This window comes from Janthinobacterium sp. HH104 (assembly GCF_001758715.1).
In the GTDB taxonomy this organism is placed as follows: domain Bacteria; phylum Pseudomonadota; class Gammaproteobacteria; order Burkholderiales; family Burkholderiaceae_D; genus Janthinobacterium; species Janthinobacterium aestuarii.
Genome location: NZ_LRIB01000027.1, coordinates 113,431 through 340,921 on the forward strand (window position 1 = coordinate 113,431; position 227,491 = coordinate 340,921).

The 227,491-nt window shown below is 63.4% G+C and carries 205 protein-coding genes, 1 tRNA gene and 2 pseudogenes (2 of these 208 running past the window's edge); 88 read left to right on the forward strand and 120 right to left on the reverse strand.

Annotation, left to right across the window (positions count from 1 at the left end; genetic code table 11):
• On the forward strand, positions 1-659 hold the 3' end of the coding sequence (locus JAB6_RS09665; RefSeq protein ID WP_083292632.1) for a phytase. 1,210 nt of this gene lie to the left of the window's left edge; only the last 659 of its 1,869 coding nucleotides appear in the window; its start codon lies beyond the left edge, outside the window; it ends in the stop codon at positions 657-659.
• Positions 660-741: 82 nt separating this feature from the next.
• Here JAB6_RS09665 and JAB6_RS09670 read toward each other — a convergent pair whose 3' ends face one another.
• From JAB6_RS09670 to JAB6_RS28370, 4 genes are all read right to left on the reverse strand, one after another.
• The gene (locus JAB6_RS09670; protein ID WP_139143333.1) at positions 742-1,155 is read right to left on the reverse strand and encodes a hypothetical protein; all 414 of its coding nucleotides are present in this window, start codon (positions 1,153-1,155) and stop codon (positions 742-744) included.
• Between the two features lie 363 nt (positions 1,156-1,518).
• On the reverse strand, positions 1,519-2,673 hold the full coding sequence (locus tag JAB6_RS09675) for a Shedu immune nuclease family protein (protein WP_070302566.1): 1,155 nt from the start codon (positions 2,671-2,673) through the stop codon (positions 1,519-1,521).
• Positions 2,674-2,898: 225 nt separating this feature from the next.
• Positions 2,899-3,168 carry a hypothetical protein gene (locus JAB6_RS09680; RefSeq protein ID WP_139143334.1) on the reverse strand — a complete coding sequence of 90 codons (270 nt, stop codon included), beginning with the start codon at positions 3,166-3,168 and terminating at the stop codon, positions 2,899-2,901.
• A gap of 60 nt (positions 3,169-3,228) precedes the next feature.
• A complete protein-coding gene (locus JAB6_RS28370) occupies positions 3,229-3,429 on the reverse strand; it encodes a KTSC domain-containing protein (protein WP_083292633.1) in 201 nt (66 codons plus the stop codon).
• Between the two features lie 226 nt (positions 3,430-3,655).
• Between JAB6_RS28370 and JAB6_RS09685 the strand changes: the two genes are divergently transcribed.
• Together JAB6_RS09685 and JAB6_RS09690 are read left to right on the forward strand one after the other, a co-directional pair.
• Positions 3,656-4,534, forward strand: a complete 879-nt coding sequence (locus JAB6_RS09685) for an EamA family transporter (RefSeq protein WP_070302569.1) — start codon at positions 3,656-3,658, stop codon at positions 4,532-4,534.
• 82 nt (positions 4,535-4,616) lie between these two features.
• The gene (locus tag JAB6_RS09690) at positions 4,617-5,024 is read left to right on the forward strand and encodes a cytochrome c family protein (protein WP_083292634.1); all 408 of its coding nucleotides are present in this window, start codon (positions 4,617-4,619) and stop codon (positions 5,022-5,024) included.
• Positions 5,025-5,083: 59 nt separating this feature from the next.
• Here the strand turns inward: JAB6_RS09690 and JAB6_RS09695 are convergent, their stop codons facing one another.
• From JAB6_RS09695 to JAB6_RS09710, 4 genes are all read right to left on the reverse strand, one after another.
• Positions 5,084-5,434 carry a hypothetical protein gene (locus JAB6_RS09695; RefSeq protein ID WP_070302571.1) on the reverse strand — a complete coding sequence of 117 codons (351 nt, stop codon included), beginning with the start codon at positions 5,432-5,434 and terminating at the stop codon, positions 5,084-5,086.
• 12 nt (positions 5,435-5,446) lie between these two features.
• Positions 5,447-5,710, reverse strand: coding sequence for a DUF378 domain-containing protein (locus JAB6_RS09700; protein WP_070302572.1), 264 nt, complete (start codon positions 5,708-5,710; stop codon positions 5,447-5,449).
• 179 nt (positions 5,711-5,889) lie between these two features.
• Positions 5,890-6,420 (reverse strand): GNAT family N-acetyltransferase, encoded by a 531-nt coding sequence (locus JAB6_RS09705; protein ID WP_070302574.1) that lies wholly within the window; start codon positions 6,418-6,420, stop codon positions 5,890-5,892.
• 7 nt (positions 6,421-6,427) lie between these two features.
• The gene (locus JAB6_RS09710; protein WP_070302576.1) at positions 6,428-7,000 is read right to left on the reverse strand and encodes a helix-turn-helix domain-containing protein; all 573 of its coding nucleotides are present in this window, start codon (positions 6,998-7,000) and stop codon (positions 6,428-6,430) included.
• 116 nt (positions 7,001-7,116) lie between these two features.
• On the opposite strand from JAB6_RS09710, the gene JAB6_RS09715 reads away from it, so the two are divergent.
• A complete protein-coding gene (locus JAB6_RS09715; RefSeq protein ID WP_070302578.1) occupies positions 7,117-8,205 on the forward strand; it encodes a flavodoxin family protein in 1,089 nt (362 codons plus the stop codon).
• A gap of 12 nt (positions 8,206-8,217) precedes the next feature.
• Here JAB6_RS09715 and JAB6_RS09720 read toward each other — a convergent pair whose 3' ends face one another.
• Positions 8,218-9,120, reverse strand: coding sequence for a LysR family transcriptional regulator (locus JAB6_RS09720; protein ID WP_070302580.1), 903 nt, complete (start codon positions 9,118-9,120; stop codon positions 8,218-8,220).
• A gap of 107 nt (positions 9,121-9,227) precedes the next feature.
• Between JAB6_RS09720 and JAB6_RS09725 the strand changes: the two genes are divergently transcribed.
• Both JAB6_RS09725 and JAB6_RS09730 read left to right on the forward strand, forming a co-directional pair.
• Positions 9,228-10,304 carry a YeiH family protein gene (locus tag JAB6_RS09725; protein WP_070302582.1) on the forward strand — a complete coding sequence of 359 codons (1,077 nt, stop codon included), beginning with the start codon at positions 9,228-9,230 and terminating at the stop codon, positions 10,302-10,304.
• A 106-nt stretch (positions 10,305-10,410) separates the two neighbouring features.
• On the forward strand, positions 10,411-11,052 hold the full coding sequence (locus JAB6_RS09730; RefSeq protein WP_034755914.1) for a LysE family translocator: 642 nt from the start codon (positions 10,411-10,413) through the stop codon (positions 11,050-11,052).
• Here the strand turns inward: JAB6_RS09730 and JAB6_RS09735 are convergent, their stop codons facing one another.
• Positions 11,053-11,814, reverse strand: coding sequence for an alpha/beta fold hydrolase (locus JAB6_RS09735; RefSeq protein ID WP_070302584.1), 762 nt, complete (start codon positions 11,812-11,814; stop codon positions 11,053-11,055). It lies immediately after the preceding gene.
• A gap of 86 nt (positions 11,815-11,900) precedes the next feature.
• On the opposite strand from JAB6_RS09735, the gene JAB6_RS09740 reads away from it, so the two are divergent.
• Positions 11,901-12,662, forward strand: a complete 762-nt coding sequence (locus tag JAB6_RS09740) for a helix-turn-helix domain-containing protein (protein WP_217494617.1) — start codon at positions 11,901-11,903, stop codon at positions 12,660-12,662.
• Here the strand turns inward: JAB6_RS09740 and JAB6_RS09745 are convergent.
• From JAB6_RS09745 to JAB6_RS09780, 8 genes are all read right to left on the reverse strand, one after another.
• Positions 12,659-13,306 carry a CatA-like O-acetyltransferase gene (locus JAB6_RS09745; RefSeq protein WP_070302792.1) on the reverse strand — a complete coding sequence of 216 codons (648 nt, stop codon included), beginning with the start codon at positions 13,304-13,306 and terminating at the stop codon, positions 12,659-12,661. The two genes, JAB6_RS09740 and JAB6_RS09745, sit on opposite strands and share 4 nt — an antisense overlap.
• A 61-nt stretch (positions 13,307-13,367) precedes the next feature.
• Positions 13,368-13,850 (reverse strand): hypothetical protein, encoded by a 483-nt coding sequence (locus JAB6_RS09750; RefSeq protein ID WP_070302587.1) that lies wholly within the window; start codon positions 13,848-13,850, stop codon positions 13,368-13,370.
• A 54-nt stretch (positions 13,851-13,904) separates the two neighbouring features.
• Positions 13,905-15,113 carry an MFS transporter gene (locus tag JAB6_RS09755; protein ID WP_070302588.1) on the reverse strand — a complete coding sequence of 403 codons (1,209 nt, stop codon included), beginning with the start codon at positions 15,111-15,113 and terminating at the stop codon, positions 13,905-13,907.
• Positions 15,114-15,209: 96 nt separating this feature from the next.
• A complete protein-coding gene (locus JAB6_RS09760) occupies positions 15,210-15,494 on the reverse strand; it encodes a hypothetical protein (protein WP_070302590.1) in 285 nt (94 codons plus the stop codon).
• A gap of 131 nt (positions 15,495-15,625) precedes the next feature.
• Positions 15,626-15,928 carry a pentapeptide MXKDX repeat protein gene (locus JAB6_RS09765; RefSeq protein ID WP_070302592.1) on the reverse strand — a complete coding sequence of 101 codons (303 nt, stop codon included), beginning with the start codon at positions 15,926-15,928 and terminating at the stop codon, positions 15,626-15,628.
• An 84-nt stretch (positions 15,929-16,012) separates the two neighbouring features.
• Positions 16,013-16,783 (reverse strand): molybdopterin-dependent oxidoreductase, encoded by a 771-nt coding sequence (locus JAB6_RS09770; protein ID WP_254671532.1) that lies wholly within the window; start codon positions 16,781-16,783, stop codon positions 16,013-16,015.
• Between the two features lie 10 nt (positions 16,784-16,793).
• Positions 16,794-17,390, reverse strand: coding sequence for a cytochrome b/b6 domain-containing protein (locus JAB6_RS09775; RefSeq protein WP_070302595.1), 597 nt, complete (start codon positions 17,388-17,390; stop codon positions 16,794-16,796).
• Positions 17,390-18,196: a thioredoxin family protein gene (locus tag JAB6_RS09780; RefSeq protein WP_070302597.1), complete on the reverse strand. Its 807-nt coding sequence runs from the start codon at positions 18,194-18,196 to the stop codon at positions 17,390-17,392. Before JAB6_RS09780 ends, JAB6_RS09775 begins: the two co-directional genes overlap by 1 nt.
• A gap of 145 nt (positions 18,197-18,341) precedes the next feature.
• On the opposite strand from JAB6_RS09780, the gene JAB6_RS09785 reads away from it, so the two are divergent.
• The 10 genes from JAB6_RS09785 to JAB6_RS09830 all read left to right on the forward strand — a co-directional run bounded on the left by JAB6_RS09785 (position 18,342) and on the right by JAB6_RS09830 (position 29,601).
• Positions 18,342-18,926, forward strand: a complete 585-nt coding sequence (locus tag JAB6_RS09785) for a sigma-70 family RNA polymerase sigma factor (RefSeq protein WP_070302598.1) — start codon at positions 18,342-18,344, stop codon at positions 18,924-18,926.
• Entirely contained in the window at positions 18,923-19,570 is a 648-nt protein-coding gene (locus JAB6_RS09790; RefSeq protein WP_070302600.1) for an NrsF family protein, read from the forward strand. The genes JAB6_RS09785 and JAB6_RS09790 overlap by 4 nt, the downstream gene beginning before the upstream one ends.
• Before the next feature lie 375 nt (positions 19,571-19,945).
• Positions 19,946-21,445, forward strand: coding sequence for a DUF4331 domain-containing protein (locus tag JAB6_RS09795; RefSeq protein ID WP_081368009.1), 1,500 nt, complete (start codon positions 19,946-19,948; stop codon positions 21,443-21,445).
• 13 nt (positions 21,446-21,458) lie between these two features.
• Positions 21,459-21,707 (forward strand): hypothetical protein, encoded by a 249-nt coding sequence (locus JAB6_RS09800; protein ID WP_070302603.1) that lies wholly within the window; start codon positions 21,459-21,461, stop codon positions 21,705-21,707.
• A 66-nt stretch (positions 21,708-21,773) separates the two neighbouring features.
• Positions 21,774-22,985 carry a hypothetical protein gene (locus JAB6_RS09805; RefSeq protein ID WP_070302604.1) on the forward strand — a complete coding sequence of 404 codons (1,212 nt, stop codon included), beginning with the start codon at positions 21,774-21,776 and terminating at the stop codon, positions 22,983-22,985.
• Positions 22,982-24,184 carry a HupE/UreJ family protein gene (locus tag JAB6_RS09810; protein WP_070302606.1) on the forward strand — a complete coding sequence of 401 codons (1,203 nt, stop codon included), beginning with the start codon at positions 22,982-22,984 and terminating at the stop codon, positions 24,182-24,184. The genes JAB6_RS09805 and JAB6_RS09810 overlap by 4 nt, the downstream gene beginning before the upstream one ends.
• A 128-nt stretch (positions 24,185-24,312) precedes the next feature.
• On the forward strand, positions 24,313-24,822 hold the full coding sequence (locus tag JAB6_RS09815; protein ID WP_070302608.1) for a sigma-70 family RNA polymerase sigma factor: 510 nt from the start codon (positions 24,313-24,315) through the stop codon (positions 24,820-24,822).
• Complete coding sequence (locus tag JAB6_RS09820; protein WP_070302610.1) at positions 24,819-25,814, forward strand: FecR domain-containing protein; 996 nt, start codon at positions 24,819-24,821, stop codon at positions 25,812-25,814. The genes JAB6_RS09815 and JAB6_RS09820 overlap by 4 nt, the downstream gene beginning before the upstream one ends.
• Positions 25,815-25,918: 104 nt before the next feature.
• A complete protein-coding gene (locus tag JAB6_RS09825; protein ID WP_139143335.1) occupies positions 25,919-28,387 on the forward strand; it encodes a TonB-dependent siderophore receptor in 2,469 nt (822 codons plus the stop codon).
• Complete coding sequence (locus JAB6_RS09830) at positions 28,387-29,601, forward strand: PepSY domain-containing protein (RefSeq protein ID WP_217494618.1); 1,215 nt, start codon at positions 28,387-28,389, stop codon at positions 29,599-29,601. The genes JAB6_RS09825 and JAB6_RS09830 overlap by 1 nt, the downstream gene beginning before the upstream one ends.
• Here the strand turns inward: JAB6_RS09830 and JAB6_RS09835 are convergent, their stop codons facing one another.
• Both JAB6_RS09835 and JAB6_RS09840 read right to left on the reverse strand, forming a co-directional pair.
• Complete coding sequence (locus JAB6_RS09835) at positions 29,602-30,147, reverse strand: RNA 2'-phosphotransferase (RefSeq protein ID WP_070302614.1); 546 nt, start codon at positions 30,145-30,147, stop codon at positions 29,602-29,604.
• A 17-nt stretch (positions 30,148-30,164) separates the two neighbouring features.
• Positions 30,165-32,243: a TonB-dependent receptor gene (locus JAB6_RS09840; protein WP_070302615.1), complete on the reverse strand. Its 2,079-nt coding sequence runs from the start codon at positions 32,241-32,243 to the stop codon at positions 30,165-30,167.
• 110 nt (positions 32,244-32,353) lie between these two features.
• Between JAB6_RS09840 and JAB6_RS09845 the strand changes: the two genes are divergently transcribed.
• Entirely contained in the window at positions 32,354-33,577 is a 1,224-nt protein-coding gene (locus JAB6_RS09845) for a response regulator (protein WP_070302617.1), read from the forward strand.
• On the opposite strand, the gene JAB6_RS09850 is transcribed toward JAB6_RS09845, so the two are convergent.
• On the reverse strand, positions 33,562-33,942 hold the full coding sequence (locus JAB6_RS09850; protein WP_070302619.1) for an immunity 22 family protein: 381 nt from the start codon (positions 33,940-33,942) through the stop codon (positions 33,562-33,564). The genes JAB6_RS09845 and JAB6_RS09850 overlap by 16 nt on opposite strands.
• Positions 33,943-36,636 (reverse strand): polysaccharide deacetylase family protein, encoded by a 2,694-nt coding sequence (locus JAB6_RS09855; protein ID WP_070302621.1) that lies wholly within the window; start codon positions 36,634-36,636, stop codon positions 33,943-33,945.
• A 159-nt stretch (positions 36,637-36,795) separates the two neighbouring features.
• On the opposite strand from JAB6_RS09855, the gene JAB6_RS29865 reads away from it, so the two are divergent.
• Positions 36,796-36,918, forward strand: a complete 123-nt coding sequence (locus JAB6_RS29865) for a hypothetical protein (RefSeq protein ID WP_256267169.1) — start codon at positions 36,796-36,798, stop codon at positions 36,916-36,918.
• Positions 36,919-36,937: 19 nt separating this feature from the next.
• On the opposite strand, the gene JAB6_RS09860 is transcribed toward JAB6_RS29865, so the two are convergent.
• The 8 genes from JAB6_RS09860 to JAB6_RS09895 are packed head-to-tail and all read right to left on the reverse strand — an operon-like array spanning position 36,938 to position 44,723.
• A complete protein-coding gene (locus tag JAB6_RS09860; protein WP_070302795.1) occupies positions 36,938-38,002 on the reverse strand; it encodes an ABC transporter substrate-binding protein in 1,065 nt (354 codons plus the stop codon).
• Positions 38,003-38,050: 48 nt separating this feature from the next.
• Positions 38,051-39,109 (reverse strand): ABC transporter substrate-binding protein, encoded by a 1,059-nt coding sequence (locus tag JAB6_RS09865; protein ID WP_070302622.1) that lies wholly within the window; start codon positions 39,107-39,109, stop codon positions 38,051-38,053.
• A 39-nt stretch (positions 39,110-39,148) separates the two neighbouring features.
• Positions 39,149-40,030, reverse strand: a complete 882-nt coding sequence (locus tag JAB6_RS09870) for an ABC transporter ATP-binding protein (protein ID WP_070302624.1) — start codon at positions 40,028-40,030, stop codon at positions 39,149-39,151.
• Entirely contained in the window at positions 40,023-41,291 is a 1,269-nt protein-coding gene (locus JAB6_RS09875) for an MFS transporter (RefSeq protein ID WP_139143336.1), read from the reverse strand. Before JAB6_RS09875 ends, JAB6_RS09870 begins: the two co-directional genes overlap by 8 nt.
• Positions 41,284-42,048, reverse strand: coding sequence for an ABC transporter permease (locus tag JAB6_RS09880; RefSeq protein WP_070302628.1), 765 nt, complete (start codon positions 42,046-42,048; stop codon positions 41,284-41,286). The genes JAB6_RS09875 and JAB6_RS09880 overlap by 8 nt, the downstream gene beginning before the upstream one ends.
• Positions 42,045-42,881, reverse strand: a complete 837-nt coding sequence (locus JAB6_RS09885) for an ABC transporter permease (protein ID WP_083292637.1) — start codon at positions 42,879-42,881, stop codon at positions 42,045-42,047. Before JAB6_RS09885 ends, JAB6_RS09880 begins: the two co-directional genes overlap by 4 nt.
• On the reverse strand, positions 42,878-43,951 hold the full coding sequence (locus tag JAB6_RS09890; RefSeq protein WP_070302630.1) for an ABC transporter substrate-binding protein: 1,074 nt from the start codon (positions 43,949-43,951) through the stop codon (positions 42,878-42,880). The genes JAB6_RS09885 and JAB6_RS09890 overlap by 4 nt, the downstream gene beginning before the upstream one ends.
• Before the next feature lie 22 nt (positions 43,952-43,973).
• On the reverse strand, positions 43,974-44,723 hold the full coding sequence (locus JAB6_RS09895; RefSeq protein ID WP_070302797.1) for a class II aldolase/adducin family protein: 750 nt from the start codon (positions 44,721-44,723) through the stop codon (positions 43,974-43,976).
• Positions 44,724-44,948: 225 nt separating this feature from the next.
• On the opposite strand from JAB6_RS09895, the gene JAB6_RS09900 reads away from it, so the two are divergent.
• Positions 44,949-46,001: an ABC transporter substrate-binding protein gene (locus JAB6_RS09900; protein WP_070302631.1), complete on the forward strand. Its 1,053-nt coding sequence runs from the start codon at positions 44,949-44,951 to the stop codon at positions 45,999-46,001.
• Between the two features lie 94 nt (positions 46,002-46,095).
• Here JAB6_RS09900 and JAB6_RS09905 read toward each other — a convergent pair whose 3' ends face one another.
• The 15 genes from JAB6_RS09905 to JAB6_RS09975 form a co-directional block, all read right to left on the reverse strand.
• A complete protein-coding gene (locus JAB6_RS09905; protein WP_070302633.1) occupies positions 46,096-48,468 on the reverse strand; it encodes a TonB-dependent receptor in 2,373 nt (790 codons plus the stop codon).
• Positions 48,469-48,689: 221 nt separating this feature from the next.
• Positions 48,690-49,844 (reverse strand): LLM class flavin-dependent oxidoreductase, encoded by a 1,155-nt coding sequence (locus JAB6_RS09910; protein WP_070302635.1) that lies wholly within the window; start codon positions 49,842-49,844, stop codon positions 48,690-48,692.
• A 28-nt stretch (positions 49,845-49,872) separates the two neighbouring features.
• Positions 49,873-50,952 (reverse strand): LLM class flavin-dependent oxidoreductase, encoded by a 1,080-nt coding sequence (locus tag JAB6_RS09915; protein ID WP_070302636.1) that lies wholly within the window; start codon positions 50,950-50,952, stop codon positions 49,873-49,875.
• Positions 50,953-51,186: 234 nt separating this feature from the next.
• A complete protein-coding gene (locus JAB6_RS09920; protein WP_083292638.1) occupies positions 51,187-52,380 on the reverse strand; it encodes a sigma-54-dependent Fis family transcriptional regulator in 1,194 nt (397 codons plus the stop codon).
• Between the two features lie 174 nt (positions 52,381-52,554).
• On the reverse strand, positions 52,555-53,859 hold the full coding sequence (gene hmgA / locus JAB6_RS09925) for a homogentisate 1,2-dioxygenase (RefSeq protein WP_070302638.1): 1,305 nt from the start codon (positions 53,857-53,859) through the stop codon (positions 52,555-52,557).
• Positions 53,856-54,041, reverse strand: a complete 186-nt coding sequence (locus tag JAB6_RS09930; RefSeq protein WP_034755818.1) for a DUF2783 domain-containing protein — start codon at positions 54,039-54,041, stop codon at positions 53,856-53,858. Before JAB6_RS09930 ends, hmgA begins: the two co-directional genes overlap by 4 nt.
• On the reverse strand, positions 54,038-55,810 hold the full coding sequence (locus JAB6_RS09935) for an FAD-dependent oxidoreductase (RefSeq protein WP_083292639.1): 1,773 nt from the start codon (positions 55,808-55,810) through the stop codon (positions 54,038-54,040). Before JAB6_RS09935 ends, JAB6_RS09930 begins: the two co-directional genes overlap by 4 nt.
• Positions 55,811-55,826: 16 nt before the next feature.
• Positions 55,827-57,167, reverse strand: coding sequence for an MFS transporter (locus JAB6_RS09940; protein WP_254671534.1), 1,341 nt, complete (start codon positions 57,165-57,167; stop codon positions 55,827-55,829).
• 175 nt (positions 57,168-57,342) lie between these two features.
• Complete coding sequence (locus JAB6_RS09945) at positions 57,343-58,158, reverse strand: helix-turn-helix transcriptional regulator (protein ID WP_070302641.1); 816 nt, start codon at positions 58,156-58,158, stop codon at positions 57,343-57,345.
• Positions 58,159-58,168: 10 nt separating this feature from the next.
• Positions 58,169-58,678 (reverse strand): peptide-methionine (S)-S-oxide reductase MsrA, encoded by a 510-nt coding sequence (msrA, locus tag JAB6_RS09950; protein ID WP_070302642.1) that lies wholly within the window; start codon positions 58,676-58,678, stop codon positions 58,169-58,171.
• A 56-nt stretch (positions 58,679-58,734) separates the two neighbouring features.
• The gene (locus JAB6_RS09955; protein ID WP_070302643.1) at positions 58,735-60,078 is read right to left on the reverse strand and encodes an MBL fold metallo-hydrolase; all 1,344 of its coding nucleotides are present in this window, start codon (positions 60,076-60,078) and stop codon (positions 58,735-58,737) included.
• Positions 60,079-60,185: 107 nt separating this feature from the next.
• Complete coding sequence (gene hemB, locus JAB6_RS09960; protein ID WP_035819309.1) at positions 60,186-61,160, reverse strand: porphobilinogen synthase; 975 nt, start codon at positions 61,158-61,160, stop codon at positions 60,186-60,188.
• 111 nt (positions 61,161-61,271) lie between these two features.
• Positions 61,272-62,174: a DUF535 family protein gene (locus JAB6_RS09965; RefSeq protein ID WP_070302644.1), complete on the reverse strand. Its 903-nt coding sequence runs from the start codon at positions 62,172-62,174 to the stop codon at positions 61,272-61,274.
• 175 nt (positions 62,175-62,349) lie between these two features.
• On the reverse strand, positions 62,350-63,693 hold the full coding sequence (locus tag JAB6_RS09970) for a cell wall metabolism sensor histidine kinase WalK (RefSeq protein ID WP_254671536.1): 1,344 nt from the start codon (positions 63,691-63,693) through the stop codon (positions 62,350-62,352).
• Position 63,694: 1 nt separating this feature from the next.
• A complete protein-coding gene (locus tag JAB6_RS09975) occupies positions 63,695-64,381 on the reverse strand; it encodes a winged helix-turn-helix domain-containing protein (RefSeq protein WP_034755791.1) in 687 nt (228 codons plus the stop codon).
• A 245-nt stretch (positions 64,382-64,626) separates the two neighbouring features.
• Between JAB6_RS09975 and JAB6_RS09980 the strand changes: the two genes are divergently transcribed.
• Both JAB6_RS09980 and JAB6_RS09985 read left to right on the forward strand, forming a co-directional pair.
• Positions 64,627-65,403, forward strand: a complete 777-nt coding sequence (locus tag JAB6_RS09980) for a YdiY family protein (RefSeq protein ID WP_034755788.1) — start codon at positions 64,627-64,629, stop codon at positions 65,401-65,403.
• A gap of 1 nt (position 65,404) precedes the next feature.
• The gene (locus JAB6_RS09985) at positions 65,405-67,279 is read left to right on the forward strand and encodes a triacylglycerol lipase (RefSeq protein ID WP_081368004.1); all 1,875 of its coding nucleotides are present in this window, start codon (positions 65,405-65,407) and stop codon (positions 67,277-67,279) included.
• A gap of 427 nt (positions 67,280-67,706) precedes the next feature.
• On the opposite strand, the gene JAB6_RS09990 is transcribed toward JAB6_RS09985, so the two are convergent.
• The 12 genes from JAB6_RS09990 to ppc form a co-directional block, all read right to left on the reverse strand.
• Positions 67,707-68,702 carry an HD domain-containing phosphohydrolase gene (locus JAB6_RS09990; protein ID WP_070302646.1) on the reverse strand — a complete coding sequence of 332 codons (996 nt, stop codon included), beginning with the start codon at positions 68,700-68,702 and terminating at the stop codon, positions 67,707-67,709.
• A 13-nt stretch (positions 68,703-68,715) separates the two neighbouring features.
• Positions 68,716-72,423, reverse strand: coding sequence for a PAS domain S-box protein (locus tag JAB6_RS09995; protein WP_070302647.1), 3,708 nt, complete (start codon positions 72,421-72,423; stop codon positions 68,716-68,718).
• A 346-nt stretch (positions 72,424-72,769) separates the two neighbouring features.
• Positions 72,770-73,228: a GNAT family N-acetyltransferase gene (locus JAB6_RS10000; RefSeq protein WP_070302649.1), complete on the reverse strand. Its 459-nt coding sequence runs from the start codon at positions 73,226-73,228 to the stop codon at positions 72,770-72,772.
• Between the two features lie 16 nt (positions 73,229-73,244).
• Positions 73,245-73,613, reverse strand: coding sequence for a hypothetical protein (locus JAB6_RS10005; protein ID WP_070302650.1), 369 nt, complete (start codon positions 73,611-73,613; stop codon positions 73,245-73,247).
• A 74-nt stretch (positions 73,614-73,687) separates the two neighbouring features.
• Positions 73,688-76,147: a TonB-dependent receptor gene (locus JAB6_RS10010; RefSeq protein ID WP_083292640.1), complete on the reverse strand. Its 2,460-nt coding sequence runs from the start codon at positions 76,145-76,147 to the stop codon at positions 73,688-73,690.
• Between the two features lie 711 nt (positions 76,148-76,858).
• Positions 76,859-77,836: a FecR domain-containing protein gene (locus JAB6_RS10015; RefSeq protein WP_070302652.1), complete on the reverse strand. Its 978-nt coding sequence runs from the start codon at positions 77,834-77,836 to the stop codon at positions 76,859-76,861.
• On the reverse strand, positions 77,833-78,339 hold the full coding sequence (locus tag JAB6_RS10020) for a sigma-70 family RNA polymerase sigma factor (RefSeq protein WP_070302653.1): 507 nt from the start codon (positions 78,337-78,339) through the stop codon (positions 77,833-77,835). The genes JAB6_RS10015 and JAB6_RS10020 overlap by 4 nt, the downstream gene beginning before the upstream one ends.
• Before the next feature lie 134 nt (positions 78,340-78,473).
• Positions 78,474-78,842: a DUF3617 family protein gene (locus JAB6_RS10025; RefSeq protein WP_217494619.1), complete on the reverse strand. Its 369-nt coding sequence runs from the start codon at positions 78,840-78,842 to the stop codon at positions 78,474-78,476.
• Between the two features lie 174 nt (positions 78,843-79,016).
• Positions 79,017-79,190, reverse strand: coding sequence for a hypothetical protein (locus JAB6_RS29290; protein ID WP_175444522.1), 174 nt, complete (start codon positions 79,188-79,190; stop codon positions 79,017-79,019).
• Between the two features lie 157 nt (positions 79,191-79,347).
• Entirely contained in the window at positions 79,348-80,808 is a 1,461-nt protein-coding gene (gene pyk, locus JAB6_RS10035) for a pyruvate kinase (RefSeq protein WP_083292642.1), read from the reverse strand.
• Between the two features lie 86 nt (positions 80,809-80,894).
• Positions 80,895-81,905, reverse strand: a complete 1,011-nt coding sequence (gene gap / locus JAB6_RS10040; protein WP_034755750.1) for a type I glyceraldehyde-3-phosphate dehydrogenase — start codon at positions 81,903-81,905, stop codon at positions 80,895-80,897.
• A 110-nt stretch (positions 81,906-82,015) separates the two neighbouring features.
• Entirely contained in the window at positions 82,016-84,769 is a 2,754-nt protein-coding gene (gene ppc / locus JAB6_RS10045) for a phosphoenolpyruvate carboxylase (RefSeq protein ID WP_217494620.1), read from the reverse strand.
• 463 nt (positions 84,770-85,232) lie between these two features.
• Here ppc and JAB6_RS10050 point away from each other — a divergent pair, with 463 nt between their 5' ends.
• Positions 85,233-85,688: an Rrf2 family transcriptional regulator gene (locus JAB6_RS10050; RefSeq protein WP_070291511.1), complete on the forward strand. Its 456-nt coding sequence runs from the start codon at positions 85,233-85,235 to the stop codon at positions 85,686-85,688.
• Positions 85,689-85,752: 64 nt separating this feature from the next.
• On the opposite strand, the gene JAB6_RS10055 is transcribed toward JAB6_RS10050, so the two are convergent.
• The 4 genes from JAB6_RS10055 to JAB6_RS10070 form a co-directional block, all read right to left on the reverse strand.
• Positions 85,753-87,435 (reverse strand): cation acetate symporter, encoded by a 1,683-nt coding sequence (locus JAB6_RS10055; RefSeq protein ID WP_139143338.1) that lies wholly within the window; start codon positions 87,433-87,435, stop codon positions 85,753-85,755.
• The gene (locus JAB6_RS10060) at positions 87,432-87,740 is read right to left on the reverse strand and encodes a DUF485 domain-containing protein (RefSeq protein ID WP_034755744.1); all 309 of its coding nucleotides are present in this window, start codon (positions 87,738-87,740) and stop codon (positions 87,432-87,434) included. The genes JAB6_RS10055 and JAB6_RS10060 overlap by 4 nt, the downstream gene beginning before the upstream one ends.
• A gap of 129 nt (positions 87,741-87,869) precedes the next feature.
• The gene (hmpA, locus tag JAB6_RS10065; protein WP_070302661.1) at positions 87,870-89,051 is read right to left on the reverse strand and encodes an NO-inducible flavohemoprotein; all 1,182 of its coding nucleotides are present in this window, start codon (positions 89,049-89,051) and stop codon (positions 87,870-87,872) included.
• Positions 89,052-89,084: 33 nt separating this feature from the next.
• Positions 89,085-89,498, reverse strand: coding sequence for a hemerythrin domain-containing protein (locus JAB6_RS10070; RefSeq protein WP_070302663.1), 414 nt, complete (start codon positions 89,496-89,498; stop codon positions 89,085-89,087).
• A 226-nt stretch (positions 89,499-89,724) separates the two neighbouring features.
• On the opposite strand from JAB6_RS10070, the gene JAB6_RS10075 reads away from it, so the two are divergent.
• The 7 genes from JAB6_RS10075 (at position 89,725) to JAB6_RS10105 (ending at position 97,027) form a co-directional block, all read left to right on the forward strand.
• A complete protein-coding gene (locus JAB6_RS10075; RefSeq protein WP_034756446.1) occupies positions 89,725-90,603 on the forward strand; it encodes an STAS domain-containing protein in 879 nt (292 codons plus the stop codon).
• A 7-nt stretch (positions 90,604-90,610) separates the two neighbouring features.
• Complete coding sequence (locus JAB6_RS10080; RefSeq protein ID WP_034755734.1) at positions 90,611-90,973, forward strand: STAS domain-containing protein; 363 nt, start codon at positions 90,611-90,613, stop codon at positions 90,971-90,973.
• Between the two features lie 10 nt (positions 90,974-90,983).
• Positions 90,984-91,430: an ATP-binding protein gene (locus tag JAB6_RS10085; protein ID WP_070302665.1), complete on the forward strand. Its 447-nt coding sequence runs from the start codon at positions 90,984-90,986 to the stop codon at positions 91,428-91,430.
• Positions 91,427-92,512 carry an ATP-binding SpoIIE family protein phosphatase gene (locus JAB6_RS10090; RefSeq protein ID WP_235194301.1) on the forward strand — a complete coding sequence of 362 codons (1,086 nt, stop codon included), beginning with the start codon at positions 91,427-91,429 and terminating at the stop codon, positions 92,510-92,512. The genes JAB6_RS10085 and JAB6_RS10090 overlap by 4 nt, the downstream gene beginning before the upstream one ends.
• Positions 92,509-94,332 carry an ATP-binding protein gene (locus tag JAB6_RS10095; RefSeq protein WP_070302666.1) on the forward strand — a complete coding sequence of 608 codons (1,824 nt, stop codon included), beginning with the start codon at positions 92,509-92,511 and terminating at the stop codon, positions 94,330-94,332. The genes JAB6_RS10090 and JAB6_RS10095 overlap by 4 nt, the downstream gene beginning before the upstream one ends.
• Positions 94,319-95,833, forward strand: coding sequence for a response regulator (locus tag JAB6_RS10100; RefSeq protein ID WP_051991774.1), 1,515 nt, complete (start codon positions 94,319-94,321; stop codon positions 95,831-95,833). The genes JAB6_RS10095 and JAB6_RS10100 overlap by 14 nt, the downstream gene beginning before the upstream one ends.
• A 72-nt stretch (positions 95,834-95,905) precedes the next feature.
• Positions 95,906-97,027, forward strand: a complete 1,122-nt coding sequence (locus tag JAB6_RS10105; RefSeq protein ID WP_070302668.1) for a metallophosphoesterase — start codon at positions 95,906-95,908, stop codon at positions 97,025-97,027.
• Between the two features lie 3 nt (positions 97,028-97,030).
• Here JAB6_RS10105 and JAB6_RS10110 read toward each other — a convergent pair whose 3' ends face one another.
• Entirely contained in the window at positions 97,031-97,783 is a 753-nt protein-coding gene (locus tag JAB6_RS10110; RefSeq protein WP_175444523.1) for a DUF4303 domain-containing protein, read from the reverse strand.
• A 15-nt stretch (positions 97,784-97,798) separates the two neighbouring features.
• Positions 97,799-98,722: a LysR family transcriptional regulator gene (locus JAB6_RS10115; RefSeq protein WP_070302670.1), complete on the reverse strand. Its 924-nt coding sequence runs from the start codon at positions 98,720-98,722 to the stop codon at positions 97,799-97,801.
• 123 nt (positions 98,723-98,845) lie between these two features.
• Between JAB6_RS10115 and JAB6_RS10120 the strand changes: the two genes are divergently transcribed.
• Entirely contained in the window at positions 98,846-99,613 is a 768-nt protein-coding gene (locus JAB6_RS10120; protein WP_070302671.1) for an SDR family oxidoreductase, read from the forward strand.
• Here JAB6_RS10120 and JAB6_RS10125 read toward each other — a convergent pair.
• The 9 genes from JAB6_RS10125 to JAB6_RS10165 form a co-directional block, all read right to left on the reverse strand.
• Positions 99,541-100,530, reverse strand: coding sequence for an NAD(P)/FAD-dependent oxidoreductase (locus JAB6_RS10125; RefSeq protein ID WP_083292644.1), 990 nt, complete (start codon positions 100,528-100,530; stop codon positions 99,541-99,543). The genes JAB6_RS10120 and JAB6_RS10125 overlap by 73 nt on opposite strands.
• Positions 100,517-100,969 (reverse strand): Rrf2 family transcriptional regulator, encoded by a 453-nt coding sequence (locus JAB6_RS10130; protein ID WP_070302673.1) that lies wholly within the window; start codon positions 100,967-100,969, stop codon positions 100,517-100,519. Before JAB6_RS10130 ends, JAB6_RS10125 begins: the two co-directional genes overlap by 14 nt.
• Positions 100,970-101,083: 114 nt before the next feature.
• Positions 101,084-102,490 carry a cytochrome c gene (locus tag JAB6_RS10135; protein WP_139143339.1) on the reverse strand — a complete coding sequence of 469 codons (1,407 nt, stop codon included), beginning with the start codon at positions 102,488-102,490 and terminating at the stop codon, positions 101,084-101,086.
• Positions 102,487-104,097, reverse strand: coding sequence for a GMC family oxidoreductase (locus tag JAB6_RS10140; RefSeq protein ID WP_070302675.1), 1,611 nt, complete (start codon positions 104,095-104,097; stop codon positions 102,487-102,489). Before JAB6_RS10140 ends, JAB6_RS10135 begins: the two co-directional genes overlap by 4 nt.
• Before the next feature lie 9 nt (positions 104,098-104,106).
• Complete coding sequence (locus JAB6_RS10145) at positions 104,107-104,631, reverse strand: sorbitol dehydrogenase family protein (protein ID WP_254671538.1); 525 nt, start codon at positions 104,629-104,631, stop codon at positions 104,107-104,109.
• 28 nt (positions 104,632-104,659) lie between these two features.
• Positions 104,660-105,826 carry a porin gene (locus JAB6_RS10150; protein ID WP_070302678.1) on the reverse strand — a complete coding sequence of 389 codons (1,167 nt, stop codon included), beginning with the start codon at positions 105,824-105,826 and terminating at the stop codon, positions 104,660-104,662.
• Positions 105,827-106,164: 338 nt separating this feature from the next.
• Positions 106,165-106,620, reverse strand: a complete 456-nt coding sequence (gene hpaR / locus JAB6_RS10155) for a homoprotocatechuate degradation operon regulator HpaR (protein ID WP_223278727.1) — start codon at positions 106,618-106,620, stop codon at positions 106,165-106,167.
• Positions 106,621-106,722: 102 nt separating this feature from the next.
• Positions 106,723-108,531, reverse strand: a complete 1,809-nt coding sequence (locus JAB6_RS10160; RefSeq protein ID WP_070302681.1) for a DUF885 domain-containing protein — start codon at positions 108,529-108,531, stop codon at positions 106,723-106,725.
• Positions 108,532-108,597: 66 nt separating this feature from the next.
• Positions 108,598-109,647, reverse strand: a complete 1,050-nt coding sequence (locus tag JAB6_RS10165) for a LacI family DNA-binding transcriptional regulator (RefSeq protein ID WP_070302682.1) — start codon at positions 109,645-109,647, stop codon at positions 108,598-108,600.
• Between the two features lie 103 nt (positions 109,648-109,750).
• Between JAB6_RS10165 and JAB6_RS10170 the strand changes: the two genes are divergently transcribed.
• Positions 109,751-110,938, forward strand: coding sequence for a phytanoyl-CoA dioxygenase family protein (locus JAB6_RS10170; protein ID WP_070302684.1), 1,188 nt, complete (start codon positions 109,751-109,753; stop codon positions 110,936-110,938).
• Positions 110,939-110,969: 31 nt separating this feature from the next.
• Entirely contained in the window at positions 110,970-112,088 is a 1,119-nt protein-coding gene (locus JAB6_RS10175) for a Gfo/Idh/MocA family protein (protein WP_070302685.1), read from the forward strand.
• A gap of 7 nt (positions 112,089-112,095) precedes the next feature.
• Here JAB6_RS10175 and JAB6_RS10180 read toward each other — a convergent pair whose 3' ends face one another.
• On the reverse strand, positions 112,096-114,102 hold the full coding sequence (locus JAB6_RS10180; protein WP_070302686.1) for a glycoside hydrolase family 3 protein: 2,007 nt from the start codon (positions 114,100-114,102) through the stop codon (positions 112,096-112,098).
• Positions 114,103-114,319: 217 nt separating this feature from the next.
• Here JAB6_RS10180 and JAB6_RS10185 point away from each other — a divergent pair, with 217 nt between their 5' ends.
• Entirely contained in the window at positions 114,320-115,357 is a 1,038-nt protein-coding gene (locus tag JAB6_RS10185) for an AraC family transcriptional regulator (RefSeq protein WP_070302687.1), read from the forward strand.
• Here JAB6_RS10185 and JAB6_RS10190 read toward each other — a convergent pair.
• Positions 115,354-116,190: an NADPH-dependent F420 reductase gene (locus JAB6_RS10190; RefSeq protein ID WP_368072920.1), complete on the reverse strand. Its 837-nt coding sequence runs from the start codon at positions 116,188-116,190 to the stop codon at positions 115,354-115,356. The two genes, JAB6_RS10185 and JAB6_RS10190, sit on opposite strands and share 4 nt — an antisense overlap.
• Before the next feature lie 5 nt (positions 116,191-116,195).
• On the opposite strand from JAB6_RS10190, the gene JAB6_RS10195 reads away from it, so the two are divergent.
• Positions 116,196-116,588: a helix-turn-helix domain-containing protein gene (locus tag JAB6_RS10195; RefSeq protein ID WP_070302689.1), complete on the forward strand. Its 393-nt coding sequence runs from the start codon at positions 116,196-116,198 to the stop codon at positions 116,586-116,588.
• Here JAB6_RS10195 and JAB6_RS10200 read toward each other — a convergent pair.
• The 3 genes from JAB6_RS10200 to JAB6_RS10210 form a co-directional block, all read right to left on the reverse strand.
• A complete protein-coding gene (locus tag JAB6_RS10200; RefSeq protein WP_070302690.1) occupies positions 116,585-119,662 on the reverse strand; it encodes an efflux RND transporter permease subunit in 3,078 nt (1,025 codons plus the stop codon). The genes JAB6_RS10195 and JAB6_RS10200 overlap by 4 nt on opposite strands.
• The gene (locus JAB6_RS10205; protein WP_070302691.1) at positions 119,659-120,765 is read right to left on the reverse strand and encodes an efflux RND transporter periplasmic adaptor subunit; all 1,107 of its coding nucleotides are present in this window, start codon (positions 120,763-120,765) and stop codon (positions 119,659-119,661) included. Before JAB6_RS10205 ends, JAB6_RS10200 begins: the two co-directional genes overlap by 4 nt.
• An 83-nt stretch (positions 120,766-120,848) precedes the next feature.
• The gene (locus JAB6_RS10210; RefSeq protein WP_070302692.1) at positions 120,849-121,469 is read right to left on the reverse strand and encodes a TetR/AcrR family transcriptional regulator; all 621 of its coding nucleotides are present in this window, start codon (positions 121,467-121,469) and stop codon (positions 120,849-120,851) included.
• A 93-nt stretch (positions 121,470-121,562) separates the two neighbouring features.
• On the opposite strand from JAB6_RS10210, the gene JAB6_RS10215 reads away from it, so the two are divergent.
• Both JAB6_RS10215 and JAB6_RS10220 read left to right on the forward strand, forming a co-directional pair.
• Positions 121,563-123,032 carry an efflux transporter outer membrane subunit gene (locus JAB6_RS10215; RefSeq protein WP_070302693.1) on the forward strand — a complete coding sequence of 490 codons (1,470 nt, stop codon included), beginning with the start codon at positions 121,563-121,565 and terminating at the stop codon, positions 123,030-123,032.
• A 114-nt stretch (positions 123,033-123,146) separates the two neighbouring features.
• On the forward strand, positions 123,147-123,602 hold the full coding sequence (locus JAB6_RS10220) for a GNAT family N-acetyltransferase (RefSeq protein WP_070302694.1): 456 nt from the start codon (positions 123,147-123,149) through the stop codon (positions 123,600-123,602).
• Here the strand turns inward: JAB6_RS10220 and JAB6_RS10225 are convergent.
• Positions 123,599-123,994 (reverse strand): helix-turn-helix domain-containing protein, encoded by a 396-nt coding sequence (locus JAB6_RS10225; RefSeq protein WP_070302806.1) that lies wholly within the window; start codon positions 123,992-123,994, stop codon positions 123,599-123,601. The two genes, JAB6_RS10220 and JAB6_RS10225, sit on opposite strands and share 4 nt — an antisense overlap.
• Positions 123,995-124,156: 162 nt before the next feature.
• On the opposite strand from JAB6_RS10225, the gene JAB6_RS10230 reads away from it, so the two are divergent.
• The 3 genes from JAB6_RS10230 to JAB6_RS10240 all read left to right on the forward strand — a co-directional run bounded on the left by JAB6_RS10230 (position 124,157) and on the right by JAB6_RS10240 (position 125,776).
• The gene (locus JAB6_RS10230; protein ID WP_070302695.1) at positions 124,157-124,729 is read left to right on the forward strand and encodes an FMN-dependent NADH-azoreductase; all 573 of its coding nucleotides are present in this window, start codon (positions 124,157-124,159) and stop codon (positions 124,727-124,729) included.
• A gap of 108 nt (positions 124,730-124,837) precedes the next feature.
• Entirely contained in the window at positions 124,838-125,125 is a 288-nt protein-coding gene (locus JAB6_RS10235) for a putative quinol monooxygenase (protein WP_070302696.1), read from the forward strand.
• Positions 125,126-125,203: 78 nt separating this feature from the next.
• On the forward strand, positions 125,204-125,776 hold the full coding sequence (locus JAB6_RS10240; RefSeq protein WP_070302807.1) for a hypothetical protein: 573 nt from the start codon (positions 125,204-125,206) through the stop codon (positions 125,774-125,776).
• A gap of 71 nt (positions 125,777-125,847) precedes the next feature.
• Here JAB6_RS10240 and JAB6_RS10245 read toward each other — a convergent pair whose 3' ends face one another.
• Both JAB6_RS10245 and JAB6_RS28375 read right to left on the reverse strand, forming a co-directional pair.
• Entirely contained in the window at positions 125,848-126,093 is a 246-nt protein-coding gene (locus JAB6_RS10245; RefSeq protein ID WP_070302697.1) for a hypothetical protein, read from the reverse strand.
• 73 nt (positions 126,094-126,166) lie between these two features.
• Complete coding sequence (locus tag JAB6_RS28375; RefSeq protein ID WP_083292647.1) at positions 126,167-126,736, reverse strand: sigma-70 family RNA polymerase sigma factor; 570 nt, start codon at positions 126,734-126,736, stop codon at positions 126,167-126,169.
• Between the two features lie 442 nt (positions 126,737-127,178).
• On the opposite strand from JAB6_RS28375, the gene JAB6_RS29295 reads away from it, so the two are divergent.
• Entirely contained in the window at positions 127,179-127,349 is a 171-nt protein-coding gene (locus JAB6_RS29295; RefSeq protein ID WP_175444525.1) for a hypothetical protein, read from the forward strand.
• Between the two features lie 126 nt (positions 127,350-127,475).
• Here the strand turns inward: JAB6_RS29295 and JAB6_RS10255 are convergent, their stop codons facing one another.
• The 7 genes and pseudogenes from JAB6_RS10255 to JAB6_RS28380 all read right to left on the reverse strand — a co-directional run.
• Positions 127,476-129,017, reverse strand: a complete 1,542-nt coding sequence (locus JAB6_RS10255) for a cryptochrome/photolyase family protein (protein WP_070302699.1) — start codon at positions 129,015-129,017, stop codon at positions 127,476-127,478.
• Between the two features lie 42 nt (positions 129,018-129,059).
• A complete protein-coding gene (locus tag JAB6_RS10260; RefSeq protein ID WP_254671541.1) occupies positions 129,060-131,390 on the reverse strand; it encodes a penicillin-binding protein 1A in 2,331 nt (776 codons plus the stop codon).
• Between the two features lie 209 nt (positions 131,391-131,599).
• Positions 131,600-131,995, reverse strand: a complete 396-nt coding sequence (locus JAB6_RS10265; protein ID WP_083292648.1) for a hypothetical protein — start codon at positions 131,993-131,995, stop codon at positions 131,600-131,602.
• Positions 131,992-132,804 (reverse strand): class D beta-lactamase, encoded by an 813-nt coding sequence (gene blaOXA, locus JAB6_RS10270; protein ID WP_070302701.1) that lies wholly within the window; start codon positions 132,802-132,804, stop codon positions 131,992-131,994. The genes JAB6_RS10265 and blaOXA overlap by 4 nt, the downstream gene beginning before the upstream one ends.
• Positions 132,805-132,892: 88 nt before the next feature.
• Positions 132,893-136,045, reverse strand: a complete 3,153-nt coding sequence (locus JAB6_RS10275) for a heparinase II/III family protein (RefSeq protein WP_175444526.1) — start codon at positions 136,043-136,045, stop codon at positions 132,893-132,895.
• 143 nt (positions 136,046-136,188) lie between these two features.
• Entirely contained in the window at positions 136,189-136,350 is a 162-nt protein-coding gene (locus JAB6_RS29300; protein ID WP_175444527.1) for a hypothetical protein, read from the reverse strand.
• 33 nt (positions 136,351-136,383) lie between these two features.
• Positions 136,384-136,641: pseudogene (locus JAB6_RS28380) on the reverse strand (GTP cyclohydrolase, FolE2/MptA family); the annotation flags it as partial.
• Positions 136,642-136,667: 26 nt separating this feature from the next.
• On the opposite strand from JAB6_RS28380, the gene JAB6_RS10280 reads away from it, so the two are divergent.
• Genes JAB6_RS10280 through JAB6_RS10290 form a run of 3 tightly spaced genes read left to right on the forward strand, consistent with a single transcriptional unit; the run spans position 136,668 to position 137,747 of the window.
• Entirely contained in the window at positions 136,668-137,003 is a 336-nt protein-coding gene (locus JAB6_RS10280) for a winged helix-turn-helix domain-containing protein (protein WP_070302703.1), read from the forward strand.
• A 15-nt stretch (positions 137,004-137,018) separates the two neighbouring features.
• Positions 137,019-137,276 (forward strand): hypothetical protein, encoded by a 258-nt coding sequence (locus JAB6_RS10285; protein ID WP_046682902.1) that lies wholly within the window; start codon positions 137,019-137,021, stop codon positions 137,274-137,276.
• Between the two features lie 39 nt (positions 137,277-137,315).
• Entirely contained in the window at positions 137,316-137,747 is a 432-nt protein-coding gene (locus tag JAB6_RS10290; protein ID WP_034755659.1) for a hypothetical protein, read from the forward strand.
• On the opposite strand, the gene alkB is transcribed toward JAB6_RS10290, so the two are convergent.
• Positions 137,719-138,381, reverse strand: a complete 663-nt coding sequence (alkB, locus tag JAB6_RS10295) for a DNA oxidative demethylase AlkB (protein WP_070302704.1) — start codon at positions 138,379-138,381, stop codon at positions 137,719-137,721. The two genes, JAB6_RS10290 and alkB, sit on opposite strands and share 29 nt — an antisense overlap.
• Positions 138,382-138,475: 94 nt before the next feature.
• On the opposite strand from alkB, the gene JAB6_RS10300 reads away from it, so the two are divergent.
• A complete protein-coding gene (locus JAB6_RS10300) occupies positions 138,476-138,946 on the forward strand; it encodes a heme-degrading domain-containing protein (protein ID WP_046682905.1) in 471 nt (156 codons plus the stop codon).
• Here JAB6_RS10300 and JAB6_RS10305 read toward each other — a convergent pair.
• The 3 genes from JAB6_RS10305 to JAB6_RS10315 are packed head-to-tail and all read right to left on the reverse strand — an operon-like array spanning position 138,943 to position 141,118.
• On the reverse strand, positions 138,943-139,635 hold the full coding sequence (locus JAB6_RS10305; RefSeq protein ID WP_070302705.1) for an aspartate/glutamate racemase family protein: 693 nt from the start codon (positions 139,633-139,635) through the stop codon (positions 138,943-138,945). The two genes, JAB6_RS10300 and JAB6_RS10305, sit on opposite strands and share 4 nt — an antisense overlap.
• Before the next feature lie 15 nt (positions 139,636-139,650).
• A complete protein-coding gene (locus JAB6_RS10310; RefSeq protein WP_034755644.1) occupies positions 139,651-140,409 on the reverse strand; it encodes an SDR family NAD(P)-dependent oxidoreductase in 759 nt (252 codons plus the stop codon).
• Entirely contained in the window at positions 140,393-141,118 is a 726-nt protein-coding gene (locus JAB6_RS10315; protein WP_070302809.1) for a GntR family transcriptional regulator, read from the reverse strand. Before JAB6_RS10315 ends, JAB6_RS10310 begins: the two co-directional genes overlap by 17 nt.
• 135 nt (positions 141,119-141,253) lie before the next feature.
• On the opposite strand from JAB6_RS10315, the gene JAB6_RS10320 reads away from it, so the two are divergent.
• Positions 141,254-141,694 (forward strand): thioesterase family protein, encoded by a 441-nt coding sequence (locus JAB6_RS10320; protein ID WP_070302706.1) that lies wholly within the window; start codon positions 141,254-141,256, stop codon positions 141,692-141,694.
• A 153-nt stretch (positions 141,695-141,847) separates the two neighbouring features.
• The gene (locus tag JAB6_RS10325) at positions 141,848-143,212 is read left to right on the forward strand and encodes an amino acid permease (protein WP_034755636.1); all 1,365 of its coding nucleotides are present in this window, start codon (positions 141,848-141,850) and stop codon (positions 143,210-143,212) included.
• Between the two features lie 77 nt (positions 143,213-143,289).
• On the opposite strand, the gene JAB6_RS10330 is transcribed toward JAB6_RS10325, so the two are convergent.
• Positions 143,290-144,912, reverse strand: coding sequence for a hypothetical protein (locus tag JAB6_RS10330; RefSeq protein WP_139143341.1), 1,623 nt, complete (start codon positions 144,910-144,912; stop codon positions 143,290-143,292).
• 256 nt (positions 144,913-145,168) lie between these two features.
• Between JAB6_RS10330 and JAB6_RS10335 the strand changes: the two genes are divergently transcribed.
• The 3 genes from JAB6_RS10335 (at position 145,169) to JAB6_RS10345 (ending at position 147,459) form a co-directional block, all read left to right on the forward strand.
• Positions 145,169-146,512, forward strand: a complete 1,344-nt coding sequence (locus JAB6_RS10335) for a diguanylate cyclase (RefSeq protein ID WP_070302708.1) — start codon at positions 145,169-145,171, stop codon at positions 146,510-146,512.
• Positions 146,513-146,560: 48 nt separating this feature from the next.
• Complete coding sequence (locus tag JAB6_RS10340; protein ID WP_070302709.1) at positions 146,561-146,947, forward strand: hypothetical protein; 387 nt, start codon at positions 146,561-146,563, stop codon at positions 146,945-146,947.
• Between the two features lie 68 nt (positions 146,948-147,015).
• Positions 147,016-147,459, forward strand: a complete 444-nt coding sequence (locus tag JAB6_RS10345; RefSeq protein ID WP_070302710.1) for a DUF411 domain-containing protein — start codon at positions 147,016-147,018, stop codon at positions 147,457-147,459.
• 93 nt (positions 147,460-147,552) lie between these two features.
• Here the strand turns inward: JAB6_RS10345 and JAB6_RS10350 are convergent, their stop codons facing one another.
• Both JAB6_RS10350 and JAB6_RS10355 read right to left on the reverse strand, forming a co-directional pair.
• Positions 147,553-149,784, reverse strand: a complete 2,232-nt coding sequence (locus tag JAB6_RS10350; protein ID WP_034756379.1) for an NADP-dependent isocitrate dehydrogenase — start codon at positions 149,782-149,784, stop codon at positions 147,553-147,555.
• A 315-nt stretch (positions 149,785-150,099) separates the two neighbouring features.
• A complete protein-coding gene (locus JAB6_RS10355) occupies positions 150,100-150,330 on the reverse strand; it encodes a hypothetical protein (RefSeq protein WP_046682912.1) in 231 nt (76 codons plus the stop codon).
• A 331-nt stretch (positions 150,331-150,661) separates the two neighbouring features.
• Between JAB6_RS10355 and JAB6_RS10360 the strand changes: the two genes are divergently transcribed.
• The 9 genes from JAB6_RS10360 (at position 150,662) to JAB6_RS10400 (ending at position 162,250) form a co-directional block, all read left to right on the forward strand.
• Complete coding sequence (locus tag JAB6_RS10360) at positions 150,662-151,969, forward strand: FAD-dependent oxidoreductase (RefSeq protein WP_139143342.1); 1,308 nt, start codon at positions 150,662-150,664, stop codon at positions 151,967-151,969.
• Positions 151,966-154,983: an iminophenyl-pyruvate dimer synthase VioB gene (vioB, locus tag JAB6_RS10365; RefSeq protein WP_070302711.1), complete on the forward strand. Its 3,018-nt coding sequence runs from the start codon at positions 151,966-151,968 to the stop codon at positions 154,981-154,983. The genes JAB6_RS10360 and vioB overlap by 4 nt, the downstream gene beginning before the upstream one ends.
• Before the next feature lies 1 nt (position 154,984).
• Complete coding sequence (locus tag JAB6_RS10370) at positions 154,985-156,274, forward strand: NAD(P)/FAD-dependent oxidoreductase (protein ID WP_070302712.1); 1,290 nt, start codon at positions 154,985-154,987, stop codon at positions 156,272-156,274.
• On the forward strand, positions 156,274-157,392 hold the full coding sequence (locus JAB6_RS10375; RefSeq protein WP_070302713.1) for a tryptophan hydroxylase: 1,119 nt from the start codon (positions 156,274-156,276) through the stop codon (positions 157,390-157,392). Before JAB6_RS10370 ends, JAB6_RS10375 begins: the two co-directional genes overlap by 1 nt.
• 9 nt (positions 157,393-157,401) lie before the next feature.
• Entirely contained in the window at positions 157,402-157,983 is a 582-nt protein-coding gene (gene vioE / locus JAB6_RS10380; protein ID WP_070302714.1) for a violacein biosynthesis enzyme VioE, read from the forward strand.
• Positions 157,984-158,075: 92 nt separating this feature from the next.
• A complete protein-coding gene (locus JAB6_RS10385; protein ID WP_070302715.1) occupies positions 158,076-159,239 on the forward strand; it encodes an MFS transporter in 1,164 nt (387 codons plus the stop codon).
• Positions 159,240-159,368: 129 nt separating this feature from the next.
• On the forward strand, positions 159,369-160,418 hold the full coding sequence (locus JAB6_RS10390) for a helix-turn-helix domain-containing protein (protein ID WP_083292664.1): 1,050 nt from the start codon (positions 159,369-159,371) through the stop codon (positions 160,416-160,418).
• Positions 160,419-160,538: 120 nt separating this feature from the next.
• Positions 160,539-161,897, forward strand: a complete 1,359-nt coding sequence (locus JAB6_RS10395) for a Vps62-related protein (protein WP_070302716.1) — start codon at positions 160,539-160,541, stop codon at positions 161,895-161,897.
• A gap of 65 nt (positions 161,898-161,962) precedes the next feature.
• Positions 161,963-162,250 carry a hypothetical protein gene (locus JAB6_RS10400; RefSeq protein ID WP_034755607.1) on the forward strand — a complete coding sequence of 96 codons (288 nt, stop codon included), beginning with the start codon at positions 161,963-161,965 and terminating at the stop codon, positions 162,248-162,250.
• Positions 162,251-162,343: 93 nt separating this feature from the next.
• Here the strand turns inward: JAB6_RS10400 and yddG are convergent, their stop codons facing one another.
• Positions 162,344-163,249, reverse strand: coding sequence for an aromatic amino acid DMT transporter YddG (gene yddG, locus JAB6_RS10405; protein WP_070302717.1), 906 nt, complete (start codon positions 163,247-163,249; stop codon positions 162,344-162,346).
• Between the two features lie 176 nt (positions 163,250-163,425).
• Here yddG and JAB6_RS10410 point away from each other — a divergent pair, with 176 nt between their 5' ends.
• Together JAB6_RS10410 and JAB6_RS28895 are read left to right on the forward strand one after the other, a co-directional pair.
• Positions 163,426-164,904 (forward strand): hypothetical protein, encoded by a 1,479-nt coding sequence (locus JAB6_RS10410; RefSeq protein WP_070302718.1) that lies wholly within the window; start codon positions 163,426-163,428, stop codon positions 164,902-164,904.
• 323 nt (positions 164,905-165,227) lie between these two features.
• A pseudogene (locus JAB6_RS28895) lies at positions 165,228-165,305 on the forward strand (integrase core domain-containing protein); the annotation flags it as partial.
• Between the two features lie 260 nt (positions 165,306-165,565).
• On the opposite strand, the gene JAB6_RS10415 reads toward JAB6_RS28895, so the two are convergent.
• On the reverse strand, positions 165,566-166,702 hold the full coding sequence (locus JAB6_RS10415) for an MFS transporter (RefSeq protein WP_254671556.1): 1,137 nt from the start codon (positions 166,700-166,702) through the stop codon (positions 165,566-165,568).
• 140 nt (positions 166,703-166,842) lie between these two features.
• Here JAB6_RS10415 and JAB6_RS10420 point away from each other — a divergent pair, with 140 nt between their 5' ends.
• The gene (locus JAB6_RS10420; protein ID WP_070302720.1) at positions 166,843-167,838 is read left to right on the forward strand and encodes an AraC family transcriptional regulator; all 996 of its coding nucleotides are present in this window, start codon (positions 166,843-166,845) and stop codon (positions 167,836-167,838) included.
• A 206-nt stretch (positions 167,839-168,044) separates the two neighbouring features.
• Here JAB6_RS10420 and JAB6_RS28900 read toward each other — a convergent pair whose 3' ends face one another.
• Positions 168,045-168,299: a hypothetical protein gene (locus JAB6_RS28900; RefSeq protein ID WP_139143343.1), complete on the reverse strand. Its 255-nt coding sequence runs from the start codon at positions 168,297-168,299 to the stop codon at positions 168,045-168,047.
• 530 nt (positions 168,300-168,829) lie between these two features.
• Between JAB6_RS28900 and JAB6_RS10430 the strand changes: the two genes are divergently transcribed.
• On the forward strand, positions 168,830-169,369 hold the full coding sequence (locus JAB6_RS10430) for a hypothetical protein (RefSeq protein ID WP_139143344.1): 540 nt from the start codon (positions 168,830-168,832) through the stop codon (positions 169,367-169,369).
• Between the two features lie 522 nt (positions 169,370-169,891).
• Here JAB6_RS10430 and JAB6_RS10435 read toward each other — a convergent pair.
• The 4 genes from JAB6_RS10435 to JAB6_RS10450 form a co-directional block, all read right to left on the reverse strand.
• A tRNA-Val gene (locus JAB6_RS10435) sits at positions 169,892-169,966 on the reverse strand.
• Between the two features lie 80 nt (positions 169,967-170,046).
• Positions 170,047-170,763, reverse strand: coding sequence for a DNA polymerase III subunit epsilon (gene dnaQ / locus JAB6_RS10440; RefSeq protein WP_034755584.1), 717 nt, complete (start codon positions 170,761-170,763; stop codon positions 170,047-170,049).
• 101 nt (positions 170,764-170,864) lie between these two features.
• The gene (gene rnhA, locus JAB6_RS10445) at positions 170,865-171,302 is read right to left on the reverse strand and encodes a ribonuclease HI (protein ID WP_034755581.1); all 438 of its coding nucleotides are present in this window, start codon (positions 171,300-171,302) and stop codon (positions 170,865-170,867) included.
• Complete coding sequence (locus tag JAB6_RS10450) at positions 171,295-172,071, reverse strand: class I SAM-dependent methyltransferase (RefSeq protein WP_070302723.1); 777 nt, start codon at positions 172,069-172,071, stop codon at positions 171,295-171,297. The genes rnhA and JAB6_RS10450 overlap by 8 nt, the downstream gene beginning before the upstream one ends.
• A gap of 19 nt (positions 172,072-172,090) precedes the next feature.
• Here JAB6_RS10450 and gloB point away from each other — a divergent pair, with 19 nt between their 5' ends.
• Positions 172,091-172,900, forward strand: coding sequence for a hydroxyacylglutathione hydrolase (gene gloB, locus JAB6_RS10455; protein ID WP_070302724.1), 810 nt, complete (start codon positions 172,091-172,093; stop codon positions 172,898-172,900).
• 79 nt (positions 172,901-172,979) lie between these two features.
• On the opposite strand, the gene aceB is transcribed toward gloB, so the two are convergent.
• Positions 172,980-174,578 carry a malate synthase A gene (gene aceB / locus JAB6_RS10460; RefSeq protein WP_070302725.1) on the reverse strand — a complete coding sequence of 533 codons (1,599 nt, stop codon included), beginning with the start codon at positions 174,576-174,578 and terminating at the stop codon, positions 172,980-172,982.
• Between the two features lie 216 nt (positions 174,579-174,794).
• Here aceB and JAB6_RS10465 point away from each other — a divergent pair, with 216 nt between their 5' ends.
• Positions 174,795-175,706 carry a LysR family transcriptional regulator gene (locus JAB6_RS10465; RefSeq protein ID WP_034755572.1) on the forward strand — a complete coding sequence of 304 codons (912 nt, stop codon included), beginning with the start codon at positions 174,795-174,797 and terminating at the stop codon, positions 175,704-175,706.
• 394 nt (positions 175,707-176,100) lie between these two features.
• On the opposite strand, the gene JAB6_RS10470 is transcribed toward JAB6_RS10465, so the two are convergent.
• The 4 genes from JAB6_RS10470 to JAB6_RS10485 form a co-directional block, all read right to left on the reverse strand.
• The gene (locus JAB6_RS10470; RefSeq protein WP_010398811.1) at positions 176,101-176,304 is read right to left on the reverse strand and encodes a cold-shock protein; all 204 of its coding nucleotides are present in this window, start codon (positions 176,302-176,304) and stop codon (positions 176,101-176,103) included.
• 298 nt (positions 176,305-176,602) lie between these two features.
• Positions 176,603-176,965, reverse strand: coding sequence for an Hpt domain-containing protein (locus tag JAB6_RS10475; RefSeq protein ID WP_034755570.1), 363 nt, complete (start codon positions 176,963-176,965; stop codon positions 176,603-176,605).
• A gap of 22 nt (positions 176,966-176,987) precedes the next feature.
• Positions 176,988-177,638, reverse strand: a complete 651-nt coding sequence (gene upp, locus JAB6_RS10480; RefSeq protein WP_034755568.1) for a uracil phosphoribosyltransferase — start codon at positions 177,636-177,638, stop codon at positions 176,988-176,990.
• A 145-nt stretch (positions 177,639-177,783) separates the two neighbouring features.
• Entirely contained in the window at positions 177,784-179,466 is a 1,683-nt protein-coding gene (locus JAB6_RS10485) for an isovaleryl-CoA dehydrogenase (protein WP_070302726.1), read from the reverse strand.
• Between the two features lie 396 nt (positions 179,467-179,862).
• Between JAB6_RS10485 and JAB6_RS10490 the strand changes: the two genes are divergently transcribed.
• Positions 179,863-181,602, forward strand: coding sequence for a bifunctional diguanylate cyclase/phosphodiesterase (locus tag JAB6_RS10490; protein ID WP_034756356.1), 1,740 nt, complete (start codon positions 179,863-179,865; stop codon positions 181,600-181,602).
• The gene (locus JAB6_RS10495) at positions 181,599-183,095 is read left to right on the forward strand and encodes an HDOD domain-containing protein (protein WP_070302727.1); all 1,497 of its coding nucleotides are present in this window, start codon (positions 181,599-181,601) and stop codon (positions 183,093-183,095) included. The genes JAB6_RS10490 and JAB6_RS10495 overlap by 4 nt, the downstream gene beginning before the upstream one ends.
• 130 nt (positions 183,096-183,225) lie before the next feature.
• Here the strand turns inward: JAB6_RS10495 and aroC are convergent, their stop codons facing one another.
• Positions 183,226-184,320: a chorismate synthase gene (gene aroC / locus JAB6_RS10500; RefSeq protein ID WP_070302728.1), complete on the reverse strand. Its 1,095-nt coding sequence runs from the start codon at positions 184,318-184,320 to the stop codon at positions 183,226-183,228.
• Positions 184,321-184,738: 418 nt separating this feature from the next.
• On the opposite strand from aroC, the gene JAB6_RS10505 reads away from it, so the two are divergent.
• The gene (locus JAB6_RS10505; protein ID WP_070302729.1) at positions 184,739-187,000 is read left to right on the forward strand and encodes a bifunctional diguanylate cyclase/phosphodiesterase; all 2,262 of its coding nucleotides are present in this window, start codon (positions 184,739-184,741) and stop codon (positions 186,998-187,000) included.
• A gap of 67 nt (positions 187,001-187,067) precedes the next feature.
• Here JAB6_RS10505 and JAB6_RS10510 read toward each other — a convergent pair whose 3' ends face one another.
• Complete coding sequence (locus JAB6_RS10510) at positions 187,068-187,514, reverse strand: CBS domain-containing protein (protein ID WP_010398828.1); 447 nt, start codon at positions 187,512-187,514, stop codon at positions 187,068-187,070.
• 128 nt (positions 187,515-187,642) lie between these two features.
• Positions 187,643-188,266: a 2OG-Fe(II) oxygenase gene (locus tag JAB6_RS10515; protein WP_070302730.1), complete on the reverse strand. Its 624-nt coding sequence runs from the start codon at positions 188,264-188,266 to the stop codon at positions 187,643-187,645.
• A gap of 285 nt (positions 188,267-188,551) precedes the next feature.
• Between JAB6_RS10515 and JAB6_RS10520 the strand changes: the two genes are divergently transcribed.
• From JAB6_RS10520 to JAB6_RS28910, 5 genes are all read left to right on the forward strand, one after another.
• Positions 188,552-189,862: an O-acetylhomoserine aminocarboxypropyltransferase gene (locus JAB6_RS10520; RefSeq protein ID WP_070302731.1), complete on the forward strand. Its 1,311-nt coding sequence runs from the start codon at positions 188,552-188,554 to the stop codon at positions 189,860-189,862.
• 1 nt (position 189,863) lies between these two features.
• The gene (locus JAB6_RS10525; RefSeq protein ID WP_034755550.1) at positions 189,864-190,676 is read left to right on the forward strand and encodes an alpha/beta fold hydrolase; all 813 of its coding nucleotides are present in this window, start codon (positions 189,864-189,866) and stop codon (positions 190,674-190,676) included.
• A gap of 24 nt (positions 190,677-190,700) precedes the next feature.
• Entirely contained in the window at positions 190,701-192,092 is a 1,392-nt protein-coding gene (locus JAB6_RS10530; protein WP_070302732.1) for a PoNe immunity protein domain-containing protein, read from the forward strand.
• A gap of 26 nt (positions 192,093-192,118) precedes the next feature.
• Positions 192,119-194,119: a WG repeat-containing protein gene (locus tag JAB6_RS10535; RefSeq protein WP_070302733.1), complete on the forward strand. Its 2,001-nt coding sequence runs from the start codon at positions 192,119-192,121 to the stop codon at positions 194,117-194,119.
• 146 nt (positions 194,120-194,265) lie between these two features.
• Positions 194,266-194,910, forward strand: coding sequence for a hypothetical protein (locus tag JAB6_RS28910; RefSeq protein ID WP_072453366.1), 645 nt, complete (start codon positions 194,266-194,268; stop codon positions 194,908-194,910).
• A gap of 64 nt (positions 194,911-194,974) precedes the next feature.
• Here JAB6_RS28910 and JAB6_RS10540 read toward each other — a convergent pair whose 3' ends face one another.
• Positions 194,975-196,351 (reverse strand): YihY family inner membrane protein, encoded by a 1,377-nt coding sequence (locus JAB6_RS10540; RefSeq protein ID WP_070302734.1) that lies wholly within the window; start codon positions 196,349-196,351, stop codon positions 194,975-194,977.
• A 67-nt stretch (positions 196,352-196,418) separates the two neighbouring features.
• Between JAB6_RS10540 and wrbA the strand changes: the two genes are divergently transcribed.
• From wrbA to JAB6_RS10585, 9 genes are read left to right on the forward strand one after another with little or no spacing between them, the layout of a single operon-like run.
• A complete protein-coding gene (wrbA, locus tag JAB6_RS10545) occupies positions 196,419-197,027 on the forward strand; it encodes an NAD(P)H:quinone oxidoreductase (protein WP_034756348.1) in 609 nt (202 codons plus the stop codon).
• Positions 197,024-197,437, forward strand: coding sequence for a DUF2069 domain-containing protein (locus JAB6_RS10550; protein WP_139089496.1), 414 nt, complete (start codon positions 197,024-197,026; stop codon positions 197,435-197,437). The genes wrbA and JAB6_RS10550 overlap by 4 nt, the downstream gene beginning before the upstream one ends.
• Positions 197,434-198,849: an FAD-binding oxidoreductase gene (locus JAB6_RS10555; RefSeq protein WP_070302735.1), complete on the forward strand. Its 1,416-nt coding sequence runs from the start codon at positions 197,434-197,436 to the stop codon at positions 198,847-198,849. The genes JAB6_RS10550 and JAB6_RS10555 overlap by 4 nt, the downstream gene beginning before the upstream one ends.
• The gene (locus tag JAB6_RS10560) at positions 198,846-199,274 is read left to right on the forward strand and encodes a DUF4124 domain-containing protein (RefSeq protein WP_139143345.1); all 429 of its coding nucleotides are present in this window, start codon (positions 198,846-198,848) and stop codon (positions 199,272-199,274) included. The genes JAB6_RS10555 and JAB6_RS10560 overlap by 4 nt, the downstream gene beginning before the upstream one ends.
• Entirely contained in the window at positions 199,262-201,853 is a 2,592-nt protein-coding gene (locus JAB6_RS10565) for an FtsX-like permease family protein (RefSeq protein WP_070302736.1), read from the forward strand. The genes JAB6_RS10560 and JAB6_RS10565 overlap by 13 nt, the downstream gene beginning before the upstream one ends.
• Positions 201,853-202,929 carry a lipocalin-like domain-containing protein gene (locus JAB6_RS10570; protein WP_070302737.1) on the forward strand — a complete coding sequence of 359 codons (1,077 nt, stop codon included), beginning with the start codon at positions 201,853-201,855 and terminating at the stop codon, positions 202,927-202,929. The genes JAB6_RS10565 and JAB6_RS10570 overlap by 1 nt, the downstream gene beginning before the upstream one ends.
• A gap of 34 nt (positions 202,930-202,963) precedes the next feature.
• Entirely contained in the window at positions 202,964-204,826 is a 1,863-nt protein-coding gene (locus JAB6_RS10575) for an ABC transporter transmembrane domain-containing protein (RefSeq protein ID WP_070302738.1), read from the forward strand.
• A gap of 11 nt (positions 204,827-204,837) precedes the next feature.
• Entirely contained in the window at positions 204,838-205,512 is a 675-nt protein-coding gene (gene leuE, locus JAB6_RS10580) for a leucine efflux protein LeuE (protein WP_034755533.1), read from the forward strand.
• Between the two features lie 10 nt (positions 205,513-205,522).
• Positions 205,523-206,614, forward strand: coding sequence for a low specificity L-threonine aldolase (locus JAB6_RS10585; protein ID WP_070302739.1), 1,092 nt, complete (start codon positions 205,523-205,525; stop codon positions 206,612-206,614).
• Positions 206,615-206,790: 176 nt separating this feature from the next.
• On the opposite strand, the gene JAB6_RS10590 is transcribed toward JAB6_RS10585, so the two are convergent.
• Complete coding sequence (locus tag JAB6_RS10590) at positions 206,791-208,224, reverse strand: OmpP1/FadL family transporter (protein WP_070302740.1); 1,434 nt, start codon at positions 208,222-208,224, stop codon at positions 206,791-206,793.
• Positions 208,225-208,421: 197 nt separating this feature from the next.
• Entirely contained in the window at positions 208,422-211,136 is a 2,715-nt protein-coding gene (locus JAB6_RS10595) for an EAL domain-containing protein (protein ID WP_070302813.1), read from the reverse strand.
• A 205-nt stretch (positions 211,137-211,341) separates the two neighbouring features.
• Here JAB6_RS10595 and JAB6_RS10600 point away from each other — a divergent pair, with 205 nt between their 5' ends.
• Both JAB6_RS10600 and JAB6_RS10605 read left to right on the forward strand, forming a co-directional pair.
• On the forward strand, positions 211,342-212,316 hold the full coding sequence (locus tag JAB6_RS10600; protein ID WP_070302741.1) for a thymidylate synthase: 975 nt from the start codon (positions 211,342-211,344) through the stop codon (positions 212,314-212,316).
• Entirely contained in the window at positions 212,316-213,359 is a 1,044-nt protein-coding gene (locus JAB6_RS10605) for an SMI1/KNR4 family protein (RefSeq protein WP_070302742.1), read from the forward strand. Before JAB6_RS10600 ends, JAB6_RS10605 begins: the two co-directional genes overlap by 1 nt.
• Here JAB6_RS10605 and JAB6_RS10610 read toward each other — a convergent pair.
• The 4 genes from JAB6_RS10610 to JAB6_RS10625 all read right to left on the reverse strand — a co-directional run bounded on the left by JAB6_RS10610 (position 213,356) and on the right by JAB6_RS10625 (position 219,054).
• Positions 213,356-215,635 (reverse strand): outer membrane beta-barrel family protein, encoded by a 2,280-nt coding sequence (locus tag JAB6_RS10610; protein WP_070302743.1) that lies wholly within the window; start codon positions 215,633-215,635, stop codon positions 213,356-213,358. The genes JAB6_RS10605 and JAB6_RS10610 overlap by 4 nt on opposite strands.
• A 181-nt stretch (positions 215,636-215,816) precedes the next feature.
• Positions 215,817-217,142 carry a VWA domain-containing protein gene (locus JAB6_RS10615; RefSeq protein WP_070302744.1) on the reverse strand — a complete coding sequence of 442 codons (1,326 nt, stop codon included), beginning with the start codon at positions 217,140-217,142 and terminating at the stop codon, positions 215,817-215,819.
• A gap of 9 nt (positions 217,143-217,151) precedes the next feature.
• Complete coding sequence (locus JAB6_RS10620) at positions 217,152-218,402, reverse strand: TerD family protein (protein ID WP_070302745.1); 1,251 nt, start codon at positions 218,400-218,402, stop codon at positions 217,152-217,154.
• A 76-nt stretch (positions 218,403-218,478) separates the two neighbouring features.
• Positions 218,479-219,054 (reverse strand): TerD family protein, encoded by a 576-nt coding sequence (locus tag JAB6_RS10625; RefSeq protein WP_034755514.1) that lies wholly within the window; start codon positions 219,052-219,054, stop codon positions 218,479-218,481.
• A gap of 218 nt (positions 219,055-219,272) precedes the next feature.
• Between JAB6_RS10625 and JAB6_RS10630 the strand changes: the two genes are divergently transcribed.
• The 4 genes from JAB6_RS10630 to JAB6_RS10645 all read left to right on the forward strand — a co-directional run bounded on the left by JAB6_RS10630 (position 219,273) and on the right by JAB6_RS10645 (position 224,568).
• Positions 219,273-220,031 carry an alpha/beta fold hydrolase gene (locus JAB6_RS10630; RefSeq protein ID WP_254671543.1) on the forward strand — a complete coding sequence of 253 codons (759 nt, stop codon included), beginning with the start codon at positions 219,273-219,275 and terminating at the stop codon, positions 220,029-220,031.
• 8 nt (positions 220,032-220,039) lie between these two features.
• Positions 220,040-220,525 carry a dihydrofolate reductase gene (locus JAB6_RS10635; RefSeq protein ID WP_070302746.1) on the forward strand — a complete coding sequence of 162 codons (486 nt, stop codon included), beginning with the start codon at positions 220,040-220,042 and terminating at the stop codon, positions 220,523-220,525.
• A 238-nt stretch (positions 220,526-220,763) separates the two neighbouring features.
• Positions 220,764-223,028 carry an arginine/lysine/ornithine decarboxylase gene (locus JAB6_RS10640; protein WP_070302747.1) on the forward strand — a complete coding sequence of 755 codons (2,265 nt, stop codon included), beginning with the start codon at positions 220,764-220,766 and terminating at the stop codon, positions 223,026-223,028.
• Between the two features lie 160 nt (positions 223,029-223,188).
• A complete protein-coding gene (locus tag JAB6_RS10645; protein ID WP_254671544.1) occupies positions 223,189-224,568 on the forward strand; it encodes a sigma-54 dependent transcriptional regulator in 1,380 nt (459 codons plus the stop codon).
• Positions 224,569-224,574: 6 nt separating this feature from the next.
• Here the strand turns inward: JAB6_RS10645 and JAB6_RS10650 are convergent, their stop codons facing one another.
• The 4 genes in view from JAB6_RS10650 to JAB6_RS10665 are tightly spaced (at most 37 nt apart) and all read right to left on the reverse strand, a layout consistent with a single transcriptional unit that may run on beyond the window.
• The gene (locus JAB6_RS10650; RefSeq protein ID WP_070302749.1) at positions 224,575-225,303 is read right to left on the reverse strand and encodes an amidohydrolase family protein; all 729 of its coding nucleotides are present in this window, start codon (positions 225,301-225,303) and stop codon (positions 224,575-224,577) included.
• 9 nt (positions 225,304-225,312) lie between these two features.
• Positions 225,313-225,963, reverse strand: a complete 651-nt coding sequence (locus tag JAB6_RS10655) for a hypothetical protein (RefSeq protein WP_070302750.1) — start codon at positions 225,961-225,963, stop codon at positions 225,313-225,315.
• Positions 225,964-226,000: 37 nt separating this feature from the next.
• Positions 226,001-226,906, reverse strand: a complete 906-nt coding sequence (locus tag JAB6_RS10660) for a GIY-YIG nuclease family protein (protein ID WP_070302751.1) — start codon at positions 226,904-226,906, stop codon at positions 226,001-226,003.
• Positions 226,890-227,491: the 3' portion of an aminotransferase class I/II-fold pyridoxal phosphate-dependent enzyme gene (locus JAB6_RS10665; RefSeq protein WP_070302752.1), read on the reverse strand. 427 nt of this gene lie beyond the right edge of the window; the window shows 602 of its 1,029 coding nt (coding positions 428-1,029); its start codon lies off the right edge, out of view — the gene reads right to left on this strand; it ends in the stop codon at positions 226,890-226,892. Before JAB6_RS10665 ends, JAB6_RS10660 begins: the two co-directional genes overlap by 17 nt.

The following is a 227,491-nucleotide window of genomic DNA, read 5'->3' on the forward strand; positions in this document are numbered from 1 at the left end:
GTTTCCCGACCGGTCTGAAAAGCATCTACGGCATGTGCTTGTACCAGCCAGCCAGCGGCGGCGTGGAAGCGTTCATCAACGATAAAGATGGCACCTTCCAGCAATACAAGGTTGAAATGAGCGGCATGAGCGGCAACAAGTTCAGTGCCACCCTCTTGCGCAGCTTCAAGGTGGCCACCCAACCGGAAGGCTGCGTGGCCGATGATGCCAACGCCAGATTGTTCCTGGGCGAGGAAACGCGCGGCATCTGGACCACCTCGGCCGACGCCGCCAAGCCCGACGCCCTCGCCATGGTCCTGCCCGTGGGCGCACAGTTGACGGCCGACGTGGAAGGCATGGCCATCTACCGCCAGCCTGGCGGCAAGGCTGATTCTGGCTACCTGATCGTCTCCAGCCAGGGCGACAACAGCTACGTCGTGCTCGACGCCAAAGCCCCCTACAAAATGCGCGGTCGCTTCAAGGTAGGCTTCAACCTGCCTGCCGGCATCGACGGCACGTCGGAAACGGATGGCCTGGACGTGACCTCCGCCAACCTGGGCGGCGCATATGCACAAGGCATGCTGGTGATTCAGGACGGCTACAAGCGTCTGCCTGATGGACCGCAGAACTTCAAGTATGTGGCGTGGGGGGATGTGGCGAAGGCGTTAAAGCTGGATTAAGTTAGCAGCAACAGGGGCGGCAGCACCGGGGAAATGCACACCAATGGGGCGCATTTCCATCCCGAAGAGGCCGGCCCCGCCACTATGTGCGCGGCATATCAATATGAAATGGCAGGCGCTTGCCGCACAAGTCCACCATGCCCGTCACAAGCAGGCGCCCTTCCGACAATTCGACAATGTTGACAGCCGATACGTCGCCGTATTCCATCATATAGATACCCGATTCCTCTGCATCGGGGTGCATATCGAGCATTCCGATCGCCAGCGCTCCTTCCTGCCCTTCCGGTATGCGCAAGCCGTGCAGGAAAAAAACCGGCGGATACAGCGCCCACGACCATTCAGCATCATCCGGCTCCGTCAAGCGCATGAACACATCATCGTCGCCATGGATATCAATATTTATCTCCAGCATACCCCTGCCATGCGCTTCCAGACTAATGCTTGATTTCGCTACATCCACTTCAAAATTGGTGTCACCGATACTAAAAACAGTCATGCAATACTACTCCCAAGTTACAGGTAAATTACAGGTAAATATGCGGCGCGACAGGTAGCAAGAACTACAGGGCAGCCCCGTCGGTCGCGAAACCAGAAGGATAAAGCCGTCAATCACGGCTATCGTGCCGACACCTTATTTTTATCCTTTAACCATGTTCGTGCCATCATTGTCAACGCGCGCCGAAATGCGGTCAAACCTCATCGCCTTTAAGAATGCCGGTGAACGCAAGAAAAGGCCGCTTACTCCGAAAAAAAGCCAAAACCTGTAACGTCCGCTTCACGCCCCAAAGCAGCCGTTATACGCGAATGCGTGATCAAGACTAGAAATAGCTGCGTAAGTTCGCTTTTGAATTGATTTATACTATTTATCATATTGCATGACAATGAACTTCGCACGCTCATACAATTCGTCAAAGGTGAAAATTTCGGGGCTGGTAGTGTTCTGCCTGAATAGCTCAAAGGAGCGATATCGTTCTTCGCTTACCCCTTTGTCGGTGCTGAACTCTTGCAAGCTGCCGATGACCATAAATGCTTTTGGTGTGTAGTTGTACGCTACTTCGCCGGTAGGATCGCCATTATCGTCATTCATTGCCAGCTTGTGACGCAGCGTGTCACTCGCCATTGCGACAGTGCCTTGAACTTGCAAAACACCTCCTGCAAGGTCTTCGGATGGTGCCCAGCAACCTCCACGGTAGGCGGTCTTCTGTAACAGGCGTGTCTTATGGGTTTTAATCTCGGCAAAGCACAGGCTAGAGATGGCGCCTCGTGTTCGCAAAAGTGCGTCCACCCGCTTGCCATGATGGGCGACGGTAAATCCTTGGACGTACTGCTCCAGCTTGTTGTCGTCCAGTGAGGATAGATACAGATAGCTCAAGCCGTAACCAAAAATCCAGGGATTTTTCTCAAAATATTTTTGCCAAACCGCCTCGTCTTTGCACCCTTTCTGCTTTTTGACCTCTTCAAAGTAGCAGGGATCTTCCAGCAGGCGCTTGAACGTTTGCAGTTGCCTCTTTCTATAGCCCACGGCAATGACGTCGTCTTTCGTGATTGCTGATCTAATGACCTCAGCAAAAAGCTCTTGGTTGTCCTTGTACAGCGACTCTGCTTGTGTGCTTGAAAGGATCAGACGCCTCAAGGCTTCGTCTGTGATTTTCTTTGGGCCATTCCCATCAAGCGGCATGGCTTGAATATGCTGAAGGAATTCCACGAGCTTGCCAATCTCTTCACCTATGAAGGAGAAGCTGGCATTGTGAGGCTTGTCTGTGGCGACGGTGTAGCCCTGAATACTTAGGACAAACATCTTCCTATCGTCTTCAAAAAACTTCGCAGTAATACAGCTTTTTGCATCTTCCTTATGGCGAATAACAACTTCGTCTTTAACGTGGGCGAAAGCGTAGCTGACAGGACTTTCAATCAGTTTGGTCGCTATTCGTACCATTCGGCTCTTATCATCGAAGTCGGGAAGGCCAGGGCTTATGTAGGTCTTGCCAGGCTCGGGGTCTAGATAGCTGTCCATATCGTCACTTTCAGATTTATTTTTTTTTGCCTCTTGTTGCTCAATCTTAGATTGCTTGAAGTTGTGGCGGTGTGAATGACAATCATTGATTCCGAAAGGCTACTTCTGGCCGAACGCGGCCGAACAGGTGAGGATAGCATCTTGCCTTCGTGCAAAGCTCACGGTTTGTCCACCATGAGGCAGAAGCCGCCCCGAAGCAGTCATAGAACTACCGAAGTAGGCGGATCAATGAAATGAATTCACAGCGTCTTGGATATCGTTGATCAACAAGGCGAGATCGGGCTTATCGCCGTACATGTCGAGTTCGCGAGTGGCAATCAATCCCATGGACAGCGGCCCTGGCACTGGGTCGGAAAGATATCCAGACACAAATACTTCGCACCAACCTAGTTGTCGTAGGATAGATTGCCCAGGCGGCCAGCCTTTCTCTGCCAGAGGCTGAATCTGTTGAATAGCTGATTGAATCTTCCGCAAGAGCATAATTTCATCTTCCATTTTTTCTTGCTCGCGCGAGTGACCGCTTGTGGTTGCCGACTCTTTTAGGTCAAATTCCGATTAGCATTGGTAGCGGTCTTTGATGTGCTCATTGTAGTAAGCCCCCTTGGAGTTGGTACGCATGAACGCAGCATGCACATTCGGAGGTACTCGGCAAAAATCGTAACTATGCCCTTGTTGAAATTGGATACGCATGCAAGCTGTTTTCTCGTCGTAACCAATCGCAACAATGGCGCTAGAATTTACTCGAACCATTTGCATGGTAGCTCCCGAAAGTGTTAAGACTCACAAGGGTAAGGCTGAGCGATTAAGAACAGCTGATTCTGACCACTAGCAAACGATTCTACAACTGTAGTGTATTTTGCAACACGGAATCGAAAAAAGAAACCTCGATGCGCTAGCCATGCCAGCAACTGCCCAGTTAAGTCTCCCCAACTTACCAATCTGCCAGCGACTGCCAGCCTCAGGCATATTAAAATACCGTCCCATGACCTCCCCTGCCTCGACCTCTTCCCTCCCCGACAGCATCTTGCTCCCTTCCCTGGCCGTATTGGGAGGGCAGATTTCCGTCAACCTGGGGGCGGCGATTGCGAAGAATCTGTTTCCTGTCATCGGGGTCGAGGGGATTACGGCGTATCGCGTGGGGTTTTCTGCGCTGATCTTGCTGGCCATCTTCCAGCCGTGGCGCTACCGGTTGACGCGCAAGGATGTGCTGAACTTGCTCGTCTACGGTTCCGTGCTGGGGCTGATGAATTTGCTGATTTACCGGGCGTTTGCGCTGATACCGATTGGCATCGCGGTCGCCATCGAGGTGACGGGGCCGCTGGCCGTGGCCATGCTGTCGTCGCGCCGGCCGCGCGATTTGCTGGCTGTCGCTTGTGCCGTGTTCGGCTTGTATCTGCTGTTGCCCCTGCAAGGCAGTCCGGGCAGCCTGGACCCTGTCGGCGTGGCGTATGCGCTGGGGGCGGCGCTGTGCTGGGCGCTATACATCATCTTCGGCAAGCGCGCCTCGACCTTACAAGGCGGCCAGGCCGTGGCCTGGGGCATGACGGTGGCTGCCATGGTGACGGTGCCCATCGGCGTCGCATACTCGGGTACGGCACTGCTGGCGCCATCGATTGCGCTGATGGGCCTGGCCATTGCCATGCTGTCCAGCGCCCTGCCATATTCGCTGGAAATCTTCGCCCTGCGCCGCTTGCCGCAAGGCGTGTTCGGCATGTTCAGCAGCGCGGCACCGGCCGTCAGCGCGCTGGCCGCCATGGTGGTGCTGGGAGAAATGCTGAGCCTGACGCAGTGGCTGGCCATCGCCTGCATCGTGTTCGCGTCGGCCATGGCGGCGCTCGGCGCACAGGGCGGCAAGCGCTAGCGGTGCTCGACGGACGGGCAGGTTTTGATGCCCGCCTGTAAAATGCGTCATTGCTTGCCATATCGCGCACTCTGTCTCACCGATGACATCGACACTTCTTTTTCGCCTGCTTTCCCATTTCGGTACCGCAGCCGTGCTGCTGGCGCCAATCGCCATCGCGCAGGCTGCCGCTCCGGCCGCCCTCAAGGGCAATGCGGAAGCGGGCAAGGCCGCGTTTCGCAAGTGCGCTTCCTGCCATCAGGTGGGGCCATCGGCACGCGGCGGCTTCGGCCCCAAGCTGACGGGCGTGATAGGCCGCAAAGCCGGTGCCACCACCGACTACAAATACTCGGCGGCGATGAAAAACGCGAATATCGTCTGGACCGAGCAAAACCTGGCCAGCTTCCTCAAGGCACCGAGCGATTTCATTCCGGGAAATAACATGCGCTTCTGGGGCATCGGCAATGCGCAGCAAGTGGCCGACTTGCTGGCCTACCTGCGCACGCAGTAAGCCCATCCCATAACGCATGCACGGACAGGCACACACCGCATCCAGCCCATGACGCCAGATCAAGCTCCCAGCGCCTGCAGCACGCCCTTGCGATTCTTGTGCGCCGCTTCATAGGCTCGCAGCCGCTTGCGCTGGGCGGCGGACAGGCCATCGAGCTTGTCGCGGATCTGCGCCACCGTCAATTGCTGGTAGCCGGCGATGGGCAAGTCGGGCGATGACGCATCCGAGGCAGCGCCGCCGGCTTTTTTCCGCCCCTGCGCTTCCTTCGCTTCACCGGACTGCGCCCTTTGCTTGTTCACGATGCGCGCCGCGACTTCTTCCTCGCGGCCCGGATAGCGTCCTTCCTGCTTGAAATCCCGTTCCAGCTTCTTGAATTCGCGTTCACGCTTGGGGCTTGCACCGACAGGCATGTCCCCTCCCCTCTACGTTTTGGCCGGCAACTTGCGCAGGCACAGGTAAATGGAATACAGCGCCGCCAGTCCCACCAGTACATACACGCCGCGCGAAGCGGCCGTCATGGCGCCGAGGATGCTGGCCACGATATCGATATCGAACAAGCCCACCAGCGCCCAGTTCAAGCCGCCCACGATCAAGAGGATCATCGAGATCCAGTCGACCACGTTCAAGCGCTTTGCCGACATTTCCTGCTTTGCCGCACCGTCCGATCCTGCCTGGATATTCGCCATATCAGCCTCCTGTAAGAAGAAAGGACCCGCCGCCGGGTCTATCAAGGAACAGTGTAGGCACGGCACCGGCATGCGCCAGTCAGACGATGCCGGGCATTCAAGTAGGAAGACTCTGTAATCAGGCGGGTGATTTTATCTGGCAACAAGCCAGACGGCAGCGCGCATCGGGTAACTGCAACTCATTGCCGCAGCTGCTTGTACATGATGGTGGTGGCATCCAGGCGGTTGCCGTCCGGCGCCAGCGCATAGGCGGGGATGCTGCCGGCCACCACGTAGCCGAGCGACAAGTACAGCGCTTGCGCATGGTCACCGCTGCGCGTGTCCAGGGTCAGCAGGCTGCGCGGCAACTGGCGCGCCTGTGCTTCCAGCGCCTGCATCAGCTGACGGGCGATGCCATGCCGGCGGAAAGTGGGCGCGACCAGCAGCTTGCGTACTTCGGCCCGGTGCGCCTGGTTGGGATTGGTGTCCCAGTCCAGCTGCACGGCGCCCGCCACCCGGCCATCGACTTCGGCCACCAGCAACAGGCGCACGCCCCGCGTGACGGCCGGCAACACATTATCCATCCAGAACGCCTGGCTGGCCGCCGTATCAAAGGGCAAGATAAAACCGATGCTGGCGCCGTCGTGCACGCAGTCTTGCAGCAAGGCGCCCAGTTCCGGCAAGCGTTCACGAATATCGGTGGATGAAAAATGACGTAGCGATGCGGACATGGCGACCTCAGACAAGAAAGAGAAAATAGCGGGCGCCGCTGTCTGGCGGCGTCGTGAACGCGCTGGGGCCGTGCAACTGGTAGCGCAGGCAGTCACCGGCCAGCAAATCGTGCGCGCGGCCGTCGACGGTCACGTTCAGCTTGCCTTCCTGCAGCAACAGATGGTGTTCCATGCCGGGCCGGGGCGAGGCGGCATAAGTGATCGTCACGCCCGCATCGAGTTCGCATTCGAGCGCTTCGCCGGCCAGCGCGCGTGACGGGGGCGAAACGGAGCGGCGCCGGAAACCCGTGTCCGGGTCCGTCCATACGCTTTGCTGAGCCCGCCGAAACAGCGGTGGGAAATCGTCCTCCACCATGCGCAGCAGGCGCGACATGGCCAGACCGTATGCGGCGCACAGCTTGCCCAGCACGCTAGTCGTCGGGCTGACTTCGCCATTTTCCAGGCGCGACAGGGTAGCGCGGCTGACCTGGCTGGCAGTGGCCAGCTGGTCCAGCGACCAGCCCTGCTCCACGCGCAACTGTTTCAAACGCGCCGCCAGCCGCTGTTCCGTCTCGTTATCAGTCAATGGTGGATTTTCCATATATGGGAATTTATCCCACAAAAGAGAACTTGGCAAGCAGTTGCTGCACAGTTGTTCAGCGCACAGACCAGCAAGCCCTCCCCAGGCACGATACGCCATCACTTCAAGGAAAAGCCATGGCCTCCACTCCCGCCACTCCCCAGCCACGTCTGGGTCAGGCGCCCGCGCCGCTGGGCAGGGTCGAATTCCATTTGCAGTTCATTCGCTCATATGCCGATCCCGCGTTCGACGCCGTGCGCGGCGCGCTGGTGCAAGTGGAAGAAGTGGCGTGGAAGAATTACCAGGATGGCCGCAAGGCGCCCGTGACACAAAAGGCGGGGCCCGGTTTTCTTGACCCCGATTACGACTTGTCCGTGGAGTGGAAAGCCACGCGCGACCGCCTGCTGGCCGCCGAAGCGCGCCAGAAAGACCCCGGCACGGCGTCGCGCGTGCTGCTGATCTGCGGCGCGGCGCGCAATGACGGTTCTTGCCCCGGTGAAATGTCTAAAACGTGGCGCATGACGCAATGGGCCAGGGAAGTACTGCAGGCCGACAATATCGAAACGGACGTGCTGGACCTGAGCTTGCTGACCTCTTCATATGATTTGCACATTCATCCGTGCAAGGGCTGTGTCTCGACAGCCATGCCACTGTGCCACTGGCCATGCAGTTGCTACCCGAACCATGGCGAACGGCAGACGAATGACTGGATGGCGGAAATTTACGAGCGCTGGACGGCTGCGCACGCCGTCATCATCCTCACGCCCGTGTACTGGTACCAGACGCCCAGCGTGCTGAAACTGATGATAGACCGACTCGTCTGCGCCGATGGCGGCAATCCCGATCCCACGTCCACGCACGGCAAGAAAGCCGTGGAAGCGAAAGCACTCGAACTGCAAGGCTGGAATTACCCGAAACACCTGGCCGGGCGCGCGTATGGCCTCGTCGTGCATGGCGACGTGGCCGGCATCGAAGGCGTGCGGCGGGGCCTGTCCGACTGGCTGGACTGGATGGGTCTGGTTGACGCAGGCGCCAAGGCGCGGTTGGACCGCTACATCGGCTATTACGACAGTTACGCGCAAAGCCACGATACTCTCGACCATGACACCAATCTGCAGGAAGAAGTGCGCAACGTGGCGCGCGCCGTGGCCGTCGCCGTCCAACGGCTGCGCGCAGGCACGCTGACGCCACCGGATGCGGAACTCCAGCCTCCCCGGCCAAAATGACACCCGGCACTACTACCCCGCCATGCGCGAGGCGTGGCGGCACAGCTCCAGGAAACCGGCCAGGCGCGGCGAGAGTATCTTCTTGGATTGCCGGATCAGATAAAAGTTGCGCTCCAATGGCGGCAGCATGGTCTCCAGTTCCACCAGTTGCCCGCTGGCCAGCAGATCGGCCACGACGACGCGCGACAGGCAGGCAATGCCCAGCCCCGCCGCCGCGCCATATTTGATGGCTTCCGAATTGCTGAATTCGCCCGCGGCGCGCAGATAGTGCAGATACGGCACCAAGGCTTGCTCCACGGCTTCGCGCGTGCCCGAGCCCGCTTCGCGCAGCAGCCAGCCTGCCTGGTTCAGTTCCGTAAAACTGAGCAGATGACGCAGCTGTGCCAGCGGATGCGTGGGCGCGGCCACGATCAGCATCTGGTCCGTCAGCCACGGCTCGACCAGCAAGCCCGCTTCGTGGCACGGCCCTTCGATCAGGCCGATATCGACACGGAACTCCGCCACGGCGGCGGCGATGTCGGCCGTGTTGGCAATCGTCACCTGCGGAATGCTGCGCCCGTATTGCTGCGCCGCTTGCGCCAGGATCTGCGGCAGCAGATAGATGCCGATGGTGGTGCTGGCGCCGATCTGCAGGCTGACGGGCACGGACGGATCGGCGCCCGCGAACTGGCGCTCGATGCTGGCGGCCCCGTCGCGCATCTGCCGCGCCTGCGGCAGCAGCAGGCGCCCATTGTCGTTGAGCAGCAACCGCTTGCCCACCCTGTCAAACAATTGCGCGCCCAGCAAGGTTTCCAGCTCATTCAGGGACGCGCTGGTGGCCGATTGCGACAGCGCAATCAGGTCGCCCGCCGCGCTGGTACTGCCCGTGTCCGCCACGGCGAGGAAAATCTGCAACTGCCGCAAGGTCAACGCCATATAATCTACCTATTTTTCAAGTTAAACATACAAAAACAATCCGTTTTACCATTTAATCAGCGAACTGTACAGTCATGCCATACGAATCAAGAACCATGGAGTACGGCATGTCATCCCTCTCAACAACGAACACAAACAATTTCAGCGACCGCTATGGCCGCCTTCTGCCGGGCCTGCTGCTGAGCGGCGCAATCGCTTATGCCGCCATCGCGCTGGGCAAGCTGGAATGGATGCAAAGCCACGGCATGAGCGCGCTGACCCTGGCCATCATGCTGGGCATCGTGCTGGGCAACAGCGTGTACGGCCGCCTGGCGCCCACTTGCAGCGCGGGCGTGGCCTTTTCCAAGCAGACTTTATTACGACTCGGCATCATCCTGTACGGCTTTCGTTTGACCTTCCAGGATATCGGCCAGGTCGGCCTGGCCGGCATCGCCATCGATGCGCTGGTGCTGGCGTCCACGTTTGGCCTGGCCATGTTCCTCGGCACCAAAGTGTTCAAGCTGGAACGCAACAGCGCCATTTTGATCGGCGCGGGCAGCTCGATCTGCGGCGCTGCGGCCGTGATGGCGACGGAACCCGTCGTCAAGGGACGCAGCGAAGATGTGACCGTCGCCGTCTCCACCGTTGTTGTGTTCGGCACCATCGCCATCTTTTTATATCCTTTGTTGTACCAGCTGAATCAAGGCTGGCACCTGCTGGGCGCCACGCCTGCCGCCTTTGGCGTGTACATCGGTTCGACCGTGCATGAAGTGGCGCAAGTGGTGGCGGCCGGCAAGTCGATCGGGCAGGAAGCGGCGAATGCGGCCGTGATCGCCAAGATGGTGCGCGTGATGATGCTGGCGCCGTTTCTCGTCATCCTGTCAGCCGTGCTGGCGCGCGGCAAGGCGAAGGCCGGTGGCAAGGAAAAAGCGGCCAAGCTGGCGATCCCCTGGTTCGCCTTCATCTTCATTGCCGTGGTCGCCTTCAATTCGCTGGGCCTGCTGCCAGCGGGCACCGTGGCCACCATCACCGAACTCGACACGGTCCTGCTGGCCATGGCCATGGCGGCCCTGGGCTTGACGACGCATATGTCGGCCATCCGCCGCGCCGGCATCAAACCCCTGCTGCTGGCCGGCCTGTTGTTCTGCTGGCTGATTGCCGGTGGCGCCGCCATCAACCACGTCGTCGCCAGCCTGTTTGCCTGACCTTGTGCTGGATTCAAGCCGGGGCCGCTGACGCGGGAGCCGAAAACTTCGTACAATACAAGTGTTTTGACTCTCAAACCGGCTTCGGCCCCATCCAGGAACATCCATGCACCTCTCGAACTGGCTGCTTTTCTGCAGCGTCGCCCTGCTCGTCACGTTTTCTCCCGGCCCGGCCGTCTTGCTGGCCATCTCGAATGCCATCGCCGTCGGCCCGCGCCGCGCGATGATCAGCAGCATGGGCAATGGATTTGGCCTGTTCATCATTTCCGGCGTGGCCATGGCCGGCATGGGCGTCGTGCTGGCCACCTCGGCCACGGCCTTCATGCTGCTGAAACTGGCTGGCGCCCTGTACCTCGTGTATCTGGGCATCAAGCAATGGCGCAGCAAGACCAGCGTCGTGGCCGATGCTCCCGTGGTGGCCGGCGCGGCGAATCCAAATTCCTTCTGGAAACTGTTCCGCCAGGGCTTGACGGTCGCGTTGACCAATCCGAAAGCCATCCTGTTCTTTTCGGCACTGTTCCCGCAATTCATCACACCAGGCGAACCGGTGGCGATCCAGTTCACCGTGCTGACGACCTCGTTTGTCGCCTGCGCCATGCTGGCCCACTTGTTTTACGCCAACCTGGCGCGCCTGCTGAAAACCCAGCTGGCCACGCCGGGTCGCGCCAAGCTGTTCAACCGCATCACGGGCGGCGCCTTCGTCTTGCTGGGCCTGAGCCTGCTGCGCCTGCGCAGCAAGGCCGCGTAACTACTGTAGTAAAAACGCCTCGATGCTGGCCGCCAGGGCCAGCGGCGTTTCGTTCATCGGATAGTGTCCCGCATTGCCCAGCACCTCGAGCCGGGCTTGCGGGTACCACGCCAGATACGTGCGGCGCATCAGGGCCGTATCAAAACGGGGGTCGTGCTCCCCCACCAGCGCCAGCAACGGTAGTTCCACGCGCGCCGCCTTGATGTCTTCACTGAAATCCGTCCCGCTCCACGCGAGAAAATAGGCGGCAAACGCCGCTTGGTCCGCACTTTCCCAAGAATATTTCGCCTTCCAGTCCAGCCAGGCGGCTGGCAAGCGTTCGCCCGTGCTGCGGTCGATGATGGCGCGCCGCGCCTGCACATTGCCACTGGCGTCGAGAAACAGTTGCCGCGCCGCCCCATCGAGCGCCATGCCGCAGCTGGGCACGGGAGCCACGGCCACCAGTTTGCGCAGGCGCAAGGGCGCCAGCAAGGCCAACCGTTCCAGCGCCATGCCGCCCATCGAGTGACCGACCACACTGAACGTGGCAAAGCCCAGCGCATCGGCCAGGGCCAGCGCGTCGCGGGCGACCTCGTCCATCGAGTAGCTGCCATGTGCGCCGCGCATGCCGCCATAACCGCGATTGTCCATGAAGACATAGCTGAAAGCGCCACCATCGAGGGCCGCTTCCATCGGCACGAATGCGTGCGCGTCGCCAAACCAGCCGTGCAGGACGATGACGGCGTGGGGGCCATGGCCCACGCGATGATAGGTGTTGTGCATATTCACTCCTGAAAAAGAGTGTGATGGTAAGCGGCCAGCAAGCGGCCCGCCTTCGATGGCAGGTCAAATACTGTAGAGTGCGGGCCATGGATGATTTTTATACGGAAGTGCCGCGCCCCTTGATCGTCACGGCGCGCGACTATGGCGCAGGCGCGATGTTTCCCAGCCACAGCCATGCGCGCGGGCAATTTGCGTATGCGGCGCAGGGCGTCATCAGCGTGCACACGCCGCAAGGCAACTGGCTGGTGCCGCCGCAACGGGCTTGCTGGGTGCCGGCCCAGCTCGTCCACGGCATGCGCATGCATGGCGCCGTGACCATGCACAACGTGTTTATCGACGCAGCCGCCATCGACGGTGCCGGCTTGCCGCCCCACTGCCAGGTGCTGGACACACCGCCGCTGCTGCGCCAGTTGCTGGCCGAGGCCGTGACCATCGACGCCCTGTATGCGGAACAATCGCGGGCCGGACGGCTGATGGCCCTGCTGCTCGATGAGATTGCCGCTGCCAGGCCCCTGCCCCTGAGCGCGCCTTTGCCGCAGGAAGGACGGCTGGCGCGGCTATGCATGAACATGCTCCAGCAACCGAGCCTGGACAGCAATCTCGATGCGATGGCGGCGCAAGCCGGCATGAGCCGACGCACCTTTACGCGGCAATTCCGCGCCCAGACGGGGCTGGCCTTTGCCCAATGGCGTCAGCAAGCGTGCCTGCTGGCAGCCATCACGCGGCTGGCCGAGGGGCAAGCCGTCACCCGAATCGCGCTCGACCTCGGTTATGCCAGCCCCAGCGCCTTCACGGCCGCCTTCCGCCGTGTGCTGGGCCAGGCGCCCAGCGATTATCTGTCGAACTAGGCAATGATGGCGGCGATGCGCTGCGCCAGCGCCTGCGCCAGTTTCTGCACATGGTAGCCGTCGACAAAGCCATGGTGGGCTTGCGCGGAAAACGGCACGCGCATGCGCATGCGGCCATCGTCCTGCGCGGGGCCGAACTTGCCCCAGGTAAAGGTCGGGATGTCGGCGTCGCCGTGGCGGAAGATCGGGTGCTCGATGGCCGCCAGCTCCAGCCATGGCAGGCAGGTGATGAAGATATTGTTGCGCTGCTCGCGCTCGGTTTCTCCCTCACCCGTGTTGATCAGCGCGCAGCTCGCTTCGGCCAGGCGTTTCGCTTCCAGGCTGCGCGCGATGAATAGATCGAGCTGGTCCGTCATCGCGAAGCGCGTGTAGTTGAGGTTCTCGTCGCCGTTGATGACGGTGTAGGAAGCGGGGAAATCGTCGATCCTGATCACTTCGCCCTGGTAGATGCGGTACATGAAATTGTCGATCTCCCTGACCGTATTAAGCAGGCAGAACAGAAAAAAGTGGAATACGGGGATTTTCCGTTCCTTGCACCAGGGCCGGAAATCTGGCACATCGAGCTGGAAGTTGATGTTGACGAGGGGATTATCAAACGCCCGGAACAAGTCATAGCGGTCGCGCCGCTTTTCAAAATTTTTCATGCGGCGAGTGTAGACGATGGGGTGATCGCGGGCAAGCTGTGCTGCCATCGCCCCGGATGATTCAATTGGAGAACGGCAGGCAGACAAAGTATTCGCTGCCGACGTCCTGGAACAAGGTAACTTCTTCAGCGCCTGCCTGCCTGGTGAACGCAAAGCTTGCATACTCACCCGAACGGGTGCCATCGGCATGCGCCACCTCCTGTGCATACCGCATCGCATACACGGCCTTGATGTCGCTCATATTTGGCACGTTCGTGAGCCGCCGGATGCGTCCCTTGTCCAGCGAAACGCCGAGCGTCCAATATGATCCGGCATGGAACTCCGCCAATCCGGCCTGGTCCGAGTAATGCAGCAACAGGACAGGCGCGATGCCGCTGTTGCCGAATACCGGTTTGCTGCCCAAGGCAGCAAGAAGACGGCCGCAGAGCAAGTTATCGCCCTCATGAAAGAACATATTTTTGTAGAACAATTCCTTTTGCGCAAGTATATGCGCGCAGGCCAGTTCAGCAGCCTGGGCATCCCCAATGTTAGCGAGTTGTAGCATGTTTAGCTCTTGAAATGCGTCAAATGATAATTTAAAGGCAATTTTCCATACCCTTCAGTTTGCCAAACCCCGCTGCACCTTCCACGCCAGCGGCAAAGTGAGCAGCAATACGGCCGCCAGCGCCAGCAAGGCCGTGTTCACGCTCGTATGGTCGCCCAGCGCGCCGAACAGCACGGGCGACAGCGCCCCGCCGCCGATGCTGCCCGTGTAGAACAGGGCAAACGCGTGCTCGCGCTTACCGGGCTCGGCCAGTTCCGGCACGGCGCCGTACAGCACGGACGAGGTGCCGTTCAGCGCCAGCCCCAGCAGGGGCAGCATGGCCATGACGCCGGCCAGCGGCAGCCACAAGGCCAGCACGATCAGCAGCGAGGTCATCGATTCCGTCAGCCATACGGTCTTCATCATGCCGATGCGCGCGCCCAGATAGCCGCACAGCAGCTTGCCGAAGGCGCCGCCCACGAACAGCAGAGATAAGGCCACGCCGATGCCGGCCGTGCCCGCACCCTTACTTTTCAGCAGGAATGGCAAAAAGGTGAGAAAACCCATGCGCACGGCGCTGTCCAGGGTGCCCGTGGCCAGCAAGGCGCGGAAACTCGCGGGCGAGCCATTACTCGCGATGGGCTTGCTGACTTTTTTCTGGCTGGCCTGGATGTCGCCGGGCTTGGGCAGCAGCCACCACAGCAAGCCGGCCGCCGCCAGCCCCAGCAAGCCCAGCAGCGAGACGCTGGCTTGCCAGCTGCAGACCAATAACAGCAAGCCCACCAGCGCGGGTATCAAGGTCTTGCCGATATCGCCGGCAAAATTGTAGTGCGACAGCGCTTCCTTCACGCCGCCGCCCGCCTCATGCGTATCGGTGACGATGGACGAGGCCAGCGGATGCTGGGTGCTGGCGCCCAGACCGCCCAGCAGCAAGGCGAACAGCAGCACGGCCAGGCCGCCCGCCTGCCCCGCGACCAGGTAGGCGACGCCGGCCAGCGCCGTGCCGCCCACGAGCAGGCGCTCGCGTCCCCAGCGCCTGGCCATGCGGCTGGCCAGCAACTGGAAACCGGCCATCATGCCCGAGTACGAACCGCGCAACAGCCCTACCATGGCATAGCTGATGGCAAACTGCGCCTGCCAGATGGGCAAGAGCACATAGATCACGTCCGTCAAGCCGTCATGCACGGCATGCGCGCTGCAGGCGGCGAACAGCGAACGGCGGCGCAGGGACTTGTCGGTAGCGGCGGAGGTGGAGGACAGCGCGGTGGCGGACGGGTCGGTCATGAATGACGATACATGCGGGAAATCAGGAGGCGATCAGCTTACACCAATCGGCGTGGATCATCTTGATTTGGCAACGCCAAGCAAGCTTGCGCCGCACTAGCATTGATTGCCTAGCGCCTGGCGCCACGCTTGCTCAAAGTCCGCCTGACAAATTTCCACGCCGGAAAACTCGGCATGGGCATTGATCTCGTCTAGCGGTGGGACTGGCACGCTCCCCAGTTCGACAGCCATCGATGCAGCCGTAACATGGGCGAAACCGACGCCGCCATCGATAAAAAATTCCAGTTTGCGCGTTTCATAACCATTACGGTCAAGCTCGGACATCAGGCGCACCGGATCGGCCTTGTTCTCATGGAACCATGTGACGTCGATATAGCGCATCGGAAAATTCCCGCATTAAGAGAAAGATAATGCAAATATAGCATGCCCCAATAGAACTCTGATGCAACTAGCGTCGCTGTCAGCTTCGGTCGAGGCTGACAGCGGCGCAAGGCAAGCCGCCTTACTTGTCCTTACTTGGCCATCGCATCCTTGGCCATGCCGTCTTTCTTCATTTCATCCTTTTTCATCTCGCCCTTGGCCATGCCGTCTTTCGCCATGGCATCTTTGGCCATGCCATCCTTGGCCATGTGATCCTTCTTCATGTGCTTATTGGCCATCGGCTTCTTCATGCCGTCCTTGTCCATCGCATCCTTGTGCATGGCATCGGCCGAAGCGTCCTTGGCCATGGCATCTTTCTTCATGGCGTCCTGGGCAAACGCAGCGCCCGACATGAGGATGGCGGAAGCGATGATGGCGGTGATGGTGGTTTTCATGATAGGTCCTTGTCTCAGTGTGGGATGGGCGAGATTGCCCGGTGGTAAAGTGACTGCGGTGCTACGGGGTATTGCCAAAAGTGTTCAAGATCCGCCGAACCAGTTGTAGCCCTGATTCTCCCAATACCCTCCCGGGTAGGTATTCGTGACAAAAATGGCCTGGATGTGCTTGGGGTTCTTGTAGCCCAGCTTGGTCGGCATGCGCAGTTTCATCGGATAGCCATATTTCGGCGGCAATTCCTGGCCGTCATACGTCAGGGCCATGATCGTTTGCGGGTGCAGGGCCGTGGCCATGTCGATGCTCGTAAAATAATCGTCGGCGCATTTGAAGCCGATGTATTTGGCCGTCGTGTCGGCGCCCACCCGCTTGAGGAAGTGAGAAAACGGCACGCCGCCCCACTTGCCGATGGCGCTCCAGCCTTCCACGCAGATGTGGCGCGTCACCTGCGTTTCCTGCGGCAAGGCGCGCAGCTGCGGCAGGGTCCACGCTTTCTTGTCGGCGATCAGGCCGCTCAATTCCAGGCGCCAGGCGTCGCCATCGATCTCTTCCACTTCATCCTCGCCGTAATACGCGTTGAAGGGAAACGGCCGCGTGATCATGGAATCGGGATACGTGGGCGCCAGCTTGCTCGGGTCGAACAGCCAGCCTTGCACCTTGTCATTGAAGCGCGACACCGCCGTCAAGGCTGTCTCGATGCTGGCCGGGTCGCTGGCGCTGCACCCCGTCAGCAAGGACAGGCCGCCCAGGGTCAAGCTGCGCTGCAGGAAAAGGCGGCGCGACGGCTGCTTGATCTGGCGCAAGGCGTCGGCCAGCATGGCCTGGCCCTGCTCTTGCACGATGATGGTTTTTTTCATGCTCATCTCCTTAGCGGCCGCGCAGCATGGCGACCAGGGTGCGCGGCACCAGCGCCACCATCAGCAGGTGCACGCCGACAAAACCGACCAGCAGCGCCATGGCGATGAAGTGGACCCTGCGCGCGCTCTCGTAGCCGCCCATCAGCTCGCGCAGCAGGGGAAATTGCACGGATTTCCACAGCACCAGGCCGGACAGCACCAGCACGATGCAGTCGAGCATGACGAACAGGTAGGCGGCGCGCTGCACCATGTTGTAGTGGCGCAGGTCCGCATGGGCCAGCTTGCCCTTCAGCGCGGCGATGAAATCGGCCAACAGCAAGCGCGGCGACAGGGGAAAGAACTGGCGCCGCAGCCGCCCCGAGACGATATTGATAATCAGATACAGCAAGCCATTGGCCACCAGCAGCCACATGGCGGCGAAATGCCACTGCAGCGCGCCGCCGAGCCAGCCGCCCAGGGTCAGGACGCGCGGCAGTTCGAACGGGAAGAATGGCGCCGCGTTATAGATGCGCCAGCCGCTGGTGGCCAGCACCACGATGGCCACGGCATTGAGCCAGTGCGTGATGCGCAGCCAGGCTGGGTGGATCACGCTTGCTTGTCCGTTCATCACATCGCTCCCTTCGCGCAGGATGCCGTGCTGACGGCTTGCAGGATGGCGCTGCTGTCGCTGCCCTGCACGAAGGCCACCACTTGCAGCTGCTCCGGGCGCCAGCTGGCAGGCAGCTTGACTTCACGGCGCAGCTGGGCACGGCCTTGCGACATCGCAACTGGCCCCAGCCACAGGCGCACGGCCGCATCGTGATGCAGGGTGACGCCGCGATTTTCGCCGCGCAGCACTTTGGACACGATGGCGCTTTCGCTGATGGCCACGTACAGTTGGCCGCTCGTCTGCGCGTCCGGCGCGCTGGCATTGGCTTCAAGCACCAGTTTCCCACCGGGCCCCGGCGTGGCGGACAGGCCGATGTTGACGGGCGCGGCGGTGGCGTTGATGCGGCGGATGGCGGCCGGCAGTTGCGTATCCCAGCTGCGCAATTCCGTGCCGCCCACAAAAAACTGCGGCGTGTAGGCCACGTGGCGCGGCTGGTGGCGCAGCAATTCGGCCTGGCGCGCATCAAATTGCGCCTGCGCCAGCGGGTCCGTCCAGCCGATCTGGTCCCAGTAGGTGACGTGCAAGGCCAGCGGCACGATCAGGCTGGCCGCTCCCGCTTCCTTGCGCAAGGCGCTCAGGCGCTGGTCGGCGGGCGGGCAGCTGGAGCAGCCTTCGCTGCTGTAGAGCTCCACCAGCGCCGCCGTCTGCGGCCCGCTTTGCACGGCGCAGCGCTGGCCCGCCGCCATTTGCGCCATGGCCGGGGCCACCACAGCCATGCTCAGTACGGGTAAAAGCAGTGTTGCAAGGCGGTGCTTGATGTCCATGGTCGTTACCCGGTATATTGAAATAAGAAGCGTGAATTAAGAAGCGTGCTTGCCTGTCAATTCGCCGCATGCCGCGGATTGGTTACAGCCACCCTCCATTATTTTTTGAATTTATTTTTTCCAACGCCTGTCACCAAAGGCCTGCATGCAACGAATACCTGTAAGCGAACACCTGCATGGCACGGAATTGCGGCTGCATGGCTTGATGCTGCGCGGGCTCGATGGCGATGCGGCGGCCTACCGCAGTTTTTTGCAGGCAAGCAGCCAGCACTTGCGCGCGTTTTTCCGGCGCCGCCTGCAGCGCTGGCCGGACGAGGTGGAAGACCTGGTGCAGGAGTGCCTGCTGGCCATCCACAACCAGCGCTTGACGTATGACACGGGGGTGCCGCTGACGTCGTGGATCCATGCGATCGCGCGCTATAAGTTGATCGACTGGCTGCGCCGGCATGGGCGGCGCGAGGCGCAGCACTTGCCGTACGACGAAGAAGATAGCGCGCAGGAACTGTTTTCCAGCGCCGATGCCGAGGCGGCCGAGGCCAGCCGCGACCTGGGCAAGCTGCTGGCCACCTTGCCGGCGCAGCAGCGCGACGCCATCGTGCATACCAAGCTCGACGGCTGGTCCGTGCGCGACACGGCCGCGGCCATGCAGATTTCGGAAGCCAGCGTCAAAGTGGCCGTACATCGCGGCTTGAAGGCACTGGCAGCCAACTTGAGGATAACGACACCATGAAAACCGATGACTTGATCGCCATGCTGGCCAACGGCCCCGACGTGGCAGCCGCCCCGCCCCCGGGCACGCACTGGCGTGCCGCGTCCACGTTGGGCGCCGGACTGCTGGCCAGCGTGACGCTGATGGTCATGCTGCTGGGCGTGCGGCCCAATTTGGAACAGCTGGCCCTGCTGCCCGACTTCTGGATCAAGGTCGGTTTCGTCATCTGCCTCTCCCTGGCGGCCTGGCACGTCAGCCGCCGCCTGTGCGTGCCGGGCGCCGCCACGCGCGCCCTGCCCCTGCTGCTCGCCATGCCGCTGCTGCTGATGTGGGCGCTGGGCGCCATCATCCTGCAGGCAGCCCTGCCCGAACAACGCGCCGAGCTGTTCTGGGGCGCCACCTGGCGCAGCTGCCCCTTGCTCATCGCCCTGCTGTCGCTGCCGATCCTGGCCGCCGTGCTGCGCCTGATGCGCCAGCTGGCGCCCACGCGCTTGCGCCTGGCCGGCGCGGCCGCCGGGTTTGCCGCAGGCGCCATGGCGGCCCTCGTGTACTGCCTGCATTGCCCCGAGCTGGCCGCCAGTTTCGTCGGTTTCTGGTACGTGCTGGGCATGCTGGCGCCAACTGCCATCGGCGCGGCCATCGGCCCCAAAGTGCTGGCCTGGTAAGCGCACTCTCCCCGCAAGCGGGGCGCCGGTCAAGCGGATTTCGAGCGTCTATCGTCTCCATATCCGCATACTCACGCATTCCCACGCGCCCCGTGCACGCCTTCGCAGACACTGCGACATAGCGCAACAGGCTATCGCCATCACTGACGGCGGCGTCTCTTCGTGTCCACAAAATATTTTTTCTTACTGCCGTGCAATATCCACGTAGATTCGACCTCGTGCGCCAGCCCCCTGACGATCGACGGCCGTTCATTCCGCTGCCTAAAAATAATTTGCAAGGAATGAATCCGATCGTGCTGGCGCCCCGTACAACTGATGCAGCCCCGTAATTCCCGCTAGTCCTACGTATGCACATAACAATCAGGGAGAATCGACATGTCATTGTTACACTCGAAAACCGCACTGGGCGCCGCCCTCCTGGGCAACCTGCTGGCCTTGGCGATCACGCCATCGGCCTTTGCCTCCAGCCACCGCGAAGCGCCGTTCATCACGCAAAACCCCAAGGTCGACGCCACCGACTTCTATATGTTCCGCAGCTATGAAACGGGGCGCGGCGCCTACACCACGCTGGTGGCCGACTATATCCCCCTGCAGGACGCCTACGGCGGGCCGAATTACTTCGCCATGGACCCGAACGCGCTGTACGAAATCCATATCGACAACAATGGCGACGGCAAGGAAGACCTCACCTTCCAGTTCCGCTTCACCAACACCATCAAGGATGGCCAGTTCACCGTGGGCGGCAAGAAAGTCTCGATTCCGCTCGTCATCAACGGCGGCGCCATCGATTCCGTCAACCCGGCCGGCCTGAACGTGCGCGAAACCTATAGCGTGACGGTGGTGCGGGGCGACCGCCGCACGGGCACGCGCAGCAGCGTCACGAATGCCACGGGCGGCGGCACGACCTTCGACAAGCCGGTCGACAATATCGGCAACAAGGCCATCCCCAATTACGCCGCGTATGCCGCGCAGCATGTGTACGCCGTCAACATTCCCGGCTGCGCCACGCCGGCGCGCCTGTTCGTCGGCCAGCGCAAGGACCCGTTCGTGGTCAACTTGGGCGAAACGTTCGACTTGATCAACATCAAGGCACCGGCCACGGAATTTGCCGCGAATGCGGAGTCGGCCGCCAAGGATGACCTGGCCAAGAAAAACGTCACGGCCATCGAAATGGAAGTGCCGACCGCCTGTCTGACGGCCGGTGCCGACCCCGTCATCGGCGGCTGGACCACGGCCAGCCTGCGCCAGGGGCGCCTGCTGAACCCTGCTCCCGGCACGGCCACGGCGGCGTCGAAGGAAGGCGGCGCGTGGGTGCAAGTGTCGCGCCTGGGCATGCCGCTGGTAAATGAACTGGTGATCGGCCTGAAGGACAAGGACCGCTTCAACGCCAGCAAGCCGTCGGGCGACGCGCAATTTGCCGACTACGTCACCAACCCGACAGCGCCAGCCCTGGTGGAAGTGCTGTACGGTTCGGCCGGCGCCAAGGCGCCCACCAACTTTCCCCGCAACGACCTGGTCGCCACCTTCTTGACGGGCATCAAGGGCGTGAACCAGCCCGTCACCGTGACGGCGTCCGAAATGCTGCGCCTCAATACGTCCATCGCCGCCACCAACGTCGGTGCGCAGAACCGCCTCGGCGTCATCGGCGGCGATAACGCGGGCTTCCCGAACGGCCGCCGCCCTGGCGACGATGTGGTCGACGTGGTCCTGCGCGTGGCCATGGGCAAGCTGTGCACCCTGAACATCGGCTGCGCCCCGGCCGACGCTCCCGCCGGCGGCTTGCACTTCACGGATGGCGCCTTCCTCGACGAAACGTCGTTCACGGCAGGCTTCCCCTACCTGAAAAATCCCGTGGCCGGTTCGCCGCAGCTGTAACCAGGAGAACGCGATGAAAAAGCTTTATGTATGCGGCGCCCTGGCGCTCACGGCCTTGCTGGCCGGCTGCGGTGGTGGCGGTAGCAGCCACGGCGGCGAGAATGGCGACGGCGGCGTCAATCCTCCCCCCGTCGTCCTGCTTGACGCATTTTATGTGGCCGTCAGCAACGTCATCCTGACCACCAGCGATGACAAGGATGGCGTCGGCATCGACGCCATCATGGCGACGTCTCCGGACAATACGGAGCCGGTGCCTCTGTAAGCCCCATCGGGCGCCGGGGAGTCAGCTCCCCGGCGCCCGTACCCATTCCCGTCGATGGCGTCCACGATGAAAACACCGATTTCCCTGCTGTGCGCCTGTTTGCCCTTGCTGGCATGGGCCGCGCCCTACACGCCGAAAGATGGCAGCGCCGTCATCGAACAGCTGCCGCGCCGCGCCGACGCCACGCAACTGGCCCTGCGCGGCCTGCGCCAGCAACTCGACGCCAAACCACAAGACCTGGCCCTGGCCAGCGGCCTGGCGCAGCGCTACATCGCGCTGGCCCGCAGCGACACGGATCCGCGCTACCTCGGCTATGCGCAAGCGGCGCTGGCGCCGTGGTGGCGGCAAGCGGCGCCGCCCGTCCCCGTGCGCCTGCTGCGTGCCACCATTTTGCAAAGCACCCACCATTTCGGCCCCGCGCTGCAGGATCTCGACGCCGTCATCGCGCAGGAGCCGGCCAACGGGCAAGCGTGGCTGACGCGCGCCACCGTGCTCACCGTGCAGGGCGACTACGCGAAGGCGACGGCCAGCTGCGCCCGGCTGTCGGCCTTGACAACGCAGCTCGTCACCGTCACTTGCCTTGCCAATATCGCCAGCGTCACGGGCCGCGCCGCCGCCAGCGAGCGCTTGCTGGACCTGACCTTGCAGCGTAGCGCCGGCGCGGCGCCTGAACTGGAAAGCTGGGCCGCAACCCTGCTGGCGGAAATGGCCACCCGGCGCGGAGAGTGGGCGCTGGCCGAAGCCCGCTACACCAAGGCGCTGGCGCAGCAGCCGCGCGACAGCTATCTGCTGGGCGCCTACGCGGATTTCCTGCTCGACCGGCAGCGCCCGCAGGAAGTCGCCAAGCTGCTGAAAGAGCAGCAGCGCATCGATGCCCTGCTGCTGCGCTACGCGCTGGCCCTGCAGGCGCAGCCCAGCCAGCAGCCCGCCTTCCTGGCGGCGAAAGCGGAGCTGGCGGCCCGCTTCAACGCCGCCATGCAGCGCGGCGACACCGTGCACCAGCGCGAACAGGCCCGCTTCGCCCTGTTTTTGCAGCAGGATATTCCCGCCGCCCTGCAACTGGCGCAGAAAAACTGGGCCATCCAGAAGGAAGTGCCCGACATGCGCATCTTGCTGGAAGCATCGCTGGCCGCACGCAACTATACGGCGGCACAGCCCGTGCTGGCCTGGGTCGCGGCCAATGGCGTGGAAGACGTGGCCTTGCAGCGGCTCGCCAGGCAGCTGGGGCCGCAGGATGATGCGAAAATCAGTTCTGCGAAGAAGGCAGGTGCGCTATGAAGCGCTGCCTTTTCATCCTGCTGCTGTGCGCCTGGCTCGCGCCCGCACAAGCCCACAAGCCCAGCGACAGCTACCTGAGCCTGGAGGTCCACGGCCAGCAGATCGAAGGACAATGGGATATCGCCCTGCGCGACCTCGATTTCGCCATCGGACTCGATGGCAATGGCGACGGCGCCCTGACCTGGGATGAAATCCGCGCGCGCCACGACGCCATCGCCGCGTACGCGCTGCAGCGCCTGCAAGTGGCCAGCGACCAGGGCGCGTGCCCCTTGAAAGCCGTCGAGCAGCTGATCGACAACCATACGGACGGCGCCTACAGCGTGCTGCGCTTCCAGGCTAGCTGCCCCGGCGCTGCGCCGGCCAGTCTCGCCATCGGCTACACCTTGTTCGCCGACCTCGATCCGCAGCACAAGGGACTCGTCAAAATCGATAGCGGTGGCAATACGCAAACGGCCATCTTCGACCCGGACAGCCCGCGCCAGACGCTTTCCCTGGCCGCGCCCGACCGCCTGGCGCAGTTCGGCGCCTATGTGAAACACGGCGTCTGGCATATCTGGATCGGCTACGACCATATTTTGTTTTTGCTGTCCTTGCTGCTGCCAGCCGTGCTGCTGCCTCAAGCCCACCAGTCCACACGCTCAAACGTGCCGCAGAATCCGTTGCCCCCCGCAGCGGAGAGCCGGGGTCGGACCCGGCGGGTCCGACCCCAGGTCTTGAGCTGGGGGTTAAGAGGCGCATTCATCGACGTACTGAAAGTCGTCACCGCCTTCACACTCGCCCATTCCATCACCCTGACCCTGGCCAGTCTGTCGCTCATCTCGCTGCCATCGCGCTGGGTGGAATCGGCGATCGCCGCCTCCGTGATCCTGGCCGCACTGAACAACCTGCTGCCGCTGTTCCGCGGCAAGCGCCCCGTAGCCGCCTTCGTCTTTGGCCTGATCCACGGCTTCGGCTTTGCCAGCGTGCTGCGCGACCTGGGCTTGCCGCAGGGTTCCTTGCTGGCCAGCCTGCTGGGCTTTAACGTGGGCGTGGAACTGGGCCAACTGGCCATCGTCGCCGCGTTCCTGCCCGCCGCCTGGCTGCTGCGCAAGACGTGGCTGTACCGGCAGGTGCTGACCGTCGGCTCGCTGGCCATCGCCTTGGTGGCGGCCGTCTGGCTGGTGGAGAGAGTGGTCGACATCAAGCTGATTTCAAGCTGATGGCGTTGTTGGACAGCCACTAGCCGGCCACACGCGAGCCACAAGCGCGCACAACCGGGCTACAATACGAACAATTCTCAATCGCATCAAGGCCTGTTTGTCCGCGGACCATGGCATGGAAAGGTTGCATGCTACGCCCCGAACTGGAACTGCATCGGCAAATCGAAGTGCTCTACAGCGACCACCACGGCTGGCTGCAGGGCTGGCTGCGCCGCAAGCTGGGCAACGCCTTCGATGCGGCCGACCTGGCGCACGACACGTATCTGCGCATCCTCGCGCGGGGCCGCGCGCCCGGCCGCGACGAATCGCGCCAGCATCTGGCGCAGATCGCCAACGGCCTCGTGGTCGACCTGTTCCGCCGTCGACATATCGAATCAGCCTACGCGGACGCCATCGCCGCGCAGCCGGAAGCGGCCGCACCCACGCCGGAAATGCGCGCGCTGATCGTCGAGGCACTGATGGAAATCGATGCCATCCTCGCCAGCCTGCCGCATAAAGTGCGCGACGCCTTCTTGCTGTGCAAACTCGAAGGCATGGGCTACGCCGACATCGCCGCGCGCCTGGACGTTTCCGTCTCGTCGGTGGAAAAATACATCGCCCGCGCGCTGCTGGCCTGCTGCGCGGCGCAATTCGCATGAGCTCCCAGCTGGACAGCGCCCCTATCGCCCCCGCCGCGCTGCAGCGCGCCGCTGAATGGATGGCGCGGCTGTGGGCGGAAGACGCCAGCGCGGCCGATGCGGACGCCTGCGCCGCTTGGCGCGCCGCCCACCCCGAACACGAGCGGGCCTGGACCCGGCTGCAGCGCTTCGCGCGGCAATTCGACGCTTTGCCGCGCGACGTGGCGCGCAACGCCCTGGTGCCGGCGCCGCGTCATGCCGCCGGCCGCCGGCGCGCCCTGCAACTGCTGGGGCTGATCGCAGCGGGCGGGGGCACGGCCCTGCTGGCGCACGAAACGGACTTGTGGCAGCGCGCCGCCAGCGACTACCGCACGTCGGTCGGCGAGACGCGCACCATCGTGCTGGCCGACGGCACGCAAGTGGTGCTCGACACGGCCAGCGCCATCGACGTGCGCTACAGCGCTAGCGAACGGCGCATCGTGCTGCGCGCGGGCGCCATCCTCGTCACCAGCGCACATGAAAAAGCGCCCGTCTACCGTCCGCTGCTGGTGGCAACGCCGCAAGGCACGGCCACGGCGCTGGGCACGCGCTTCAGTGTGCGCCTCGATGACGGCGAGAGCCGTGTCGCCGTGTTCCAGGGTACAGTCGCCCTGCAGCCGCTGCAGCCGATGCAGGACGGCGCCCCCGCCCTGCACCTGCAGGCGGGCCAGCAGGCTGGCTACACGCGCCTGGAAGTACAAGATGTGACGAAGGTCGAAAACAGCGCCGCTGCCTGGGCCGATGGCAGCCTGGTGGCCGAGCGCATGCGCCTGGACGAGCTGCTGGCAGAACTGGGGCGCTACCGCCACGGCGTGCTGCGCTGCGACGAATCGATCGCCGGCCTGCGCGTGACGGGCGTGTATTCGCTGCGCGACACGGACCGCTCGCTGGCCAACCTGGCCGCCAGCCTGCCCGTGCAACTACGCTATCGCACGCGCTACTGGGTCAGCGTAGGGCCGCGCCAGGCCGCCTGAAAAATAAATACAAAATAAATGAAAAAACGTTGAGGGTTTTGGCTTTTCGTTCGGAATACGGGAAGAACCGATTTTTCTCCCGTCACTTTCCAAGGATTTGCACCATGCCCCCTCGCCTGACCGCACCCGCGCACAAAATGCGTCCGTTCCCCCTCGCCGCCGCCATCCAGGCCCTGTTCCTCGCAGGCGCCGCCGTGGGCGCCGTCGCCGTCACGGCCCCCGCCGCCTACGCGCAGACGGCCGACACGACGCAAGCGAAGCGCCAGTACGCGGTCCCCGCTGGACCGCTGGAACGGGCCTTGACCACATTCGCCAGCGCGGCCGGCGTGGAACTGTCGGCCGACGCGGCCCTGTTGCAGGGCAAGCGCAGCGGCGGCCTGGCGGGAAGCTACACCGTGCGCAAGGGTTTCGAGGAACTTCTGCGCGGCCAGGGCGTGCGCGTGGTGGCCGGCGCCAATGGCGCGTATGCGCTGCGGGCGGAGACTGCCCCTGCACCGGCAGCCACGCCGGCCCAGGCCAGCGCCACCCTGCCCGCCATCACCATCAATGCCAGCAGCGAACGCGAAACGGCGACGGGTCCCGTGCGCGGCTATGTGGCGCGGCGCGCCGGCTCGGCCACCAAGACGGATACGGCGCTCAATGAAAACCCGCAATCCGTGTCGGTGGTCACGGCCGATGAAATCAGCGACCGCAATGCCGAATCGCTCGACGAAACCCTGCGCTACACGGCCGGCGTGACGCCGAACCAGCGCCCGCTGGGCAGCGACGATTCCTCGCTGCTGCGCGGCTTCACCATCGAGACGAACGGCATCCTGCAAGATGGCTTGCGCAATTCGGGCCGCACCTTTGGCGCATCGATCGAACCGTATGGCCTGGAACGCCTGGAAGTGCTGCGCGGCCCCGCGTCCGTGCTGTACGGGCAGATTCCGCCGGGCGGCATGGTCAACGCCGTCAGCAAGCGTCCCAGCGCGGACGCCGTGCGCGAAGTGGGAATTGAGTACGGCAGCTACCAGCGCCGCCAGCTGAAAGCCGACGTGGGCGGCGCGCTAGATGCCCCAGGCGCCTGGACTTACCGGGTCGTCATGCTGGGCCGCGAAGCCCATACGCGGCTGGACCGCGACCGCGACAACCGCCTGTACTTCGCCCCCTCGCTCACCTGGCAGGCAGGCCCCGCCACGCGTTTGACTTTGCTGGCCCGCTACGAGCAGGACAACCAGCAGTACGCGTTTCCGAATCAGCTGCTCGTGCCTGGCCCGCGCGGCCAGGTCGACCCAAGTGTGAACCTGATGGGCGACGATAACCGCTTCAAACGCCGCAACACCATGCTGGGCTACGAGTTCGAGCACACATTCAACGATACGTGGTCGCTGCGCCAGAACCTGCGCTACACGCGCCTGAAGAACGACCGCACGGACATGTTTCCCCTGGGCCTGAATGACGATGGCACGGTGGAGCGCTATTTCATGCCTGTCGATACGGCGTCGAAAAGCCTGTTCGCCGACACGCAGCTGCAGGCGAAGTTTGCCACGGGCGGCCTGACGCACCAGGTGCTGCTGGGCGTCGACTACGCGAACATCCGCAACACGGACGACTACCGCCACCAGCGGGGCTTCATCGAGCCGCTCGACCTGTACCAGCCCGTGTACGGCAAGCAGCCCCTGGTGCCGGCCAAGGCGCCCACGCGCGCCGAAGCGCCGTCGCGCCAGCTGGGCCTGTACGCGCAGGATCAATTGAAATGGGACCGCTGGGTCGTCACGGCCGGCCTGCGCCGCGACAAGGCCACGCAATCGCGCGACGTCACGGACCTCAATACCGGCGCCGTCAAACCCGACTACCACCAGTCGCCATCGGCCACCACGGGCCGCCTGGGCGCCGTCTACCTGTTCGATGACGGCTGGGCGCCGTATGTCAGCTATGCCACCTCATTCTCGCCCGAACTGGGCACGGCGATGGGCGGCGGCGCCTTGAAACCGTCGCGCGGCAAGCAGTTTGAAGCCGGAGTCCGCTACGAACCCGTGGGCCAGCGCGCCAGCTATACGGCAGCCGTGTTCGACCTGATGCGCGACAATGTCACCACGTCCGACATCGGGAATCCGGGTTTCCTGCTGCAGACGGGCCAGGTCAAGTCGCGCGGCGTCGAACTGGAAGCGCGCACGGAGTTTGCCCGCCGTCTGAGCCTGATCGCCCAATACACCTACCTCGATACGGAGGTGACAAAGAGCAACAATGGCGACCTGGGTTTGCAGCAGGCGGGCGCGCCGCGCCATAGCGCCTCGGCCTGGGCCCGCCAATCGTTCACGCTGGCCGGCAGCCTGCCCGCGTACGCGGCGCTGGGCATGCGTTTTCTCGGCGCCATGCGCTCGAATTCCGATGGCGAAAACCTGAACATCCGCAATGGCGGCATCACGCAATGGGATGCGGCGCTGGGCGTGTCGCGCGGGCCGTGGCAATTCGCCCTCAACGTCAACAATGTACTGAACAAGCAGACCCTGTATGACTGCGGCTACCTGCCCAACCTGTGCTACCGCAATGCGGAACGCACGGCCAACGTCAGCGCCATGTACCGCTTCTGATGCCATCGCTGCACATGCGCCCCGTCCTGGCGGCGCTGCACCGCTATGCGGGCCTGCTGATGGCCGGCTTCCTCATCGTGACCGGCGTGACGGGCAGCGCGCTCGCGTGGAAGGATGAACTGGAGGCGGCCATGCTGCCCGCCGTCTTCCGCGTGGCGCCGCCCACGCCTGGTGCGGCGCCGCTCGACGCCCTGCTGCTGCGCGAGACGATCGCCGCACGCTTTCCCCAGGCGCAGGTCAGCTACGCGCCGCTGTCGGCGCCACAAGGCCACAGCATGGTGTTCTACCTGCGCCAGTCCGGCAATGCGCCGCTGGCCAGCGACGAAGTGTTCGTCGATCCCTACACGGGGGCCGTGCTGGGTCAGCGCCGCTGGGGCGAAATCAGCGAGGGCGCCATCAACCTGCTGCCCTTCATCGAGCGCCTGCATTACGCGCTGGCGCTGGGCGACACGGGCTTGCTGATGTTCGGCCTGATCGCCATCGTGTGGACGGTCGACTGCTTCATCGGCGCCGCCCTGACCTTTCCCGCCCGCCTGAAAAAACGCTCGCCGGGCAGCAAACCGTGGCTGCTGCGCTGGCGCCCGTCATGGCTGCTGCGCCGCAACGGCGGCAGCTATAAACTGGTGTTCGACCTGCACCGCGCGGGCGGCCTGTGGCTGTGGGCCATGCTGCTGGTGTTTGCCTGGAGCGGCGTCGCCTTCAACCTGTACGGCGCCTATGCGGCCGTCATGCATCCGCTGTTTGCCCACCAGGGTGCCGAGGAAATCGTCGCGCGGCACACGCCGTCGCCGGGGCCGCAGCTGGACTGGCAGGCCGCGCGCACGCAGGGCCGCCAGTTGATGGACGCGCTGGCGCGCCAGCACGCATTCACCATCATCGAGGAAAACGCGCTGGCCTACGAACGCGCGCTGGGCGTGTACAGCTACAACGTGCGCAGCAGCCGCGACGTGCGCGCCCACAAGGGCCTGACCACCGTCTTTTTCGACGCGGCCAGCGGCCGGCAGCTGGCCACCTGGCTGCCCACGGGCGCAGCCAGCGGCGACACCATCCGCAGCTGGATCAGCGCCCTGCACATGGCCTCGATGTGGGGCTGGCCTTTCAAACTGTTCATTTGCGCCATGGGCGTCCTGGTGGCGGGCCTGAGCGTGACGGGCGTGCTGATCTGGCGCCGCAAGCGCCAGGGGCAAGCCAAGGCCAGGACGCTAAGCCATTAGTCAGGGAAAGCCGATGAAGGCCACCGGCACGGCCTGTGTCAACCACACGCCATTGTCCGACACGTAAAACACGTGGCCCTGCGCCCGCATGGCGGCCGCATCCACCGTCAGCACGACGGGCTTGCCGTGGCGCGCGCCGACGGCCACGGCCGTTTCGTGGTTGCTGGACAGGTGCACGTGGTTGCGCGATCCCGGCGCCAAACCGCCGGCGCGGATCGCGTCGACAAAGCGGCTGGCCGTGCCGTGATACAGCACGGCGGGCGGCGTGGACGGCGGCAAGCCGATATCGACGGCGGACAGCGAATGCCCCTGGTTGGCACGGATGCGCAAGCCGTCATCGCTGATGGCATAGCGCGTCTTGCTGTCGCGTCCCACCACCTCATCCAATTGTTCACGGGAAAGGCCGCGGCCATGTTGGGCCGCCAGCGCCAGCAGCTGGCCGATATCGGCCCAGCCCTGGGGATCGAGCGCGAGGCCGATTTTTTCGGGCGCGTGACGCAGGATGAGGGAAAGGAATTTACTGGTATTTACCAAATGATCTGTCATGCCGCAGTGTAGCCTTGTCAGAACGCATATGACAAGGTCAGGCGCGCTGAGCGCGGCTCCACCGGGTGGAAATGCCGGTCGTTCACCCCATCAGCCCCTTCACCGGGCAGGCGCGAGGCATAGTAATAATCGATGTCGCTGGCGCGCTTGTCGAACAGGTTGAATACGTCGAGCGAGACGCGCGTCTTGCGGTTGATCTGATACGCCACGCGCGCGTAGGCCAGAGTCGTCGAGGCCGAGCGCACGCTGTTGTCCTCGATCAGGGGACGGGGGCCGAAGTAACGCAGCTGGAAGGCGCCCGACCACGGGCCCTGGTCCGTCACGGTCACGCCGAACGACGCCACCTTGTCGATCGATCCGGGAATAAAATTGCCGGCCGGATCATTTTCCGTGTAGCGCGAGCGCGAAGCGGCCAGATCCAGGTCGAACAGCAGCCACGGTGCGGCAATATAATGGTTGTTCCACTCAATGCCGTGGCGGCGGCTGGCGCGGCTGGCCTCCGTCTCGCCCGCGTCGCCGACGAACAGCAATTCCGACGCGATGTCGAGGCGCCACAGGGCCAGCGAGCTTTGCAGGCCCGGCAGCCATTCCGTGCGCGCGCCCAATTCCATGCCCTTGGTCGGCACCAGCGGCGTGACAGGCGTGGATGGCGTGCCGTCGGGCAAGCGCGTCTGCGTCGTGCCGCGTGCGTCGTTGCTGTGAAAGCCCTTGCCGTAGTTGACGAAAAATTCCGTCTTGCTCCACGGCCCAAGTATCAATGACAGTTTCGGCGACACCACGTGGTCATTCGCCGAGCCGCTGTTGCCGTCTATGCTGCTGTCCACCTTGAAACGGTAAGCGTCATAGCGCACGCCCGCCACGGAACGCAGCCAGGGCAGCCATTGCACCGTGTTTTCGCCGTAGAGACCGATGCTGCTTTCGCGCACCCGGTCTTCGCGCACCGTGCTCTGCCGCACGCGCTCCACCGTGTTGTACAAACCCACGGGCGACAGCCGGTCAAAACGCGCCTGCACGCCCAGCTTGTTGCGCAAGGGAAGACCGAACAGCTCCATGGTCCAGCTTTCGCTGGCGTTCACGCCTGCCACCGTGCGCCGCTCGCTTTGCTGGAACTGGTCGCCCTGTTCCGGATCGGCAAGGAAATACGTGAAGTCGCTATTGAGTTCCAGCTGCGAGCGGATCAGGTAGGCGTCGAGCTCGAACAGGCGGTTGTCCGTGCGCTTGCGCATCGCGTACGACAGGCTGTAGCGCGAGGTGTCGCCGCCATCGCTGGGCGCGAGGCTGCCGAAACGGCCGATCTGGCCCGATTCCACGGTGCGCAGCGGCACCTGGTCGGTGGCGTTCCAGCTGTTTTTATAGGCCATGCCCGTCACGCTGAAGCCGTCGTCCGGCGTGCCCTGGCTGTAGCGCAGCACGCCGCTGTATTTACGCACGCGCTCCGGCACGTCCCAGGGACCGTTGTTGCGGTGCACTTCCAGGCCGACCAACAAGGTCCCTGGCCCGGCGGACAACGAATCGGCGACGACGCCGCGCACATAACCGTGCTGGCCGACGGAGACGCTGGCCTGGCCCTGCGGCAATTTGTCGGCCAGACGGATGCGGGCGCTGCCTGCCGAGGCGAAATCGCCTTCACCGGCGAAATACGGCCCCTTCTTGTAATCGATGCGCTGCACCAGCTCGGGAATGAGGAAATTGAGGTCGGAATAGCCTTGCCCGTGCGCATGCGTGCGCATATTGACGGGCATGCCGTCGACGTAAGTGGCGAAATCCGTGCCATGGTCAAGGTTAAAGCCGCGCAAGAAATACTGGTTGGCCTTGCCGTCGCCGCTGTGCTGGGTGACGATCAGCCCGGGCACGAATTCCAGCAATTCGCCCGTGCGCAAAGCGGGCCGGTTGACAATCAACTCAGTAGTGATGACGCCCTGGCTGGCCGCATCCGACGTGCCGACGGCGTTGTCGTAGTGGCCAGTCACGCGCACGGTGCGTGTTTCATCGGCAACTGGAGCCGCCTCGGACTGGGCCCGGGCCGCCGCCTGCCGCCCCAAGCCCAGCAATGCCAGCGCACAAGCTGCTACCAGTTTGCGTTTTCTCAATCGCATCGCGTCTCCAGTTTTTATGATGTCAGTATGGGTCCAGGGCTTGGTCTAGCCTACCGGATATATACGCGGCCGGCTGCTTGTTTGGATTCAGCATTTTTCAAGGAGCGACCGTGGAACTGAGCGACAGTGCCGGCAAGGCAACGAAAACCGCCGCCGCGGCCGTGCGCAAGCGCGATGCGCTCCCCTACATCCTGCTGTTCATCCTGCTGGCGGGCTTGCTGGCCGTGACGGCGGGCGCCCTGCTGCCGCCCTACTACCAGGCCGTGCCGGCCCTGCTGTGGAGCCTGGGCTTTTGCGTCAGCGGCATGCTGCTGGGCTTTTTGTTCGGCATCCCGCGCAGCCTGCCCTCTGGCACCGTCAGCGCCGCCCCTCCCGACGAGCGGAACAATGGCAAGAGCCGTCCTACGGACGAGCCACCGGCCGCAGGGACCGACACGGCCGCCGCCGCCCCCAGCAATACGCTGTTCCTGGGCACGCCCACGCCCATGGAAATCAATTCGAATCTGGTGGAAGTGTCGGACTGGCTGACGAAAATCATCGTCGGCGTGGGCTTGATCGAACTCAAAAGCCTGCCCGGCAGCGCACGCAGCATGGCCGCCTTTATCGCGCCCAGCCTGGCCACGGATACGGCCACGGCGATGGCGGTGGTCGGCGGCATCATGCTGTTCTTTTCCGTGCATGGTTTCCTGATCGGCTACCTGCTTACACGCATCTACCTGTCCATCATGATCAAGCGGGCCGACAGCATGGTCAAGAACGAATCCGTGCGCCTGGAGAGCGGCAAGGAAATCGAGGTGACGGAACTGAGCCGCTTGCAGCAAAAGTCGCTCGACGACATGCAGGAAGCCGTCACGCAGCTGCTGCTGGCCTACCCGCCCGATGGCGGCGCGCCAGTCACGGCCCTGGCCGGCGTGCCGACGGCGCAAAAGCCGTCCAGCCTGGTGCTGTGGCTGGACGACCATCCGCGCAACAATACCTTGCTGGTGGAACAGCTGGAACGGGAAAACATCAAGGTGGACCAGGCCGTGTCGACACGCCAGGCACTGGCCATGCTGCAACAGAAACCGTATGCGCTGCTGATCACGGACATGGCACGGGTGGAAAACCGCCGGCGCATCAAGGATGCGGGCGTGCGCACGGTGCGCGAAGTGCGCCAGACCTTGCCGGAACTGCCCATCGTCGTATATTGCAGCAAGGATACGGTTGCCAGCTACGGCACGGAAGCGCAGGCGGCCGGTGCCCGTTTCATCACCACCTCGGGCACCAGCCTGCTGGCGGCAATCAACAAGCTACTGCATGAGCAGCGCGAAGATGGTGCTCAGCCGCCGGCGTAGGCATAGCTGCCCACGTAATGCAGCGAACTGCGCTGCGGGTGCGCCAGCTGGTTCGGCGCAAACACGCAGACGGCCGTGTCGGCCAGGACGCTTTGCCCATCCGCGTCCGCACAGGCCTGCGCCAGCCAGCTGTCGGGGTACGACACGCCATCGAGCAACTGCGCCAGCGGCACTGGCGACGCCAGCATGGCGCTTTCAAAACAGGCCGGCTCGTAACACGTGAGGCCCGTTTCCAGCATGAATGGCGATGGCACGGCATCGCCATCTTCCGTGTACGTGGGCGACAAATATGCCTGCAGCGCTTCCCAGCTGGGGAAACGGCCGCTGCAGGCAAACACGTGGACGATGGGCAAAGTAGTGGCCAACTACAGCTTCTCCATCTTTTGCCGCACGGCCGGCGCCGTGGCCGCCGTCGGCGCCAGTTCCAGATAGGTTTTATAGGCGGCTTTGGCCTTGGCCGCATCGCCAGCCTTGGCATACGCGTCGCCCAGGTTCAGATAGGCGATGGCGCGCGACGGGTCCATCTTGACCGTGTTTTCAAACCAGCGGGCCGCTTCGCGGTATTTTTCCTGCTTATAGAAAACAAAGCCCAGATTGTTGGCCGCCAGCGCGAAATCGGGACGCAATTTCAGCGCTTCCGTAAATTGCGCTTCCGCCGCCGCATACTGTTTCTCCTTGTACAGCTGCAAGCCACGGTCGTTGGCTCGCTGCGCCAGCTGGCGCGTCGAGCTCGGCACGGCGCCCGGCGTGACGATCTTCTGTTCGCCGCCCTGCAAATCCTTGACCGTCACGCTGGCCGCCGCTGGCTTGGCGTCGAGCTTGCTGTTCAGGGCGATGGCTTCCGTCGACAGCTGCGTCGTGTTCGGGCTGAGGAATTCGGTCTCGCCCGGCAATTCAAAGACGAAATCGCCCCCTTCCGAGCCGGGCAAGCTGCCGAACGCGGGCGTCTGGTTCGACACGCTGGACACGGCAGGCGCCACGTAGGCCGCCAGTTCCGTCGCCGTGATCAGGCCGTCGCCGTTCAGGTCGCCCTTGCCCGCCAGGCCCTGCAGCAGGGTCCACGTGAACACGGAGTGGCCGTTCGGCCCGCCATCGGCCACGAGCTGGTCGCCGCCGCCGGCCGTCAGCATTTGCCGGCCGATGCGCTTGGCGTTGTCGCGCAAGAAGGAGCTGGAACCGGCGCCGCGCGTCAGGCCCAGGCCACTATAGCAGGCGTCCATGACGAAGAACGCGTGCTTGGCCGTCAGGGACTCCGCGATATTCTGGATTTCCGTCATCGGGATCGCATCCGTGGCGAACTGCGCCGGGTCGGAGTCGACGGGCACGATGTAGCCGAGGTCGCGCCCGGAACTGAGCTTGCGCGTGGCGCCGTGGCCGGCGAAAAACACGAAGATGCGGTCATTCTTTTGCACGCCACCATGGGCCAGCTTGTCATGGAAGGCGGCCAGGATGTTGTTGCGCGTCGCTTCGCCATTCTTCAGGGTGACGACACGCTCGGGGGCAAACGCGAATTTTTCAATCAGGGTTTCGCGGATGCCTTGCGCGTCGCGCACCGCATATTGCAGTTTCGGCCACTTGGCGTAGTCGTCGATGCCGATCACGACGGCCCAGGAATTGGCGTAACCGGTGGTCACCGGCACTTTCTCGGGCGCGGGCGCCGTGCTTTTCGCCACCTGGAAGCTCGTGCCATCCCAGCCTGCGAATTGATAGCCTTCGGCGATCAGCTTGTCGAGCACGGCCGGCAAGGCTTTGACCGTGCGTTCGTGGATGTCGTGGAACAAGATGATGCCGCGTCCCGCCTTGTCGACGGACGCCAGCACCCGGTTCGTGATGGAACTGGGCACGGGGTCGGCCCAGTCCAGCGAATCGATATTCCACATCACCGATTTCAAATGGGCATCGGCCAGCGCAGCCATGCCTTCGCTGTTGCGCGCGCCATACGGAAAGCGGAACAGCGCGGCCCGCTCGGGGCTGATGGCTTTCAATAAAGTGTCGGTGCCGAGAATTTCGCCTTTCAGCTTGTCGCCAGTCTGCTTGGATAACTGTGCGTGGCTGAAACTGTGGTTGCCCACGGCATAGCCCTCTTTCATCAGCTTGCGGCTCACTTCCGCGCCCGCGTTCAGCTTGGCGTGGCCTTCCGCGTCCAGGCTGCCCAAGTTGCGGCCCACGTTGAAGAACACGGCCGGCACGCCATATTGTTTCAAAATGGCGCTGATTTCTTCCGTGTAGCGACGGTGCGGGCCATCGTCAAAGGTCAGCACGATGGTTTTCTTCGGCAAACCGAGGCCGAAGATTTCCGCCTCGTCTTTTTTTGGCACCGGCTTGGCTTCCGGAATGGAACCGGCCGGTGGCACGGTGTAAGGCACGACGATGCCGTTTTCCTTCAAAATCTGCTCGCGGCTGTAGAGTTTTCTCAGCTGCGCCACGTAATCATCCCACCGTTCGCGCTTGAGCTCGATGGCGCGCTGGCCAAGGTTGCCGAAGATTTGCCGGATTTCCTTCTCGTAATTGCGCTCGATCTCGCCCAGCGCGTCGAGGTCTTCGGAAATGCGCTTGTGCAGCTTGATCGCCGGCAAGGACGAATCCTTGGCCACGTCGGCGAGCATGCTTTGCAGCAGCTCGCGGAAAGCCAGGCGGTCCGCGTCGTACAGGCCGGGATCGGATTCGATATACGTCAACAGGCTGTCGAGCGCCTCGAAGCGGCCCGGATTGGTGGGCGCCGTCAGCTGGTCGAGCGCCGCATCGAGCTTGGCGATGCGTTCCTGGTTTTCATGGAACAGCGCTTGCCCCACTTTACGGGCTTCGTCGCGCGCGCCTTCGGGCAAGCTTTGCTCGTCGGCCAGCAGCACGATAATCTTGCGAAAATTGCCCAGCAAGTCGCGGAACTGGCTGGCCACGGCGGCCGTATCGACAGTGGACTGGGGCGCGGCGGCCGGGCTGCCCGAGGCCGGGGCGCCTGGCGTGGCGGTGGCGGCTGGACGGGTAAACGTGTAAATGCCCGCCCCAGCGGCGAGAGCCACGACGACGGTGGCGGCGATCTTGATCGGCTTGGAAGTCACAGGCTTGTCATTCCCTTCACATACTATGCATAGAATTCAGATGGCGCGGATGCGCAGATGCATAATTGTAAAGCACGCATGGCACATGCTCAGCCCGCACGCTGAATTTGGGCAATAATATGCCGGCAAACCTCATCGAACGTACGAACAGGAAAGACGATGCACAAGAAACTCTGCGCTGCGGCGCTGATGCTGGGCGTGGCCCTGATGCTGCTGCAACTGCGCGCGCATGCGGGCGACGACGTGGTCAATGTGGCGGGACGTGTATGCTTGCCGCACTGAACCACGCCCCACGCTGGCGCTACACCTTGGCCGGCTCCCAGTAATTGGCCAGGCCCAGCTTTTTCAAGCCTGCCGCCACGAAGCGCGGTTCCAGCAATTCCTCCGCCGTCAAGGGCTGGCGGATCAGCTTTTGTTCCTGCGCAAACGCCAGCACCCGGCGGTAATGGCGGTACACGGCGTCGTCGTACAGGGGCGACCAGCGCTCCTTCCACTGCAGGCCCGGATCGTCGTAGCTGCGCCGCACCACACTGTCGGGCGTGCCGTTGCGCGTGCCATCCTTGATGATCGCTTCGCGGTTGCCATCGAGCGCCGCCCAGTGCTGGGCCCGCAGCCAGGCCGTGGCCACCAGTTCGGCGATGTCGGGATGGGCTTGCGTAAAGTCGCGCCGCGCCCACAGTTCCGCCCGCATCTTGCGTTCCGGCTGCCCCTTGCTGGACCAGATGATGCGGCCGATACCCTTGTCTTCCAGCGGATAGCCATTGATCATGAACAAGGCGTCGACGGCGCCCGTGGCCAGCGCGGCCGTGCCAGGCTTCAAATCCATATTGATCAAACGAAAATCCGTGGGCGACATGCGCTGGTCGGCGATCAGCTGGCGCAAGCCCAGTTCCCACGGCCGGCCCCGGTGCACACTGATGCGCTTGCCCTTCAGCTCGGCCAGGGACGTCGCGCGCGAACCGCTGGGCACCAGCAGGAACTGGTCCGTGCCCCGCCCCGCCGGCACGATCACCTGCGTGCGCACGCCGCCCGCGTTGAGGATGACGGACGGCAAGTCGCCGTACGCTGCCATGTCGATGCGCCCGCTGGCGAACGCCTCATTCATGGTCGCGCCCGTGTCGCCCGTGACGGGCAGCCATTCCAGCCGCACGCCCCGTTGCTTCAGTTCGCGCGCCAGCCAGCCTTCCTGCTGCACCCGGTAAGCGATGCCGCCCAGTTCCGCCTTGCCGTTTTCCGCAAAACCCGTCGAGGCGATGCGCAGGGCCGCAGGCGGCGCCCCCGCCCCTTTCGCTGCCGACACTGCCGACACCGCCTGTCCCGCCAGGGGCAGCAAGGCCAGCCCGCCCATCACCGTGCGTCGCCGCATCGCATTCTCCTCATCATCGAACATGGCCACTGTTGACGTGCTTCCCGCTCAAGCCGCCCGGCGCGTCTGCGCCAGCGCCGCCTCGAAAGGACGGGGGTCGATCCATGCGCGCACGTCGACCTTGCTGGGCAAAAAATTCCAGCGGAACAAAAAGTCGCTGAAATCCTGCAAACCCGCGACCGACGTTTCCGCCAGGTCCGTGTCCAAGCGCAGATGGGCATCTTTGCCATACGCCACTTGCACCCAGTGCTCGCTGGCATTCGATTCGCGCGCGAGGAAACGCCGCGTCTCGTCCGCATGGCCGCGCGCCCACGCTTCGGCCCGCAGCACCTGGTCGACCAGGGTCACGGCGGAATTGAAATGCCTGTCGAGCAGGTGCGCATCGACGCTCAAGGTGCGCGGCGTGCCGTTGTTGGCGCGGATCAAGGGTTCCGGATGGATGCCCGTGTCGATCACCGTGTGCAAGCCGAATTGCTGCGCCAGCTGCGCGGCAGACGCGCCTTTCAGGAAGATGGCGTCCACCTCGCCCCGCAGCAGCCCCAGCAGTTCCGGGCTTTGGCCGCCGCGCCGCGCACCGCTGAACAGATTCGTCGCCGCGCCCTGCTCCGGCGCCGTTTCGCTCTGGCCCGTGTTGACCACATAATCGACCAGTTCCACGTCGGCAACGCTCAAGCCTTCCAGGCTCAGCGCATTTTCCAGCCCACGCAAGGCTTGCGCGCGCGCAAAGTCGATCTGCGCCTTGGCCCATAATGGCAAGCCGAAGCGCCGCCCCTTCAAGTCGCGCACGGTCTGGATGCCGCTGTCGGGCAGGGTCAATATCAGCTGCGTCTCGTCCGACCACGACAGGCCGATCACGCGCGTCTCGCGTCCCGCCGCGCGCGCCCACAGGGCGGGAATGTTGCCACCGTGACGCACGGAATTTTGCAGGGTATGGTCAAAATGCGATTCGCGCACGGCTTCCTGGTCCGATTCGCGCAGCGAGCGCAAGCTGGTGCCTTCGGCGCGCAACGCTTCTTCCAGCCAGCCTTGCTGCAAGGCTATCCCCAGGCCCGTCGGGACGGGGCAGCGCGTGTACCACAGGGTGTCGAGTGCATTGTTATTGCTCATCTTGTATCTCCAGAGTGGGTGGACCAGTCAAAAAAGAAACTACAGCGCCATCCTGCGCGCCCATTCATTGCCATCCCACAAGCTGCTGGGGTGTTCCTCTTGCGCCACGGGCGCATGCGATTCGTCGAGGTCGCTGAAATCCGCATGCAAGCCATCGCGGATGGACACAAAACCGGGCGAGCCGCGCTGGCGCGGATGGGCCAGCGGCACGTCCTGCACCCGGCGCACCTTGCCGGGACGCGCGTCGAGCACGACGATACGGTCGGCCAGGTAAACGGCTTCATCGATGTCATGCGTGACCATGACCATGGTGATGCCTTCGTCCTGCCACAGCCGGCGCAGTTCCTGCTGCAAGCGCAAACGGGTCAGCGCGTCGAGCGCACCGAGCGGCTCGTCCAGCAGCAGCACGTCGGGCCGCCCCACGAGGGCGCGGGCAATGGCGGCCCGTTGAGACATGCCGCCCGACAATTGATGCGGATAGGCATCCGCATAGCCATCGAGGCCCACGCGCGTGATTTCCGCCGCCACACGCGCTGCGCGCTCGGCCAGCGGCACCTTGGTATTGCTGAAGGCCGCGGCCACGTTCTGCTGCACCGTCAGCCAGGGGAACAGGCGGTGATCCTGGAACACGAGGCCCCGGTGCAGATCCGTGCCGCGAATCGGTACGCCATCGTGCAGCAGCAAGCCCGTGTAATCGGTGTCCAGGCCCGCCAGCAGGCGCAGCAAGGTGGATTTGCCGCAACCGGACGCGCCCACGATGGCGACGAATTCGCCCGGGGCGATGGTCAGCGAAATATCGTCGAGCACGGGCAGCGGCGCACCTTTCAGCGAAAACGACTTGCTCACGTGCTGCACTTGCAAGCCGCCGCTCAGGTGCTGCTGTTGCGGCGACAAGGCCGAAGGGGAAACGAAATCATTCATGGCGCACTCTCTGCGGTGGGGCTAGGGAAGGAATGGCGGCGGGCGGCGCCCGGCGCAGCCAGCGTCTGCCGTGGAAAACCAGCCAGGCGGCCAGCCACGGAGCCAGCCAGATCAGGAACACATTGCGCAAGCCCGTCAGGTCCGCCAGACGACCCGCCGCCAGCGCGCCAGCCGTGCCGCCCACCATGCCGAACAGGGTCAAATGGGCCGAGATCCTGGCCTTGTCGACGGGCGCGCGGGCGATATTGTCCGTGTTGACGAGGTTATTCACGCCCAGTCCCAGGCCCAGCAGCACGGAGGCCGCCAGGTAGGCGATGCTGTTCGGCCACAGGCCGAGGATCAGCAAGGCGGCCATGATGGCCAGGTGCGCTCCGCCATACAGTTGCTCGCGGTAGCGGCTGGCCAGCACGAAGCGCCCCAAGAACAGCAGCACCAGCACGCAGCTGAGTCCCTGCACGGCCATCAGCCAGACGGAGTGATGCGCAGGCCAGTGCAGCACGCGGATGGCCAGCAAGATGGAAAACACGCCCACGCTGGACGCCGTGAAGCTGGCGAGGATTTCAAACAGGTACGTCACGCGCACGACGGGCAGGCGCAGCAGTTCGCGCAGGCTGGCCGCGCCGGGTACGGCAACATGCCCCTCCTGCTTGCGCGGTGCTGTATTGTCAGGCAACACTTGCCAGCCCAGCACGGCCAGGATGGCGAACATCAGGGCGGAAATGAAGAAGCCCGCCTTCAGCCCCAGCTGCGCGATCAGGTAGTTGCCGCACAATGGTCCGAGGAACTGCATGCCGAGGATCAATGTGCCCTTGTACCAGCCCGCCTTGCCCGGCCCCAATTCCGGCAAGCGCACGAGAAACACGGTGCTCATGGCTACAATGCGCAGCGAGATGCACAGGCCAACCAAGAACATCAGCAAGGCCACCCATTGCCAGCCGGGCAGCCACGGCAGCACGCAGAAGGCCAGTGCCAGGCTCAGGCTCACACCCGCGTACAAATGCTTGGGGTTGCCGCGTGACAAGATATAGCCGGCAGGAATGGTACCGAGCGCCATGGCCAGGGTTTCCGCGCTGCTGATCGCAGCCAGCTGGAAATTGCTCACGTGCAGATGTAACCCCAGCAAGGTGGCCAGCACCTTGTTCATGCCGATGGTCACGCCCGACAGCAGGGTCAAGCCGATGAAGCGCAGCAAGAAGGCGCGCAGCTCGTCTTCGCGCGCGCTGGCGGCCGCGTCTGGCTGGAATGGCAACGATTCACTCACTGCTGCGCCCCTTCACCAGCAAACGCGCGAGGCGCGCAAACGCCACGTTCATCGCTTGCGCCAGCAAGGCGATCACGAGCACGGCCAGCAGGACGACGTCCATGCGGCCCGACACTTCGCCGTTGAGCAGCAAGGAACCCATGCCGGGGCCAGCCGAAAACAGCAGTTCGCCGCCCAGGCAAGCGAGCCAGGCGAACGCCAGCGCATGCGTGACGCCCGTGACGATGGCCGGCATGGCGCCCGGCAACAGAATCTGGCGCAGGGTCTGCCAGCGCGTCAGGGTCAGCACCTGCCCCACTTCGCGCAAGCGCCCTTCCACCTGACGCATGCCCGCATACGTGTTGAGCACGGTCGGGTAAAAGGCGGCGATGGCGATCACCAGCAGCTTGGCGCCATCGCCATTGCCCGCCCACAAGCCCAGCAGGGGAATCAGGCCCAGCAGCGGGACTTGGCGGATGCTGTGGAACAGCGGGCCAATCAGCCGGTCCGCCAGCGGCGACTGCGCCATCAGCGCGCCCGTGACGATGCCGGCGCTGCCGCCCAGCAGCAGGCCGGCCAACGTCCTGCCCAGGCTGGCGCGCAAATGCACCCACAGTTCGCCCGTCAAGACCAGATCGCGCAAGCTGTGCGCCAGGTCGCCCAAGGAGACAAAAATGTAGGCGGCCGCCGCACCCTGGCCGGACGCCCATTGCCAGGCGCCCAGCAAGGCCAGCGGCAACAGCGCGCCCTTGATGATCAGTATCAAACGCTGCTTCATTTGGACTCTCCACCGCGTTTCCAGCGCATCAGCCGTGCTTCCAGCGTGTGGCAGAGCCGGTCCAGGCCAAAGCCGATCACGCCCGTCAGCACCACGCCCACCATCACCACGTCGAGGCGGAACATTTGCCGGCCCATTTCCATCATCTGGCCCAGGCCACTGTCGGCGGCCAGCAATTCCGCGCCCACCAGCACCATCCACGAGCGCGACAGGGCGATGCGCATGCCCGTCAGCGCGGCCGGCACGATGGCGGGCAAGACGATCAGGCGGATGCGCTGCCAGCGCGAGAAGCAATACACTTGCGCCACTTCAAAATAGCGCGCAGACAGGTTGCGGATGGCGTCATGCACGGCCAGCGCGACGATAAAGAAACTGGCCTTGGCGACGATAAACACCTTGAAGCTCTCGCCTATGCCGAACAGCAAGATAAACAGGGGAATCAAGGCCACTGTGGGCAGCTGGCGCAAGACATTGAAGGTCGGGTCGACATAACTGCGCAAGCCAGGCGACAGGCCCAGCACGACGCCGAACGCCAGGCCCGCGCTGGCGCCCAGGCCGAAACCGGCCAGCAGGCGGAACAGGCTGATGGCCAGGTGCTGGCCCAATTCTCCGCTCTCGGCCAGGTCGCGGGCCGTCAGCAGTACTTGCCATGGCGACATCAAGATGTGCGCGGGCATCCACTCCCAGGTGGTGGCGGCCGTCCACAGCAGCAGCAAGGCCAGCGGCGACGCCCACACGGACCAGGGCGAGCGCACGAAGCGCTGCAGCCGGGGAACAGAGGCCGCACGCGCTGGCGCAGGGGCGCGCGGCAAGGCGATAGTCAAGGAAGTCATGGCGCCCAGTAAGTTTGCAATTTCAGCTGCGCCAGCGCCTGGTTGACGAACTGGGGCGCGAACAGCCTGTCCACTTGCAGGGGCCGCGCTATCAGGCCCGCGCTCTTCGCATACGCCGCCTCGCCCACGTAATGCTGGCGCAGGCTGGCCGTAAACAGGGGCGACCAGCGCGCCTGCCACGGCGTATGGTCGCCCGCCAGTTCGCGCCGCACGACACTTTCCACCTGGCCTGCGGCCGCCTCGGTGCGCACATACTCGTCTTCGCCACCGGCGCCGGCGGCCCGGTGGTGCTCGCGCACATAGGCCGTCACCACGAGCTGGGCCAGCTGCGGATAGCGTTGCAGGAAACCGCTGTCGGCCCACAGCTCCGCGCGCATCTTCCAGTCCTGCGGCGGCGCCTTGCTGGACCAGATGATCTTGCCGACCTTTTTATCCTCGAGCAAAAAGGCGTCGCTGAGCGTAAAAAAGGCATCGGCGCCACCGGTCGCCACGGCCGCCGCACCCGCCTGCGGATTGAGGTTGAGGATTTTCACATCGCGCAAGCTCATGCCGTTCGCTTCCAGCAGGCGCGCAAACGGATATTCCCACGGCCGGCCACGGTGTAGCGCGATCTTCTTGCCCTTCAAGTCCTTGATCGACTTCGCCGTGGAGCCGTTGGGCACCACCAGATAAGTGTTATTGGCGCTGCCGCCGGGCAAGATCAGCCGCGTCTGCAAGCCCGAGGCATTGGCGATAATCGACGGCAGATCGCCATACTGGGCCAGGTCGATCGAATGGTTGGCAAACGCTTCGTTGACTTGCGTCGCCACGGAATTGGTCGTGACGGGCACCCATTCCAGCTTTACGCCCAGCTTGCCCAGTTCGGCCGCCAGCCAGCCTTGGGATGCCACCTGGGCGGCCGAGCCGGCAAACACGGTCTTGCCGGACGGCGCCGTGCGGGCCACGACGGCGATGCGCACGGCGGCCGGCTGCGGCGCGGCCGCCGCCGCGATCACTGGCGCCAGCAGGCTGGCCGCAACGGCGGTAGCGAGTACTTTGCGCCAGTTCAAACGTAAGAATTGCAATGACATCGTGGGCCTGTTCTTGAAAGGGTTACACGAGGTCGGTGGCAGGCAGCAAAGACAAGGCGCGCGCCGTGTCGATCAGCTTGCTCATCTTCCATTGCTGGAGCAGCACGCCGGGGCCGAAGTCGCGCGAACCGCCGATGGCTTCGGCCGCGATCTGTATCTGCGCGCCTTCTTCCAGCAGCAGGATGAACTCGGCCAGCTTCAGCAAGCCCTGCTTGCCCCACACGGTGGCGCCGCCATTCGCTTCCAGGATGGCCGTCGCATGCGTATTGCGCGCGATTTCGCCGAGGATGAAATCGACTTCCGGCTGGCGACGGTCGATATAGATGGGAATTTCGCGGATCAGCTGGAAGCGCTGCACGGGCACGTAGCGGATCGGCAGCGTGCGGTGCGTCTGCGCCCACGCGCCCAGGGATGGCGAATGCACGTGCGAGATCGACGTGACTTCCGGCCGTTCGCGGAACAGTTTTAAGTAACGCGCGCCGCCGTTGTTCGCATCGCCCACGATCACCGTGCCATCGAGCGCCAGCACGGCCGCCTTCAATGCCTGGCCGCGGCGGAACGGACCCGGATCGTTGACCACCACGACCTTGTCGCCGCCAGGGGTGCGCTCGACAAAGCCCACCGTACCGTTGGCCGTCAGGCTGCCTGTCTCGCGCAAGCCGTCGAAGGCGATCTGCGCGTCGCGCCGCACCTGCTCCACGAAGGCCAGTTCGGCCGCCGTCAACTCCTGCACCTGTACTTGTTGTGCTTCCGCTTGTGCCACGTCCGTCATGTCATGCTCCATTTGGTTGGGTTGGAATACGGGTCAGTCATGCCTGTACTTTCGCAAGACGCGTGCCAGCGCCGGGGCCGCGAAAATGGTGGGGCGCTGCTGCATGCGCAACAGCGGTTGCTGGCGTGGCAGCAGCGTTGTGGAAGCGCGCTGTCGGCAAGCCAGCAAGCGGCGCGGGCACGTTTCCTGCACGGTTCAAGGCTCCACCCATCACCAAGGAATCCCATGACTACCGCACCATCTCCCGCTGCCGATACCGTCTGGTTCACCCGCTGTCCCGTGCCCACGGCCACGGGCCTGGCCTATAAACTGGGCTGGCTGGACGAGGAATTCGCCCGCGACGGCATCGCCTTGAAAACCCTGCAGGAAGTGGGCGGCGAACTGGCGCGCCACCATTACGACCACGGCTTGTCCACGCTCGTGCGCGAAGGCGGCAACCTGCTGGCCCTGCCCGCGCGCGCGCAAGGGGCGCCCACGCGCCTGATCGGCCTGACGTGGATCGATGAATGGCAAGCCATCCTCGTGCGCCCCGGTTCCGGCATCACGACACCGGCGCAGCTGCAGGACAAGCGTCTGGCGCTGCCAGCGTTTCGCGCCGAAGACTTGCGCGAAAACCGGCGCGGGCGCAGCATCGCGCGCGGCATGAGCCTGGCCGGCTACAAGGGCGTGCTGGCGTCGGCCGGCCTCACCTTGGACGATGTACGGCTGGTGGAAGTGGGAGGCGACGCCCAGGCATCGGCCAATCTCGGCGCGGGACTGTGGCAAGGCATCGCGCCGCTGCTGCGCGGCGAAGTCGATGCCGTCTACGTCAAAGGCGCGGCGGCGGCCGAAGCGGCCCGCGCGGCGGGACTGGAAGTGGGGATCGACATCGACGCCCTGCCGGACCGGCGCTTCCGCGTGAATAACGGCACGCCGCGGCCGATCACCGTGCATGAAACAATGCTGGAGCAGCATTTCGAACTGGTCGTGCGCTTTTTGACGCAGACACTGCGCGCCGCGCACTGGGCCCGCAGCCACCAGGCCGACGTGCTGGCCATCCTGCAGGGCGAGACGCGGGCCGGCGCCGACGCCGTGGCGGAAGCCTACCGCGACGGTTTTCATCTGACCCTGGCGCCCGACCTGTCCGATGACAAGGTGGCGCTGTTCCGCCAGCAAAAGGATTTTCAGCTGCAGCACGGTTTTCTTGACCGCGACGTGGATATCGAGAGTTGGATCGACCGGCGGCCGCTGGAGGAAGCGCAGCGGCGGCTGGAGGCGCTGCTGCGGGTGGCGGCCTAGTTTGGTGTTGTCGGCTTACGCTGCGCTAAGCCGACCTACGGGAAAACGCAAAGGCCGGCGAATTCGCCGGCCTTTCTACATCAGGCAGTCAAGGTCAGAACTGGATCGTGTAGGACGCACCCACCGTGCGGCCCTGGCCGATGATGACGGTGTCGCCGTTGACGGCGCCCGGCACGAAGCTGGTCAAGGTGTGGTTGCGGTAGACCTTGTCGGCCAGGTTGTTCGCATACGCCGTGATGCGGTGCTTGCCGCCCGGGAGCACATACGACAGGCGCGCATTGGCCAGCGCGAAGCCGCCCTGGTTCAGCAGGTCGCGCGCGGCGTTTTGCGGGTCGACATAATAGTATTGCTTGGACGTGTAGCGCACGTCGCCGCTGAAGACCAGCTGCGCGCCATTGCCCAGCGGGTAGCGGTATTCGGCCGCCAGCAAGGCCGTCACATGGGGCGAGCGCACGAATTCATTGCCGGAGCGGTCGCCGCCATTGTTCTGGATGGCGAAATCGTCGAATTCCGTGCGCAGCAGGCCGATATTGGCGTTGATGTGCAAGTTGTCCGTCGGCTGCGCCTCGATCTCGAATTCCGCGCCGTTCACGTGAGCCTTGCGCACGTTTTGCAGGTAATTGACGCTTTGCGTGGGGTCGCCGTTGTACACGCCCGTGATATTGACCTGCACGTTCTTGTAGTCATAGTGAAAAACGTTGGCGTTGAAATTCAAACGTCCATCCAGCCATTCCGACTTGATGCCCGCCTCGAACGAGTTCAGGGTTTCGGGCTTGACCGTGTTCAGGGCCCGCACGTCCGTGGCGCTCGTGTTGTAGCCGCCCGACTTGATGCCATGCGCGTATTTCAGATAACCGCGCAAGGTGCGGCTGAAGCGGTATTCGGGTGTCACGTCGTAGGTCAGCGCGTTCCACGTGGTCGAGGGATTCGACGTGAAGTTGTTGTTGGCGACTGAGGCGGCAGCGTAATTGCCGCCCCGGACCGTGTTCCACCAGTTGGCTGCGTCGCCAAACGTCACCGTGTTCGATGCGGCCTGCACGCGCTGCAAATCGAGGTCCTTGGTTTCCGTCGTCCAGCGCAGGCCGAAAGTGGACAGGAACTGTTCGCTGAAGTTGACGGTCGTGCTGCCGAAGATGGCCGCGCTGCGCGCCTTGTGCCGGTAGATGGTGCGGTTGTAGCCGACGGGCTGCGTGCTGCCCGCCAGCGCCGGCACGGTGCCGTTGGGCAGGCGCGCGCCGGCCGAATCGGAATCGATCTTTTCATTGAAGTAGAACAGGCCCGCCACCCAGCTCACGGCGCCGTTTTGCGGCGACGTCAGGCGCAGCTCCTGCGACACTTGTCGGCTGCTGGCCTTCGAGCGGCTGCGGCCCACTTCCAGCGGCGTGTTGTCGCTGTCGCCCGTCGCTTCGTTCCTGAAATTTTCATAGCCGGTGATCGACGTCAGTGTCAGCTCGCCCAGCGCATATTCCAGGTTCAGCTGCGCGCCGCCCTGTTTCACGTCGCTGTCGGCCGGTGCGTTCGTGCTCACGTCATCGGGATTGGTGCTGGGGATGTAGCCATTGCGGTAGACGCCATTGGCGCCATAGCTGGCCACCGTCGTGGTGGCGCCCTTGGTCGTGTAGTCGCGGTAATGCAGGTTCAGGTTCGCCGTCAGGTCGCGCCCGATCAGGGCCTTGAGCTGGCCGCGAATGGCGCTGTCCTTGAGTTTTCCATCGCGCTCGCCCGTAAACTGGTTGTGGAAGCGGCCCTTGTCCTGCTGCTCCGTGTGGAAAGACAAACGCCCCGCCAGCACCTCGTCGACCAGCGCGCCGCCAATGGCGCCTTCGGCCAGCTTGGTGTCGTAGCTGCTGTAGTCAAGCTTGGCGTAGCCACTGGACTTGAACGAAGGCTTGCGCGAAATGACGTTGATGGCGCCGCCCGTCGTGTTCTTGCCCCACAAGGTGCCTTGCGGGCCGCGCAGCACTTCCACCCGGTCCAGGTCGAACAGGGGAAAGCCCGTGGCGCTGGAATTGCTGATGTAGACGTCGTCGAGGTAAAAGCCGACGGGATTCGGGAAATCGATCTGCTGCTGGCCCGCGCCGACGCCGCGTATCCACCAGCGGGGGCGGCCATGCTGCTGCGTGCCGGCCGAGGCGTTCGGCACGTAGTTGAGGATTTCGCTGGCCGAGCGGCCGATGCCCGTGTCGAGCAGCTCCTTGCCACCGAGGACTGTGATCGCGCTCGGCACCTTCTGCGCCGATTCCTCGCGCTTCTGCGCCGTCACCGTCACCGATTGCAGGGAGGCGCCCTCGCCCCCGCCGTTCGCGTCGGCCGCGGCAATGGCATCGGCGCCGGGCGCTTCGGCATGGGCCATGCTGGAAGCGAGCATCAGGCCGCCGATGGCGAAGGCCGAGCGCAGCGCGCGGCGCACCGGCGTCAAATGAAAGGGGAAAGAAGAAACGGCGGCGGGGGCAGTCGAACGGCGCATGGGTAATTATCCTTGAGTAAAGTCAAAACGCGAGATGGTGATGACCTGTATTGCAAGGCGCATGCCCGCTGCCGCAGCGCAGCAAAATCGTGCTCAAGTGATTGATTTCAAAGGAAGACTATCATCATGATAGTGCTGTTGATTTGGCAGCAGCGGCGCTGCCGCGTGCTGCCTGCGCGACAGCAGGCGGTGACGCTGCTGTCGCGCCAACAGGGAAAGGATCAGGCAGCGCGCAAGAGTGCCGACGTGTGTCCGCGCACGAGCGGCAGCACTTCCTCGCCCACCTGGTACGCTTCTTCCAGGTGCGGCGTGCTGGCCAGGATGAAGGCGTCGGCACCCAGCTGCACCAGTTCGTCGAGGCGTTCGGCCACCTGCTGGTAGCTGCCGACGATGCCCTGCGTCTGCCCGCCGCGCAGCAAGTTGAAGCCGGACCAGATGTTCGGCGCCGTGATCAAGTCCTTATAGCTGTTCAGGGTCGTCGGGCGGTTGCCCCGCTGGCGCGCCGCGCCCACGGAATCGCCGCCATCGGCGCCGAGGAACTGGCGCAGGGTGGCGGGGTCCACGGCGTCAAAACCCTTGCGCACTTCGTCCCACGCTTCTTCTTCCGTGGCGCGGGCCACGATGTCGACGCGCACGGCGCATTTGATCTTGCGGCCCAAGAGCGCCGTCTTTTCATGCACGCGGGCGAATTTCTCGCGCAGCTGCTCGAACGGTTCCAGCCACGTCAGGTAGTAATCGGCATGCTTGGAAGCGGAACCGAGGGCCGCGTCGGATGAGCCGGAAAAATAAATCTCGGGGAAATCCTGCTCCGACAGCGGCGTGGCCAGGCCCGCGTCTTCCACCTGGTAGAACTTGCCCTGGTATGAAAACGGCCCGCCGCGCCACACGCCGCGCACCACGTCAAGGAATTCCGTCGTGCGCGTGTAGCGGTCGTCGTGGCCGGCCGAATCGCCCCACCACAGCTGCGCCGGACCGCCGCCGCCCGTGATCACGTTGTACAGGGCGCGGCCGCCCGTGGCCCGCTGCAGGCTGGCCGTCATGCGCGCGGCCACCACGGGGTTCAGGAAGCCGGGCTGGAACGGGATCATGAAGCGGAAGGTGCTCGTCTCGCGCGCCAGCAGCGCGGAGATGGCCCACGGTTCGTCCGTCATGGGAAACGAAGGAATCAGGCCGCCCTGAAAGCCCGACAGCTCGGCCGCGCGGGCGATTTCCGCCAGATAGTCGATATACGTAAAACCGTCGGCGCCGCCTCCACCGAGGCCGGCCTGGCGCAGGTTGTCATTGCCGGGAAACCAGTCGCCGCGAAACGGCGTGCGGGCGCGGTGCGAACTCGGTTCGCCATGCGTGGGAATGCGCCAGAAAAAATCGATTGCCATGTAGTGGTACTCCTTCAAATTAGGGGATTCAGGCCGCTTGCCGTTGCGTGTACAACGCCGCCCGCACGCGGGGCAGCACGTGTTCACCGATGCGGTAGGCTTCCTCGAAATGGGGGATGGCCGCCAGCACGAAGCTGGAGACCCCCGCCTGCGCATACGCTTCAAGCGCGGCGCTGACCTGCTCGTAGCTGCCGACCAGGGCGCCACGGGCGCCCGTCTGCGCTTGCGCAAAGCCGGGCCAGAAGGCAACGGTGCCGCCATCAAACGCACTATCGTCGGGCAGCCCCGCGCCACTGCGGTAGCGGCGCGCATCGCGCAGTGCTTCGTCGGACGTTTCGCGGGCCAGCACGTCGATGCGCACGCCTGCCGCCACCGTGCGGCCCAGTTGGCGCGCCTGCGTCTGCAGGCTGGCGATGGAAGGCTGCAGGGCCGCCACGGGCGCTGCGTCGAACACGTGCACGTCGGCCTGGCGCGCCGACAGGGCCAGCGCCTCCGGGCTGTCCCCATTCAGGTAGATGGTGTTAATGGGATGGTTCGCCAGCGGCCCCTTGAAGCCGCCGTCCTGCACCTCGAAGAACTTGCCCTTGAAGCTGAACGGTGACGTATTCTGCACGCCGCACGCCACCGTGATGAATTCATCGATGCGGGGCAGAATGTCCGCGTCCGGCACTGCGTCGCCCTGGCGCCGGCGCGCTGCGGCATCGCCGCCGTGGCCGATCTGCCAGGCGAAACGTCCGCCCGTAAAGCGCTGGAAGCTGACGGCGTTCTTCGCCGCATACACGGCCGAACCCCAGGCCGCGTCGAATTCGGCGATCAGTTTCAGGTGCCGCGTGCTGCGCGCCAAATACCCTGCGACGATCCAGCTTTCATCGCCCTGCGTATCGTGGCGTATCTGGATGCCGTCGAAGCCGGAAAGGTCGGCCGCGCGGGCGATCTGGTGCAGGTAATCGAAATAATTGAAGGGCGGACGCACGCCGCGCGGGTCACTCACGCCGGCCTGCAAGGGACTGGGCGCGCCAGCGGCTCGCTCGCCCCGGCGAGAAATGCCGGGCGCCGCGTAACGGCCGTCGCCGCTGGTGGGCAATTGCCAGATGAATTCGATGGTCATGCATGGACTCCTGTCGTGGGTCGAAGAAAAGGTCGCGGCGCATCGTGCGTAGCGATCTGCCCTTCCCTCCTCGCAGAAAACATGCCATGCGCTAGACACCCATCGGCGCCCGAAGCTGCTGCTTGCGCAGCAACCGGCTGCAGCCACGGCAGCAATGTGTTGCGCGCGCAGCAGCCATGAAAAAAGCCGGAGCCGCATCGCTGCGGGTCCGGCTCCATTGGCCAAGTCGCGTGGCTAGTCGATGGCGCCCGCCTTTTTCAAGAAGGTGCGCAGGATGTTGCGGCTCAGGTTCAAATGCCTCGCCGTGCGCACCTGGTTGCGCTCGTTGCGCTCCCACGCCGCGCGCACCAGTTCCTGCTGCATGGCTTCGAATTCCACGGCTTCGCCCGAGTCGAGCAAGGCTTGCCAGGCGCGGGCAAAACGCTCGGCGGCCAGCATATCGTCCTGGCAGGCCGCGCCATGGGCCGCGTAGGCGATGTCGGCGCCGCCGGCCCAGGCATCTGGAACAGGCGCAGAGACAGGTGCGGCGGCAGGCGCGCGGTGCCAGCCCGACAAGCTCAAGTCCTCGGCGCGCACGACGCCGCTGCGGCAGACGAGCAGCGCGCGGTGGATGACGTTTTCCAGTTCGCGGATATTGCCCGGCCATGGATAAGCGAGCAAGGCCTGTTGCGCATCGAGGCCCAGTTCCACCTCGCCCAGGTGCAGGCGCTGCGCATAGATGGCCATGAAGTGGCGTGTCAGCGGCATGATGTCGCCCGGACGCTCGCGCAGGGGACGCAGCGGCAGGCCGATCACTTGCAGCCGGTAATACAGGTCTTCGCGGAAGCGCCCGGCCCGCACGGCTTCGGCCAGGTCCACATTGGTGGCCGCGATCAGGCGCACGTCGATGGGAATGGCGCGCCGCGCCCCCAGGCGCACCACTTCGCGCTCCTGCAGCACGCGCAGCAGCTTGACCTGCATCGCCAGCGGCAGGTCGCCGATTTCATCGAGGAACAGGGTGCCGCCGCTGGCCGTCTCGAACCAGCCCGGCTTGCCCTGCTGCGCGCCCGTAAACGCGCCTTTTTCATAGCCAAACAGTTCGCTCTCGACGAGGGTTTCGGAAAACGCGCCGCAGTTGATCGCCACAAAGGTCTGTTCGGCGCGCCCGCTCAAGCCGTGCACGTGGCGCGCAATCAGTTCCTTGCCGGTGCCCGTTTCGCCCGTGATCAGCACTGTCGCCTCGCTGGGGGCGATGCGCTCGATCAGCTCGTGCAACTGGCGCGAGCGGGGATCGGCAAAGACAAAGGCCGTGGCGCGCACCAGCAAGCTCATTTGCTGCGGGTCGCGGAAGGCGACCAGCGCCTCGCTGTCGCCGTCATCGCCGGCGCCACGGGCAAGGTGGGCGCTGCGCGCGAAATCGCTGCTGAAATTGTGGGCTAAGAGTTCCATGGGCCGACTATAACGCGTACAAAGCGCCCGCGTGAACGAATGGTGCCGCGCTAGCTTATCCGGATTTTGCATATGCGGGGCGTGGGCCCGAACCTTGCTGCGGCAAGCAAGCAGGCAATGCGGCCTGCCCGGCAACCCGCACACGCTGGCGCGGGCCGCTTGACCGCCATTTGACTAAGCCTGGTCCGGATCGAAATGCTTGCGCAAGCCTTGCCAGCACTCGAAGTAGTCATTCTGCAGCAGTTCGCCGTTCAAGGCGAATGGCGTCGGCTTGAGGATGGTGCGCGTCTCGAACATGAAGGCCATGGTATCGGCCACCTTCACGGGCGTGCTCGTGTCGCTGTGCGAGGCCTTTTCAAACGTCTGCGCATCGGGACCGTGGCCGGACATACAGTTGTGCAGGCTGGCGCCGCCCGGCACGAAACCGGCCGCCTTGGCGTCGTACACGCCGTGGATCAGGCCCATGAATTCGCTGGCCACGTTGCGGTGGAACCAGGGCGGCCGGAACGTATGTTCGGCCGCCAGCCAGCGGGGCGGAAAGATGGCGAAATCGATGGCGCCCAGCAGCGGATTTTCGCTCGGTGCCTGCAGCACGAGGAAGATCGACGGGTCCGGATGGTCGTAGCTGATCGAACCGATGACGTTAAACCGGCGCAAATCGTATTTGTAGGGCGCGTAATTGCCATGCCAGGCCACCACGTCCAGCGGCGAATGGTCGAGGGTCGTGCGCCACAGATGGCCGCCGAACTTGGCCACCAGTTCGCACTCGCCATCGATGTCTTCGTAGGCCGCGTGCGGCGTGAGGAAGTCGCGGCTGTTGGCCAGGCCGTTCGAGCCGATGGGGCCCATGTCCGGCAGCCGGAAGGCCGTGCCAAAGTTTTCGCAGACATAGCCGCGCGCCGCGCCGTCGGGCAGGGTCACGCGGAAGCGCACGCCGCGGGGGATCACGGCAATTTCCTGCGGTTCCAGCTCGATCAAGCCCAGTTCCGTGGCGATGGCCAGCCGGCCTTCCTGCGGAACGACCAGCAATTCGCCATCGGCCGAATAGAAAAAGCGCTGCATGGAACGGTTGGCCGCATACACGTGGATGGCGCAGCCGCTCATCGTTTCGGCGCTGCCATTGCCGGCCATCGTTTGCCAGCCGTCGATGAAGTCCGTTGGCGTCGCGCTGTCGGGCAGCGGCAGCGGATCCCAGCGCAGCTGGTTCGGTGGCGTGGGCGGCATCGCATGGAAATCGCTGACGATGCGGGTGTTTTCCACCAGGGTGAATGGCGGATGCTGGCTGGCGGGACGGATGCGGTACAGCCACGAGCGCCGGTTCTGCGCGCGCGGCGCCGTGAAGGCCGTGCCCGACAATTGCTCCGCGTACAGGCCCAGTGGTGCCCGCTGCGGCGAATTCTGCCCTTGCGGCAAGGCGCCCGCGATGGCTTCCGTGGCAAATTCGTTGCCGAAGCCGCTCTGGTAGCCGGCGCCTATCATGCGCGCTCCGCCAAGCCGTCGGCCGCGTCACGCAGCAAGCCCTGCACCACGTCAGCCTTGCCGATGGCGCCCATGGCCAGCAAGGCAAAGCGTGCCAGGAACAGGGGTGAGCGCTGTTCGCCCAGGCCACCCATGGTGTGGCATAGCTCGGTGTAAAGATTGTCCAGTTCGATGTCGGTCATGCTATCTCCTTAATAACTTTTACTGACCCGCTGCGCAAAGTGCTGGGGTCAGACCCGGCGGGGGTGCACGCCCCAATGGGGCGCGTACCGCTCCCGAAGGGACTGACCCCGGATTTAGCCAGCGCTGCCGCCACCTGCTCCGCCTGCACTTGCCGCCAGCGCCCCAGTACATGGCCATCCGGGCGCACAAGGTAAAAACTGCCTGGCTTCGCATCGAACAGCGGGAATACCTGGGCCGTGTGGTCCCAGGCACCCTCTTGCGCGCCACTGCGGGTGATCGCCACGACAGTCAGCGGCAAAATGTCGCCCAGCGCCAGCAGTTCCGCAGGCACGCAGCCATCGTCGCTGAAGTACAGCCCCGTGAAATCGCCATCAGTGCGGTTCACCAGATCGGTAATATACCCCGCTTTTTGCCCGCCGTTGTGCAGCAGCGCCAGCGGACACTCGGGCAAGACTGTGCCCGGCGCGGGGCCGGCGGCAAACGTCGCGCTATCTGGCGCATTCAAGGCCGACTGCGCATACGCGATGGCGCTCGTCTGGCGCGGGTTGATCAGCGAGCGCACGTGCGCGTGCTTGCCCGCCAGGCCCAGCACGGCCGTGCGCATGAGATCGAAGGCGAACGTGGGCGGCGCCATGAATTCCGTGCTTTTGGTGCCGTGGCGCAGGTTTTCATGGGCGGCGTACACGCGCTCGTCCGAATAGCTGTCGAGCAAGGCCTGCGGCGCCTGGCCCTTGACCACGTACGCGAGCTTCCAGGCCAGGTTGTCCGCATCGTCGATACCCGAGTTCGCTCCGCGCACGCCGAAGATGGGCACCAGATGGGCCGCATCGCCAGCGAACAGCACGGGGCCGTGCCGGTATTTTTCCAGCGTCAATGCGTTGGCTCTATAGATGGTGATCCACACGGGATGCCACGGCTGTGTCTCCCCCATCATGGCCAGCAAGCTGTCTACGCGGGGCGCCACGTTTTCCAGCAGCACGGCCGCCTGCGCATCCTCGTCATCGCGCAATTGATAGTCGATGCGCCAGATATCGTCGGGCTGCTTGTGCACCAGCACGGTGGAACCGGGATTCGACGGCGGGTCGAAATACGCGAGACGTTCCGTCGGGCGCTCGCTCTTCAGGTGGATATCGACGATCACATAGCGCCCTTCATAGCTGGTGCCCTGCAATTTCAAGCCCAGCGCCTCGCGCACGACGCTGCGCCCGCCATCGGCCGCCACCAGCCAGTCCGTGTCAATCCGGTAAGTGTCGTCGGGCGTGGCCACCGTGACCGTGGCGCCATCGGCGCGCCGATCCACGCCAGTGACCCGCGTTTGCCAGCGGATGTCGATCAGCTCCGGCTGGCGTTCGGCCGCATCGAGCAGGAATTGCTCGATATGGTATTGCGCCAGGTTGACCATGGGCGGCAGCTTCTGGTTCGCGTCTTGCGGCATCGTGAAGTGCAGCACTTCCTCGTCGCGGTAAAAACTGCGCCCACCGGCCCACGGCAATCCTTTGCTGATAAAGCCGTCGAGCGCGCCCAGGCGTTCGATGATTTCCAGGCTGCGCCGCGAGATGCAGATGGCGCGGCTGCCCGTGCAGACGCCATCGTCCGCTTCGATCAGCACGCTGCGTACGCCGTGGCGGGCCAGGCCCAGGGCCGTGGCCAGGCCCACGGGGCCGCCGCCGACGATCAGCACCGGGACGTGCTGCGTGGCGGCACCGGCCGGTTTGCCGGGTGGGTACACCTTCGGCACATGGGGATAAGGGTGGAACGTGTCGCTCATGATAGGTCCTCTTCAATCAAGATTGTTCTTTGCCGCCACGCGCGATGGGCAGGGTCAGCACGATGGCAGCACCCGCCACCAGCAGCACGCTGGCGTACAGCAAGCCCGTGGCAAAGCTGTGCGTGAAATCCTTCAGCCAGCCCACGACGACGGGGTTCAGGGCCGAGCCGATATTGCCCGTGGCATTGATGACGGCGATGCCGATGGCGCGCGCACCCAGGCTCAGGGCACGGTCCGGCGTGGTCCAGAAGACAGACATGGCCGTGTACGCGCCCGTCGATGCCATGCATACGCCCAGCAGCTGCACGATGGGATTGGCCGAATACGCGGTGAAGAGCCAGCCGGCGGCCGACAGCAGCATGGGCCAGACGATGTGCCAGCGGCGTTCCTGCAAGCGGTCCGAGCGGCGGCCCCAGGCAATCATGCCGATGACGGTGCATACTTGCGGAATGGCGGCCAGCAGACCGATCTGCGTGTTGCTGGCATTGCTGTTAAAACTTTTCACGATCAGCGGCGTCCACACGGCCACCATCGCCAGAGTATTCACCAGGCAAAAATAGGCGACGCCGAATTTCAATATCGTGGGCGACAGCATTTCGGTCAGAACCGAAGTCTTCTGCTGGGACGCCACCGGCTTGTGCTCGGCCGCCAGCATGCGCGCCAGCACCTGCTGTTCCAGCTTGCTCAGCCAGTTTGCCTTGTTGGGCGAGTCGTCGAGGTAACCATACACGGCCAGCCCCAGGAACACGGATGGCATGCCTTCGAGCAAGAACAGCCATTGCCAGCCCTTCAAGCCCCAGTGCCCATCAAGGCCCAGGATCAGGCCCGACAAGGCCGAACCGATGGCGGCCGTCACGGGCATGGCGATCATGAACAGGGCATTGGCGCGCGCCCGGTAGGCACTGGGAAACCAGTACGTCAGGTACAGCAGCATGCCGGGCAGAAAGCCCGCCTCCGTCACGCCCACTAAAAAGCGCAGCGCATACAGGCTGGCCGGGCCGCTGGCGAACAGGGTCGCCGTCGAGGCCAGCCCCCACGCGATCATCATGCTGCCTATCCATTTACGCGCGCCGATGCGCGCCAGCACGATGTTGCTGGGGATGCTGCACGCGATATAGGCGATGTAAAACAGGGTGGTGGCAAAGCCGAACTGGGTGCCGGACAGGCCCAGGTCCTGCATCATGGTCAGGCCGGCAAAGCCGATATTGATGCGGTCAAGAAAGGAAAACACGAACAGCAGGAACAGAAATCCCAGCAGGTGGCGCGATACCTTGCGCATCACCTGCTGTTCCAGTTGGACGGCGGCCGCGTCAGGGACGGGCGCAGTGGCGGGGGTGGCCGCTTTGGCGATGGTCATGCTTGTCTCCATAAGGTGTCGCCCTCCCCTTGTTATTGTTCTTGGGTGAGAGCGGCCGGGTGATCCCGGCTTGAAACACAGTATGCAGACGGCGATGCCGGCGGCTGTCCCCATTTTGGGGACATTTTGCGGCTAAAACAGTCAGAAAGGCGGAGCCATTGCTACGCCAAAAGTACTAAGGCGCTGGCGCCATGCACAGGGCGAACAACTGGCGCTGGCTGGAAATGCCCAGGCGCTTATAGGCGCGCTTCTGGTAAGTCGTCACGCTGGACGGCTGCACGCCCATGGTTTCGGCGATTTCCACGGCCGTAAGGCCTTCGAGCACGCAGCGTAATACGTCCAGTTCGCGCTTGCTCAAGGCGGGGCAATGCTGGCGCAGCCTTGCCAGCATCATGGGAGCGACGCCTTGCGCGGCCTGGCCGTTCAGGCTGTAGTGGTGCTTGACGGCATGGGCAAACAGCGGTGACAGGGTTTCGATGCCGGCCACTTCGGCGGGCTGGAACTGGCCCTGGCTGCTGTCGCGGTAGAAATTGACGGAGAGCCAGATATCGCCGGCCGGCTGCACCAGCAGGGATAGCCGGTCCGAGACATTCGGTTTTTGATAGCAGGCGGCGCGGTAGCCCGGATGGTCGATCTCGTCGCTGGCTTGCTGGTGCAGCACGATGGCGGGATCGATTTTCCGTCCCGGCGCCGGCGCGATCACGCGCTGGTTGCCGTCGAGCGCGTAGTAATGGCGCGCGTAGCTGTCGGCAATATCTTGCAGGAAACGTCCACCGCGCCGGTCGGCCACGGCGACGGTCCGTGGCCGATTGCCGAATTCATAGGCAAAGATCGTGCACTGGGCAATCGGCGCGACCGTGCTGACCGTCTTCAGGATAGCCCCGGCGACGGCATTCACGTCGGCATGGCCGATGGCAGCCATCAGCTCCAGGGTACGCCCGAAGTCCAGCTGCCCTTCCGCCTGCCGCCGCTCGACGCGCCAGTAACGCATATCTGCTTCCTTACTGCCCGCGCTGCGGCAACACCCAGTCCGGCCGGATGTAATGGCAGGTGTAGCCGTGCGGCAAGCGCTGCAGATAATCCTGGTGCTCGGGTTCCGCCTCCCAGAACGGGCCGGCCGGCGCCACTTCCGTCACCACCTTGCCGGGCCACAGGCCGGAGGCGTCGACGTCGCGGATGGTGTCTTCGGCTACCTTTTTCTGCTCGTCGTTCGTGTAATAGATGGCTGAACGGTAGCTCGTGCCGCGGTCGTTGCCCTGGCGGTTTTCCGTGCTGGGGTCGTGGATCTGGAAGAAGAATTCCAGGATCTTGCGGTAGCTGATGGTGGCCGGGTCGAAGATGATCTCGATCGCTTCCGCATGCGTTCCATGGTTGCGGTAAGTGGCGTTGGCCACGTCGCCGCCGCTGTAGCCCACGCGCGTGGCGATCACGCCCGGATAACGGCGCAGCAAGTCTTGCACGCCCCAGAAGCAGCCGCCGGCCAGGATTGCCGTTTCATTGTCTTGTGCCATGGTGTCTTTCCCGTTCTAGTCAGAAGCAGCTATCTTACTCTGTCGCGCGACTTTCTTCAGCGGGCCAGCAAGCGTTTGAGCTGCGCCGCCTGGTAGGCGCCGATGGCGTCGTTGAACAGGCAGCGGATCAGCGGGTCGTCGACGATGTCGGCTTCCGCCAGCTCCGCCCGCGCTTCGGCATCGAAAGGGCCATCGTTGATGCGCATGTACATCGACGTCAGCGATTCACCGAGCACCAGCGCCGCATGGCATTTCACCAGCGGCACCTCGGTGGTCCAGCCGGGCGCCTCGCCCGTGTCCGGCACGAGGTCGATCAAGTCGCCGTGGGTGCGGTAATACAGGATGGTGGCCACGCCGTCATGGCCGTACAGCGACAATCGCCACAAACGCGGGGCCTGGAAGTAGCTATCCTCGGACAGCTCCATGTCACGGTAGCGTTCAAGCAAACCGTGGCGGCAGAAATCGAACACCAGCGCCGCGTCGGCATCGCTCAAGGGCGCGAAGTGGCGCGCGATGTCCGCCGTGGCGGGCGGCGGCGCCTCGGGGCGGTAGTCGAAATCCACGTCTTGCGGGCCCACGGGGATGACCCAGGGCAGCGGCGTAGCTGGCGTCACGCCGTGCGCGTCGAGCAGCACCGAGGTGGACGGATCAAGGCGGAAGATGTGCGCCTCGGGCAGCGCGGCGCCGATTTCATCGGCAAAGCGGCGATAGGTAATCGGGAACATCGCATGGTTGTACCAGGACCAGTCTTCCTGCACGAACTGGCAAGAGCTGGGCACGATGTACCGGGGCGCCAGCGCGCGCAGCTGCGGCACCCAGTCGTCGGGAAGTTCGACGGGGCCAGGCTGCGCCTGCGATGGCGCGATGACGGCGATTTCGCGCATGGTCTGGAATGGCCACAGCACCATGTCCCACGGCGCAAAGGCGGCCAACTGCGCCAAAGTCTCGGGGCCGATCCAGGAATCGACGACGTTCAGCACGTTCAGCCCGTCCGCGCGCACCTGGAACAGCGAGTCGACATCGTCGTCCAGCGCGCGGCGCGGGATCACCTCGATGGCACCGACCTGCACCGGCACGTCGACGTGCAGGCGCCGCACCTGCGTAAACCCCAGCGCGCGCAGCATCGCGAACAGTTCGTCGAAGACGCAGTACAGATAGATGGGCGTGGCGCGGTCGAGCACATCGAGGCTGTCGAGCGAGCAGTGGTCGTCGTGGAAGTGCGAGATGAAGGCGGCATCCCAGCGCAGCCGGCGCACGGCGTCGAGGTCGAAGCGCACGGGCGGAAACGCGTGGCAGTTGCGGCTGAACGGATTTTCGACGATAGGATCGAAGGCGATGGCCGTGCCTTCGCATTCGAAGACATAGCCGGCGTGCAGGATGCGGGAGATTTTCAGGGGCATGGGAGCGGGGAATGCAGAAAGAACCCCAACAGCGTAAATGCTGGGGTCAGACCCGCCGGGTCTGACCCCGGAATTTGCTTTCGGGGTGAGAAAAACGCCGGGTATGCTCAATACGGATTATTCAGCACATCCATCGCAAAATACGTAAAGATCATGTCCGCGCCCGCGCGCTTGATGGCGCCCAGGGTTTCCTGCACCACGCGGCGCTCGTCGATGGCACCGGCCTGTGCGGCGAACTTGATCATCGCGTATTCTCCGCTGACCTGGTAGGCACCGATCGGCAAGCGCGTCACTTCGCGCAGGTCGCGGATGATGTCCAGGTAGGCGCCGGCCGGTTTGACCATCAGCGCGTCGGCGCCTTCGGCTTCGTCGATCAGGGACTCGCGCACGGCTTCGCGGCGGTTCATCGGGTCCATCTGGTAGGTCTTGCGGTCGCCCTTCAGGGTGCTGCCGGCCGCGTCGCGGAACGGGCCGTACAGGCCGGAGGCGAACTTGGTCGAATACGCCATCACGGGCGTGTCGTGGAAACCGGCCGCATCTAACGCGCTGCGGATCGCCGCCACCTGGCCATCCATGGCGGCCGATGGCGCGATGATGTCGGCGCCCGCCTGGGCCGCGATGACGGCTTGCTTGCCGAGGTTGAGCACCGTGCTGTCATTGTCGACCGTGTCGCCATGCAGGATGCCGCAATGGCCGTGGTCCGTGTATTCACAGAAGCAGGTGTCGGACATGACCACCATTTCCGGCACGGCGTCCTTGATGATGCGCGACATGCGCGCCACCAGGCCGTCCGGGTTCAGGGTGTCCGTGCCGTGGCTGTCCTTGTGGTGCGAAATGCCGAAGGTCATGACGGAGCGCAGGCCGGCGCGCGCGTAGCGCTCCACTTCCTGCGCCAGCTTCGCTTCGGGAATGCGGCGCACGCCGGGCATGGACTTGATGTCGATGAAATCGCTGCTGCCTTCGTCGACGAAGATCGGCAGGACCAGGTCGCGCGGATTGATCTCGGTTTCGCGGAACAGCTCGCGCAGTTGCGGGGTCGCGCGCAGGCGGCGCATGCGCGAAGTGGGGAATTGTGCTGGCATGGGGTGACTGGCTTCAGGTTAACAACGCCGATAAGTATACGCCGATCGCGCCGCTTGCGCCGGACCGCCCGGCAAAAAAGCCGCACAGGTCAAAAAACCCGCCCCGCGCCTTCATTGCGCGTGCAGCAGGGCCGCCACTTGCCAGCGCATGTCGGCCGCCAGTTGCACCAGCATGGCGCCGCGCCGGCGCGCATCCGCCCGCTTTTTCGACGGCACCAGGGCCAGGTCCGGCATCCGGCAGGGCCCGCATGGCAGGCGGAAATTGCCGTCGCTGGCGGGCTGCGCATGCAGTTCACGCCACGCCAGGTCGTAGTCGCACGAGATATGGCGGCGCCGGCGCCAGTTCAGCGCGATGCGGTTGGCGTTGCTGACCAGTTCCAGGTGGCCGCAGCCGAAGAAATCACCGAAGTCGCGCAAGGCGGCCACCATCAGGTTTTTCGGCCGGCAGCCATGCAGCGCCCGCGTGGCCTCTTTCACCGCCTGCGCGCCAGCGGGGGAACGCAAGCCCTGCAAGGCGCCCAGCTGGATGACGGCGCCGCCTGGCTGGGGGCGGAACAGGAAACTGGCCAGGTACAGCGGCACGCCGTCGCGCGTCAGGCGCAGGCACAGTTCCCCTTCGCGGTGGCTGTCGCGGATGGCCGTCAATTTCAGGCGGTAGGTGGCGCCATCCTTGCCCTCGATGGCGGCCAGCACCAGCGCGCGCCGCGCCGCGTATTCCACCAGCGGCCGCGCGCCCGCCTGCCACAGGAAGCGGTAATGCCCGCGCAGCAGGTCCACCCGCGCCGCGCAGCCGAAATGGCGGTTGGCGTAGGGACGATAGATCTTGTACAGCAGGCGGGGATGGGCTTGCGCCAGCGCCGGCAGTCCCGGCGTCGCGGCGATGAACGCTTGCCAGCGCGCGCGCTGCCGGGGAAAGACGATGGCACCCAGCGCGGCCTTGATGCGGTGGCCATGCTGGCGCAGTGGCGCCTGCTGTGGCGCGGCGTTGTCGCCGGTGGCGGTAAAAGTATGCATGCGAACGGCTCTATGACGGGTCTGATGAACGGGACACGGCGACGGCCGCAGGCAGCCCGGAACAGGCGGCTGCACGCTGGCAGCCGCTCCACGCCGGGTAGAGCGGATGATAGGGGGAGGTGAAAATGAAGGGGGTTACAAGTTGGTAATGTGCCGATACGCCACGCTGGCCATGCTAGCGCAGCAGCCGCAATTGCAGCCGCAAGCCCGGCGCCGCATCCTCGATCTCCAGGCTGCCCCCATGCAGCGCCGCGATGGCCGCGACGATGGACAGGCCCAGGCCATTGCCGGGCAAGTGGCGGCTCTTGTCGAGGCGGTAAAAACGCTGCGTCAGCTTCGGCAGTTCTTCCGTTGGCACACCGGGGCCGTTGTCGCGCACGGCCAGCCAGTTGCCCTGCGCATCGCTGCCGGCCGACACTTCCACCGTGGCGCCCGGGCCCGCGTACTTGATGGCATTGTCGACCAGGCTGGCCAGCGCGCTGCCCAGCAGATTGCGGTCGCCGCGCGCCGGCACGCCGTCGCCATACATCTGCACCAGCAACACGCCCTGCTCGTCGGCCGTCGCTTCATACATTTCCACGATATCGGCGCCGATCTGATGCAGGTCGATGTCGTCGAAATTCTCGGGGCGCATGCCCGACTCGGCGGCCGCGATCTGCAGCAGCTTGTCGAACACGCGCGTGAGGTCGTCGATGTCGTCGATGGCCGCCTGCGCCGCGCTCTCGTAGTCAGCCACGCCCTGCTGCTGGCGCAAGGCGCCATCGAGCTTGTTGCGGATGCGGCCCAGCGGCGTACGCAGGTCGTGCGCGATGGCGTTCGACACGTGGCGCACGCCTTCCATCAGGTGTTCGATGCGGTCGAGCATGCGGTTGATGTCGCGGCTCAGCAAGCCGAATTCATCTTCGCTGAAGACGGGAATGCGCCGGCTCAGGTCACCCGCCTCGATTTCGCCCGCCGTGCGGCGGATCTGCCCGATGCGCGCCTCGAGCTGGCGGCGGAACAGCCACGCCCCGGCCACCACGAGCAGGATGGCCGCCCCGCCGCCATAGGCCAGCGAGCGCAGCACGAGGGCGCGGATCGACCTGCCCTCCTCCATGTCGCGCCCGACGAACAGGCGCGCGCCGCCATCGAGATCGCGGATCAGCATGCGCGCCGGCACCCTGCGCCCTTCGCGCGTGACGTCGCGGTGCAGCAGGTGGCCCACGGGGCTACCCACGTCGGGCCAGGACGTCAGATTGCCCGCCACGCGGCGGCCATCGGCATCCACCAGCAAAAAAATCTCCGTGTCGCTGTCGGTGCGGTCGGTCAGCAAATGGGCGATTTCCGCCGTCGTGCGGCTGCTGCCGCCCTGTTCGTACAGCGCGGCGAGGCGCTCCGAGAGCAGGGCCAGCTTGCGGTCCACGCTGCGATCGAGCACGCCGATGGTGCCGAAATAGAACACGGCGCAGACGATGCTGATCGACACGACCACCAGCACGCCATAGCCGAGCGCCAGGCGGGCCGCGATCGAATGGTGCAAGTTACGCACTGTCGATCACGCCCAGCGTGTAGCCGACGCCGCGCACCGTGTGGATCAGCGGCGGCGAAAATTCCTTGTCCACCTTGGTGCGCAAGCGGCTCACCTGCACGTCGATGACGTTGGTCTGCGGGTCGAAATGGTAGTCCCACACGGCTTCGAGCAGCATGGCGCGCGTGACGGACTGGCCCTGGTGGCGCATCAGGTATTCGAGCAAACGGAATTCGCGCGGCTGCAGTGCGATCTGCCGGTTGGCGCGCGTCACGCGCATGGTGCGCATGTCGAGTACCAGGTCGGCCACCTGCAGCTGCGTCGATTCGGGCACGGGCGCGGCACGCCGCAGCAGCGCCTCGATGCGCGCCAGCAGTTCGTCGATGGCGAACGGTTTTGACAGGTAATCGTCGCCGCCGCTGCGCAAACCGCGCACGCGCTCGTCGACGCTGGACAGGGCCGACAGCACCAGCACGGGCGTGTTGCGGCCCATGCCGCGCAGGCGCGCGACGATGGCCAGGCCATCGATCTCGCCGGGCAGCAGGCGGTCGAGCACCAGCGCGTCCCAGTCTTCGCCGCAGGCCAGGCGCATGCCGTCGATGCCATTGTCGCAGGCGGTGACGTCGTGACCCGCCTCGCGCAGGCCGGCACAGATATAGCGGGAAGTTTCGGCTTCGTCTTCGATGACCAGGCAGCGCACGGGGAATTCCTTGTAAAGATCAGGCAGCAAATAGGCGCAGCATACGCCAGGCGCGCGCCACTTGCCAGCCCCGCCGCGTGCGACGCGCGATCACAGGGTCGGGTACAATACAGCCTCGACAATGTTTGGCCGCGCCCACGCGCGCATTTTTTATCGGCGCCTCCCGGCTTGCCGCGGCCTGCAAACCATCACTGCCACTAACGAACATCAGGCGCGCCTGGCGCGCGCCACAAACCGATACAGCCATGAAATCGACCCACTCTCTCGCACTGGCGCTGGCCATGGCCATCACTTGCGGCAGCGCCGCCGCAGCAGATACCAAACAAAGCATGCTGTTCGATGAAATCCCCATCGGCAGCTGGAGCACTTCCGCCGAACTGGGCGCCATCACCACCTCGGGCAACACGGTCGGCACTTCCGTCACGGGCAAGATCGACGCGCGCCAGGAACTCGATGACTGGAGCAACCAGTACATTTTCAGCGGCTATTTCAAGGAAGACGAAACGACGAATGACGATGGCGAAAAAGTGCGCGAACGCTCGGCCGAACGCTTTTCCGCCTCCGCCAAGGCGGCCTACAAGCTGATGGCCGACCATGAAAAGCTGTTCGTGCTGGCCTCGCACGTGAACGACAAGTTCGGCGCCTACACCAAGTACTCGACCCTGGCCGTCGGTCATGGCTCGCGCTGGTACCAGTCGACAGACAAAAGCGTCGACGTGGAATTCGGTCCTGGCTACTTCAGCGGCACCAACGACGCGGGCGAATCGGAACACGGCCTGACGGTGCGCGGCGCGGCCGCCATGAAGTGGAAGATCAGCCAGTCGGCCATGTTCACGCAGACGGTCAGCGTGGAACGGGGCACCTCGAACACCCACTCGATCGCCGAAACGGCCCTCAGCACGAAAATCAACGGCACCATGCAGATGAAGGCCGCCTTCAGCGCCCGCAACGACACGCGCGTGCCGGACGACAAGAAGAACACGGATACGCAAACCTCGCTGACCCTGGTCTACTCGTTCTGACATGCGGGCCACGCTGATGCGGCGCCTGCGCCTGGGCGCCCTGCTGTGCGCGGCGGCGCTGCTGAGCGGCTGCGCCGCCGTCACCGTCAGCTCCATTTCACCGGCCGACTATCTGCAGCAGCGGCGCGGCGACATCCTCACCACGGGCAAACTGAGCGCCTCGGCCAGCGAGGTGCTGCGCATCATCGGCAGCGACATCGCCGCCTGCGAAGCCAATACGGGCAGCTGCCGCGCCGACCTGGCCCGCTCCGAACTGCTCAGCGACGAACAGCGCCTGGCCACCCTGTCCGAATTGTGGCTGGAAAGCGCGCTGGCGGAAGAAAAACAGGGCGGCCACCCGAGTGCCGAAACGCTGGCCGCATGGCTCGAATCGGCCCGCTACGCGTATGCCTACCTGTTCTACACAACCCGCACGCCGGGCCAGCGCGCCTTCGAGGAACGCCAGACGCAAATCCGCGACTACTACAACTATGCCGTGCAAAAGGCCGTCGGCAATCTGTTCCGCCACCGTGGCGAGTACCGCCCCGACGGCAATGTGATCCGCGTCGCCGGCTGGCAGATCGACAGCGAATTGTCTGCCCTGCGCCTGCCCGACGACGGCACCCTGCCCGACGAACTGCTGCCGGCCACCTCGCTGTCGTTTTCCGGCCTGCGCAATGTGTACCGGCGCGACGGCTTCGGCGCCGACCTGGTGGCCGTCATGCCCAAGCCCCGGGCGCCGAAAGGCGAGTATGTGCCATACCAGGAGACGCGTTTCCCCGTCGTCACGGCGCTGATCCGCTTCGACGGCAACAGCCTGCAGGAGGTATTGGCCACGCAACAGCTGCTGGTGATGCTGGTCGATCCGACGCGCAGCGAATCGACGCGCATGGCGGGACAGGAACTGCCCGTGGCGGCCAACTTCACGGCCGGCTATGGCCTGTGGCTGGCCCGCTCCGGCTTCGGCGTGCAGGCGCTGCGCACCCTGTTCGGCAGCGCCGACGGCATCTCGCGCCCGCAGGTGCACCTGATGCAGCCCTACGATCCGAACAAGCGCACCATCGTCATGCTGCACGGCCTGGCCAGCAGCCCGGAAGCGTGGATCAACGTGGCGAATGAACTGATGGGCGACGAACAGCTGCGCCGCCGCTACCAGATCTGGCAGGTGTACTACCCGAGCAATGCGCCGCTGGCCGCCAACAACGCCGCCATCCGCAAGGCGCTGAACGCGACCCTGGCGCAATTTGACCCTGCCGCCAAGGCCGACGCGGCCAACGACATGGTCTTGATCGGCCACAGCATGGGCGGCGTACTGGCGCGCCTGATGGTTTCCGATGCCAGCAACACCCTGCTCGACGCCATCACGGAAGAATACAATTTGAAGGGCAAGAAGGCGGAAAAAGTCCGTGCGGGACTGGCCCCCTATCTGAATTTCACGGCCATGCCGCAGGTAAACCGCGCCATCTTCATCGCCGCGCCGCACCGCGGCACCTCGTTCGCCAACCACAAGGTGGCGCGCTGGATCGCCAACCTCGTCACGCTGCCCATCACCATGCTCGACCAGTTGTCCGACGCGGCCGGCAGCCTGGCGCAGCTCGACACGGGCAGCAGCGAGCCGCTGCGCATCCCCAACAGCATCGATAACCTCAGCGACAAGGACCCGTTCGTGCGCCTGGTAGCCGACCTGCCCATCAGCCCGAACGTGCGCTACTACTCCATCATGGGCAACGACACGCCGGACTTGCCACTGGCGGAATCGAGCGACGGCGTCGTGCCCTACGCCAGCGCCCACCTCGACGGCGCGCAGTCGGAAAAAGTCATCCCCTCGTGGCACAGCGTGCAGGAAAGCCCGCAGGCGATCCTGGAGATACGGCGCATCTTGCGGCTGGCGGATTAACAACCGTAGGTCGGATTAGGCGAAGCCGTAATCCGACAACATTGTTAGCTTCACTTTGGGCAGCGCCAACAGCGTTGTCGGATTACGCGGGGCTTTGCCCCGCTAATCCGACCTACCAGCCTGCCGTGCTGCCAGCATCACACCGGCTCGCGCCACTTGTCCTTGATCTCCAGCATGGCCGAGGCCGCAGGCGGTAATCCGACAACATTATTGGCCACGCCCATGGTGATGTCGGCTTACGCGCTCCGCGCTAAGCCGACCTACCCGACTGGTGCCCATGGCTGGGCTGGCAACCGTAGGTCGGATTAGGCGAAGCCGTAATCCGACAACATTGTTAGCTTCACTTTGGGCAGCGCCAACAGCGCTGTCGGATTACGCGGGGCTTTGCCCCGCTAATCCGACCTGCCAGGCTGGCGCGCTCCCGGTATCACACCGGCTCGCGCCACTTGTCCTTGATCTCCAGCATGGCCGGCAGCTGCTCGATGAACAGCGCCAGCAGCTCAGGATCGAAGTGCGTGCCGCTGTCGCGCTGCATGGTGGCGATGGCTTCGTCGATCGTCCAGGCGCGCTTGTACGGGCGTTCGCTGGTGAGGGCGTCGAAGACGTCGGCGATGGCGACGATGCGGCCCTCGTGCGGGATTTCCTCGCCCTTCAAGCCTTGCGGATAGCCGCTGCCGTCCCATTTTTCGTGGTGCGTCAGGGCGATGGTGCGCGCCATTTTCAGCAAGCCGCTCGCGTGCTCGCCGATGATGGCCGCGCCGATTTCCGCGTGGCGGCGCATGACTTGCCACTCGTCCGCATCGAGCTTGCCCGGCTTTTGCAGGATGGCGTCGGGGATGCCGATCTTGCCCACGTCGTGCATGGGCGCCGCATTCAATAAATCTTCCGCCCTGGCCGCGCTGTAGCCGGCCGCCAGTGCCAGCTGGCGCGCGTAATAGCTCATGCGGATGACGTGCATGCCCGTCTCGTTATCCTTGTATTCGGCGGCCTGGCCCAGAGTCTGGATCACCTGCAGGCGCGAGCGGCGCAATTCCTCGGCGTCCACCAGCGACAGGTGCGTGCGCACGCGGGCGCGCACGATGGGCGGGCTGACCGGCTTGGTGATGTAATCGACGGCGCCCGCGTCAAAACCGTCCGCCTCGTCCTTCACGTCGCACAGGGCGGTAACGAAGATGACGGGAATGGGCGCGGTGGCCGGCATGGCCTTCAACTGGCGGCACACTTCATAGCCTGTCATCGCGGGCATCATGATGTCGAGCAGGATCAGTTCGACGGGGTTGTTCTGCGCCAGCTCCAGCGCCTTCTCGCCATCCTTGGCGTACAGCAGGCGGTAATCGTCCTGCAGGATCTGGCGCAGCACCTGCAGATTCGTCGCTTCATCGTCGACCAGCAGCAGGATCGGTTTGTCTTCGTGTAAGGTCATCGTTAGCCCAATATCAGGAAAGGTCGGCCGGCATAGGCGTTTCCAGCCACGCCAGCAGCTGGCGCAGCACGCCCGCGGCACGCGCAAATTCAAAGTCGTCGATGGCGCTGGCCAGCGCCTGCAGTCGCTGCTGCTGGCCGTGCGGCGCCAGCATGGCGGCGATCTGCGCCATCAGGGCGTCGTCGAGCTGCCCGCCTTCCAGGCTGGCGATGGCTTGCCGCAGCAAGGCACCGGCGGCGTCGGCATCGAGTGGCGCGCCGGCAGCCGGCGTACCCACTGCCACGGCCGGCATGCCCGATTCTTCCAGTTCGCCGGCCAGCGCCATGAAGGCGGCGGCCAGCTGCACCAGCAATTCGGTCGCCGGCAGCTGGCGCGCGATCGCCTGCTCGATGCGGCCCAGCAGGCTTTCGACCTGCACCAGGCACAGGTTGCCCGCAGCGCCCTTGATACGGTGCAGCAAATGGCCCGCCACGCTGCTGCCGCCCCGTTCCAGTTCGGCCGCCAGCATGGCGGCGCAGTCGCCATTGGCCTGCACGAAGCGGCCAATCGCCCGCTGCAGGGCTTCGCGGCCGCCCCACAGGGCGATGCCGCGCTGCCAGTCGACCTGGCCGGCGGCCGCACGCGCCGCCGCGCCGGCCGCCGGCGGCGGCATGGACACGGCGATATCGAGCAGGCGGGCGATTTCCGCCGTCAGCTTGTGCATTTCCAGCGGCTTCGAAGCAAAGCCGTTCATGCCTGCCGTCTGCGCGGCGCGCCGGTCCTGTTCCAGCACGCTGGCCGTCAGGGCGATGATGGGCGTCGCCTTCAGACCCTGTTCGCGCTCGTACACGCGGATCAGACGCGTCGCTTCCAGGCCATCCATGCGCGGCATCTGCACGTCCATCAGGACGACATCGAAGCTGCCTTTGCTGAACTCGCGCACGGCGCTCTCGCCATCGCTGGCGGCGATCACCTGGTGGCCGGCCGCGCCCAGGCTGATCAGGAGCAGCTCGACGTTCTGCGGCACGTCGTCGGCCGCCAGGATGCGCAGCGGCGGCAAGGCCACCACGGGCTGCTCGCTGCGGCGCGACACGGCCTTGCCCGGCGCCAGCGGCAGCAGCACGTGGAACACGCTGCCCACGCCCAGGGTGCTTTCCACCGTGATGGTGCCCCCCATCAGCTCGACCAGCTGCAGCGAAATCGTCGTGCCCAGGCCCGTGCCGCCAAAGCGGCGGCTCATCGAGGAATCGGCTTGCGTAAAGGGCGCGAAGATTTTGTCCAGTCGGTCGGCCGGGATGCCGATGCCCGTGTCGTGCACGGCGATATGCACCTGCTCGCCCCGCATGCCGACGGCCACGCGCACATGGCCCACTTCCGTGAACTTGACGGCGTTGCCGATCAGATTCGTCAGCACCTGCTGCACCCGGCGCGCGTCGCCCAGGAAGAACTGGCCCATGCCGGGGTCGACATCGACATGCAGCACCAAGTCGCGCGCATGCGCCGTGATGCGCAGGGACGCGGCCACGTGGTCGACCAGGTCCGGCAGCGAAAAGTCCACCAGTTCCAGCTCGGTCGCGCCTTTTTCCAGCTTGGCCATGTCGAGGATGTCGTTCAGCAGCTCGAGCAGCGAACGTGCCGACTGGCGTACCGTGCCCAGATGGCGGCGTTGCAGGCTGTCCAGGGCAGTCCCCAGCAGCACTTCCGTAAAGCCGATGATGGCGTTCATCGGCGTGCGGATTTCATGGCTCATGTTGGCCAGGAAGCTGGTCTTCGATTCGGCGGCCAGTTCGGCGCGGTCTTTCGCCGCGCGCAGGTTTTCCTGCATGGCGCGCCGCTCGCTCACGTCGGTGGCCAGCTTGACCACCTTGAACGGCTTGCCGTCCGTGTTGAAGATCGGGTTGTACGAAGCCTGTATCCACACTTCCTTGCCATGCTTGCCGATGCGCTTGTACTCGCCCGTATTGAATTCGCCCTGCGCCAGGTGCTGCCAGAACGCGACGTAGTCGGGCGAGGTCACGTAGCCCGGCTCGCAGAACACGCTGTGGTGCAGGCCCAGCACGTCGTCGAGCTGGTAGCCGGTCAGGTCGAGGAAGTTCTGGTTGGCCGCCAGGATGCGTCCCTGCAGGTCGAACTCGGCGACGGCCGTCGCGCGCGAGATCGCCGTCACCTTGCCTTCGTATTCCGCGTTGCGCAATTCGCTTTCCGTGATATCGAGGATGACGCCGTCGATCCAGCGCACCACGCCGTCGTTATCGAGCACGGGACCGCTGCTTTCGCGCACCCAGCGCTCGCGCCCGTCGCGGTGGATCATGCGGTAGACGTTCTCGAAATCGCGCCGTTCGCCGGCCGCCTGCACGCAGGTGTCGTTGACGCGCTGGCGGTCGTCCGGATGCACGAGGTCGAACAGCCTGACCCGCCCTTCGGCGAAGTCCTGCGGCAGCCAGCCCGTCAGGTTGAAGACGGCGTCGCTGATGAAGATCATCTTCCATTCGGGCGCGAAGCTGCAGTGGAAGGACACGCCTGGGATATTGCGGATCAGGGTGCGGTACTGGCGCTCGCTGTCTTTCAGCGCCTGCTCCATGCTGCGCGACGAGCGCATGTCCGTGACAAACGCCACGAACAGGGGCTGGCCCGGCGTATCGATCTTGCCGATCGCCACGCGCATGGGCAGCACGGCGCCATCCTTGTGGCGGCCATCGAGTTCGCGTCCGCTGTCGAGGATGCGCGAGGCGCCCGTTTCCAGGTAGTCGCGCAGATAGCCTTCGTATTCGGCCGCGTCGGCCGGCTGCAGCAGCACGCTGGCGTCGCGCCCCACGATTTCCGCTTCGCGCCAGCCGAACAGGCTTTCCGCGGCGGGATTGAAGGAGCGCACCTTGCCCTGGCCATCGATGGTGATCAAGCCATCGGCCGCCGTATCGACGATGGCGCGCAGGCGCGATTCGCTGACGCTGGCGTGGCGCAACAGCTGGCGGTAGCGCAGCAAGCCGTTCGCGGCCGCCACGAAGACGGTCAGGGTGACAGTGATCAGGGCCACGGCCAGGGCCACGAACGAAGCTTGCACCGTAATCGTGTTCTCGCCTGCCGTGGGCGTGCCGGAAAAACGCGCGGCCAGCATGCCTGTGTAGTGCATTCCGGAAATGGCCAGGCCCATCACCACGCTGCTGAGCAGCAAGGAGGCCAATGGGCTCAGGCGCTGGCGCATGGCGCTCAGGCCGAAGCGTACCCACAGCGCCAGCATGGCCAAGGTCACGGCCACCAGCAGCGACAGGGCGAACAGCCAGGGTTCGTAGCGCAGGGCCAGCGACGTCTGCATGGCGGCCATGCCGCTGTAATGCATAGAGCCGATGCCCACGCCGACGAGCACACCGCCCACCACCAGTTGCCGCCAGTTGATGCTCGGACGCGCCAGCAAGTGCAGCGCCACCCACGAAGCGGCCATGCCGGGCAGCATCGACAGCAGGGTCAGGCCCGGATCGAAGGACACGCGCGTGCAGATATCGAAGGCCAGCATGCCGATGAAGTGCATCGACCAGATGCCGCCGCCCAGCGCGATCGCGCCCGTGATGATGGCCGTCTGGCGCTGGAAGCCGCGCTCGCTGCTGCGCGCCATGCCGGCGATCTGCAAGGCCATGAACGAGGCAAAGATGGCGATACCGATGGAAAACAGCACCAGCCACGCATTGTGCGTGCCATAGATGTACTGCATGGTATCGGTTGATACGGCAAAGATGGAACTAAACATACTGTCGTGGCATAAGAGAGTGAAACCTAACGTCGCAAAACATGACGGCACACCGCGCGCCGTCGCCAGGCTTTTTACTAAAGCGGCAATACAGCGGAAATGACAACGGTAGCAGTCGACCAGGGCAAGGCTCGGTCATCACGCCCGCGCCTGCCGCGCGGGGGAAAGGTGCCCGTTCAGAGAGAACAGGCGGAATGCGTACGAACTCTGGCGCGGATGTCTGGCCGCCAGCGTGACGATGATTTTTTAAAGAGCCATGAGTATAGTTGCTTTGCGAAAATATTCATAGGACTTCAGCAATATAGTTGCCAAAAGAAAACTATTCTGCGGCCGCGATGCGACAGGCTCAGGAAAGCAGGCGCTCGGCCATCATCTCGCCATCGCCGTCGAGCCCTGTTTCGACGAAACCGGACTGCGCATACAGTTGCCGGGCACGCGCGTTGGCGGGCACGTAGTAGAGCACCACCCTGCCCGCCCCGCGCGAACGCATCTCGTCCAGCAGCAGGGCCAGGGCCGCCCTGGCAAATCCCTGCCCCTGCCACGGCGCCGCGATCATCAGGCGGTACAGCACGTGCGTATCCTGCCGCCCCGTACTGCCCGGCAGCGCATACATGGCAAAGCCGATCAGTTCGTCGCCGGCATAGATGGCGCGCGGGTCCATGTTGGCGTGGCTGGCGGCCAGCGCCAGCGACTCGGCATTGCTGGCAATAAAATCGCGTTGCGCCGCATGCAGCGGCAGCCCGATGACGGCCTCGGCGTTGGCGGTGCATACGGGACGCAGGGTCAAGGCAGCGTTGACGGTCATGCTTTTTTTATTGCGCTCAGGCGTTCTGCCCCAGCATGCGGCGGAACCATGCCAGTTGCTCGCGCGTCAGGTAATTGGCGCCATCGCCGTGCAGGATCACGATTTCGATCTCGGCGGGAATCGAGGCGACCAGTTGCGCGCCCGTCACGGGAATCTTCGGAAACGCGATGCCGGCCAGGAAGGCCAGGTCTTCCGCCACCGTCACGCACTGGCGCTCGGGATTGGGCGACGGCACGAGGAACAGGTCGATCTGCTCGCTCTGCCCGCCGATAACGACGTGCAATTGCGCGGCCAGCAGTTCGGGCAGGATCAGCTCGATGTTATTCTCGGTGCGCGATTGCTGGAAAGCGCTTTTCAGGGGGGTGAGGACAGGAGTAGCGGTCATGGCAAAGTGAAAAGATAAAGACGGCGGCAGTGTAGCAGAGGCGCCGCAAGGGACGCGCTCTGCTGGCGCAGCGGCTACATCTTGTAGTGCAAGGACAGCAGCACGCTGCGCGGCGCGCCGTAACGCTCCAGCCCGCCCGACCACGCATAGCCAAGCGCCTGGTAATAGCGGCGGTCCAGCACGTTGTCGATATTCAGGCGCAGCTGCAGCTGCTCGCTGATGCGGTAACCGGCCGTCAGCCCGACGATGGCGTAGCCGCCCTGCCGCGTAAGGTAAGCCGCGTCACGGCGCTCAATCTTGTCTTGCGCGTAGACGGAGGCGCCCACATTCCATTGCGCCAGACTGCCGCCCAGCTGGACGTTCGTCATCAGCTTGAACAGCTGCTTCGGTTCGTCCGTGGCGATGCGCTGGCCGATATTCGCCGCCTCGCTGTCCTTGGTGTACTTGGCCAGCACATAGGTGTAGCCGCCAGATATCTGCCAGCCCGGCAATGGCGAGCCCGACAATTGCAGATCGACGCCTTCGCTCCGCACCTGCCCGGCCGCGCGGGCGCAATAAATGGCGCCGCCCGTGGGACAGTTGAGCTCATCGGCCATGGCGCGATTATTCTGCTTGATACGGAACAGCGCGCCGCTGGCATTGAGCCGGCCGCCGAAATACTCGCCCTTGACGCCCACCTCCAGGTTGGTGCCGCTCAACGGCGGCAAGGTGTTGCCACCCACATCGAGTGAACTTTGCGGCTCGAAAATCTGCGTGCCGCTCGCATACACGGAATGATGCGAGTCCACGTCATAGATGAGGCCCGCGTACGGCGTGAATTTCGCGTTTTCCGTCAGGCCGCGGCGCCAGGCGGGGTTGGTGGCATACCAGCCAGTCACATCCTGCGCATACCAGCCGAAGCGCCCGCCCAGCACCAGGCGCAGCGGATCGGCCAGGCTGAAGTTGCCGGCCGCATAAATGCCCTTCTCGTCCGTCTTGCGGCCCCAGTTGTAGGGCTCGAACGCCGCGCCGCGCATCGGGTAGGCGTAGGGATTCCACTGGCGGATATCGATCACGCGCGTGGCAGCGCCTTCCCAGCTCTGGCCCGCGTCCGAATCGTCGTGGCGGTAGCTGGCGCCGACGATCACGTCGTGCTTGCGGCCGAACCAGGTGACGGGGCCGCTCAGGCGCCAGTCGGCCACGACTTGTTCCGTGTTGTACTTCCAACCCGTTTCCGACTGGCTCAGCTTGTATATTTCGCCATCGATGCGGCTGTTGGTGGTGTTGCGCGTGCTGGACGAGGCATCGATGCGCGTGATGGCGAAGCGGCTGCGCCAGCCCTGCTCCAGCTTTGTTTCCAGGTCGGCGAAGACGACGTTGTTGTCGCGCTTCTGGAACGAGTCGGCATTGTTCAGGAAGGTCGAGCGGGGCAAGTCCATGTGACGGCCGTCAAGCATGGTCGGCAAGCCGACGAACACGCCATCGGTGCGGCTGTGCTGGCGCGAAAAACCGATGCCGGCCGTGGTCGACGGCGTCAGGTCCGCCTCGACGATCGCATACACGGTGCTGTTCTTGTTGTTGACCACGTCGACAAAACTGTCGCTGTCGCGCCAGCTGGCCGCCACCCTGCCCCGCACGCTGCCCGACGCATTCAGGGCATTGCTGGCGTCCACCGTCAATTGCCGGTCCTTCCAGCTGCCCAGGTGAGCCGAGGCGTTCAGCAAGGGCGTGGCCGTGGGGCGCTTGCGTATCATGTTGATGCTGCCCGACGGCGCGCCCGCCCCTTCCATCAAGCCCGTGGCGCCGCGCACCATTTCCACCCTGTCGTACATCAGCATGTCGGCCGAGACGTTGCGCTCGTTAAAACCCGTGACGTCCAGCGGCAAGCCATCGACATTGACATGGCTCAAGGCGAAGCCGCGCGCGAAATACGTGGTTTCCTGGTCAGACACGCCTTGCGTCTTGCCATAGATGCCGGGCGTGGCGCGCGCCACGTCCTGCAAGGTGGTCAGATCGAAATCTTCCATTTGCTGGCGCGAAATAACGCTGACCGTTTGCGGCGTGTGGCGCTGCGACAGGTTCAAGCCCGTGGCCGTCGACATATTACGGGCCGTATACAGCCCCGTGCCTTCCGTGGCGCGGTCCGCCTCGGCGCTGACGACGACGGCCGGCATGCTGGCAAGTCCCCCATCGGCCGTGCTGGTATTGATCTTGCGCAGCAGGTAATTGCCATTGCCGCCATCCGCCGCTTCCAGGCCGCTGCCCTGCAGCAGTTTTTGCAAGCCGGCCGTGACGCCATAGCGCCCCTGCAAACCCCGCGTCACCAAGCCGTCGAGCGCCACGCCCTGGGTGGACAGGTTGATTCCGGCGGCGATGGCAAACGCGGGTAAGGCATCGCGCAAGCTGCCGGCGGGAACGCTGTACTCGCGCACTGTGGCGGCCGGGCTGGCCTCGGCCGCCACCGCCATGTGCGGCAAGCCGGCGCCGGCCGCGCCCACGGCAAGGAGCAGGACCAGCGCGGCGCGCACGGCGCCGGTGGTGGGATGGAGCGTCATGCGTGCTGCGGTAAAGTTACGGTGCTGCAAAGCCATGTAGACCCTTTCGATGGTTCGGATTGTTCGTTGTCTACCTTGTATGACGAAGCAATCCGGAAAAAGGGACAGGAGAAATGCAAATAAGCGGCGCGCGTCGGATTGGCGGAACATCGTAGGTCGGCTTAGCGGGGCGCAGCCACGCGTAAGCCGACAAGGCCGGTCGACATTGCCTGTCGGCTTACGCCCTGCGGGCTAAGCCGACCTACACAAGCACACCAAGCTGCTCATATCCGCACAAACCGTAGGTCGGCTTAGCGGGGCACAGCCGCGCGTAAGCCGACAAGACCAGCCAACGTTGCCTGTCGGCTTACGCCCTGCGGGCTAAGCCGACCTACACAAGCACACCAAGCTGCCCATATCCGCACAAACCGTAGGTCGGCTTAGCGGGGCGCAGCCACGCGTAAGCCGACAAGGCCAGTCGACATTGCCTGTCGGCTTACGCCCTGCGGGCTAAGCCGACCTACACAAGCACACCAAGCTGCCCATATCCGCACAAACCGTAGGTCGGCTTAGCGGGGCGCAGCCACGCGTAAGCCGACAAGGCCAGTCGACATTGCCTGTCGGCTTACGCCCTGCGGGCTAAGCCGACCTACACAAGCACGCCAAGCTGCCCATATCTGCACAAACCGTAGGTCGGCTTAGCGGGGCGCAGCCGCGCGTAAGCCGACAAGCTCAAGCCACCTCGACGCTGATCCAGTAGCGCGTGCGGTACGCCAGCCGGATCGGCAAGGAGCGCTGCAGCAAGAGCAGGATGTTGTCGGGGTCGTTCAACTGGAAGATGCCGTCCACGGGCATGGCCGTCAGCGCGGGATCGCAGCGCAGCACGCCGTAACGGTAACGCGCCACCTGTTCGAGCAGCTCGCCCAGCGGCATGCGCTCGGCGATCAGCACGCCCCGCAGCCAGGCGTCCGCATGCAATGCCAGCGGCGTCAAGGCAGAAACGGCCACGTCATCGAAACTGCCCTGCCGGCCCGCATCGACCCTTTGCAAGGCCTCGGGCGCATGCGATGGCGCGATCTCGACGGCACCCTCGCTGACGCTGACCTGCGTGCGTGGCGCCAGCACGCTGCCAAGGTGGCGTACGCTGAAGTGCGTGCCCAGCGCGCGCACGGCGCCATTGCCGCTGCGCACGAGGAAGGGGCGCGCCGGCACGGCTGCGTCGTGCGCCGTGGCGACGTGGATTTCCCCTGCATACAAGTCCACCAGCCGCGCCGCGCCGTCAAAACGCACGTCGATGGCCGTGTCCGTATTGAGCACCAGTTGCGTGCCGTCGGGTAATGTCATGTGGCGGATCTCGCCCCTGGCCGTGCGGATGCCGGCGCGCCACGCTTGCCACGGTGCCGACTGGCTGGCCAGCCACAGGGCCGGCCCGGCCGCGATCAGCCCGGCCAAGCCGTAAAGCACGGCGCGCCGCTGCGGCGAATGCGGCGCCGCGTCCGCCGTCTGGCGCAGAGCGGGCGGCACGCTGGCCAGGGTGCTGCACACCAGCTCGGCCCGCTGCCACGCCAGTTCATGCGTGGGATCGCTGGCGCGCCAGGCCTGGAACGCCAGTTGCTCGCTTGGCGTCAAGGCGCCCCCGTGCAGGCGCACCAGCCATTGCGCCGCCGCCCGCGCCGCGCGGGGATCGATGGCGGTCGTGCTGGCGCTCACAGGATCAGCAGGATGCAGCGCTCGAACGCCTGCACCATATAGCGCTTGATGCTGCGCTCGCTCACGGCCAGGCGCCTGGCGATTTCCCCGTAGCCGAGGCCATCGACATGGGCCAGCAGGAAGGCGCTGCGCACGAGCGGCGGCAAGCCGTCGAGCATGGCATCGATGCGCTGCAAGGCTTCGCGCACGAGCAGCCGCTCTTCCGGCGACTGCATCAGCAATTCAGGCTGTTGCGCCAGCGTTTCCAGCCAGGCCTGCTCCAGCGAGAGGCGCCGGTAATGGTCGATCAGCAGGCGCTGCGCCACGGTCGTCAGGTAGGCGCGCGGCTCGCGCAAGCTTTGCCGGTTCTCCGGCGGCGCCATCAGCAGGCGCACGAAGGTATCGTGCGCCAGGTCGGCCGCATGGTCGGCGCACTGCAGCTTGGCGCGCAGCCAGCGCATCAGCCAGCCGTGGTGGCTGCTGTAGATGCCGGCTATCGACTCGCTGGACTGCGCAATGTTCACTGGGACTCCGATGCGCGCAAGGCAAGGCGCGGCTAATTGATAATAATTCTCATTATCACAAATCATTGCCTCCGGCGTCAATGCCGGCGCCCGCCTATCCCTGGAAACTGTTGTTTCAGCGTGGCTGCGCTCTTCTAGCGGTCGGTATACAAGCTCTTCATCACCATGCCGCCGCGCATTTTCTTCGCGCCCGGCGCCAGCCCCGCCGGACAAGCGCCCTGGAACACGGCAGCCAATTCCGTGCGCTGCACTTCGCTCTTGCCATTGACTTGCACGGTGGTGTCGGCGCTCAGGGTATATGCCTTGGCCAGGTCTCCCTTGAAGGTGCCGGCCAACCTGGCGTCCGGGCAGCTGGACGCGAATTGGTAACTGTCGCCCTGACGGCTTTGCGACTCGATCTTGCATTCCTGCTCGAAGCCGGACCACAGGTCGTCGTCGATCAGGCGGTCGCGCGCGTGGTCAACGCATATTTCCCAGGAAAATGGCGAGGTGGCAGGCGTCACCTTCTACAGCCCCGTGGCGCGCTGCAAGCGCTGCGCAGGCTCGGCCGCCGAAGCGAACGTGGCCGCGCACAGGGGGAAAATAGTCATCAGGAGCAAGGTGGCGCTGCGCTTCATGGGCATTCCTCTAGCTAAAAGTTTGAATATAGCAAAGAGGAATGCGCGCAGGCCACACGCTTAGCCGTACATCCCGGGCTTTGCCGCCAGCGCGAAGGGAATGGCAAACGGACCCAGGAAAGTCACCAGGATGGCACGGATGGCCGTTATTCGTAAGGAACGGCGTTTGGCGATGAAGAGGCAAGCGAAGGCCGACAGCGACCAGATCAAGGCAGGCAAGTATGCAGTCATCATGAATTCCGGAGGCGCCCTGGAAGGCAGGAAGTCCATGCTGACACGGAATTGCGGCCACCGCAATGGCAGATTGGGCATCTGCCATTGCGGCGCGCGGCCGAGCGCCTCTCTTTCAGCCATTCTTAAGGCTGCAAGCGGCTGCCGGCCTGTGAGACGATCAGTGCTGGCCGATCTTCATGATCTTCAGCGCGTTCGTGCCGCCGACCTTGCCCATCGGCTCGCCCCAGGTCAGCACGACGGTGTCGCCTTTGGCCACGACTTTATGTTCGACCAGCAAATCTTCCGCCTGCTGCAAGACCTTGTCGCGGTCCGTGCCGGACGTCAGTTCCAGAGTGCTGACGTTGCGGTACAGGGCCAGCTTGCGGCGCGTGCCCACGCTCGGGGTCAGCGCGACGATCGGGATATCGATGTTGCAGCGGCTCATCCACAAGGCTGTGGAGCCCGATTCCGTCAGGGTGGCGATGGCCTTTACGCGCAAATGGTGGGCTGTAAACAGGGCGCCATACGCGATCGACTGGTCGATGCGCGAGAACGTGGCGTTGAGGAAATCGGCATCCAGCTTGCAGGTGTCCCACTTTTCCGCATCCAGGCAGATGGCGGCCATCGCTTCCACCGTTTCGATCGGGTAGCGGCCCGACGCCGTTTCCGCCGACGTCATGACGGCGTCCGTGCCGTCGAGCACTGCATTGGCCACGTCGGACACTTCCGCGCGGGTCGGCACGGCGTTGACGATCATCGATTCCATCATCTGCGTGGCCGTGATCGCCAGCTTGTTCGATGCGCGCGCCATCTTGATCATGCGCTTTTGCAAGGCAGGCACGGCCGCATTGCCCACTTCCACGGCCAGGTCGCCACGGGCCACCATGATGCCGTCGGACGCGTCGAGAATTTCTTGCAACGCAGGAATGGCTTCCGCGCGCTCGATCTTGGCGATCATCATCGGCTTGTGGTCCCATGCTTCGCCGGCGATATTGGCCAACTGGCGCGCCATGACCATGTCGGTGGCGTTTTTCGGAAAGGACACGGCCACGTAATCGGCCTGGAAGCTCATCGCCGTTTTCACGTCTTCCATGTCTTTCGCCGTCAGGGCCGGCGCCGACAAGCCGCCGCCCTGGCGGTTGATACCCTTGTTGTTCGACAACTCGCCGCCGATCTTGACGGTCGTATGGATTTCGCTGCCGACGACTTTGTCGACCGTCAGCACGATGAGGCCGTCGTTGAGCAGCAATACGTCGGCCGCGCGCAAGTCACGCGGCAATTCCTTGTAATCGAGGCCGCAGCGCTCGATGTTGCCCAGTTCGCCGTTCTCGCCCCATTTCGCGTCGAGGATGAACTTGGCGCCGTTTTCCAGGAAAATCTTGCCTTCTTCAAACTTGCCGACGCGAATTTTCGGGCCTTGCAAGTCGGCCATGATGGCCACTTCGCGGCCGCACAGGGCTGCCGCTTCGCGCACCATGCGGGCGCGGTCGATATGGTCTTGCGCCTTGCCATGCGAAAAGTTCAGGCGCACGACGTCGACGCCGGCCTTGAACATGCGGACGAGGGTATCGATATCGTTTGAAGCGGGGCCGATGGTGGAAACGATCTTGGTGGCGCGTTGCTGTACTTGCATGGTCATGGTTGCTGCTTTCTAAAATAAGTTGCTACAAGGGCCAGCCTTGTGGGCCGGCCGTCCTGGTGCGCTGGATCAGCGGTACTACGTTCTTACTTGGCCGCCATCAGGGCGACCGTCGTGTCGAGCATGCGGTTCGAGAAGCCCCACTCGTTGTCGTACCACGACGACACTTTCACGAGGCGGCCCGAAACCTTGGTCAAGGTCGAATCGAAGTTCGACGAAGCCGGGTTGTGGTTGAAATCGATGGAAACCAGTGGTTCCGTCTGGTACGTCAGGATGCCTTTCAGCGCGCCTTCCGACGCCGTTTTCAGCAAGGCATTCACCTCTTCCACCGTCGTATCGCGCTTGGCGATAAAGGACAGGTCGACCAGCGAGACGTTGATCGTCGGCACGCGGATGGCAAAGCCATCGAGCTTGCCATTGAGTTCCGGCAAGACGAGGCCGACGGCGGCAGCGGCGCCCGTCTTGGTGGGAATCATCGAATGCGTAGCCGAACGGGCGCGGCGCAAGTCTTCATGCATCACGTCGGACAGCACCTGGTCATTCGTGTAGGCGTGCACGGTGGTCATCAGTCCCGATTCGATGCCGATGGCGTCGTTGAGCGGTTTTACCAGCGGCGCCAGGCAATTCGTCGTGCACGAGGCATTCGAGATGACCGTGTCCGTGGCTTTCAGCACCTGCTGGTTGACGCCGAACACGATGGTGGCGTCCACGTCCTTGCCGCCCGGCGCGGAAATGATGACTTTCTTTGCCCCGCCCTTCAGGTGGGCCGACGCTTTTTCCTTGGTCGTGAAGAAACCCGTGCATTCGAGCACCACGTCGACGCCGAGCTCGCCCCACGGAATCAGGGCCGGGTCGCGCTGCGCGAAGACGCGGATACGATCGCCATTGACGAGCATATTGTCGCCGTCGATGGTGACGACGCCGGGAAACTTGCCGTGCACCGTGTCGTAGCGCGTCAAATGCGCATTCGACTTCGCGTCGCCCAGGTCATTGATGGCGACGATCTCGATATCCTGTTGCTTGCCGCCTTCATAAAACGCGCGCAAGACGTTGCGGCCGATGCGGCCATAGCCATTGATGGCAACTTTGATGGTCATGCTGTCTCCTTGATGTTTTCTGCTGAGTTCGTAAAGCCACCCAAAGTGCAACTGCTGGGGTCAGACCCGGCGGGTCTGACCCCGGATTTTCGGCGGCTCTGCCCTAAAAATTAACCGCTGTTACGCAACCCCGCCGCAATCCCATTGATCGACAAATGGATGCCCGTGCGAGCTGCCGCATCCTGCTTGCCCTCGCGGAAACGCTTCAGCAGCTCCACCTGCACGTGATTGAGCGGGTCGATATACGGGAAACGGTTGCGTATCGAACGCTGCATCAGCGGATTGGCCTGCTGTAACTCTTCCTGGCCCGTGATCAGCTTCAAGGCGTCCAGCGTGGCCGCGTATTCGGCGCGGATGCGCGTGAAGATGGCGTCGCGCAAGGCCTTGTCCTTGACCAGTTCCGCATACTTGCCTGCAATGGCGATGTCGCTCTTGGCCAGGACCATATCCATGTTCGACAGCAAGGACGTGAAGAATGGCCAGTCCGTGTACATGCCGCGCAGCACGTCCGCGCCATCGGCGGGATGGGCGGCCAGGTAGGCTTGCACGGCGGAACCGAAACCGAACCAGCCCGGCAGCATCAAGCGGCATTGCGCCCAGCTCAACACCCACGGAATGGCGCGCAAATCTTCGATGGACGTGGATTTCTTGCGCGAAGCGGGACGGCTGCCGATGTTCAGTGCGGCAATCTCGGCAATCACCGTCGATTCCCAGAAATACTGCTCGAAGCCCTCGGTGCCATACACGAGGTCGCGGTAGGCGTTCAGGGCCGTGCCGGACAGCTCTTCCATCGCGGCCAAATGGCCCGCGCCGGCCGAAGCCTTCGGTTGCAGCTGGGCCTGCGGCAGCAGGGTCGACTGGATGGTGGCGGCCACCAGCACTTCCAGGTTGCGGCGCCCCACTTCCGGGTTCGCATACTTGGCCGTGATGACTTCGCCCTGCTCCGTCAGCCGGATCTGTCCCTGCACGGCGCCTGCCGGCTGGGCCAGGATGGCTTCGTAGCTGGGGCCGCCGCCGCGTCCCACGGAACCACCGCGGCCGTGGAACAGGCGCAGCTTGATCTGATACTCCTTGAAGACGGTCACCAGTTCGATCTCGGCCTTGTAGAGTTCCCAGCCCGAGGTCAGGAAGCCGCCGTCCTTGTTGCTGTCCGAATAGCCGAGCATGACTTCCTGCTGGTCCGCGCGCGAGGCAAGCAAGCCACGGTAGAACGGCAAGCCGAACGCGCGCGCCATGATGGCGGGGCCGGCACGCAAGTCGTCGATCGTTTCAAACAGCGGGATGATGTTGACGTCCGCTTCGAGGCTGTCCTGGCGCAGCAAGCCCACTTCTTTCAGCAGCAAGGCCACTTCCAGCAAGTCCGACACGCTGGCCGCCTTCGAAATGATGCAGTTCGGCACCGACTCCTTGCCGTATTTGACGTGGGCTTCGCGCACGGCGCGGAAGATGTCGAGTTCGGAAGTCGTTTCTTCCGAGTATTGCGCATACGGCGACGTCAGCAGGCGTGGCGATTCCAGTTCGGCCAGCAGCAAGCTGATGCGCTGCTCTTCATCGAGGTCCAGGTAGACGAGGCCCGGCTGGGCACCCGCGAACAGTTCGCCCACGACGCGCTCATGCACGTCGGAATTCTGGCGCAAGTCGAGCGGCGCCAGCGAGAAACCGAAGACCTTGACGGCGCGGCGCAGCTGGCGCAAGCGGCCCCGTGCCAGTGCGCGCAAGCCATTGCTGACGAGCGAATGCTGGACCACGTCCAGGTCGGCCAGCAGTTCGGCAGCCGCAGCGTAAGGCTGCACACCGTCGGCTTGCTTGCCCTTGCCGGAAAGAACCACGCGCGTGTTTTCCAGGCGCGCATGGATGCCGTGCAGGGCGCGGCGGTACGGCTCGTCCACGCGATGCGGCGAGGCATCGGCCGAGCGCTCGGCCAGCGCGCGCAGCGGCTCGCTGCAGGCGTTCAGTATTTGCGCCAGCGACAGTTGCGAAGCGAGCTTGCGCAATTCACCGAGGTAAAAGTCGAGCACCTTGTCGGCCTGCGTTTGCAGGGTGCTGCGCAGGATGTCGGCCGTGACGAACGGGTTGCCGTCGCGGTCGCCGCCTATCCAGCTGCCGACCTTCATGAAATTCGGTAATTCCGCATCTTCCCAGCGGGCATCGCGCTGGGCCAGCATCGTTTCCAGCGAAGAATACAGTTTCGGCAATTCGCGCAAGATCGTGTGGTCGTAGAACGACAGGCCATTGGCCACTTCATCCATGACGGACAGCTTGCTCGTACGCAGCAAACGCGTCTGCCACAAGGTCACGATGCCGCGGCCCAGCGCTTCTTCGTTTTGCTCGGCTTCTTCCGGCGTCATCTGCACGCGGTCGCGCTCGCTCAACAGGCGGGCAATGGCCATCTGGCAATTCTGGATGCTCTTGCGCTGCACTTCCGTCGGATGCGCCGTGAAGACGGGGCTGACGAACGCATCTTCGAAAAACGTTTCCAATGCATCTGCCTTGCCCGCGTCAAACACGTTGCCGACGGCATGGCTGAGGCTACCCTGGCGCGGCGGCGAGCCGGCGATCAAGTGGGCGCGCGTGCGGCGAATGTGGTGCTGGTCTTCCGCAATATTGGCCAGCAGCGAGAAATAGCTGAAAGCGCGCGTCAATTGCGTGGTTTCTTCCTGCGACAGCGCTTGCAGCGCGTCCGACAGCTGCGCGCGCGCCGCTTCATCATTGTCGCGGCGGAAACGGATGGCCAGCTGGCGCACATGTTCGATGCGCTCGAAGGCGGGGTCGCCCAAGTGGTTGCGGATGGCGTCGCCCAGCAGACGGCCCAGCTGGCGGATATCGCTGCTCAGCAGCTCGTCTTTCACTTCATTCATTTGCATGGTATGTATTTCCTGGGGCGGCCATGGCGGCACCGCACAGATTGCGTAGTTCGCGCTTCCCGGCCCGGGAAACGCCCATCGTCGAATTTGTAGTAAATTTACCTTATTGCTTCACCATCCTCTTGATTTCCATCAAAAAAAATCCTACTCAAAGGGCCAACAAGGGCTTACGAGCTATTTACCAGGGCAACAATATGAAAATTTACTACGCATTTAAGCGAAAGGCAATCAACTTTTGTCTTTCGAAGCGGAAAAGTGACGGCGCAATACACACGGCCGGCGCTCTCCTGTATGCTGCGGATGAAACAAGGATGTAATCCACATCTTTCACACACCTGACAAAAACGTAGCGAGCGGATGAGAGTTGTGGCCGAGAAGCGCAGCTGTGCGGATGCACAGTGAGCATCGCAGGCCGCAAATCGCGACGCGCAGTAGCTTTGTCGGGTGTTTACTCTCTACTCCCATGCGACTGACTGCCTATACCGACTACACCCTGCGCACCCTGATGTACCTGGGCGTGCACCGCGACCGCCTGGTGACCATTCAGGACATCGCCGACCTGCATGCCATCTCGAAAAATCATTTGATGAAGGTGGTGCACCAGCTGGGCCTGTCAGGCATCGTGGAAACGGTGCGTGGGCGCAATGGCGGCCTGCGCCTGGCGCGCGATCCGGCCGAGATCAATATCGGCACCGTCGTGCGCGAGACGGAAAACGATTTTTTCATGGCGGAATGTTTTAACAAGGAAAACAATACCTGCCCGCTGACACCCGATTGCCTGCTGAAAGCCAAGCTGGGCCAGGCCACGGCCGCCTTCCTGGCCGTGCTCGACACGGTGACCCTGGCATCGATACTTGAAGCGACGCCGGGCGCGCCGGCGCTGGCGGCCGGTGTGATCCCCCTGCGCGTGGCAAAGTAAGCGCGCCAAAAACAACAATGCCCGGCGAACCGGGCATTGTTTCCTGCAGCGACTATCTAAAACATCAATGCGCGCTAGCGCCTGCCGCGCCGATGCCCGTTTCCGAACGCATCTGCTGCGCTTCGTAGCCGGCGCGGTCGATGCGCGCGCGCGGGCTCTTGTCGAGCACCGAGAACAGCCAGATGCCAACAAAGCCTGCCGTCATCGAGAACAGCGCCGGCGAGGCGTAAGGAAACAGCGCTTCGCCATGGCCGAGCACGTCGACCCACACGGACTTCGACACCACCGTCAGCGCGACGGCCGTGGTCAAGCCGAGGAAGCCGCCGATGGTGGCGCCCCGCGTCGTGCAATCCTTCCACAGCACCGACATGAACAGCACGGGGAAGTTGGCCGAGGCGGCAATGGCGAAAGCCAGCGAGACCATGAAGGCGATGTTCTGCTTTTCAAAGGCGATGCCCAGCACCACGGCGATGATGCCCAGCACGATCGTCGTCACGCGCGACACTTTCAATTCATTGGCGCCCGTGGCCTTGCCCTTCTTGATGACGGTGGCATACAGATCGTGCGACACGGCCGACGCGCCCGACAGGGTCAGGCCCGCCACGACAGCCAGAATCGTGGCGAACGCGACCGCCGACATGAAGCCGAGGAAGACGTTGCCGCCCACGGCCTTGGCCAGGTGCACTGCCGCCATGTTGTTACCACCCAGCAGCTTGCCGGCCGCATCCTTGAACTCGGGATTGGTGCTCACCAGCACGATGGCGCCAAAGCCGATGATGAAGGTCAGAATGTAGAAATAGGCGATCCAGGTGGTGGCCCAGAACACGGATTTGCGCGCTTCCTTGGCGCTCGGCACCGTGAAGAAACGCATCAAAATGTGCGGCAAACCGGCCGTGCCGAACATCAGCGCCATGCCGAACGAGATGGCCGAGATCGGGTCCTTGATGAAGGAACCAGGGCCCATGATGGCTTCCTTGGTGGCGTGCACGTCCACCGACTTGGCGAACAGCGCTTCCGGGCTGAAGTTGAATTGCGCCAGCACGGCCACGGCCATGAAGGTGGCCCCGCCCAGCAGCATCACGGCCTTGATGATCTGCACCCAGGTGGTGGCCGTCATGCCGCCGAACAGCACGTAGATCATCATCAAGGTACCGACGAGGACGACGGCGATCCAGTACTCGAGGCCGAACAGCAGCTTGATCAGCTGGCCCGCGCCCACCATCTGTGCGATCAGGTAAAAGGCCACGACGACGAGGGTGCCGGACGCGGAAAAGATGCGGATCGGCGCCTGCTTGAAGCGGTAGGCGGCCACGTCGGCAAAGGTGAAGCGGCCCAGATTGCGCAGGCGCTCGGCCATCAAAAAGGTGATGACGGGCCAGCCGACGAGAAAGCCGATGGCGTAGATCAGGCCATCGTAGCCGTTCAGGAAGACGGCGGCGGAAATGCCGAGAAACGATGCGGCCGACATATAGTCGCCCGCAATCGCCAGGCCGTTCTGGAAGCCCGTGATGCCGCCGCCGGCCGTGTAGAAATCGGAGGCCGACTTGGTCTTCGCAGCTGCCCACTTGGTGACGAACAGGGTGAAGATGACGAAGGCGGCGAACATGATGATCGCCGTCCAGTTGGTCGGTTGCTTGACTGCCTGGCCCAGGTCGGCGCCGGCCGCAAACGCGGCGTTGCTGGCACCCAGCAGGGCCAGGACGCTCAGGCAAGACATGCCGCGCAGCGCATGCTTGGCGGCGCTCATGCCTGCACCCGTGCCTGGATGGCGTTGCTCAGGTCGTCGAATTGCTTGTTGGCGCGGCGCACATAGATGCCGGTGACGAGCACGGTAAACACGATGACGAACAGGCCGATCGGCATGCCCCAGGTCATCACGCCGGCGCCCGTTTTCGTGGCCAGGAATTCCTTGTTGAAGGCGATGAGCAGGATGTAGCCGTAGTACACGAGCATCATCAGGCCCGTCAGCGCCCAGCCGAAGCGGGAACGCACCTTGACCAGCTGATGATAGCTGGGGTCGCTCTTGATTTTTTGAACCAGATCGTCATGCATTGTGTTGCCTCCTGTTATGTAAAAGCGTGCTCTTTTGTGCGAGCTTGGATTCACAGTACAGCGCGAGGCTTACCCGCCCCTTACGGCAGCGTTTTTTCTCGCGGGGGCAACACAAGACAGGAAGAAAAATCAGTTCAAGGCGGCAGCCGGTCCGAAGAATTCATGGTGCGTCTGCTGTTCCGGCACGCCCAGCTCGCGCAAGTATTGCTTGACGGCCCGCATGAACGGCTGCGGTCCCAGGAAATAGGCATCGACGTCGCGCGAGGCCGGCAGCCAGTCATTCAGCTGCTCTTTATTCAGCAAGCCGATGGCGTCCGGCGCATCGTGTTCACCACCATGTTCCGCATAGCAGTAATAGCGCTGCAACTGCGGGTGCTGCGCGGCCAGCTCGTCGATCTGCGCGCGAAACGCATGCACGCCGTGGTTGCGCGCCGCATGGATGAAATGCACGGGACGCTTGCCGCGCAGGGCCGCCGTCAGCATGGCCAAGGTCGGCGTGATGCCCACGCCGCCGCTGATCAGCACCAGCGGCTTGTCGCTGTCTTTCAGCACGAAGTCGCCCGATGGCGGCGTCAGCTGCACAGTGTCGCCCGCCTGCACGTGGTCGTGGAAATAGTTCGACACCTTGCCGCCCTGCTCGCGCTTGACGCTGATGCGGTAAGTCTGGCCATTGCTGGCGGCCGACAGCGAGTATTGGCGGCGCATGGGCACACCATCGACGGTGGCCAGCACGCCGATGTACTGGCCTGGCGCGAAGTCGAGCACGGGCTGGCCATCAACGGGCGCCAGCAGGAAGGATGTGATCTCGCCGCTTTCCACTGTCTTGCTGCGCACGGTAAAGTCGCGCGCGCCGCTCCAGCCGCCCGGTGCGGCCGCCTGCGCCTTGTAGATGCGCCCTTCTTCGCCGGCCAGGATGTCGGCCAGTTGTCCGTAGGCCGCGCCCCAGGCGTCGATGACGGCATCGCTGGCGACCTCTGCGCCCAGCACTTCGCGGATCGCCTGCAGCAGGCTGGCACCGACCAGCGGATAGTGCTCGGCGCGAATTTGCAGGGCCACGTGCTTGTTGACGATGGTCGACACGAGGTCGCCCAACGCATCCAGTTGATCGATATGTTTGGCATACATCAGCACGCCATTGGCCAGTGCGCGCTGCTGGTCGCCGCTGTGCTGGTGCGCCTGGTTAAAGTACGGCAGCACTTCCGGATGGTCGCGGAACAGATTCTTGTAGAAGTGGCGCGTCAGCGCTTCGCCGCCCTGCTCGAGGATGGGGACGGTGGCCGTGATGATGGCGCGTTGTTCTTGGGTCAGCATGTAAAACTCCTGTGTGGATATGGGTAAGCGGTCTCAGGCCAGCGTCTCTACAGCTGGATATAACTCATGGTCTTCGCGGCGCATGCGCTGGAACAGCGCGTGCAGCACGGTATTGGCTTCGCTGCGGAAGGCTTCCGGTTCGGCTTCCAGGCGCACGGGCGTATTCCAGCGGCCGGCGAAATCAAGGTAGGCGCCGGCGATGCCGTGCATCTCGTTTTCGTACTGGCGCCCCAGCTGGGCCACTTTGGCGACGCCGGACGCTTGCGCGGCCGGATACAGGTAGCGCTGCTCGACGGCCAGGTGCAGCTTGATCAAGCCGCTCATGGCGATGATCTGTTCGGCAATGGCCTGCGCCTGCGCGGCCACACCGCCGCGCGCCAGCTGGCGCAAGTCGTCGATGGCGGCCAGGATGGCCAGATGCTGCTGTTTGAATTTGTCGATATTCATGGCGTTTTTCTCTTGTTGAGTGCGGCCAGTGTAGCGGAATTCGCTTAAACATGCAAATTACATGCATCTTTAAAGCTTCAACGTTTCCTGGAGGAATGTAAATCGACATGCGCCACTATGTGCGGCACAGAACACAAGCTTCCGCGATGCCTGCCTATAATTTGCTCATCACAGCGCGGGCCCGTTTGCGGCCGTGCCGCACCCTCCACTCCAGCCAAGGATGAGCATGAAAAACAAGACGGGCACGGGCCAGGCGCAGCAACTGGCCGGCATCATCAACGAGCACCACACGGAACTGCTGGATGGCTGGATGGCCGGCCTGATCGCCCGCCTCGTGCGGCGCGACAAGATCGCGGAAAACGAGCTGCGCCAGCAGGCATCGCAATTGCTGCCGCTGCTGGCTGGCGCGCTGGAAAGCGGCGACTCGTTCGACATCGAAGGCGGCGCCTGGGACGATACACGCCAGCTGATCGCGGAAATATCGCAGTCGCGCGTGCGCCAGGGCTATTCGCCGATCGACACGGCCAGCTTCATGTTCGCCCTCAAGGAGCCGCTGTTCGGCTACCTGCGCAAGGCGATCACGGCGCAGCCGGAGCAGCTGGGCGACGCCATCGTCAGCACCAGCAAATTGTTCGACGAGCTGGGCCTGCTGACCATCGCCATCTACCAGAAGGCGCGCGAACAGGTGATTCTGCGCCAGCAGCAGGAATTGCTGGAACTGTCGACGCCCGTCGTGCAGCTGTGGCAAAACGTGCTGGCCCTGCCCCTGATCGGCACGCTCGACAGTGCGCGCACGCAGGTGGTGATGGAAAGCCTGCTGCAAAAGATCGTCGATACGGGCGCCCTGATCGCCATCATTGACATCACGGGCGTGCCGACAGTCGACACCCTGGTGGCGCAGCACCTGCTGAAAACCATCGCCGCCGCGCGCCTGATGGGCGCCGACTGCATCATCAGCGGCATCCGCCCGCAGATCGCGCAAACCATCGTGCACCTGGGCGTCAACCTGGAAGACGTGATGACCAAGGCCACCCTGGCCGACGCCTTCGTCGTGGCCCTGAAACGCACGGGTTCCAGCATCAGCTACCAGCAGCAAGCACACTGAGGAGCCTATGGAAAGAATCCCCATTTTACGCATGGGCCGGCTGCTGCTGGTGACGATCCAGGTGGACATGCATGACCGCCTGGCGATGACCTTGCAGGACGACCTGACCACCCGCATCGTGACGGACCGCGCCACGGGCGTGCTGATCGATATTTCCGCGCTTGACATCGTGGACTCCTTCATCGGCCGCATGATCAGCAACACGGCGGCGATGGCGAAAATCCTCGACGCGCGCACCGTCGTCGTCGGCATGCAGCCAGCCGTCGCCATCACCCTGGTGGAGCTGGGGCTGACCCTGGAAGGCGTGAGCACCGCGCTCAACGTGGAGCTGGGCATCAAGATGCTGGAACGGGGCGGCGCATGCGCATGACGGGGGCGCCATGCTAGGCGCGCAGGCACAGGAGCGGACTCAGACGGGAGGGCCGCAGACGCAGCAGATCCTGCCCCTGCATAGCGACGAAGACGTCGTGCGGCTGCGCAAGCAGGTGCGCGACAGCATGGTCGCCATGGGGTTTGGCCTGATCGAACAGACCAAGATCATCACGGCGGCCAGCGAGCTGGCGCGCAACACCCTGCGCTACGGCGGCGGCGGCGAAGCGCGCATCGCGCGCGTTTGCGATGGCGCGCGGCAGGGGCTGGAACTGCGCTTTGTCGATGCGGGACCGGGCATCGACGATATCCCCCTGGCGCTGACCGATGGCTACACCAGCGGCGGCGGGCTGGGACTGGGGCTGGGCGGCGCCAAGCGCCTTGCCGACGCATTTCACATCGACACGGCGCCCGGCGCGGGCACCACCGTCACCATCGCGAAATGGAAGCTGTTTTGAACCACCAGGAACCACAGCCTGACATTCTCAGGCAAAGAAGTTTTCCCATCGGCGAACCGAGCGAGATCGCCGCGGCCCGCCGCGCCGGCAACGAACTGGCGCGCCGCATCGGCTTCGACGACGTGCGCACGGGCCAGCTGGCCATCATCATCAGCGAAGCGGCGACCAACATCGTCAAGCACGCGCAACGCGGCGAAATCCTGCTGCGCAAGGTGCTGCGCGGCGGCACCAGCGGCATCGAAGTGCTGGCCATCGACAACGGCCCCGGCATGGCCAATGTACGCCAGCACATGCAGGATGGCCATTCCACCACGGGCACCTACGGCGTGGGGCTGGGCGCGATACGCCGCCTGGGCCAGGAATTCGACCTGTACACGGCGCCTGGCAAGGGCACGGTGCTGATGGTGGTGGTCTGGGGGCAGCACGCCAGCAGCGCCATCCCCGCCCATCCGAACTGGCGCATCGGCGCCGTGTGCCTGCCGCTGGCCTCGGAGCAGGTGTGCGGCGACGCCTGGAACGTGGTCTGCGAAGGCCATGAACTGAGCCTGATGGTGGCCGATGGCCTGGGCCACGGCCCGCTGGCGGCGCGCGCCTCGGAACGCGCCAGCGCCTTGCTGGAAACCGACACGCCCGGCTTGCCGCCCCTGCCCGCCCCCTTCATCGAACTGGCCCACGGCGCCCTGCGCACGACGCGCGGCGCGGCCATGGCGGTGGCGCATATCGACAGCGCGCGCCGCGAATTGCGCTATGCGGGCGTGGGCAATATCGCCGCCTGCGCCTTCGATGCGCAGCAGCGCCGGCATCTGCTGTCGCATAACGGCATCGTCGGCAGCAACCTGCGCAAGGTGCAGGAGTTCTGCTATCCATGGCAGCTGGGCACGACCTTGATCATGCACTCGGACGGCTTGCACACGCGCTGGGACCTGGAACAGTATCCGGGCCTGGCGCAATGCCACCCCAGCCTCGTCGCCGCCGTGCTGTACCGCGATTTTGCGCGCGGGCGCGACGACGTCACGGTGGTGGTGCTGCGCGAACATGAGGAATGCCAGGCCGTCACCGCGGAAAGGAGCGAAACAGCATGACGCAACGCATATTGACGGCCCATATCGGCAGCGAACTCGATGTAGTGGGCGCACGCCAGCGCGCGCGGCAGATCGCCGCCCTGTGCGGCTTCGGCGTGCAGGACCAGGTGCGCATCGCCACGGCCGTGTCGGAACTGGCGCGCAACGTCTACAACTACGCCGGCAGCGGCAAGGTGCATTTCGCCATCGACGGCCAGACGGCGCCGCAGGTGCTCAGCATCCGCATCGAAGACCAGGGCCCCGGCATTGCGCAGCTCGACAAGATATTGGCCGGCACCTACCGCTCGCCGACGGGCATGGGCCTGGGCATCCTGGGCGCCCAGCGCCTGATGGACCGCTGCCATATCCACAGCACGCCCGGCGAAGGCACGCAGATCACGCTGCACAAGCTGTTCCCGCGCGACGCGCGCCTGCTCGACGGAAGCATGATCGGCACGCTGTCCGGCAGCCTGCAGGCGCTGCCTTCGGATATCACGCTGTCCGAAGTGCAGCAGCAGAACCGCGAGCTTTTGAGCACCCTGGCCGAACTGAAGACGCGCCAGGACGACCTGCTGCAGCTGACGCGCGAGCTGGAAGACACCAACCGCGGCGTGGTGGCGCTGTTCGCGGAACTCGACGAAAAAGCCGACCACCTGCGCCGCGCCGACCAGATGAAATCGCGCTTCCTGTCGAACATGAGCCATGAATTCCGCACCCCGCTCAGCTCCATCCGCGCCCTGTCCAAGCTGCTGCTCGACCGCATCGACGGCGATCTGTCGGAAGAGCAGGAAAAGCAGGTGATGTTCATCCTGCAAAGCGCCGTCAGCCTGAGCGACCTGGTCAACGACCTGCTGGACCTGGCCAAGATCGAGGCGGGCAAGGTCGACGTGCACGCCAACAGCTTCCATGTGGCCGACCTGTTCAGCGCCCTGCGCGGCATGCTGCGTCCGCTGCTGGTGTCCGATACCCTCACCTTGACCTTCATCGACCCCGACCCGGCGCTGCACATCCACACGGATGAAGGCAAGCTGTCGCAAATCCTGCGCAACTTCATCTCCAACGCCCTCAAATTCACCGAGGCCGGCGCCATCGTCGTCAGTGCCACGCCCTTGCCGGAGCAGGACGCCATCCGCTTTTCCGTCTCCGACACGGGCCTGGGCATCGATGCCGAAGACGTGCAGCTGATCTTCGAGGAATTCAGCCAGGTGGAAAACCACATGCAGCGCAAGGTCAAGGGCACGGGCCTGGGCCTGCCCCTGTGCCGCAACCTGGCCACCCTGCTCAATGGCACGGTGTCCGTGGAAAGCACACCGGGCCACGGTTCGCTGTTTTCCGTCGTCCTGCCCACCAGCTACCATGCGCCCGAAGGCAGCCTGCCGCCCAGCGCGCCGGCCAACGACAATGGCAACGACCAGCGCATCGGCGTGCTCGTGGTGGAAGACAATCCGCCCGTGCGCCTGCTGTATGAAAAATTTTTGGCCGGCAGCGAATTTCGCGTCGTTCCCGCGCGCAGCGTGCGCGAGGCGCAGGAGCGCTGGGAACAGCAGCGCCCCGCCGCCGTCATCCTCGACATCCTGCTGCACGGCGAAACGGCCTGGCATTGGCTGGCCGAGCTGAAAAACGACCCGCTGCGGCGCCAGGTACCTGTCATCGTCGCCACCGAGATCGACGACGTGCGCAAGGGACTGGCCCTGGGCGCCGAGGCCTACTACATCAAGCCGCTGTCGCGCCAGCAATTGCTGGCGACCCTGCGCGCGCTGATCGGCAATACACATCACCGGCAAGAGCCGGCTCCGCCGCAAGGCACAACCACATGGGACAATGCGCATGCTACCGGATAACAACAGCGATGCTCTGATCCTGAACGTCGATGACAGCGACGGCGCACGCTACGCCAAATCGCGCATCCTCAAACGCGCCGGCTTCAAGGTCATCGAAGCCTCGAATGGGGGCGACGCGCTGCTGCGCGCCCGCCAGGACCGCCCCAACCTGATCCTCCTCGACGTCAAGCTGCCCGACATCAACGGCCTGGAAGTGTGCCGCCAGCTGAAGGGCGGCGCCGAGACGAACACCATCCTGGTGCTGCAGACGTCCGCTTCCTGCATCGGCACGGCCGACAAGATCCGCGCCCTCGATGGCGGCGCCGACAATTATCTGGTCGAGCCGATCGAGGCCGATGAACTGATCGCCAACGTCAAGGCGCTGCTGCGGCTGGGACGGGTCGAGCGCGCGCTGCGCGACGTGGACCGCCGCAAGGATGAATTCCTGGCCACCCTGGCGCACGAATTGCGCAATCCGCTGGGCCCCATCCGCACGGCGCTGGCCCTGCTGTGCAAGCTCGACCCCGTCGTGCCGGCCGTGCAGGACAACGCACGCCGCACCATCGGGCGCCACACCGACCACCTGGTGCGCCTGGTGGACGACCTGCTCGACGTGTCGCGCATCTCGCAGGGCAAAATCTCGCTGCAATGGGAAAGCGTGAGCCTGGCCAGCGTCATCCGCAGCGCGCTGGAAACGAGCTCGCACAGCGTCGAAGCGCGCGGCCATGCGCTGGACGTGAACTTGCCCAAGGAAGAACTGTGGGTCTGCGGCGACGCCGTGCGCCTGTCGCAGATCGTCGCCAACCTGCTGCTCAACGCGGCCAAGTTCACGGCGCCGGGCGGGCGCATCGCCATCACCGCCGTGCGCGAAAGCGACAACGTGCGCATCAGCCTGAGCGACAACGGCATCGGCATCGCCGCCGCCAGCATCGACAGCATCTTCGGCCTGTTCGAGCAGAGCGGCCACTCGCCCGACCGGGTGCAGGACGGCTTGGGCATCGGCCTGTCGCTGGTGCGCAACCTGGTGACCTTGCACGGCGGCCAGGTCAGCGTGCACAGCCCTGGCGTGGGGCTGGGCAGCACCTTCGAAGTCATCCTGCCGCTCGACGCCAACCTGCCGCAGCCGGCCGCGCCAGCGCCGGAGGCGGCCACCGGCGGCAGCCAGCGCATCCTCGTCGTCGACGACAACTGCGACGCGGCCGACACCCTGGCCGAATTGCTGGAAATGTACGGCCACACGGTGCGCACGGCCTACACTGGCACGCAAGCGACCGAGCGCACCCTGGAATTCAAGCCCGACATCGTCTTTCTCGACATCGGCCTGCCCGACATGAGCGGCTACGACGTGGCCGTCAAAATGCGCCAGCTGCCGATACCGCAGCAGTTCCTGCTCGTGGCGCTGACCGGCTATGGCCAGGAACACGACCGGCAGGCGGCCCTGGCGTCGGGTTTCAATGAACACTTCGCCAAGCCTGTCGATTTTGGCAAGCTGGCCATGCTGGGATTGCATATCGCACCATGAGCGGGGGTGGCGGCTGCGTGTTGCCAGGGCGTCCGCTATAATCGGCGGCCGCCTCACCTCTGGAACCATGACATGAAAACCCGCACGCCGCTGCTGCGCATCACCATGATACTGGGCGCCCTGCACGCCCTGCTGGGCTGGCTGCTGCTGCCTGCCCTGCCCGTCGGCCTGGCCGGCTGGCTGCTGGGCGGCGCCGTCTTGCTCGCCTCGACCATGCTCATGCCGATGACCATCTTCGCCCGCGCCGTCACCAACGATGGGCGCCTGGCCGACCGCTTGAGCTGGGCTGGCTCGCTGTGCATGGGCTTTTTTTCCTCGCTGTTCGTACTCACCGTGCTGCGCGAGCTGACCCTGCTGATTCCCGCCGCCCGCCCGCACGCACAGGCGTCCGCCGTGCTGGTCCTGCTTCTGGCCCTGCTGGCCACCGTCGTCGGCTACCTCAACGCTCGCAAGGTGGCGCGCGTGCGCGAAGTGACGGTGCCGATTGCCGGCCTGCCGGCTGCCTTGCAGGGCTTGACCATCGTGCAGCTGAGCGACATCCACGTGGGCGCCACCATCAAGCGCGCCTACGTGGAAGCCATCGTCGAGCGCGCCAACGGCCTGCGGGCCGACATCGTCGCCATCACGGGCGACGTGGTCGATGGCACGGTGGCGCAGCTGGGCAGCCATACGGCGCCGCTGGGCGAGCTGCGTGCGCGCCATGGCGTCTTCCTCGTGACGGGCAACCACGAATACTATTCGGGCGCCGCGCCGTGGGTGGCGGAATTCCGCCGCCTGGGCTTGCGCGTACTGATGAACGAGCACACGGTGCTCGAACACGACGGCGCGCGCCTGGCCCTGGCCGGCGTCACCGATTTCAATGCGGCCAGTTTCGACCCTGCCCAGAAAAGCGACCCGCAAGCGGCCATCGCCGGCGCACCGGCCGATCTCCCCCGCATCCTGCTGGCGCACCAGCCGCGCAGCGCGCCTGACGCCGAAGCGGCCGGCTACGACCTGCAATTGTCGGGCCACACGCACGGGGGACAATTCTGGCCCTGGAATCTGTTCGTGCCGCTGCAGCAGCCGTATGTGGCGGGCCTGCACCGGCAAGGCCGCCTGTGGATTTATGTGAGCCGCGGCACCGGTTACTGGGGCCCGCCGAAACGCATCGGCGCGCCGGCGGAGATTACGAGACTGAGGCTGGTGGCGGCGTAGAACCTAATCGGCCCAGCTGGCCATCCACGCCGCGAAACGCGCCACCACGGCCGGCGGATTCAATCGTTCCATCGCGCCTTCCACCGCCTCGCTGTCGCTGACCTCAAACAGCAGCACGAAATCGTCACGCTGCGCGCCCGCACCAAAACAGCGTTCGGCATCAAGCTGCGCCAGCGCCGCAATGCAGGCGTCGAACACGCCGCTGCGGAAGGTGTCGAAATCGACGTCGAAGGGCAAGTCGCGGTGCGCCTGCAGCAGCAATCGGTAGGCGCTGTCGAAATACGCGACCCCGTCCTCAAACGCCCATTCCGCCGGATTCCACAGCATCTCTTCGCCGTACTCCGAGGCGGCCAGCGCTTCGCGGCTGTTGGCCGCCGGGCCGATGGTCATGGCGCTGTCGTCGCTGACCAGCGCGTAAGCGTCGATGTGCTGATCAGGATGGGCACGGCGCACGGCCCCAAATGCCCGGCGCGCGGCGTCCGCCACCAGGGTGTGCAGCAGCGCGAAATCAAAGACGGCCGGGTCGATGAGCATGGCGCGCGCCAGGGTATGGCCACCGGCGACAGCAGCATCGCAATGGGACAGATAGGCAGCCTGCGCTACGGCGACGCTCGCATACTGCGTGCGCGTCTCCGCGCCCCAGGTCATGGCCGCGCCGCTGGCCGTCCACACGGTGGTGCCGAACACGCGCGCTTCCTGGAAGCGGGCCGGCTGATCATGGTCAAAGGTGTAAAACAGGCTGTAGTTGTCAGGCATAAGATTTTTCATCGATTAATCGGGCCGTATCTGCGCGGCGAAATCGCGCTGGCGGAACTGTTCCAGCAAAAAATCGACGAACACGCGCGTCTTTGCGGGCAGCAGTTTCTTGCTCGGATAGTACACGGACAAAGGGCCGGAATCGGCATGCCAGCCGGGCAGCAGCCGGACCAGGGCGCCGCTGCGCAAATGGGCCAGCGCGTGCGGCATGGGCAGCAGCGCCACGCCCACGCCAAGAATGGCCGCCTGCGCCATCGCTTCCGGATCGTCGAAAATGGCGCGCGGCCGGCATTCGGCCACGCCTTCGCCGCCCGAACCGTCGCGCAGTATCCAGCTGCGCAATCGGCCGCTGCCGGCCGAGCGGCGCGCCACGCCGTCGAATTGTGCCAGGTCCGACGGGTGCATGGGCATGGCCTTGCCCCGCATGAAGGCGGGCGATGCCGTGGCGACGATGTGGGCGTGGCCCAGTTCGCGCGCCACCACGCCCGGCGTCAGCTCGATGCCGCCGCCGATGGCCACGTCAAACCCTTCGCCGACCAGGTCCACTTGCCGGTTGTCGAAATGGCAGTCGGGAATGACGCCGGGATAGCGCGCGATGAAGTCGCCCAGCAAGGGCACCACATAGCTGCGTCCGAACGACGGCGCCATACTGATTTTCAGTATGCCGGCCGGCTGGCCGCCCTCTTCCGCCACGCCGGCAATCGCTTCGCGCAAGGTGGACAGGGCACCGCCGATCTGCTGCAGGAAGCGCTCGCCCCCTTCCGTCAGGGTCAAACGGCGTGTGCTGCGCTGGAACAGCCGCAACCCCAGGCTCGCTTCCAGCCGCGCCACGTTCTTGCTGACGGCCGCTGGCGTCAGGCCCAGGCGGCGCGCGGCGGCCGAAAAGCTGCCCAGCTCGGCAGACAACACAAACGATTGCAAGTGATTGAGGGCTTCCATGCGCCTATTCTACCCGCTCATTTGATACCAATGGTTGAAAGTGATTGTAGCGATTCATGGCTAGCGCGACAGGAATGAAAGGCAGATACTGAATTCCTCGACTCCCCACTCAGAAAGCTCATCATGCAAACCCAAGCCACCACCAGCACCTCCCTGCCACTGCAAGACAAGATCGCGTTCGTGACGGGCGGCTCGCGCGGCATCGGCGCCGCCATCGTGCGCCGCCTTGCCAGCCAGGGCGCCAACGTCGTCTTCACCTACCAAAGCTCCGCCGCCGAAGCGCAGGCGCTGGCCGCCAAAGTGGAGGCGGCCGGCGGCAAGGCCCTGGGCGTGCAGGCCGATGCGGCCGACGCCTCCGCCCTGACGGCCGCCATCGCCAAGGTGGCGGCGCAGTTTGGGCGTGTCGACATCCTCGTCAACAATGCGGGCGTGTTCCTGCCTGGCGCCATCGACGATTTTTCGCTGGAAGACTTCGACAAGACCTTGAACGTCAACGTGCGCGCCGTCTTCGTCGCCATCAAGGCGGCCGTGGCGCACATGCCGACGGGCGGGCGCATCATCAATATCGGCAGCACGAATGCGCACCGCATGCCGTTCGGCGGCGCGGCCGCCTACGCCATGAGCAAATCGGCGCTGAGCGGCCTGACGCAAGGCCTGTCGCGCGACCTGGGCCCGCGCGGCATCACCATCAATAATGTGGAACCGGGCCCCGTCGCCACGGACATGAACCCGCCGACGGGCGACTTTGCCGACCTGATGCACGGCCTGATGGCCCTGCCCCGCCACGGCACGGCCGATGAAATCGCCGGCATGGTCGCCTATCTGGCCAGCGCGGAAGCGGCGTTCGTCACGGGCGCCGGGCTGAAGATCGATGGCGGTTTTGCCGCCTGATCGAGTCCGAACATCAGCGAGCGGTGCGCCGCCACGCCCGCCATGGCGCCATCGGCCACCGCAAACGCCACGCTGCCCGCCATGCGGCCCGCGTCACCGCAGCAAAAGACACCAGGCACGCTGCTGGCCTTTTGCTCGTCGGTGCGCACGAACGGTCCCATGAGCCCGTCTTCCAGCGCGCAGCCCAATTCGCCGGCCAGGGAACTAGCCAGGCGGGTGCGGGTCGCCACGAACAGGCCGGCCATCGCGTGGCGGCTGCCATCGGCCGTGACCACGTCGGCCACCGCGTCGATCCGCGCCACGGGCGTGCGCACCAAAGTTACGCCGCGTGCCTCCAGTTGCGCCAGCTGCGCCGCATCAGGCTCGAACGCGCCATTGAGGAAAAAAGTGACCGTGCCCCAGTCGGGCAGCATCAGCGCATGGTGCATGGACAAGGGGCCGGTGGCCAGCACGCCGATGGCGCCCTGCTCCAGTTCATAGCCGTGGCAATACGGGCAGTGAAAGACGCTGCCGCCCCAGCGCTCGGCCAGGCCATCGACGGGCGGCAGTTCATCGATCACGCCGGTGGCCAGCACGAGGCGGCGGCCGTGCACGACATGGCCATCCGCCAGGGTCACATCGAAGCCATCGCCATCGCTGCTGGCCGCAGCCTGCACGGCCATGCCGTCCCGCCAGGTGACGGTGGCATACGCCATCAACTGCGCCTTGCCCTCGGCCGCGATGGCGGCCGTGCCGCTGCCGTCCTGGGTCAGGAAACCGTGGGAATGGCTGGCGTAGCGGTTGCGGCGCTGGCCGCCGTCGATCACCAGCACGCGGCGGCGGGCGCGCGCCAGTTGCGTGGCGGCGGACAGACCCGCGTAGCTGCCGCCAACGATGACGGCATCGAACGGGATGCCAGGCGATTCAGGAATGTGCATGTGGTGCTCCTTTGTGGGTGGCGTATTGTTGGCTGAAACGGTCGGCCAGGTCGGCCAGGGTGACGGTGCCAAAGCGCTGGATCAGCAGCGCCTCGGCTTCATCGAAGGCGCTGGCCAGCGACTGGTTGACAACCTGCTCAACCAAACAGCCCGGCTGATCGACACGGTTGCCCATGGCGAAGATGGTGGGCGAACCCACGGCCACGTAGATGTCTTGCAGGGTCACCTGGTGCAGGTCGCAGACGATGCGCCAGCCGCCGCCATGGCCCTTGTCCGACGCCACGTAGCCGCGCTCGCGCAGGCCGGCCATCACGCGCCGCACCAGCACGGGGTTGGTGTCCAGGTAAGCGGAGAGTTCCTCGGACGTCATCGGGCGTCCCGCATGGGCCATGTGCAGCAGCACATGGAGGATCGATGATAGTTTGCTGTCGCGTCTCATGTAACTAATGATAGTACATAATTCACGCAGATGCAAATCAGTTGCAAACTCCTGCGTAAAAAAAGGGGCAGACCTTGTCGGGTCTGACCCCAGCCTTTGCTTCAGGGTGTCTTTTTACGCTGTCGATGTTTCCTTGCGCCGCCGACCCCGCCACCACAGCAGCAAAGCCAGCAGCACCAGCACGCCGACGATGATGCCCGCGCGGGCAAGGCCGATCAGGTTCGACGGTGCGCCGCCATTGCGCAAGGTCGTCACCTGCTCCGCCGTCACCTTGATGGCGGGATTGCCGTACATCCGCTGCACGTAATTGCCGAGGGTGACGATCTGCTCGTCCGACAGGGTCTGGCGGAAGGCGGGCATCAGGTGGCCGGCATGACTACCCTTGCCGTCCTGCCGTTCCACGCCATCGAGTATCGCCATCACCAGGTTATTGCTGTTGCCGCGGCCCGTCGCCGAGTTGTGGAACAGGGGCGGCAAGCTGCCATCGAAACTGCCCTCGCCCTTGGCCTGGTGGCAGCTGGCGCACTGCGCATCGTAGAGCTGCGCACCCGACATCGTGTTCAGGTTTTGCGGCAGCGGCACGCCGCGGATGCTGCTCAACTCGTCGCCAGCATGGCCCCATTGCGTCACCGGTTTCACGTCCGCCTTGTCGCGGATGGCAGGCACGCTCTTGATGTAGTGCGCGATGGCGTTCAAGTCCGCGTCGCTCAGGTGCTTGAGGCTATGGTCGATGGCCTCGGCCATCGGGCCTGCCGCCTGCCCACGGTGCGCGGCGCGGCCCGTGCGCAGGTAGCCGGCCAGTTCCTGCTGGCTCCAGCCACCCACGCCGCTGTTGACGTCCGACGTGATGTTCGGCGCATACCACGTACCCAGGTCCGCGCCGCCCAGCTCCTTCGACAGCTGCTCCGCCATCAGCGCGTTGCGCGGCGTGTGGCACGTGGTGCAGTGGGCCAGGCCTTGCGCCAGGTAGGCGCCACGGTTCCACTCCATGCTTTTCGACGCATCGGCCACGAACGGTTTTTTATCGAGGAAGAGCAGGTTCCAGCCCGCCATCGACAAACGGATATTGAACGGGAATGGCAAGTCCGTCTTTTGCGCCGGCGCCGTGTCCACTGCCGCCACGCCATGCATGAAGTAGGCGTACAGGGCGGCCGTGTCGTCATCCGTCACCTTGGCGTAGGCCGTGTAGGGCATGGCCGGGTACAGATTGGCGCCGTCGGCCCGCACGCCATGGCGCACGGCGGCGGAAAACTGCGCCAGCGTGTAGTTGCCGATGCCATGCGTTGTCGACGGCGTGATGTTGGTGGCGACGATGGCGCCCAGCGGCGTGGCCAGGGCCAGGCCGCCCGCCATAGGCTTCCCGCCAGGCACGCTGTGGCAGGCGATGCAGTCGCCGGCCGTGGCCAGGTAGCGGCCGCGTTCGATCGCCTGTACGTCCGCGCCCGGCGCTTGTGCCGCCAGCACGGGCAAGGCCAGGGACAGCAAGGCGGCGCCGGCCGCCAGTCTGAAGATCGCCATCATGCCGTGCCTCCCTGTTGTTCGTCGAGGATATGCTTGACGGTGCGCAGCGCCACGGCCAGGCCGTTTTCCGTCGAATTGCAGGTGCCGGACGTGGGCAGCACACCCGTGCTGCACAGGAACAGGTTGGCGTGGTCGAAAGTGCGGCCCCACTGGTCGCACACGGCCTTGGCCGGATCGGAACCCATCGACAGGGTGCCGCAGATGTGCTGGTTGTTGGCGAACACGCCTTCCTTGCTATGGCGCAGATTGGTGCCGCCCATCAGTTTGGCGATGCGCTCGAAATCCTGCTTCGAGCGCTCGTGGCCGCGCTTGGTGTACTCGTCGATTGCGTAATGCGCCTGCGGCTTGGGAATGCCCATGGCATCTTTCTCGCTGCTGAGGGCGATGCGGTTTTCCGGATTCGGCAGCACTTCCAGCACGTTTTTCAAGCTCATTTCACGGGCCGAGCGGAAACGCAGCTGCTGTTCGAATGCATCGCCAAACACACCCTTGCCGATCAATTCCCTGGTGGTGCCATCGACTCTCGAGATGTTCGTGAAATCCAGGCGGTACGGCGAATGCTGGCTGCGGAAATCGCCATCGCGCATGGTGTTGATGGAATTGGGGCTTTGCGGGCCCCGGCCCAGCCACAGGTCTTCATCGGCGTCGAAGGTGATCGAGGTGCTCGGGTGGTCCATCAGGTTGCGGCCCACCATGTCGCTGCTGTTGGCCAGGCCGTTCGGGTATTTGTCCGAAGCGGAAACGAGCAGCAAGCGGGGGCTTTCGATGCCGTTGGCGGCCAGGATGAAGGTCTTGGCCGTGACCCGGTGGCTCTTCTTGTCCACGTCGTAGTACAGGGCGGCCGTGATGCGGCCCTGCGCATCGTGTTCCAGCTTGTAGACGTTGGCGTTGCAGACGATCTTGACGCCCGCTGCTTCCGCCTGCACTGCGGCGATGCCGCCATGGTATTGCGCGTCGATGGGGCAGATCGGCTGGCAGCTGTTATTGCCGCAGCAGGCCGGACGGCCATCGTAGCTGACGCTGTTGCGCGCCACCGTGTTGCCGACCACCTTGAACGACGGGTCGAGGCGTTCGCGGATGCGGCGCATGGCGTACGGCTCCGTCACGGAATCCATCGGGAAGGCCTGCTTGCGCGGCGAACCCGTATTGTCGGCACCCGAGACGCCCATGATCTCTTCCGCTTCCTGGTAGAACGGCTCCAGGTCTTCATAGCTGATCGGCCAGTCGACACCCACGCCATACAGGGTATGGATGCGGAAGTCGTTCGGCACGTTGCGCCACGCCTGCGCGGCCCAATGCCACGAAGTGCCGCCGAACTGGCGGATGTATTCGGCCGGGTATGGGTACGGGCCGCCCTGCACCAGGTAGCCGTTGTCCTTCGGCTGGTAGATCGGGTGCGGCGCCGTGGCCACCGATGGATATGGCGACATCCAGTCGCTGCGGCGCGTCGTGTTGCGGAAACGGGCGACGATTTCGCCGCGCGACACGCGCGGGCCCGCTTCCAGGATCAGCACCGAGGCGCCCGCCAGCGCCAGCTTGCGCGCGGCCAGGGAACCGATGATGCCGGAGCCGATCACGAGGTAATCGGCGGAGAGTTCTTCAGCCATGATGGCTCCTTAAATTGGTTTTCTGGCCCAGCTGCCGTAGGCGCCGTAGGAATACGTGGGAGGTTTGAGCACGTCGGCGACGACGGCCGCGTTCAAGGCCTGCTCGTAGGCGACGCAGACGGCCGCCTCGCCCGTGCCGACGATGCCCAGGTACCAGGCGCTGGCGATCTGTCGCGGCAAGGCCGCCAGCGGCGACTGGGCCGGGCCCAGCGCGTCGAGCGCTTCCTGCAAGCCGGCCGCCTGCAAGCCCTGCGCATTGATCAGCGCCAGCAGCGCACGCACCTTCGCGGGGAAGGCGGCGTCTTGCGCCACCAGCGCGTCATACAGGCGCTTGGCCAGCACGGGGTCGAGCACTTGCCGCCCGATGAGCATGGCCGACACGCCGAGGAAAGCGCCCTGCTCCGCATTGGCGACCGGTTCGGCCAGCGCCCAGGGAATCAGCGCCGCGGCCGACGCCGACAGCAGGCCGGCCAGCACCATGCGGCGGCCGGGATTCAGAGGGCCGCGGCCCTCCTTATTGTGTGTAGCGTCCAATTGAAGCTCCCGTGAGTTCAGCAACCGTTCAGAAAGAATGCTTGAGACCGACCATCACCACCGTCTGCCCGCCGTTCGACGACGGCGTGCCGTTTTGCGAATCGCCGACCGAGGCGACGGCGTTGACGATCGCGCCGTCCTGCCCCAGTGTCTGGCCGCGCGCCAGCTGGCGCGCTTCGATCAGGTAGATCGCCGTCCGCTTCGACAGCGCGTAATTCTGTTCGAACGACAGTTGGCGGTAGCGCGCGCGGTCGGCGATGCCGTTGGCGTGGCTGGCGAAGGTGTCGCTGTAGCCGGCGGACAGGAACCACTGCGGCGTCAGCTGATAGCTCGAAATCAGGCCGGCCGTATTGAAGATGGCCGTGTCGCGGAAGGCCGAGCGGCTGCCCGCCTGGTATTGCACGTTGCTGGCATTGGCGCCCACCATCCACTTGCCCATGGTGTAGCGTGCGCTGGCGGCGATGAATGCTATGCTTTCCGCCGAGGCGTAGCCCTGGTTGAGGGCGGAGATACCGAAGCTGCCCGATGCGTTGTCGCTCCAGCCGGCGCCATTCTGGCCATTTTTCAGTTTCAGGTAGCCGAGCGCGAATTCGGCTGGCGACGTGCTGTACTTGACGGCGGCGCTGAAGCTGCTGCCCACGGCATTGCCGTCGGCCGCTTCGCCAAAGCCGTATTGCGCGCTGGCCTGCAAGCCGCGCCAGGCGGGCATGCTGTAGGTGACGGAATTGCTGATACGCACGGTCGTGTCGAGGCCGTCGATGTCGCCCGGGTGGGCGCCGGTCGCGCCCGTCAAGACATTGCTCGATGCCAGCGAACCCACGAGCAGGTAGTACGGCGTGTACTGGCGGCCCGCCGTCACGGTGCCGTAAGCTGTCGATTGCAAGCCCACGTAGGCCTGGCGGTTGAACAGGGAACTGGCCGAACTTTGCGCGCCCGTGTCACTTTCAAAGCCGTTTTCCAGCAGGAACAGCGCCTTCAGGTCGCCGCCCAGGTCTTCCACGCCCTGGAAACCGATCTTGCTGGCGGACAAGCTGCCGCTGCGCATATAGGTATTCGACTTGCCGCCCTGGTTGCTCGCGTACGCGGTGGCCGCGTCGACCACGCCGTAAATGGTGACATTGCTTTGGGCGCAAACGTTTGCGCCGATGAGCGTGGAGACGGCCAGCGCCGCAGCGCGCATGCATGGTGTGTTCATTTTTTTTCCTGACTTTCCTGTTTTCTCTGGCGAAATACGGGCGTGGCGCCGCGTTGCAGTCCCCTCCCGCGAGAGGAGCGTCCGCTGTTCTTCTTGATTTGGATCAAGTGAAGCAAATTATACGCTTATTTACTCACATGTAAGTGATTGACTGTAGGGCTTAGTCTTATAGCAAAACTTTCTTGTGTCTTATAGCAAATCCGGCAGACGTGCGGACGCACGCCCGGCAGCACGGGGAAATCACAGGAACAGGCATGGAAAAAGCAGCGGCAGCGCATGCTGAAAAACACGCGCCCGAAGGCCGTACGGAAAGGGAAAGATGGGAGCGGGGTTGCCGCTCAGCGCAGGATGGCGGGCGCCACCGGCAGGGTTTCAAGAGCAATAAACGCTTCCAGGGCGCGGCGCATGTCTTCGAACACTTGCTTGCCGTAAGCCGCTTCCAGGTGGGCATATTGCAGGTCGATCAGTTTACCCATTTGCATCAGCAAACTGGCGCCCGCTTCGGACAGGTGCACCTTGCGGCGGCGCTGGTCGCCTTCGAACTTGCTGCGCCCGATCAGGCCGATTTCTTCCATGCGCGCCAGGATGCCGCTCATGCTGGGGCTCGAAATCTGGCAGATCTCGCACAGCTCGCGCGGCTCCAGGGTCGGGCTTTCATTCAGCGCGCGCATGATGCGCCACTGCTGCTCCGTCACGCCGAAGTGATTGAGGATGGGGCGGAAATGCTGGAGCAGGCTGTCGCGGGCCTTCAGCAGCAGTTGCGGCATATTCGGATAACGGATCGGTAGCTGCAAGTGGAACTCCTGGGTGGGCCAGCACAATGAGCGTCATTATACGGCTGGCCCGGAGACAATAGCGGCAAAATTCCCCTTCCCTGCCGCTCCCGTGCCATGGCGTCAGCTTTTGGTTTTTCTCTGCTCGGGGATGAAGTGTTCGCGCACGGCCTTGGCCAGCAGCTCCGGCGGCAGCAAGCCCTGCCCCAGCAGGAAGTTGTTGAACGCCAGGCGGTCGAATTTCTCGCCCAGCGCCAGCTCCGTTTCCGCGCGCAGCTGCAGGATGCGCGTATAGCCATAGAAATAGCTGCCCGCCTGGCCCGGCATGTTGAAGGTGTAGCGGTCCAGCTCCTGGCGCGCCATCGGTTTCGACAGCATCACTTCATCCGTCAGGATGCGCCCCGCTTCCTCGCGCGTGACCTGCCCCAGGTTCAGCATCGGGTCGAGCATGGCGCGCGCCGCGCGCAGCATGCGGAACTGCAGCGCGATGAACTGGCCCTCGGCTGGCTCGTACGGAATCATCTCCGCTTCCGCGTACAGCGCCCAGCCTTCCACGTTGACGCTGTTGAATGCGTACAGGCTGCGCGCCTGCGATACGCCGCGCTCCACCATGGCGCTGAACTGCAGCTCGTGGCCTGGGCGGCCTTCGTGCGCGCTCAGGGTCCAGGCGGCGCCCGCGAAATTGAAATCGTCATACGCTTCGCCCTTGCCGCTGGCGGCCGGATTGCTGACGGGGAGGACGAACTGGCCGTGCTCGCCCGTATTGCCGATCAGCGGAGGCGGACGCATATGCGGCGCCGGCTGGGCCGCCGATTCGGCGGCGGACGCCAGGCGCATGGTCATGGCGCGCGCAGGAATATCGACCACGCGCTGCCGGGCGATGCGCTGTTCCAGCTGCGTATTGACACCCTTGTAGTGCGCTTCGAGCTGCTCGTTGGGGATGGAATCGGCCTTCAGCGCGCGCATCACCTGGCGGTAGTCCGTGCCGTCGACGCCCTTCAAGGCCAGCTTGGCCGCCACCACGGGCGCCAGCGCCTGCATGGCGGCGCGCGTTTCCAGGTAAGCCACCTGCGCCCGTTCGACCAGCGCGCGCGGCTCGATGTCGATGCCCACCTGTTTCAGGCGGAATGCATACAGCTCGGGCGCCATGCGGAAATCCGTGCGCGACAGGGGCAGCACCACCTGCTTTTCCCATGCCGCATACTCGTTCAGCTGCTGCTCCATGGCCGCCAGTGCGCCTTCTGCCCCCGTGATCTTCATGTCGGCGAACAGCTTGCGGATGCCGGCGATATACGTCGGCACATTTTCCAGCGACTGTTCCACCTGCAGGCGCACGGGTCCCGCCAGGCCAGGCTGGCCGATCTTTTCCGTGAAGCGCGCCTTGGCCTGCGCCGTGATCGGCGTGCTGCCCGGGAACTGGCCCACGTAGCGTTGCAGGCGTTCGAGCGCCTTGGCACGGCGCGCGGCCGGGCGCTGCTCCTGCAGCAGGCTTTGCATGCTGCCAAAGACCATTTGCGGCACATCGACCCACGGCAGGGCGTATTTGGCTTCCAGCTGCGTGCCCATGATCTCCTGGTCGACGGCGCCGATCAGGATTTCCAGGTCCTGGCGTATGCGCTCGTCGCGTTCCAGTTCCAGCTTTTGCTGCAATTGCGCGCGCGCCTTCTGCATGGCCGCCACGTGGCGCTCGGTGATGTTCGGCCCGAGGTCGGCGGCCTGGCCGTCGTACTGGGCCAGGCCCGTGTCGGAGGCGTCTTCGGGCGAAAACTGCGCCTGCGCCGCCAGCACGATGGCCGCATTGCGGTTGCTCGCTTCAACCCAGGCCGATGAAGCGCCGGCAGTGGCAGGGACGGCGGCCATGGCGGGCATGGTAAACGCGATGGAGAGTGAGGCTACCAGCACGGTCTTGCACAATTGCGGAGTGACGGACATCGGGGGATTCCTTCCTGAGGTGAACGATGAGCGAAGCGGCGAGTATCGGCCAGCCCCGGGTAACTGTCAATTCACCCCGTTCAGCGCGGGCAGGTTCCACGGCGTGACGATCTGGATCGCGGACAAGGGCGGCACCTGCGCCAGGGCGGGCAGCGCGCCCTGCGCCCGCAGTATCTCTTGGCAGGCGCGGCGCATGTCCTGGCCCAGGTCATGGTGCAGCACGGCCTGGACGGCGCCCGACTTGAGCAGCGCCACGTTGTCCGCATCGAGGTCGTGGCCGATGAAGACCTGGCACGGCCGGCCCGCCTGCGCGAATGCCTGCACGATGGCGGCATTGCCGCCGCCGATCGAATACACGGCGGCGATGCCTGGATGCTTAGCCAGTGCTTCACGCACCAGCGCGCCCGTGGCGCCGTCGATACCGTGGCCTTCGCTCACTTCGACGATGGATAAATGGCGGTGCCGTTCGCGCAGCGCGCGGCGAAAGCCGATCTCGCGCTCCTCCTCGCCATGAAAACGGTTGCTGCTCAGGGTCACCAGCACTTGCTGTTTCCTGGGCCGCTGGCCCGCGCCCAGCCACTGGCCGATCAGGCAGGCGGCCGTCTCGCCCGCCGCGCGGTTATCCATGCCCACGTAGCCGCGGCGCGCGCAGGATGGCAAGTCCGTCACCAGGGTCACCACGGGAATGCCGGCCGCCGCCAGCCGGTCCACCGCCTCGGCCACGGGCGGCAAATCCGGCGCTTTCAGCAACACGCCATGGCTGCCGTTCTTGCGGATGCGTTCCAGCTGGTCGACGATGCCGTCCACTTCCAGGGTTTCATGCAGGTGAAAACGCGAGCGCAGCACGGCCGGGTGCAGCGACGGTAACTCCGCTTCCAGCGCGGCGCGCACGGCGTCCGTAAAGCGGCGCGGCGCCACCATCAGCACGTCGAGCATGAACTTCCTGCCGGCCAAGCCCACCTGCGTGCTTTGCCGCGCCAGTTCATCGAGCGCCTGCATCACGCGGCGCACGGTATTCGCGTGCACGCCCCCGCGCTGCTTGATCACGCGGTCGACGGTCGCCACGCTGACGCCGGCCTGCAGCGCCACGACCTTGACGGGAAACGGATGCGTCATGCCATGTCCATTCCATTGATGGTTTTTTGATGGATTTTCTGATGAAAAATGCCGATTTTCATCCCTATACTGATTCTACAACGTAAAACTCAGGAGACACCGCATGACCACCCAAGACGCCGCGCCGCCCGCCCCCTTCTGGCTGTCGCAGCAAGATTGCCGGCTCGATGATTTCATCCGCACCGTCAGCCAATGCACGGTGCTGGCCGACTATCCGCACGCCGTCGCGGTGGAAGACAATATCCTCGTCTACGACTGCGACCAGGTACGTGCGCTGGCCGCCAGTACCGCGTCGCTGCGCGCGCTGCAGGCAGAATGGGGCAAGGCGCTGATGGATGGCCCAGGCGTCATCGTGTTCCGGCGCGCCGTCGACGACACGGCGACGCTGGAACAGGTCAGCGGCGTGTTTCGCGCGCTGATCGCCGAACAGCACGCGAGCGGCCAAGCGGGTGGCGACCATTTCGCCAAACCGGGCGCGAATGACCGCATCTGGAACGCCCAGCAAAAACTGTGTCTGCGCGCGCCCGAAGCGTTCGCGCGCTATTACGCCAATCCCGTGTTTGCGTGGATCGCCGAGGCGTGGCTGGGACCCGCCTACCAGATGACGGCGCAAGTCAACGTCGTCAACCCGGGCGGCGCGGCCCAGGCGCCGCACCGCGACTATCACCTGGGTTTCCAGAGCACCACCGCCTGCGCCGCCTACCCGGCGCCCGTGCACCAGATGTCGGCCCTCTTGACCTTGCAGGGCGCCGTCGCCCACTGCGACATGCCGGTCGAATCCGGCCCCACCCTGTACCTGCCGTATTCGCAGCGCTACCAGGCCGGTTTCCTCGCCTGGCAGCAACCGCCCTTCCGCGATTATTTCGCGCAGCATTGCGTGCAACTGCCGCTGTCACAAGGCGACGCCGTCTTCTTCAACCCCGCCCTGTTCCATGCGGCGGGCCATAACCGTTCGTCCGACATCCGCCGCATGGCGAATTTGCTGCAAGTGTCGTCGCCGTTCGGGCGCGCCATGGAAGCGCTGGACCGCCGCGCCATGAGCGCCGCGCTGTATCCGGCACTGCAGGCGCTGCGCGACCAGGGTGCCCTGTCCGGCGACGGCATCGGCCACGCGATTGCAGCCTGCGCCGAGGGCTATGCCTTCCCCAGCAACCTCGATCGCGACCAGCCCATAGGCGGCATGGCACCGCCCACGCAGCAGCAACTCATGCACGAAGCGCTGGCACAGGACTGGCCCGCCGCCCGCTTCCTCGACGCCCTGGACAGCCATGCCTGGCGCCAGCAAGCTTGATCCCCTATCGCGACATCCTCGGAGACTCCCTATGCAAGACATCAACATCGGCCTGATCGGCGCCGGCTACATGGGCAAGGCGCACACCATCGCCTACAAGGCCGTGCGCAGCATTTTTCACACGGCCTTGAACCCCGTATGCGAATGCATCAGCACCAGCAGCGCGGAAGGCGCCGCCCGCAGCGCGCAGGAACTGGGCTGGAACCGCTCCACGGGCGACTGGCGCGCGCTGGTGGGAGATCCCGCCATCGACGCCATCATCGTCGCCACGCCGCCGGCCACGCACAAGGACATCGTGCTGGCCGCGCTGGCCCTGGGCAAACCCGTGTTTTGCGAAAAACCGCTGGGCATGACGGCCGCCGAATCCCTGCTGCTGGCGCAGGCGGCCGAAGCGGCGGGCGTGGCCAACATGGTCGGCTACAACTACATCCGCACGCCGGCCAGCCAGCTGGCGCGGCAGATCATCGAATCGGGCGAAATCGGCGAGATCATCCACGTCGCCGCCGAACATGTGGAAGACTATCTGCACGACCCGCGCGCGCCTGCCTCGTGGCGCACGCGCGAAGCGACGGCAACGCGGGCCGGCGCGCTGGCCGACGTGGGCTCGCACCTGCTCAACCTGGCCCTGCGCCTGGGCGGCCCCGTCGACTCGCTCGTGGCGGACATGAATACCGTGCACGCGCAGCGGCAAGGGCCCACTGGCATGGAAGCGGTGGAGAATGACGACCAGGGAAATGTGATGCTGCGCTTTGCCAGCGGCGCGCTGGGCGCCCTGACCTTCAGCCGCGTGGCGGCCGGGCGCAAGATGGGTTACACCTACCGCATCACGGGGACGAAAGGCGCGCTCGCCTTCGACCAGGAAAACCAGAACGAATTATGGCTGTACGACGCCGGCCGCCCCGCGCAGCGCCAGGGTTTCCAGCGCCTGCTGATGGGCCCCGTCCACCCCGACTACCTGGCGTTCAGCCAGGGCGCCGGGCACGGCACCGGCTACAACGAGCAGATCGTCATCGAAGCGCGCGACTTTCTGCAGGCGATCGCCGGCGGCCAGCCGGTCTGGCCCACCTTCCGCGACGGCTACGAGGTGGACCGGCTGATAGCCGCCGCGCTGCGCTCCGCCAAAGAGCGCAGCTGGATTTCCCTGCGTTGAACGGCGTTTAGTAGGCCAGGCCGTAACCGAACTTGTACAGCGGACGGGCCGTGTCATACGGCACGTCCGATTTCTGCACTTGCACTTCGGCCATCGACGATGGCAGTTCGAACGGCAGCTTGCCTTGCGGCTTGGCCTTGCCCGTCAGGACATCGAACAGCGCGCCGTCGCTCACGCCGAAGTTGGCGAGGATGGCGCTGGCCTTGTCCTGCACGTTGCCGAGGATGGCCGGGCGGTCCAGGTACACGGTGACCACCGTCTTCGGCGCGAATTTCGCCGCGTTCTTGATCGCCTCGTAGTCGGCATTGCCGTCCACGTAATCGAGGCGGCCCTCGTGCTGCATGCTGCCGAAGATGTAGTTCGGGTGCAGGATTTCATACGGCGCGGCCACGCGCAGCAGGGCCACGTCCGCTTCCTGCGGCGTGGCGACCACCGTGTAGCCATACTGCCTGGCCACGGCCGCATCGATGCCGTACAGGTAGACCTTCTTGACGGTGGCCGCCAGCGGCAAGACCTTGTCCTTGTTTTCCAGCAAGACCAGCGAGCGGCGCTGCGCGTCCAGGCCAGCCTCGACGAAGTCCGCCTTGCCCACCGTGGTGGCCGCATTGGCCGCATCGACGAACGGATGCTCGAACAGGCCCTGCTTGAATTTCTGGATCAGGATGCGCCGCGCCGACGCGTTGATGCGCGCTTCCGTCAGCTGGCCACGCTGCACGGCTTGCGTCAGGTACGGCGCTTCCGTCACGCCGCCAAACTGGTCCATCCCCGCCGTCACGGCCTTCACGTAGCGCTCGGCCTTGGTGGCGTCTTCCATGCCCCACGGCGTGCCAAAGCCCATGAAGGAAGGCGCGACGCCAGGCGCCGTGCCGTTGCGGCAGTTGGCGTCGCAGTCGGAGGTGATGCCCCAGTCGGACAGGATCACGCCTTCAAAACCGTATTTGCCGCGCAGCAGATCCGTCAGCATGGTCTTGCTGAAGCCGGCCGCCACCTGTTCCAGGGTGATGCCGTCGATCGTGATATTGCCGTCCGGCAGAGCGTAGGTCGGCATGACGGAAGCCGCCTTGGCCGTGAAGGCGCCCTCGAACGGTTTCACGTGGTAGGCGAAATTATTTCCCGGGTAGGTCATGTAGCGGCCATAGTAATTGTGGCCGTCGTAGCCCTCTTTCGTAGCGCCGTAGCCGACCCAGTGCTTTACGACAGCCACCACGCTGCCGTCGTGCAGGCCCGTGTTCCCGTCCTGGAAGCCCTCGATATAGTGCTGCACCATGCGCTTGGCCAGGTCCGCGTCTTCGCCAAAGGTGCCGTTGATGCGCGACCAGCGCGGCTCGGTGGCCAGATCGGCCTGCGGCGACAGGGCCTGCGTGATGCCGACGGCCAGGTATTCCTGGCGCGCGATGTCGCCGAAGCGGCGTACCAGCGCATCGTCGCCGATGGCGGCCAGGCCCAGGGTTTCAGGCCATTGCGAAAAACCCTTGGTGCCGGCGCTGGCGCCCACCGTGTACTGGAAATGGTGGCGTGGGTCCGTGCTGATGGAAACAGGGATGCCGTGGCGCGACGTTTCGCTCAGGGCTTGCACCTTGTTGTACTGGGCCGCCATGTTGGCCGAGTCGCCCGCCATGCGCGTAATGAAGGTGTTGACGTACTGCTTGACGATCAGGTCTTGCAGGGCCGTCAAATCGTACGCGCCGCCCTGGCCGATGCCGGTGGGGTCAGCAACGGTGGGCGCCGTACCGTGCATCATCAGGCCCGCTTTTTCATCGAGGCTCATGTGCGACAGCAGATCGTCGGCGCGCACCTCGGCCGGCAGGCGCCAGTCTTCGTATCGATCGATCTTGCCGTTGCGGTTCATGTCCTTGAAGGCATAGCCATCGACCTGGATCTGGCTGTAGGTGGTGGCGCCGAACACGGGCTGCTTGTATTCCACGCTGCCGTTATTGCCGCAGGCGGCCAGGGCAAGCGTGGCGACGCAGCCGGCGACCATGCGGGCCATCGGTTTCAAAGTGCAATTCATCATTATCTCCAAGACTGTTTTTGTAGGTATCAAGGCGCGGCAGCAAGGCCGGCCGAAAACAATATAGCGTGAGAATGCGTGAGTTTCTTGACCGCGCAGCACGCGTTTTATACCCGCGAGAACAATTTTTGGTTAGATGGCACAACAACCAACAATCTCCTACAAAGTGCTAATATTTGTGAAAAATTACTACAACAAGCAGGATAAGCAGGAGACAGCCTTGCACAAACCCGACACGCGCACGGTTTCGAACCGGATCGCGCAGCAATGCGCGCGCGCCATGCAGGCCGATGGCCACGACCCCGCCGAGTTTTTTCAGCGCACGGGCATCACGCCGGCGCAGCTGGACGAGCCGGGCGGCCGCATCAACGCCGAGCGGCACCGCCGCATGACGGCCTACGCGCAGCAGCTGCCGCAGCACCGCGGCCTGCTCGACCTCGACGTGACGCACTGGTTCGCGCATTACTCGGGCATCGCCCACGTCTGCTTCAACCGCCCCACCCTGCGCAGCGCGCTGCACGAGCTGCTGCACTTGCGGGGATTGATCGGCGAATTCGATTTCATGCTGATGAGCGAAAATGGCACGCGTATCGAGATCGAATACCTGTCCGAGTTCTGCCCGTCGGGCGGCGCCATGCAGGCGCTGGCTAATTTCCGCATGCTGTCGCTGGTGGCGCGCGCCTACGACGATGGCGCGCCCACCGCCTTCCATGCCGGATTCCAGGGCAAGGCGCCATGGTTCGCGCCGGCCATTTCCGAGTGTTTCGGCGCCGCCGCCACCTTTGGCCAGGCGCGCAATACATTGACGTTCGACGCACCGGCGCTGGACCGGCCCTTCGCCCAGTTCAACGCCATGCTGGCGCCCCACGCGCTGCGGCACGCGCAGGGGCAATTGCAGCAGCTGCAGGGGGCGCAGCTGTTTTCGGCCCGCGTGGAGCAAGCCATCATTGATCTGCTGGGTCAGCAAGGCGCGGGCGACGCCGATAGCGCCTCGCTGCTGCCGGCCCTGTGCGACGGCCTGGCGATGAACCGCTGGACCCTGCAGCGCCAGCTGCAGCAGGAGCAGACCTCGTTCCGCGCACTGGAACTGCGCGCCAAGAGCCGCGAATCGCGCCGTTTGCTGCGCGAAACAAGCCTGAGCGTGGCGGAAATCGGCGACCGCTTGGGCTTTTCCTCGCAAAGCGCGTTCACCCGCTTCTTCAAGAACCAGTTCGAACTGCCGCCGGCGCGCTACCGGCAGGATGCCGCCGGAGCCTAGACGTTCAGTTGCCGGTTCATGGCGACGATGTCGTCATGGCTGGCATGCGCGCCCAGCTTGGCGAACTGCGCCGGCATCCGGTCGCGTATCGCGGCCGCCTTGCCGGGAACCGCCGCGGAAAACGCCCTGGCCATGGCGGGCGCCTCAAGGTCGCAGCAGTAGGCGGGGGTACAGGGCTGCTGGCGCCAGGACTGCGCCAAGGTGCCGCCATCAACCGCGTCAAATCCGGCCTGCTCCACCAAGGTCATCGCCGTCTGCATGGCCATCGGGTCATCTCCGGCGACGGCAATGGCGAGGCGGCCCGGCGTGCCTGCAGGCTGGCCCAGCGCGGCCAGCGTATGCGCCAGCACATTGTTGAAGGCCTTGACCACCGGGCGCCCCAGCTGGGCTGACACCCAGATGCTTTCGGCCATGCCCGCATCGATCTGCGCAATCGCCGCGTCACGCATGCCAGGGTAATAATTACTGGTGTCGATCACGGTGACCTGCGGCGGCACGGCGTCGAACAGGCCGGCAGGCAGGCTGGCCATGGCCGGCAGCGGAATGGCCAGCACCACCACATCCACGCCATCAACGGCGCCATGCACATCAGCCGGCACCGCGCCGATGTCGTCGGCCACGCTTTGCACGCCTTTGACGCCGCCGGAATTGGCTATCTTCACCTCATGGCCGGCGGACAGCAGCTTGCGCGCCAGGGTTGCGCCGATATTTCCCGTTCCAATAATTCCTATTTTCATGTTCATGAGCTCCGTGTCGTTGATCGTCCAATGTGCTGTGATTTTAGGAGCCTTATGCAATAATGGGAAGTACCCACCAAAAAGTAAGTAACCCACATATCATGACAAAACAACGGGAATGGAATTGTGGCGATCCGCAAAATCGCCGAGACTGGGCCGACGCCACCACCGAGACCTTGCGCGTACTCGAAGGCAAATGGAAGATCATCATCCTGTGCCAGCTGTTTGCGGCCAAGGCGCCGTTGCGCTTTTCCGACCTGGAGCGCCTGATTGAGGAAGTCAACCAGAAAATGCTGATCCAGCAGCTCAAGCAGCTGGAAAAGGACGGTATCGTCGTGCGCAAGGTCTATGCGCAGGTACCGCCCAGGGTGGAATATGCATTGAGCGAGATCGGCCATGCGCTGGGACCGTCGATGCAGGCACTGATCGAGTGGGCCGAACTGCGGCGCGCACGCCTGGCGCACGCCGCTGCCGATCGTGCCGCGCCAGATTAAACCTGCGGCGCCGCCCTTGCCTGCGGCCGTATCCGGAACCAGATCGCATACATGGCGGGCAAGAACACCAAAGTCAGCACCGTGCCGGCAAACGTGCCGCCGATCAGGGTATAGGCCAAAGTACCCCAGAATACCGAATGGGTCAGCGGGATAAACGCCAGAATGGCCGCCAGCGCCGTGAGGATCACGGGACGCGCGCGCTGCACGGTCGCTTCCACCACAGCGTCGAACGGCGCCAGGCCGGCCGCCTCGTTCTGGTGGATCTGGCCGATCAGGATCAGGGTATTGCGCATCAAAATGCCCGACAGCGCGATCAGGCCGACCAGCGCATTGATGCCGAACGGCTGCTGGAACAGCAGCAAGGTAGGCACCACGCCGATCAGGCCCAATGGGCTGGTCAGGAACACCATCACCATCGCCGAGATCGAACGCACCTGCAGGATAATCATCAGCAAGGTCAATGCCAGCATGATGGGGAACAGCGGCAGCATGGCTTGCGTGGCCTTGGCCGATTCCTCGATGGAGCCGGCCTGCTCGATGCGGTAGCCGGCCGGCAGCTTGTCGATGACCGTTTGCAGCTGCGCCGTGATGGCGCCCGAGACGTCGGGCGGCTGCATGCCGTCGGCGATGTCGCCGCGTACGGTAATCGTCGGCTGGCGGTCGCGCCGGCGCATCACCGGTTCTTCCGAGCGCACCTCGACGCTGCCAACCTGCGACAGCGCGATGCGCTCGCCATTCGCGCCGGCCAGGGTCAGGTCGGCGATGCGCGCCGGGTCCAGCCGCACGTCGCCGGCCGCGCGCGCCACCACCTGCACCGTGCGGATATCTTCGCGCACGGCCGTGACAGGCACGCCGCTGAGCAGGAACTGCAGTTGCTGCGCCACCGCGGCCGACGTCAGGCCCATCGCCTGCAAGCGCTCCTGCTGCAGGCTGAAATGCAGGGTCGGCGTACGCGTGCCCCAGTCGGTATTGACGGTGCGCATCAAGGGGCTGGCCTGCATCACGGCTTGCACCTGGCCGGCGATGCCGCGCAACACCTCGGGATCGGGGCCGCTGACCCGGTAGGCGACGGGAAACGGCGAATACGGGCCGAACACCAGTTGCGTGACGCGCACCCTGGCCTCGGGCGCCAGCCCGGCGGCCACCGCCACACGCAAACGCTGCTTCAGGGCGTCGCGCGCCTGCTGGCTGTCGGTGCGCACGACGATCTTGGCAAACGACGGGTCGGGCAATTCTGGCCCCATCGCCAGGTAAAAGCGCGGCGCGCCCTGGCCGACATAGGCCGTGACGATCTTCGCCTCGGGTTGGCGCGCCAGCCACGCTTCCACCTTGGCCGCCGCGCCGCTGGTCTGCCCGATCGCGCTGCCGTAGGGCAGCTGCACTTCGATCAGCACTTCAGGACGGTCCGATATCGGGAAAAACTGCTTCTTGACGACGGCCATGCCCAGCACGGCCAGCACGAACAAGCCGATCACGGTGCAGAACACCAGCCATTTGCGGGCGATCACGCGCCCCAGCAGCCGGCGAAAACGGTGGTAGCGCGGCGTGTCGTACAGCGCATCATGGCCGCCGGCGACGTGTTTGAGTTCAGGCAGCAGCTTCACGCCCAGGTAGGGAGTGAACACCACCGCCACCACCCACGAGGCGATCAGGGCGATGCCGACGATCCAGAACATATTGCTCGTGTATTCGCCGGCGCTCGAACGCGCAAAGCCGTTCGGCATGAAGCCCACGGCCGTGACCAGGGTGCCGGCCAGCATGGGTGCGGCCGTGTGGCTCCAGGCATAAGCGGAGGCGGCGATGCGGCTGTAGCCCTCTTCCATCTTCACGACCATCATTTCGATGGCGATGATCGCGTCATCCACCAGCAGGCCCAGGCCCAGGATCAATGAACCGAGGGTGATGCGGTCGAAGTTCTTGCCCGTCGCCGCCATCACGATGAACACCACGGCCAGGGTCAATGGCACGGCGGCGGCCACCACGATGCCGACCCGCCAGCCCATGCTGATAAAGCACACCAGCATCACCACCAGCAGCGCGGCGAGGAACTTGAGCATGAATTCGTCGACGGCCGCGCCGATATTGACGGCCTGGTCGGTGACCTTGGCCAGGCTCATACCCAGCGGCATGGCGGCGCCGATGGCCGTCACTTCCCCGTCCAGCGCCTTGCCCAGGTCCAGCCCGTTCCAGCCGTCGCGCATGACCACGCCCAAGAGCAGCGCCGGTTCGCCGCCATTGCGCACCATGAAACTGGCCGGATCTTCCTGGCCGCGGCGCACGGTGGCGATATCGGACAGGGTCAGGGTGCGCCCCTGCGCCGCCACAGGCGTATCGCGGATCTTTTGCAGCGCGTCGAGCGCGCCGTCGAGGCGGATGAATACCTGCGGCCCGCGCGTTTCAACGGAACCGGCCGGCGTCAAGGCATTCTGGCCGTTCAGCGCGGCAAACACGTCCTGCGCCCGCACGCCCAGGGTGGCCAGGCGCTCCTGCGAAAACTCCACGTAGATGCGTTCGGCCTGCTCGCCGATGATATTGACCTTTTTCACCCCCGGCACGTGCAGCAGCCGCTGGCGCAGGGTTTCCGCCTCGCGCACCAGCAGGCGCTGCGGCTCGCCCTTGGCTTTCAGCGCATACAGGGCAAAGGTGACGTCGGCGTATTCGTCATTGATCATGGGGCCGATCACGCCGGCCGGCAAATTGGCCGCCTCGTCGCCGGCCTTCTTGCGCGCCTGGTAAAACTCGGCCTGCACCTGGTCGGGCGGCGTGCCGTCGAGCAGGGTCAGTGTCGTGAAGGCCAGGCCCGGCGTGGTATAGGTCTCGGCCCGTTCGTACCAGCGCAGCTCCTGCAGGCGCTTTTCGATCTTCTCGGCCACCTGGTCCTGCATTTCGCGCGCGCTGGCGCCTGGCCAGGCGGTGACGATGGTCATCACCTTGACCGTGAACGCCGGGTCTTCCGCGCGCCCCAGCTTGAAGAACGACAGCAGACCAGCCAGCGAAATGAGACAGATCAGGAACAGGGTGACGGATCGCTCGCGCACGGCCAGCGCGGACAGGTTGAAGCCGGCCGCGCTCATGGACGCGCTCCCGCGGCGGCGGCCACTGGCGCCTGTTCGACCCTGACCTGCTCGCCCTGGCGCAGCAGATGGGCGCCCAGCGCGACGATGCGTTCGCCCGCCTTCAGGCCATTCACGTCGGCGCCATCCTCGTGCAGCCGCAGCAACCTGACGGGCCGCCAGCTGACCTGCGACGGCGCGCCGCCGATCACCCACACGCCCTGCCCCTTGCCCGCGTCATGCAGGGCCGCCAGCGGTACTTGCACGCTGGCGGCGCCAGCTTGCGCGCCGGGCAGGCGCAAGGTGACGGTGGCGCCCAGCGGCGCGCTTGACAGCGCCGCGTCGAGCACATAGCGCGCCTCGAAAGTGCGCGTTTGCCGGTCCGCCGTCTGCGACAGCTGGCGCAAGGTGGCCGGCACGCCGGCACCCGGCCTGCCGAACAGGGTAGCCTGGCCCGTGGAGCCGAGCGCGGGACGCAAGGTTTCAGGCAGCTGGATCGCCGCTTCGCGCCGGCCGTCATGGGCCAGGCGCACCACCACCTGCCCGGCCGCGACCACCTGGCCCGGTTCGGCCAGGGTGTCCATCACGACGCCGTCGGCGTCGGCCAGCAGCACCGCGTACTGCAGCGCATTGCGCGCCACCCCGGCCTGGGCTTCGGACGCCTTGAGCTGGGCGGCGGCCGCGTCAGCCGCCGCCTTTACCTGGTCGTAGCTGGATGCCGAGATGGCGCCCGTGCCGCGCAATTCGCGGTAGCGCGCTTCTTCATCCGCCGCCTGGCGCGCGCGGGCGCGGTCGGCGATGACTGTTTCGTGGCGCGCTTGCGCCAGCAGTTGCAAGTCGTCGGCGTCGAGGCGCATCAATGGCTGGCCACGGCGCACGGCCTGGCCGGAGTCGACCAGCCGTTCGCGCACCTTGCCGGCCACGCGAAAACCGAGATCGCTCTGCACGCGCGGCGCGACCACGCCCGTGAAGCTGCGCGTGCCCGCTTCGGCGCCCTGCACCGTGACGGCACGCACCAGCGGTGTGGCCGTGCGAGGATCGGCCTGCGCCTTGTCGGCGCAGGCGCTCAACACCAGGGGTAAAGTGGAAATGACAACAGATGAAGCGAGGCGGCGCCAGCGCATAGGAATTCCATGAATGAGTGATCAGAGCCCTCATTCTGGTACTAGTGACCAATTAAGTCAATCGTCACTTATCATTGAAGCGGCTATGGCGACAAACTGCGCAACACCAGACTGGACAGCTGCACCACGGCCGTTTCGCTGCTGTCGACGCTGTGTTGCAGCAGCAAGGGATTGACGTAGGGGCGCATCACCAGGTAGATGGCGCTGGCCGTTTCGTCGAGCGGCGTCTTGCGTTCGAAGTCGCCCGTCTTGCGCCCCTGCTGCAAGATATCCTGCAGCAAGGCGCCCATCGCCAGCTCGTAGGCCTGCACGGCCGGCCAGCGTTCGGTGGCGGCCGAAGCGGCGATGTCGTACAGCTTGCGGTCCTGGAAAAACAGCCGCAAGCTGGCCTCGACGCTGGCCCTGAACATGCGCCGCAGCTGCTCTGGCGGCCGCCCGGCAGCCTCGACGGCCGCCTTCACCTCCGTCTCGATCTGGTGCAGGCAGTTGCCGCAGATATGCTCGCCGATGGCTTGCTTCGATTCGAAGAACTTGTAGATATAGGCCTTGGAAAAGCCGATCGCCCTGGCCAGGTCGGAGACGGTCGTCTTTTCATAGCCGTAGCGGCTGAAGTAATCGGTGGCGGCGGCAACGATCTGGTCGCGCACGTCGTGGCCGGCGGGGCCGCGTGCTGGGCTGGGTGTGTCGGGTGTGGTGGAATTCATGGCGACAGCTTAACGCGCCGCGCCGGAATGCACAATAAGTGACCAAACTGTATTATAGTCACACATTATTCTCTTTTGAACAGGAAGACCACCATGCCACTGCCACGCCTGCGCCTCCCCTTTCTGCTGATCGCCGCCGGCCTGGCCGCCACCGGCTGCACCGTCGGCAACGATTACCGCCGGCCCGAACTGCCGCAAGCGGCCCAGTACCTGCACCAGGCGGCGCTCGGCGCGCGCCAGGACGCTGACTCTGCCGAACTGCGGCAGTGGTGGACGGCCTTCGGCGATCCGCGCCTGACCCGCTTGGTGACAGTGGCGCTCGCGCAAAACCTCGACCTGGCGCAAGCGCAGGCCAGGGTCAGCCAGGCGCGCGCGGCCATCGGTGCGGCCAACGCCGCGCTGCTGCCGTCGGCCAGCCTTGGCGGCCAGGCGGCGCGCGCCTACCAGTCCGTGCAAACGCCGCTGGGCCAGGTATTGAACGCCACGCCAGGCTATGAGCGCGCAGGCAACGCGCGCGAATTGAACCTGCAGGCATCGTGGGAACTCGACCTGTTCGGCGGCCTGCGCCGCGAACGCGAAGCGGCGCGCGCCGATTACGCAGCCAGCGAAGCGGGATGGGCCGCCACGCGGCTGGCCGTAGCGGCGCAAACGGCCGACCTGTATCTGACGATCCAGGGGCTGCAGGCACGGCTCGACCTGGCGCGCCGGCACGTCGGCACCGACGCGGCGCTGCTGGAACTGGCCACGCTGTTATATGACAAGGGATTGGCGAACGAGCCAGCGCTGCGGCAAGCCGAAGCGTCGCTGGCGCAGGCGCGCGCCGTCGTTCCCGGCCTGGACACGGCACGCGAAGTGGCGCTGCATGCGCTCGACGTGATGCTGGGCGCGGCGCCAGGCACCTATGACGATGACATGGCAGCCGCCGGCGCGATGGCGCGCGCGCCGCGCATCACGGCCGGCGGCTCGCCGGGCGAACTGCTGCGGCGCCGGCCCGACCTGATCGCCGCCGAACGGCGCCTGGCCGCCGCCAGCGCGCGCACCGGCGCGGCCGTCGCCGAGTACTACCCGAAACTGAGCCTGGGTGCGCTGTTTGGCAGCGCCACGGCCGGCGGCACCCTGTTCGGCAGCGGTTCCGGCCAGGCCGCCGGCATGCTGGGCCTGCGCTGGCGCCTGTTCGATTTCGGCCGCATCGACGCCCAGATCGAAGCTTCCCGTGGCCAGGAAGCCGAGCTGCTGGCGGCCTACCGGCTCGCGGCGCTGCACGCAGCCGAAGACGTGGAAAACGCCGGCTCGGCCCTGCTGCGCCACGAAGAACAGGCCAGCTTGCTGGCGCAAGGCGTGCATGCGCTAGAACGCGCCCGCGCCGCCGCGCTGGCCGCCTACGAGAAAGGTGTGGTCAGCCGCCTTGACGTGCTGCAGGCCGACTCCCGGCTGCTGCGCGCAGCGGACGCGCGCGAACAGGCGCAAACGGCATCGGCACGCGCTGCCGTCGCCACCTACCGGGCGCTGGGCGGCGGCTGGCAGGCGCCGCAGGCGGGGACGGAGGCGGTGGCAGCCCGGTAAATGCGGATGGCAGCCATTGTTCCACCGCTGTCTGGCGCAGGTGGTGGAACAGAATTGCCTTTTGAGTAAGTTTTACGCATACTCGTGCGCCCTGCCTTTTCATTGCCTTTGAACATGACCATCAGCCTGCGCGCCGTCACGGCCGACAATTTCGACATCATCAGCGAACTGCCCCTGCTGCCCCAGCAGCGCGACTATCTGGCCAGCAACGACTATTCGATCGCGCAGGCCAGCTTTTACCCCGCCACCATGCATACGCGCGCCGTGTATTGCGCCGAGGAGGTGATCGGTTTCCTGATGTTCGTCTCGCCTGACGACGACAATCCGCCCGGCCACTATCAGATCTGGCGCTTCATGGTCGACCACCGGCGCCAGGGACAAGGCCATGGGAGGGCTGCGCTCGCCCTGGCGCTGGCGGAAATCCGCGCCCGACCGGATGCGCGCAGCATCGAGATTTGCTACAAGCCAGGCAATGCCAACGCTCAAAAATTCTATGCCAGCATGGGCTTCGTGAAAAAAGGCATGGATGCCGATGGCAACGACATGCTGGCAGTCATCGAACTGGCTTAACTGTCCTGCGCTGCGTTCGCATCGACCCTGGCATCGAACGCCAGCCGCGCCGCATCGATGGCATCGCGGTGGCCATGCGCCCAGGCGCCCAGCGCGCTGATGGGAATCAGCAGCGAACGTCCCAGGTCCGTCAGCGCGTAGTCGACGCGCGGCGGCACGGTGGGAAACACGGTGCGCGTCACGAGGCCGTCGCGCTCGAGCCCGCGCAGGGTCAACGTCAGCATGCGCTGCGAAATGCCGCCGATCAGCCGGCGCATCTCGTTGAAGCGCTTGGTGCCATTGCCCAGCAAGATCACCACCATCACGCTCCATTTGTCGCCCACGCGCGTGAGGATGTCCGTGATCGGGCGGCAGGAAGCGGCCACGCCCGCATGGCCGCCCTCGTCGCGCATGCGCCGCTCCAGTTCCGCCCCTTGCGCGGCGGCGGCGCCAATAGTCACATCCGTGTGCCCCAGTGTGGAAAAAGTGCCTTCTTGTGCGTTCATTTGATAGTCACTATATTTACCTCGGTTACAAAAACATACCACCCGATCATACCACCCAAGAAGGCCCATATGAACATCCTGCATATCGATTCGAGCATCCTCGGCGAGCATTCCATCAGCCGCCAGTTGTCCGCCGCCATCATCGCCCGCCTGCAAGCGGCCGCGCCTGGCGCCACCGTCCAGTACCGCGACCTGGCGGCGCAACCATTGCCGCAATTTACGGCCGCTCCCAGCGAAGCCGACGGCGCGGCGCTGGCCGGCGCGCTCGATCAAGTGCTGGATGCCGACGTCATCGTCATCGGCGCGCCCATGTACAACTTCGCCATCCCCAGCCAGCTCAAGTCGTGGCTCGACGCGCTGGCCGTGCCCGGCAAGACCTTCCAGTACGGCGCCAACGGTCCCGAAGGTTTGCTGGGCAGCAAGCGCGTGATCATCGCCTCGACGCGCGGCGGCTACTACGGCGCCGACACGCCGATGGCCAGCCTGGAGCACCAGGAAAGCCATCTGCGCGCCTTCCTCGGTTTCCTCGGCATCACGCAGATCGAGATCGTGCGCGCCGAAGGCGTCAAGGTCAGCGATGCGGCCAGGGCGCAGGCATTGACGGGCGCTTTCGAGCAGATCGGCGCGCTGCAAGCGGCCTGATGAGTGCCAACTGCGCCGCACGCCGTTGCGGCGCAGCCCCATGGTAACCGGCCGGCAAGGAAGCGCCAGATGCGCTAAGCTGCCGGACCCCCAACCACAAGGACCACCATGACCCTGATCATCGTCGCCACCATCGATGCCCAAGCCCAACATATCGACGCCGTGCGCGACGCCCTGGAAGCCGTCGTAGCACCGAGCCGCGCGGAAAGCGCCTGCCTGCGCTACGAACTGCACCTCGACAACAAGATTCCCACGCGCTTCATCATGCTGGAAGAATGGACCGACAAGGCAGGCCACACGGCGCATGAAGCGACGCCGCACTTCAAGACGCTGGTCGCCGCAGTGGGCGACAAGGTCGTCAAGATCGACATCGCGGAATTGAGCAAGCTGAAGTAAGGCCGGCGCGCCGCGCTAGCGCGTGGCCGTATTAGAAAGTTGCCATCTATAATATGGCAACTTTTCTTTATGGCCATCATGACTCCATTTTCCTGCATACGCGGCGCCGCAGCGGCTGCCGCCTTGACCCTCTGCATCAGCGCTTCGGCGCAAGCTCCCCTTCCTTTGACCAAGCTGGTGGGCGAATACAATCTTGCCTCGTCGGCAACCGTGCCGGCCAGCACCTGGGGCTATTCCAAGGGACGCATTTTGGTCAAGCAACTCGATGAGCGGCATCTGATGATCGTCCTGTCCTGCGAGTGGAAACGCGAACCGAAGGCCGTCTGCGGCGATTATTTCTATGCCCAGCAACGCGACGACGGCCTGTATCTGCAGGACATGAACACCTTCGCCATGCGCCTGTACTTCGATCCCGCCTCGCGCAAACTCACCATCATTTCGCGCGGCGCCGACGCGAAACAGAGCGTGCGGCATGACGTATTCGCCGCCACCACCGCGCCGCTCACGGACCCCGCCCTCGTGCGGCGCATGAAGCGCGAACTGTCGAATGCCGACAGCAAGGAAAACCGGCGCGTGTTCGGCCCCTACACCAAGTGGGACTACCAGGAAAACCGCATCGAATTCCAGCGCCAGGACTTGACGGCGCCGTGATGGCGCGCCTGGGCGGGCTTCAAACGCGATACGGTCTGGCCCGCAATGGGCCTGGTCGGCCGACGATGGACCTACCGTTTTTCAATTCCGATCATTTTTGGCGGCGATGGATCTTTTCTGCGCTCGCATACCAATACGCGCAAAGCGACAGCTAGCGACACGCCATTTGTGTGCAAGTATTTTGCCGCCACAGCGGTGCCAAGCATTTCCTGGAAGATAATCGCCACATCTATTTTTTGTGCGGTCAATGCGTCGATCCGCCTGGGATGATCAAGCTCCAACTGCACGAGGCCACCGATGTAATTTTTATTTACCATGTAAATTCATGTCAAGTATGGAACAGGCACCGTAACCTCCCGCTTCGGGACTACCGTAGTTCGGCAGCCCCCCTCATTGATCTTTTTCCAGTATCTTGCGTATCTCTGCCCTTACTCTGTGGATACGGCTTCGTACAGTTCCCATCGGGCATCCCATCCTTATTGCAATCTCGTCATAGCGCATACCTTCATCCTCGCGCAACAATAATGCCTTTTTCAAGGGCGCCGGCAAATTGGCGATTAATCGAATAATTTCCATCCCCGTTTCCATTGCACTACATATCTCTTCCGGACTATCTTCATCAACCAAGTCCAATGCATCAACGACATTATCTGCGCCATCAATAAAATCAACCGAACTTAAATTAACTTCCCCGCCACCACAATAATCAGACCTTATACAGCGCATGGCCATTGAATATAACTTCGGATAAAACATCGAACACCCACAACCTCTTTTAAACCATAGAAAAACATTGAGAAATATAAGCTGAACCATGTCATCAATATCTTCCTCGCGATGAATGGACTGACTTACCAAATTTCTTATGCGGATACGATATCTGATATACAGCGCATGAAATGCCGATGCAGTATTCACACAATTAATTTCTAATGAGAAATTTTCATTTCCATCGGACATGCATCACTCACTGTAGCCAAAGTTGATCTCATATCCTAGCAGCAAGAATATATCCTCAAGCTAACACCCAAAAGAACATTGATTTATATCAATACATGCAATACAAGATATTTAATATTATAAAAAAATAAATATATATTCCATCAAGAAATGATTAACCAGGAAATGTTTTTTATGCACGTAAAAATAACACTGTTCCAGACCTAATTAAATCTATTGAGGTAATTAATGTTTCCTTATAGAAATTTTATATTACTAGCTTATTGACGTGTTTACCTTCGTGCGCAAGGGTAAATTTTTATGTAGTAATATTGAAAAAAAATATTCAAAGCATTTTGGGTGAGCATTCCTGATGAGTAAAAAAACAAGCACTTCATACGTCATCGAGTTTACGCAGCGAACGACGCGGGTATTACGGTCGCTCGATGTGGAGTCCGGACGAATGAAGATTGACATCAAAGATACGGCGATGCCGTTCGACACCCGAATAGTCGATGCCTGGGTCAGCATCGAAGACGGCATCCTGTGGCTGGAGCATGAAACGGGAGATGAGTATACGGTGAGAATCAGGCTTGCCACGGTGCTGCGCTGGTCGCGTCAACCCAAATGGTAGCCAGGCTGCCGGCGCCACGCGGCAGTTTTTGCCACCTTCTCTACTACAGTTTCTTCATGCCACCCTGCTGAAAGCGGGGTCGGGCGCAATACCCTCCGAGCAGGTCGCGGGCCATATTGCCTGGCGTTACAGGGAATCGAGCCTGGCCAGCATCGTGGCAGCCTGCTGCCGGAAAGCCGCGATTGTCGCCTCGTCCATTTTCTCCAGCTGGCGATACGCCATGCCTATGCGGGGATTGCGCTCCAATGTGTCCGCGTTGCGATGGAAAAAATCCCAGTACAGGGCATTGAAGGGACAGGCGCGCTCGCCGATGCGCGCCTTTTTATCGTAATGGCAGCCTTTGCAATAGTCGCTCATGCGGTCGATATACGCGGCGCTGGAGACATACGGCTTGGTGGCCAGCAGCCCGCCATCGGCGAACTGGCTCATGCCGGCGGTGTTGGGCAGTTCCACCCACTCGAAGGCATCGATATAAATGCCCAGGTACCAGCCATGCACCTTGGCCGGATCGAGGCCGGCCAGCAGTGAGAAATTGCCGATCACCATCAGGCGCTGGATGTGATGCGCGTGCGCCTGTTCCAGCGACTGGGTAATCGCCCGCGACAGGCAATGCATCTTCGTCTTGCCATCCCAGAACCATGACGGCAGCGGGCGCGCATGGCCAAAGAAATTCTTTTCGACATACCCCGGCATCTGGGCCCAGTAAACACCGCGCACATATTCGCGCCATCCCAGGATCTGGCGTATAAAGCCCTCGACCGCAGCCAAGGGGGCATGGCCAGCGTGATAAGCCGCTTGCGCCCTGGCGACGACTTCGCGCGGATTAAGCATTTTCACGTTCAGCGCGAACGACAGCAGGGAATGAAACAAGCGCCACGCCTTGACGCTCATCGCATCCTGGAAGTCGCCAAAATGCGGCAAGGCCCGCTCGATGAAGGCATCGAGCTGCTGCAGCGCCTCATCCCGGTTCAGCGCCCACGCCAGCCGGTCCGCACGCGGCGCGCCGAAGCTTTTCACGCCGGCCGCGACGATGCTTTCCCATAACCGAGAATGGTCATGCACGGTGCGCGGGTCTTGCGGCTCGGCGGGCGTGCCGCGCCAGGCCTTGCGGTTATCGTGATCGAAGTTCCACTGCCCGCCGACGGGTTTTTTCGCGTCCTCCATCAGCACTTGGTGCGTGCTGCGCATCTGGCGGTAGAAGAACTCCATCAGCCATTGCTTGCGTCCGGCGAAAATATCGGCTGCCTCGTGGCGGGCCGTATAGAAATGGTCGCTGTCGACCATCCGCCATGGAATGCGCGAGCGGCGCCCGGCCTGGTACAACTGCTGGTCGAGGCGCCACTCGTCTGGCGCCTGGTATTCGAAGGCGCAAGCGTCATAGCGAAGAATCAGCGCTTCGACATTCTCCGGTATCGAGCGCGTGCTTGCCACGTCGCCGATGGCGATGTAATGCACGGTGTGACCACGCTGGCGCAGCTGGCGCGCCAGCTCGCGCATGGCAGCGAAGATCGCCAGGATTTTCTGCGCATGGTGCAGCACATAATCGGTTTCCTGCCGCACCTCCATCAAGACATAGATGGTGGCGTGATCGACTTCGGTGAACCAGCGGTGCCGCGCATTGAGCTGGTCACCGAGTATCAGGCGCAGCGTGGGCATCGGTGAGGTCATGATTAATCTGTACGATGGTTGAATTCACCGCGGCGGCGGCGCTTATCCCTGCGGTGCCGGCACCGGCTGCGGTACGGGAGCTGGCGCGGGCGCAGGAGCAGGCTCCGGCACCGCCTTGCCATGCGATTCCTGCCCGCCATCGCCTTCGGCCGGCATGGCCAGCGGCGCCGGCGGCGCGCCCTCTTGCAGCAAATCTCCGGGCTCTTCCACCGGTTCATCCTGCGGTTCCTCGACCGGTTCCACATGGCGCAGCGGCGGTGGCGGCTTGCCGCCGGGGAAGATGGCATCGCGCGACAGTTTTCCTGTATCGAGCGCCGTCTTGAAAAAGTCGCCCACCACCAGCACGGCGTTGTGGCCGCCCTGGCCCCAGTAATTGCTGCGCATGGTGACACGCGCGTCATTGAAACCGACCCAGGCGCCGCCCACCAGTTCCGGATGCATCAGGATGAACCAGCCGTCCGCATTGTTTTGCGTCGTGCCGCTCTTGCCGGCCACGTCGGAGCGGATGCCGAAGCGGCTGCGGATGGCCGTGCCCGTGCCACGGTCGATCACACCGCGCATCATGTCCGTCAGCGTGGCGGCCGATGCGGCCTGCATGGCGCGCTTGGGCTTGTCTTCGCCGAAACGGGCGATGACCTTGCCTTCGCGGTCCGTGATGTGCGTGACAACAAACGGCAGGCGCGCCTCGCCCTGGGCCGCGATGCTGGCGTAGGCGTTGACCATTTCCAGCAAGGTGACGGGGCTGGTGCCCAGTGCCAGCGACGGCACTTTTTCCAGCTTGCTGTCGCGGATACCGAGCGCGCGCGCCAGCTTGATAATCGGCGGCAAGCCGACGTCCTGCATCACTTGCGCCGTGATCGTGTTTTTCGAATACACGAGGCCGTCGCGCATGGTCATGTCGCGCCCCGTCGTGCCGCTCATGTCCGTCGGGCGCCATTTCGTGCCGTCGGCCGCCTTGATATCCATCACGGCATCGCGGTAGACGTGTTCAGGACTGAGACCTTTTTCCAGCGCCGCGCCATATACGATGGGTTTGAAGGTGGAACCGGGCTGGCGCGCCGCCTGCGACACGTGGTCGAACTGTTCGCGCGCAAAGTCGCGGCTGCCCACCCAGGCGCGCACGGCGCCCGTGGCCGGGTCCATGGCCGTAAAGCCCGCTTCCAGGCGCGTCTTCGACTTGCGCAGGGCCGCCATGAAGGCGCGGTCGCCCTTCAGCTGCGCCAGCGACGCTTCCGGCGTGTCGCCAGCCGCCGTCAGCTTGCGGTAGTCGGCCGATTCGCGCACGAAACTGTCGAGCAAGCCAGGATGCGATTTCCAGAAATAATCAAACGCCACGCTACCGCCCTGCATACCCGCGTACATGCCCGTCGAGGTGGACGACGGCACGCCGGCGCGGCTCCACTCCACGTCGGCGATCGCCTGCAAGGCATTCGCCTGACGCTCGACGGCGCGCTCGGCCGCCTGCTGCAAATCGTAATCGAGCGTGGTGTGCACCACGAGGGCGTCCAGTTCCAGGTTGTAATCGTTTTCATCAGCCCACTCGATCAGCCATTTGCGCACGTAGGCCGTGAAGTGGCTGTCCGATTGCGCCCGCTCGCTCTGGCGCTCGAAATGCAGGCGCAGCGGCCGTTTCACCAGCTGCTTGTAGCGCGCCTCGTCGATGACGTCGTGCTTGCGCATTTGCCCCAGCACCACGTTGCGGCGCTGCAGCGAGCGTTCTGGATTGCCGACAGGATTGTAGTAATTCGTGCCCTTGAGCATACCGACCAGGGTGGCGCTTTCGAGGATATCGAGGCGCGAAGCGGGCTTGTCGAAATAGGTGCGGGCCGCCATCTCGATGCCGTAGGTGTTGTACAGGAAAGGCACCGTATTCAAATACGCTTCGAGGATTTCCGTCTTGCTGTAGGTGGCCTCGATCTTGAGGGCCGTGATCAGCTCCTTCAGCTTGCGGTTCAGGTTGCGCGAGCGGCCGATTTCTTCGGGGAACATATTGCGCGCGAGCTGCTGCGTGATGGTGGAACCGCCCTGGGGGTTGCCGCTCGCCGTGTGCAGGATGGCGCCCGCCGTGCGCGTGAAATCGACGCCGTGGTGGTCGTAGAAACGGTGGTCTTCCGTCGAGATCAAGGCGCTGATCACGTTCGGCGAAATCTGTTTTAACGTGACCCGTTCCTGCAAGCCCTGGTCGAAGCGGGCCAGTTCCTTGCCGTCGGCGCTGACCATGGTGCTCGGCGCGGCCGCGCGCGCCTGGCGCAAGTCGTGGATGCTCGGCGTCAAGGGGATCAGCAGCAGCATGTACAAGGTCAGCAGCGCCAGCACGGCCAGGAAAGACCAGAGCCCCAGCACCAGCGCGCGCCGCACGGGCGGCAAGATCATCAAGTGCGCGTGACCACGCCGATACAACGCCACCGCCCTCATCCACGCCGCGCTTCCCACCCGCAATGCCTGCGCGCGCGTCCACATCCATGCCTGCCTTGCTTTTTCCTGAAACTGCTCCATGCCTGATGCCATGCCTGTAACCTTGTCTGATGCCGGAAAATCCGTTTCAGCAAGTATATAGGGCGGGCAACAAAGCGGGCCGGAATTTACGCCAAGCAAGCATCGAGGCGTGCCACCGTGACGCCGACATACGCGCCCACGCAGCGCGCATCATGCGTCGTAAACGGGTTTTCCAGTTGCAGCAAGCCACAATCGCAGATGACGGGATCGACCTGGGTCACGACGCCCAGCGCCAGGTAGCGCCAGCCGTCAAGCCGGCGCAGGCCCTGCTCCCGGCCAGGGTTGGCACGGAAGATGGCGTCCCAGTCGTCAAGCTCGCCGGGCATGGGCCACAGTTCGAGCTGGACTTGCGTGCCGGCGGCCATCTGCGCGCCGCCAAACTCGTCCATCACGTGCAGGCGTTGGCCGCCCACTTCGATGACGGCTTCCAGATACTCGCCTTCGGAAGCGATGAAGGTGGCGGCAACGATGCTGGCCGTCACTTCTGCGCCTGCTCCAGCAGGGCCGGCAATTCTTTCAGCATCGCTTCGCGCGTGCGCAGGCCTGCCGACTGCTGGCCCTTCTGCTCGTCCTGCACCAGGCGCGCGAACACGATGCTGCGTTCGCCCTTGCTGGCCCAGCCCACGAACCAGCCGTAGCCATGCGCTTCGTCGAAGCTGCCGTCGGCCTTGCGCGGGAAGGCAGCGCCCGTCTTGCCATGCACTTGCCAGCCGTCCACGTCGGCCAGGCGCGTCAGGCGCCGCGTCTGCTCCATGGCCTGTTTCGACACGGGCAATTGATCGTTGACCAGCTTGCGCAGGAAGCCCAGCTGCTCGAGCGGCGAAATCTTCAGCGAGGAGCTGATCCACGAGCGTTCCAGACTATTGTCCTTGCCCTTGTCGCCCGACACGTCCGCATTGCCATAGCGCAAAGCCTTCGCGTATTTCTGGAAGCGCTCGGCGCCCAGCGCCTGCGTGATCTGCTGCGAATACCAGACGACGGAATACTGCATCCAGCGCGACGGGTCCGTATCCTGGCGCCAGGCCTCGCCGCCCCAGTCCACATAGCCCTGGCGATATGGCAGGCTGGGCTTGTGCTCGTCCTTGAGGAAGCCGGCGTCATAGCCCATCAGGCTGAGCGCGATCTTGAACGTGGATGCGGGCGTGACTCTGTCGAGACAATTACCCTCTTGCAGCAAGACCGTGCCTGTTTTGGCGTCGGCCATGGCCGTGCAGATGGTGGCGGCCTGGGCCGCAGTAATAGAAAAGGCCGACAAGGCGGCCAGGAACGCGCTCTGCAAAGAAAGATTCATGCGTTTATTTAAATAAAAGATGGTCGTCAGTGCCCGGCAGAATGCATGGCCGGGAGCCGGTAGGCGGCACACGCCGCCTACCGCTATTCTACATGCCGATATTGACTACACCCTCGGCGGAACTGCGGTAAGTTGCACTACCCGGCGGCGCCTGCGCCAAAACCAGCTGTTCCCCATCTGGCGTCGCAACCCGGCTCAACAAAAAGTCCGTGTTCGGCAACAATCCGGTCGCCAAGATGGTGCCAGCCGAGGCCGGCGCATTCCAGCTCATGCGTGCCGATGGCGCCGCGTCGCGGTTGAACGCCACCACCGTCTGCGTACCGATCAGCACAGCTTCCGTATGGCTGTCTGCCACCAGGCGCTGCGCCGAACCAGTGCCCGCACTGCCGCTGCCCAAGTCATTGTCCGCCACGTGCAGGGCATGCAGGAAATACTGAACCGCTCCGGCAGGCACGCTCCCCGAAGCCTGTACCTCCAGGCGCCAGGCGCCGATGTCGCCCGTGACGCTGGTATCGGTGGCATCAGCCACGGCCCTGGGTGGATAATTGCGCCATTTATAGCTGTTATCCGCCTGCAAAGTACGTACCGTGAACCGGCAATCGCCGGTGGGACCGCCCGGTAATAAGGTACCAGGTCCGAAGGCAGAATCGGCGTTGATCTGGTCGCATTGCCCAGCCGCGTTCAGTCCTCCAACCTTGGTAATTACGGCCGTCTCAGGCAGCAAGGTTTGCGCAATCAGCATGCCGCCGCCATTGCGAATGGTAATGCTACGCGCATCGGTGGCAGCATAATTAAAACGGTATTGCCCATTACCAAGTGCGGTGGCCGCCACTGCCGCGGCGGGTTCGTTGACCGTATGCAGCAAGAAGGTGGCGGGTGCGGCATTTGTACGCACACTGTCGAAAGTCAGGACAATGGGCAGGGAACCGGTCGCCGGCGCCGGCAGGTAGACGACGCTGCGCAAGAATCCATTCGCCTGATCCAGTTTGGACGAAGCATAGGCTTTGCTCGCGTTGCCGCGAGCATAAGTATAGCCAGGGGCATATTCATAATTGACAATGCCACCCAGAGCGTTCATCGCACCAGGCTGGATTTCTTCCAGGGTTGGGTATGCCGCACGCGCGCTGCCCACCCATTGTCCACCGTCATTGCTGAAGTCCACCTTGCTCGTCCCGCTGCCAGCCCGCTGAAAGCGCTCATTGGCATCAAACGCAATGATTGTGTTGTGGGCAATGCTACGCGTATAGTAATTGGTCCAATGAGCGCTGCCATAGCTGTCATACCTGCCGGAATCGACCAGCAACGGCCCCTTGTAATTGAGAGAAATGCTGTTCTGATCCAAATGATGGTGGTTATCAGTGATAAATGATGTGGACTTGAACTCCAGCAAGGTCGCGTCCGGGTAAGCCCAACGGTCGCGCATCAGCACTTGCCCCGAACGGCGGAAGTGGCGCGACAAATCCAGATCGACAGGCTGATGCAAGCTTGCCTGATCGACGGGCCAAAACAATTGCTCCAGGATGTAGGGGTAGCGATTTGGCGTATAGCGCTGGCCATGCACCTGTTTCTGGTAATAATCCCAGGCATTGCCATCCCTTGCATGGGCAGCGGCCCATAGCGCAATGCTGCCCACCAAGGGAAAACTTGATAATGTGACAAAATTGTCGCCACTGGCTGGATAACTTTTATCGTCACGCTGTCCATAGATGTACGGATAGATGGTTTTTGGCAGCCATTGCGAAGCTTGCCCCATGTCGCCTGCATTTTGCGTAGCGGTATTCCACAGCAGCAGGCGGGACGGCAAGTCGGTCAGACTATAAGAAAATCCTGAGTGGTATCCGCCATCGATGGAGATATCGCGCCGCACCGCCAGAAAACCCTCGTTAAAATGGCTATACGCCGTTTCTATCATCGGCCATACGTCGTCATTCTCCGGTCCGGCGATGGCCAGCAAGCCGACAGCAGCACCATATACGCTGCTGAAATTCATGCCAGCCATATAAGCAGTTGCGATGGATGGCTGGGACGGCGAAGCATGGCGGTTCCAGTTACTGAAGATGGGCTTGACAGCGCAGTCGAACGAGGAGATTGCCATGCCTTGCTGGCCACAAATTTCACTTAGCAGATTGGTGCCGCCGGGTGCCGCCTGCGCCGTAATGGTATTGCGGATAGTGGCAGCCATGGCCGTCCGATAACTGGCCTGTGCAATATCATTCGGCACAGCGCTGGTGCCCAGCTCCGTGTATAGCCAGTCATACAGAATTCCCAGTGCAATCACACGCCCGCCCATGGACATGTCGCCGCCAGCATTTAAGGGGACGATACGTAACTTGTCGATATAATTTAATATCGCCGCATAAAAATCTGGATCTTTCGTTATTTTATACACCAGTGCCAATTGCTGCGCAGATTCGACAATCCCATTGCGATGTCCGCTGGCGGTATTGCACACTTTCGGCTGCGTCCAGGGTGAGGCAGCGGTTGGGCACATACTCAACGATGTCACATCCGATTTGACAAGCCGTGTCAAATCAAACCAGGCGGTGGCCAGTTCCATATCGAGTTTACCTAGATAACTGACAAGGATATTTCCCTGGCCGTCCTTCAACACGAAATTGCTGATAGGTTCATTTACCCTGCCCGGAAATTGAAAAGCGGTCTGGTCAGGTGAAAAATCGACCTTGCCTGTGGATGTCTCACTCAGCCATTCCAATCCCATCGCCACGTTGACATCACCAATTTTCAGGCTGGTGGTTTTCGTACTGCTATTCCAGCTGAACTCGATCCGTGTCGCCACGCCGATTGGCATCTCGATCGTCTTGTAAGCGATGTAACGCGCAGGGTTCGTACCGATTGCTTTTTGCAGCATACCAATCTGAATTCTGGAAATCCCCGGCGTATCGCCATCAATATGCCGTATGAATATGCCATTTTTACCATTATTGACATTCATTTCGCCAAAAATGAACTGCTCGGCAGCATCCACCGCCGGATTTCTTTTCGATGCAGTAAAATCAAATGCGATGCTCCCAGCCGCGCCAGGAAAAACCGCTGGACCCAAGGGTAACCGACTCTTCAAATTATCTATTGCAAGTTGCGTCGTTAATATGCGCGGATGTTGCGGAGAAATTGAAAATGATGTTGCGCCGACATTCAAGCTGAGCAGACACAAAGAAGAAAGCAATAATAATTTCCCTTTTGCACTCTTTTTTTGAACAGGCAACCCACTCCAGTCTTGCATGCAATTCCAGACTCCTGACATATACTTCCCCATATTGAGCACTATTAAATAATCAGATATTCACCACTTGCAAGGACGATATCATTTTTTTAAGTGCATGGGAAATTATTAATATGCCATTATCTTCAAACGGAGCAGCCTGGCTACCCCTTGAGCTTGTTTAAGGACTCCCGTTTCAGCCGCTCCTCTTCCAGCTCGTCCATACCGAGCTTTTCCTCGTCGATCAGCGCATGGTCGCGCCGCTCTCGCTCCACTTGCTCTTCCAGGCTGTCTTCGTCAGGCTCCTGCGCGATTTTCTCCGGCATGCTGTCTACCTCCACGGTGGTTGAGTGAAAAGCTCAGGCAAGCTTGCCCGCTTGCGCCACGGCATCGTGCGGATGCAGGCTTTCCATATGCCGTACGGTAACACGCGCCTGCGCATAATGTTGCGCCAGCGCCGCCTGCACGCGGCGGGCCGCGTCTTCCACATACATCAGATTAGCACCATTCAAGCGCGCGAACGCCTGCTCGTCCACCCTTCTCACGGCAGTCTGCAGAGGCGGCGCCATATTGCAAGTAGCTTGCATTAATATGATGCGATATTTTTCTTGACGCGCTAACACATGTCAGATAATGTTGACACATGAAAGACATAAACACACCACCGACGGGCGAGCGCTTGCTGCTCATGCTGGCGGCGCTCGACAACCCGCACCGGCTGCGCATCATCGCGGCGCTGGCCAGCGGCGGGCGCAATTACATCAGCCAGCTGGCGCGCGACCTGGGCATCAGCCGTCCCCTGCTGCATTTGCACCTGCAAAAGCTGGAACACGCGGGACTGGTCACCAGCCAGCTGGAGCTGTCGCACGACGGCAAGGCCCTCAACTATTTCGAGGCCAGCCCATTTGAATTGCGGCTGACGCCGGCCAGCATCGCCGCGGCGGCATCCTCGCTCACTCCCAACCCGGATCAATCCTGAACTGTAGAGGTCATCATGTCTGAAAATATCTTTTTTGCCGCCTTCTTCTTCCCCTGCACGGCCGCCGTCATCATCTTCGCCCTCAAATACACGTCCGGCATCGTGCAGGCGCGCGCCAGGCTGGCGCAGGACGGCGCCTACCAGGAGCTGGCCAAGTCGATGGCCGCCGCACAGGTGGAAACGGCAGCGTCGCTGGCCGCCTTGAGCGCATCCGTGGCGCAGATCCAGGCGCGCCTGGGCAGCCTGGAAACCATCCTCAAGGAAGTCGAATAAAGCCCTTCATCGCCCCCCCCATGACCAGGAGACCGCACCATGAATACCGTATCGACCGCCCGTCTGTATGCGCTGCGCGCCATGTATCTGCTGGTCGTCCTGGGCCTCGGCAGCGTGCTGTGGCCCGGCATCGTCACGCCGCACGCGCCGTGGGAACTGATGCGCGGCACCGTGAACTGCATGCTGGCCGCGTTTTCATTGCTGTGTTTGCTGGGTTTGCGCTATCCGCTGCAGATGCTGCCCGTGTTGCTGTGGGAAGCGCTGTGGAAGACCCTGTGGCTGCTGCTCGTGCCGCTGCCGCAATGGCTGCACGGCGGGGTAGATCCCGCCACCATGCAATATGTGTTTGAAATATCGTTCGTCGTGCTCGTCTACCTGGCCATTCCGTGGCGCTACGTGCATGCCCAGTACGTACGCAAGCCAGGTACGCCATGGCGCCAGCTCAGGCAGCCTTGCGAAACGTCAAATTGATGCGCTGCGCGCCCAGCACCGCGTGTTCGCCTTCCTTCAGCGGTGCCACGCCGTGGAAGCGCAGGCGGTCGGCGCCGCCCCACACCACGACGTCGCCATGCAGCAGGCCGATGCGCGCCGCCTTGTCGGCCCGCTCGGCGCCGCCGAACAGGAAAATAGCGGGTAAGCCAAGCGAGACGGAAACGATGGGCGCGTTGAAATCGCATTCATCGCGGTCCTGGTGCAAGGCCATGCGCGCTCCGGGCGCATAGCGGTTGACCAGGCAGGCGTCGGGAACAAAACCAGGATAGCCGGCGGCCAGCGCCGCCTCTTGCGCCAGGCGCAGGAATACGGGGGGCATCGGCGGCCAAGGCAAACCGCTGGCCGGATCGAGGCGCGCGTAGCGGTAGCCGCGCCCATCCGTGACCCAGCCAAGAGGGCCGCAATTGCTCATGGCGACCGACATGCGCAAGCCGCCCGGCGTGGCCATGTGGCGCAGGGGCGCGGCCAGCACGATGGCGTCCAGCGCCGGCAGCACCTCGTCCAGATAAGGCAGCGCAAAACCGCGCAGCAGGATGGACGCGGACGAGCCCGGCACCAGCGGCACGGGGCCGGCCGGGATTTGCTCTTCATCGGCGAACAGGGACAGGTTCATGTTGCCTATTTTAGCCGCGCCACACAAAAAGCGCGCGCGGCTGTCCCGTGGTGCGCTACAGTAGCGCTTCCAGCCACTACCGCCCTCTTTCACGATGGATCATTACGCCGATTTGCTGCAAACCCTGGCGCAACAGGAAGAATCCCTGCAATTCGAACGCTTCGACAACGATGCCGCGCTGGCCGTGGGCCTGTGGATCGTCGAAGAAGTGCGCAAGCGGGGCAAGGCCGTCACCGTCAACATCACGCGCAATGGCCAAGTGCTGTTCCACCACGCCATGACGGGCGCCACGGCCGACCAGGCGGACTGGATACGCCGCAAGAACAACACGGTGCAGCGCTTTTGCCGCAGCTCCTACTACATGGGCATCTCGTATAAAAGCCGGGGCAGCACCTTCGAAGACGTGAAATATCTCGATGACATTGAATACGCGGGCCACGGCGGCGCCTTTCCCCTGCTGATACGCGGCGTGGGACTGGTGGGCACGGTGACCGTTTCCGGCCTGGCGCAAGCCGACGACCATGCGCTCGTGGTGGCCGCGCTGCAGGCGCAGCTGGAACGCTAGGTTTCCAGCGCCCGGCGCAAGGCCGCGCGCGCCAGCAGCCGCGTGGAGTCCAGGGTCGGCAGCGGCGAATTGGCGTCGCTGATGATCAGCGGGATTTCCGTGCAGCCGAGGATGACGGCGTCGCAACCCTGCTCGCGCAAGCCGCCGATGATGGCCTGGAAGCGCGCCACGCTGTCCTCCTTGATCACGCCCGGCACCAGTTCTTCCATGATGATACGGTTGATCTCGCTGCGTTCGTCCTCGCCGGGCCGCACGCAAGCGATGCCGCGCGCGCCCAGCTTGTCCGGATACACGGCGCTGTCGACCAGCCAGCGCGTGCCCGTCAAGCCCACTTTCTGGAAGCCACGCGCGGCCGCTTCGGCGGCGACGACGTCGGCGATATGCAGCCACGGCAGCGGCGAACGGGGCGCCATCAGTTCGAACGCCTGGTGGATGGTGTTGTCGGGACAGATCAGGAACTCGGCGCCGACCGCGTGCAGCTTGCGCGCCGACGCCAGCATCAGCTCGGCCACGCCGGCCAGGTCGCCCCCGTTCAGGCACTCCACGTAGCGCGCCAGCGGCGGCGTATGCATCGATACTTCCGGGTGTTCATACGCGCCCAGCGCATGCGCGCCCTCTTCGCAGATCGTGCGGTAGCACAGGGCCGCGCCTTCGGCCGAACAGCCGACGATGCCGATATGTTTGCTCATGCTCGTCCTCCTAGATTAAATGCGCTGGCCGCCGTCGATGGGAATTTCCGCGCCCGTGATGTACGAGGCGCGCTCGCTGCACAGGAACTCCACCAAATCCGCCACTTCGGCCGTCGTGCCCAGGCGGCGCAACGGGATTTGCGTATCGACGATGTGCGAGGTGCCCGGCGACAGGATGGCCGTGTCGATCTCTCCCGGCGCGATGGCGTTCACGCGCACGTTCAGCGGCGCCATGTCGTTGGCCATTTCGCGCGTCAGCGACGCCAGCGCCGCCTTCGAACTGGCGTAGGCGGAACCGGCAAATGGGTGCACGCGGTAGCCGGCGATCGAACACAGGTTCACGACGGAGCCATGCGCGTTCGACAATTCCTGCGCAAAGCCGCGCGTCAGGGCCAGCGGCGCAAAGAAATTCGTGTTGTACATTTCCTGCCACGTCTGCATGTCGGTGGTCAGCGAATTGACGCGCGAGCCACCCGGCCCCTTCGGCGACACGCCCGCATTGTTTACCAGCGCGTGCAATTTGGAGTCGCCCAGCATGGGGCGCAGGGTATCGACCATCTGCCCGATCTGGCTCAGGTCCGACAAATCCATGCACACATGCGTGTTGTGCTCCTGGCTGCGCGGGCAGCCGCCGGGAATCGGGCTGCGCGAGACGGTGATGACCCTCCAGCCCAGGCTGCGGAAGCGTTCCGCGACGGCGTGGCCGATACCGCGGCTGGCGCCGGTGACGATGGCGGTTTTCTGTTCAATTTTCTGTTCAGTCTTGTGCTTCATGTTCTTCCTCGTCCTTTTCTTTCTGTGTTGCCCCGGCGTGCATTCGCTCCTGCCGCATCACATACGCGAGCATCTGCGTCCCGCCGTCGAGAATGTCCTGTTCGATCGCGCGCCGCGCGGCCGCGCCGTCGCGCTGGCGCAGCGCGCTGATGATGGCGTGGTGGTGGCCCACCCGCATGTCGGGCGAAAAGCTCGCGTAGCCGGCGGCGATCAGCGGCGCCGTCTGCATCCACAGATGGTCGACGAAGCGTTTCAATGTCGGCATGCCGGCCGCCTGCGCCAGGCCCAGGTGAAACGCCTGGTTGCATTGCAGGGCCGCCGGCAAGTCGTGGCGCGCGATGGCCTCTTCGTTCGCCTGCAGCAGGCGCTCGAGGTCGGCCAGGGTGGCGTCGTCGATGCGCTGCGCCGCCTCGAACGCGCCCAAGCCTTCCAGCTCCAGGCGCAGCGCGCGGATTTCCAGGTAGCGCGCCACGCTCAGCACGGGCACGCGGAAGTCGCGCGGTGAGCGCAGCACCAGCGCCTCTTCCTGCACCAGTTGCAGCATGGCGTCGCGCACGGGCGTCACGCTCGTGCCCAGCTGCAGCGCCAGTTCGCGGATGCGCAGCCGGTCGTTGGGCTGGAAGCGCCCGGCCGCCAGCGCATCGCGCAGCGTCGCATACACGGACTTGCCCAGATTGACGTGCACCAGGCTGTCCAGGGGATGGTTCATAGTGGTTTTCAGATTCAGAAAATTATGATGCATCATACATCAAGGGATAAAACAGCGCTTTTCCGTGCGTGCGCCGCAGACAGGACGCGGCGCAAGCACGTACAATCAGCCGCCACCGTATCGAAAGGATTGCAATTGAACTGGGACTATCCGCACGCCCATACCCTGCCCGTCACGCCTGAGCCCAGCGACATCGACGGCTTGCAGCACACGAACAACGCCGTCTATGTGCGCTGGTGCGAGCATATCGCCTGGCACCATTCGGCCACCCTGGGGCTGGACCTGGACGATTACCGGCGCCTGGACCGGGCCATGGCGATACGCCGCGGCGAATACGACTACCTGCTGCCGACGCGGGCCGGCGAAGCGCTGACCCTGGCCACCTGGCTGTGCGCCAGCGATGGCCGTTCCAGCATGGAGCGGCGCTTCCAGCTGGTGCGCGACAGCGACGGCGCCACCGTCGTGCGCGGACGCTGGGACTTGATCTGCATCGAACTGAGCAGCGGCCGCGCGCGCCGCCTGCCGGCCGAGTTCCTGGCCGTGTACGAACCGGCCATCGTCGCGGCCGGCGTGTAAAAGCAGACGCCTGGGCGGCCGTTTTGCGCACCGTTCGGCGAAGATGCGGGGCTTTTCTTGCGCCTCCGCAGTGCAACATGCATTTCGCTCCTGCTTTGCCCGTCCTTGCTTTAGAATCAGCGACCTCAGCCCCGTAAAAACAGGATAAAACATATGACGGCAGTCGGGATTACCGAACCACAAGAGCTCAAGCGCGGCCTGAAAAGCCGCCACATCCAGCTCATCGCCCTGGGCGGCGCCATCGGCACCGGCCTGTTTCTGGGCATCGCGCAAACCATCAAGATGGCCGGACCTTCCGTGCTGCTCGGCTATGGCATCGCCGGCGTCATCGCCTTTTTGATCATGCGCCAGCTGGGCGAGATGGTGGTCGACGAACCCGTCGCCGGCTCCTTCAGCTATTTCGCCGACAAATACTGCGGCCACCTGCCCGGCTTTTTGTCGGGCTGGAATTACTGGGTGCTGTATGTGCTCGTCAGCATGGCCGAACTGACGGCCGTCGGCATCTACGTGCAGTACTGGTGGCCGGGCGTGCCGACCTGGGTCTCGGCCCTCATCTTCTTTTGCGCCATCAACGCCATCAGCCTGCTCAATGTGAAGGCCTTCGGCGAGATGGAATTCTGGTTCGCCATCATCAAGGTGGTCGCCATCATCGGCATGATCGTCTTCGGCGCGTATTTGCTGGCCTCCGGCGACGCGGGCCCGCAGGCGTCGGTGGCGAACTTGTGGCAGCACGGCGGCTTCTTCCCGAATGGCTGGCAGGGACTGGTGATGGCCATGGCCGTCATCATGTTCTCGTTCGGCGGCCTGGAACTGGTGGGCATCACGGCGGCCGAGGCGGATGACCCGAGCACGACGATCCCGCGCGCTACCAACCAGGCCATCTACCGCATCCTGATTTTCTATATCGGCGCGCTGGGCATTTTGCTGTCGCTGTACCCATGGCAAAACGTCGTCACCGGCGGCAGCCCCTTCGTGCTGATCTTCCATGCGCTCGACAGCAACCTGGTGGCCACGGCCCTGAACGTGGTGGTGCTGACGGCCGCCCTGTCCGTGTACAACAGCGGCGTGTACTGCAACACGCGCATGCTGTTCGGCCTGGCCAAGCAAGGCAATGCGCCGCGCGCGCTGCTGCGCCTGAACCGCCGCGGCGTGCCGCTGGCGGCGCTGGGCGTGTCCGCGCTGGCGACGGGCGCCTGCGTGGTGGTCAATTACTTCATGCCGGGCGAAGCGTTCGAGGTGCTGATGGGCCTCGTGGTCTCCGCGCTGATCATCAACTGGGCCATGATCAGCTGGATCCATTTGCGCTTCCGCGCGCAGAAGAAGGCCGAGGGCAAGACGACCCTGTTCCAGAGCCTGGGCTACCCGTTCACCAACTACCTGTGCCTGGTCTTCCTGGCCGGCATCCTGGTGATCATGTATTTGACGCCGGGCCTGCGCATCTCCGTCTACCTGATCCCCGTGTGGCTCGCCGCGCTGGGCATTGGCTACTGGATCAAGCAAAACAAGGCCAAGGCATAGGCTTGCGCAGTATTTTGCAATCGGCAAACAAAAAGCCCGTCTTCACAGACGGGCTTTTTGCATTCAGCGCGCTATTGCTAAGCGGCGGCGGCCTCGCCTGCATCCGGCTGCACATCGGCTCGCCACAGGCCGATGCTCTGGCCCGCATACGATTGCAGCAGCACGTCGTCGCTCAAGGTCAGCATCGCCTGCTGGCGCTGCTCCGCCTTTTTCTCGGGAGTCATGCCCAGTTCGCCCGTCTTGTACGGACCCAGCACAGGCAGCAGGTCGCGCAGCACGGAATAGTTACCTGGCGTCGTCTTGTCCGATTCCAGTTTGCCCAGGAAATACTTCATGACATGCTCGGACTGGTTGCCCTCCTGCCGCAAGCTCGCCTTGACCATCTTGCCATCCTTGTAGGCCACCTGCGCGTCGCTGCTGGCCGTATCTTCGATCTGGTGGTAGGTATAGTTCTGCGACTCCGTATTGTCCAGCAAGCGCAGCGGCACGCCGGGGACGAGCGTCTCATGGAAACTGGCGCTCAGCTTCGATTGCTGCTGCTGCCTGACCGAACGCTCATCCTGGCTGGCGCCGGCCTGCAGCGTCTTTTGCGACACGTCATAATTGAAGCCATCCTTTTCCGAACTGCGCATGGGATTACTGAATTTCACGGCCTGCGACACGGAGGCGCTGAAATCGGCCAGCCCCGTCAGGATGGACTTGTCCTCGGCCGCCAGGCGCCACTTGCCCGTCTCGGGACTCTCGGTGGCCACCTGCGGCGCGGCGGTATTGCTGTGCAAGGCCGTAAAGCTATCCTTGAGCATGGCCACCAGGCCCGCGTCGCCATGGCCGCGCGACGCCGCCTGGTCGAACTGCTTCAGGTAGCTGCCCAGCGCCTTCGCCTGCTTTTCCTTGCTGCCCAGGGTATTGAGCTGACTGGCATCGACCTTCAGGTCCAGGCTGCCGGCCTCGCCGCTGAAGCTGACCTTGCGCTCGGCGCCATCGGCCTGGAAGTCCAGGGTTTGAATACTTTCCGGCTCGCCGCGCACCTTGACTTCCGCATGCAGTTTCACCGAGGCCAGCTGCTGCTGGTCGAACTGCATCAAGCCTTCCAGCTTGATTTTCGGCGTACTTTGTCCCATGCCGTCGATGGCGTCCTGGAAGCCCTTCGCCAGCTCGCCCAGGGCGCTCGCCTCAGCGTCGCTGAGGTCGCCACTGGTCGTCATGCTCACGGCCAGGCCGTCGCCCTGGCTGTCGAGCGACAGCTTGACTTCCACGCCGCTCTTGGTCGTGATGCTGAGGGAAACCCGGTCTTCGCCATTGCCATGCAGGCTGCCGGGCGCGATGCCGGACGCCGCATAGACATTCGGCGTGGCGCTCGGCGGCGGCTGACGCATCGCCTGCGAGAAATTGTAGTTGCCCAATTTGGCCTGTCCCAGCATGGCAGCGCCCAGGCCGCTGAAGCGGCCGCCAAACGCATACGAGGAAAAACTCTTCGTCATCGCGTCGCTGACCTTGTTGCGTGTCGCGCTTTCCCACACCATCGGCGGCTTCACGAGCGCGGCCGGTTTGCTGTCGTTCACGCTCTCCGGACTGAGGGCAACGATGGAAGACGGCGTGGATGGGGACGACGGCGATGCCGCCTGCGTGCGGTTCGGCGTGGCGGAGGAAGCCCCTGACGGGGCGCTATTCCAGTTTGACAGTGGAGAAATGGAGGTCATGGCGCTGTAACCTTGCAAGTGGCGAGTAGGGGCATCATAAAAGTTCGATATGGTTAGTTTTTTTGCAATCACCTGGCGCCAGGCAAGCCTTGTGTCACGTTATCTGACGTGGTGGCAAGTACTGCGTGGCAATACTGCTATAACGGCAAGAAACGGCAAAGCATGAGTGTCGGGGAAATGAAACATTTTCATACGGATGACCCAGCCGCCCCGCAACAAGTTGATTCACCGCCGGGAATGTCTCAAAATGTATCGTATGGAACACAAGATTCTGCGCGCGCCGCTGGCCAGCTTTACCGACTTGTTGCTCGACGCCGTGTGCATGGTCGACGTGGACGGGCGCTTTGTCTTCGTCAGCGCCGCCTGCGAACGCATCTTCGGCTACACGCAACAGGAAATGGTCGGCAAGCAGATGCTCGACCTGGTCGCTCCTGCAGACCGCGCCCGCACCTTGGCCGCCGCGCGTGCCATCATGGATGGCCATGCGCAGACGCATTTTGAAAACCGCTACCTGCGCAAGGATGGCAGCCTGGCGCACATCATGTGGACGGCCCGCTGGTCCGCCGCCGACCAGCTGCGCGTGGCGGTGGCGCGCGACATTACCTTGCTGAAACAGGCGCAGGCAAAGCAGGCCGCGCTGTACGCCATTTCCGAAGCCATGCAGGCAACGCAAGACTTGCCCGCCTTGCTGCACCGCATCCAGCACATCATCGGCGAACACTTGCCCGCGCGCAGCCTGACCTTGCTGCTGCATGACGAAAACGGCGCCCAGCCCCCGATGACCTGCCATGCCGACGACAGTGCGCCGCAGCCCACGTCTTCGCTGGCCAGCCTGCTGTGCGATGAAGTCCTGCGCAGCGGCCGCCCCCTGCTTCTGCAGGCGGGACAACTGGCCGGCCTGCCGGCGGCGCTGCAAACGGCGGCTGGCGCCCTGTCCTCGTGCTGGCTTGCCGTACCGCTGTATTCCTCCATGGGCAGCATCGGCGCGCTGGCCTTGCAAGGCGGCCAGGGTGCCGCCATCGGCACGGAGCAAGACCAGGATTTGCTGCAATTTGTCGCCAAGCAGCTTGCCACCGCCATCGAACGCCGGCAGTTGCAGATGCAAATGCAGTTCATGGCCATGCACGATGAACTGACCCGTTTGCCGAACCGCCGGCTGTTCCACGACCGCCTGCACACGGCGTTTGCCCGCGCGCACCGCCAGGAAGGCCGGCTGTCGCTGCTGTTCCTGGACTTGAACAACTTCAAGCGCGTCAACGACGACCACGGCCATGCCTGTGGCGACGTGCTGCTGCAAACGGTAGCGAATCGCCTGCGCGACTGCATGCGCGAAACCGACACCCTGGCCAGGATGGGCGGCGATGAATTCGTCGTGCTTCTGGAAAGCAATGTCACGCCGGCCGACGTCAAGCTGATCGAACAAAAGATCCACGCGGCCCTGGCCGCGCCGCTGCACCTGGGCAACGGACAGCAATTGCAGATCGCCGTCAGCATCGGCGTGGCCCACTATCCGGAAGACGGCGATACCATGCAACTGCTGCTGCGCCATGCGGACCGGGCCATGTACGCGTCGAAGGTGCTGGCCGCCGCCTCGCGCTAGCGGATGCCTCTGCTGGCGACAGTGTCCCCCATGCTATACTTTCCCGCGATGCTGAGACTCTTCAAAACATGGCTGATCCTGCTGTTGATCACGGCGGTGCCGCTGCAAGCGGCCGCTGCGGGTGCCACGCGGCTGTGCGCGCCGATCGCTGCCTCGCCTGCCGCCGCCATGACGGCGGCCTGCCAACATCACGATGCGCAGCCATCCACCGTCCCGGACAGCGCCAGCACACCAGAAGACAGCAAGTCCCCTGCCAAGCACCCCGCGTGCGGCGCCTGTTCCAGCTTTTGCCTGGGCGCGCTGATGCCGCCCTGTTTCCCCCTGCCTGCCGCCGTGCTCAACGGCGCGGAACACGCCGCCGTAGCCAATGCCACCCTGCTGACAGGATTCATTCCCGACGGCTTGCGCCGGCCGCCGCGACCGCTTTCCGCTTAAATTCCAAGCTCGTCCCAAGCAGGCCACTCAGGTGGCCACGATAGACCTACTTCGTCTGAAAGCAACACATGATCAAACATTTATTAGTGCGCGGCGCCTTCGCCGCCATGCTGGGCCTGCCCACGTTCGCCATGGCGGCCCTGCCCGTCATTGAAGTCTACAAGAGCGCCTCGTGCGGCTGCTGTTCCGCATGGATCAAGCACCTGGAAACGAACGGCTTTACGGTACGCGCGAAAAATGTCGAGATGCCAGCGCAATACCGCAAGCTGGCCGGCATTCCCGACGCGCTCGGTTCCTGCCACACGGGCCTCGTCAACGGCTACGCCATCGAAGGCCATGTACCGGCCAGCGAGATCAAGCAGCTGCTGCGCGAGAAACCCAAGGCGAAAGGCCTGGCCGTGCCGGCAATGCCAATGGGCTCGCCTGGCATGGAAGGTCCGCGCAAGGATGCGTATGACGTCTTGCTGGTCAAGAGCAATGGCAGCACCGAAGTCTACAAGCACTACCAATAACACTAAGCGAAAATGAAAAACGCCGCCGGAATCGCTTCCGGCGGCGTTTTTTTATGTCAGGCAGCAAAGAACCTGCCGCCTGTCAGGACTGCATCAGATGCTGTCCAGCACGGCATTCAGGCTGGCGCTAGGACGCATGACCGCTTCCGTCTTCGCCGGATCTGGCAGGTAGTAGCCGCCGATATCCGTTTCCTTGCCTTGTACTGCTTTCAGCTCGGCAACGATCTTTTCTTCGTTGTCGGCCAGGGCTTTGGCCACTGGCGCAAAATGCGCTGCCAGTTCCGCGTCGTCCTTCTGCGCTGCCAGAGCTTGCGCCCAGTACATGGCCAGGTAGAAATGGCTGCCGCGGTTATCCAGCTCGCCAGTACGTGGCGATGGCGACTTGTTGTTGTCCAGCAGCTTGCCGGTGGCTTCATCGAGGGTTTTCGCGAGGATTTTGGCCTTCGCATTGCCCGTCTTGATGCCCATGTCTTCCAGCGACACGGCCAGGGCCAGGAACTCGCCCAGCGAATCCCAGCGCAGATGGTTTTCTTCCACCAGCTGCTTGACGTGCTTAGGAGCCGAACCGCCGGCGCCCGTTTCGTACATGCCGCCACCTGCCATCAAAGGCACGATCGACAGCATCTTGGCGGACGTGCCCAGTTCCAGGATCGGGAACAGATCGGTCAGGTAGTCGCGCAGGATGTTGCCGGTCACCGAGATGGTGTCCAGGCCGCGGAAGGCGCGTTCCAGGGTGTAGCGCATGGCGCGCGTTTGCGACATGATCTGGATGTCCAGGCCCTTGGTGTCGTGATCCTTCAGGTAAACCTGTACCTTCTTGATGACTTCGTTCTCGTGCGGACGGTAGGAGTCGAGCCAGAACACGGCAGGCATGCCCGAGTTGCGCGCGCGCGTGACGGCCAGCTTGACCCAGTCGCGGATCGGCGCGTCCTTGACCTGGCACATGCGCCAGATATCGCCCTCTTCCACCGTTTGCGTCAGCAGCACTTCGCCCGTTTCCAGGTCGGTGATGTTGGCGATGCCGCCTTCCGGCACTTCAAACGTCTTGTCGTGCGAACCGTACTCTTCCGCTTGCTGCGCCATCAGGCCCACGTTCGGCACGGTGCCCATGGTCTTCGGATCGAAGTTGCCATGCCATTTGCAGAAGCCAATCATTTCCTGGTAGATGCGCGCAAAAGTCGATTCCGGCATGACTGCCTTGACGTCTTTCGGACGGCCATCGGCGCCCCACATCTTGCCGCCGATACGGATCATGGCTGGCATCGACGCGTCGACGATGATGTCGTTCGGCGAATGGAAGTTGGTGATGCCCTTGGCCGAATCGACCATGGCCAGTTCCGGACGGTGCGCGTGGCAGGCGTGCAGGTCCTTGAGGATTTCATCCTTTTGCGACGCTGGCAGCGTGTCGATCTTGTCGTACAGGTTGCTCATGCCATTGTTGACATTCACGCCCAGTTTGTCGAACAGCTCGGCGTGCTTGGCGAACGCGTCCTTGTAGAAGATGCGCACGCAGTGGCCGAAGACGATCGGGTGCGACACCTTCATCATGGTGGCCTTGACGTGCAGCGAGAACATCACGCCCGTCTTGAACGCGTCGTCGATTTCCTTCTCGTAGAACTCCAGCAGCGCTTTCTTGCTCATGAACATGCTGTCGATGATTTCGCCCGCTTGCAGGGAAACCTTCGGTTTCAGCACGATGGTCTTGCCCGAGGCCGTGACCAGTTCCATCTTGACGTCGCGCGCCTTTTCCAGGGTCAGCGATTTTTCGCCATGGTAGAAGTCGCCATGGTGCATGTGCGAGACGTGGGTTTGCGACGATTGGCTCCACTCGCCCATCGAGTGCGGGTGCTTGCGCGCATACTCTTTGACGGCCTTCGGTGCGCGGCGGTCGGAATTGCCTTCACGCAGGACCGGGTTGACGGAGCTGCCGATGCACTTGCCGTAACGGGCCTTCAAGGCTTTTTCTTCTTCCGTCTTCGCATCTTCCGGGTAGTCCGGCAGCTTGTAGCCACGGCCTTGCAATTCGCGCACGCAAGCGATCAGCTGGCCTTGCGAGGCGCTGATGTTCGGCAGCTTGATGATGTTGGTGTCTGGATTCTGGGTCAATTTGCCCAGTTCAGCCAGGGTGTTCGGGACTTTTTGCGCGTCCGTCAGGAATTCGGGAAATTCGGCCAGTACACGTGCCGCCACCGAAATATCGCTGGACACCACGTCCACGCCGGCCGGCGCGGTGAATTTTTTGATGATTGGCAGCAGGGAATACGTCGCGAGCAGCGGCGCCTCGTCAGTCAGCGTGTAGATGATTTTGGATTTTTGTGTTGCCATGTTCATTCCCTTGTATGCGGTGATGCCTGGTGGTTAACTTTCTTCATTCCAAACACAGGACGGTTAGCCTTGCTTTGGACGGCTAGTGTGCCGGCGGTGACGCCGTGCTTGCCCACCACGTATTTTAGACTGTCCTGCCGCTGTTTGTGTATCCGATGGCGTCGAATCTTATATAAGACAGCAAATATCTGAGACAGACCGGAGAATATGGCGGTTTTCCGCAAGGAAATAGGCGCAAGCGGACCGGCAAGCCATGTATGCGCCAATGGAAATAAATAATTAAAAAGAAATATATTCGAGCAAATCCTGTCCCGCTCACTCGTTTTTGACGATGCCGCGCACGTTCGTCAACGCCAGGCAGACATTCAGGACGATCAGGGCCCAGGCCCCGTCATGCCAGCCCCAGCAGACCCACAGCACATTGCTGAACAGGAAAACCCAGAAGCCGGCAAAGCGCCGCGCTGCCGCGCGCGACCCCACGAGCCATGCCGCCAGCAGCGAAGCGGCCATGGCAGGCCATTGCAACAGTTCGATGAAGTCGGACATGGCGCCTCCCGTTTGCGAGCAGCGTAGCAACATTTCCGCGATATCAGCGCACGCTTGGCAGACGGCAACTACATTGATATTTATCAAATTGACAGCCCGATGCCTGGGCTAATGTCGGTGCCATCTTTGATCTGAAACAGAAACTCTGCTGCCAAGACTCAACCATTCCAGACACAACGCCAGTTTTCGCCAGGCTCTTCATTCCCCAGCTGATAACGCTCGCCAAGTGCCGTAACACGCAGCGTCCCATCCCTTGCGTACACGTGCAGGGGCAACTTTTGCTGGCGATTTTGCAGCCTTTTGATTAATGAACGTTAAAAAGGAATTTCGTATGAGCACATATTCTGACATTTGCATCGTTGGCGCCGGCATAGGCGGCTTGATTTGCGCCAGCCGCCTGATCGACGCCGCCGCCAGCAGGAAGCTGCGCATCCGGGTATTCGACCTGAATGCCACCGTCGGCGGCCGCATTCAGTCGCGAAAAATAGATGGCGAGGAAATCGCCGAACTGGGCGCCGCCCGCTATTCGCCGCAACTGCACCCACATTTCCAGCAACTGATGCAGGGTAGCGGATTGCCGCATGCGGTCTATCCGTTCACCGAGGTCATCTCCCACGATAGCGTGCTCGACGAGCTGAAGGCGACGCTGGATGAGCTGAGCCCGAGGCTGAAGGAGCATCCTAACGCCTCCTTCCTCGATTTCGTCAGCCATTACCTGGGCGCCGAGAAGGCCAGCCACATCATCAAGGCGACCGGCTATGACGCCTTGCTGCTGCCGATGGTGTCGGCGGCCATGGCCTACGACATCATCAAGAAACACCCGGAAACGCAGCACTTCACGGAAAACGCCACCAACCAGTGGCACTATGCCACCGATGGCTACCACGCGCTGCTATGCCAGTTGCAGCATCAGGCCCAGGTCGCCGGCGTGGAATTCCAGCTCGAACATCGCTTGCTATCCGTTGAAAAATCGGGCGCCGACCATGTGCTCGCCTTCAGCCACCACGGCGACACGCAGATGCACCGCACACGTCATCTGGTGATGGCGATCCCGCCATCCGCCATGCCGCGCCTGAACCTGGATTTCCCGGCCGCCTGGAGCCCGTTCCAGTACGACTCGCTGCCCCTGTTCAAGGGTTTCCTTACGTTCGACACGGCCTGGTGGGACGCGCTGGGGCTGACCGACAAGGTGCTGATGGCGGCCAATCCCCTGCGCAAGATCTACTTCAAGAGCGACAAGTATGTGCTGTTCTATACCGACAGCAAAAGTGCCAGCTACTGGCGCGACAGCCTGGAACTCGGCGAAGACGTGTACCTGGAGCGTGTCCGCAGCCACCTGGAAGAAGTCCTGCCGCTCGATGGCCAGCCGCTGCCGCAGATCAAGGCGCACTTCCACAAGTTCTGGCCGCATGGCGTCGAGTTTTGCGTGGAACCGGAAGCCGAACACCCGGCTGTCCTGCTGCACCGGGACGGCATCATTTCCTGCTCGGATGCCTATACCGCGCATTGCGGCTGGATGGAAGGCAGCCTGATCAGCGCCCAGCACGCCAGCGGCCTGTTGCTGCAACGGTTAGCTCAACTGGACGAGGTCGCGGCCGCCAACGATACCTTCATCACTTCCTCGACCGAGCGCGCATGAGCCTACTTGACTTCCCCCGCCTGCACTTTCGGGGATTTGCCCGCGCCAATGTGCCGACGGGGAATCGCAATACGCACGGCAACATCGATATCGCCACGAATGCGGTATCGATGGCGGGCGAGGCCGTCGACCTGAGCCGGCCACCGTCCGAATTCCATGCACACCTGAAACAGCTTGCCCCCCGCTTCAATGCAGAGGGCAAGCCCGATCCGGACGGCATCTTCAGCCAGGCGGCAGGCTACAATTTTTGCGGCAACAACCATTTCTCGTGGGAAAACGCGCGGATCACGGGCGTCCAACTTGGCACTGGCGAGGTCGATACGCAGGACGCGCTGGTGGGCGCCAAGCTGGCCCTGTGGGGGCACTACAACGAGTATCTGCGCACGACGTTCAACCGCGCCAGGTGGATCGACAACAATCCATCGCAGCCGGACACCACGCTGATCTACGCCGGCCAGTTTACCTTGAGCGACAAGCTGGCCACGCCGAACACGCCCACCTTGTTCACAGCCGATATCGCGCAGGCGCACTCGGTACGCTGGCTCGGCAGCGGCCATGTCACGGAACGCAGCGGGCATTTCCTGGACGAGGAATTCGGCCGCTCCAGGCTGTTCCAGTTTTCGGTGGCCAAGCAAGATCCGCATTTCCTGTTCAATGGGGATCTGCCGCTGCCGGCCAGCATGCAGGCCTTGCGGCAAGCCCTGGTCGACGACGCGGTGCTGGGTCTGACGGTGCAATATGCGCTGTTCAATATGTCGACGCCGCTCAAACCCGATTCGCCCGTGTTCTACGACCTGGCCGGCAGCATCGGCCTGTGGCGGCGCGACGAGCTGGCAAGCTATCCGGCCGGCCGCCTGCTGCAGCCGCGCCAGGCCAGCCTGGGACCGGTGCTGGTGAAAATGCATGCGGACCGCGTCGCGTTCAACATGCCGACCGCCATTCCCTTCACCACGCGGGACCCGCGCGCCGTCTCGGAACAGCATCCCACGCATGCCCTGGGCGACAAGCAGGCGCTCGGCGACCTGCTGCTGCAGGACGGCGCCGGCACCTTGCTGGCGCGGATACCCGAGCAGTTGTACCGCGACTACTGGCGCCATCACGGCATCTTCGACGTGCCGCTGCAGCACGCTGGCGCGGCCACGGGTTCGCTCAGCCTGGGCAGCGCACAGGCGCAGTGGGACGAAACCGACTGGGTACTGCAATCGGACAGCAACCAGCTGTACCTGGAAGCGCCGAACCGCAACAAGCACGAACAATTTCCGCAGACGATCACCGTGCAAAGCCGCTTCCGCGGCGAACTGGCGGCGCCTGCGTCCCTGCCGGCGCAGGCCGAGGACGGCGCGCTGCTGGCCGTGGAGCAGCAACCGTCGCCGCTCGGACATGGCTACACGGCGCTGACCCTGACGGGACGCCAGCCGGGCGCGACCAGGATCGTGCTGGGGGCAGGCAAGGATAAGCAATACCTCGGCGTGCGCGTACTGCCCGACGACTGGGACCTCGACGACGTACCGGCCGAACAGGTCGACTACGCCTTCCTCTACCGGCATGTGATGAGCTATTACGAGCTCGTGTATCCATTCATGTCGGACAAGGTCTTCAGCCTGGCGGACCAGTGCAAGTGCGAAACCTATTCGCGCCTGATGTGGCAGATGTGCGATCCGCGGAGCCGCGACAAGAGCTATTACATGCCCAGCACCCGCGAACTGTCGCTGCCAAAGTCGCGCCTGTTCCTGAAATACCTGACGCAGGTCGAGGCAAAGGCCAAGGCGGCGGTGCCGGAAGCGGCGGTGCCGCCTGTCATCGGCAGCAAGGCCGAGCTGATCGAGGAGCTGAAAAAGGCCATCGACCTGGAACTGTCGCTGATGCTGCAGTACCTGTATGCCGCGTATTCGATTCCCAACTATGCGCAGGGGGCGGCGCTGGTGCAGGCAGGCCGCTGGCTGCCGGCCGAGCTGGAACTGGCCTGCGGCGCCGAAGACCGGCGCCGCAACAGCGGCACGCGCGGCGCGCTGCTGGAGATCGCCCATGAAGAAATGATTCACTATTTATTGGTCAACAATGTGCTGATGGCGCTAGGCGAACCGTTTTATAGCGGCACCCCGGTGATGGGCCAGTTGGCGCGCAAGCGTTTCGGCCTGGACACGGAATTTGCGTTCGAGCCATTTTCCGAACACGTGCTGGCCCGTTTCGTGCGTTTCGAATGGCCCGACTACATCCCCACGCCAGGCAAATCCATCGCCACCTTCTATATCGCGATCCGCCAGGCCGTTGCCGACTTGCCCGGCCTGTTCGAAAGCGGCGGCGGCAAGCGCGGCGGCGAACACCATTTGTTCCTGAAAGAACTGACCAACCGCGCCTATCCCGGCTACCAGCTGGAAGTATCGGACCGCGACAGCGCGCTGTTTGCCATCGACTTCGTCACCGAACAGGGAGAAGGCGTGGCCGTCGATTCGCCGCATTTCGCCTCGTCGCACTTCCAGCGGCTGCGCGCCGTGGCCGGCAAGTTTTCAGCCTGCGGCAAACCGTTCGAGCCGGCGCTGCCGGCGCTGAAGAATCCCGTGCTGGAAGCGCGTGCGGACTGCACCGTGGTGACCGACCGGAAGGCGCGCGCGCTGATGCAGCTGTATCAAGGCTGCTACGAACTGACCTTTTTGATGATGGCGCACCATTTCGCGCAGCGGCCGCTGGGCAGCCTGCGCCGTTCGCGCCTGATGAATGCGTCCATCGACATCATGACCGGCCTGTTGCGTCCCCTGTCGGCCGCCCTGATGAACATGCCGTCCGGCGTACCCGGCCGCCATGCGGGACCGCCCGTGCCAGAGCCGGTCAGCAGCCTGATCAGCAGCGACTACAGCCTGGGTTGCGACATGCTGGCGCAGAAATGCCAGGCGCTGGCGCAGTACGCGCGCGGCCTTGAGAGCGATGTCATCGGCATGGCGCCGATAGAGATGTTGGAGTTTTTTAATCAGCAACTTACCGATTTATCTCGGGGAAAGATGTCAAGAGAGGCTTGAAATGCATAAAATCATTATCGTCGGCGGAGGCCTGGCAGGTAGCCTCAGCGCCATTTATCTGGCGCAACGGGGACACGATGTCCACGTTATCGAAAAACGCGGCGATCCGCTGCTGGAGAATGCCGCAAACGCGGACCCGGTCAACTCGCGTGCCATCGGCGTGAGCATGACGGTACGCGGCATCAAGGCCGTCCTGGGAGCTGGCATCGGCAAGCAGGAGCTCGACCAGTGCGGCGAACCCATCGTCGGCATGGCGTTCAGCGTGGGCGGCCGGCACCGCATACGCGAGCTGACCCCGCTCGAAGGCCTGTTTCCCCTGTCGCTGGACCGCACCGCCTTCCAGCGCCTGCTGAACCGGCATGCCGCCCTGCACGAAGTGAAGTATTACTTTGAGCATAAATGCCTGGATGTCGACCTGGAAAGAAAGCTCGTGCTGATCCAGGGCCCGGACGGCGCCGTGCAGCAGCTGCATGGCGACCTGGTCATCGGCGCCGACGGCGCCCACTCGGCCGTGCGGCGCGCCATGCAAAGCGGCGTGCGCCGTTTCGAGTTCAGACAGAGTTACTTCCGCCACGGCTACAAGACGCTGGTCTTGCCGAACGCGGCGGATCTGGGTTTCCGGAAGGATTTGTTGTATTTCTTCGGCATGGATTCCAAGGGCCTGTTTGCCGGCCGCGCGGCCACCATTCCGGACGGCAGCATCAGCTTCGCCCTGTGCCTGCCCTACACGGGCACGCCCAGCCTGGGCACGCTCAACCGCGAAGCCATGGCCGACTTCTTCAGCCGCTACTTCGGCAACCTGCCGCCGGACCGCCGCAAGGAGATGATCGACCAGTTCATGGCGCTGCCCAGCAACGACCTCATCAATGTCCGTTCCAGCACCTTCCACTACAAGTCCAATATCCTGCTGATCGGCGATGCGGCGCATGCCACCGCCCCCTTCCTCGGACAAGGCATGAACATGGCGCTGGAAGACGTCCACGTCTTCGTTTCCCTACTGGAAAAGCACGGCAATGCCCTGGGCCCTGCCCTGTCCGAGTTCACGCAGCAGCGCAAGGTGCAGGCGGACGCCATGCAGGACATGGCGATCGCCAACTATGAAGCGCTGAGCAATCCGAATCTGATTTTCTTCCTGCAGACGCGCTACACGCGCTACATGCACAAGAAATTCCCCCGTGTTTATCCGCCAGACATGGCGGAGAAACTGTACTTCACATCGGTTCCTTACGATGAATTGCAGCAAATCCAGAAGAAACAAAACGTTTGGTACAAACTTGGAAGGGTAAATTAATGAACATTCTCGTTATCGGCGCAGGCCCCGCAGGACTGCTCTTCGCCAGTCAGATGAAACAAGCCCAGCCCGGCTGGAATATCAGCATCACGGAAAAAAACACCCCGGAAGAAGTGCTGGGCTGGGGCGTGGTGCTGCCGGGACGCCCGCCGCGCCATCCGGCCAATCCGCTCTCCTATCTGGAGCAGCCGGAACGGCTCAATCCGCAGTTCCTGGAAGAATTCAAGCTCGTGCACAACGACCAGCCCAACCTGATGAGCACCGGCGTGACCCTGTGCGGCGTGGGACGCGAGGCTCTGGTGCAAGCGCTGCGCGCCAAGTGCGTGGCGGCCGGCATCGCGATCAGCTATGAAACGCCGCTGGCGCCCCGGGCGCAGCTGGAAGCGGAGTACGACCTGGTGGTGGTAGCGAACGGCGTCAATTACAAATCGCTGGAGTTGCCGCCAGCGCTGGTGCCGCACATCGATTTCGGCCGCAACAAATACATCTGGTACGGCACCACCCAGCTGTTCGACCAGATGAACCTGGTGTTCCGCAGCAATGAGCAAGGCATTTTCATCGGCCATGCCTACAAATACTCGGACACGATGAGCACCTTTATCGTCGAATGCAGCGAAGAGACGTACGCCAGGGCCGGCCTGGAAGCCCTGTCCGAGCGCGACGCCGCCGCATATATCGCCAAGACGTTCAAAGCCGAGCTCGGCGACCATGGGCTGCAGAGCCAACCGGGCCAGGGCTGGCGCAACTTCATGACCCTCAGCCGCGACCGGGCCTGCGACGGCAAGTTCGTCCTGCTCGGCGATGCGCTGCAATCGGGGCATTTTTCCATCGGCCATGGCACCACCATGGCGGTGGTGGCGGCCCTGCTGCTGGTCAAAATCCTCAATACCGAAGCCGGCACGGCCGCCGCCCTGGACAGCTTCAATGCCCGCGCCGTGCCTCTGATGCAATTGTTCAAGGACCACGCCAACGCCAGCCGTCTGTGGTTTGAAACCATAGGCGAGCGTATCGACCTGAGCAATGCAGAGCTGACCGCCAGCTTCGACGCCCGCCGCAAGGACTTGCCATCGCTGCAGGAAGCGCTGATGGCCAGCCTAGGCTACGCGCTGGGCCGCTAGGGAGATACCATGCCGACACACGTCTCCCCGCCGCTGCTGCCGATGCAATGGAGCAGCGCCTATGTTTCCTACTGGACGCCGATGCAGGAGGACGACCAGGTCACGTCCGGCTATTGCTGGTTCGACTATGCGCGCAACATCTGCCGCATCGATGGGCTGTTCAACCCCTGGCCGGAAAAGGAACATGGACACCTGCTGTGGATGTCGGAAATCGGCGACGCCCGGCGTGAACAAAGCCGCAAGCAGAAAGTGGCTTATGCACGGCAGGCGCAGGCAACTGGCGCACAGCTGCAGGAAACGGCACTGGCCGACGAGGTGACGCCGTTTCAGGCGCTGTTCCTGCCGCAAGCGGTGCTGCTGGACGGCGGCGCCCGTCACGACGGCCGCCATAGCGTGCTGGGCCGTGAGGCGGATGCCTGGGTAGTCGAGCCAGCGGGCAAGCCGCCATCGGTGTTTTACCTGGAGGCCGGTGGCAACCGCCTGCTGCGCATGGTCACCGGCAACGACCCGCAGCACCGTTCGGTACGCGACTTTCCCAACCTGTCTGTCGGCGACATTCCGGACAGCGTCTTTACGTCTTGCAACACCTGACCAGGGCATGGCGCGTGCAAGGGCCGCATGCGGCCGGGGCGCGCGCCATCCCTGGCTAGTGTTTTTTGTTATTACTCTCGAAGGATATTGCTATGCCGCTGGTTGTTTACATTCTGGGGTTGACGATCTTTTCGTTAACCACCTCCGAATTCATGGTGGCGGGCATGATGCCGTCACTGGCCCTGGCCATGGACGAACCGGTGACACGGATCGGCTATCTGATCTCCCTCTACGCCATGGGCATGGTCATCGGCGGGCCGCTGAGCACCGTCGTCCTGCTCAAGCTGCGCGTGCCGAACAAGCAGGGGCTGCTGTGGCTGCTGGGCTTTTATGTCCTGGCCCAATCCGTCGCCGCCTCCGCCACCAGCTATGACATCCTGGCCGTCGCACGGGTGGTCACGGGCGTGGCCGCCGCCACCTGCTTTGGCCTGTCGCTGGCGATCTGCGCCGATATCGTCAGCCCCAACGCGCGCGGACGCGCCGCCGCCGTCGTGATCGGCGGCCTCATGCTCGCTTCGGTGGTGGGCGTGCCGGTCGCCACGCTCATCGACCAGCACCTGGGATGGCGCGCCAGCTTCTGGCTGGTGGTCCTGCTCGCGCTGATGTGCCTGGCGCTCATCACCGTGCTGGTGCCGCGCACCAAGCCATCCGAAGTCGTCAGCCTCGGCAATGAACTGGCAGAGTTCCGCAACCGCCACCTGTGGGCGGCGTATGCCAGCAGCGGCCTCATCATCGGCGCGATTTTCGCGGCGTTCAGCTACTTCGCGGCCATCCTGACGGAAGTTACGGGTTTTCCGGCGTCCGCTATCCCCTGGCTGCTGGGCGTCTACGGCATCGCCAATGTAGTGGGCAATGGCGTGGTCGGCCGTTATGCGGACCGCTATACCACCGTCATCATGGTCTGGGGCATGGTCATCCTGAGCATCAGCCTGGCGCTGTTCGCCGTCTTTGCGCACGACAAGACCATCAGCGTCGCCTTGCTGGTCGTCACGGGCCTGGTCGGCATGTCGATGAATCCCGCCATCATCGCCCGCGTGATGAAAACCGCCCATCCGGGGCCGCTGGTCAACACGGTGCACACGTCCGTCATCAATATCGGCCTGGGCGCCGGCTCATGGCTCGGCGGCCTCGGCATCGCCGCCGGCTACGGCTTGCGCTCGCCGCTGTGGGTCGGTGTCGCGCTGGCCGTGCTTGGCCTCATCAGCTTGCTGCCTTACCTCGGACATAAGTCGCGCGATTCGGTGCTGTCGCATTAGCGGCTGGCGACGTGTCTTGACGGCCAGGTCCAATCCCGGCAAGATCATGGTGCTGGCTGACAAGCTGCCGGCAACAGCTACCCTCTAGCGCTGGAGCCACCACCATTGAGCCAGGAATATTCCACGGCGATGCGCGACCTACTTGCCGCGCGTGACATCAGGCATGCCCGCACGCCGCCCGTCAGCGGGCTGACGCGGCAGCACTTCAGCGTCGCCAGCGAGCACAAGGAACTGCAGCTACTGGCCTGGCGCGATTATCTGGGCCGGTTCCTTGACCTCCAGGTAAGGCGCCAGCAGCTGGGCAATAGCTTTCACGCAGAACTCGACACGTACTTGCTGCCGGACATGGCATATCTGGATAGCCGCACGGACGCGGTTACCCAGCTGCGCAGCAATGAGCGCATCTCCACCGACAGCATGCGCGATTTCGTCTTTCACATCGCCGTGCAGGGCATTATCGAGACCAGCACGGCGCGCCCCAGCGCAAAAGCGCTGCAATACACGCCAGGCATACTGGCCCTGGACATGAACCAGCCGATGCGCATGGTGCGGCCGACGCGGGCGCATGTACTGGCCTTCTTCCTGCCCCGTGCCGCGGTCAGCGCGCACCTGCCTGACGCCGAAGCCATTCATGGCCGCATCGTCGGCTATACCACGCCACTGACGCGCATGCTGCCGGCTTACCTGAATATCCTATGCCAGCGCCTGCCAGCGCTGCCGGCAGACCAGCAAGAGCAGACGCTACGCACGTGCGCCCGGCTGATCATTGCCGCATTTGCCAAGCAGCAGCGCCTGGAAGAGCATGGGCGCGCTGTCGCCCGCGCCGCGCTGCAGGGACAGATCGAACACTATATCCAGGCGAACCTGCACGAGGAACACCTGACGCCGGACGGCGTGATGCGGGCGTTTCCCGTCGCGCGCTCGACCATCTACCGCCTGTTTGAATCCCAGGGGGGCCTGGCCGCCTACATCCGCCATTGCCGCCTGCGCGACGCGGCACATGAACTGACCAGCATGCGCCATCTTGCCGTGACGCAGATCGGGCTGGGACTGGGCTTCAACAGCGCCTCCGATTTCTCACGCGCGTTCAGCCGCGCGTATGGCATGTCGCCGCGCGATTTTCGTGAACAATTCGGGAACAGTTCAGGCACAGTCCGGAATGATCTTTCCTCAAAATAATATTTTAAAAAAGTGAAACAGGGTGTCAAGTCGGCATGAACCGGAGATGGAGAATCAAGTTCCCTACCCGCCCGCGACAGCTGCGGGACCGGTTCCTACTCTCGACGGAGTTCTGCACCCATGCGTAACGACAACAACGATGCCACCCTCGCCCCCGCCCTGGCTCCGTACAATGAAAAGGCGAACGCCGCCATCGTCAAGGCGGTGCGCGCCAGGGACTGGACAAAGACGGCGGTGCGCTACGGTGAAATTTGTTTGACTTTAGCCAAGCCGGATGAGTTCACCGAAGTATGGAGCCAACTGGACCTGAGCACGTTCCCCCCCGACCTGAACAACATGCCGTGGATCGGCCTTTACCATTTCACGGGCAGCGGGCAGCGCGATGCGAATTGCCTGCCCGTCGGCGACATCGCGGTGGCCACCAGACTGGCTCCGCCGTATCAGCCGCCCCGGGCGTCTCCCATGTTTTATCTGTCACCGTGCCCGGAAGCGCCGCCGTCCGCCCTGGGTCCCGCATTGGCGCATCCGACGGGGTTCCGTTTTCTGGTCAATGACAGAGGCTCCAAAAACCCCCGGGACATCTGCTACTGGCAGCCCATTGCGCCCGATGGCTATTACGCGCTTGGCATCTGCTTTAACGCCAGGGAACCGGACAGAAGCAACTATTGGTGCGTGAGAAAAGACCTGTGCATTTCCGTCGACAAGATCCGCGTATGGCAAGAACACGGATGGCAAGGCAGCGGCAGCGTGGAAGCGCCGAAGGCGCGCCCGGACAAATGGAAGGATGTTCAGGATGGATACGTCCTTTTGTCGCCGCTGGCGTATACCTATGGCAGCTTGCCGGCATTTTACTTGCGCCTCCCCATGGCCTGCCTCGACGTGGAGCCATTTGATTTTCCAGGCCCGCCACGGCCGGAGCTGGACCCGGCAATTGTGGTCAACCACAAGCTGAAGGCCGGCTTGAGCCCAGTCGTGATCGTCCCGTTTACCGCCATCCCCGGTGACGCCAGCAACGTACCCGACCAGCCGTATACGTCACCCTTCTATTTCATCGCCGCCCAGCCGTATTACTTTTGCTACAACGTGTTATCGCCGACCGGGGGCGGCACCACGACGACAACCTACCGCGTCGGCGTGACCAAAGAAGAATCCACGACCTTCGAACGGTCGACGTCGATCACCACGAACGTCGAGGTCGGTGCCGTGTTCGAAGGTCCCACCGCCTCGGCATCCCTTTCCATGACCAACACATTTTCATTAACGCAGCTAAGCGGCCGCACGGAAGAGACCAGCGTCGAATATTCGGAACAGCTGATCTTCAAGGAAACGGCGCGTGTATGGCAATGGCAATTGCTGACCGACCTGGTGGTGACGCGCTCGGATGGGACGCAGATCAGGCCCATCGCCTACCGGAATCAGGACCGCACCAACATTCCCCCGCCGGACAAGGCGAGCCCGCCAGAAGCTATGGAAAATTGAATCGCCGTTCTTTCCCAGCAGTACAACAGTGTGTTTGACATTTCTCATCCAACCAGGAGGTTTATATGAAACTGCAACGTCTGTTTTGCCTTGTCGCCTTGATCTCAGCGGTTTCCATGGCGGGTGCCGCCAAGCAGGAGAAGGAAACACCCAAGGAAAATGCGGCGGCCAGCCCGGCCACCACCAAGGCAGAGAAGGATGCCGCCGCGGACCAGCAAGGCCACGCCCCTTGCTGGTCCGCGCGGCAATGCAGCGGCAAATCCAGGCCCAATCTCACGCTTGAAGCGTGCAAGCGGGGCAGCTTCGGCAAGTCGTGGGGGCTCGCTCCCGGTCCGGGCTGCAGGACTTTCTGATGGCGATACCTTGATCCTGCCCGCATGGCGCGGGCGTCCATAGCCCCGCCCGCACCGCCTGGCCGGTTGCGCGGCGGCGTGTTTCGGCTAGTGCTAGCTGATGACCGGCCTGGCACGTCCCGCCCGCGTCGCCAGCCAGCACAGGATGGCACCGCCGCACACCATGGCCGCGCCTTGCCAGAAGGCCAGCGACAGCGGCGTGCGCAGCAGCAGCGACGACAGCGCGGCAGACAGCACGGGGATGAAATACGAAGCGCCAGCCAGGATCGTGACGTTACCGTGCAAAATACCCACGTTCCACGCGGCGTAGCCAAAGCCCATGGCGCCCGCGGCCAGGACCAGATAAGTGACGGCCTCGGCAGTAAACGCCATGTGGCCGCCCCCTTGCAGCAGGTATTTGATCCACAAGCTGATGGAAACGAGGATGAAGAACAGGGTCACGCCGTTCTTGCCCTGCGCAAGGCGCGCCGTCACGGTGCAATACGCGGCCCAGATCAGCGCGCCCGCGAAGGCCAGGCCATAGCTGAGCGGGCTGCTCCGCACATTGGCCACGGTGCCGGCCACGTCAAAGCCCTGCTCGCCACCGAGCACCCAGCAGATGCCGGCGACGGACAGCAGGAAGCCCGGCACGATGAGGAAATTGCTCTTTTGCCCGTTGAACAGGATGGCCGCGACAATGGTGAAGGTCGGCCACAGGTAATTCACCATGCCCACCTCGATGGCCTGACGCGCCGTGCCCGCATAGCCTATCGATAGCGCCAGGCACAGCTCATAGGTAACGAACAGCACACTGCCCCAGACCAGGTAGCGTCGCGGAAATTCGCTCAGCCTCGGATAACCCACGGACAGCAGCAGGAACACTGACGCCACGCTGTACATCATCGCTGCCCCGCCCGTGGGTCCCAGCAAGTCAGTGACACTGCGGATCAGCCCGATAATGGCGCTCCACAGCAGAATGGCGCCCAGCCCGGTCAGGGTGGCCTTGTTGGTATTTTTCATGTGTATGTCATTCAGGTGAGGCAATCAAACGCCCGGCGGCACCAGCCAGGCGCCGGGCTTGCGAGACCATACACGGTGTCGTTCGCCAGGGCAATCAGCGGTGACAATTATTGAGATTTCATCAATTATTTGCGGATACTATGTCTTTCAATAACTCAACTTAAACAGGTGCATTCATGTCCGCTCCCAAGTCAGTGTCCGCCAGCCTCGCCGTCTTGTTCTGCGCCACCGCAGCCGCCGGCACGCCCGCCTACCAGCCCTTCCCCAAAGGCTATGGCTATCTGGAACCGGCAGAAACCCGCGCGCTGCAGACGGCCGTAAAGACAGGCGACAACGCCTTCGTGCGCGCGCACGGCTGGCGTTTGTGGGCCGGCATCATGCAGCCGGCCGCCGGCCTGGACTGGCCGGTCTGGTACACCTGGCCCAACGGCACTGACGCGTTCGCCGACACGGCGGCGTTGAGCGGCGATGCGGCAGCCGCCACGGCGGAGGTGAAGCCAGCCAAGCGCCGCATGGGCCGCCTGGGGGCGAGCACTTTGACTCCCGTCAACGTGCAAAACACACCGTTTTACCGCATCCCGGAACAGGTCATCGCCGCATATCCTGGCGCCATAGTCCGCACGACGGAAGGAGGAAAAGTCAAAATCAGCATCCGCGACGGCATCCACTTCGCCTTCAACGGCGATATCATGATCGCGACGGAATCGCTGAGCAAGGAGGCGCTCGATTTCATCCGCGATCCCAAACAGCCCGTCTACAAGCAAAGCACGCTCGATGCCTTGTACAGCAAGGACGATCCAGCCAAGCGCGTGCACAATCTGAATGCGCCAGCCAGCTATGTCGTAACCAAGCACATGTATTGGCCCGTCAAAGCCAGGGGATTGACCGCATTGCCCGTGTGGCACGACGACTTCAGCGCCAAATATACCGGTTATGCGGGCTACGAAAAGTGGCGTACGGCCGTTGCCATCGCCCCGGACGGCAAGCAGGTGGGCCAGATGGCCAAGGTCAGCTATCTGCACGGCCTGTACCAGCACGATACCACCACGCCATGGCCCGTCATCACCAAAGCCGCCAAGGTATACGGTTTGCAGGACTTCTACCACCACAAGGTGAGTGCGGCCGACTGGGCCAGTTTCGACGAAGCCGACAAGGCCATCATCAACGCCGCCAGCTACTGGCTGAACGGCCAGCCCTTCGGCGCCGGCGACTACCTGGTCACGGTCGCCATGCACATCAATACCAAGGAAATCCCAAGCTGGGGCCTGCAAAGCGTGTGGTGGTCGGACCGCCCCGACAGCATGCCGTATGCCGCCAACCGCCCGGCCGACATCCAGGCCACGGGACCATGGAAACACTATCTGCTGACGGAAGCCTACGGCATCCCGGAAAAAGGCAACCCGGACCTGCTCCCCGTCGCCACCAACCCGTACATCGAACTGGTGACGCACCCGGTCGGCACCAGCTGCTACACCTGCCACGCCAACGCAGGCTGGCCCAGCAGCTTTAAAGCCATGACACCGGGCGTGGCCAGCTATCAAAATCCGCAATGCCCGAACCTGCGCGCCTCGCTCAACCCCAAGAGCTCATGCCTGACACCCTTCACCCTCACGGACTTCCAATGGATCATCCCGGATCGGGCCGTGGGCAATTAACATACGCCGGGCAATTGCCGCAGCCCGGCTTGATGCCGGAAGGCGCATATTAACGACTCAGCCCACCGCCCTGAACAGTCATCTTGTCGCGGCAATTATCAAAAGGAGACCGTCATAGATAAGGAAATCATCAATCGATCGCTTCCGCAAGGCGCTGCTGACATTAAAAATATTATTCTGGTCGGCGGTGGCGCCTTTTTCTATCGAAAAGCACTGAAAACCGCGTTCCCTCATCACTAGTTGCAGGAACTCAAGGATCCGATTTTTGCCAATGTCAGAGGTTTTCAGTTTGCTGGAACAGAACTGGCCAAGCAGATATGAGCATCGAACACCACCTGGCACCGCCCCGGGATCCGCAAACGAACGGCATGGTTGAACGATTCAACGGCCGTATGAGCGAGCAAAAGCAGGCCTTCCCTAGCCATAACTGCCGGCGAAGGATGGCATAGCTGAGCGAGGCAACAGCAGAGCGCCTGCTTTTGAGCGCTATGACGGCACAGTTGGCTACGATAAACTAGCCGGTCATCTACTTCGTGCGCTCAGCCAGATCGGGGACTTTGCACGCTCACAGTGGACTGGTCATCATGAGCCTTCCAACCCGCTCAATTGCGAAAAGCAGGATTTTGATCGCCTGAAGAGCGTCTAGCGCACTTGTGGCGGTTCACTGCGGCAGTTCGACCCGAACTCTTAAAGCGATAACGAGAGCAGCGAGCAGCATCACAACGCCAGCAATAATGAAAACGCCTGTCACTCCACCAAACCCGAACATCATGCCACCCAATGCAGCGCCGGCAGCTATTGAAGATTGCACCGCAGCGACGACCATGCCACCAGCTGTCTCCGCTTGGTCAGGGACGGCACGGGCTACCCAGTTGGACCAGGCGACAGGTACGCCGCCGAACGCCAGGCCCCACAGAGCGACCAAAAGCATCAGGCCTGTTCCTTGGACTGGCAGTAAAATCATGGCGAATGCCGCCAAGCCCACCAGCGCAGGCATGAGCACTAAAGTAGCACGCAGGCTACGCTCCATTAGCCAGCCGGCCAGCAGCGTGCCAACGAAGTTGGCGACACCAAAACCCAGGAGCATCAGAGACAAACCGTTTACATCTATTTGGACAACGCTTTCAAGAGCGGGGCGAATATAGGTGAACAATGCATATTGCCCGGTATGGGCAAGTACGCAGCCCAACATCCCGATCCCAATCCCCGGGCGACGGAGCAGTCCCAGTACCGATGTCGTGCGCATCATCGTGCGCGGCGCCATACGGGGCAGCGTGACCAATTGAAACAAAAGTGTTAGCCCTCCGACAGCCGCGGCTGCTATAAATGCACTGCGCCAGCCATATAGCCCCCCCAAGTAGCTGCCCAACGGTACGGAAACGACCGTCCCGATGGCGATGCCGCTGAATATGATGGAGAGCGCTCGCGGTACCAACTTTGCCGGCACCAGCCGCATAGCCACGGCTGCCGCCATGCTCCAAAAGCCACCTAACGCGACGCCCAGAAGAATGCGCATCACCAACAATACTGTCAAGCTTGAGGACAACGCCACCAGCAGGTTGGAGGCGATCATCAGCACCGTGAAAGCCAACAAGACGACACGCCGGTCAAAATGACGCGTGAGACCTGGCACCAACAGCCCGGCGAACATGGCCACGACGGCCGTCACCGTCACTGCCTGACCAGCTAGTGCCTCCGATACGCCAAGATCGAAGGCCATCGGGGTCAATAGACTGGCTGGCAGGTACTCCGCCGTCAGTAAACCGAAAACCCCCATTGCCAGTGAAAACACTGCCATCCATGCTGCTGCCGCTGGCTCTAAAACAGACGCATCGTTCGCGTTGGGCGTTTGCCCGGTAGCAAAAACATCGTTGTTCATCTCTACAATCCCTAAAACAATCAGAGTCGAAAGTCTAGAGGTAAAATCCAGGATGATCTATGATGGTAGATCCTGATGTTTTGATCAAAACACCTAAAATGAGCAAGCAAAGTCAAATTTCTCCATCATCTAATCTCGTCAGTGAACTATTGACAGGCATGCGCCTGCGTGGAGTCCAGTACCGCCGCATTCAGACCGGTCCAGCTTTCGGCATCGGCTTTGAAGACAAGCCAGGCCACGCCTACTTCCACTTCCTGGCCGTTGGCACTGCCTTCATATGTACGGATGATGGTGAGTTGCATCAGCTGTCCGCCGGTAGCGCGGCGTTCATGCCTCACGGCAGGAGACATCAGCTTCTATCGGATGCGGGTATTGCATTTCAGGACATCGCAAAGTTCGATGCCGCGCCCCTTGGTGAATCCGTTAGCGGAGTAGACACATGTCCCAGTACGCACCCCATGCCCAGTGCGGTTATTTTTTACGGCTGCATGGAATTCGATCTCGGCGGGATGCAAGGGATCGGCAAGTTGATGCCAACCGTCATGGTGGCTGACACGCAAGCGCAAGACTATCCTGGCTTACTGCCTGTTCTTGATTCAATGAAGCGTGAAATCTGCGCCGGCCGTATTGGCTTTGCAGGCATTCTGGCTCGCCTGGCGGAGGTCGCGGCAGCAATGATCGTGCGCGGCTGGATTGAATGCGGTTGTGAAAACGCTTCTGGTCTCCTCGCCGCCTTGCGTGATCCGCGCCTTGCTCGTGCCATATTGGCGCTGCACCGCCAGCCTGGTCGTGAGTGGACAGTTGCACAGTTGGCTGCGGAGTGTCATATCTCCCGCTCAGTCTTCGCGCGACGCTTTGAAACCACCATCGGAGTGCCGCCCCTGCGCTATGCCACGGAATTGAGAATGCGTCTTGCCACACAGTTTCTCACTCACGAAAGAGTATCCATCGACGTCGTCGCCCGACGCCTTGGCTATACATCTCAAGCCGCGTTCAGTCGTGCTTTCAAGCGCGTCATCGGCAAGCCGCCGGGTGCCTGTCGGCAAATGCTTTGAGGAGAATCGCTGAGGGAAGCGCGGATCAATCCATTTTTTCAGCGACCTCTCGCCAGAAACGCAGCAGGCCGTCGCGACCGCGGGCGCCGCTGGCCAGTTGATCGCCTCGACGTCGGGCGGCCTTGTCTTCATGAACGATGGTGCCGAGCCGAGCAGCGGCGAACTGGGCTGCCCTACCTGCGGAAGCAGCGGGCATGCCAGTGATGTTAAGCCGGCAGGCGAACCTGCGGTTGCTCAACGCCGATCACCGACGCTTGACGCGCGCCGTTCAGCGGCGACCGATCCTGACACGCCTGCAGGAATACCGCAGCAATCATGCCGCAACCTGCCGTCAGTTGCATGATCGGCATACGAAGGCAACGTCCCAGCGTGCTGTAGCCCGGCAAAAGATCGATGGGTTCAACCGGGAAATCGGTGAGACGGTATGTCAACTCCGAACACTGCACCAGCTTTTCACTCACCTCCCTCGTTCCCTGCGCGGGGACCGCGCTCCAGGGAGAGGGACAATGCCAGCGACTCGAACACGCCCGCTCAGCCCTTCCCATCATTCCCCAGCACAAACAATCGCTGCGCCGCCTGGAACACGCCCAGCGCCAGCAAACCGAGGTACTGTCACAGCTGAACGCGCCAATCACAGCGCTTTTTGACGCCCTGCAACACTTGACCGAAGACGATCCGTACTTCCTGAGCCGGAATCGGGACGATCGCACGGTAGCCGGATTGATTATTTTTCCGCCCAAGGAAAGGATCAAGAGCGCTATCGCATCAGCAGATAACATCCCCGATAGCTGGAAAGCGTACTTGTCCTCAGTTGGAACGGGACACCACTGATGCACATCAACGATATTTTCAAAAAATTAATATTATTACATTTGAATAGTTTTTCTTCAGTAGAAACATATAGGATTTGTATTTCTTACATCCTGGAGCTACTCGCCAGACCTCAATTTGATAGCAAACTCAACCATTCAACCAAGTCGAAAGGAACAAGATGAAATCCCAGATGCGCCATGCCGCAATGATCGTTTCGCTGTTGTCCGCCTCCTCCTGTGCTTTGGCGCAGGTTCCCAATCGATGCCCATCGCTGGCGTTTTATGGCAATGCCGCCACCAGCGGCCTCTGCAAAAGCCTCAGCCCTGCTACGCAAAACCTGCAAGTGTGTGAATTGACGGCCGCGCAACCCGACGTTCACTTGACCTTTGGCCTCCAGCCAAATGGCGTGAACCCGCCCGTCCCTCTCCACCTGACAGTGCGCACTCAGGCCAACAACTGCGAACAAGCGACCAATATCGTCCAGAACGCTGCCGGAGCGTTTGTCGCGCAAAGCAACGCCCTGCTCTGTGGCGTCGACCCCGTCACCTATGTTCAACGCATGAACGCTCAAACGATTGTCCCGGGGAGCAACGGTCAAAGCGCTTGTCGCACAGCATTCATAAACGCACAGACGGGCGGCAAATTGACGCCCGCAGTGGCGCAAGGCTACCTCAACGCTTGCAACACCGGAGGCCTAGCGAATGCCGCATGTCCGTGATGTGAAGCGGCAAGCAACAAAGGCGACAAGAAATGAGCTGCATTCCGAATGCGAGCGAAGGCATTTTGAAAGGCTAGCGGGTGTCCAGCAGACTCGTGGCGATTCACAGTGATCCGGAAAGGAGATAAAAATGAGCAAAGGTAGCGGTAATAACGGGGGCCGTAGTGGTGGTTCCCAGGGCGGTGGCAGTAAAGGTGGCGGAGCATCTGGCGGTGGCCGTGGGCAAGGAAATGGCGAAGGGTGGCCAAGTGCAACGGGCAAGCCATCTGGCGGAGGGCGCAGCAATGCACCCGCTGGCGCTGGCAACAAATAGGTCTGGCGCTGGTTTAGCTTAACAATTTCGTCGCAAGGAAGCGCCCGCAAGCTAAGCTTGTGTACTCGCTTGACGTGACAACGGCCGCGCGAAGCGGCCGTATCGTTTGGGGCTGGACAGCGGGTTAACAACCCATTGCCCCAGATTTGCCCCAAGTTCCTATTCAGACAAGATATGAAATCCAAGTCTTTGAATACAAACTAAAATTTTGGTGGGAAGTGCAAGTTTCGAACTTGCGACCCCTGCAGTGTGAATGCAGTGCTCTACCCCTGAGCTAACCTCCCGAAGCGAGGCGAATTATCGCATAGGTGTTGCGGCATCTGCAAGGGCTGGCAAGAGGAAATTTACCTAGCCCCGCTTTTTCTCAGGCGGCCGCTGGCGGCGACGTGACGGCGGTCCAGATGCACTGGCCTTTGGCGGCCTTGTCGAGGCCGGCGATGGTGGCTTCGTGGGCGGCGAGCTCGTCGGCCGTGGCGCTCTGGAAGATGACTTCGGCCAGGGGCACGATTTCCAGCACGGCGCCGTCGGCGGCCACTTCCACTTCTTCTTCCATGCTCAGGCTATTTTGCCCGCGCGTCATGGCCAGGTAGACGTCGGCCAGCAATTCGGAGTCGAGCAGCGCGCCGTGCAGCTTGCGGTGAGCGTTCGAGACGCCATAGCGGTCGCACAGGGCGTCAAGCGAATTGCGCTTGCCCGGGTGCATTTCCTTCGCCTGCACCAGGGTGTCGATCACGCCAACCACTTGCTCGTGCACGGGTGGCAGGTTCAGGCGCTTGAATTCCGCGTTCAGGAAACCGATGTCGAACGGGGCGTTGTGGATGATCAGTTCGGCGCCGGCGATGTAGGCACGGAACTCGTCGGCGATTTCCGCGAATTTCGGTTTGTCGCTGAGGAATTCCGTCGTCAATCCGTGGACGGCCAACGCGCCCTCTTCCGAATCGCGCTCCGGATTGATGTAATGGTGGAAATTATTCCCCGTCAACATGCGGTTGTTCAGCTCGACCGCCCCGATCTCCAGGATGCGGTCGCCCGTGCGCGGGTTCAGGCCGGTGGTTTCAGTATCGAGAACAATTTGACGCATGGCAGATTCAGTCGTAAAAGCAAAAAGCGAAGGGCACAGTATAGCAAACCTGTGCCCTCCGGTTACGTCCCGCGCGCTGCTGCAGGGCAGAAATTTAGTTCTCAGGCACGTACCGTTTCCACGCCCAAGTTGGCCAGTTGATCGGCCCGCTCGTTGCCCGGATGTCCATTATGGCCGCGCACCCAGCGCCATTCCACTTCGTGCACGGCCTGGGCGATGTCGAGCGCCTGCCACAGGTCGACGTTTTTCACGGGCGCCTTGGCCGCGGTTTTCCAGCCGCGCGCCTTCCAGCCGTGGATCCATTCGCTGATGCCCTTCTGGACGTACTGGCTATCGGTATACAACACCACCTGGCACGGACGTTTGAGCGCCGTCAAGGCTTCGATCACGGCCTTCAATTCCATGCGGTTATTCGTCGTATTCAGTTCCCCGCCATAAATTTCTTTCTTGGCGCCATCGGCCACCATCAGCGCGCCCCAGCCGCCCGTGCCGGGATTGCCCTTGCATGCGCCATCGGCGTAAATCTCAACCTTATCCATCTTGCTGTTCCCGCCTTTTATTCGTGACCGGTGCGCCTGCGGGCGCCGTCGCCGGTTTCTTGGTCCACGCCGGACCGATCAAACGCATCCCTTTGACGCGCTTGATCGCCTGCACTATATACACTGCGCCCAGATATGGCCACCAGCGCGCACCTGCCTTGTCCATGAAAGCGTTACGGCGCAGCCATTTTTCTGTCCTGCAGGCAGGTGCGTAGCAGCCGAAGTAGCTTTGACTGACGCCCATGTTGAGCAATTTTAACCAGTCTTTCATGCGCGGCATAGAGATCAGCTCGCCTGCCTGCGGCAGGTAGTGGCGGCCCGTGACCCGCCCCAGACCCTGGCGCATGCCCCACAGGCTGGCCGGATTGAAGCCGCAGACGATCACTCTCCCTTCCGGGATCAGCACGCGCTCCACTTCGCGCAAGACCTGGTGCGGCTCGGCGGCAAATTCGAGTACGTGCGGCAAGACCACCAGATCCAGGCTTTGCGAATCGAACGGCAACTCATCGAAGGCCGACACCAGGGTCAGGCGCTTCTCTTGCGGCGGGCGCGGAGGCAAGCGCGCATCGAGCAGCCATTTGTTCGGCATGCGGTTGGCGGCCAGCGCGTCGAGCTGGGGCAAGCCGATCTGCACGGCATTAAAACCGAAGATATCGACGGTCAGGCTGTCGAGGCATTGCTGCTCCCAGGCGCGCACGTACAGACCGGCCGGCGTCTGCAGCCAGCCGTCAAGCGCTATAATGGATTTTTCGGATGCCACACTGTCCATTCAGTTTTCTCTTTTGCTCATGACACACTCCCCTGAACACGCTCTATCGGTACTTGCCGTGCCCGCCTTTGCCGACAATTACCTGTGGCTGATCCACGACGGCCGCCACGCCGCCGTGGTCGATCCCGGCGATGCGACGGCCATCCTCGATGCGCTGCAAGCCCATCAGTTGACCTTGTCCGCCATTTTACTCACGCATCACCACGCCGACCACACGGGTGGCGTGCCTGAATTGTTGCAGCATTTCGCCGTCCCCGTCTTCGGCCCGCGCAATGAGGCTATCACAGCCATCACGGAACCGCTTGCCGAAGGCGATGTCGCCCATGTGCCCGAGCTGGGTTTGCAGATGAACGTCATCGACGTGCCCGGCCATACGAAGGGGCATATCGTCTACGTGCGCCAGCGTGACGAGCGCAGCGGCGCACCGTGGCTGTTTTCCGGCGACACCCTGTTTGCGGGCGGCTGCGGCCGCCTGTTCGAAGGCACGCCGGGCCAGATGGCCGATTCGCTGGGCAAGCTGGCCGCCCTGCCCGACGATACCGAGGTATTTTGCGCGCATGAGTACACCTTGTCCAATTTGCGCTTTGCCAACGCCGTCGAGCCGGGCAATGTGGCCCTGCAGGAACGCATCGCCATCGACACGGAAAAGCGCCAGCAGGGATTATCGACCGTGCCGTCGACCATCGCCCTTGAAAAGGCCACGAATCCCTTCCTGCGCTACCGCGAACCGGCGATCCTGACCAGCCTGAAGGTGGAAGGCAAGCTGACGGCAGATGCCTCCCCCGTGGAAGCGTTTGCCGCGCTACGGATGTGGAAAAACAACTTTTAAGCTTCTGCTTCCAAAAAGAAAAATCCCGGCGATACCATCAGGCACCGCCGGGATTTTTTATTGATCTATTTGATCAGGATCAGATTTCCTCGTACAGCGGCAAGGTCAGGAATTCGGCGAACGATTCCGACGTCGACATTTCCTCGAAAATCTGGCCGGCGCGCACATAGGTCGGGCCGTTGCCGCCTGGCGCATCGCGCTGCACCTTGGCCAGCTCTTCCGGAATCATGGCGCGCACCATCTCGGCCGTCACCTTGCGGCCATCTTCCAGCACACCCTTGCTCGAGCGGATCCACTGCCACACTTGCGAGCGGCTGATCTCGGCCGTTGCCGCGTCTTCCATCAGGTTGTGGATAGGCACGCAACCATTGCCAGCCAGCCAGCTGCCCAGGTAGTGGATGCCGACGTTGATGTTGTAGCGCAAGCCTGCTTCCGTGATCGGCGCTTCCGGCTGGAAATTCAGCAGATCCGACGCTTTCACATCGATGTCGGGACGCTGTTTCTCGATCTGGTTCGGCTTGTCGCCGAGCACTTTGGTGAACTCGCCCATGGCCAGTTCCACCAGGCCCGGATGGGCCACCCAGCCGCCGTCGTAGCCGTCGGTGGCATCGCGCGCCTTGTCGTTGCGCACGCCGCCCATGGCGATATCGTTCTTTTCCGGATCGTTCTTGATAGGGATCAAGGCTGCCATGCCACCGATAGCTGGCGCGCCACGCTTGTGGCAAGTTTTCAGCAACAGCAAGGCATAGGCGCGCATGAACGGTGCCGTCATGGTCACTTTCGCGCGGTCGGCCAGGCAGAAATCCTTGTCCAGCTTGAATTTCTTGATGCACGAGAAGATGTAATCCCAGCGGCCCGCGTTCAGGCCCGAGCTGTGCTCTTTCAGCTCGTATAGGATTTCATCCATTTCAAACGCGGCCAAAATGGTTTCGATCAGCACGGTCGCCTTGATCGTGCCTTGCGGCAAGCCCAATTCATTTTGCGTCATGACGAAAATATCGTTCCACAGGCGCGCTTCCAGGTGCGATTCCATCTTCGGCAGGTAGAAATACGGGCCGGCGCCGCGCGCCAGTTGTTCCTTAGCGTTATGGAACATGAACAGGGCGAAATCGAAAATGCCGCCGGAAATGCGCTTGCCGTCGACCAGCACGTGCTTTTCATCGAGGTGCCATCCGCGCGGACGCACGACGAGTGTCGCGATCTTGTCGTTCAGCTTGTACGACTTGCCATTTTGCTCGAGCGAAATCGTCTTGCGCACGGCATCGAACATATTGATCTGGCCCGTGATCTGGTTGTCCCAGTTCGGCGTGTTCGAATCCTCGAAGTCCGTCATATAGCTGTCCGCGCCCGAATTGAAGGCGTTGATGACCATCTTGCGCTCGACGGGGCCCGTGATTTCCACACGGCGGCATTCGAGCGCCTTCGGGATCGGCGCGATCTTCCAGTCGCCTTCGCGGATGTGCGCGGTTTCTGGCAAGAAATCAGGACGCTCGCCCGCGTCGAGGCGCTTGGCCCGCTCCACGCGCACGGCCAGCAATTGCTGGCGGCGCGGCTCGAATTCACGCGTCAGCTTGGCCACCAGCGCCAGCGCGGCCGGCGTCAAGATCTGTTCGTAGCCGGGCTGGATATCACCCGTGATTTGCATGCCTTCTGGAAGTGCGATCGTGTTCTGCGTCATGAAGTTCTCCGGTTTTTAGTCAATATAAGCAAAGGTAATCTGGTGATCCAAGTATAAGCTGAACGACTGCGCGGACAAGCTGGACAGAGGCGCAAAAACACTCTGCCGGGCGGCGCGTTTGTTCTATAGTATTGCACTATAAGGCATGGAAACGAGATTAAAAATCACTTCATCTATGCGTTTTTATCACAAGTGATGGCATCGCGGGAGCACGGCATGGGGCAGTTCAGACAGATATCAACGTTCGTGGAAGTGGTGGCCAAGGGCAGCCTGTCGGCCGCCGCGCGCGCGGAAGGCATCGCGCCAGCCATGATAGGCCGGCGCCTCGATGCGCTGGAGCAGCGCCTGGGCGTCAAATTGCTGCAGCGCACGACGCGCAAGCTGGCATTGACGAATGAAGGCGCCGCCTTCCTCGAAGATTGCCAGCGCATCCTCGGTGAACTGGAAGAGGCGGAAGCGGCCGTGGCCGAACGCAGCGTGAAGGCCAGCGGCCATCTGCTCATTTCCGCGCCGGCCGGCTTCGGACGCCAGCACGTGGCACCACTGATTCCCTCGTTTGTCGCCGAACACCGCGACGTGACGGTGTCGCTGAACCTGAACGACCGCCTCGTCGACCTGATCGGCGAAGGCATCGACGTGGCCATCCGCATCGCCAGCCTGTCCGATTCCTCGCTCGTGAGCACCAAGCTGGCCGACAACCAGCGCGTGCTCGTCGGCTCGCCCGCCTATTTGAAACGGGCGGGCACGCCCCGCATCCCGGCCGACCTAGCCAAGCACAATTGCCTGGCGATCAGCAGCGAAGGCAGCCAGCGGGGCTGGACCTTCCGCGAAAATGGCAAGAACATCATTTTAAAGGTGGCGGGTAATATGGTCTGCAACGATGGCGAAGTGCTGCACGACTGGGCGCTGGCAGGCAAGGGCCTGGCGTGGCGTTCGATGTGGGAAGTGGGCGCCGAGATCGCCTCGGGCCAGCTGGTGACGGTGCTGGACCAGTTCGCCGCCCCGGGCAATGACATTTACGCCGTGTTCGCCCAGCGCCGCCACTTGCCGCTGCGCATACGGGCGTTCGTGGATTTTTTAAGGCACAGTTATTCGCAACCCGACTACTGGCGCGAACGGGCTATTTGAAGACGCGGGACCAAACCTGCTGCGCGTCGGCATAGGCGGCCTGTGATGCTCACCGTACTAGAGTACGGTTGCGCTTCTCGGCCACCTCTTCCTTCCGCTCGCGACGGTTTTGTCCGGCGTCGTGACGCATGAGGAAACAACAACTCCCGGATCTGCATTGGCAAGCGTAGGTCGGCTTAGCGCAGCGTAAGCCGACACCAGCCCATACATCTTCCCAACACCACCGTTGTCGGCTTACGCGCAAGCGCTAAGCCGACCTACCTGATGATGCAATGCATGCCAAAAAGAGCCGCGTAGCCCATAAAACACTCGCAAAACCGCTACTTCACAGAAATTTAGGCGAAAAAAAATCCTCGGAGACCGAGGATTTCTTTATTTCGTTTGATCCAGCGTATTAGATTGGCTGAATGTTCGAAGCTTGCTTGCCTTTAGGGCCAGCGGTCACTTCAAAAGAAACGCGTTGGTTCTCTTGCAGGGACTTGAAGCCGTTCGACTGGATAGCCGAGAAGTGAGCGAACAGATCTTCGCCGCCTTCGTCAGGGGTAATAAAGCCGAAACCCTTCGAATCATTGAACCATTTTACGATGCCAGTTGCCATTACAATTTCCTATTTCAGTTAAGTTGGGCTTGCGCCCGTTATATCGTTTGAAGCAAGAAAGAAATGACAGACAAACTGCACTACTACCTCGAATCCAACGATGCCCAATTATACCAACAAAACTGAGAAAAACCATTCTTTCGCAAAATAAACTTACGAACACTACTTTAATAGCCAAATCCCCGTCTTGCGGCGCCCTGTACCAGCGGCATGGAGACACTATATCCTAATCTTCGACGCGGGTGCTTTGCGTTGTATCAAATGAATCATTGCAACCACATCTCTATAGTGCTGTTGCTCATGCAATGAAATGGGTGGCCGCCGCATCGCGTCCCGCCCAGTCCAGCAGCGCCGTCACTTGCGCCCGCACGCCGGGCCATTCCGCCACTGCTTGCGCAGGGGCATTGAGCATAGCGCGCACCAGCTGTTCGATGCGCCGGCATTCCTGGCCCAGTGCGGCAAAGCCGAAGGTGGCGGCCGAGCCGGCCACCGCATGCAGCGCGCGGTGCAGTTCCGTCAACGGTTCCAAACGGGGGCCTTCGCTGTCGCAGCGGCTGCTTGCCTGCGTGATCGCCTGCAACAGGGCCGGCACGCCAGCCGCATATTTTTCATTCAGGGCACGCAAACGCGCGCGAAAGTCCGGGTCGATCAAGGTTGCCATCGCAATACTCGCCTGACGCTGCTTACTTGGTGCCGAAGATGCGGTCGCCGGCGTCGCCCAGGCCCGGCACGATATAGGCGTGGTCATCCAGGTGCGAATCGAGCGCGGCGCAGAACATCTTGACGTTCGGATGCGCGTTCTGGAACACGGTCACGCCTTCCGGTGCGGCCACCAGGGCCAGGAAGATGATCTGCTCGTCCGTCACGCCGCGTTTTTTCAGCACGTCGACGGCGTACACGGCCGAATTGCCGGTCGCTACCATCGGGTCGCACAGGATAAAGGTGCGCTCGCTCAGGTCCGGCAGGCGCACCAGGTATTCCACGGGCATGTGCGTGGCCGGGTCGCGGTACACGCCGATGTGGCCGACGCGCGCCGATGGCACCAGGTTCAGCAAGCCATCGCTCATGCCGATGCCGGCGCGCAGGATGGGCACGATGGCCAGTTTCTTGCCGGCGATAACAGGCGCGTCGATGGTGACGAGCGGGGTCTTGATTTCGCGCGTGGTCAGCGGCAGGTCGCGCGTGATTTCATAGCCCATCAGCAGAGTGATTTCCTTCAGCAATTCGCGGAAGGTGCGCGTCGACGTGTCGTGCTCGCGCATGTGGCTCAGTTTGTGCTGGATCAAAGGGTGATCGGTAATGAACAAATTCGGGAAGCGTGGGTCTTGTTTCATATTGTTTTTCTTTCTCTACTGTCTGGCGCGGCGGCAAGCATGGCCGCAAGCGCGCTGTGTATCGATAAAATGATGGATTGCGGCATTATCCCAGCCCGCAGCCCGCCTGTGGCCGGAATTTTTGAAATAATCGGTTTTATTGAAATCAATACTCGCGCAGCGCGCGCGCCAGGATGGCCGCACAATCGGTGCCGGCGGGCAAGCGGCCATACGCCCCGCCCGGCGCCTGCACCAGCCGCGACTGCAGGAATGCTTGCGCAACAAACGGCGGCGCATGGCGCAGCAGCAATGCAGCCTGCACGGCCAGCACGATGCGTTCGGACAATTGCCGGGCGCCAAATTCATCGGTTTGCGGCCCGTCCAGGTCGGCCAGCAGCCGCGCGCGGTAGGCAACAAAGGCGGCGTCATCATCGCCGGCCAGCGCCAGCTCGGCCGCCAGGGCGTCGCGCGCGGCCGGCGACTTGCCGAAGGCGCGCAAGACGTCGAGGCACATCACATTGCCCGAGCCTTCCCAGATCGAGTTGACGGGCAGTTCGCGGTACAGGCGCGCCAGCGGCGCGTCTTCCACGTAACCAGTGCCGCCCAGCACCTCCATGGCCTCGAAGCCAAAGCCGGGACCGCGCTTGCAGATCCAGTATTTGCCGGCCGGCGTGAGCACGCGCGCCAACATCGCTTGCCGCGGATCGTCCTTTTCATCGAAACAGCGGGCCAGGCGCAGCGCGAAGGCCGTGGCCGCTTCCGATTCGAGCGCCAAATCGGCCAGCACGTTTTGCATCAGCGGCTGCTCGGCCAGCGGCTTGCCGAACACGGCTCGCTGGCGCGCATGGTGCAGCGCCTGCGTCAAGGCGGCGCGCATGATGCCGGTGCTGCCCAGCACGCAATCGAGACGCGTATGGCTGGCCATTTCCAGAATCGTGGGTATGCCCCGCCCCGGCTGCCCCACGAGCCAGCCGTAGGCATTCGTAAATTCCACTTCCGACGACGCATTCGAGCGGTTGCCCAATTTATCCTTCAGACGCTGCACGCGGATGGCATTGCGGCTGCCGTCGGGCAGGTAGCGGGGCAGGAAGAAGCACGACAATCCGCCCTCGTCCGCCTGCGCCAGGATCAGATGGGCGTCGCACTGGGGCGCCGAAAAAAACCATTTGTGGCCGATGATGCGCCAGACGCCATCAGCCTCGCCACCGAACTGGGCTTGCGCCTCGGCCGGCGGCACGGGCACGGCGCGCGTGGTATTGCTGCGCACGTCCGAGCCGCCCTGCTTTTCCGTCATGCCCATGCCGACCAGGGCGCCCCGCTTCTGCTCCACGGGCAGGGAGCGTGGATCGTAGTCGCGCGAGAGGATTTTCGGCAGCCAGCGCTGCGCGATCTGTGGCAGCTCCAGCGCCTGGCGCAAGGCCGGCACCGAGGCATACGTCATCGTCACGGGACACTGCGTGCCGTTTTCCACTTGTCCCACTAATAGATAGGCGGCCGCGCGCGCCACCTGGGCACCGGGACCGGGCGCGGCCCACGGCGAAGCATGTGCCCCCGCGCCCACGAGGATGGCCATCAGTTCATGCCAGGCCGGATGGAACAGCACTTCGTCGATGCGGCGCCCGGCCCGGTCGAACTGCTGCAACTCGGGCGTATGGATATTGGCCAGGCGCGCCAGCGCATAGGTCTCGGCGCGGCCCAGCTTCTCGCCCAGCGCGTCGAGCTCCTGCAGCGCCGAGCCGCCGCCTTCGCGCAGCAGCGCTTCGATCAGCGCCGGGTCGCAGGCAAACAGATTGACGTTTTCGAACGGCTTAGCCTGGTTGAAAACTTCATGTGTGTCAAAAGCATTCATGGGGGTCTCCCGCGATTTGTTATCATGGCGCCCTTGCCGTCGCTGGCGCACCGTCAACACCGCCTGCCAGCCAGACTAGCGTAAAGCGCATGGCGGGGCAAGCGCGCCAGTGGAAGCAAGCGCAGATAAATGTTTCCATGGGGAATGAAAATGCCTGTGTGTGTCGCGCGGCATGATTTTTTTCATGGAAGGCAGGAATATTTACAAAACCTGAAGCAATGTTGCTCTATTTCATGTAATAGGGTGCTTTTCAATGATACATTTCGTGTGGATCGCGTTCCGATAGCCGCTCTTTCGGCCCCTATGGCGCGCGTCACGCACGACGCACTCTTTCCGTTGGCGCGCTGCCCTGCAGCCGGCGCCGGCACTGATAATAAAAAGGTAAAAGCCAGCACGATGTTTTCCAGTACCCCATCCGCCGCCCACCGCGAGGCCCGCCACGAGTTGGACAACCTCATGGAAGAGGCAGGCGACGTCGTGTTCCGGCTCGATACGGACGGCCTGATCCTGTTCGCCAGCAAGCGCGCGGCCACCCTGTTTGGCGCGCCATCGGGCCTGACCGGCCACTTGCTGCTGCCGCTGGCCACCGAAGCGTCGCGCGCGGCGCTGCAGGCTGCGCTGGAAGACGCGCTGGAAGAACCGGGCCGCCTGGAAGTGCGCCTGCAAACGCCGGACCAGGAAATCTGGTTCGAGCTGCGCCTGTCTTCTTATATGAACGCGGCCGGTGTGGCCGAATTGCTGGTGGTCGGGCGCGACACGTCGGCCCAGCACAATACGGAAGAACGGCTGCGCCATATGGCCACGCACGATGCGCTGACCGGCTTGCCGAACCGTTTGCTGCTGTCGGACCGCATCCGCATGGTGATCGCCCAGGCCGCCCGTTCGGGCCAGGGCTTTTCCGTCGCCACCATCGGCCTCGATGGCTTTAAAAAGGTCAACGATGGCCTGGGCCACCCCGTCGGCGACGCCGTGCTGCGCCTGGCCGCCGCGCGCCTGCGCAAGACCCTGCGCGACAGCGACACGCTGGCGCGCGTGGGCGGCGATGAATTCGTCGCCGTGCTGCCCGGCAGCGCCACGGACGCGCAGATCAAGCTGGTGACGGGCCGCCTGCTGGCCACCCTGCAGGCGCCATTCGAAGTCGACGGCCACACGATCTACGTGGGCGCCTCCGTGGGCGTGTCGATCTATCCGCTGCACGCGGAAGATGAAGTGCGCCTGGTGGCGCTGGCCGATGCGGCCATGTCGCGCGCCAAGGAAACGGGCAAGGCCCGCTGCCTGGTCTACAGCCCGCGTTTGAACGGCCCGTCGGAACACGACATCTCGCTGGAAGCGGCCATGTTCCAAGCCGTGCGCGAAGGCGAATTCCTGCTCTTTTACCAGCCCATCGTCGATGCGCACACGCGGCAAATCCAGGGCTTCGAAACCCTGATGCGCTGGAAGCATCCGACCCTGGGCCTGGTGCCGCCCGTGCGCTTCATCCCGATTGCCGAAGCCAATGGCCTGATCAATCTGCTCGGTGCCTGGGCATTGAAGGCGGCCTGCGTGCAGCTCAAGCAATTCCAGGAAGTGGCCAAGCGGCCGCTGTACATCTCCGTCAATATCAGCCCGCGCCAGTTCCGCAACGACAAATTCCTCGACGTGCTCGATGACGCGATCGCGTTTTCGGGACTCTCGGGCGAACACCTGGTGCTGGAAATCACGGAAGGCACCTTGATGATCGACCCCGTGCATGCGGAAACCATCCTCGTCAAGATGACGGAGCGCCGCGCGCGCATCGCCATCGACGATTTCGGCACCGGCTATTCTTCGCTCGCGTATCTGAAGCGCTTCCCCATTTCCGTGCTGAAGATCGACCGCACCTTCATCAAGGACTTGCCCGCATCAAGCAAGGATGCGGCCATCTGCAACACCATTCTCGACCTGGCCAAGCATTTGAATTTGTCCGTGGTGGCCGAAGGCGTGGAAACCGAAGAGCAGATGCATTTCATCGAGTCGCGCGGCTGCCAGTACGTGCAAGGCTACCTGACGGGCAAACCGATGCCGGCCCATGCCGCGCTAGCGGCCTTGAGCGACAAAACCTATGCGGCGCTGGTGCCTGTGCCGTCTGCCAATGAACCGCGCGGAGGGGTGCAATGAATCCAGGTCATTTCACGGTACCGACACAGCTGGGCAAGAACACCCTCGACCTGCTGTGGGCGCGCACGCGCCAGCAGGGCGACATGCCCGGCTTCGCGAAAGCCATCAGCGCCATCCTCGGCGCCATGCGCGGCGAGGACGACCACGAATTCGACATCACGCAAACGGTGCTGTCCGACCCTGTCCTCACACACAAGGTGCTGCGCCTGGCCAACAGCGGCATGTATTCGGCCTTCGGCCAGCGGGTCAACACGGTGTCGAAGGCCGTGCTGGTGCTGGGCATCGACGCCATCGGCCATCTGGCGCTGGGCCTGAAGCTGATCGAAGAGCTTTCGCAGGCGTCGCCCGATTCCGTCAGCGCCCATGTGGAAATGGAAAAGGCCGTGCTGGCCGGGATGGTGGCGCAGCAGGTGGCCACCAGCGCTGGCAGCCTGCAGGCGGAGCAGGCCGTCGTCTGCTCGATGCTGCACACCCTGGGCCGCATGATGGTGACGTTCTACATGACGGACTTCTGGGCGCGCATGCAGGCGCATGCGGGTCCCGGCAACGAGGCTGCCGCCGCGCGCGAAATTTTAGGGCTGTCGCTGCCCGAAGTGGGCTATGCCACGGCCGCCCACTGGGGCTTGCCGCAGCACCTGATCAACGGCATGCGTCCGATGGACCCGTCGCCGGACAACTCTCCCGTCAGCGGCGCCGACTGGATGGCGGGCCTGTCGACGATGGCGGCGCGCTGCGCCGACTCGCTGTGGCATGACGACGCGGCCGGCGCGGCGCAAGTGCACGCGCTGATCGACGATTATGCGGGCACCCTGGGCATCACGGCGACCGACCTCGTGGTGGCCGTGGACAAGGCCAAGGCGATGGCGGCGGCCGACCTGTCGATCGCGCCCCTGTCGAAACCGGCCGAACGGCGCGCGCGCCAGCTGGCGTCGACGCGCATGCGCGCCGAAGGCAACCGCGTATTGATCGGCGGCCTGGCCGACCTGCGCAGCGCCATCGGCAGCGCCAGCCCGGGACAGATGGTCTCGATGGCGCTCGAAACGCTGCACCAGGGCTTCGATTTTTCGCGCTCGGTGGCGTTCGTGCGCAACCACAGGGATCATCTGTATTCGGCGCGCATCAGCATGGGCGAAGGCATGGCCGACTTGCAGGATTTGATGGTGTTTGGCGACGCGTATGAGCCGAACGTGTTCCACGCGGCCCTCAATAGCGACCGCGTGATCTTCATCGACAATGCGCGCGACCCGAAATTTGCCGCCAAGCTGCCGCAATGGTGGAAAGCGACGTTGTCGGAAGCGCGCAGCTTCGTCGTGCTGCCGCTGTCGGCCAACGGCCATCCCACGGGATTTTTATATGGCGACTGGGACGACAGCTTCCCGCCGATCCAATTGAACCAGACGGAGTTCAACCTGATCAACGATATCCGGGCTTTGCTGGTGCAGTCGGTGGAGATGCGGCACCAGCTGGAATTGGTGGCGAATAAAGTGGCGTGACCGGACGCCAACAATGTTGTCGGATTACGCGCTTTGCGCTAATCCGACCTACATTTTGCCGCTACGCATGGCATAGGCCGTAGGTCGGATTAGGGCCGCAGGCCCGTAATCCGACACCAGAACATTCAACTTACTTCAACTTCGGCGTACTCACCGACACATCGCCGCATTGCGCGCGGTGCATCAGGGCGTGGTCGATCAGCACCAGCGCCAGCATGGCTTCGGCGATCGGCGTGGCGCGGATACCCACGCACGGGTCGTGGCGGCCGAACGTTTCGACCATCACGGGATTGCCTTCCTTATCGATCGAGCGGCGCGGCGTGCGGATCGACGACGTCGGCTTGATGGCGATCGAGACTTTGACATCTTGCCCCGTCGAAATGCCGCCCAGGACGCCGCCCGCGTTATTGCCGATAAAGCCTTCCGGCGTCAGTTCGTCGCCATGCTCTGAACCCTTCTGTGCCACCGAATCGAAACCGGCGCCGATTTCCACACCTTTCACCGCATTGATGCCCATCATGGCATAGGCGATGTCGGCGTCAAGCTTGTCGTAGATGGGCTGACCCAGGCCGACGGGCACGTTTTGCGCGATCACGTCGATGCGCGCGCCGATGGAATCGCCATCGCGGCGCAACTGGTCCATCGCTTCTTCCATGCGCGCGATCAGGTCCGCGTCGCCGCTGGCGGCAAAGAACGGATTCGCATGCACGTGTTCCCACGACTGGAATGGCACGGGAATGTCGCCCAGCTGGCTCATGCAACCCTTGAACGTGGTGCCGTATTGCTGCAGCAGCCATTTCTTGGCAATCGCCGCCGCACCCACCACGGGCGCCGTCAGGCGCGCCGACGAGCGCCCGCCGCCGCGTGGATCGCGCACGCCGTACTTGTGCCAGTAGGTGTAGTCGGCGTGGCCGGGGCGGAAGCTTTCCGCGATATTGCCGTAATCCTTGCTGCGCTGGTCTTCATTGCGGATCAGCAGCGCGATGGGCGTACCCGTCGTCACGCCCTGGTACACGCCGGAGAGGATCTCGACCGTATCGGATTCCTGGCGCTGCGTCACGTGGCGCGACGTGCCCGGCTTGCGGCGGTCCAGCTCGGGCTGGATATCGGCTTCCGACAGGATCAATCCCGGCGGACAGCCATCGATCACGCAGCCGATGGCCGGACCATGCGATTCGCCGAAAGTGGTAACAGTAAACAGCTTGCCAAAAGAATTGCCGGACATAGTAGGAAGTGTGAGGACTGGAAAACTCAATTCTACCAGCCTGCGGGGCATGCCATGCCGCTAATGCCACACCGAGGCCCGATATTCCCCCGCCCAAATCGCCATTTTTTAATCCCGTGTATTTTTTCACACAAAAACACCAAATATGAGTTGCAATAATGCAAAACAAGAAATATTGCTCCACAGAATAGATTTAAAAAAACATTTTGCTTATTAAATAGCTATATACTTGGATCAAAGCGCGCCACACAATACTGGTTATCAAACCGATTTGGATTGCGCCGAGAGCACGTCACAAATGCCCAGGGCTAGGCGCGTTGCCGAAGACAGTACGCAAGTACGGCGAGACAACGCAACAACGCCATGGGCTTTTGCGACGCGCTCGTATAAACATCGAGTCATCCTGGAGAAGCTATACATGCCCGCACCGATCATCCCCCTTGACGCCAACAAGGACGATCACGACGACCTGGTATTCCTCGATGAGCAACCGGCTGCGCCCCTGACGGCCGCACCGCGCAGCGTCTGGCGGGTGATGATCATCGACGACGATGAAGACGTCCACTCCACCACCACTTTCGCCCTCGGCAACCTGGAAATGCAGCACCGCCCGCTGGAATTCGTGCATGCGTATTCGGCCGGCCAGGCGCGCGAACTGCTCAGGCATGAAGACGACATCGCCGTCATCCTGCTCGACGTGGTGATGGAACAGGATGACGCGGGCCTGCACCTGGTGCGCTACATCCGCGAAACCCTGAAAATGACGGACGTGCGCATCATCCTGCGCACGGGCCAGCCAGGCTATGCGCCGGAAATCGACGCCATCCGCGATTTCGACATCAACGACTACAAGACCAAGTCCGAACTGACGCGCATCAAGCTGTTTACGACGGTGACGGCGGCCATCCGCTCATACGAGCAGATCCGTTCGATCAACAGCAGCCGGCGCGGCCTGGACCGTATCGTCCACGCCAGCACGCAGCTGATGGCGCTGCACGGCGTGCAGAATTTCTCGGCCGGCGTGCTGGCGCAGATCGCCGACCTGCTGGGCATCCGCGCCGACGGCGTGCTATGCGTGCAGGACTTGCAGGACAATGGCAGCAAGGAGCTGCTCGTCTCGGCCTGCACGGGCAGCTTTTCCAGCCTGCCGCACAGCGCCCTGTGCGGCTTGCAAAACCCCCGCGTGATGGCCGCCATCGAGCACACGCTGGCGCAGCGGCGCAATGTGTATGCGCACGACTACGCCACCCTGTACTTCGCGGGCAAGGCCAGCCGCGATGCGGCCGCCTACCTGGTGCTGCCACGCCCTCTTTCCGCCATCGATGAAAGCCTGCTGGAAGTCTTCTGCAGCAACGTTGCCGTGGGCCTGGACAACGTCGAGCTGGTGTCGCACCTGCACAATGCCGCCTTCTACGACCAGTTGTCGAAGCTGCCCAACCGCACGCGCCTGGTGGAAATCCTCGACGCCACCTTGTCCGGCCCCGCGCGCGACGACGCCACCTTGTCGCTGGTCGACCTCGACCACTTTGCCGAGACCAACGACGCGCTGGGGCACCAGTTCGGCGACACCCTGCTGATCGCCGTGGCGGGCCGGTTGCAAACCCAGCTGGGCCCCCAGCTGACGGTGGCGCGCCTGGGCGGCGACATCTTTTGCGTGCTGGGCGACTCGTCGCAAGTCAACCCGAACAATATCCTGGCCCTGTTCCAGCCGCCGTTCTGCATCGATGGGCAAGACGTGCAGCTGTCGGCCACCCTGGGCCTCGTGCGGCTCGGTGAACATACGGGCACGGGCGCCGATGCGCTCAAGGATGCCGATATCGCCCTGAAGCGGGCAAAAAGCCAGCAGCGCGCCGGCCACTTCTATTTCTCGCGCAGCATGGGCATCGAAATCCGCGAACGGGTGCGCATGATGCACGCGCTGCGCACGGCTTTCAGCCAGGACCAGCTGTTTGTCGTCTACCAGCCGCAGATCGACCTGACGACGCGCCGCCCCGTGGGCGCGGAAGCGCTGCTGCGCTGGCAGACGCCGGACGGCAAGTTCATCTCGCCCGACCGCTTCATCCCGATCGCCGAGTATTCGGGCATCATCATCGACCTCGGCGAATGGGTGCTGCGCACGGCCTGCCGCGAACTGGTGCTGCTGCGCGAGCAGGGCCACCGCAACTTCGTCATGTCCGTCAACGTGTCGCAAGTGCAGTTCCGCCACCCGCTGTTCCTGGAAATGCTGCGCGCGGCACTCGAAGAGACGCAGGCGCCGCCCGAATTCATCGAGCTGGAAATCACGGAATCGATGGCCATGGAAGAGCCGGACCTGCTGATCAAGATGCTGTGGCAGATCAAGCAGACGGGCGTGAGCATCGCCATCGACGACTTCGGCACGGGCTTTTCGTCGCTGTCCTATTTGCAGCGCCTGCAGGTTGACCGCCTGAAAATCGACCGTGCGTTTGTGACGGAAATCACCGGTTCCGCGCGCGGCAGCAGCATCGCCGAGATGGTCATCCAGCTGGGCCGCAACCTGGGCCTGGCCGTGATCGCGGAAGGCGTGGAAGACGAGCGGCAAGCGCAAATCTTGCAGGCGCTGGGCTGCCCGATGGCGCAAGGCTTTCTGTTCGCCCGCCCCATGACGGCCACGGCGCTGGGCACCTGGCTGAACAACGAGGCGCTGCAGGGAGCGGCGTAGGCGTCACCCTGGATAGCCAATGCAAAACGCCGGCAGTTGCCGGCGTCGTTTTTACTGCATGCTGATATCAGTCCGTCGTTTCGGCCGGCCAGTCGCGGATATACGCTTTGAGCATCTGGTTTTCAAAGCTTTGCGCTTCGAGCACGGCGCGCGCCACGTCGTAGAAGGAGATGACGCCCAGCAGGGTCTTGGCGTTCATGACGGGCAGGTAGCGCGCATGTTTTTCCAGCATGATGCGGCGCACTTCGTTCACTTCCGTGTCGGGGGTGACGGTGATCGGATGGTCATCCATGTGCTTGCGCACGGTGCCGCCGCCGATCTGGCCCGCGTTTTCATGCAGCGCGTTCAACACTTCGCGGAAGGTCAGCATGCCGACCAGGTCGCCAAATTCCATGACCACCAGCGAACCGATGTCTTTTTCAGCCATGGTATTGGCCGCGTCAAGCAGGGGCTGGTCAGGCGTGACCGTGTAGAGAATATTGCCCTTGACTTGGAGAATTTCAGATACTTTCATATTGGCCGTCCTGTCCGCGTGATTGGTATTTTAGTTATTCTAGCCCTTACTGCGACTGTAGCCTATGCCTGCGGAAAAATCCAGCCTTGCGCGCAATCAAATCGAGGGGGATTGCGCGCCACCTTCCATCACGCGCGGCGGCGGAACCACCCTGCGATGGAGAGGCGCTGGCGCGCCGTCGGCAGCACTTCGTGCAGCATCTCGCCCGACATGAACATGGCCATGCGGCCCGCTTGCGGCAGGATGTCCACCACGGGCGCGCCTTGCGGATGCAGACGCAGCGCGCCGCCGTGCTCGGGCAGCCAGTCATCGTTCAGGTACAGCACGACGGACACGGTGCGCTTGTCGTCGTCGCGGAAACGGTCAAGATGGGCCCGGTAAAAGGCGCCCGGCGCGTACAGCGCGAAATGGCTTTCGTATTCTTCCAGCCCCAGGAACAGCTCGCGGTTGAGCATGCGGCGCAACGTTTCCATGTGTGCCAGGTAGCGGTCGCATGCCTCGGAACGGCCTATTTCCAGCCATTCGATATGGTCGCCGCGGATATCGGGTTGCAGCAGCGGCGCATGGCCGCTGCCCACGCCGGCGCCCTTCATCTTGCCGCTGAGCATGGATTGCACGCATTCGGCGGCCAGCTGGCGGCTCAGTTCAGGGGAGATAAAATGCTCTTGCATGAGCCAACCTGCCTGGCACAGGCCGTCGACGATAGAGAGTCCGGGAACGGCAAGGGAGCCGTCGAACGATATTGCGGGCATAAAATCTTTCCTGGTGGACTTGCGATGAGAGTTCGCCTGAAGCCCAGGAATTCGCTGGCACGTAGCCGCCTTCCCTGCGGCGCGGCGCACGCGCACAGGTCAAACAGCCCGAATATCACTGATCCGGTATCCTACCACCGCCCTGCCTTGCTGGTCACTTTTTTTACACTTCAGGTTACACGCCCTGCCCGCCAGCACGGCGCAATGCGCCCTGCACAGGAGCCCTTTTGCTCCGCTGCAAATCAGGTTACGATCTTGCCACTATAAAAACTTGGCGGAGACACCATGAGCGGCCCGAAATACCCCGGTTTCGATACTTTATCCCTGCATGCGGGCGCCGCGCCCGATCCGGCCACGGGCGCACGCGCCACGCCCATCCACTTCACGTCCTCGTTTGCCTTCAAGAGTTCGGAACATGCGGCTTCGCTATTCAATATGGAGCGGGCCGGCCACGTCTATTCGCGCATCTCGAATCCCACGAACGCCGTGCTGGAAGAGCGCATCGCCGCGCTTGAAGGCGGCGTGGCCGGCATCGCCACGGCCAGCGGCCAGGCCGCCATGCACCTGGGCCTGTCCACCATCGCCGGCGCCGGTTCGCACATCGTTGCCTCGCGCGCCCTGTACGGCGGCTCGCACAACCTGCTGGCCTACACCTTGAAACGCTTCGGCATCGACACGACCTTTGTCGACCCGCGCGACGTGGACTCTTGGCGCGCCGCCATCCGCCCGAATACCAAGATACTGTTCGCGGAAACCCTGGGCAATCCAGGTCTCGACGTGCTGGACATCCCCCGGATTGCCGCCCTGGCGCACGAACACCACTTGCCGCTGATGCTCGATTCGACATTTACCACGCCGTATCTGCTGCGCCCTTTCGAGCATGGCGCCGACCTGGTGTTCCACTCGGCCACCAAATTCCTGTGCGGGCACGGCACGGCCATCGGCGGCTTGCTCGTCGATGGCGGCACCTTTGACTGGCAAACGGCGTACGACAAGACGGGCCGTTTCGCCGAACTGTGCGAACCGTATGAAGGCTTCCACGGCATGGTCTTCGCCGAGGAATCGACGGTGGCACCGTTCGCCCTGCGCGCGCGGCGCGAAGGCTTGCGCGATTTCGGCGCCGTCATGAGCCCGCACAATGCCTTCGCCATCCTGCAGGGCATCGAAACCCTGGGCCTGCGCATGGACCGCCACGTGGCCAACACGCGCAAGGTGATCGATTTCCTGCTGGCCAATCCGGCCGTGGAATCCGTGTCCTATCCGGAGCTGCCCTCGCACCCCGATTACGAACTGGCGAAAACCCTGCTGCCGAAAGGCGCGGGCGGCGTGTTCACGTTCCGCCTGCGCGGCGACCGTGCGGCCGGCCAGCGCTTTGTTGACAGCCTGAAGATCTTCTCGCACCTGGCCAATGTGGGCGACGCCAAGTCGCTCGTCATCCATCCCGCCTCCACCACGCACTTCCGCGTGCCCGACGACCAGCTGGCCCAGGCGGGCATCACGCAGGGCACCATGCGCTTGTCCGTGGGACTGGAAGACGCGGACGATTTGATCGAAGACCTGGCCCGTGGCCTGAAACTGTCGCAGAAAGGCGCCTGAGATGCTGTTCACCATCGACAATACCGTCGCCTACTGCTACACGGGCGGCAAGGCTTTTAACCCACATCAGCCCACGGCCGTCTTCATCCACGGCGCGCAGAACGACCACTCCGTGTGGGCGCTGCAAACGCGCTATTTTGCCCACCATGGCTGGAACGTGCTGGCCGTCGACTTGCCAGGCCACGGGCGCAGCCTGGGCGCGGCGAAAAGCAGCGTTGAAGAGCTGGCGCGCTGGATACTGGCCGTGCTGGACGCTGCCGGCGCGGCCAAGGCCATGCTGATCGGCCACAGCATGGGCTCATTAATCGCGCTGGAAGCGGCATTCCTCGCGCCCGATCGGGTCAGCCACCTGGCCATGCTGGGCTCCACCTATCCGATGAAGGTCTCGCCGGCGCTGCTGGAAACGTCATTGAACGACGAACAGGCGGCCATCGACATGGTCAATATCTGGTCGCACTCGTCGATCGCGCAAAAGCCGTCGTTCCCCGGCCCCGGCTTCTATGCCATGGGCGGCGCGCGGCGCCTGAAACAGCGCATCGCCGCCCTCAACCCCGATCACGTGTTTCATACGGATTTTTATGCATGCAATGCCTACGCGAACGGCGAAATCGCCGCCGCTTCGGTACACTGCCCCACTTTATTCATTTTCGGCGCGCGCGACATGATGACGCCGCCCAAATCGACCCGGCTGCTGACCACGTCAATAGCGCATGGCACCGTGGTGCAAGTCGACAGCGGGCACGAATTGATGGCCGAGCAGCCCGACGCCGTGCTCGACGCACTGTTTGCGTTTGCGCAAACGGCAGCGGCATGAACGCTTTTTTTAGGATAGATGCACATGTTGTTGAATACCCTGTTTGACGAATTGACTGGCCGCGGCAGCGGCACGGAAGCGGCGCGGCACGAACGCTACAACTGGCTGGAACAGCTGCGCTGCACCAACCCGCAAGCGGACGAAAACGGCCCCATGGCGGGCATCCCCGGCCACCACTGGTACCGGCTGCCGCAGGCGCTGGCCGTGGCAGGCCAGCAAACGGACCTCCTGGTCGGCACCCTGAACGCGCAATACCTGGTCTTCGCGGGCCGCCACGCGGCGGCATTCGCGGCCGAACTGGGACTGCAATACGACGCCAACAACCGCATCGACCGCCCCGGTGGCATCGATGAACTGCTCGACGCCTATGAAGAACAGGCCGACGGCCGCTGGACCACCTTGCCGAATGAACCGCCAGCGCCACCGCTGGCCGGCTGGGACGATGTGTACTTCCGCGTGCGCGACCTCAGTGACGGCAAGGCTATCCAGAGCGTGACCACCATCGCCTACGAAAGCAGCCGCTTTCCCGGCTACACCCTGCTGGGCACGACCCTGGTAGGCGCAGGCGCCATCGCGCACGACGACGAGACGGCGCAATATTTGCAGCAAGTGTTCGCCGACTGGGCCATCCAGCGCGCTTGCGCCGACGCCTGCCCGGTTTCGTCCACACCCTGGCCTTGCACGCCGCGCCAGACGCCGCCCGCACCGTTCGATTTTGCCCGCAACCTCGCCTACCTCGACGCTTTGCTGGCCGCCTACGCACGCGCACAGGTGCAGGCGGAAGACGACGGCGGCGACGCCGCCTACTGGGCATGCGCGGCCGCCAGCACGGCTTACCAGGTATTCTCGCTGCGCTACACGGCAGGCTTGCCCTTGCCGGAAGTGGAGCCAGCGCTGGAAGCGGCCGTCGCTGCCTGCGAGACGGCGCGCGCGGCCCTGGCTGCGGCCTACGATGACGATACCTTGCCCGCCTTCGACTTCGAACAGTTGACCGATTACGCGCGCACCCTGCAGCTGCTGGGCGCGACCCTGCTGTTCGGCCGCCGCGACCTGGCCATGCGCCTGGCCGCCCTGCAAACGGCCTTCGATGGCGAAGACGGCGTGTACGAAGCGCTGCTGTCCGCTGTCGATCCCCAGCGTCCCGCCATCGACGAGTGGTATTTCGCCGAGCCTTATACCGCCCTGTACGACTGCCTGGACGCAGAAGACCCTGCGCAGCAGCTCGAGCACTTGCGCCACTACCTGGCCAGCTGGCACGGTGCGCTGGTCCACGAGGACTGGTTCAACGGCCATTTGCGCGCGCAGGGACTGGGCGGCTACTACGGCCTGTGGGCCTTCGAGGCAGCCGCCGCGGCCAAGCAGCTGGGCCTAGAGCGCGGCGCGCTGGCGCACTGGCTCATGCCGCCGTCGCCCTGATCCCCCAACATTTTTAACGAAGAGACATGATCAATACCGCAGCCCTGTTCAGCACCACCTTTTTACCCGGCCAGGCCGGCTTCGATACCGACGCAATCACGGGCCTGGCCGAGTGGCGGCTGGACGTACCTACGCTGTTCAAGCTGCTCGTCGGCGCCGGCACGCAAGCTGTCGCCTGGCCCATCTACGGCGATGGCGAAGACTGCCCCTGCGTACTGGCCGCGCCGATGGCGCAGGCGCAGGCCAGCTGGCACGCCTTATCCGCCCTGATGGACAGGCCGCGCGACGCGGCCGCCATCGTCGCGCGCGGCGCCATCAGCGCCCTGCTGGCGGGCGGCCAGCCGTGGCTGATCCTCGATGGCGTGCAGCTGATCGCGCACGATATCGGCACGCCGGACTACGCGGCCGGGCTCGACGCCCTGCGCGCCGAGGCGCAAGCCTTGCACTCTGCCCTGCTGCGCGGCGACCGGGACGCGCTGGCGCCGTTGCTGACCATCGGCGCCGCGTCGCCGGCCACCGGCTACTGGTCGGCCACGGCCAGCGCGCAGCTGGCCGATGTCGAGGAACTGGGCGCGGACGAACTGCCGTTCCTGCAAGGCCTGGAAGTGGTGGGCTGGGAAGAAGACGCGCTGTGCTATGAAGTGAGCACCGCTGGCGAACCGGACGTCACCGGCCTGGTCACGCCGTATGGCCGCTGGATCGTGCCGCTGTCGCAGCGCTATGTGGACCTGGGTGTTTACTATGCGGACGATGGCTGGATCACCTTTGCCACGGCGGACGCGCCCGACGCGCACGGCGTCATGGACTTGAATGGCACGCTGGTGCTGCCGCCCGCCCCCGGTGCCCTGTACGTGATCGGCCCCCACCTGCTGCAGAGAATCGATCCGGACGGCGCCAGCCGCCTGCTGCGCCTGCCCGACGGCGCGCTGCTCATCGACAGGGTGGATAACATATGCCTGCGCGAAGATGGCTTGATCGACATCAAGCGCCAGACAGACCAGGCTGACGATGACAACAAACGCAATGTGTATGGCGTGGTCGACAAGATGGGCAAGGTCGTGGTGCCGCCAGCCTACAGCTCCGTGCAGGATTTCGGCACGAAGAAAAAGATCGCCATCGTCAGCCAGCGCATCGACGGGCGCTTCCTGTTTGGCCTGGCGAATAACCAGGGCGAACTGCTGGCGCCGTGCCAGTACGAAGCCATCGATTGCGCCACCACCTCGTCGCCACCGAAGCTGCGCAAGAACCGGATCTTCGCCATCGATGCGCAAGGCCTCGCCTGCATGCTGACCCTCGATGGAAAACCGGCTTTCACGCCGCTGTACCCACCGGCCCACCATCTGCGCGGCGTAGCCGTGCAAAGCGACTTTTTATATGTGGTGAAAGATGGCATGGCCTGGAGCATGGATTTCACGGGCCAGCTGCTGGAACAGTTCGACACCGTGGAGAACTTCAAGGCCAACATCACAGCGCAGCTCAGCGAGGCCATGGGACTGGGCAAGAAAAAGCCCGCCAAGCGCCGCAGCTTCACGCCCGCGCAAATCCTGGCCAAGGCCGACCGCGGGCAATTGCGCAGCATGGCCGCCCTGCTCTTACAAGGCGATGCGGACCTGGCCGCGCGCTGCGTGGACATGACCCTGGAAGCGCTGGCGGAGGACGACCCGGAAGAAGAGTACGACGGCGACTCGCCCGAAGCGGCGTGCTTTTTCCTTCTGTGGTCCACGGCCGCCGATACGCTGGGCCACGGCACCACCCTGGACTGGAAATCGGTCGAACAGATCGCCCTCATCGGCCGACATATCGGCCTGCCCGCGCTGCGGGACTTCCGCTGGACGGCCCAGCAAGACGGCGACGCCATGGCCGAGGGACTGGCCGCCATTGCCGCCCACCTGGCACCGCACCTGCTGCGCCTGGTGAACATGCACGGCGGTGAGGATACGTATTATCTGGGCGTGGTGCGGGCGCAGGATGCGGAAGCGTTCAAGGCAGTGGCGCTGAAAACAGCGTTAAGACCAACAATATGGTGAAATTATCAATTTTTTATTTTATTCATTACACAACATAATCGCCAGCCTTTGATAATAATCAAAGGCTTTCAATATCCCACGAAAAACAATCTCCCCTCCTCCTATAATTATCATCTTATTCCGCCATACCTTGAGGAGTTTTTAAGATGCAATTGGATGAATTTGTAAAAATCGGGATGTTTGTGCTGGGCTTCATCACGGCGACAAAAGTTCTATATGACTTATTCACGGTGAAATGGAATAGATTGCGCGAAGATTATAATTTTTCGAAGAAATTTCTTGAAGATGTAGAAAATTTCCCCGGAATGCATCCCTACGCCTTGGAAAAAGGTTATCAAGCTCTGGCTGGAACAACCATTTTGACCGTTGAAGAAGTTTCATATCTGCTCACGGTAAAGGAAGCACCACAAGCCTTGAAAAATTTCGTCCTTGGCAGACCCTATTTGCAATTATCAAAAAGCAGTGGCAACAATAAAATAGTCTTCAAAGATAAATTTTGTTCCAATTTATCGAGAAATTGGCGCAAGGCATGGTATCTGACAATTTACATTGTGACGGCATTCATCGCTTATGCGCCTATCTTGTTTTCACAAGAAATACTAAAAAAGACGTCAGTAGGGACAACCATTTCGCTAGCGGTATTGAGCGCGCTTGTTTTTGGCTATTATGCCTGGGGCGCACTTAAGGCCGGGAGTCGCATCATCAGTGCAGAAAAACTGGTGAAAAATCAGGAAAAACACACGCAACGTATTATTCTTGAAAAACCGGTAAAAGTGGTTAAGAAAAGTTGAATCCAACAATGCGTCAAACAGGGCATGACGGCGGGACGCATGTCATGCCTCTGTAACGCCCTACTCAACTACATCGCACCTCCCCAAAATGCTGGGCCAGACTCAAACCCAGTCCCTGCTCCACGGCGTTTTCCACCTGCGCCGCCAGCGCTGCCGCTTCTTCGGCCGCCTTGATGTCGCGTTCATTCGTGGAACCGGCCGGATAGCCGGAGTTCACGCGCATGCCGCCGAAGACGAATAAACGGTAGACGTCGGCCAGGCTGATGCGGTTGACGTTGCCCAGCAAGACCCAGTGGTCGGAACTGTCGGCCACGCGCTTGCCCCACTGCACGCGCACGGCGCCATCCACGTTGACTCGTCCCACCCAGCCCTGCTGCACCATCTTGTCGAGCAGGGTTTCCATTTCTTCGAAACCCAGGCGCGTGCTGCGGCGGATCTCGGCCGCGCCCACCAGGGCCGAATCGGCGCAGCGGCAAGCCTGGTGCAGCACTTTCAGGATGGCGACGGCGTCGACGAACTCGCTGCCCGGCGCCGCTTCGTACCACCAGCGTTCATATTTTACGACGGGCAAGGCGGCCACCAGCAAGGCGCCCACCAGGGTAATCATCCAGCTCAGGTATATCCACACGAGGAACAGCGGCAAGGCGGCCAGCGCGCCGTAGATGCGCGAATACGTGGGGAATTCCTGGATGAATTCGCCGAAGCCGCGCTTGGCCACCTCGAACGCCAGCGCGGCCAGCAAGCCGCCCCAGGCCGCGTCGCGCCAGTCCACGTCGCGGTTCGGCACGGCGATGTACAGCAGGGTAAACGCCAGCATGGTCAGGCCGATCGACACCAGCGTATAAAACACGGCGCCGATGAAAGGCACGGCGCCCACCACGCCGCTGGTGGCCATGAAGAGGCGCGAGGTCACCGTCAGCGACACGCCCACCAGCAGCGGCCCCAGGGTGACGATGGCCCAGTAAACCAGTAGGCGTTTGGTCCAGCGGCGCTCCTGGCGCACGCGCCAGATCCGGTTGAAGACGCGCTCGATCAAGCCCATCATGCCCACGGACGTGACGATCAGGGCGCCCGCGCCGATGGCCGACAGGCGCGTGGCCTTCGAGGCGAACGTGGTCAGATAATCGAGGATGGTGTTCGATATCCCCTTCGGCATCACGCTTTGCACGAAATAATCTTCCAGCGCGTGGCGGAAGGTATTAAACAGGGGGAACGTGGTGAAGATCGCCAGGGCCAGGGTCAGCAGCGGCACCAGCGCGAACACGGTGGCGAACGTCAGGCTGCCGGCCACTTGCGGCAGGCTTTCCTCGCGCACGCGGCGGCGCGCGAACTGCAGCAGGTCGCGCGTTTCGGACCACGTCAGGCCGCGCACAATGTCGGCACCGATGTGCAGGGTGCGCCACAGGTATTGAAAGAACGGGAATATATATTTTGAAAACATGTGCAAAATCAGAACGGCGCCATGACAGCAGTCGTATCAGGCTGTAAAGCGCCCTATAATACCAATGATGAAGCCAACCAATCTGATTATTCTCGTATTGTTTTATTCACGCCATGGCGCCACGCGCCAGTTGGCCGAGCTGATAGCCCAGGGAGTGGAAAGCGTGCCTGGCTGCGATGCGCGCCTGCGCACCGTGCCCGCCGTCTCGACGGTGGCCGAAGCGACAGCGCCCGAGGTGCCGTCTGATGGCGCTCCGTATGTGGAACTGGAAGACTTGCAGGAATGCGCGGGCCTGGCCCTGGGCTCGCCCACGCGCTTCGGCAACATGGCCGCCGCCATGAAGTACTTCTGGGATGGCACGGCCAGCGACTGGCTGGCCGGCAGCCTGTCCGGCAAGCCCGCCTGCGTATTCACGTCCACGGGCAGCCTGCACGGCGGCCAGGAATCGACCCTGCTGTCGATGATGATCCCGCTCTTCCACCATGGCATGCTGGTCATGGGCCTGCCCTACACGCATCCCGAACTGATGACGACGTCCACGGGCGGCTCGCCGTATGGCGCCACGCACTGGTCGGGCATCGACGGCGACAAGGCGCTCAGCGACGATGAAAAGCGGTTGGCCATCGCCCTGGGCCGGCGCCTGGCGGAAAACGCCGCGAAACTGGCAGGCGCATGATGCACGGCGTACTGCACAAGTATTTTCACTGGGGCGCCATCGCCAGCCTCGTCACGCTGATCGTCTGGTGCGTGCTGTGGGAAACCGTCGTCGCCCCGCTGCAGCCGGGCGGCTCCTGGGTCGTCCTGAAGGCCGCGCCCCTGCTCATCCCACTGTACGGCGTCATCAAGCGCGACGTCTATACCCTGCAATGGTCGTCGATGGTGATCCTGCTGTACTTCACGGAAGGCGTGGTGCGCGGCTACAGCGACACGAACGCCACCTCGGCCCTGATGGCCTGGGGCGAAGCGGTTATCGTCTGCATCTATTTTGTCTGCGCCGTGCTGTATCTGCGCCCGTATAAAAAGGCGGCCAAGCGCATGGCCAAAGAGCTGCTGGAAAAAGTGAATAAAGTGAGCATCAAGAAATGACTGACCAAACAGATTTCCTCGCCGCCTGCCGCGACCTGCTGGGCGACACTTATGTACTCACCAACGACGCCGACACGGCCCCCTTCCTTACCGACTGGCGCGACCGGTTTACGGGCAAGGCCCTGGCCGTGCTGCGCCCCGCCACGGTGGAACAGGTGGCGGGCGTGCTGCGCGCCTGCGCGCAATGGCAGGTGCCCGTCGTGCCGCAGGGCGGCAATACGGGCCTGGTGCTGGGCAGCATTCCGGACGCCGCCGGCACGGCCGTCGTGCTGTCGCTGGCGCGCCTGAACAGCATCCGCGCGCTCGATCCCGTCAACCGCACCATCACGGTCGATGCGGGCTGCATTTTGCAAACCATCCAGGAAGCGGCCAGCGCCGCCGGCTGTCTGTTCCCCCTGTCGCTGGCGGCCGAAGGCAGTTGCACCATCGGGGGGAATTTGGCAACGAACGCGGGCGGCACGGCCGTGCTGCGTTACGGGAATACGCGCGAGCTGTGCCTGGGCCTGGAAGTGGTCACGCCGCAGGGCGAGATCTGGAGCGGCTTGCGCGGCCTGCGCAAGGACAATACCGGCTACGATCTGCGCGACCTGTACATCGGCGCCGAGGGTACCTTGGGCGTCATCACGGGCGCGGTCATGAAGTTGTATCCACAGCCGAAAGCCTGCATCACGGCGCTGGCCGCCATGCCTTCGCCCGCCCACGCCCTGCGTTTATTAAGCCTGATGCAGGACCATTGCGGCGCCAGCCTGACGGGCTTTGAACTGATGTCGCAGTACTGTCTGCAACTGGTGGCGGAACAGTTCCCGCAACTGCCGCGGCCTTTCGCGGAGCAGCATGGCCAGTACGTGCTGCTGGAATTATCGAGCAGCCAGTCCGAGGCGCACGCCATCGAGCTGCTGGAAGCGAGCATCGGCGCGGCACTGGAAGACGAATTGATAGCCGACGCCGTCGTCGCCAGTTCCGTGGCGCAGTCCGAGGGACTATGGCAGCTGCGTGAACACATCCCGCTGGCGCAGGCGCAGGCGGGCAAGAACATCAAGCACGATATCTCGCTGCCGATTTCCTGCATCGCCGACTTCATCGCCGTCACCGATGCGGCCCTGGCAACGGTCTTCCCCGGCTGCCAGCTCGTGTGCTTCGGCCACCTGGGCGACGGCAACCTGCACTACAACGTGGCGCCGCCCGCCGGCATGACGGACCGCGACTTCCTGGCCAACCAGGATGCGATCAACCGCATCGTGCATGACCAGGTCCACGGCTTTGGCGGCTCGATTTCGGCCGAACACGGCATCGGCGCGCTGAAGAAAGACGACCTGGCCCGCTACAAGTCGCCGCTGGAACTGCAGCTGATGCGCGCTGTCAAACAGGCGCTGGACCCGCAGAACATCATGAATCCAGGGAAGATATTGTGACATCGCCGTCCCTCCTGCTATATGCCATGGTCTTGCTGGCCGGCTCCGCCGGTGCGCAGGACGTCTACAAATGCGTGCAGGATGGCCAGACCAGTTACAGCGCCACGCCCTGCACGGGTGGGCAATTGCAGATACTGGAAGTCCCATCGCCTCCGCCCGCCGTCGACAAGGGTGCGGCCACGCGCCAGGAACGGGTGGCCAGTCAGTTGGAGGCGGCACGCAAGAAGCAGGAAAATCTGGCTGACCAGGCGCGCGAACGGGCCGCCAAGCAGAAGGAAACGCGCGACAAGCATTGCGCGCAGCTGCGTCTGGAACAGAAATGGGCGGCACAGGACGCCGTCGGCGCGGGCGATAAAACCCGCGACGCGGCGCAATTGAAAGCGCGGCGCGCCGGTGAACGCCTGGCCGTCGAATGCCTGAATTGAGTGCGCCGCTGGCCAGCCCGGCGACGACGCGCCTGCTGTCGCGCTGGCTGCTGCTGGGCGAATGGCGCTTTCACCCCGTGCGCGCCCTCGTCGCCATCCTGGCCATCGCCATCGGCGTGTCGCTGGGCTTTGCCATCCACCTGATCAACGCGGCGGCCTTCAATGAATTTTCCACGGCCGTCAAAAGCCTGTCCGGCCAGGCCGACGTCCAGGTGGCCGGGCGCGAAGCGCTGTTCGATGAAGCCATCTACCCGTGGCTGGCGCAGCGCGACGGCGTGGCCGTGGCCTCGCCCGTGCTGGAGCTGCAAGCCACGGTGGCCGGCAAGAAGGACGGCGGCCCGCTGCACATCCTGGCGCTCGACGTCTTCCGCGCCGGCTTCATCTCGCCCGATCTGATCGGCGCGCCGGCCGAAGGCCAGCCTTTCGACACCTTGGCCGACGACGCCGTCTTTCTGTCGCCGGCCGCCTTGCGCTGGCTGGCCGTGGCCGAAGGCGGCCAGGTCGCCCTGCAATCGGGCACGGGCACGGTGTCCCTGCGCGTGGCCGGTTCGCTGCAGGGCGCGCGCGCCGGCCAGCGCATCGCCGTGATGGATATCGGCGCGGCGCAGTGGCGCTTCAACAAGCTGGGCAAGCTGTCGCGCATCGACTTGAAACTACGCCAGGGCGTGAACCGCGACGCCTTCCAGGCGGACCTGGCGCGGACGCTGGAAGCGCAGTATCCGGGGCGTTTCCAGGTGGGCCAGCCCAATGACGAAAACCAGAATAGCCGCAACAATAACCTGAGCCGCGCCTACCGCGTCAACCTGACGGTGCTGGCCCTCGTCGCCCTGTTTACGGGCGCCTTTTTGGTCTTTTCCACGCAGGCCCTGTCCGTCATCCGCCGCCGCGGCCAATTCGCGCTGCTGCGCGTGCTGGGCATGGAGCGGGGCCAGTTGCTGCGCCAGGTGCTGCTGGAAGGCGCCAGCCTCGGTGTCGTCGGTGCGGCTTTCGGCATCGCCGGCGGTTACGCCATGGCCGCCGTGGCCCTGCGCTTTTTCGGCGGCGACCTGGGCGCCGGCTATTTCGCGGGCGTGCAGCCGCAGGTGCAATTCACGCCCGTCGCCGCCTTCGTCTACTTCGCGCTGGGCCTCGGCGTCGCCTTGCTGGGCTGCGCCGTGCCCGCGCTGGAAGCGGCCCGCGCCGCGCCCGCCATCGCCCTGAAATCGGGCAGCGAGGAAGTCGTGACGACGCGCCTGGCCAAGACCTGGCCGGCGCTGGCCTGTTTGCTGCTGGCCGGCGCCCTGACGTTCCTGCCGCCCGTGTTCGAGCTGCCCCTGTTCGGCTACCTGTCCATTGCGCTGCTGCTGATCGGCGCCATCGCCCTGATGCCGCAACTGGCCGCCGTCGTCTTCCGTTTCCTGCAACGCGCCTGGCTGCGCACGGAAACGAGCAAACATGCGCCCGTGCGCAGCCTGACCCTGGCCCGCCTGGCGAACGCCTCGGGCCAGGCCGGCATCGCCCTCGGCGGCGTGCTGTCAAGCTTTAGCCTGATGGTGGCGATGGCCATCATGGTGTCGAGTTTCCGCGTCTCCGTCGATGACTGGCTGCTGCAGATCTTGCCCGCCGACGTGTATGCGCGCACGGCCGCCAGCGGCGGCACGGCAGGCTTGAACCCGCGCGAACAGGCGAGCATCACCGCCTTGCCCGAAGTGGCCAGGGTGGATTTCCAGCGCGTGCGTTCGCTGTCGCTGGCGCCAGACCGGCCGAACGTGGCGCTGCTGGCGCGCCCCATCAATTTGCAAGACCCGGGCAAGAGCATGGTGCTGGTGGGCGACACCCTGCCCGTGCCCAATGGCGCGAAACCCGTGTGGCTGTCCGAGGCGGCGGCCGACCTATACAACGTCAAACCGGGCCAGCACATCGCCCTGCCGCTGGCGGGCGGCTTGCACCAGTTCTTCGTTGCCGGCATCTGGCGCGACTATGCGCGCTCGTCCGGCGCCATCCAGATGCCGCTCGGCGATTACCGCGCCCTGACCGGCGACAATGACGTGAGCGATGCGGCCCTGTGGCTGGCCAAGGACGCCACGGGCGACGAACTGCAGCAGCGCCTGAAAGCGCTGCCGTTCGGCGCCAGCCTGGAAGTGTCGAACCCGTCGGCCATCCGCGCCCTGAGCCTGCAGATCTTCGACCGCAGCTTCGCCGTCACCTATCTGCTGGAAGCGATCGCCATCGTCATCGGCCTGTTCGGCGTGGCCGCCACGTTCTCCGCGCAGACCCTGGCGCGCGCGCGGGAGTTCGGCATGCTGCGCCATGTGGGTGTGACGCGCGGCCAGATTTTATCCATCCTGGCGATTGAAGGCGGCGCGCTGACGGCGCTGGGCATCGCCACCGGTTTTGTCCTGGGCCTGTTGATCAGCTTTGTGCTGGTCTTCATCGTCAATCCGCAATCGTTCCACTGGACCATGCAGTTGCACCTGCCGTGGCCCCTGATCGCCACGGTGGCCGGCGCTCTGCTGACGGCGGCCGCCGCCACGGCGCTGATCGCGGGCCGCCAGGCGCTGTCCGCTGGCCCCATCCGCGCCGTCAGGGAGGACTGGTAATGCGCCATACTTTCATCTTGTTGCTTGCGCTGGCCTTGCCTGCGTTGGCCGCGCCGCCCGCCTTCGCCCCCGTCACGCCGCTGCCGGCCGGCCAGACCCTGCGCCTGCCGCACGACTTCGGCGCCCATCCCGCCTATAAAACGGAATGGTGGTATGCCACGGGCTGGGTAAAAACCGCCGGTGGCGAACAACTGGGCTACCAGGTGACCTTCTTTCGCAGCGCCACGGCCACCGACGCGGACAACCCCAGCGCGTTTGCGCCCAAGCAGCTGATCATCGGCCATGCGGCCCTGTCCGACCCGAAGGTGGGCAAGCTGCTGCACGATGAGAAAAGCGCGCGCGAGGGCTTCGGCCTGGCCTACGCCAAGGTGGGCGACACGGACGTGAAGCTCGACGATTGGCGCATGCAGCGGCAAAAAGACGGCAGCTACCGGGTCAGCCTGGCCGCGCGCGAATTCAACTTGCAGCTGACCCTTTCCCCCACCCAGCCCGTGCTGCTGCAGGGCGAGAACGGTTACTCGCGCAAGGGCGCGCGGCCCGCGCAATCGAGTTACTACTACAGCGAGCCGCAGCTGCGCACGACGGGCACGATCGCGCGCGCGGGCGGCAAGCCGGAAGCCGTGACGGGCACCACCTGGCTCGATCACGAGTGGTCAAGCCAGGTGCTCGATGCGGACGCCAGCGGCTGGAACTGGATAGGCGCCAACCTCGATGACGGCGGCGCCCTGATGGCCTTCCAGATCCGCAGCAAGACAGGTGCTAAACTATGGGCGCACGCGACATGGCGCGATGCCTCCGGTAAGATGACGCAGTTCGCGCCCGGCGACGTCGATTTCACGCCCACGCAGCTGTGGCGCTCGCCCCGCACGCAGGCAGAATACCCGGTCGCCACCGAGATCCGCACTGGCCCCACGCGCTGGCACATCAAGCCGCTGCAGCCGGACCAGGAACTCGATTCGCGCCGCTCGACGGGGGCCGTGTACTGGGAAGGCGCCGTGACGGTGGAGCGCGACGGCCAGCCGGTGGGCCGCGCCTACCTGGAGATGACGGGCTATGTCCAGCCGATGAAGTTATAAGCACTACCGAATATGTAAATCAAAGCGAAAAACAATGACAACCAGCACAGAAACAGGCAGCACCAGTTCAACAACCGCCGCAAGCACCGCACCCACGCCCGACACCGGCACCAGCCGCGAACTGAAAAAAGGCAGCCTGGCCGCGTTCAAGGGTTTGATGCCTTTCCTGACGCCGTATCGCAAGCAGTTCTTCCTGGCCGGTATCGCGCTGGTGGTGGCCGCCGCCTCGACCCTGGCCATCCCTGCCGCTTTCAAGCAGATGATCGACCTCGGTTTCGGCGGCGCGGCCGGCTCGAGCAGCATCCAGCACGTCGACCTGGTCTTCCTCGCCCTGTTCGGCGTGGCGTCCATCCTGGCGCTGGCCACGGCCGCGCGCTTCTACACGGTGTCGTGGCTGGGTGAACGGGTCACGGCCGACATCCGCAGCGCCGTGTACCGCCACGTGGTCACGCAAAGCCCCGCCTTCTTTGAAACGACGCAGACGGGCGAAGTCCTGTCGCGCATCACCACCGACACGACCCTGATCCAGGCCGTCGTCGGCACCAGCATCTCGATGGCGCTGCGCAATGTGCTGCTGTTCCTCGGCGGCCTGGTGATGCTGTTCGTCACCAGCGCCAAGCTGGCGGGCATCATCATCGGCCTGCTGATCCTCGTCGTCGTGCCCATCATCGTCTTTGGCCGCCGCGTGCGCAAGCTGTCGCGCGACTCGCAGGACCGCATCGCCGACGCGTCGGCCATGGCCGGCGAAATCCTCAACGCCATGCCCACCGTGCAGGCATTCACGCACGAGAAAATCGAATCGAAGCGCTTCGGCGACTCCGTCGAAGGCGCCTTCATGACAGCCATGCGCCGCATCCGCGCCCGCGCCCTGCTCACCATGATCGCCATCCTGCTCGTCTTCGGCACCATCGTGTTCGTGCTGTGGCTGGGCGCGCGCGCCGTGCTGGAAGGCTCGATGACGGGCGGAGATTTGGGCCAGTTCATCCTGTACGCCTCCATCGTGGCCGGCGCCATCGGCGCCCTGTCCGAGGTGATGGGCGAAGCCCAGCGCGCGGCCGGCGCCACCGAGCGCCTGCTGGAACTGATGGCCGTCAAATCGGAAATCGAATCCCCGGTCACGCCGCTGCCGCTGCCCGCGCGCGCCGCCACCGGCGCCGCGCTGTCGCTCGACGACGTGATGTTCTCGTACCCGTCGCGTCCCGATACCCACGCGCTCAATCACGTCAGCCTCGACATCCGCGCCGGCGAAACGGTGGCCGTCGTCGGCCCGTCCGGCGCCGGCAAGACCACGCTGTTCCAGCTGTTCCTGCGCTTCTATGATCCGCAAAGCGGCAGCATCCGCCTCGATGGCGTCGATATCAAGCAGCTGGACCTGCACACCCTGCGCGACGCCATCGGCATCGTGCCGCAGGATACCGTGATCTTCTCGGCCGACGCCATGGAAAACATCCGCTACGGCCGCGCCGGCGCCAGCGACGCGGAAGTGATCGCGGCCGCGAAAATGGCGGCCGCCCACGAATTCATCGAGCGCCTGCCGAACGGCTACAAATCGTTCCTCGGTGAACGGGGCGTGCGCCTGTCCGGCGGCCAGCGCCAGCGCATCGCCATCGCCCGCGCCCTGCTGAAAAACCCGCCGCTGCTGCTGCTTGACGAAGCGACCAGCGCGCTGGATGCGGAATCGGAACGCCTGGTGCAAAAGGCGCTGGAAGCGGCGATGGTGGGACGCACCACGGTCATCATCGCGCACCGCCTGGCCACCGTCCAGCGGGCCGACCGCATCATCGTCATGGAAGACGGCAAGATCGTCGAGACAGGCACGCACGCGTCACTGGTCGCATTGGGTGGCATCTATGCGAATCTGGCGGCCCTGCAATTCCATCACGTACAACTCAATTAAACAGAACCATTATGAACGCACTTTTCCACGCCAACCTGGGCATCACCGATTTCTGGACCTTTTTACTGGGGACCATCTTCATCGTCATCCTGCCCGGTCCCAATTCCATGTATGTGCTGTCGGTCGCGGCCCAACGGGGCGTGCGCACCGCCTACCAGGGCGCCTTCGGCATCTTCGCCGGCGACCTGATATTGATGGTGCTGTCGGCCTGCGGCGTGGCCTCCCTGCTGAAAGCCAGCCCTGCCCTCTTCTACGTGGTGAAATACATCGGCGCGGCCTACCTGGGCTGGATCGGCCTGCAAATGCTGATCGGCTGCTGGCGCAAGCTGCGCGCACCCGCGCCGGCCGACGGTGAAGCGCCTGCCGCGCCAGCGCCTGTCAAGGAAAGCGATCCATTCCGCAAGGCGCTGATCATCAGTCTGATGAACCCGAAAGCCATTTTGTTCTTCATCTCGTTCTTCATCCAGTTCGTCGACCCTGCCTTCCCGAATCCCGTGCTGTCCTTCGTCGGCCTGGGCCTGATTTGCCAAGTGATCAGCTTTACCTATCTGACGGCCATCATCTTTGTCGGCGCCCGCCTGGCCGACACCTTCCGCCGCCGTCGCCGCCTGTCGGCCGGCATGGGCGGCGGCGTGGGCGCCATGTTCATCGGCTTTGGCGCGAAACTGGCCACGGCCACCTTGTGAGGAAAACACCGTGAACGAGCTTGAGCTGCGCCAGCGCTGCCATACCGTCGTGCCCGGCCACCGCCAGCCAACGCCAGCGGCCACCTTTACCGCCATGGCCGCCTGGTGCGACGCCAACGCTGTTGCGCACGACACCTATGGCGAAGGCGCGTTGATCGAACAGTTCGAGAACAAGATCGCCAGCCTGCTCGGTTTCGAAGCGGCCGTGTTCTGCATCACGGGCACCATGACGCAAGTCACCGCCTTGCGCCTGGCTTGCCAGGACCGGGGCTCGCGCCTGGTGGCGCTGCACCCGACCTCGCACATCCTGCGCCACGAGCGCGGCAATCACGAATTGCTCGACCACTTCAAGGGCCTGATACTGGGCGACCCGCACCGTCCGTGGACGGTCGACGATTTGCGCGCCGTGCCCGATGCGCTGGGCGCCGCGCAGATCGAGCTGCCGATGCGCGAAATCGGCGGCCAGTGCCCGTCGTGGGACGCATTGAACGACATCAAGCGGCACTGCCGCGAGCACAACATCCATTTGCACATGGATGGCGCGCGCCTGTGGGAAGCGCAAGCGGGTTTTGGCCAGTCCCTGCCCGCCATCTGCGGCGGCTTCGATTCCGTCTACGTGTCGCTGTACAAGGGCATCGGCGGCCTCGGCGGCGCCGTGCTGGCCGGCAGCCGCCCGTTTGTCGAACGGGCGCGCGAGTGGTTCCGCCGCCAGGGTGGCAATATCGTCCACCGTACGCCCTACGTGGTGGCCGCCGCCATGCAGTTCGACGCGCGCCTCGCCGCCATGCCGCAATATTTTGCGCGCACGCAGTGGCTGTACGCGCTGCTGCGCGATTTTCCATCGATTGCCGTCAATCCCGCCGCCCCGCAAGCCAACATGCTGCACCTGCACTTGCCCGTCTCGCGCGAGCGGGCCATCGCGATCCGCAACCAGGTGGCGGAAGACCACGGCATCTGGCTGTTCGGCCGCGCCAGCCACGCCGCCCTGCCCGGCCACAGCGTGGTGGAATGGTATGTGGGAGATAACTTGCTGGACCTGCCCGACGACACCGTGCGGCTGGCATTGACCTTGCTGGATCAGGCCATGCGCATGAAAGCCTGAGCAACGCAGGTCGGCGTAGGTCGGGTAGGTCGGGTTAGCGCGCAGCGCGTAAGCCGACAACATCCGAAAACCCATGAAAGGCTGGGGTCAGACCCAGCGGGTCTGACCCCGAAAAAAAAAGCGCCCTAAGGCGCTTTTTTCATTTCATGGCGGCCGGGTCGGCCACCACTACCTGCTTAGAACTTGTAGTTGTAAGCGAGACCGATCAACTGCATGCGCGTCTTGAACAGGCCCTTGGTGGTTTCACCGTTGCCGGTGCAGCCAGGGGTCACCGGCGAGCAGTCATTCTTGTAGTTGACGTTGGCATCCTTGAAGTCGATGAAGCTGTAAGCCAGGTCGAGCGAGGAATTGGCGTTCAGCTTCCAGTTCGCGCCGATCGAGTACTGCATGCGGTCGCTGTCCGGCAGGGCTGGGTGACGCAGCTCGGCGCTGCGCACTGGCGCCTGGTCGTGGGCGATACCGGCGCGCAGCAGCAGGTTTTCGCTGTACTTGTAGTTGGTGCCCAGCGAAACGCGGTAGGTGTTCTTCCACTGCTGGCGGATGCGCTCGGCGCCTTCGGCCGTCGGCGGGAACTGGATATCCAGGTTCTGCAGGCGCGAAGTGCGGGTCCAGGTGACGTCGCCCATCAAGGCCCAACGGTCATCCATCTGATGGAAGGCGTTGACCGACAGGGTTTCCGGCGTGCGCACTTCCACCAGCGCCTTGGAATTGACCTTGTTCGATGCCTTGGCGATGAAGGCGTTCACGGCGGCGTTGTCCGACACTTGCGAGAAGTCCCAGATCGTGTCGCCTTTCAGCTTGTGCGAAATCGACGAACGGTAGGAAATACCGAAACGCGTGCCTTCATTCATCTGGTACAGGTAGCCCAGGTTGAAGCCGAAGCCCCAGTCGTCGCCATCCATCGATGCGTGGCCATCCTTGGCGCCCTTCAGCGCGGCGCCGGCTGCCTGCGCGGCGGCCAGGCCCTGCGTCTTGGCGATATTGGCCAGGAAGGCTTGCGACGCGGCTGGCGCGTGCTGGGCCAGGAAGGCCACGGAACCCGGCACGTCGACCGCTTGGCCCAGTTCCGCCTTCATGTGTTCAGCGGTGACGCCGAAACCGAAGGAATGGTGTTCATTGACCTTGAAGGAAACGGAAGGATTCAGGGCGATCGCTTCGAGCTTGATGTTGGTGATCGCATAGCGGCCGCTCCAGTCATTGCCGTAATCGAGCTTGGCGCCGTACGGCACGAACAGGCCCATGCCGACGGTCCATTGATCATTGAGCTTCTTGCTCGCATACAGGGCTGGCGCGAAGACGGCGTCCGGCGCGTAGTCCTTGGTCGTGCCGCCCGGATTGCGGCCGGTGAAAGTCTTCGAACCCGTGTCTTGGTAAGTCGAATGCGGTACCACCAGGGTGCCGCCGCCCAGGAATTGCGTGCCTTCCAGGCGCGACATGCCGGCCGGGTTGTAGAAAATGGTCGATGCGTCGGCCGCTTCGGCGCCGCTGGCATCGGCCGAGCCCTGCGCGGAAACGCTTTGCGAGCCGAAACGGTAGCCCGATGCTTGTGCGGTGGAGGAGATGCCGGCGAACGCGGCAACGATCAGGAGGGGCAGATATTTATGTTTCAAGTTAGTCTCTCTTTATTATATGAAGGTCTTCGGCACACTGTCGCGGGCATCTCAAGCCGCCCCGTCTTGCACTTTTCTTGCCGCCGTGAACTCCAATTCACTGACGGCATGAGCGAAGCATATAATATTTTTTAGAAAAAAGCGAACGTTCGCTCTTTTTATGAAACAGCGTTGTTTTCCACACCCATCACGCCGTTCTACAGGGCCAGCGCCGGGGCTGGAAGCGGTATCAGAAAGCGCTGGTGCATCAGCGCCAGCATCTGTTCGGCGGGCACGGGGCGCGAGATGAAATAGCCCTGCACTTCGTTGCATTGCAGCGTGCGCAGGATGTCGAGCTGCTCGCGCGTCTCCACCCCTTCGGCCACCACGCTCATGCCCAGCGCATGCGCCATCGACAGGATGGCGCGCACGAAGACTTCGCCCTGCTCCGAGCGGCCCAGCTCCATGGTGAAGGCGCGGTCGATCTTCAAGCCATCCATGGCAAACTTCTGCAGCTGCGACAGCGACGAGTATCCGGTGCCGAAATCGTCGACCAGCAGGCGCACGCCCAGGGCGCGGATGGCCGACAGCTGCTCCACCGCGCGGTTCTGTTCATCCATCATGGCCGATTCCGTGATTTCCACCTCGATCAGGCGCGCATCGATGCGGTGGCGCGCCAGCGCGGACGCCAGCACCTGGTGCACGTCGCCACGGCCGAACTGGCGCGCCGAGACGTTGATCGACACGGGCACCAGTTCTAGTCCGCTGGCCTGCCAGCGCGCCATCTGCAGGCACACCTTCTCGATGACGACTTCGCCCAGCTGCGAAATCAGGCCGCTGCTCTCGGCCACGGGGATGAATTCCAGCGGCGGCACCATGCCGTGCTGCGGATGGTGCCAGCGCACGAGCGCCTCCATGCTGCACAGCTGCCCGCTCATGGCGTCGACCCGCGGCTGGTAGACGACGAGGAACTGGTCCAGCTCCAGCGCCGCCACCAGGCTTTGCTCGAGTTCGCGGCGGCTGCGGATGGTTTCGAACAGTTCGGGCTGGAAGAAGCGGTGATGGCCCTTGCCCGCCACTTTGACGGCATACATGGCGATGTCGGCGTTCTTCAGCAGCACGTCCGTTTCGGCGCCATCGCGCGGATACAGGCTGATGCCGATCGAGGCGCCCATCTTGTGGCGCTCGCTGCCCAGGTAGAACGGCTCGTCGAAGGCGATGGCGATGCGCTGCGCCACCTGCTCGGCGCGGCTGTCGTCTTCCACGGGGTCGAGCACCACGACGAATTCGTCGCCGCCCAGGCGCACCACGTGGTCGCCCGGCCGCAGCACGGCCTTCAGGCGCAAGGAGGCGGCGCGCAGCACTTTATCTCCCTCGGCGTGGCCCTGCGTATCGTTGATATCCTTGAAGCCGTCGAGGTCGATGAACAGCAGCGCCAGCATGCGCCGCGCGATGGCGGCCCGGCCCAGGGCGCCGGGCAGGAATTGCTGCAGCCAGTAGCGGTTGGGCAAGCCCGTCAAGCCATCCTCGTTGGCCAGGCGGCGCAAGTCGCGCTCGTGCTCCTTGGCCGTGCTGATGTCTTGCAGGGTGACGGCCAGGCGGTCGCCGCTGCGCACCACGCGCCGGCGTATCCAGCGCAGCTTGAAGGGGTTGCCTTCCGGCAGCTCGATCTCTTCCTCGGAAAAACCGGAAACCATGGCGGCCCGGTAATTATGGATCAGGTCGCGGAAGTACGGCTCATGGGCGCGCGACTGCAGGCGCATGCCCAGCAATTGTTCGCGCCGCACGCCAAAATAGCCGGCGCCCGGCTCGTTGCAGTCGACCATCTCGAAATCGAGGATGCTGCCGTCCGCGCCGCGCAGGGCGGCAATGATATAAAAGCCGTCGCTCGTGCCTTCGGTGGCCATGCGGTAGGCATTGCGCACGCCTTCGGACTGGTGGTGGCGCCACGCCAGGCGCAGCGACAGCATGGTGGCGATGGCGGTAAAGGCCAGCAGCAGCATGGTGACGGCCAGGGCGATGCCGATATAAATCGTGCGCGTTTCCTCGTAGGGATGCAGCATTTCGCCGTCCGACAATCCGACCACGGCCGTGAACGGATAGGCTTTCAGCGCCTGCCAGCCCACGTAGCGGCTTTGCTTGTCGGAAAAAGCGATCCTGCCGCCCGAATGCAGGGCGCCGCTCTCCGTTTCCAGGAAGCTGGTGTCGAGGAATGGCGTGCCCTGGGCGCTTTGGGCCGGCAGCACGCGCGAGCCGAGACGTGTGCTGAACAGCTCGCCCTCCTCGCCCACCATGGCCGACATGCCGAACTTGCCAAAACTGACGCTGTTATAGAATTCGGAAAAATAGCCGGAATGAATCGAGATCAGCAGCACGCCGTCGAAATTGCCATCCTCATCTTCCAACCGGCGCGTGAAATGCACGAGGCTTTCGTCGGCGCCGGGCACCGTGGCCTGATCGTTCACATTGGCGGCATTGGCCCGCCCCAGCGCGATGCGCAGGGCGCTGGAATTGCTGCGCCAGTGCCGCAGCAGGAAATCGCTGCGCTCGTTGACCCGCAGGCGCTGCAGCGGCGCCGTGGCCGTCACGGGATGCCCCTTGCGGTCGAGGATGGCGACGATGGCAAATTGCGGCAAGGCATACATGCCCTGCGTCTTCAATTGGTCGAGCCGCAGCTGGCCGCGCGAATTTTCCCATTCATACTTGAGCTGCAAGGTCAGCTGGTCCATCTGCTCCAGGGTGCGCAGCAGATACTGGCCATAGGCTTTCGACAGCGACGACACGCTGTCGAGCGCCTGCTGCTGCGCCACCTTCTTTTCCGCCTCCAGCTGCAGCAAGGTGGCCGTCCACAGCACCGCGCACAGGACCAGTCCCAGCAGGGGCCAGGCCAGGATCAGGCGCAAATTGGCCTTGAGGAAATCGGCCCTGCTCATCTCCACCATGGCGCCGTTATTATTATTTACAAATTGTCGCAAGAACATGGTGCAGCGTCTGCCGTTTCTGTGTATTTCTTTAAGGACACACAAATTACCACAGAGTCATGTTTGCAGGTAAGACAGCAGCGTAATTATGTACGTGACCCGCAGCCCGCCTGTCGCGCCTGCGTTACAATCACCATCCTTACCGTTGGAGAAATACATGCAGCAATACCAAGATTTGATCAAGACCGTGCTCGAAACGGGCAGCTGGCAAGACAACCGCACGGGCATCCGCACCCTGAGCGTGCCGGGCGCCATGATGCGTTTCGACTTGGCCAACGGCAACTTCCCTGCCGTGACGACCAAGAAACTGGCTTTCAAATCCGTGATCGGCGAATTGTGCGCCTTCCTGCGCGCTTCGCGCAACGCGGCCGAGTTCCGCGCGCTGGGCTGCAAGGTCTGGGATCAGAACGCCAATGAAAATGCGCAGTGGCTGGCCAACCCCTACCGCGAAGGCGAGGATGACCTCGGTCCCGTGTACGGCGTGCAATGGCGCCAGTGGCCTGCGTATAAACTGCTCGACGCCGCCCAGCCCGCGCAAATCGCCGACGCGCAAGCGAACGGCTTTGCGCTCGTTGCTCCCATCGTCGAGGACGGTGTGCAAAAAGTGCTGCTGTACAAGGCTGTCGACCAGTTGCGCGAATGCCTGGACACCATCATGACGAACCCCGGCAGCCGGCGCATCCTGTTCCACGGCTGGAACCCGGCCGTGCTCGATGCCGTCGCCCTGCCCGCCTGCCATTTGCTGTACCAGTTCATCCCGAACGCCAGCACGCGCGAAATCTCGCTGTGCTTATATGTGCGCAGCAACGACATCGGCCTGGGCACGCCGTTCAACATCGCCGAAGGCGCGGCCCTGCTGCATCTGGTGGCGCGCCTGACGGGCTACACGCCGCGCTGGTTCACCTATTTCATCGGCGACGCGCACATCTATGAAAACCACCTCGACATGGTGGAAGAGCAATTGAAGCGCACTCCCTTCCCGGCGCCCAGGTTTGTCATTTCCGACCGCGTGCCCGATTACGCCAAGACGGGCAAGTACGAGCCGGAATGGCTGGAAAAGATCGAACCGTCCGACTTCTCGCTGGAAGGCTATGAACACCATGCGCCGATCAAGGCGGCGATGGCCGTCTGATGGCGGCCGCACCGCTGGCAGCACTGCACCGCAAGCTGTTTGACGAAACGGACGGCAACAAGTTCGCCCGCCTGAAAGACCGGCTGCTGAAAAAGCATGGGGCCGACGAGCGGCAAGCCGTGCTGGCCATCCTGATCGCCTACGCCAGGGAAGGCCAGCTGCTGCACTGGCGCGCCTTCCTGATGACGGATATCGTCGCTCTGGCCGAGCCGGGAGAATACGGCGACTTTTTCAGCTGGAGCCTCGATATCGACGGCCTCGCCTACTGGGGCGTGGATGGCATGCTGAAAAGCATGGGCAAGGAAGCCTATGCCCGGCTGGTGGCCCTGGCCACGGCGGAAAACGCCAAGCTCAGCGTGCGCGCCAAGGCCGTCAAAAGTCTGGCCGTGTTCAGCCGCCAGCCTTTCGATGCCGGTTTGCCGCAGGACCCCGGCCACTGGAAGGCCGAGCAGTTGCGGCTGGACGCCGTGCTGGCATGGCAAGCGGACGGCTACTTTGACGGCGCAGGCTACAGGGCGCCCGCCACGCATTACACGTTAACCCAGCCGCTTTCGCGCCTGGAAATGGCAGCCGCCTTCCTGGAACGAAAACTGGCGCCGCGGCGCCAGCACGAACAGGACATGGCCCAACCATCGAACTGGCTGACGATCGCCAGCGCCATGGACATGGCCGAGATCGACGCGCACTGGGTCTTGCCGGAAATATACCGCCGCTTCCTGGAATGGTATTCGCCGCTGCGCGTGCATGTCGACGGCAAGCGCTTCCCGCAGGGCCTGCATCTGTACGGTGCGGCCGAGCTGGTGAAGGCACAGCACGGTTACTCCGTCCATGCGATGCACCATCACCAAATCGCGTCCTGGCCACCGAAGCTGGTGGTGATTGCTGACGCGGGCGGCGACCCGTACTGCGTGCATCTGGAAGAAAGAAGCATCGACGGCGACTTGCCCGTGTACCGAGCCAAACATGGCGCGGGCGGATGGCGCTTCGAGCTTCATACGGACGATTTCATTGACTTCCTGCACCAGATCGCGCTGGCAGCCTAGCCCGGTTCACCTCCCGGTCCGCCCGGACCGGGACCGCCAGGTCCGCCTGGCCCGCGTCCGCCCGGCGGACCGAAGCGCGGTTCGCGCTCGCCCTCTTTCGCCGCCGACGTGGCGCCGCCCAGGCGGTATGACAACCCCACATAAATCATGCGTCCATCGAAGCGCCGCGTGCTCGTCTCGCGCAGGGACGCGCTGTTGATGACGGTTTCCATCTTGTTGCTGCTGAACACATCGGTCACATTCATGACCAGGCTCAGCTGCGGTGTCACCGTGTGGCGCCAGCTCACATTCAAGGTGTTGTTCGGCGAGCGGTAGCCCTGTCCCGACAGCATCTTGCCCTGCATTTGCAGGGCCAGTTGCAACTGGTTACTGGCATCGAACTGGTAATTGAGGCGCGCGCGGCCGCTCAGTGCATTCGCCGTGCGCGTGCTGCGGTTGCCCAGGTCGTCGGAACTCGTCTGCTGGCTGCGCGCCAGGTTGCCGCTCGTGTTCAGGGTCAACGATGGTGTCAGCTTGCCGCTGACGCTGAACTCGAGGCCGCTCGAATGGCTGCCCTCGCCGTTTTCCCGCGTGGTCAAGAGCACATTGTCGCTGATAAAGTAGCGGTAATCGACGATGGCGTCCGTGTCGCGGCGGTGGTAGGCGCGCAAGCTGCTTTCCAGGCCCGCGATCTTCGTTTCATAGCCGATCTCGAACGAATCCGTCTGCGCGGGTTTCAGCTTGGGGTTGCCGGCCGACACATTGAATTCGTCGCGGTAGACCACGTACGGATTCAGGTCGCCCGCATTCGGGCGACGGATGCGGTGCGCATAGCTGAAGCGCAGATTGCTCTCGTCGCTGACCTTGTAGGTGGCGAACAGGCTGGGAATGTAGTTGACGTAATTGTTGCCAGCCTCGATGCCGCTGGTGATCTGGCGCACGTTCAAATCCGTGTATTCGGCGCGCAGGCCGGCCAGCGCGCCCCAGCGTTCGCTCAGGCGCATCTGGTAGGAGCCGTACAATGCGATGGTGCGCTCGTCGAGCTCGAAACGGTTGCTGCGCATGGGGTTGACGGTTTCCAGCAGACTGGCCGGGTTGATGTCCGTATATAAAGTGTCGAAGCTGCTCTTGTTGTCGGCCACCTTGTAACCGAGCTTGGCCGTACCGCCCGCCAGCGGACGCTCGTAGTCGCCGCTGAAGTCGACGATGCGGTTGCCCGTCTCGCTGTGCTGGCGCGCGCGGCTGTCGAAAGCATTGACGGGCGCCACCGCGTAGGTATTCGCGTAATCGCTGTCGCTCTCGTTGGTCGACGACGACACGCGCAAGTCGATTTTAAGGGTTTCGCCCGGCAATTCGCCCTTGTGGTCGTAGCGCGCGCCCCAGCTGTAGTTGCGGCTGTCGCCATTGCGCACGGTGCTGCGCACATAGTCGCCGATGGTGCTGCCCGTGCTGTCGCCATTGATGTAGCGGTCGAGCGAGCGCTGGTCGTTGCTGCGTCCGTTATACGACACGCTGGCGGCCAGGGTATCGTTGGCGTTCAGGTTGTAATTGACGGTGCCGTGCAAGCCCAGCGAGTCGTTCAAGCCATTGTTGGTGGATTGCTGGCTGCTGGGGGAAAATGCCCCCGTGCTACGTTCCAGGCGCTCGCGGCTGACCTCCCCCACGGAATTGCGGCCGTCATGGCGCACATTGATGCCGCCCTGATAGCCCCACGGGCCTTCGTTGTAGGTGCCGGACACGGCACTGTTGTAGCGCCCCGCGATGCCCGCGTTCGCGTTGACGGTGGCAAAGCCGCCCGGCTTGCGGTTGCGCCGCATCACCAGGTTCAGGATGGGGCCGCCACCGGCCTCGTTGCCGAACTGGGCGCCGGGATTGTTGATCACTTCCACGGATTCGATATCGTCGGCCGCCATGGCGTTCAGGGTGGCGCCGCGCGAATCGCCCTGCAGCATGGCCGACGGTTTACCGTCGATCAATATCTGCACATTGCTGCTGCCGCGCAGGGACACGGAACCATCGGGATCGACGGCCACCGACGGCACATTATTCAAGGCATCGGCCGCCGTGCCGTTGCTGCTGCCCACGTCGGACTTGACGTCGTAGACTTGGCGGTCGATACGGCCCGTGGGACGCTCGGCCGTCACGCTGACGGAAGGAGGCGCATCGGCGGCGGGCGCCTTGGCCGGTGCGGGCTTGACGACGGTGTCGCCGCTGGTAGGCGTGGTTTGGGCCTGGACAGCGGCGCCGGAAACGAGCAGGCTGCCGCCCGCCAGACAGTGAAAGAGGATTTTATGCATTTGCTTAAAAAATAATGGAGACGCTACGGATGAGGCACTACGCCGTGGCGTGAGGGCACAGGTGTGGGCACAGTTAAAGCATGCCACGACTCCATTACGCAAAGCAAATGCGAACCATTGTTATTTACTTCAATTTACAAATCTCTTGCACTTGTGGTCATACAGCCTCATCCGATGGCCACTACCTCAGCAAGCCATTGCCGCGCGCCAGTTTCAGCCAGCCCGGATATTCCGTCATCAACAAGTCATACAGTTCCGCATCGCTATGCTCGTCGGGCGAGCTGACGGAAAAGTAATTGGCATTGTCGACCAGGCGCCCCTGCAATTCGTCAAGCTTTTCCAAGAAGGGGAAATCGGAATCGGCAAAGGCGGAAAGAAACTTGCTTTTCGACTTGCGTCCCTTGCCGATGCCCATGAATTGCCAGAAGATGGGTTCATTGCTGGCCCAGCGCAATTGTTTCTCCGTCGTTGCCTGGTCGCTCGTGCCGCCGTCGGTGACGAACATCACGTACACGGGCAACTCGGCCGCGACGGGCCGCGTGCGCTCGCCGCCGGCCTTGTCGGGGAAATAAAACGCGCGGATCGCCTGCATGGCGGCGCCATAGCGCGTGTCGCCTTCCAGCGGATGGCGCTGTATCGCCTGGCTCACATAGGTATTGCAGTTACTCAAGGCCATGGGCGCCGGATGGTGGACGTTCTTGCCGAACAGGAAAACATCGATCTCGCCATCGTCGTCGAACTTGCAGCCCAGGGCCAGGATGCGCTCGGCAAAGCGCTGCACCAGCCCCTCTTTATACAGCCGTCCCATGGAGCCGGAAATATCGAGGCACAGACACACCTTGGCGCGGTGATCAAGCAGCCCCACTTTTTGCAGGGACACGCCAGCCTGCTTGACGAGGCTGACCAGTTGCGGCGCTTCGCGTTCAACGCGCTTTTCCAGGTTGATCTTCGCCTGCATGACAGCCGAAGCCGCTGCGGGGGCAGCCTGCTCGACTTCACCGCCGAAGTGGCGCACCAGCGCATCGAGTCCGCCATTAAAACCTTGTCCCACGGCCATGCAGCGCCAGCCGCCATCCTTGCGGTAGATCTCTGCCAGCATGACGGCTTTTTCCTGTGCGAAATCCGCACCGGCAAAGGCAAAGCGGGCCAGTTCGCGTCCGCCCGCCTGCAGGCGCACGTGGCCAGCTTGCAGCTGCGACATCACGCCACCGCCATCGATGGACGCCGTGACGACGAGGCGGTCTATGCCGGCTGGCAAGCGCGCCAGCTGCAAGGCAAACTCCGTCGTGTCGCCGCCGCTGCCGGCACGCGCTTCCACGCCGCCGCACGGCGTGCGCGGCTGGTTGAAAAAGGTCATGTAGCATTCGTCGGACAGTTTCCCGCTGGCGTCGAGGCCGAAGCAGGCCACGTCGAGCGCCAGCCCCTGCGCGGCCACGCCGATCTGCAGCACGCCATCGGGAACGAGATTGGCCAGCGGCAAGCGCTGTCCCTTGGACAAGGTTTCCATCAGTGTCTCCTAGGCGATGTAGCGGCGCGGATTATCGGCATTGCAGTCATCTTCGTCTTCCTTGTCCTCGCCCTTGAAGACGACGGGACCGTTGAAGGCCAGTTGCAGGTTCTCGCCCTGCCAGCTCAGCCACGGTGTCGCTTCGCTGCCCGGCTCCGACGTCTTGCCGGACGGCTCGAGGATGATGCTGTCGTTCGTGACGCGCGCCATGCCGATCACATAGGTGTAGACGGAATCATCATCGGCCGCCTTGGACAGGCGGAAGTCGAACGCGCACTCGACGATCTGCTCGCCATATTGCATGACCATCTTCGGCCGCATGGACGCGACCGAGACGGCGCCATTGGCCACCGCCGAATACACGCTGAAGACGAGGCCCACCGTGCCGCCGTAATGCTGCGCCAGCGCGGGATTGACTTCCACTGTTTCCGTGGCCGGCTCCTTGCCCGCCGCGCCCGCCATGTCGCCCAGGTGGCGCACGTAGGGCATGGCGTCGAAGCTGCCTGCCGTGTCCGGCGCCTGGATGAAGCGCATCTGGCCATTCGGCAAGAGGATGCCGACACGCAAATCGAGGTCGTCGTTATCGTCGTCGCCATCGCCGTTATCGACCCAGGTCGCCTTGACGATGAGTTTCTTCGGCGCGCCCGCGCCCTTTTCCAGCGACACCTTGTGCGTCTGGCCCGCCTTGGTCAGCGAAATTTTGGACAGGGAAATCTTGGGCGGCGGCGCCGGTTCCGCTGCCGGCGCCACTTCGCCGCCGAAATGCGCAACCAGCGCATCGAGGCCGCCATTGAAACCCTGGCCCACTGCCATGAAGCGCCAGCCGCCATCCTTGCGGTAGAACTCGCCCAGCATGACGGCTTTTTCTTGCGCAAAATCAGCGCCTGCATACGTGTAGCGGGCCAATTCTCTCCCGCCGTCGAGCAGCCGCAGGTAGCCGCTGCCCAGCTGCGCCATAGTGGCATCGCCATCGATGGCAGCCGTGACGACCAGGCGCTCGATGGACGCAGGCAAACGGTCGAGCTGATAGCTGAAACCGGCCGCATCGCCGGACGGCGCCGCGGTTTCCACGCCGCCGCACGGCGTGCGCGGCTGGTTGAAGAAAGTCATGTAGCGGTCGTCGGACAGCTTGCCAGTAGCGTCGAGGCCGAAACAGGCGAAATCCAGCGTCACGCCGGCGCTGGCCAGACCCAGTTGCACAATATTGCCCGTGACGAGGCCGGACAGCGCCAGGCGCTGCCCCTTGATCAGGTTTTCCATGGAGTCAGGGAGAAAGATGGGAGAGACAGAACCGGGCGGCGGTGCCACCCGGCACATTTACGCAAACAACTGGTTGTTAAGCATTAATACCGAACGAGCGGGCCAGAGGGCCCAGGCCGCCTTTGAAACCCTGGCCGATCGCCTTGAATTTCCATTCGCTGCCAGCACGGTAGACTTCGCCGAAGATCATGGCCGCTTCCGTCGAGCCGTCTTCCGACAGGTCGTAGCGGGCGATTTCCGCGCCGTTGTCGCCGTTCAGGCAGCGGATGTAGGCCTTGCCGACCATGCCGAAGTTCTGCTTGCGGTTTTCCGCGTCGTGGATGGTGACGGCCACGGCGATCTTATCGATGTCGGCAGGCACGTTGGCCAGGTCGACGGCGATTTTCTCGTCATCGCCATCGCCGCCGCCCGTCGTGTTGTCGCCCGCGTGGACGATGGAGCCGTCGGCCGACTTCAGGTTGTTATAGAAAATGAAATCGGCATCGGAGCGGGCCTTGCCATCCGTTTTCAGCAGGAAGGCGCTGCCGTCCAGGTCAAATGCGGCGCCATCGGTGGCGCGCGGGTCCCAGCCCAGGCCAATCACGATTTTCTTCAAGCCAGGAGCTTCCTTGCTCAGGTTGACATTGCCGCCTTTTTGCAAACTGATCGCCATGGTGTTTCCTCTTTGTATAATTAGTGGGTTGCATTCGGTGTTTCAGGTCACGTCGCCGGTACCCTGGCTTGATGAGCCATGAGCCTACCATAAAGTGGCTGCTTGCCAGCCGCGCACTATTGAAAATAATGCCATGCAGAAAATACCATGCCGCTGCCCCAATACGCAAAATGACGGATAATGCCGCTCGACAAAAATTTTCCCAACCAAGCTTGCCCTTGAACAATACCAAGATACGGCTCGACTGCATCCCCGGCACCCTGTGCGACGAACGCCTGTGGTCGCGCCTGGCCCCAGCCCTGGGCGGCGCCTTTGATCTGCGGCACGTGCCCCTGCACGAGGCGCGCACGCGCACGCAGATGCAGGCACTGATCGCCAGCCACAGCGCCCAACAGGCCCATCTGGTGGGCTTTTCGCTGGGCGCCTATCTGGCGCTCGAATACGCGCTGGCGCACCCGCAGCGTGTCCAGTCCCTTACTTTGATCGCCAATTCCGCCAAAGGTTTGCTGCCGGCGGAAATCGAAGCGCGCCAGCGCATCGTCGCCATGCTCGAACGCAATGCCTATGCGGGCATCACGCGCCAGCGCCTGCGCGAACTGCTGCATCCCGCGCACTTGCAGGACACCGGCATCACGGGCCTGATCCAGCAGATGGGTCTGGACCTGGGCAAGGACGTGCTGCTGGCGCAATTCATCACCACCATCGATCGCCCCGACCTGATGGCGCGCTTGCCGGAACTCGATTTTCCCGTGCTGATCGTGGGTGCCGAAGACGACAAGCTCGTCAATCCCGACGACCTGCGCGCCATGGCCGCCCGCTTGCCGCAGGCCACCCTGCACCTGCTGAAAGAGAACACCGGCCACATGATTCCGCTGGAGGCGCCGGGACCGCTGGCCGGCGCCATGCGTGCGCATCTGGAGGCAGCGGGCAATTTCAACGATAATGACGGGCATCGGGCATCGCCCCCACCACTTTGACAGAACCAATGAGCCATCTGACCATCATCGTCGCCACCGACCAGCAAGGCGGCATCGGCATCGACAACACCCTGCCGTGGAAATTGCCGGAAGACATGGCGCGTTTCAAGCGCTTGACGACGGGCCATCCCATCCTTATGGGCCGCAAGACCTTCGATTCCATCGGCCGTCCGCTGCCGAACCGCCGCAACATCGTCATCTCGCGCAACCCGGACTGGCGCCATGAGGGCGTGGAAGCGGTATCGTCGGTGGAAGCGGCCATCGCCCTGCTCGACGGCGCCGAAGGTTACGTCATCGGCGGCGCGGAAATCTATAAGCAGTCACTGCCCCTGACACAGCGTTTGCTCATCACGGAAATCGGCCAGACATTTGACTGCGACGCGTTTTTCCCCGCCGTTGACCATGCCGTGTGGCAAGAGACCGCGCGTGTAGCGCATGTTTCGGAGAAATCCGGCCTGCCTTACGCCTTTGTCACGCTGGAACGCAAAGCCTGATAAGGTTGAGAATTATGGCCAGAATGTTGCTGTAATACCCCTGTCACACCCATGCGTCACGCTAGCGTACGCTTGTGACGCTTTACTACGATATTTTTTTCCCGCAGAGGCCGCATTTCTGCGAGAATCCCGTTCTTATTTTTTTTCTGCGGCTGCCGGCTTGTATCACCGCCTGAGGTCGCGCCCTAGTCCGCCCCTTCACATCTGTCAGGGGCGGCTTGCTTTTTTGGAGACATGCATGAAATTTCGTTTCCCTATCGTCATCATTGACGAGGATTTCCGTTCTGAAAATACGTCCGGCCTGGGCATTCGCGCCCTTGCCGCCGCAATGGAAAAAGAAGGCATGGAAGTGCTGGGCGTGACCAGCTACGGCGATTTGTCGCAATTTGCCCAGCAACAATCGCGCGCGTCAGCCTTCGTGCTGTCGATCGACGATGAAGAATTCGGCGGCGGTTCCATCGAGGAAACCGACCACGCCTTGAAATCGCTGCGCGCCTTTGTCGAGGAAATCCGCTACAAGAACGCCGACATCCCCATCTATCTGTACGGCGAAACGCGCACCTCGCGCCATATCCCCAACGATATCCTGCGCGAACTGCACGGTTTCATCCACATGTTCGAAGATACGCCGGAATTCGTCGCGCGCCACATCATCCGCGAAGCGAAATCCTACCTGGACGGCCTGTCGCCGCCGTTCTTCCGCGCGCTGGTGCACTACGCCAACGACGGTTCCTACTCGTGGCACTGCCCCGGCCACTCGGGCGGCGTGGCCTTCCTGAAGTCGCCGATCGGCCAGATGTTCCACCAGTTCTTCGGTGAAAACATGCTGCGCGCCGACGTCTGCAACGCCGTCGAAGAACTGGGCCAGCTGCTCGACCATACGGGTCCTGTCGCCGCGTCCGAGCGCAATGCGGCGCGCATCTTCAATGCCGACCATTGCTATTTCGTCACCAACGGCACGTCGACTTCGAACAAGATGGTATGGCACTCGACCGTCGCGCCAGGCGACATCGTCGTCGTCGACCGCAATTGCCACAAATCGATCCTGCATTCGATCATTATGTGCGGCGCCATTCCCGTGTTCCTGATGCCGACGCGCAATCACCTGGGCATCATCGGCCCTATCCCGCTGCATGAATTCACGCCGGAAAGCATTGCCCGCAAGATCGAGGCGAACCCGTTCGCACGCGAAGCGAAGAACAAGAAGCCGCGCATTCTGACCATCACGCAATCGACCTACGATGGCGTGATCTACAACGTGGAAACCCTGCGCGAAATGCTGGACGGCAAGATCGACACCCTGCACTTCGACGAAGCATGGCTGCCGCACGCCACCTTCCACGATTTCTACAAGAATATGCACGCCATCGGCAAGGACCGTCCGCGCGCCAAGGAATCGATGATCTTCTCGACCCAGTCGACGCACAAATTGCTGGCCGGCCTGTCGCAGGCCTCGCAAATCCTCGTGCGCGAATCGGACACGGTCAAGCTGGACCAGGACGCCTTCAACGAGGCTTACCTGATGCACACCTCGACGTCGCCGCAGTATTCCATCATCGCCTCGTGCGACGTGGCTGCGGCCATGATGGAAGCGCCGGGCGGCACGGCCCTGGTGGAAGAGTCGATCATGGAAGCGCTCGATTTCCGCCGCGCCATGAAGAAGATCGACCAGGAGTGGGGCCAGGACTGGTGGTTCCAGGTCTGGGGTCCGTCCAGCTTCAACGACGAAGGCATGGGCCAGCAGGAAGACTGGATGATACGCGCCGAGGATGACTGGCACGGCTTCGGCGACCTCGCTCCCGGCTTCAACATGCTCGACCCGATCAAGGCGACCATCGTCAACCCGGGCCTGTCGCTGGACGGCCAGTTCGGCGAAACGGGCATCCCCGCGTCCATCGTCACCAAATACCTGGCCGAGCACGGCGTCATCATTGAAAAATGCGGCCTGTACTCGTTCTTCATCATGTTCACCATCGGCATCACCAAGGGCCGCTGGAATACCCTGCTGACCGCGTTGCAGCAGTTCAAGGACGACTACGACAAGAACCAGCCGATGTGGCGCATCCTGCCGGAATTCGCGGCAGCCAACCCACGCTACGAAAAAATGGGCTTGCGCGACCTGTGCCAGCAGATCCACGATTTCTACAAGGCTTACGACGTGGCGCGTCTGACGACGGAAATGTATCTGTCGGACATGATCCCGGCCATGAAGCCGTCGGACGCGTTCGCCAAGATGGCGCACCGCGAAATCGAGCGCGTGGCCATCGACGAACTGGAAGGCCGCATCACGTCCATCCTGCTGACGCCGTATCCGCCGGGCATTCCGCTCCTGATCCCCGGCGAGCGCTTCAACAAGACCATCGTCGACTACCTGCGCTTCGCGCGCGACTTCAACGAGCGCTTCCCAGGCTTCGAAACGGATGTGCATGGTCTCGTGAAACGCGAAGTCGATGGCAAGCGCGGATATTTTGTTGATTGCGTGAAATTGGATGAGAACGTCTAAAGACGTTGACGTTCGTTGAACTTCATTAAATAGCGCCGCCTGATGCAAATCAGGCGGCGTTTTTCATTTGATGCACTACCGCGCACGCTTGCGCCAGATCAAACGGCTGGGGTATCGGGCTTCTAAGATGGGCCACTCGTGCCCTCGTGATGGCTGGCATATGACGCTCAAGGTGTGGCTGGAAATCGTGCAGCAGGCGGCGGCTGGCAGTGGCGCCTTGCTGATGACGGCCTTGAAGCAGGCTCAGGTAACTGTAGCCCGGCGGCACGATGGCGAGGAAGATGGGGCGGGCATCGTCCTGTTTGCCGAGGCCAATGCCGCGCTGCTGCAAGCGCTGCCAGCACTGTGCCGCCATGCCTCCGTGCTGGCCATTGCCGCCTGCGGCCAGCCTCCCAGCTGCGCGCAAAAGCGTGCCCTGCTGGCGGCCGGCGCGCTCGATGTGCTGCTGTGGCCGGCCGGTAGCATCGATGCGGGCCAGGTGCTGGCGCGCCTGCAGCGCTGGCAGGCCGTAGCGCAGCTGCTGGCGTCCGGCGCCGTGCGCCAGCAGCTGGTGGGCGAGAGCGCGGCCTGGACCGCCTTGCTGCACCAGGTGGTGGAAATGGCCGCCTTCAGCCAGGCGTCGATGCTGATCACGGGCGAGACGGGCACGGGCAAGGATTTACTGGCGCAACTGGTCCACCGCCTCGGCAACTGCAGCGGCGACTTCACCATCCTCGACTGCACCACCCTGTCGCCGGACCTGGCTGGCAGCGAACTGTTCGGCCATGAACGGGGCGCTTTTACAGGCGCGGCGGCCGCGCGCGATGGCGCTTTCGCCCTGGCCGACGGCGGCGTGCTGTTTCTCGACGAAGTGGGCGAACTGCCGCTGCCCTTGCAGGCGCAGCTGCTGCGCGCCATCCAGGAGCGCAAATACAAGCGCGTGGGCGGCAATACCTGGCAACCGACCCAGTTTCGCCTCGTCTGCGCCACCAACCGCGAACTGGAACATGAGGTGGCGCGCGGCACCTTTCGCGCCGACCTGTATTACCGCATCGCCGGCTGGCGTTGCCAAACGCCACCCCTGCGCGAGCGCCAGGACGACATCCTGCCGCTGGCCCGGCATTTCCTCGCCGAGCTGGCGCAGCGCCCTCCGCCCGCGCTGGACGCGGCCGTGCGCGAATACCTGCTGCTGCGCGACTATCCGGGCAATGTGCGCGAGTTGCGCCAGACCGTCACGCGCATCTGGCACCGCCATTGCGGCCCCGGCCCCATCACCATCGGCGCCCTGCCGCCAAACGAACAGCTGCTGGCACCGCACTGGCCTGACCAGTATTTCGAAGCGGCCGTGCGGCGGGCCCTGGCCCAGGGCTGCAAGCTGTCGCACATCACGCGTTGCGCCACCGACGTGGCCATCCGCCTGGTGCTGGCCGAGGAGCACGGCAATAACCAGCGCGCGGCCGCCCGCCTGGGCGTGACCGACCGCGCCCTGCAGATACGCCGCAAGGCGGCTACCTGCGCGGAGCAAGCCGCTACTGCCGCGACACCGCCGGCTGCCTTTTGATCTGCCTCACGCCAGCCGCGCCAGCCGCAAAAAATTGCCGCCCGTGACCAGCGCCGCATCGAGCGGCGGCAATCCCAGCAACTCGATCTTGTGCAATTCCAGTCCCGGATGCAGCCACGGACCGTCCGAGCCGAACAGGACCTTGTGCGGCCCCGCGCGGCGCACGGCCTGCTGCAGCAAGTCGAAGCGGCGCACGCCCGAGCTGTCCGTATGGATATTCGGATGGCGCACAAGGTGGTCGATCAGCGCCAGCTGCGCCGCCCAGTCGTCGCCAAAGCTACCCAGGTGCGGCAAAATGAAATTGACGTCGGGATACTGCTGCGCCAGCAGCTCGGCCACGGCCACCTCGCCGGCCGGGTCGTACAGCACGGGCAAGCCGAAGAAGCGCGCCGCCTCGCACAGTTCGCCGCTGATGCGAGAGTCAAGCCGGTGCGCCTTGATGCCGACAAAGCCGTAACGCTCGACGGCCGTGCGCACCAGGTCCTGGATGCGGCCCCGGTCGCGCCGCGCATGCACGAAGGCAAAACCGTAAAAACGCTGCGGATCGGACGCCACCAGGCGCGCCACGCCATGGTTGGCGATGGCGTAATCGGAGTGGAAGGCGGCGAACAGCACGCTGCGGGCGATACCGGCCGTCTGGGCGCGGCGCAAGTAGGCCTGCAGCGGCGCATCGCTGTCCCACGGCCCGCTCAAGCCGTCGCCCGGACCCGCATGGCAGTGGCAATCGATGATCATCTTGCCGCGCTATTGCCAGTCGCCCATGACGACGATGCGGTTGACGCGCCGGCGCCAGCGTCCGCTTTCATCTTCCTGCTGCGGCGCAGGCGAGCGGAAGTGCGGCAATTGCTGGTGCAGGGCCCGCGTCAGCGCGCTTTCCACGGCGCGCGTGCTGCCATCGCTGTCACCGGCCAGGCGCGCCGCCTGTCCCGCGATGCGCACGAAGCGGCGCGCCAGCTCCAGCTCGCGGTCGGCCGGCGCTGCGCTCTCCATTTCCAGCTCCAGCGCATTGCTGGCCGCGCGCCCCAGGGCCGACCCGAGCGCCGTGCCCACACCCGGTATCGGGATCATCGAACCAAGGGCGCCGCCGACAAAGGGCAAGGCCGTCTTGGCCACGGCCTTCAAGGCGCCGCCCAGCGGCTTGGCGACCTTGGCGATGGTAGCGCCCACTTTCTTGACGCCCTTCCACACGCTCTTGAAGACATTGCCGAGAAACTGGTCGAGTTCCTCCTCGCTGGCCACTTCCAGCAATTCCATGGCCAGCTGCAATTCCTCCTCTTCGCTGAAGACGGCCGGCGCACGGCCCTTGCCCGGCCACTCCCGGCCGAATTCCAGCACTTCAAACGCGGCGCCGGCCCGCTGCCGGCATTGCCCGCATTCACATTCGAGTTGGTGCATGATGCTCTCCTTCGTAGTCATCAAGGTGCTGGTGGCGTCAGCCCCACATTTCGCCCAGCACGGCCATTTCCAGTTCGCGCCGCTGGTTCGTCAACACGCCGCGCCGGTGGGTAAACATGTCGCTATGGATACCCTTTTCCAGAATGCGCCGCTGTGCGGCCGACGATAGCGGCGCCACATAGACGTCATGCGCGCTCATGTCGATGCCCATCATCTTGCCGCACAGATGGTGCTGTTTCAGGCGCCGCCGCAAATCGTCGGTCTGGCCGCTGTAGGCGCGCCGGCCATCCTTGGTGTTGAACTCGATCACATACAGGCCCGGCCCCGTGGCGTTCGCATCGTTGACGGCCTGCGGAATCGCGCCCACCGCCTGGTAGCGCAAGGCGGCCGCGCCCGGTACGCGGCCCAGGGTGGACGCCAGGATGGGCGGCACTTCGCCCTGCATCTGGCCGTCATCCTGGTCCGGGTTTTGATCCGCTCCTTGATCCTGCCCCTGGTCTTGGTCTTGATATTGGCCCGTGTCCTGATACGGCGCCGGCTCCTGCTGGCCGCCGAACACGGGATACGGCGCCGGATAGATGGTGGGATAGATGGCGCCATAGCCGCCCCAGCCCCGGTAGCGCGGCGGATACGGCAAGGGCGGCGGCGGATACCGGGGTGGCCGGCGCCCCTGGCCCTGGTAGCGTGGCGGCGCGGGACGGCGCGGGCCCCGCAGCGGCGGCCTCGCACGCAGGCCGCCACCGCGCATGGCGCCGCGTCCACCGCCAGGGCGCGCACGCTCGCCTTCCCATTCGCTCTCCCATTCACCTTCCCACTCGCCCTCGTCCTCCCCCTCTTGCGTCCCTTCTTGCGACCACTGCTGCGACCATTCCCCCAGCCACTCCTGCTCGCCGGCCGCTCCCGCCTGTCCCCCAAAGGGCAGCATTTCAAACGCTTCGTTCATATCGCCTCCTCGTATGATGTTCAAGCAAGTTCATTGCCTGTTCCAGTTGCGGGGGCGTCTGGTCGGCCCGCAGCAGAAACGTCAGCGCGCCGGGACCTTCCCCCGCTTGCGCCAGCGCCAGCACGCCCGCGGCGCGCAAGGCTGGCTGCAAATGGGCGCGCCCGGGCAGGCGCTGCACGGGGAAGCTGCCGCCCCGGCAAGCGATGCCGGCCGCCGCCATTCCCGCCCGCCATTGCGCCACCCTCTCCGCCAGGCTGGCGCGCAAGGCGTCGCCATGGCGCGCGTTGAGCGCCAGCGCCCGCCGCGCCGCCGCCAGCACGGCCGCCGAAGGCGGACTGGCATGCACGCGCGTCTGGCTGTGCGCCGCGAATCGCCGCAGCAGCTTGCGGCTGCCGGCCAGCACGGCCAGCGGCACGCCGAATCCCTTGGCCAGCGAGGCGCCGATGATCAGCGACTCCCCTTGCAAGCCATGCAGCCGCGCCGAGCCGCCGCCCCGTGTACCCATCACGCCCAGCACCTGCGTGTCGTCGAGCAGCAGATAACCGCCGCCTTGGCGCGCCAGCGTCGCATAGCCGGCCAGCGGCA

What these genes read in the sequence shown, in the direction of transcription:
- JAB6_RS09670 (WP_139143333.1), bottom strand. Translation starts at nt 1,155, where the DNA reads ATGACTGTTTTTAGTATCGGTGACACCAATTTTGAAGTGGATGTAGCG.
- JAB6_RS09675 (WP_070302566.1), bottom strand. Translation starts at nt 2,673, where the DNA reads ATGGACAGCTATCTAGACCCCGAGCCTGGCAAGACCTACATAAGCCCT.
- JAB6_RS09680 (WP_139143334.1), bottom strand. Translation starts at nt 3,168, where the DNA reads ATGGAAGATGAAATTATGCTCTTGCGGAAGATTCAATCAGCTATTCAA.
- JAB6_RS28370 (WP_083292633.1), bottom strand. Translation starts at nt 3,429, where the DNA reads ATGCAAATGGTTCGAGTAAATTCTAGCGCCATTGTTGCGATTGGTTAC.
- JAB6_RS09685 (WP_070302569.1), top strand. Translation starts at nt 3,656, where the DNA reads ATGACCTCCCCTGCCTCGACCTCTTCCCTCCCCGACAGCATCTTGCTC.
- JAB6_RS09690 (WP_083292634.1), top strand. Translation starts at nt 4,617, where the DNA reads ATGACATCGACACTTCTTTTTCGCCTGCTTTCCCATTTCGGTACCGCA.
- JAB6_RS09695 (WP_070302571.1), bottom strand. Translation starts at nt 5,434, where the DNA reads ATGCCTGTCGGTGCAAGCCCCAAGCGTGAACGCGAATTCAAGAAGCTG.
- JAB6_RS09700 (WP_070302572.1), bottom strand. Translation starts at nt 5,710, where the DNA reads ATGGCGAATATCCAGGCAGGATCGGACGGTGCGGCAAAGCAGGAAATG.
- JAB6_RS09705 (WP_070302574.1), bottom strand. Translation starts at nt 6,420, where the DNA reads ATGTCCGCATCGCTACGTCATTTTTCATCCACCGATATTCGTGAACGC.
- JAB6_RS09710 (WP_070302576.1), bottom strand. Translation starts at nt 7,000, where the DNA reads ATGGAAAATCCACCATTGACTGATAACGAGACGGAACAGCGGCTGGCG.
- JAB6_RS09715 (WP_070302578.1), top strand. Translation starts at nt 7,117, where the DNA reads ATGGCCTCCACTCCCGCCACTCCCCAGCCACGTCTGGGTCAGGCGCCC.
- JAB6_RS09720 (WP_070302580.1), bottom strand. Translation starts at nt 9,120, where the DNA reads ATGGCGTTGACCTTGCGGCAGTTGCAGATTTTCCTCGCCGTGGCGGAC.
- JAB6_RS09725 (WP_070302582.1), top strand. Translation starts at nt 9,228, where the DNA reads ATGTCATCCCTCTCAACAACGAACACAAACAATTTCAGCGACCGCTAT.
- JAB6_RS09730 (WP_034755914.1), top strand. Translation starts at nt 10,411, where the DNA reads ATGCACCTCTCGAACTGGCTGCTTTTCTGCAGCGTCGCCCTGCTCGTC.
- JAB6_RS09735 (WP_070302584.1), bottom strand. Translation starts at nt 11,814, where the DNA reads ATGCACAACACCTATCATCGCGTGGGCCATGGCCCCCACGCCGTCATC.
- JAB6_RS09740 (WP_217494617.1), top strand. Translation starts at nt 11,901, where the DNA reads ATGGATGATTTTTATACGGAAGTGCCGCGCCCCTTGATCGTCACGGCG.
- JAB6_RS09745 (WP_070302792.1), bottom strand. Translation starts at nt 13,306, where the DNA reads ATGAAAAATTTTGAAAAGCGGCGCGACCGCTATGACTTGTTCCGGGCG.
- JAB6_RS09750 (WP_070302587.1), bottom strand. Translation starts at nt 13,850, where the DNA reads ATGCTACAACTCGCTAACATTGGGGATGCCCAGGCTGCTGAACTGGCC.
- JAB6_RS09755 (WP_070302588.1), bottom strand. Translation starts at nt 15,113, where the DNA reads ATGACCGACCCGTCCGCCACCGCGCTGTCCTCCACCTCCGCCGCTACC.
- JAB6_RS09760 (WP_070302590.1), bottom strand. Translation starts at nt 15,494, where the DNA reads ATGCGCTATATCGACGTCACATGGTTCCATGAGAACAAGGCCGATCCG.
- JAB6_RS09765 (WP_070302592.1), bottom strand. Translation starts at nt 15,928, where the DNA reads ATGAAAACCACCATCACCGCCATCATCGCTTCCGCCATCCTCATGTCG.
- JAB6_RS09770 (WP_254671532.1), bottom strand. Translation starts at nt 16,783, where the DNA reads ATGAAAAAAACCATCATCGTGCAAGAGCAGGGCCAGGCCATGCTGGCC.
- JAB6_RS09775 (WP_070302595.1), bottom strand. Translation starts at nt 17,390, where the DNA reads ATGAACGGACAAGCAAGCGTGATCCACCCAGCCTGGCTGCGCATCACG.
- JAB6_RS09780 (WP_070302597.1), bottom strand. Translation starts at nt 18,196, where the DNA reads ATGGACATCAAGCACCGCCTTGCAACACTGCTTTTACCCGTACTGAGC.
- JAB6_RS09785 (WP_070302598.1), top strand. Translation starts at nt 18,342, where the DNA reads ATGCAACGAATACCTGTAAGCGAACACCTGCATGGCACGGAATTGCGG.
- JAB6_RS09790 (WP_070302600.1), top strand. Translation starts at nt 18,923, where the DNA reads ATGAAAACCGATGACTTGATCGCCATGCTGGCCAACGGCCCCGACGTG.
- JAB6_RS09795 (WP_081368009.1), top strand. Translation starts at nt 19,946, where the DNA reads ATGTCATTGTTACACTCGAAAACCGCACTGGGCGCCGCCCTCCTGGGC.
- JAB6_RS09800 (WP_070302603.1), top strand. Translation starts at nt 21,459, where the DNA reads ATGAAAAAGCTTTATGTATGCGGCGCCCTGGCGCTCACGGCCTTGCTG.
- JAB6_RS09805 (WP_070302604.1), top strand. Translation starts at nt 21,774, where the DNA reads ATGAAAACACCGATTTCCCTGCTGTGCGCCTGTTTGCCCTTGCTGGCA.
- JAB6_RS09810 (WP_070302606.1), top strand. Translation starts at nt 22,982, where the DNA reads ATGAAGCGCTGCCTTTTCATCCTGCTGCTGTGCGCCTGGCTCGCGCCC.
- JAB6_RS09815 (WP_070302608.1), top strand. Translation starts at nt 24,313, where the DNA reads ATGCTACGCCCCGAACTGGAACTGCATCGGCAAATCGAAGTGCTCTAC.
- JAB6_RS09820 (WP_070302610.1), top strand. Translation starts at nt 24,819, where the DNA reads ATGAGCTCCCAGCTGGACAGCGCCCCTATCGCCCCCGCCGCGCTGCAG.
- JAB6_RS09825 (WP_139143335.1), top strand. Translation starts at nt 25,919, where the DNA reads ATGCCCCCTCGCCTGACCGCACCCGCGCACAAAATGCGTCCGTTCCCC.
- JAB6_RS09830 (WP_217494618.1), top strand. Translation starts at nt 28,387, where the DNA reads ATGCCATCGCTGCACATGCGCCCCGTCCTGGCGGCGCTGCACCGCTAT.
- JAB6_RS09835 (WP_070302614.1), bottom strand. Translation starts at nt 30,147, where the DNA reads ATGACAGATCATTTGGTAAATACCAGTAAATTCCTTTCCCTCATCCTG.
- JAB6_RS09840 (WP_070302615.1), bottom strand. Translation starts at nt 32,243, where the DNA reads ATGCGATTGAGAAAACGCAAACTGGTAGCAGCTTGTGCGCTGGCATTG.
- JAB6_RS29865 (WP_256267169.1), top strand. Translation starts at nt 36,796, where the DNA reads ATGCACAAGAAACTCTGCGCTGCGGCGCTGATGCTGGGCGTGGCCCTG.
- JAB6_RS09860 (WP_070302795.1), bottom strand. Translation starts at nt 38,002, where the DNA reads ATGCGGCGACGCACGGTGATGGGCGGGCTGGCCTTGCTGCCCCTGGCG.
- JAB6_RS09865 (WP_070302622.1), bottom strand. Translation starts at nt 39,109, where the DNA reads ATGAGCAATAACAATGCACTCGACACCCTGTGGTACACGCGCTGCCCC.
- JAB6_RS09870 (WP_070302624.1), bottom strand. Translation starts at nt 40,030, where the DNA reads ATGAATGATTTCGTTTCCCCTTCGGCCTTGTCGCCGCAACAGCAGCAC.
- JAB6_RS09880 (WP_070302628.1), bottom strand. Translation starts at nt 42,048, where the DNA reads ATGAAGCAGCGTTTGATACTGATCATCAAGGGCGCGCTGTTGCCGCTG.
- JAB6_RS09885 (WP_083292637.1), bottom strand. Translation starts at nt 42,881, where the DNA reads ATGACTTCCTTGACTATCGCCTTGCCGCGCGCCCCTGCGCCAGCGCGT.
- JAB6_RS09890 (WP_070302630.1), bottom strand. Translation starts at nt 43,951, where the DNA reads ATGTCATTGCAATTCTTACGTTTGAACTGGCGCAAAGTACTCGCTACC.
- JAB6_RS09895 (WP_070302797.1), bottom strand. Translation starts at nt 44,723, where the DNA reads ATGACGGACGTGGCACAAGCGGAAGCACAACAAGTACAGGTGCAGGAG.
- JAB6_RS09900 (WP_070302631.1), top strand. Translation starts at nt 44,949, where the DNA reads ATGACTACCGCACCATCTCCCGCTGCCGATACCGTCTGGTTCACCCGC.
- JAB6_RS09905 (WP_070302633.1), bottom strand. Translation starts at nt 48,468, where the DNA reads ATGCGCCGTTCGACTGCCCCCGCCGCCGTTTCTTCTTTCCCCTTTCAT.
- JAB6_RS09910 (WP_070302635.1), bottom strand. Translation starts at nt 49,844, where the DNA reads ATGGCAATCGATTTTTTCTGGCGCATTCCCACGCATGGCGAACCGAGT.
- JAB6_RS09915 (WP_070302636.1), bottom strand. Translation starts at nt 50,952, where the DNA reads ATGACCATCGAATTCATCTGGCAATTGCCCACCAGCGGCGACGGCCGT.
- JAB6_RS09920 (WP_083292638.1), bottom strand. Translation starts at nt 52,380, where the DNA reads ATGGAACTCTTAGCCCACAATTTCAGCAGCGATTTCGCGCGCAGCGCC.
- hmgA (WP_070302638.1), bottom strand. Translation starts at nt 53,859, where the DNA reads ATGATAGGCGCCGGCTACCAGAGCGGCTTCGGCAACGAATTTGCCACG.
- JAB6_RS09930 (WP_034755818.1), bottom strand. Translation starts at nt 54,041, where the DNA reads ATGACCGACATCGAACTGGACAATCTTTACACCGAGCTATGCCACACC.
- JAB6_RS09935 (WP_083292639.1), bottom strand. Translation starts at nt 55,810, where the DNA reads ATGAGCGACACGTTCCACCCTTATCCCCATGTGCCGAAGGTGTACCCA.
- JAB6_RS09940 (WP_254671534.1), bottom strand. Translation starts at nt 57,167, where the DNA reads ATGACCATCGCCAAAGCGGCCACCCCCGCCACTGCGCCCGTCCCTGAC.
- JAB6_RS09945 (WP_070302641.1), bottom strand. Translation starts at nt 58,158, where the DNA reads ATGCGTTACTGGCGCGTCGAGCGGCGGCAGGCGGAAGGGCAGCTGGAC.
- msrA (WP_070302642.1), bottom strand. Translation starts at nt 58,678, where the DNA reads ATGGCACAAGACAATGAAACGGCAATCCTGGCCGGCGGCTGCTTCTGG.
- JAB6_RS09955 (WP_070302643.1), bottom strand. Translation starts at nt 60,078, where the DNA reads ATGCCCCTGAAAATCTCCCGCATCCTGCACGCCGGCTATGTCTTCGAA.
- hemB (WP_035819309.1), bottom strand. Translation starts at nt 61,160, where the DNA reads ATGCCAGCACAATTCCCCACTTCGCGCATGCGCCGCCTGCGCGCGACC.
- JAB6_RS09965 (WP_070302644.1), bottom strand. Translation starts at nt 62,174, where the DNA reads ATGCATACTTTTACCGCCACCGGCGACAACGCCGCGCCACAGCAGGCG.
- JAB6_RS09980 (WP_034755788.1), top strand. Translation starts at nt 64,627, where the DNA reads ATGAAATCGACCCACTCTCTCGCACTGGCGCTGGCCATGGCCATCACT.
- JAB6_RS09985 (WP_081368004.1), top strand. Translation starts at nt 65,405, where the DNA reads ATGCGGGCCACGCTGATGCGGCGCCTGCGCCTGGGCGCCCTGCTGTGC.
- JAB6_RS09990 (WP_070302646.1), bottom strand. Translation starts at nt 68,702, where the DNA reads ATGACCTTACACGAAGACAAACCGATCCTGCTGCTGGTCGACGATGAA.
- JAB6_RS09995 (WP_070302647.1), bottom strand. Translation starts at nt 72,423, where the DNA reads ATGTTTAGTTCCATCTTTGCCGTATCAACCGATACCATGCAGTACATC.
- JAB6_RS10000 (WP_070302649.1), bottom strand. Translation starts at nt 73,228, where the DNA reads ATGACCGTCAACGCTGCCTTGACCCTGCGTCCCGTATGCACCGCCAAC.
- JAB6_RS10005 (WP_070302650.1), bottom strand. Translation starts at nt 73,613, where the DNA reads ATGACCGCTACTCCTGTCCTCACCCCCCTGAAAAGCGCTTTCCAGCAA.
- JAB6_RS10010 (WP_083292640.1), bottom strand. Translation starts at nt 76,147, where the DNA reads ATGACGCTCCATCCCACCACCGGCGCCGTGCGCGCCGCGCTGGTCCTG.
- JAB6_RS29290 (WP_175444522.1), bottom strand. Translation starts at nt 79,190, where the DNA reads ATGATGACTGCATACTTGCCTGCCTTGATCTGGTCGCTGTCGGCCTTC.
- pyk (WP_083292642.1), bottom strand. Translation starts at nt 80,808, where the DNA reads ATGACCATGCAAGTACAGCAACGCGCCACCAAGATCGTTTCCACCATC.
- gap (WP_034755750.1), bottom strand. Translation starts at nt 81,905, where the DNA reads ATGACCATCAAAGTTGCCATCAATGGCTATGGCCGCATCGGCCGCAAC.
- ppc (WP_217494620.1), bottom strand. Translation starts at nt 84,769, where the DNA reads ATGCAAATGAATGAAGTGAAAGACGAGCTGCTGAGCAGCGATATCCGC.
- JAB6_RS10050 (WP_070291511.1), top strand. Translation starts at nt 85,233, where the DNA reads ATGCGACTGACTGCCTATACCGACTACACCCTGCGCACCCTGATGTAC.
- JAB6_RS10055 (WP_139143338.1), bottom strand. Translation starts at nt 87,435, where the DNA reads ATGAGCGCCGCCAAGCATGCGCTGCGCGGCATGTCTTGCCTGAGCGTC.
- JAB6_RS10060 (WP_034755744.1), bottom strand. Translation starts at nt 87,740, where the DNA reads ATGCATGACGATCTGGTTCAAAAAATCAAGAGCGACCCCAGCTATCAT.
- hmpA (WP_070302661.1), bottom strand. Translation starts at nt 89,051, where the DNA reads ATGCTGACCCAAGAACAACGCGCCATCATCACGGCCACCGTCCCCATC.
- JAB6_RS10070 (WP_070302663.1), bottom strand. Translation starts at nt 89,498, where the DNA reads ATGAATATCGACAAATTCAAACAGCAGCATCTGGCCATCCTGGCCGCC.
- JAB6_RS10075 (WP_034756446.1), top strand. Translation starts at nt 89,725, where the DNA reads ATGAAAAACAAGACGGGCACGGGCCAGGCGCAGCAACTGGCCGGCATC.
- JAB6_RS10080 (WP_034755734.1), top strand. Translation starts at nt 90,611, where the DNA reads ATGGAAAGAATCCCCATTTTACGCATGGGCCGGCTGCTGCTGGTGACG.
- JAB6_RS10085 (WP_070302665.1), top strand. Translation starts at nt 90,984, where the DNA reads ATGCTAGGCGCGCAGGCACAGGAGCGGACTCAGACGGGAGGGCCGCAG.
- JAB6_RS10095 (WP_070302666.1), top strand. Translation starts at nt 92,509, where the DNA reads ATGACGCAACGCATATTGACGGCCCATATCGGCAGCGAACTCGATGTA.
- JAB6_RS10100 (WP_051991774.1), top strand. Translation starts at nt 94,319, where the DNA reads ATGCTACCGGATAACAACAGCGATGCTCTGATCCTGAACGTCGATGAC.
- JAB6_RS10105 (WP_070302668.1), top strand. Translation starts at nt 95,906, where the DNA reads ATGAAAACCCGCACGCCGCTGCTGCGCATCACCATGATACTGGGCGCC.
- JAB6_RS10110 (WP_175444523.1), bottom strand. Translation starts at nt 97,783, where the DNA reads ATGCCTGACAACTACAGCCTGTTTTACACCTTTGACCATGATCAGCCG.
- JAB6_RS10115 (WP_070302670.1), bottom strand. Translation starts at nt 98,722, where the DNA reads ATGGAAGCCCTCAATCACTTGCAATCGTTTGTGTTGTCTGCCGAGCTG.
- JAB6_RS10120 (WP_070302671.1), top strand. Translation starts at nt 98,846, where the DNA reads ATGCAAACCCAAGCCACCACCAGCACCTCCCTGCCACTGCAAGACAAG.
- JAB6_RS10125 (WP_083292644.1), bottom strand. Translation starts at nt 100,530, where the DNA reads ATGCACATTCCTGAATCGCCTGGCATCCCGTTCGATGCCGTCATCGTT.
- JAB6_RS10130 (WP_070302673.1), bottom strand. Translation starts at nt 100,969, where the DNA reads ATGAGACGCGACAGCAAACTATCATCGATCCTCCATGTGCTGCTGCAC.
- JAB6_RS10135 (WP_139143339.1), bottom strand. Translation starts at nt 102,490, where the DNA reads ATGATGGCGATCTTCAGACTGGCGGCCGGCGCCGCCTTGCTGTCCCTG.
- JAB6_RS10140 (WP_070302675.1), bottom strand. Translation starts at nt 104,097, where the DNA reads ATGGCTGAAGAACTCTCCGCCGATTACCTCGTGATCGGCTCCGGCATC.
- JAB6_RS10150 (WP_070302678.1), bottom strand. Translation starts at nt 105,826, where the DNA reads ATGAACACACCATGCATGCGCGCTGCGGCGCTGGCCGTCTCCACGCTC.
- JAB6_RS10160 (WP_070302681.1), bottom strand. Translation starts at nt 108,531, where the DNA reads ATGTCCGTCACTCCGCAATTGTGCAAGACCGTGCTGGTAGCCTCACTC.
- JAB6_RS10165 (WP_070302682.1), bottom strand. Translation starts at nt 109,647, where the DNA reads ATGACGCATCCGTTTCCCGTCAAGGTCGTGGCGCTGCAGGCCGGCGTC.
- JAB6_RS10170 (WP_070302684.1), top strand. Translation starts at nt 109,751, where the DNA reads ATGACCACCCAAGACGCCGCGCCGCCCGCCCCCTTCTGGCTGTCGCAG.
- JAB6_RS10175 (WP_070302685.1), top strand. Translation starts at nt 110,970, where the DNA reads ATGCAAGACATCAACATCGGCCTGATCGGCGCCGGCTACATGGGCAAG.
- JAB6_RS10180 (WP_070302686.1), bottom strand. Translation starts at nt 114,102, where the DNA reads ATGATGAATTGCACTTTGAAACCGATGGCCCGCATGGTCGCCGGCTGC.
- JAB6_RS10195 (WP_070302689.1), top strand. Translation starts at nt 116,196, where the DNA reads ATGACAAAACAACGGGAATGGAATTGTGGCGATCCGCAAAATCGCCGA.
- JAB6_RS10200 (WP_070302690.1), bottom strand. Translation starts at nt 119,662, where the DNA reads ATGAGCGCGGCCGGCTTCAACCTGTCCGCGCTGGCCGTGCGCGAGCGA.
- JAB6_RS10205 (WP_070302691.1), bottom strand. Translation starts at nt 120,765, where the DNA reads ATGCGCTGGCGCCGCCTCGCTTCATCTGTTGTCATTTCCACTTTACCC.
- JAB6_RS10210 (WP_070302692.1), bottom strand. Translation starts at nt 121,469, where the DNA reads ATGAATTCCACCACACCCGACACACCCAGCCCAGCACGCGGCCCCGCC.
- JAB6_RS10215 (WP_070302693.1), top strand. Translation starts at nt 121,563, where the DNA reads ATGCCACTGCCACGCCTGCGCCTCCCCTTTCTGCTGATCGCCGCCGGC.
- JAB6_RS10220 (WP_070302694.1), top strand. Translation starts at nt 123,147, where the DNA reads ATGACCATCAGCCTGCGCGCCGTCACGGCCGACAATTTCGACATCATC.
- JAB6_RS10225 (WP_070302806.1), bottom strand. Translation starts at nt 123,994, where the DNA reads ATGCGCGACGAGGGCGGCCATGCGGGCGTGGCCGCTTCCTGCCGCCCG.
- JAB6_RS10230 (WP_070302695.1), top strand. Translation starts at nt 124,157, where the DNA reads ATGAACATCCTGCATATCGATTCGAGCATCCTCGGCGAGCATTCCATC.
- JAB6_RS10235 (WP_070302696.1), top strand. Translation starts at nt 124,838, where the DNA reads ATGACCCTGATCATCGTCGCCACCATCGATGCCCAAGCCCAACATATC.
- JAB6_RS10240 (WP_070302807.1), top strand. Translation starts at nt 125,204, where the DNA reads ATGACTCCATTTTCCTGCATACGCGGCGCCGCAGCGGCTGCCGCCTTG.
- JAB6_RS10245 (WP_070302697.1), bottom strand. Translation starts at nt 126,093, where the DNA reads ATGGTAAATAAAAATTACATCGGTGGCCTCGTGCAGTTGGAGCTTGAT.
- JAB6_RS28375 (WP_083292647.1), bottom strand. Translation starts at nt 126,736, where the DNA reads ATGTCCGATGGAAATGAAAATTTCTCATTAGAAATTAATTGTGTGAAT.
- JAB6_RS29295 (WP_175444525.1), top strand. Translation starts at nt 127,179, where the DNA reads ATGAAGATTGACATCAAAGATACGGCGATGCCGTTCGACACCCGAATA.
- JAB6_RS10255 (WP_070302699.1), bottom strand. Translation starts at nt 129,017, where the DNA reads ATGACCTCACCGATGCCCACGCTGCGCCTGATACTCGGTGACCAGCTC.
- JAB6_RS10260 (WP_254671541.1), bottom strand. Translation starts at nt 131,390, where the DNA reads ATGATCTTGCCGCCCGTGCGGCGCGCGCTGGTGCTGGGGCTCTGGTCT.
- blaOXA (WP_070302701.1), bottom strand. Translation starts at nt 132,804, where the DNA reads ATGAATCTTTCTTTGCAGAGCGCGTTCCTGGCCGCCTTGTCGGCCTTT.
- JAB6_RS10275 (WP_175444526.1), bottom strand. Translation starts at nt 136,045, where the DNA reads ATGCAAGACTGGAGTGGGTTGCCTGTTCAAAAAAAGAGTGCAAAAGGG.
- JAB6_RS29300 (WP_175444527.1), bottom strand. Translation starts at nt 136,350, where the DNA reads ATGCCGGAGAAAATCGCGCAGGAGCCTGACGAAGACAGCCTGGAAGAG.
- JAB6_RS10280 (WP_070302703.1), top strand. Translation starts at nt 136,668, where the DNA reads ATGAAAGACATAAACACACCACCGACGGGCGAGCGCTTGCTGCTCATG.
- JAB6_RS10285 (WP_046682902.1), top strand. Translation starts at nt 137,019, where the DNA reads ATGTCTGAAAATATCTTTTTTGCCGCCTTCTTCTTCCCCTGCACGGCC.
- JAB6_RS10290 (WP_034755659.1), top strand. Translation starts at nt 137,316, where the DNA reads ATGAATACCGTATCGACCGCCCGTCTGTATGCGCTGCGCGCCATGTAT.
- alkB (WP_070302704.1), bottom strand. Translation starts at nt 138,381, where the DNA reads ATGAACCTGTCCCTGTTCGCCGATGAAGAGCAAATCCCGGCCGGCCCC.
- JAB6_RS10300 (WP_046682905.1), top strand. Translation starts at nt 138,476, where the DNA reads ATGGATCATTACGCCGATTTGCTGCAAACCCTGGCGCAACAGGAAGAA.
- JAB6_RS10305 (WP_070302705.1), bottom strand. Translation starts at nt 139,635, where the DNA reads ATGAGCAAACATATCGGCATCGTCGGCTGTTCGGCCGAAGGCGCGGCC.
- JAB6_RS10310 (WP_034755644.1), bottom strand. Translation starts at nt 140,409, where the DNA reads ATGAAGCACAAGACTGAACAGAAAATTGAACAGAAAACCGCCATCGTC.
- JAB6_RS10315 (WP_070302809.1), bottom strand. Translation starts at nt 141,118, where the DNA reads ATGAACCATCCCCTGGACAGCCTGGTGCACGTCAATCTGGGCAAGTCC.
- JAB6_RS10325 (WP_034755636.1), top strand. Translation starts at nt 141,848, where the DNA reads ATGACGGCAGTCGGGATTACCGAACCACAAGAGCTCAAGCGCGGCCTG.
- JAB6_RS10330 (WP_139143341.1), bottom strand. Translation starts at nt 144,912, where the DNA reads ATGACCTCCATTTCTCCACTGTCAAACTGGAATAGCGCCCCGTCAGGG.
- JAB6_RS10335 (WP_070302708.1), top strand. Translation starts at nt 145,169, where the DNA reads ATGGAACACAAGATTCTGCGCGCGCCGCTGGCCAGCTTTACCGACTTG.
- JAB6_RS10340 (WP_070302709.1), top strand. Translation starts at nt 146,561, where the DNA reads ATGCTGAGACTCTTCAAAACATGGCTGATCCTGCTGTTGATCACGGCG.
- JAB6_RS10345 (WP_070302710.1), top strand. Translation starts at nt 147,016, where the DNA reads ATGATCAAACATTTATTAGTGCGCGGCGCCTTCGCCGCCATGCTGGGC.
- JAB6_RS10350 (WP_034756379.1), bottom strand. Translation starts at nt 149,784, where the DNA reads ATGGCAACACAAAAATCCAAAATCATCTACACGCTGACTGACGAGGCG.
- JAB6_RS10355 (WP_046682912.1), bottom strand. Translation starts at nt 150,330, where the DNA reads ATGTCCGACTTCATCGAACTGTTGCAATGGCCTGCCATGGCCGCTTCG.
- JAB6_RS10360 (WP_139143342.1), top strand. Translation starts at nt 150,662, where the DNA reads ATGAGCACATATTCTGACATTTGCATCGTTGGCGCCGGCATAGGCGGC.
- vioB (WP_070302711.1), top strand. Translation starts at nt 151,966, where the DNA reads ATGAGCCTACTTGACTTCCCCCGCCTGCACTTTCGGGGATTTGCCCGC.
- JAB6_RS10370 (WP_070302712.1), top strand. Translation starts at nt 154,985, where the DNA reads ATGCATAAAATCATTATCGTCGGCGGAGGCCTGGCAGGTAGCCTCAGC.
- JAB6_RS10375 (WP_070302713.1), top strand. Translation starts at nt 156,274, where the DNA reads ATGAACATTCTCGTTATCGGCGCAGGCCCCGCAGGACTGCTCTTCGCC.
- vioE (WP_070302714.1), top strand. Translation starts at nt 157,402, where the DNA reads ATGCCGACACACGTCTCCCCGCCGCTGCTGCCGATGCAATGGAGCAGC.
- JAB6_RS10385 (WP_070302715.1), top strand. Translation starts at nt 158,076, where the DNA reads ATGCCGCTGGTTGTTTACATTCTGGGGTTGACGATCTTTTCGTTAACC.
- JAB6_RS10390 (WP_083292664.1), top strand. Translation starts at nt 159,369, where the DNA reads ATGCGCGACCTACTTGCCGCGCGTGACATCAGGCATGCCCGCACGCCG.
- JAB6_RS10395 (WP_070302716.1), top strand. Translation starts at nt 160,539, where the DNA reads ATGCGTAACGACAACAACGATGCCACCCTCGCCCCCGCCCTGGCTCCG.
- JAB6_RS10400 (WP_034755607.1), top strand. Translation starts at nt 161,963, where the DNA reads ATGAAACTGCAACGTCTGTTTTGCCTTGTCGCCTTGATCTCAGCGGTT.
- yddG (WP_070302717.1), bottom strand. Translation starts at nt 163,249, where the DNA reads ATGAAAAATACCAACAAGGCCACCCTGACCGGGCTGGGCGCCATTCTG.
- JAB6_RS10410 (WP_070302718.1), top strand. Translation starts at nt 163,426, where the DNA reads ATGTCCGCTCCCAAGTCAGTGTCCGCCAGCCTCGCCGTCTTGTTCTGC.
- JAB6_RS10415 (WP_254671556.1), bottom strand. Translation starts at nt 166,702, where the DNA reads ATGGCAGTGTTTTCACTGGCAATGGGGGTTTTCGGTTTACTGACGGCG.
- JAB6_RS10420 (WP_070302720.1), top strand. Translation starts at nt 166,843, where the DNA reads ATGATGGTAGATCCTGATGTTTTGATCAAAACACCTAAAATGAGCAAG.
- JAB6_RS10430 (WP_139143344.1), top strand. Translation starts at nt 168,830, where the DNA reads ATGAAATCCCAGATGCGCCATGCCGCAATGATCGTTTCGCTGTTGTCC.
- dnaQ (WP_034755584.1), bottom strand. Translation starts at nt 170,763, where the DNA reads ATGCGTCAAATTGTTCTCGATACTGAAACCACCGGCCTGAACCCGCGC.
- rnhA (WP_034755581.1), bottom strand. Translation starts at nt 171,302, where the DNA reads ATGGATAAGGTTGAGATTTACGCCGATGGCGCATGCAAGGGCAATCCC.
- JAB6_RS10450 (WP_070302723.1), bottom strand. Translation starts at nt 172,071, where the DNA reads ATGGACAGTGTGGCATCCGAAAAATCCATTATAGCGCTTGACGGCTGG.
- gloB (WP_070302724.1), top strand. Translation starts at nt 172,091, where the DNA reads ATGACACACTCCCCTGAACACGCTCTATCGGTACTTGCCGTGCCCGCC.
- aceB (WP_070302725.1), bottom strand. Translation starts at nt 174,578, where the DNA reads ATGACGCAGAACACGATCGCACTTCCAGAAGGCATGCAAATCACGGGT.
- JAB6_RS10465 (WP_034755572.1), top strand. Translation starts at nt 174,795, where the DNA reads ATGGGGCAGTTCAGACAGATATCAACGTTCGTGGAAGTGGTGGCCAAG.
- JAB6_RS10470 (WP_010398811.1), bottom strand. Translation starts at nt 176,304, where the DNA reads ATGGCAACTGGCATCGTAAAATGGTTCAATGATTCGAAGGGTTTCGGC.
- JAB6_RS10475 (WP_034755570.1), bottom strand. Translation starts at nt 176,965, where the DNA reads ATGGCAACCTTGATCGACCCGGACTTTCGCGCGCGTTTGCGTGCCCTG.
- upp (WP_034755568.1), bottom strand. Translation starts at nt 177,638, where the DNA reads ATGAAACAAGACCCACGCTTCCCGAATTTGTTCATTACCGATCACCCT.
- JAB6_RS10485 (WP_070302726.1), bottom strand. Translation starts at nt 179,466, where the DNA reads ATGAATGCTTTTGACACACATGAAGTTTTCAACCAGGCTAAGCCGTTC.
- JAB6_RS10490 (WP_034756356.1), top strand. Translation starts at nt 179,863, where the DNA reads ATGTTTTCCAGTACCCCATCCGCCGCCCACCGCGAGGCCCGCCACGAG.
- JAB6_RS10495 (WP_070302727.1), top strand. Translation starts at nt 181,599, where the DNA reads ATGAATCCAGGTCATTTCACGGTACCGACACAGCTGGGCAAGAACACC.
- aroC (WP_070302728.1), bottom strand. Translation starts at nt 184,320, where the DNA reads ATGTCCGGCAATTCTTTTGGCAAGCTGTTTACTGTTACCACTTTCGGC.
- JAB6_RS10505 (WP_070302729.1), top strand. Translation starts at nt 184,739, where the DNA reads ATGCCCGCACCGATCATCCCCCTTGACGCCAACAAGGACGATCACGAC.
- JAB6_RS10510 (WP_010398828.1), bottom strand. Translation starts at nt 187,514, where the DNA reads ATGAAAGTATCTGAAATTCTCCAAGTCAAGGGCAATATTCTCTACACG.
- JAB6_RS10515 (WP_070302730.1), bottom strand. Translation starts at nt 188,266, where the DNA reads ATGCCCGCAATATCGTTCGACGGCTCCCTTGCCGTTCCCGGACTCTCT.
- JAB6_RS10520 (WP_070302731.1), top strand. Translation starts at nt 188,552, where the DNA reads ATGAGCGGCCCGAAATACCCCGGTTTCGATACTTTATCCCTGCATGCG.
- JAB6_RS10525 (WP_034755550.1), top strand. Translation starts at nt 189,864, where the DNA reads ATGCTGTTCACCATCGACAATACCGTCGCCTACTGCTACACGGGCGGC.
- JAB6_RS10530 (WP_070302732.1), top strand. Translation starts at nt 190,701, where the DNA reads ATGTTGTTGAATACCCTGTTTGACGAATTGACTGGCCGCGGCAGCGGC.
- JAB6_RS10535 (WP_070302733.1), top strand. Translation starts at nt 192,119, where the DNA reads ATGATCAATACCGCAGCCCTGTTCAGCACCACCTTTTTACCCGGCCAG.
- JAB6_RS28910 (WP_072453366.1), top strand. Translation starts at nt 194,266, where the DNA reads ATGCAATTGGATGAATTTGTAAAAATCGGGATGTTTGTGCTGGGCTTC.
- JAB6_RS10540 (WP_070302734.1), bottom strand. Translation starts at nt 196,351, where the DNA reads ATGTTTTCAAAATATATATTCCCGTTCTTTCAATACCTGTGGCGCACC.
- wrbA (WP_034756348.1), top strand. Translation starts at nt 196,419, where the DNA reads ATGAAGCCAACCAATCTGATTATTCTCGTATTGTTTTATTCACGCCAT.
- JAB6_RS10550 (WP_139089496.1), top strand. Translation starts at nt 197,024, where the DNA reads ATGATGCACGGCGTACTGCACAAGTATTTTCACTGGGGCGCCATCGCC.
- JAB6_RS10555 (WP_070302735.1), top strand. Translation starts at nt 197,434, where the DNA reads ATGACTGACCAAACAGATTTCCTCGCCGCCTGCCGCGACCTGCTGGGC.
- JAB6_RS10565 (WP_070302736.1), top strand. Translation starts at nt 199,262, where the DNA reads ATGCCTGAATTGAGTGCGCCGCTGGCCAGCCCGGCGACGACGCGCCTG.
- JAB6_RS10570 (WP_070302737.1), top strand. Translation starts at nt 201,853, where the DNA reads ATGCGCCATACTTTCATCTTGTTGCTTGCGCTGGCCTTGCCTGCGTTG.
- JAB6_RS10575 (WP_070302738.1), top strand. Translation starts at nt 202,964, where the DNA reads ATGACAACCAGCACAGAAACAGGCAGCACCAGTTCAACAACCGCCGCA.
- leuE (WP_034755533.1), top strand. Translation starts at nt 204,838, where the DNA reads ATGAACGCACTTTTCCACGCCAACCTGGGCATCACCGATTTCTGGACC.
- JAB6_RS10595 (WP_070302813.1), bottom strand. Translation starts at nt 211,136, where the DNA reads ATGAGCAGGGCCGATTTCCTCAAGGCCAATTTGCGCCTGATCCTGGCC.
- JAB6_RS10600 (WP_070302741.1), top strand. Translation starts at nt 211,342, where the DNA reads ATGCAGCAATACCAAGATTTGATCAAGACCGTGCTCGAAACGGGCAGC.
- JAB6_RS10605 (WP_070302742.1), top strand. Translation starts at nt 212,316, where the DNA reads ATGGCGGCCGCACCGCTGGCAGCACTGCACCGCAAGCTGTTTGACGAA.
- JAB6_RS10610 (WP_070302743.1), bottom strand. Translation starts at nt 215,635, where the DNA reads ATGCATAAAATCCTCTTTCACTGTCTGGCGGGCGGCAGCCTGCTCGTT.
- JAB6_RS10615 (WP_070302744.1), bottom strand. Translation starts at nt 217,142, where the DNA reads ATGGAAACCTTGTCCAAGGGACAGCGCTTGCCGCTGGCCAATCTCGTT.
- JAB6_RS10620 (WP_070302745.1), bottom strand. Translation starts at nt 218,402, where the DNA reads ATGGAAAACCTGATCAAGGGGCAGCGCCTGGCGCTGTCCGGCCTCGTC.
- JAB6_RS10625 (WP_034755514.1), bottom strand. Translation starts at nt 219,054, where the DNA reads ATGGCGATCAGTTTGCAAAAAGGCGGCAATGTCAACCTGAGCAAGGAA.
- JAB6_RS10635 (WP_070302746.1), top strand. Translation starts at nt 220,040, where the DNA reads ATGAGCCATCTGACCATCATCGTCGCCACCGACCAGCAAGGCGGCATC.
- JAB6_RS10640 (WP_070302747.1), top strand. Translation starts at nt 220,764, where the DNA reads ATGAAATTTCGTTTCCCTATCGTCATCATTGACGAGGATTTCCGTTCT.
- JAB6_RS10645 (WP_254671544.1), top strand. Translation starts at nt 223,189, where the DNA reads ATGACGCTCAAGGTGTGGCTGGAAATCGTGCAGCAGGCGGCGGCTGGC.
- JAB6_RS10650 (WP_070302749.1), bottom strand. Translation starts at nt 225,303, where the DNA reads ATGATCATCGATTGCCACTGCCATGCGGGTCCGGGCGACGGCTTGAGC.
- JAB6_RS10655 (WP_070302750.1), bottom strand. Translation starts at nt 225,963, where the DNA reads ATGCACCAACTCGAATGTGAATGCGGGCAATGCCGGCAGCGGGCCGGC.
- JAB6_RS10660 (WP_070302751.1), bottom strand. Translation starts at nt 226,906, where the DNA reads ATGAACGAAGCGTTTGAAATGCTGCCCTTTGGGGGACAGGCGGGAGCG.